General features: G+C 61.7%; 203 protein-coding genes, 5 tRNA genes and 2 riboswitches (1 of these 210 cut by a window edge). Of the genes, 129 read left to right on the top strand and 79 right to left on the bottom strand.

Features of this window, described 5'->3' with window-relative positions; translation table 11 throughout:
• Positions 1–383 precede the first annotated feature (383 nt).
• Complete coding sequence (locus tag AC07UB_RS23040) at positions 384–575, bottom strand: hypothetical protein (protein WP_494655065.1); 192 nt, start codon at positions 573–575, stop codon at positions 384–386.
• Positions 576–810: 235 nt separating this feature from the next.
• Between AC07UB_RS23040 and recA the strand changes: the two genes are divergently transcribed.
• Positions 811–1,896: a recombinase RecA gene (recA, locus tag AC07UB_RS23035; protein WP_492790162.1), complete on the top strand. Its 1,086-nt coding sequence runs from the start codon at positions 811–813 to the stop codon at positions 1,894–1,896.
• Positions 1,897–2,134: 238 nt separating this feature from the next.
• Here recA and gcvP read toward each other — a convergent pair whose 3' ends face one another.
• From gcvP to gcvT, 3 genes are all read right to left on the bottom strand, one after another.
• Positions 2,135–5,002, bottom strand: coding sequence for an aminomethyl-transferring glycine dehydrogenase (gcvP, locus tag AC07UB_RS23030; RefSeq protein WP_494655064.1), 2,868 nt, complete (start codon positions 5,000–5,002; stop codon positions 2,135–2,137).
• Between the two features lie 71 nt (positions 5,003–5,073).
• On the bottom strand, positions 5,074–5,439 hold the full coding sequence (gene gcvH, locus AC07UB_RS23025) for a glycine cleavage system protein GcvH (RefSeq protein WP_494655063.1): 366 nt from the start codon (positions 5,437–5,439) through the stop codon (positions 5,074–5,076).
• A 21-nt stretch (positions 5,440–5,460) separates the two neighbouring features.
• Positions 5,461–6,624, bottom strand: coding sequence for a glycine cleavage system aminomethyltransferase GcvT (gene gcvT, locus AC07UB_RS23020; RefSeq protein WP_494655061.1), 1,164 nt, complete (start codon positions 6,622–6,624; stop codon positions 5,461–5,463).
• Between the two features lie 133 nt (positions 6,625–6,757).
• Positions 6,758–6,862, bottom strand: a riboswitch (glycine riboswitch).
• A 295-nt stretch (positions 6,863–7,157) separates the two neighbouring features.
• Between gcvT and alaS the strand changes: the two genes are divergently transcribed.
• Positions 7,158–9,824 (top strand): alanine--tRNA ligase, encoded by a 2,667-nt coding sequence (gene alaS / locus AC07UB_RS23015; RefSeq protein ID WP_492790158.1) that lies wholly within the window; start codon positions 7,158–7,160, stop codon positions 9,822–9,824.
• Between the two features lie 148 nt (positions 9,825–9,972).
• Positions 9,973–11,667: a YbaL family putative K(+) efflux transporter gene (gene ybaL / locus AC07UB_RS23010; protein WP_492790157.1), complete on the top strand. Its 1,695-nt coding sequence runs from the start codon at positions 9,973–9,975 to the stop codon at positions 11,665–11,667.
• Positions 11,668–11,750: 83 nt separating this feature from the next.
• Here the strand turns inward: ybaL and AC07UB_RS23005 are convergent, their stop codons facing one another.
• The 3 genes from AC07UB_RS23005 to AC07UB_RS22995 form a co-directional block, all read right to left on the bottom strand.
• Entirely contained in the window at positions 11,751–12,965 is a 1,215-nt protein-coding gene (locus AC07UB_RS23005; RefSeq protein WP_492790156.1) for an NADP-dependent isocitrate dehydrogenase, read from the bottom strand.
• Between the two features lie 532 nt (positions 12,966–13,497).
• On the bottom strand, positions 13,498–15,087 hold the full coding sequence (locus AC07UB_RS23000) for an MFS transporter (protein ID WP_494655059.1): 1,590 nt from the start codon (positions 15,085–15,087) through the stop codon (positions 13,498–13,500).
• Positions 15,074–16,243, bottom strand: coding sequence for an HlyD family secretion protein (locus AC07UB_RS22995; protein WP_492790154.1), 1,170 nt, complete (start codon positions 16,241–16,243; stop codon positions 15,074–15,076). The genes AC07UB_RS23000 and AC07UB_RS22995 overlap by 14 nt, the downstream gene beginning before the upstream one ends.
• A 188-nt stretch (positions 16,244–16,431) precedes the next feature.
• Between AC07UB_RS22995 and AC07UB_RS22990 the strand changes: the two genes are divergently transcribed.
• Both AC07UB_RS22990 and AC07UB_RS22985 read left to right on the top strand, forming a co-directional pair.
• Positions 16,432–17,622: a TrmJ/YjtD family RNA methyltransferase gene (locus tag AC07UB_RS22990; protein WP_492790153.1), complete on the top strand. Its 1,191-nt coding sequence runs from the start codon at positions 16,432–16,434 to the stop codon at positions 17,620–17,622.
• 110 nt (positions 17,623–17,732) lie between these two features.
• Positions 17,733–18,224 (top strand): GlcG/HbpS family heme-binding protein, encoded by a 492-nt coding sequence (locus tag AC07UB_RS22985; protein WP_492790152.1) that lies wholly within the window; start codon positions 17,733–17,735, stop codon positions 18,222–18,224.
• Between the two features lie 85 nt (positions 18,225–18,309).
• On the opposite strand, the gene AC07UB_RS22980 is transcribed toward AC07UB_RS22985, so the two are convergent.
• Entirely contained in the window at positions 18,310–18,627 is a 318-nt protein-coding gene (locus AC07UB_RS22980; RefSeq protein WP_492790151.1) for a DUF1476 domain-containing protein, read from the bottom strand.
• 292 nt (positions 18,628–18,919) lie between these two features.
• Here AC07UB_RS22980 and purC point away from each other — a divergent pair, with 292 nt between their 5' ends.
• From purC to purQ, 3 genes are read left to right on the top strand one after another with little or no spacing between them, the layout of a single operon-like run.
• Positions 18,920–19,687, top strand: a complete 768-nt coding sequence (gene purC, locus AC07UB_RS22975; RefSeq protein ID WP_492790150.1) for a phosphoribosylaminoimidazolesuccinocarboxamide synthase — start codon at positions 18,920–18,922, stop codon at positions 19,685–19,687.
• Positions 19,688–19,692: 5 nt separating this feature from the next.
• Positions 19,693–19,935 carry a phosphoribosylformylglycinamidine synthase subunit PurS gene (gene purS / locus AC07UB_RS22970; protein WP_492790149.1) on the top strand — a complete coding sequence of 81 codons (243 nt, stop codon included), beginning with the start codon at positions 19,693–19,695 and terminating at the stop codon, positions 19,933–19,935.
• A 49-nt stretch (positions 19,936–19,984) separates the two neighbouring features.
• On the top strand, positions 19,985–20,683 hold the full coding sequence (gene purQ / locus AC07UB_RS22965) for a phosphoribosylformylglycinamidine synthase subunit PurQ (RefSeq protein ID WP_492790148.1): 699 nt from the start codon (positions 19,985–19,987) through the stop codon (positions 20,681–20,683).
• A gap of 88 nt (positions 20,684–20,771) precedes the next feature.
• Here the strand turns inward: purQ and AC07UB_RS22960 are convergent, their stop codons facing one another.
• Positions 20,772–22,121, bottom strand: coding sequence for a protoglobin domain-containing protein (locus tag AC07UB_RS22960; RefSeq protein ID WP_492790147.1), 1,350 nt, complete (start codon positions 22,119–22,121; stop codon positions 20,772–20,774).
• Positions 22,122–22,351: 230 nt separating this feature from the next.
• Positions 22,352–22,813, bottom strand: coding sequence for a PaaI family thioesterase (locus AC07UB_RS22955; RefSeq protein ID WP_492790146.1), 462 nt, complete (start codon positions 22,811–22,813; stop codon positions 22,352–22,354).
• A gap of 238 nt (positions 22,814–23,051) precedes the next feature.
• Between AC07UB_RS22955 and purL the strand changes: the two genes are divergently transcribed.
• Entirely contained in the window at positions 23,052–25,265 is a 2,214-nt protein-coding gene (gene purL, locus AC07UB_RS22950) for a phosphoribosylformylglycinamidine synthase subunit PurL (RefSeq protein ID WP_492790145.1), read from the top strand.
• Positions 25,266–25,307: 42 nt separating this feature from the next.
• On the opposite strand, the gene AC07UB_RS22945 is transcribed toward purL, so the two are convergent.
• A complete protein-coding gene (locus AC07UB_RS22945; RefSeq protein WP_492792655.1) occupies positions 25,308–25,745 on the bottom strand; it encodes a DUF427 domain-containing protein in 438 nt (145 codons plus the stop codon).
• 47 nt (positions 25,746–25,792) lie between these two features.
• Between AC07UB_RS22945 and AC07UB_RS22940 the strand changes: the two genes are divergently transcribed.
• Entirely contained in the window at positions 25,793–26,029 is a 237-nt protein-coding gene (locus AC07UB_RS22940; RefSeq protein WP_492790144.1) for a BolA family protein, read from the top strand.
• A gap of 21 nt (positions 26,030–26,050) precedes the next feature.
• Complete coding sequence (locus AC07UB_RS22935) at positions 26,051–27,235, top strand: low temperature requirement protein A (RefSeq protein ID WP_492790143.1); 1,185 nt, start codon at positions 26,051–26,053, stop codon at positions 27,233–27,235.
• A gap of 5 nt (positions 27,236–27,240) precedes the next feature.
• On the opposite strand, the gene egtD is transcribed toward AC07UB_RS22935, so the two are convergent.
• Together egtD and egtB are read right to left on the bottom strand one after the other, a co-directional pair.
• On the bottom strand, positions 27,241–28,218 hold the full coding sequence (gene egtD, locus AC07UB_RS22930) for an L-histidine N(alpha)-methyltransferase (protein ID WP_492790142.1): 978 nt from the start codon (positions 28,216–28,218) through the stop codon (positions 27,241–27,243).
• Positions 28,219–28,240: 22 nt separating this feature from the next.
• Complete coding sequence (egtB, locus tag AC07UB_RS22925) at positions 28,241–29,536, bottom strand: ergothioneine biosynthesis protein EgtB (RefSeq protein ID WP_492790141.1); 1,296 nt, start codon at positions 29,534–29,536, stop codon at positions 28,241–28,243.
• A 277-nt stretch (positions 29,537–29,813) separates the two neighbouring features.
• On the opposite strand from egtB, the gene grxD reads away from it, so the two are divergent.
• Together grxD and AC07UB_RS22915 are read left to right on the top strand one after the other, a co-directional pair.
• Positions 29,814–30,149: a Grx4 family monothiol glutaredoxin gene (gene grxD, locus AC07UB_RS22920; protein ID WP_492790140.1), complete on the top strand. Its 336-nt coding sequence runs from the start codon at positions 29,814–29,816 to the stop codon at positions 30,147–30,149.
• A 136-nt stretch (positions 30,150–30,285) separates the two neighbouring features.
• Positions 30,286–31,569 carry a serine hydrolase domain-containing protein gene (locus tag AC07UB_RS22915; RefSeq protein WP_492790139.1) on the top strand — a complete coding sequence of 428 codons (1,284 nt, stop codon included), beginning with the start codon at positions 30,286–30,288 and terminating at the stop codon, positions 31,567–31,569.
• A 15-nt stretch (positions 31,570–31,584) separates the two neighbouring features.
• Here the strand turns inward: AC07UB_RS22915 and AC07UB_RS22910 are convergent, their stop codons facing one another.
• Positions 31,585–32,652 carry a threonine aldolase family protein gene (locus AC07UB_RS22910; RefSeq protein WP_492790138.1) on the bottom strand — a complete coding sequence of 356 codons (1,068 nt, stop codon included), beginning with the start codon at positions 32,650–32,652 and terminating at the stop codon, positions 31,585–31,587.
• Positions 32,653–32,925: 273 nt separating this feature from the next.
• On the opposite strand from AC07UB_RS22910, the gene AC07UB_RS22905 reads away from it, so the two are divergent.
• On the top strand, positions 32,926–34,125 hold the full coding sequence (locus AC07UB_RS22905; RefSeq protein ID WP_494655051.1) for a serine hydrolase domain-containing protein: 1,200 nt from the start codon (positions 32,926–32,928) through the stop codon (positions 34,123–34,125).
• Positions 34,126–34,198: 73 nt separating this feature from the next.
• Here AC07UB_RS22905 and rpsD read toward each other — a convergent pair whose 3' ends face one another.
• From rpsD to rpe, 6 genes are all read right to left on the bottom strand, one after another.
• Positions 34,199–34,816 carry a 30S ribosomal protein S4 gene (gene rpsD, locus AC07UB_RS22900; RefSeq protein WP_494655049.1) on the bottom strand — a complete coding sequence of 206 codons (618 nt, stop codon included), beginning with the start codon at positions 34,814–34,816 and terminating at the stop codon, positions 34,199–34,201.
• A gap of 195 nt (positions 34,817–35,011) precedes the next feature.
• Positions 35,012–35,413, bottom strand: a complete 402-nt coding sequence (locus AC07UB_RS22895; RefSeq protein ID WP_492790135.1) for a cupin domain-containing protein — start codon at positions 35,411–35,413, stop codon at positions 35,012–35,014.
• Positions 35,414–35,497: 84 nt separating this feature from the next.
• Positions 35,498–36,298, bottom strand: a complete 801-nt coding sequence (murI, locus tag AC07UB_RS22890; protein ID WP_492790134.1) for a glutamate racemase — start codon at positions 36,296–36,298, stop codon at positions 35,498–35,500.
• 42 nt (positions 36,299–36,340) lie between these two features.
• A complete protein-coding gene (locus AC07UB_RS22885; RefSeq protein ID WP_494655046.1) occupies positions 36,341–36,880 on the bottom strand; it encodes an MOSC domain-containing protein in 540 nt (179 codons plus the stop codon).
• Positions 36,881–36,946: 66 nt separating this feature from the next.
• Positions 36,947–38,251 carry an adenylosuccinate lyase gene (gene purB, locus AC07UB_RS22880; RefSeq protein ID WP_492790132.1) on the bottom strand — a complete coding sequence of 435 codons (1,305 nt, stop codon included), beginning with the start codon at positions 38,249–38,251 and terminating at the stop codon, positions 36,947–36,949.
• Positions 38,252–38,355: 104 nt separating this feature from the next.
• Entirely contained in the window at positions 38,356–39,057 is a 702-nt protein-coding gene (rpe, locus tag AC07UB_RS22875) for a ribulose-phosphate 3-epimerase (RefSeq protein ID WP_494655044.1), read from the bottom strand.
• 299 nt (positions 39,058–39,356) lie between these two features.
• Here rpe and AC07UB_RS22870 point away from each other — a divergent pair, with 299 nt between their 5' ends.
• Together AC07UB_RS22870 and AC07UB_RS22865 are read left to right on the top strand one after the other, a co-directional pair.
• On the top strand, positions 39,357–39,956 hold the full coding sequence (locus tag AC07UB_RS22870; RefSeq protein ID WP_494655042.1) for an EF-hand domain-containing protein: 600 nt from the start codon (positions 39,357–39,359) through the stop codon (positions 39,954–39,956).
• 117 nt (positions 39,957–40,073) lie between these two features.
• On the top strand, positions 40,074–41,249 hold the full coding sequence (locus tag AC07UB_RS22865) for an outer membrane beta-barrel protein (RefSeq protein ID WP_494655040.1): 1,176 nt from the start codon (positions 40,074–40,076) through the stop codon (positions 41,247–41,249).
• 100 nt (positions 41,250–41,349) lie between these two features.
• Here AC07UB_RS22865 and AC07UB_RS22860 read toward each other — a convergent pair whose 3' ends face one another.
• Together AC07UB_RS22860 and AC07UB_RS22855 are read right to left on the bottom strand one after the other, a co-directional pair.
• Positions 41,350–41,610 (bottom strand): hypothetical protein, encoded by a 261-nt coding sequence (locus AC07UB_RS22860; protein WP_492790128.1) that lies wholly within the window; start codon positions 41,608–41,610, stop codon positions 41,350–41,352.
• A 181-nt stretch (positions 41,611–41,791) separates the two neighbouring features.
• Positions 41,792–42,793 carry a P1 family peptidase gene (locus AC07UB_RS22855; protein ID WP_494655038.1) on the bottom strand — a complete coding sequence of 334 codons (1,002 nt, stop codon included), beginning with the start codon at positions 42,791–42,793 and terminating at the stop codon, positions 41,792–41,794.
• A gap of 91 nt (positions 42,794–42,884) precedes the next feature.
• On the opposite strand from AC07UB_RS22855, the gene AC07UB_RS22850 reads away from it, so the two are divergent.
• The gene (locus AC07UB_RS22850; protein ID WP_492790126.1) at positions 42,885–43,619 is read left to right on the top strand and encodes a cytochrome c biogenesis CcdA family protein; all 735 of its coding nucleotides are present in this window, start codon (positions 42,885–42,887) and stop codon (positions 43,617–43,619) included.
• A gap of 67 nt (positions 43,620–43,686) precedes the next feature.
• On the opposite strand, the gene AC07UB_RS22845 is transcribed toward AC07UB_RS22850, so the two are convergent.
• The 6 genes from AC07UB_RS22845 to AC07UB_RS22820 form a co-directional block, all read right to left on the bottom strand.
• Positions 43,687–44,802, bottom strand: a complete 1,116-nt coding sequence (locus AC07UB_RS22845) for a branched-chain amino acid ABC transporter substrate-binding protein (RefSeq protein WP_492790125.1) — start codon at positions 44,800–44,802, stop codon at positions 43,687–43,689.
• A 116-nt stretch (positions 44,803–44,918) separates the two neighbouring features.
• Positions 44,919–45,278: a DUF6867 family protein gene (locus AC07UB_RS22840; protein ID WP_494655035.1), complete on the bottom strand. Its 360-nt coding sequence runs from the start codon at positions 45,276–45,278 to the stop codon at positions 44,919–44,921.
• The gene (locus tag AC07UB_RS22835) at positions 45,278–46,015 is read right to left on the bottom strand and encodes an ABC transporter ATP-binding protein (RefSeq protein WP_494655034.1); all 738 of its coding nucleotides are present in this window, start codon (positions 46,013–46,015) and stop codon (positions 45,278–45,280) included. Before AC07UB_RS22835 ends, AC07UB_RS22840 begins: the two co-directional genes overlap by 1 nt.
• Positions 46,012–46,854, bottom strand: a complete 843-nt coding sequence (locus AC07UB_RS22830) for an ABC transporter ATP-binding protein (RefSeq protein ID WP_494655032.1) — start codon at positions 46,852–46,854, stop codon at positions 46,012–46,014. Before AC07UB_RS22830 ends, AC07UB_RS22835 begins: the two co-directional genes overlap by 4 nt.
• 7 nt (positions 46,855–46,861) lie before the next feature.
• Positions 46,862–48,199 carry a high-affinity branched-chain amino acid ABC transporter permease LivM gene (gene livM, locus AC07UB_RS22825; protein WP_494655030.1) on the bottom strand — a complete coding sequence of 446 codons (1,338 nt, stop codon included), beginning with the start codon at positions 48,197–48,199 and terminating at the stop codon, positions 46,862–46,864.
• Between the two features lie 8 nt (positions 48,200–48,207).
• The gene (locus AC07UB_RS22820; protein WP_492790120.1) at positions 48,208–49,122 is read right to left on the bottom strand and encodes an ABC transporter permease subunit; all 915 of its coding nucleotides are present in this window, start codon (positions 49,120–49,122) and stop codon (positions 48,208–48,210) included.
• A 159-nt stretch (positions 49,123–49,281) separates the two neighbouring features.
• On the opposite strand from AC07UB_RS22820, the gene AC07UB_RS22815 reads away from it, so the two are divergent.
• Together AC07UB_RS22815 and AC07UB_RS22810 are read left to right on the top strand one after the other, a co-directional pair.
• Positions 49,282–49,524: a hypothetical protein gene (locus AC07UB_RS22815; RefSeq protein ID WP_494655028.1), complete on the top strand. Its 243-nt coding sequence runs from the start codon at positions 49,282–49,284 to the stop codon at positions 49,522–49,524.
• A gap of 219 nt (positions 49,525–49,743) precedes the next feature.
• Positions 49,744–50,274, top strand: a complete 531-nt coding sequence (locus tag AC07UB_RS22810) for a hypothetical protein (RefSeq protein WP_492790118.1) — start codon at positions 49,744–49,746, stop codon at positions 50,272–50,274.
• Here the strand turns inward: AC07UB_RS22810 and AC07UB_RS22805 are convergent.
• Genes AC07UB_RS22805 through AC07UB_RS22795 form a run of 3 tightly spaced genes read right to left on the bottom strand, consistent with a single transcriptional unit; the run spans position 50,247 to position 52,805 of the window.
• On the bottom strand, positions 50,247–50,639 hold the full coding sequence (locus AC07UB_RS22805) for a carboxymuconolactone decarboxylase family protein (RefSeq protein WP_492790117.1): 393 nt from the start codon (positions 50,637–50,639) through the stop codon (positions 50,247–50,249). The genes AC07UB_RS22810 and AC07UB_RS22805 overlap by 28 nt on opposite strands.
• Positions 50,640–50,649: 10 nt before the next feature.
• Positions 50,650–51,432 (bottom strand): 3-oxoadipate enol-lactonase, encoded by a 783-nt coding sequence (gene pcaD / locus AC07UB_RS22800; protein WP_494655026.1) that lies wholly within the window; start codon positions 51,430–51,432, stop codon positions 50,650–50,652.
• A 17-nt stretch (positions 51,433–51,449) separates the two neighbouring features.
• Positions 51,450–52,805, bottom strand: coding sequence for a 3-carboxy-cis,cis-muconate cycloisomerase (locus AC07UB_RS22795; protein WP_494655024.1), 1,356 nt, complete (start codon positions 52,803–52,805; stop codon positions 51,450–51,452).
• Between the two features lie 171 nt (positions 52,806–52,976).
• Between AC07UB_RS22795 and AC07UB_RS22790 the strand changes: the two genes are divergently transcribed.
• The 14 genes from AC07UB_RS22790 (at position 52,977) to AC07UB_RS22725 (ending at position 65,308) form a co-directional block, all read left to right on the top strand.
• Positions 52,977–53,426, top strand: coding sequence for an SRPBCC family protein (locus AC07UB_RS22790; protein WP_492790114.1), 450 nt, complete (start codon positions 52,977–52,979; stop codon positions 53,424–53,426).
• Positions 53,427–53,635: 209 nt separating this feature from the next.
• Positions 53,636–54,121, top strand: a complete 486-nt coding sequence (locus AC07UB_RS22785; RefSeq protein WP_494655022.1) for a (2Fe-2S)-binding protein — start codon at positions 53,636–53,638, stop codon at positions 54,119–54,121.
• 24 nt (positions 54,122–54,145) lie between these two features.
• On the top strand, positions 54,146–54,952 hold the full coding sequence (locus AC07UB_RS22780) for an FAD binding domain-containing protein (protein WP_492790112.1): 807 nt from the start codon (positions 54,146–54,148) through the stop codon (positions 54,950–54,952).
• Between the two features lie 18 nt (positions 54,953–54,970).
• On the top strand, positions 54,971–55,879 hold the full coding sequence (locus tag AC07UB_RS22775; protein WP_492790111.1) for an AAA family ATPase: 909 nt from the start codon (positions 54,971–54,973) through the stop codon (positions 55,877–55,879).
• Between the two features lie 13 nt (positions 55,880–55,892).
• Positions 55,893–57,089 carry a vWA domain-containing protein gene (locus AC07UB_RS22770; RefSeq protein WP_492790110.1) on the top strand — a complete coding sequence of 399 codons (1,197 nt, stop codon included), beginning with the start codon at positions 55,893–55,895 and terminating at the stop codon, positions 57,087–57,089.
• Positions 57,090–57,100: 11 nt separating this feature from the next.
• Positions 57,101–57,430 carry an XdhC family protein gene (locus AC07UB_RS22765; RefSeq protein WP_492790109.1) on the top strand — a complete coding sequence of 110 codons (330 nt, stop codon included), beginning with the start codon at positions 57,101–57,103 and terminating at the stop codon, positions 57,428–57,430.
• On the top strand, positions 57,427–58,137 hold the full coding sequence (locus AC07UB_RS22760; RefSeq protein ID WP_492790108.1) for an XdhC family protein: 711 nt from the start codon (positions 57,427–57,429) through the stop codon (positions 58,135–58,137). Before AC07UB_RS22765 ends, AC07UB_RS22760 begins: the two co-directional genes overlap by 4 nt.
• Positions 58,134–59,738, top strand: coding sequence for an NTP transferase domain-containing protein (locus AC07UB_RS22755; RefSeq protein WP_492790107.1), 1,605 nt, complete (start codon positions 58,134–58,136; stop codon positions 59,736–59,738). The genes AC07UB_RS22760 and AC07UB_RS22755 overlap by 4 nt, the downstream gene beginning before the upstream one ends.
• A gap of 90 nt (positions 59,739–59,828) precedes the next feature.
• Complete coding sequence (locus AC07UB_RS22750; RefSeq protein ID WP_492790106.1) at positions 59,829–60,239, top strand: DUF4189 domain-containing protein; 411 nt, start codon at positions 59,829–59,831, stop codon at positions 60,237–60,239.
• A 148-nt stretch (positions 60,240–60,387) separates the two neighbouring features.
• On the top strand, positions 60,388–61,098 hold the full coding sequence (locus AC07UB_RS22745; protein WP_492790105.1) for a TetR/AcrR family transcriptional regulator: 711 nt from the start codon (positions 60,388–60,390) through the stop codon (positions 61,096–61,098).
• Positions 61,095–61,865 carry an HlyD family secretion protein gene (locus tag AC07UB_RS22740; protein WP_492790104.1) on the top strand — a complete coding sequence of 257 codons (771 nt, stop codon included), beginning with the start codon at positions 61,095–61,097 and terminating at the stop codon, positions 61,863–61,865. The genes AC07UB_RS22745 and AC07UB_RS22740 overlap by 4 nt, the downstream gene beginning before the upstream one ends.
• Positions 61,862–62,803 carry an ABC transporter ATP-binding protein gene (locus AC07UB_RS22735; protein WP_492790103.1) on the top strand — a complete coding sequence of 314 codons (942 nt, stop codon included), beginning with the start codon at positions 61,862–61,864 and terminating at the stop codon, positions 62,801–62,803. The genes AC07UB_RS22740 and AC07UB_RS22735 overlap by 4 nt, the downstream gene beginning before the upstream one ends.
• Positions 62,800–63,948 (top strand): ABC transporter permease, encoded by a 1,149-nt coding sequence (locus AC07UB_RS22730; protein ID WP_492790102.1) that lies wholly within the window; start codon positions 62,800–62,802, stop codon positions 63,946–63,948. The genes AC07UB_RS22735 and AC07UB_RS22730 overlap by 4 nt, the downstream gene beginning before the upstream one ends.
• Before the next feature lie 43 nt (positions 63,949–63,991).
• The gene (locus tag AC07UB_RS22725) at positions 63,992–65,308 is read left to right on the top strand and encodes an adenylate/guanylate cyclase domain-containing protein (protein ID WP_494655016.1); all 1,317 of its coding nucleotides are present in this window, start codon (positions 63,992–63,994) and stop codon (positions 65,306–65,308) included.
• Positions 65,309–65,314: 6 nt separating this feature from the next.
• Here AC07UB_RS22725 and AC07UB_RS22720 read toward each other — a convergent pair whose 3' ends face one another.
• The 4 genes from AC07UB_RS22720 to AC07UB_RS22705 form a co-directional block, all read right to left on the bottom strand.
• Complete coding sequence (locus tag AC07UB_RS22720) at positions 65,315–66,595, bottom strand: MFS transporter (RefSeq protein WP_492790100.1); 1,281 nt, start codon at positions 66,593–66,595, stop codon at positions 65,315–65,317.
• A gap of 115 nt (positions 66,596–66,710) precedes the next feature.
• Entirely contained in the window at positions 66,711–67,481 is a 771-nt protein-coding gene (gene bcsS / locus AC07UB_RS22715) for a cellulose biosynthesis protein BcsS (RefSeq protein ID WP_492790099.1), read from the bottom strand.
• A 140-nt stretch (positions 67,482–67,621) separates the two neighbouring features.
• Positions 67,622–68,083 (bottom strand): DUF488 domain-containing protein, encoded by a 462-nt coding sequence (locus AC07UB_RS22710; protein WP_492790098.1) that lies wholly within the window; start codon positions 68,081–68,083, stop codon positions 67,622–67,624.
• Positions 68,084–68,110: 27 nt separating this feature from the next.
• Complete coding sequence (locus AC07UB_RS22705; RefSeq protein ID WP_492790097.1) at positions 68,111–68,914, bottom strand: DUF72 domain-containing protein; 804 nt, start codon at positions 68,912–68,914, stop codon at positions 68,111–68,113.
• Positions 68,915–69,208: 294 nt separating this feature from the next.
• Between AC07UB_RS22705 and AC07UB_RS22700 the strand changes: the two genes are divergently transcribed.
• The 10 genes from AC07UB_RS22700 to AC07UB_RS22655 all read left to right on the top strand — a co-directional run bounded on the left by AC07UB_RS22700 (position 69,209) and on the right by AC07UB_RS22655 (position 76,768).
• Positions 69,209–70,321, top strand: coding sequence for a glycosyltransferase (locus AC07UB_RS22700; protein ID WP_492790096.1), 1,113 nt, complete (start codon positions 69,209–69,211; stop codon positions 70,319–70,321).
• Entirely contained in the window at positions 70,318–71,817 is a 1,500-nt protein-coding gene (locus AC07UB_RS22695) for a glycosyltransferase family 39 protein (protein WP_492790095.1), read from the top strand. The genes AC07UB_RS22700 and AC07UB_RS22695 overlap by 4 nt, the downstream gene beginning before the upstream one ends.
• Before the next feature lie 213 nt (positions 71,818–72,030).
• A complete protein-coding gene (locus AC07UB_RS22690; protein ID WP_494655070.1) occupies positions 72,031–72,354 on the top strand; it encodes a hypothetical protein in 324 nt (107 codons plus the stop codon).
• Positions 72,355–72,484: 130 nt separating this feature from the next.
• Positions 72,485–72,625 carry a hypothetical protein gene (locus tag AC07UB_RS22685; protein ID WP_492792811.1) on the top strand — a complete coding sequence of 47 codons (141 nt, stop codon included), beginning with the start codon at positions 72,485–72,487 and terminating at the stop codon, positions 72,623–72,625.
• Positions 72,618–72,914 carry a hypothetical protein gene (locus AC07UB_RS22680; protein WP_494655012.1) on the top strand — a complete coding sequence of 99 codons (297 nt, stop codon included), beginning with the start codon at positions 72,618–72,620 and terminating at the stop codon, positions 72,912–72,914. The genes AC07UB_RS22685 and AC07UB_RS22680 overlap by 8 nt, the downstream gene beginning before the upstream one ends.
• An 83-nt stretch (positions 72,915–72,997) precedes the next feature.
• Positions 72,998–73,201, top strand: a complete 204-nt coding sequence (locus AC07UB_RS22675; protein ID WP_494655010.1) for a hypothetical protein — start codon at positions 72,998–73,000, stop codon at positions 73,199–73,201.
• Between the two features lie 26 nt (positions 73,202–73,227).
• Complete coding sequence (locus AC07UB_RS22670) at positions 73,228–73,956, top strand: sensor histidine kinase (protein WP_494655008.1); 729 nt, start codon at positions 73,228–73,230, stop codon at positions 73,954–73,956.
• Between the two features lie 795 nt (positions 73,957–74,751).
• Positions 74,752–75,600, top strand: a complete 849-nt coding sequence (locus AC07UB_RS22665) for a hypothetical protein (protein ID WP_494655006.1) — start codon at positions 74,752–74,754, stop codon at positions 75,598–75,600.
• The gene (locus AC07UB_RS22660; protein WP_494655004.1) at positions 75,587–76,084 is read left to right on the top strand and encodes a hypothetical protein; all 498 of its coding nucleotides are present in this window, start codon (positions 75,587–75,589) and stop codon (positions 76,082–76,084) included. Before AC07UB_RS22665 ends, AC07UB_RS22660 begins: the two co-directional genes overlap by 14 nt.
• Before the next feature lie 3 nt (positions 76,085–76,087).
• On the top strand, positions 76,088–76,768 hold the full coding sequence (locus AC07UB_RS22655; RefSeq protein ID WP_494655002.1) for a hypothetical protein: 681 nt from the start codon (positions 76,088–76,090) through the stop codon (positions 76,766–76,768).
• Between the two features lie 72 nt (positions 76,769–76,840).
• Here AC07UB_RS22655 and groL read toward each other — a convergent pair whose 3' ends face one another.
• Positions 76,841–78,484, bottom strand: coding sequence for a chaperonin GroEL (groL, locus tag AC07UB_RS22650; RefSeq protein ID WP_492790090.1), 1,644 nt, complete (start codon positions 78,482–78,484; stop codon positions 76,841–76,843).
• A 56-nt stretch (positions 78,485–78,540) separates the two neighbouring features.
• A complete protein-coding gene (locus AC07UB_RS22645) occupies positions 78,541–78,858 on the bottom strand; it encodes a co-chaperone GroES (RefSeq protein ID WP_492790089.1) in 318 nt (105 codons plus the stop codon).
• 497 nt (positions 78,859–79,355) lie between these two features.
• Here AC07UB_RS22645 and AC07UB_RS22640 point away from each other — a divergent pair, with 497 nt between their 5' ends.
• The 4 genes from AC07UB_RS22640 to AC07UB_RS22625 all read left to right on the top strand — a co-directional run bounded on the left by AC07UB_RS22640 (position 79,356) and on the right by AC07UB_RS22625 (position 83,988).
• On the top strand, positions 79,356–79,670 hold the full coding sequence (locus tag AC07UB_RS22640; protein ID WP_494655000.1) for an usg protein: 315 nt from the start codon (positions 79,356–79,358) through the stop codon (positions 79,668–79,670).
• A gap of 118 nt (positions 79,671–79,788) precedes the next feature.
• The gene (locus tag AC07UB_RS22635) at positions 79,789–80,376 is read left to right on the top strand and encodes a cupin domain-containing protein (RefSeq protein ID WP_494654998.1); all 588 of its coding nucleotides are present in this window, start codon (positions 79,789–79,791) and stop codon (positions 80,374–80,376) included.
• A 64-nt stretch (positions 80,377–80,440) separates the two neighbouring features.
• On the top strand, positions 80,441–81,250 hold the full coding sequence (locus AC07UB_RS22630; protein ID WP_494654997.1) for an aminoglycoside phosphotransferase family protein: 810 nt from the start codon (positions 80,441–80,443) through the stop codon (positions 81,248–81,250).
• 179 nt (positions 81,251–81,429) lie between these two features.
• Complete coding sequence (locus AC07UB_RS22625; protein ID WP_494654995.1) at positions 81,430–83,988, top strand: bifunctional diguanylate cyclase/phosphodiesterase; 2,559 nt, start codon at positions 81,430–81,432, stop codon at positions 83,986–83,988.
• A gap of 18 nt (positions 83,989–84,006) precedes the next feature.
• On the opposite strand, the gene AC07UB_RS22620 is transcribed toward AC07UB_RS22625, so the two are convergent.
• From AC07UB_RS22620 to AC07UB_RS22595, 6 genes are all read right to left on the bottom strand, one after another.
• Positions 84,007–84,783, bottom strand: coding sequence for an NAD(P)H-dependent oxidoreductase (locus AC07UB_RS22620; protein ID WP_494654993.1), 777 nt, complete (start codon positions 84,781–84,783; stop codon positions 84,007–84,009).
• Between the two features lies 1 nt (position 84,784).
• Positions 84,785–85,537: an SDR family oxidoreductase gene (locus AC07UB_RS22615; protein WP_492790083.1), complete on the bottom strand. Its 753-nt coding sequence runs from the start codon at positions 85,535–85,537 to the stop codon at positions 84,785–84,787.
• A 66-nt stretch (positions 85,538–85,603) separates the two neighbouring features.
• A complete protein-coding gene (locus tag AC07UB_RS22610; protein ID WP_492790082.1) occupies positions 85,604–86,350 on the bottom strand; it encodes a proteasome-type protease in 747 nt (248 codons plus the stop codon).
• 86 nt (positions 86,351–86,436) lie between these two features.
• Complete coding sequence (locus tag AC07UB_RS22605) at positions 86,437–87,261, bottom strand: transglutaminase family protein (RefSeq protein ID WP_492790081.1); 825 nt, start codon at positions 87,259–87,261, stop codon at positions 86,437–86,439.
• Between the two features lie 42 nt (positions 87,262–87,303).
• Entirely contained in the window at positions 87,304–88,248 is a 945-nt protein-coding gene (locus tag AC07UB_RS22600; protein ID WP_492790080.1) for an alpha-E domain-containing protein, read from the bottom strand.
• A gap of 3 nt (positions 88,249–88,251) precedes the next feature.
• On the bottom strand, positions 88,252–89,667 hold the full coding sequence (locus tag AC07UB_RS22595) for a circularly permuted type 2 ATP-grasp protein (protein WP_494654989.1): 1,416 nt from the start codon (positions 89,665–89,667) through the stop codon (positions 88,252–88,254).
• 240 nt (positions 89,668–89,907) lie between these two features.
• On the opposite strand from AC07UB_RS22595, the gene AC07UB_RS22590 reads away from it, so the two are divergent.
• The gene (locus AC07UB_RS22590) at positions 89,908–90,645 is read left to right on the top strand and encodes a competence/damage-inducible protein A (protein ID WP_494654987.1); all 738 of its coding nucleotides are present in this window, start codon (positions 89,908–89,910) and stop codon (positions 90,643–90,645) included.
• A complete protein-coding gene (gene gpt / locus AC07UB_RS22585; protein ID WP_492790077.1) occupies positions 90,642–91,151 on the top strand; it encodes a xanthine phosphoribosyltransferase in 510 nt (169 codons plus the stop codon). The genes AC07UB_RS22590 and gpt overlap by 4 nt, the downstream gene beginning before the upstream one ends.
• Before the next feature lie 166 nt (positions 91,152–91,317).
• On the opposite strand, the gene AC07UB_RS22580 is transcribed toward gpt, so the two are convergent.
• Positions 91,318–92,340, bottom strand: a complete 1,023-nt coding sequence (locus tag AC07UB_RS22580; protein ID WP_494654985.1) for a methionine synthase — start codon at positions 92,338–92,340, stop codon at positions 91,318–91,320.
• A gap of 153 nt (positions 92,341–92,493) precedes the next feature.
• Between AC07UB_RS22580 and AC07UB_RS22575 the strand changes: the two genes are divergently transcribed.
• From AC07UB_RS22575 to AC07UB_RS22560, 4 genes are all read left to right on the top strand, one after another.
• Positions 92,494–93,189 carry a glutathione binding-like protein gene (locus AC07UB_RS22575; RefSeq protein WP_492790075.1) on the top strand — a complete coding sequence of 232 codons (696 nt, stop codon included), beginning with the start codon at positions 92,494–92,496 and terminating at the stop codon, positions 93,187–93,189.
• An 18-nt stretch (positions 93,190–93,207) separates the two neighbouring features.
• Positions 93,208–93,825 (top strand): 2-hydroxychromene-2-carboxylate isomerase, encoded by a 618-nt coding sequence (locus tag AC07UB_RS22570; RefSeq protein ID WP_494654983.1) that lies wholly within the window; start codon positions 93,208–93,210, stop codon positions 93,823–93,825.
• On the top strand, positions 93,825–94,799 hold the full coding sequence (locus AC07UB_RS22565) for an NADPH:quinone oxidoreductase family protein (RefSeq protein ID WP_492790073.1): 975 nt from the start codon (positions 93,825–93,827) through the stop codon (positions 94,797–94,799). Before AC07UB_RS22570 ends, AC07UB_RS22565 begins: the two co-directional genes overlap by 1 nt.
• Positions 94,800–94,911: 112 nt before the next feature.
• Entirely contained in the window at positions 94,912–96,957 is a 2,046-nt protein-coding gene (locus AC07UB_RS22560; RefSeq protein WP_492790072.1) for a methyl-accepting chemotaxis protein, read from the top strand.
• 6 nt (positions 96,958–96,963) lie between these two features.
• On the opposite strand, the gene AC07UB_RS22555 is transcribed toward AC07UB_RS22560, so the two are convergent.
• A complete protein-coding gene (locus AC07UB_RS22555; protein ID WP_492790071.1) occupies positions 96,964–97,860 on the bottom strand; it encodes a crotonase/enoyl-CoA hydratase family protein in 897 nt (298 codons plus the stop codon).
• A gap of 240 nt (positions 97,861–98,100) precedes the next feature.
• On the opposite strand from AC07UB_RS22555, the gene AC07UB_RS22550 reads away from it, so the two are divergent.
• On the top strand, positions 98,101–98,598 hold the full coding sequence (locus AC07UB_RS22550) for a cyclic nucleotide-binding domain-containing protein (protein WP_492790070.1): 498 nt from the start codon (positions 98,101–98,103) through the stop codon (positions 98,596–98,598).
• Here the strand turns inward: AC07UB_RS22550 and AC07UB_RS22545 are convergent.
• Positions 98,525–99,364: a metallophosphoesterase family protein gene (locus tag AC07UB_RS22545; RefSeq protein ID WP_492790069.1), complete on the bottom strand. Its 840-nt coding sequence runs from the start codon at positions 99,362–99,364 to the stop codon at positions 98,525–98,527. The two genes, AC07UB_RS22550 and AC07UB_RS22545, sit on opposite strands and share 74 nt — an antisense overlap.
• 320 nt (positions 99,365–99,684) lie before the next feature.
• On the opposite strand from AC07UB_RS22545, the gene AC07UB_RS22540 reads away from it, so the two are divergent.
• The 3 genes from AC07UB_RS22540 to AC07UB_RS22530 all read left to right on the top strand — a co-directional run bounded on the left by AC07UB_RS22540 (position 99,685) and on the right by AC07UB_RS22530 (position 100,539).
• A tRNA-Leu gene (locus AC07UB_RS22540) sits at positions 99,685–99,771 on the top strand.
• A 37-nt stretch (positions 99,772–99,808) separates the two neighbouring features.
• On the top strand, positions 99,809–100,015 hold the full coding sequence (locus AC07UB_RS22535; protein WP_492790068.1) for a hypothetical protein: 207 nt from the start codon (positions 99,809–99,811) through the stop codon (positions 100,013–100,015).
• 92 nt (positions 100,016–100,107) lie between these two features.
• Positions 100,108–100,539, top strand: coding sequence for a hypothetical protein (locus tag AC07UB_RS22530; protein ID WP_492790067.1), 432 nt, complete (start codon positions 100,108–100,110; stop codon positions 100,537–100,539).
• Positions 100,540–100,548: 9 nt separating this feature from the next.
• Here AC07UB_RS22530 and AC07UB_RS22525 read toward each other — a convergent pair whose 3' ends face one another.
• Both AC07UB_RS22525 and AC07UB_RS22520 read right to left on the bottom strand, forming a co-directional pair.
• Positions 100,549–101,742, bottom strand: coding sequence for an FAD-dependent monooxygenase (locus AC07UB_RS22525; RefSeq protein WP_494654979.1), 1,194 nt, complete (start codon positions 101,740–101,742; stop codon positions 100,549–100,551).
• Between the two features lie 6 nt (positions 101,743–101,748).
• Positions 101,749–101,994: a zinc-finger domain-containing protein gene (locus AC07UB_RS22520; RefSeq protein WP_019196414.1), complete on the bottom strand. Its 246-nt coding sequence runs from the start codon at positions 101,992–101,994 to the stop codon at positions 101,749–101,751.
• 293 nt (positions 101,995–102,287) lie between these two features.
• On the opposite strand from AC07UB_RS22520, the gene AC07UB_RS22515 reads away from it, so the two are divergent.
• The 4 genes from AC07UB_RS22515 (at position 102,288) to AC07UB_RS22500 (ending at position 105,551) form a co-directional block, all read left to right on the top strand.
• Entirely contained in the window at positions 102,288–103,421 is a 1,134-nt protein-coding gene (locus AC07UB_RS22515) for a hypothetical protein (protein ID WP_494654976.1), read from the top strand.
• Between the two features lie 95 nt (positions 103,422–103,516).
• Complete coding sequence (locus AC07UB_RS22510; protein ID WP_494654975.1) at positions 103,517–104,272, top strand: alpha/beta fold hydrolase; 756 nt, start codon at positions 103,517–103,519, stop codon at positions 104,270–104,272.
• 134 nt (positions 104,273–104,406) lie between these two features.
• Positions 104,407–105,231 carry a serine O-acetyltransferase gene (gene cysE / locus AC07UB_RS22505; protein ID WP_494654973.1) on the top strand — a complete coding sequence of 275 codons (825 nt, stop codon included), beginning with the start codon at positions 104,407–104,409 and terminating at the stop codon, positions 105,229–105,231.
• A gap of 101 nt (positions 105,232–105,332) precedes the next feature.
• Positions 105,333–105,551: a DUF3126 family protein gene (locus tag AC07UB_RS22500; RefSeq protein ID WP_492790062.1), complete on the top strand. Its 219-nt coding sequence runs from the start codon at positions 105,333–105,335 to the stop codon at positions 105,549–105,551.
• A 2-nt stretch (positions 105,552–105,553) separates the two neighbouring features.
• Here AC07UB_RS22500 and AC07UB_RS22495 read toward each other — a convergent pair whose 3' ends face one another.
• A complete protein-coding gene (locus AC07UB_RS22495) occupies positions 105,554–106,255 on the bottom strand; it encodes a hypothetical protein (RefSeq protein ID WP_494654971.1) in 702 nt (233 codons plus the stop codon).
• A gap of 284 nt (positions 106,256–106,539) precedes the next feature.
• On the opposite strand from AC07UB_RS22495, the gene AC07UB_RS22490 reads away from it, so the two are divergent.
• From AC07UB_RS22490 to AC07UB_RS22475, 4 genes are all read left to right on the top strand, one after another.
• Positions 106,540–106,869, top strand: a complete 330-nt coding sequence (locus AC07UB_RS22490) for a DUF6949 family protein (RefSeq protein ID WP_494654969.1) — start codon at positions 106,540–106,542, stop codon at positions 106,867–106,869.
• A gap of 67 nt (positions 106,870–106,936) precedes the next feature.
• Entirely contained in the window at positions 106,937–107,467 is a 531-nt protein-coding gene (locus AC07UB_RS22485; protein WP_492790059.1) for a gamma carbonic anhydrase family protein, read from the top strand.
• A 226-nt stretch (positions 107,468–107,693) separates the two neighbouring features.
• On the top strand, positions 107,694–108,089 hold the full coding sequence (locus AC07UB_RS22480; protein WP_494654967.1) for a DoxX family protein: 396 nt from the start codon (positions 107,694–107,696) through the stop codon (positions 108,087–108,089).
• A 180-nt stretch (positions 108,090–108,269) separates the two neighbouring features.
• Positions 108,270–109,067, top strand: coding sequence for an alpha/beta fold hydrolase (locus AC07UB_RS22475; RefSeq protein WP_492790057.1), 798 nt, complete (start codon positions 108,270–108,272; stop codon positions 109,065–109,067).
• Between the two features lie 165 nt (positions 109,068–109,232).
• Here the strand turns inward: AC07UB_RS22475 and AC07UB_RS22470 are convergent, their stop codons facing one another.
• The 3 genes from AC07UB_RS22470 to AC07UB_RS22460 all read right to left on the bottom strand — a co-directional run bounded on the left by AC07UB_RS22470 (position 109,233) and on the right by AC07UB_RS22460 (position 111,450).
• Positions 109,233–109,853, bottom strand: coding sequence for a transglutaminase-like cysteine peptidase (locus AC07UB_RS22470; protein WP_494654965.1), 621 nt, complete (start codon positions 109,851–109,853; stop codon positions 109,233–109,235).
• Between the two features lie 330 nt (positions 109,854–110,183).
• Entirely contained in the window at positions 110,184–110,798 is a 615-nt protein-coding gene (locus tag AC07UB_RS22465) for a PilZ domain-containing protein (protein ID WP_492790055.1), read from the bottom strand.
• A gap of 85 nt (positions 110,799–110,883) precedes the next feature.
• The gene (locus AC07UB_RS22460; protein WP_492790054.1) at positions 110,884–111,450 is read right to left on the bottom strand and encodes a PAS domain-containing protein; all 567 of its coding nucleotides are present in this window, start codon (positions 111,448–111,450) and stop codon (positions 110,884–110,886) included.
• Positions 111,451–111,944: 494 nt separating this feature from the next.
• Here AC07UB_RS22460 and AC07UB_RS22455 point away from each other — a divergent pair, with 494 nt between their 5' ends.
• Both AC07UB_RS22455 and AC07UB_RS22450 read left to right on the top strand, forming a co-directional pair.
• A complete protein-coding gene (locus AC07UB_RS22455; protein WP_492790053.1) occupies positions 111,945–112,712 on the top strand; it encodes a rhomboid family intramembrane serine protease in 768 nt (255 codons plus the stop codon).
• Positions 112,713–112,896: 184 nt separating this feature from the next.
• Positions 112,897–113,325 (top strand): CBS domain-containing protein, encoded by a 429-nt coding sequence (locus tag AC07UB_RS22450; protein ID WP_492790052.1) that lies wholly within the window; start codon positions 112,897–112,899, stop codon positions 113,323–113,325.
• A 171-nt stretch (positions 113,326–113,496) separates the two neighbouring features.
• Here AC07UB_RS22450 and AC07UB_RS22445 read toward each other — a convergent pair whose 3' ends face one another.
• On the bottom strand, positions 113,497–114,525 hold the full coding sequence (locus AC07UB_RS22445; protein WP_492790051.1) for a patatin-like phospholipase family protein: 1,029 nt from the start codon (positions 114,523–114,525) through the stop codon (positions 113,497–113,499).
• Between the two features lie 346 nt (positions 114,526–114,871).
• Here AC07UB_RS22445 and AC07UB_RS22440 point away from each other — a divergent pair, with 346 nt between their 5' ends.
• Positions 114,872–115,843: an RgsD C-terminal domain-containing protein gene (locus AC07UB_RS22440; protein WP_492792652.1), complete on the top strand. Its 972-nt coding sequence runs from the start codon at positions 114,872–114,874 to the stop codon at positions 115,841–115,843.
• A gap of 191 nt (positions 115,844–116,034) precedes the next feature.
• Positions 116,035–118,503, top strand: coding sequence for a putative bifunctional diguanylate cyclase/phosphodiesterase (locus tag AC07UB_RS22435; protein ID WP_492790050.1), 2,469 nt, complete (start codon positions 116,035–116,037; stop codon positions 118,501–118,503).
• A gap of 12 nt (positions 118,504–118,515) precedes the next feature.
• Here AC07UB_RS22435 and AC07UB_RS22430 read toward each other — a convergent pair whose 3' ends face one another.
• Positions 118,516–119,079 carry a nitroreductase family protein gene (locus AC07UB_RS22430; protein ID WP_492790049.1) on the bottom strand — a complete coding sequence of 188 codons (564 nt, stop codon included), beginning with the start codon at positions 119,077–119,079 and terminating at the stop codon, positions 118,516–118,518.
• Positions 119,080–119,204: 125 nt separating this feature from the next.
• A complete protein-coding gene (gene thrS / locus AC07UB_RS22425) occupies positions 119,205–121,241 on the bottom strand; it encodes a threonine--tRNA ligase (RefSeq protein WP_492790048.1) in 2,037 nt (678 codons plus the stop codon).
• 210 nt (positions 121,242–121,451) lie between these two features.
• Between thrS and AC07UB_RS22420 the strand changes: the two genes are divergently transcribed.
• Positions 121,452–122,558 (top strand): MFS transporter, encoded by a 1,107-nt coding sequence (locus tag AC07UB_RS22420; protein ID WP_492792651.1) that lies wholly within the window; start codon positions 121,452–121,454, stop codon positions 122,556–122,558.
• 5 nt (positions 122,559–122,563) lie between these two features.
• Here AC07UB_RS22420 and yidD read toward each other — a convergent pair whose 3' ends face one another.
• Entirely contained in the window at positions 122,564–122,908 is a 345-nt protein-coding gene (gene yidD, locus AC07UB_RS22415) for a membrane protein insertion efficiency factor YidD (protein WP_492790047.1), read from the bottom strand.
• Between the two features lie 294 nt (positions 122,909–123,202).
• Between yidD and AC07UB_RS22410 the strand changes: the two genes are divergently transcribed.
• Positions 123,203–124,096, top strand: a complete 894-nt coding sequence (locus AC07UB_RS22410) for a COG3904 family protein (protein ID WP_494654959.1) — start codon at positions 123,203–123,205, stop codon at positions 124,094–124,096.
• A gap of 4 nt (positions 124,097–124,100) precedes the next feature.
• Here the strand turns inward: AC07UB_RS22410 and AC07UB_RS22405 are convergent, their stop codons facing one another.
• On the bottom strand, positions 124,101–124,562 hold the full coding sequence (locus tag AC07UB_RS22405) for an iron-sulfur cluster assembly scaffold protein (RefSeq protein ID WP_494654958.1): 462 nt from the start codon (positions 124,560–124,562) through the stop codon (positions 124,101–124,103).
• A 286-nt stretch (positions 124,563–124,848) separates the two neighbouring features.
• On the opposite strand from AC07UB_RS22405, the gene folE reads away from it, so the two are divergent.
• From folE to AC07UB_RS22385, 4 genes are all read left to right on the top strand, one after another.
• Complete coding sequence (gene folE, locus AC07UB_RS22400; RefSeq protein WP_492790044.1) at positions 124,849–125,517, top strand: GTP cyclohydrolase I FolE; 669 nt, start codon at positions 124,849–124,851, stop codon at positions 125,515–125,517.
• A 50-nt stretch (positions 125,518–125,567) separates the two neighbouring features.
• Positions 125,568–126,002, top strand: coding sequence for a phosphoribosyl-AMP cyclohydrolase (gene hisI, locus AC07UB_RS22395; RefSeq protein ID WP_494654956.1), 435 nt, complete (start codon positions 125,568–125,570; stop codon positions 126,000–126,002).
• Positions 126,003–126,073: 71 nt separating this feature from the next.
• Positions 126,074–127,048, top strand: coding sequence for a lytic transglycosylase domain-containing protein (locus AC07UB_RS22390; protein ID WP_494654954.1), 975 nt, complete (start codon positions 126,074–126,076; stop codon positions 127,046–127,048).
• A gap of 90 nt (positions 127,049–127,138) precedes the next feature.
• Positions 127,139–127,864 carry a sulfite exporter TauE/SafE family protein gene (locus tag AC07UB_RS22385; RefSeq protein ID WP_492790041.1) on the top strand — a complete coding sequence of 242 codons (726 nt, stop codon included), beginning with the start codon at positions 127,139–127,141 and terminating at the stop codon, positions 127,862–127,864.
• Between the two features lie 40 nt (positions 127,865–127,904).
• Here AC07UB_RS22385 and AC07UB_RS22380 read toward each other — a convergent pair whose 3' ends face one another.
• The gene (locus AC07UB_RS22380; RefSeq protein WP_492790040.1) at positions 127,905–128,330 is read right to left on the bottom strand and encodes a VOC family protein; all 426 of its coding nucleotides are present in this window, start codon (positions 128,328–128,330) and stop codon (positions 127,905–127,907) included.
• A 68-nt stretch (positions 128,331–128,398) separates the two neighbouring features.
• Here AC07UB_RS22380 and AC07UB_RS22375 point away from each other — a divergent pair, with 68 nt between their 5' ends.
• Positions 128,399–129,001: a TetR/AcrR family transcriptional regulator gene (locus AC07UB_RS22375; RefSeq protein ID WP_492790039.1), complete on the top strand. Its 603-nt coding sequence runs from the start codon at positions 128,399–128,401 to the stop codon at positions 128,999–129,001.
• Between the two features lie 144 nt (positions 129,002–129,145).
• Complete coding sequence (locus AC07UB_RS22370) at positions 129,146–130,453, top strand: DUF2336 domain-containing protein (protein ID WP_492790038.1); 1,308 nt, start codon at positions 129,146–129,148, stop codon at positions 130,451–130,453.
• 112 nt (positions 130,454–130,565) lie between these two features.
• Here AC07UB_RS22370 and AC07UB_RS22365 read toward each other — a convergent pair whose 3' ends face one another.
• The 4 genes from AC07UB_RS22365 to AC07UB_RS22350 form a co-directional block, all read right to left on the bottom strand.
• A complete protein-coding gene (locus tag AC07UB_RS22365; protein WP_492790037.1) occupies positions 130,566–131,144 on the bottom strand; it encodes an Hpt domain-containing protein in 579 nt (192 codons plus the stop codon).
• A gap of 8 nt (positions 131,145–131,152) precedes the next feature.
• Complete coding sequence (locus AC07UB_RS22360) at positions 131,153–131,698, bottom strand: response regulator (RefSeq protein WP_492790036.1); 546 nt, start codon at positions 131,696–131,698, stop codon at positions 131,153–131,155.
• Positions 131,699–131,791: 93 nt separating this feature from the next.
• Positions 131,792–132,571: an NAD kinase gene (locus tag AC07UB_RS22355; RefSeq protein ID WP_494654950.1), complete on the bottom strand. Its 780-nt coding sequence runs from the start codon at positions 132,569–132,571 to the stop codon at positions 131,792–131,794.
• Positions 132,572–132,795: 224 nt separating this feature from the next.
• The gene (locus AC07UB_RS22350; protein WP_492790035.1) at positions 132,796–133,347 is read right to left on the bottom strand and encodes a tetratricopeptide repeat protein; all 552 of its coding nucleotides are present in this window, start codon (positions 133,345–133,347) and stop codon (positions 132,796–132,798) included.
• Between the two features lie 318 nt (positions 133,348–133,665).
• On the opposite strand from AC07UB_RS22350, the gene AC07UB_RS22345 reads away from it, so the two are divergent.
• Positions 133,666–133,929 carry a His-rich protein BRANT gene (locus AC07UB_RS22345; RefSeq protein WP_492790034.1) on the top strand — a complete coding sequence of 88 codons (264 nt, stop codon included), beginning with the start codon at positions 133,666–133,668 and terminating at the stop codon, positions 133,927–133,929.
• Between the two features lie 137 nt (positions 133,930–134,066).
• Here AC07UB_RS22345 and AC07UB_RS22340 read toward each other — a convergent pair whose 3' ends face one another.
• On the bottom strand, positions 134,067–136,340 hold the full coding sequence (locus AC07UB_RS22340; protein ID WP_494654947.1) for a TonB-dependent receptor: 2,274 nt from the start codon (positions 136,338–136,340) through the stop codon (positions 134,067–134,069).
• 74 nt (positions 136,341–136,414) lie between these two features.
• Positions 136,415–136,661, bottom strand: a riboswitch (cobalamin riboswitch).
• An 80-nt stretch (positions 136,662–136,741) separates the two neighbouring features.
• Here AC07UB_RS22340 and AC07UB_RS22335 point away from each other — a divergent pair.
• The gene (locus AC07UB_RS22335) at positions 136,742–137,176 is read left to right on the top strand and encodes a hypothetical protein (RefSeq protein ID WP_494654945.1); all 435 of its coding nucleotides are present in this window, start codon (positions 136,742–136,744) and stop codon (positions 137,174–137,176) included.
• A gap of 19 nt (positions 137,177–137,195) precedes the next feature.
• Here AC07UB_RS22335 and AC07UB_RS22330 read toward each other — a convergent pair whose 3' ends face one another.
• The 4 genes from AC07UB_RS22330 to AC07UB_RS22315 all read right to left on the bottom strand — a co-directional run bounded on the left by AC07UB_RS22330 (position 137,196) and on the right by AC07UB_RS22315 (position 140,052).
• Entirely contained in the window at positions 137,196–138,410 is a 1,215-nt protein-coding gene (locus AC07UB_RS22330) for a serine hydrolase domain-containing protein (RefSeq protein ID WP_494654943.1), read from the bottom strand.
• A 493-nt stretch (positions 138,411–138,903) separates the two neighbouring features.
• Entirely contained in the window at positions 138,904–139,464 is a 561-nt protein-coding gene (locus AC07UB_RS22325) for a PRC-barrel domain-containing protein (protein WP_494654941.1), read from the bottom strand.
• 85 nt (positions 139,465–139,549) lie between these two features.
• Positions 139,550–139,759: a hypothetical protein gene (locus AC07UB_RS22320; RefSeq protein ID WP_492790029.1), complete on the bottom strand. Its 210-nt coding sequence runs from the start codon at positions 139,757–139,759 to the stop codon at positions 139,550–139,552.
• A 161-nt stretch (positions 139,760–139,920) separates the two neighbouring features.
• Entirely contained in the window at positions 139,921–140,052 is a 132-nt protein-coding gene (locus AC07UB_RS22315) for a hypothetical protein (protein WP_492790028.1), read from the bottom strand.
• Positions 140,053–140,217: 165 nt separating this feature from the next.
• On the opposite strand from AC07UB_RS22315, the gene AC07UB_RS22310 reads away from it, so the two are divergent.
• Together AC07UB_RS22310 and AC07UB_RS22305 are read left to right on the top strand one after the other, a co-directional pair.
• Complete coding sequence (locus tag AC07UB_RS22310; protein WP_492790027.1) at positions 140,218–140,418, top strand: hypothetical protein; 201 nt, start codon at positions 140,218–140,220, stop codon at positions 140,416–140,418.
• 179 nt (positions 140,419–140,597) lie between these two features.
• A tRNA-Thr gene (locus tag AC07UB_RS22305) sits at positions 140,598–140,672 on the top strand.
• Between the two features lie 23 nt (positions 140,673–140,695).
• Here AC07UB_RS22305 and AC07UB_RS22300 read toward each other — a convergent pair.
• Positions 140,696–140,944: a hypothetical protein gene (locus AC07UB_RS22300; RefSeq protein WP_492790026.1), complete on the bottom strand. Its 249-nt coding sequence runs from the start codon at positions 140,942–140,944 to the stop codon at positions 140,696–140,698.
• Between the two features lie 269 nt (positions 140,945–141,213).
• Here AC07UB_RS22300 and AC07UB_RS22295 point away from each other — a divergent pair, with 269 nt between their 5' ends.
• Positions 141,214–141,669, top strand: a complete 456-nt coding sequence (locus AC07UB_RS22295; RefSeq protein ID WP_492790025.1) for a hypothetical protein — start codon at positions 141,214–141,216, stop codon at positions 141,667–141,669.
• 39 nt (positions 141,670–141,708) lie between these two features.
• Positions 141,709–142,365 carry a hypothetical protein gene (locus tag AC07UB_RS22290; protein ID WP_492790024.1) on the top strand — a complete coding sequence of 219 codons (657 nt, stop codon included), beginning with the start codon at positions 141,709–141,711 and terminating at the stop codon, positions 142,363–142,365.
• Positions 142,366–142,441: 76 nt separating this feature from the next.
• Here the strand turns inward: AC07UB_RS22290 and AC07UB_RS22285 are convergent, their stop codons facing one another.
• Positions 142,442–143,335 carry a TrmH family RNA methyltransferase gene (locus AC07UB_RS22285; protein ID WP_492790023.1) on the bottom strand — a complete coding sequence of 298 codons (894 nt, stop codon included), beginning with the start codon at positions 143,333–143,335 and terminating at the stop codon, positions 142,442–142,444.
• A gap of 217 nt (positions 143,336–143,552) precedes the next feature.
• Between AC07UB_RS22285 and AC07UB_RS22280 the strand changes: the two genes are divergently transcribed.
• Both AC07UB_RS22280 and AC07UB_RS22275 read left to right on the top strand, forming a co-directional pair.
• Positions 143,553–143,638 (top strand) — tRNA-Tyr (locus tag AC07UB_RS22280).
• 114 nt (positions 143,639–143,752) lie between these two features.
• Positions 143,753–144,082 (top strand): potassium channel family protein, encoded by a 330-nt coding sequence (locus AC07UB_RS22275; protein ID WP_492790022.1) that lies wholly within the window; start codon positions 143,753–143,755, stop codon positions 144,080–144,082.
• Between the two features lie 29 nt (positions 144,083–144,111).
• On the opposite strand, the gene AC07UB_RS22270 is transcribed toward AC07UB_RS22275, so the two are convergent.
• On the bottom strand, positions 144,112–144,372 hold the full coding sequence (locus AC07UB_RS22270) for a DUF3551 domain-containing protein (protein ID WP_492790021.1): 261 nt from the start codon (positions 144,370–144,372) through the stop codon (positions 144,112–144,114).
• A 127-nt stretch (positions 144,373–144,499) separates the two neighbouring features.
• Between AC07UB_RS22270 and AC07UB_RS22265 the strand changes: the two genes are divergently transcribed.
• Positions 144,500–144,573 (top strand) — tRNA-Gly (locus AC07UB_RS22265).
• Between the two features lie 16 nt (positions 144,574–144,589).
• Here the strand turns inward: AC07UB_RS22265 and AC07UB_RS22260 are convergent.
• From AC07UB_RS22260 to AC07UB_RS22250, 3 genes are all read right to left on the bottom strand, one after another.
• Positions 144,590–145,402: an MBL fold metallo-hydrolase gene (locus AC07UB_RS22260; protein ID WP_492790020.1), complete on the bottom strand. Its 813-nt coding sequence runs from the start codon at positions 145,400–145,402 to the stop codon at positions 144,590–144,592.
• Complete coding sequence (locus AC07UB_RS22255) at positions 145,399–145,770, bottom strand: cyclic nucleotide-binding domain-containing protein (RefSeq protein ID WP_492790019.1); 372 nt, start codon at positions 145,768–145,770, stop codon at positions 145,399–145,401. Before AC07UB_RS22255 ends, AC07UB_RS22260 begins: the two co-directional genes overlap by 4 nt.
• 151 nt (positions 145,771–145,921) lie before the next feature.
• On the bottom strand, positions 145,922–147,730 hold the full coding sequence (locus tag AC07UB_RS22250; RefSeq protein ID WP_492790018.1) for a carbamoyltransferase family protein: 1,809 nt from the start codon (positions 147,728–147,730) through the stop codon (positions 145,922–145,924).
• Between the two features lie 394 nt (positions 147,731–148,124).
• Between AC07UB_RS22250 and AC07UB_RS22245 the strand changes: the two genes are divergently transcribed.
• The gene (locus AC07UB_RS22245; RefSeq protein ID WP_492790017.1) at positions 148,125–148,424 is read left to right on the top strand and encodes a hypothetical protein; all 300 of its coding nucleotides are present in this window, start codon (positions 148,125–148,127) and stop codon (positions 148,422–148,424) included.
• 160 nt (positions 148,425–148,584) lie between these two features.
• Here the strand turns inward: AC07UB_RS22245 and AC07UB_RS22240 are convergent, their stop codons facing one another.
• Positions 148,585–149,259, bottom strand: a complete 675-nt coding sequence (locus AC07UB_RS22240; RefSeq protein WP_492790016.1) for a TetR/AcrR family transcriptional regulator — start codon at positions 149,257–149,259, stop codon at positions 148,585–148,587.
• Positions 149,260–149,506: 247 nt separating this feature from the next.
• Between AC07UB_RS22240 and AC07UB_RS22235 the strand changes: the two genes are divergently transcribed.
• The 5 genes from AC07UB_RS22235 to AC07UB_RS22215 all read left to right on the top strand — a co-directional run bounded on the left by AC07UB_RS22235 (position 149,507) and on the right by AC07UB_RS22215 (position 154,227).
• Positions 149,507–150,733, top strand: a complete 1,227-nt coding sequence (locus AC07UB_RS22235) for an acyl-CoA dehydrogenase family protein (RefSeq protein WP_492790015.1) — start codon at positions 149,507–149,509, stop codon at positions 150,731–150,733.
• A 26-nt stretch (positions 150,734–150,759) separates the two neighbouring features.
• Positions 150,760–151,821: a phosphotransferase family protein gene (locus tag AC07UB_RS22230; RefSeq protein WP_492790014.1), complete on the top strand. Its 1,062-nt coding sequence runs from the start codon at positions 150,760–150,762 to the stop codon at positions 151,819–151,821.
• A gap of 71 nt (positions 151,822–151,892) precedes the next feature.
• Positions 151,893–152,678 carry an SDR family NAD(P)-dependent oxidoreductase gene (locus AC07UB_RS22225; RefSeq protein WP_492790013.1) on the top strand — a complete coding sequence of 262 codons (786 nt, stop codon included), beginning with the start codon at positions 151,893–151,895 and terminating at the stop codon, positions 152,676–152,678.
• On the top strand, positions 152,678–153,415 hold the full coding sequence (locus tag AC07UB_RS22220) for a histidine phosphatase family protein (RefSeq protein WP_492790012.1): 738 nt from the start codon (positions 152,678–152,680) through the stop codon (positions 153,413–153,415). Before AC07UB_RS22225 ends, AC07UB_RS22220 begins: the two co-directional genes overlap by 1 nt.
• Positions 153,416–153,459: 44 nt before the next feature.
• Positions 153,460–154,227, top strand: coding sequence for an SDR family NAD(P)-dependent oxidoreductase (locus AC07UB_RS22215; protein ID WP_492790011.1), 768 nt, complete (start codon positions 153,460–153,462; stop codon positions 154,225–154,227).
• 144 nt (positions 154,228–154,371) lie between these two features.
• Here AC07UB_RS22215 and AC07UB_RS22210 read toward each other — a convergent pair whose 3' ends face one another.
• From AC07UB_RS22210 to AC07UB_RS22200, 3 genes are all read right to left on the bottom strand, one after another.
• Positions 154,372–155,589: a serine hydrolase domain-containing protein gene (locus tag AC07UB_RS22210; protein ID WP_494654933.1), complete on the bottom strand. Its 1,218-nt coding sequence runs from the start codon at positions 155,587–155,589 to the stop codon at positions 154,372–154,374.
• Positions 155,590–155,721: 132 nt separating this feature from the next.
• Positions 155,722–157,542 carry a caspase family protein gene (locus AC07UB_RS22205; protein ID WP_494654931.1) on the bottom strand — a complete coding sequence of 607 codons (1,821 nt, stop codon included), beginning with the start codon at positions 157,540–157,542 and terminating at the stop codon, positions 155,722–155,724.
• Positions 157,543–157,735: 193 nt separating this feature from the next.
• Positions 157,736–159,403 (bottom strand): sensor histidine kinase, encoded by a 1,668-nt coding sequence (locus tag AC07UB_RS22200; protein WP_494654929.1) that lies wholly within the window; start codon positions 159,401–159,403, stop codon positions 157,736–157,738.
• A 200-nt stretch (positions 159,404–159,603) separates the two neighbouring features.
• On the opposite strand from AC07UB_RS22200, the gene AC07UB_RS22195 reads away from it, so the two are divergent.
• Positions 159,604–159,679: transfer RNA gene (locus AC07UB_RS22195), tRNA-Trp, on the top strand.
• Positions 159,680–159,772: 93 nt separating this feature from the next.
• Here the strand turns inward: AC07UB_RS22195 and AC07UB_RS22190 are convergent.
• Entirely contained in the window at positions 159,773–160,030 is a 258-nt protein-coding gene (locus tag AC07UB_RS22190; RefSeq protein WP_492790006.1) for a DUF3551 domain-containing protein, read from the bottom strand.
• A 501-nt stretch (positions 160,031–160,531) separates the two neighbouring features.
• Here AC07UB_RS22190 and secE point away from each other — a divergent pair.
• The 16 genes from secE to AC07UB_RS22110 all read left to right on the top strand — a co-directional run bounded on the left by secE (position 160,532) and on the right by AC07UB_RS22110 (position 183,821).
• Complete coding sequence (secE, locus tag AC07UB_RS22185; protein WP_492790005.1) at positions 160,532–160,726, top strand: preprotein translocase subunit SecE; 195 nt, start codon at positions 160,532–160,534, stop codon at positions 160,724–160,726.
• A gap of 16 nt (positions 160,727–160,742) precedes the next feature.
• The gene (gene nusG / locus AC07UB_RS22180) at positions 160,743–161,273 is read left to right on the top strand and encodes a transcription termination/antitermination protein NusG (RefSeq protein WP_006021087.1); all 531 of its coding nucleotides are present in this window, start codon (positions 160,743–160,745) and stop codon (positions 161,271–161,273) included.
• A gap of 134 nt (positions 161,274–161,407) precedes the next feature.
• The gene (gene rplK, locus AC07UB_RS22175; RefSeq protein WP_492790004.1) at positions 161,408–161,836 is read left to right on the top strand and encodes a 50S ribosomal protein L11; all 429 of its coding nucleotides are present in this window, start codon (positions 161,408–161,410) and stop codon (positions 161,834–161,836) included.
• Between the two features lie 5 nt (positions 161,837–161,841).
• Positions 161,842–162,534 carry a 50S ribosomal protein L1 gene (gene rplA / locus AC07UB_RS22170; protein WP_492790003.1) on the top strand — a complete coding sequence of 231 codons (693 nt, stop codon included), beginning with the start codon at positions 161,842–161,844 and terminating at the stop codon, positions 162,532–162,534.
• Between the two features lie 88 nt (positions 162,535–162,622).
• Entirely contained in the window at positions 162,623–163,570 is a 948-nt protein-coding gene (locus tag AC07UB_RS22165) for a 2-hydroxyacid dehydrogenase (RefSeq protein WP_492790002.1), read from the top strand.
• Positions 163,571–163,762: 192 nt separating this feature from the next.
• Positions 163,763–164,227, top strand: coding sequence for a (2Fe-2S)-binding protein (locus AC07UB_RS22160; protein WP_492790001.1), 465 nt, complete (start codon positions 163,763–163,765; stop codon positions 164,225–164,227).
• 3 nt (positions 164,228–164,230) lie between these two features.
• A complete protein-coding gene (locus tag AC07UB_RS22155; RefSeq protein WP_492790000.1) occupies positions 164,231–166,423 on the top strand; it encodes a xanthine dehydrogenase family protein molybdopterin-binding subunit in 2,193 nt (730 codons plus the stop codon).
• On the top strand, positions 166,420–167,091 hold the full coding sequence (locus AC07UB_RS22150; RefSeq protein WP_492789999.1) for an Isoquinoline 1-oxidoreductase subunit: 672 nt from the start codon (positions 166,420–166,422) through the stop codon (positions 167,089–167,091). Before AC07UB_RS22155 ends, AC07UB_RS22150 begins: the two co-directional genes overlap by 4 nt.
• Before the next feature lie 620 nt (positions 167,092–167,711).
• Complete coding sequence (gene rplJ, locus AC07UB_RS22145) at positions 167,712–168,230, top strand: 50S ribosomal protein L10 (protein ID WP_492792649.1); 519 nt, start codon at positions 167,712–167,714, stop codon at positions 168,228–168,230.
• A 52-nt stretch (positions 168,231–168,282) separates the two neighbouring features.
• Positions 168,283–168,660 carry a 50S ribosomal protein L7/L12 gene (gene rplL / locus AC07UB_RS22140; RefSeq protein WP_492789998.1) on the top strand — a complete coding sequence of 126 codons (378 nt, stop codon included), beginning with the start codon at positions 168,283–168,285 and terminating at the stop codon, positions 168,658–168,660.
• Between the two features lie 432 nt (positions 168,661–169,092).
• Positions 169,093–173,223, top strand: a complete 4,131-nt coding sequence (rpoB, locus tag AC07UB_RS22135; protein ID WP_492789997.1) for a DNA-directed RNA polymerase subunit beta — start codon at positions 169,093–169,095, stop codon at positions 173,221–173,223.
• A 127-nt stretch (positions 173,224–173,350) separates the two neighbouring features.
• The gene (rpoC, locus tag AC07UB_RS22130) at positions 173,351–177,568 is read left to right on the top strand and encodes a DNA-directed RNA polymerase subunit beta' (RefSeq protein ID WP_492789996.1); all 4,218 of its coding nucleotides are present in this window, start codon (positions 173,351–173,353) and stop codon (positions 177,566–177,568) included.
• Between the two features lie 436 nt (positions 177,569–178,004).
• Positions 178,005–179,120 carry a helix-turn-helix transcriptional regulator gene (locus AC07UB_RS22125; protein WP_492789995.1) on the top strand — a complete coding sequence of 372 codons (1,116 nt, stop codon included), beginning with the start codon at positions 178,005–178,007 and terminating at the stop codon, positions 179,118–179,120.
• Between the two features lie 168 nt (positions 179,121–179,288).
• Positions 179,289–181,343 carry an FAD-dependent oxidoreductase gene (locus AC07UB_RS22120; protein WP_492789994.1) on the top strand — a complete coding sequence of 685 codons (2,055 nt, stop codon included), beginning with the start codon at positions 179,289–179,291 and terminating at the stop codon, positions 181,341–181,343.
• A 50-nt stretch (positions 181,344–181,393) separates the two neighbouring features.
• Positions 181,394–183,352: an ABC transporter ATP-binding protein gene (locus AC07UB_RS22115; RefSeq protein WP_494654923.1), complete on the top strand. Its 1,959-nt coding sequence runs from the start codon at positions 181,394–181,396 to the stop codon at positions 183,350–183,352.
• A gap of 28 nt (positions 183,353–183,380) precedes the next feature.
• The gene (locus tag AC07UB_RS22110) at positions 183,381–183,821 is read left to right on the top strand and encodes a GFA family protein (RefSeq protein WP_494654921.1); all 441 of its coding nucleotides are present in this window, start codon (positions 183,381–183,383) and stop codon (positions 183,819–183,821) included.
• Between the two features lie 14 nt (positions 183,822–183,835).
• Here AC07UB_RS22110 and AC07UB_RS22105 read toward each other — a convergent pair whose 3' ends face one another.
• Positions 183,836–185,002: an FAD-dependent monooxygenase gene (locus tag AC07UB_RS22105; RefSeq protein ID WP_494654919.1), complete on the bottom strand. Its 1,167-nt coding sequence runs from the start codon at positions 185,000–185,002 to the stop codon at positions 183,836–183,838.
• Positions 185,003–185,260: 258 nt separating this feature from the next.
• Here AC07UB_RS22105 and AC07UB_RS22100 point away from each other — a divergent pair, with 258 nt between their 5' ends.
• The 20 genes from AC07UB_RS22100 to rpsN form a co-directional block, all read left to right on the top strand.
• Positions 185,261–186,388, top strand: coding sequence for a GNAT family N-acetyltransferase (locus AC07UB_RS22100; protein ID WP_494654917.1), 1,128 nt, complete (start codon positions 185,261–185,263; stop codon positions 186,386–186,388).
• 694 nt (positions 186,389–187,082) lie between these two features.
• On the top strand, positions 187,083–187,454 hold the full coding sequence (gene rpsL / locus AC07UB_RS22095; protein ID WP_046826837.1) for a 30S ribosomal protein S12: 372 nt from the start codon (positions 187,083–187,085) through the stop codon (positions 187,452–187,454).
• Between the two features lie 15 nt (positions 187,455–187,469).
• Positions 187,470–187,940 (top strand): 30S ribosomal protein S7, encoded by a 471-nt coding sequence (gene rpsG, locus AC07UB_RS22090; protein ID WP_492789989.1) that lies wholly within the window; start codon positions 187,470–187,472, stop codon positions 187,938–187,940.
• 35 nt (positions 187,941–187,975) lie between these two features.
• Positions 187,976–190,054: an elongation factor G gene (fusA, locus tag AC07UB_RS22085; protein WP_494654914.1), complete on the top strand. Its 2,079-nt coding sequence runs from the start codon at positions 187,976–187,978 to the stop codon at positions 190,052–190,054.
• A 37-nt stretch (positions 190,055–190,091) separates the two neighbouring features.
• Entirely contained in the window at positions 190,092–191,282 is a 1,191-nt protein-coding gene (gene tuf / locus AC07UB_RS22080) for an elongation factor Tu (protein WP_492789987.1), read from the top strand.
• A 108-nt stretch (positions 191,283–191,390) separates the two neighbouring features.
• Positions 191,391–191,699: a 30S ribosomal protein S10 gene (rpsJ, locus tag AC07UB_RS22075; RefSeq protein WP_002712302.1), complete on the top strand. Its 309-nt coding sequence runs from the start codon at positions 191,391–191,393 to the stop codon at positions 191,697–191,699.
• A gap of 99 nt (positions 191,700–191,798) precedes the next feature.
• A complete protein-coding gene (rplC, locus tag AC07UB_RS22070; RefSeq protein WP_492789986.1) occupies positions 191,799–192,527 on the top strand; it encodes a 50S ribosomal protein L3 in 729 nt (242 codons plus the stop codon).
• On the top strand, positions 192,527–193,147 hold the full coding sequence (rplD, locus tag AC07UB_RS22065) for a 50S ribosomal protein L4 (RefSeq protein ID WP_494654898.1): 621 nt from the start codon (positions 192,527–192,529) through the stop codon (positions 193,145–193,147). The genes rplC and rplD overlap by 1 nt, the downstream gene beginning before the upstream one ends.
• Complete coding sequence (locus AC07UB_RS22060; RefSeq protein WP_492789984.1) at positions 193,144–193,443, top strand: 50S ribosomal protein L23; 300 nt, start codon at positions 193,144–193,146, stop codon at positions 193,441–193,443. The genes rplD and AC07UB_RS22060 overlap by 4 nt, the downstream gene beginning before the upstream one ends.
• An 11-nt stretch (positions 193,444–193,454) precedes the next feature.
• Positions 193,455–194,291: a 50S ribosomal protein L2 gene (gene rplB, locus AC07UB_RS22055; protein WP_492789983.1), complete on the top strand. Its 837-nt coding sequence runs from the start codon at positions 193,455–193,457 to the stop codon at positions 194,289–194,291.
• 12 nt (positions 194,292–194,303) lie between these two features.
• The gene (gene rpsS, locus AC07UB_RS22050; protein ID WP_492789982.1) at positions 194,304–194,579 is read left to right on the top strand and encodes a 30S ribosomal protein S19; all 276 of its coding nucleotides are present in this window, start codon (positions 194,304–194,306) and stop codon (positions 194,577–194,579) included.
• An 18-nt stretch (positions 194,580–194,597) separates the two neighbouring features.
• Positions 194,598–194,984, top strand: a complete 387-nt coding sequence (rplV, locus tag AC07UB_RS22045; protein WP_492789981.1) for a 50S ribosomal protein L22 — start codon at positions 194,598–194,600, stop codon at positions 194,982–194,984.
• Between the two features lie 15 nt (positions 194,985–194,999).
• Positions 195,000–195,701, top strand: a complete 702-nt coding sequence (gene rpsC / locus AC07UB_RS22040) for a 30S ribosomal protein S3 (RefSeq protein WP_492789980.1) — start codon at positions 195,000–195,002, stop codon at positions 195,699–195,701.
• Between the two features lie 34 nt (positions 195,702–195,735).
• The gene (gene rplP / locus AC07UB_RS22035) at positions 195,736–196,149 is read left to right on the top strand and encodes a 50S ribosomal protein L16 (protein WP_019196586.1); all 414 of its coding nucleotides are present in this window, start codon (positions 195,736–195,738) and stop codon (positions 196,147–196,149) included.
• 10 nt (positions 196,150–196,159) lie between these two features.
• The gene (gene rpmC / locus AC07UB_RS22030) at positions 196,160–196,369 is read left to right on the top strand and encodes a 50S ribosomal protein L29 (protein ID WP_492789979.1); all 210 of its coding nucleotides are present in this window, start codon (positions 196,160–196,162) and stop codon (positions 196,367–196,369) included.
• 10 nt (positions 196,370–196,379) lie between these two features.
• Complete coding sequence (gene rpsQ, locus AC07UB_RS22025) at positions 196,380–196,625, top strand: 30S ribosomal protein S17 (protein WP_019196588.1); 246 nt, start codon at positions 196,380–196,382, stop codon at positions 196,623–196,625.
• A 36-nt stretch (positions 196,626–196,661) separates the two neighbouring features.
• Positions 196,662–197,030, top strand: coding sequence for a 50S ribosomal protein L14 (gene rplN / locus AC07UB_RS22020; RefSeq protein WP_006611848.1), 369 nt, complete (start codon positions 196,662–196,664; stop codon positions 197,028–197,030).
• A complete protein-coding gene (gene rplX, locus AC07UB_RS22015) occupies positions 197,030–197,344 on the top strand; it encodes a 50S ribosomal protein L24 (protein WP_492789978.1) in 315 nt (104 codons plus the stop codon). The genes rplN and rplX overlap by 1 nt, the downstream gene beginning before the upstream one ends.
• A complete protein-coding gene (gene rplE, locus AC07UB_RS22010) occupies positions 197,337–197,894 on the top strand; it encodes a 50S ribosomal protein L5 (protein ID WP_492789977.1) in 558 nt (185 codons plus the stop codon). Before rplX ends, rplE begins: the two co-directional genes overlap by 8 nt.
• Before the next feature lie 53 nt (positions 197,895–197,947).
• Positions 197,948–197,950, top strand: partial view of a 30S ribosomal protein S14 gene (gene rpsN / locus AC07UB_RS22005; RefSeq protein WP_492789976.1) — the start only. It continues 303 nt past the right edge of the window; 3 of the gene's 306 nt are visible here — the first part of the coding sequence; it begins with the start codon at positions 197,948–197,950; its stop codon lies beyond the right edge, outside the window.

Here is a 197,950-nt window from a genome sequence, read left to right as displayed (position 1 = left end):
TTCTTCGGCATAACCAAAGCTCCTTTCCAAGCTCACTTTCTCACAAAGCTTGGTCCAAAAAAGCCCGGTCAGGTCACAATCTTACTGGCCGAGGAAGTGACACCATTTTGTGCGAATGTCATTCGCCCCAGTCGCCCAACGACCAAATGCAGGTTGTTCTCGAGCGAGTAGCGATGATCTCTGTGTGACTCACACAGTCTTCCCGCGTGCGTCTCACACAGCAGCCACTCGCGATTTCAAAGTAGGCCATTAAAAAGGGGACATTCTAACTTTAAAAATGTCCCCTAAACGCGTGCAGGTTCCTGCACAACCGTAAAGCGTTAGCCGAACCAATACGATTTTCCGGGACGGGGATATAAAAGAGGCCGCCAACTGAGGCGGCCCTACTTTCTCTCACCAATCATATGCTCTTGCACCCATCCCTCGGGATCAGTGCTCATCTGCTTCAAGAAGGCAGCCCGCTTTTCGGCGTCCCGCTCCTCGATTTCTTGGCGTAGCGGCGAATGGGCGGGGCCGCGCTCTTTCTTATAAGTCGCCTTGGAAAATGTGGGGCCGTTGTTCGGGTGCTTGCTCATGATCGTCCTCCTACCCATAGGCGGGAGAGTCGATTTTCAAACTAGGCCACTCTCAAAATCAAAATAGGCCACTAGGGGTTAAAACAGGCCAGTACCCCCCCAATTCGAAAAGAACATATTGCGAACTTAGAACAAATGGGGTACATTAGTTCCATCGGATCAAGCCGATTCCGGTCCGCCGTCCCTGGGAAGCCGTTTGTCCGGCTGGCGAATCCCTTACATAAGGAGCACCACTATGGCCCCCGCCGCGCTGCGTATCGTCGAAGGATCTTCCATGGACAAGACCAAGGCCCTGTCGGCCGCGCTCTCTCAGATCGAGCGCCAGTTCGGCAAGGGCTCCGTTATGAAGCTCGGCAAGAACGACCGCTCCATGGATATCGAGACGGTTTCCTCGGGCTCGCTCGGGCTGGATATCGCGCTCGGCGTCGGCGGCCTGCCGAAGGGCCGTGTGGTCGAGATTTACGGCCCGGAATCCTCCGGCAAGACCACGCTGGCGCTGCATACGGTGGCCGAAGCCCAGAAGAAGGGCGGCATCTGCGCCTTCATCGACGCCGAACATGCGCTCGATCCGGTCTATGCCCGCAAGCTCGGCGTCAACGTCGATGAACTTCTGATTTCGCAGCCCGACCACGGCGAGCAGGCGCTGGAAATCGCCGACACGCTGGTGCGCTCCGGCGCGGTGGACGTGCTTGTGGTGGACTCGGTGGCGGCTCTCGTGCCGCGCGCCGAACTCGAAGGCGAGATGGGTGACAGTCTTCCCGGCCTGCAGGCGCGGCTGATGAGTCAGGCGTTGCGCAAGCTCACCGCCTCGATCAACAAATCCCACACCATGGTCATCTTCATCAACCAGATCCGCATGAAGATCGGCGTGATGTACGGCTCGCCCGAGACCACCACGGGCGGCAACGCGCTGAAGTTCTACGCCTCGGTGCGCCTCGACATCCGCCGCATCGGCCAGATCAAGGAGCGCGACGAGGTTGTCGGCAACCAGACCCGCGTCAAGGTGGTGAAGAACAAGTTGGCACCGCCGTTCAAGCAGGTCGAGTTCGACATCATGTATGGCGAGGGCGTTTCGAAGCTGGGTGAAATTCTCGATCTCGGCGTCAAGGCCGGCATCGTCGAGAAATCCGGCGCGTGGTTCTCCTATGACAGCGTGCGCCTCGGTCAGGGCCGCGAGAATTCCAAGGCCTTCCTCAAGGCCAATCCGGAGATAACGGCGAAGATCGAAGCCTTGATCCGCCAGAACTCCGGGCTGATCGCGGAGCAGATCCTCGCAGGCTCGCCCGAGCGCGACGCCGACGGCGAAGAGCCGGAGGAATGATTGAGACACTGGTCATTCCGGGTCTGCGCGTGAAGAACGCGCATCCCGGAATGACGGGTTGGATTTTCTGAGACTTGAGTTGTTTAAGGCTTGAGTTACGGCGTGATCCCGAAAGACGGGAATCCTTTCGGATCAGATCACGCTTCGGAAGCAAACGGGCGTTGTGGATGTTGAGTTGCCGACATCCCCAGCGCCCGATTTGTTTTCCGCGATACGATCCTCTTTGTTGCTAGGCTGGCTACTCCGCCGCCTGTGCGTAGTCCGCCACCGGCGGGCACGAGCAGATCAGGTTGCGGTCGCCGTGGACGTTGTCGACGCGCCCCACAGGACACCAGTATTTGTCGGTGCGCGACGTTCCGGTTGGGAAGCAGCCCTCGGCGCGCGAGTAGGGCCGTTCCCACCTATCCTCGGCGATGTCGTGCACGGTGTGCGGCGCATGGCGCAGCGGCGAGGCCTCGATGGTGAAGCGCCCGGATTCGACGTCGGCGATCTCGCGGCGGATCGCGATCATGGCCTCGCAGAAGCGATCCAGTTCCGCCTTCGATTCGGATTCCGTCGGCTCGATCATCAGCGTGCCCGGCACCGGGAAGCTCATGGTCGGCGCGTGGAAACCGTAGTCGATCAGGCGTTTGGCGATGTCGTCCACGGTCACCCCGGAGCCCGCCTTGAGGCCGCGCGGATCGACGATGCATTCATGGGCGACGCGGCCCTTGGCGTTGCGATACAGCACCGGGAAATGCGGATCGAGCCGCTTGGCGATGTAGTTCGCGTTCAGGATCGCAACTTCCGTGGCGCGGGTCAGACCTTCGCCGCCCATCATCAACATATAGATGTAGGAAATGACGAGGATCGACGCCGAGCCGTGCGGCGCGGCCGACACTGCGCCGACCGGCGCCTTGCCGCCGTCGTTCGAAACATGTCCGGGCAGGAACGGCGCGAGGTGCGCGCGTACGCCGATCGGCCCCATGCCGGGGCCGCCGCCGCCATGCGGAATGCAGAAGGTCTTGTGCAGGTTGAGATGGCTGACATCGGCGCCGTATTCGCCGGGGCGGGCGAGGCCGACCTGGGCGTTGAGATTGGCGCCGTCGAGATAGACCTGTCCGCCGTGGCCGTGAACGATGTCGCAGATCTCGCGGATGTGCTCCTCGAACACGCCGTGGGTCGATGGATAGGTGATCATCACGGCCGCGAGATCGTTTGCGTGCTGCGCGGCCTTCTTGCGCAAGTCTTCCACATCGACGTCGCCGCGCGCGTCGCAGGCGACCACCACGACGTCCATGCCGACCATGCTGGCCGACGCGGGATTGGTGCCGTGGGCTGAGGAGGGGATGAGGCACACCTTGCGATGCGGTTCGTTGCGCGATTGATGATAGGCGCGGATCGCCAGCAGTCCGGCATATTCGCCCTGCGCGCCGGAGTTCGGCTGCAGCGACACGGCGTCGTAGCCGGTGATGTCAGCGAGCCATTTTTCCAGCGTGGCGAACATGGCGTGATAGCCGGCAGCCTGCTCCTTCGGCGCGAACGGATGCAAGCTCCCGAATTCCGGCCAGGTCACCGGGATCATTTCGGTGGTCGCGTTCAGCTTCATGGTGCAGGAGCCGAGCGGGATCATGGCGCGGTCGAGCGCGAGATCGCGGTCGGAGAGTTTTCGCATGTAGCGCAGCAGTTCGGTCTCGGAGCGGTGCTCGTGGAACACCGGATGGGTCAGGAACTTGCTGCTTCGGGCAAGACCTGACGGCAGCGCGTCGCGCGCCTCCTTCTCGATGTCGGCATAGACGAGATTGCCGCCGAAGGTGCGCCACACGCTCTCGACGATGGCGGGCGTGGTGGTTTCATCCAGCGCGATGCTGACGGTGGTCTCGTTGAGACGCAGATTGATGCTCTCATGGGCAGAATGCGAGATGATGGCCTGCCGCTGGCCATTGATGGCCACCGTCACCGTGTCGAAATAGGCGTCGTTCAGCGGCGCGAAGCCGAGTTTCTTCAAGCCGGCCGCCAGCACTGACGTGCGCCGGTGCACGGTCCGTGCGATATGCGTCAGCCCTTCGGGTCCGTGATAGACCGCGTACATCGACGCGATCACGGCGAGCAGCACCTGCGCGGTGCAGATGTTCGACGTCGCCTTCTCGCGGCGGATGTGCTGTTCGCGCGTCTGCAACGCCAGCCGATAGGCAGGCGCGCCGCGTGAATCGACCGACAGGCCGACAATGCGCCCGGGAAGCGAACGCTTCAGCGCGTCCTTCACCGCCATGTAGGCCGCATGCGGCCCGCCGTAACCCATCGGCACGCCGAAGCGCTGCGTCGATCCGATCGCAATGTCCGCGCCGAGATCGCCGGGTGAGGCGAGCAGCGTCAGCGCCAGTGGATCGGCGGCAACGACGGCGATGGCACCCTTTGCTTTCAATGCGGCGATCGCGGTGCGCGGGTCGTGCAGCGCCCCATGGGTGCCGGGATACTGAAACAACGCGCCGAACACGTCGGCCTTGTCGAGATCGCGCGCGGGATCGCCGACGATCAGCGACCAGCCGAGCGGCTCGGCGCGGGTGCGCAGCACCGCCAGCGTCTGCGGATGCACTTCATGATCGACGAAGAAGGCCTTGGTCTTCACCGATGACGAGCGCTCCGCCAGCGCCATCGCTTCCGCAGCCGCGGTGCCTTCATCGAGCAGCGAGGCGTTGGCAATATCGAGCCCCGTGAGGTCGCAGATCATGGTCTGGAAATTGAACAGCGCCTCGAGCCGCCCCTGGCTGATCTCCGGCTGATACGGCGTGTAGGCGGTGTACCACGCAGGATTCTCGAGAATGTTACGCTGGATCACGGCGGGCAGGATGGTGCCGGAGTAGCCCTGGCCGATCAGCGACGTAAACACCTGATTGCGACTGGCGATGTCGCGCATGTGCGCCAAAGCCTCGGTCTCGCTGAGCGGTTTCCCGAGATCTAGCGGCGTCTTCTGGCGAATCGAATTCGGCAGCGTCTCGCCCATCAGTGCCTGAAGGCTCGATGCACCGACTGTCGAGAGCATGCTTTCGATGTCGCGCGGCGAGGGACCGATATGCCGGCGGACGAAATCGACAGCGGGTTCGGCAGGTTTGCGATGCGCGGTCATATCGAACTCTCCCTAAAGCGTTTTCGAGCGAAGTGGGTACCGGTTCGCGTGAAGAAAACGCGTCTTGAAAACTAAGCCGTGTGGGCCTTGTAGGCGGCTTCATCCATCAGGCCGTCGAGATCGCCCTTGTTGGCGATGCGCAGCTTGAAGAACCACGCGGCCTTGCCGGGATCGGAATTCACCAGCGACGGATCGGCGGCGACGGCGTCGTTGACCTCGAGCACTTCGCCCGCAATCGGCGCGTACACGTCGGACGCCGCCTTGACGCTTTCAACCACGGCCGCGGCTTCAGCCTTCTTGAAGGTGCGGCCGACTTTCGGCAGTTCCACGTACACCACGTCGCCGAGCTGGGTCTGCGCGTAATCGGTGATGCCGATGGTGGCGACGTCGCCGTCGATCTGGAGCCATTCGTGATCGGAGGTAAACAGCGTGGTCATGATGATCCTCAGCGTTGGAAATTATCGTTTGTATCCGTTGGGCACGAACGGCATCGGTGTGACGCGGAGCGGCAGCCGCTGCCCGCGCACGTCAGCGAACACCACAGTGCCGTCGGTGGAGAGGGCGGTCGGCAGATAACCCATCGCGACCGGCGCGTTCAGCGTCGGACCGAAGCCGCCGGATGTGACGGTGCCGATTTTGTCCGGTGATGTTTCGCTGGCATAGAGCGCAGCGTTCTCGCGCACCGGCGCGCGGCCCTCGGCGCGCAGGCCGACGCGGCGGCGCGATGCTCCGGTTTCGAATTGTTTCAGGATGATGTCCGCGCCGGGAAATCCGCCGGCCCGCGCTCCGCCGCTGCGCCGGCTCTTTTGCACCGACCATTCCAGCGCGCCTTCGACCGGCGTGGTCGTGGTGTCGATGTCATGACCATAAAGACAGAGACCAGCCTCTAACCGCAGGCTGTCGCGCGCACCGAGCCCGATCGGCAGCACCGCCGGATCGTCCAGCAGCGTCGTTGCCAGCCGCTCGACATCTTTCGCGGGCACCGAAATCTCGAAACCGTCCTCGCCGGTGTAGCCCGAGCGCGAGACGAAGCAGTCGATGCCCATTACCTTGTGCGGCCCGGCATCCATGAAGCGCATCGCGGCCACGGTGGGCGCGTGTTTGCCCAGCACCTCGACCGCCTTCGGTCCCTGCAACGCGATCAGCGCGCGGTCCGGCAGCGGTTCGATGACGCAGACATCGGAGAGATGCTTGCGAAGATGCGCCTCGTCCTCGGTCTTGCAGGCGGCGTTGACCACCAGAAACAGATGGTCGCCGAAATTCGCCACCATCAGGTCGTCGAGAATGCCGCCGCTGTCGCTGGTGAACTGCGCGTAGCGCTGACGGCCGTGCGGAACGCTAAGAATGTCCTGTGGCACCAGACGCTCCAGTGCGCGGGCGGCGTCCTCGACCTTGCCGGATTTGGCCGTGAGCGTGACCTGGCCCATATGCGAGACGTCGAACAGCCCTGCGGAGGCGCGGGTGTGGAGATGTTCCTTCAGCACGCCGGCGGCGTATTGCACCGGCATCTCGTAGCCGGCGAACGGCACGATCTTGCCGCCGCGCGTCACATGCAAGTCATGCAGCGGCACGCGCTTCAGCGTCGGTTCGGCGGAGTCTGGTTTGCGTTCAGTGGCAAGCATGGTCGGGCTCCTGACGGATTTCGGGACGGTTCCCGAAATCTTGTCGAAGCCCCATCTGTCGCTGTGCCTGAGAGTATTATCCCGTCGGCGGATGCCGCGCCGGTGACCCGGCCGCATCTCTTTCCAGATTTCAGTTCGTCACGCGGTCCGTTTGCCTGAGAGTTTCCGGGGCGGTTGCTCCTTCGGCGCCAGCCAGCTCTTGAATTAAAAGCGGCCAGTCTCTCCCGACGTGACTTGTCCTGTATTCCTTACTTAAGCAGGAAAACACGGCTTTCGAGGGCCTGTCAACGCAACTGCGAGATTATCAACGGGCTTCGCGGCGCTTCTGAGGCTGCCCGCAAGCCGCTGATCCGTTGCACACTTTCTGGACATTCCGGGTCCGTTCCGTCTAGAAACGAGGCGGGACAAACTGCGCTGCACGCGTCATTGAATGCGGACTGTGCAGGAAAGCGTTTTCGAGCGAAACGGGACCCGGTTCGCGTGAAGAAAATGCATCAAAACATCAGAGCTTTTTTGGGCGCGATTGGACGAGCATGAGCGGCGTTAACGAGATCAGGTCGGCGTATCTGAATTACTTCGCGAAGAATGGCCACGAAATCGTGCCGTCGTCTCCGCTGGTTCCGCGCAACGACCCCACACTGATGTTCACCAATGCGGGCATGGTGCAATTCAAGAACGTCTTCACGGGTCTTGAGAAGCGCCCTTATCAGCGCGCCACCTCGTCGCAGAAGTGCGTTCGGGCCGGCGGCAAGCACAACGACCTCGACAATGTCGGTTACACCGCGCGGCATCACACGTTCTTCGAAATGCTCGGAAACTTCTCGTTCGGCGATTATTTCAAGGACCGCGCGATCGAGCTTGCCTGGAATTTGATCACCAAGGAGTACGGGCTTCCGAAGGACAAGCTGCTGGTCACGGTTTATTCCGAGGACGAGGAAGCCGCGAAGCTCTGGAAGAAGATCGCGGGCCTGCCCGATTCGAAAATCATCCGGATCGGGACGTCGGACAACTTCTGGCAGATGGGCGACACCGGCCCCTGCGGTCCGTGCTCCGAGATTTTCTTCGACCATGGCGACAAGATTCCGGGCGGCCCTCCGGGCTCGCCGGATGAAGACGGCGACCGCTTCATCGAAATCTGGAATCTGGTGTTCATGCAGTTCGACCAGATCGCGCCGGGCAACCGCGTGCCGCTGCCGAAGCCGTCGATCGACACCGGCATGGGGCTGGAGCGTTTCGCTGCCGTGCTTCAGGGCAAGCACGACAATTACGAGATCGATCTGTTCGTCGCCCTGATCCGCGCCATCGCCGAATTGACCGGCGCGGACCCGCATGGCCCACAGAAGGGCTCGCTGCGCGTGATCGCCGATCATCTGCGCGCTTCGTCGTTCCTGATTTCCGATGGCGTGCTGCCGTCGAATGAGGGCCGCGGCTATGTGCTGCGCCGGATCATGCGCCGCGCGATGCGCCACGGGCAGTTGCTCGGGGCCAAGGAGCCGCTGATGTATCGCCTCGTCTGGGCGCTGGTGCGCGAGATGGGTCAGGCCTATCCCGAACTGGTGCGCGCCGAGAACCTGATCGAGGAAACGCTCAAGCTGGAAGAGACCCGCTTCCGCAAGACGCTTGATCGCGGCCTCGTGATTCTGGACGAGAAAAGCGCGTCGCTGAAAAAGGGCGACATGTTCGACGGCGAGACCGCCTTCACGCTGTACGACACTTATGGTTTTCCGTTGGATCTCACGCAGGACGCGCTCCGCAATCGCGGCATCAGCGTCGACATCGCATCGTTCACCGATGCGATGGACCAGCAGCGCGCCAAGGCGCGCGCGGCGTGGTCCGGCTCCGGCGACACCGCCACAGAAGCGATCTGGTTTCCGCTGCGCGAGAAGCTCGGCGCGACGGAGTTTCTCGGCTACGACACCGAGATCGCCGAAGGCGTCGTCACCGCGCTGGTGAAGGACGGTAAGGAAATTACAAGCGCGAAGACCGGCGACAGCGTCGCCATCGTTATGAACCAGACGCCGTTCTACGCCGAATCCGGCGGTCAGGTCGGGGACAACGGCATCCTGAGCGGCGAGGGCGCGCGCGTGCGCGTGACCGACACGCAGAAGCGCGCCGGTGATCTTTTCGTGCATTTTGGCACCGTCGAACAGGGCACCGTGAAGCCCGGCATGGCGTTGCAGCTCGAGGTGGATCACGGGCGGCGCACCGCGATCCGCGCCAACCACTCCGCGACGCATCTGCTGCACGAGGCGCTGCGTCAGGTGCTGGGCGATCATATCGCCCAGCGCGGTTCGCTGGTCGCGCCCGAGCGCCTGCGCTTCGATTTCGCGCACAACAAGCCGATCTCGGCCGATGAGCTGCGCCGCATCGAAGACATCGCCAACGATGTCGTGCTGGAGAACGGCGAGGTGGTCACGCGTTCGATGGCGGTGGACGATGCGCGGGATTCCGGCGCGCGGGCATTGTTCGGCGAGAAGTACGGCGATGAAGTGCGCGTCGTGTCGATGGGCGCCGGGACGGGCAACGCGCTCGGCTGGTCGGTCGAACTGTGCGGCGGTACGCACGTGCGACGCACCGGCGACATCGGCCTGATCTCCATCAGCGGCGAAAGCGCCGTGGCCTCCGGCGTGCGCCGCATCGAAGCGTTGACCGGACGCAATGCGCGTCACGCCGTGAACGCGACCATCCAGACCGCGAAAACCGCGGCGGCAGAACTGAAAACCACGCTCGACGATCTGCCGGTGCGCATCGCGGCCTTGGTGGACGAACGCAAGAAGCTGGAAAGCGCGCTGTCCGAGGCGCGCAAGAAGCTCGCAATGGGCGGCGGGGCTGCGGCAGGCGGCGGCGCAAGCGCTGCGTCGGATATTCGCACCATCGGCGATGTGAAATTTCTCGGCCGCGCAGTGCAGGGCATCGAGATGAAAGATCTCAAGAGCCTTGCCGATGACGGCAAGAAGCAGATCGGCTCGGGCGTGGTTGCGATCATCAATGTCGGCGAAGACGGCAAGGCCGGTGCGGTGGTCGGCGTCACGTCGGACCTGACCTCGCGTTTCAGTGCTGTCGATCTGGTGAAGATCGCGTCGGAGGCGCTCGGCGGCAAGGGCGGCGGCGGCCGTCCCGATATGGCGCAGGCCGGCGGACCGGATGGCGCGAAGGCCGATGCCGCTTTGAAAGCCATCGAAGCCGCGATGGGGGCCTGATAACGCGTCAATGTGAGTCGTCGAAACCACATTGCGATGTTCGATTCATAACGATTCGATGACGTGTTTGATGCATCGTGATTCAAGTGCGGCGATGGGTCACGAATAACTGTCTGGCATCATCTTCCTCGATGCGGCAAAATGCGGCATGCATCACAATACGCCCTTGATTTCCACGGTTGTCGTCGGCCTCGTGCTGGCTTTCGTCCTCGGCGCGCTGGCACAACGCATCCGCGTTTCCCCTCTCGTGGGCTACCTCGTCGCCGGCGTGCTGATGGGACCGTTCACGCCCGGCTATGTCGCCGATCAGAACATCGCCAACGAACTCGCCGAAATCGGCATCATTCTTTTGATGTTCGGCGTCGGACTGCATTTCTCGCTGAAGGATCTGATGTCGGTGCGCGCCATCGCGGTGCCCGGCGCGGTGGTGCAGATCACGGTCGCGACCCTGCTCGGCATGGCGATGGGCTGGTGGCTGGGCTGGCCGGTCGGCGGCGGGCTGGTGTTCGGACTTGCGCTTTCAACCGCCAGCACCGTGGTGCTGTTGCGCGCCATGCAGGAGCGGCGGCTGATCGACACGGAGCGGGGGCGGATCGCGGTCGGCTGGCTGATCGTCGAGGATATCGCGATGGTGCTGACGCTGGTGCTGCTGCCGCCGCTCGCGGGGCTGCTGAAAGGCGGTGCGGCGGAAGGTGTCGGATACGCCGCGCTGGCATGGCCGATTGCGATCACGCTCGGCAAGGTCGCGGCCTTCCTCGTCTTCATGCTGGTGGTGGGCCGCCGCGTGATTCCGTGGATCCTGCACTATGTCGCGCATACCGGCTCGCGCGAACTGTTTCGTCTCGCGGTGTTCGCGATCTCGCTCGGCGTCGCCTTCGGCGCAGCGATCCTGTTCGACGTGTCGTTCGCGCTCGGGGCGTTTTTCGCCGGCATGATCCTGAGCGAATCCGAACTCAGCCAGCGCGCGGCGAATGAAACGCTGCCGCTGCGCGACGCTTTCGCGGTGCTGTTCTTCGTCTCGGTCGGCATGCTGGTCGATCCGGCGATCGTGTTGCGGGAGCCGCTACCGCTGCTGGCGACCTTGCTGATCATTATTGTCGGCAAGTCGGTGGCGGCGTTCGGCATCGTCCGGCTGTTCGGTCATCCTAACTCGACCGCGCTGACCATTTCGGCAAGCCTTGCGCAGATCGGCGAATTTTCCTTCATTCTTGTCAGTCTCGGCGTCAGCCTTGCGCTGTTGTCCGATCGTGGCCGCGATCTGGTGCTCGCCGGTGCGATCATTTCGATCATGCTCAATCCGTTGTGGTTTGCGCTGCTCGACCGGGTGCTGGCGGAGAAGGACGACAAGACGAGTCCTGCGGAGAGCAAGGAGCCCGCCGCGCCGCGGGTGCCGCTCGATGCTTCGAAACAGACAAATCATGTGGTGCTGGTGGGACATGGCCGCGTCGGCAGCGTCGTGTGCAAGGCCTTGCTGCAGGCCGGTGTGCCGCTTCTGGTGATCGAGGATAATCCCGGCAGCATCGAAAAACTGAAGCAGGACGGTGTCGAGGTCATCACCGGCAATGCGGCTGCGCCCGACATGCTTCAGGCCGCCAATATCACGGCGGCGCGGGGCCTTTTGGTCGCGATCCCGGATGCGTTCGAGGGTGGACAGATCGTCGCCAAGGCCCGCGCCATCAGCACAACCCTTCCGATCATCGCGCGCGCGCATTCCGAAGCGGAAATCGCGCATCTCAAGCATCACGGCGCGAATTCGGTCGTCATGGGCGAACAGGAAATCGCCAAGGCGATGGTCGCGCAGATCGCAGCCGCAGAGTTGGCGGCGGCGATCACCTCATCCTGAGGCGCTGGTTCAGACGCAGATTCAAGACATGGAAAAGGCGCGGAGATCATCCGCGCCTTTGATGTTTTTGCGGTGAGGGTTGCTTACGCAGCCATCGCCTTGGTGAGGTTTTCCGCGACCTTGTCGAGGAAGCCGGTGGTCGAGAGCCAGCGCTGATCCGCGCCGACCAGCAGCGCGAGATCCTTGGTCATGAAGCCGGCTTCGACGGTCTCGACGCAGACCCTCTCCAGCGTGGCGGCGAACTTCGCCAGTTCCGCGTTGTTGTCGAGCTTGGCGCGATGGGACAGGCCGCGCGTCCAGGCGAAGATCGACGCGATCGAATTGGTCGAGGTTTCCTTGCCCTTCTGGTGCTCGCGGTAATGGCGCGTCACGGTGCCGTGGGCGGCTTCTGCTTCCATCACCTTGCCGTCCGGCGTGAGCAGCACCGAGGTCATGAGACCCAGCGAGCCGTAGCCCTGCGCGACGGTGTCGGACTGCACGTCGCCGTCGTAGTTCTTGCAGGCCCAGACGTAGCCGCCGGACCACTTCATCGCAGCCGCGACCATGTCGTCGATCAGGCGGTGCTCGTAGGTGATGCCCTTGGCGTCGAAGTCCTTCTTGAACTCGGTGTCGAACACTTCCTGGAAGATGTCCTTGAAGCGGCCGTCGTACTGCTTGAGGATCGTGTTCTTGGTCGACAGGTAGACCGGATAACCCTTGGCCAGACCGAGGTTCATCGAGGATCGGGCGAAATCGCGGATCGAATCGTCGAGATTGAACATGGCGAGGGTCACACCGGCGCTCGGCGCCTTGTAGACTTCGCGCTCGATCACCTTGCCGTCGTCGCCGGTGAATTTCAGGGTGATGGTGCCTGCGGTCGGGAATTTGAAGTCGGTCGCGCGATACTGGTCGCCGAAGGCATGGCGGCCGATGATGATCGGCTTGGTCCAGCCTGGGACCAGACGCGGCACGTTCTTGCAGATGATCGGCTCGCGGAACACGACGCCGCCCAGGATGTTGCGGATGGTGCCGTTCGGCGACTTCCACATTTCCTTGAGGCCGAATTCCTTCACCCGGGCTTCGTCAGGGGTAATGGTCGCGCACTTGACGCCGACGCCGTACTTCTTGATCGCGTTGGCGGAGTCGATGGTGACCTGATCGTTGGTCTTGTCGCGGTATTCCATCCCAAGGTCGAAATACATCAGTTCGATGTCAAGGAAGGGGTTGATCAGCTTGTCCTTGATGTACTGCCAGATGATCCGGGTCATCTCGTCGCCATCGAGTTCGACGACGGGGTTGGTCACCTTGATTTTTGCCATGGGGGATCGGGCCTTAATATTGGGGGCGGAAAGGGCGTGGAGAACCGCGACGGGTTCCGAACGAGCCTATAGCACCCGCCTTCGCGGGCTGGAAGGCAAGGCACCTGAGACTTTCTGGCATGCCGGGCGGGCCGCGTCCGCGTAAGCCGATCTGGAGCGATTCCACCCTCAACGCTGACGCCACAAGGCGCTTTTCCGCGCTCGGAAAACCGGGCAGTGCCGGAACATCGCGGCACTTCCGCCGGAGGCGTTTGAGGCGCCGTGGCGGTCGCCGCAGCTTGCACCTCGCGTTTTCCGCGAGATTCAAACCATTCGGTAACCCCGTTGATTTATAACGATAATTCCGGATAAATAGACGCCGACTTGAATCAGTCCCTTCGCGTCTTGATTCAATGTCTTCACGCCTTGAATCAAAACCTTCACAAGGTGATTCAAGATCGTCGGCGGTTGAATCAGAACCTTCAGACCTTGATTCAAGGCGTTCACCGCCCGGGTTCGGGGTGCCCGGATTTCTGGCCATGCCTGAAGGGCTTTATCGGCCTTTTGCGACCGGTGTGAAGGGCCCCGGCGGGGACCTGGTGATCAGGGCGGTGAAAAGCAGCGCAGCGATCGCGAAGCCGAAGGTCAGCCAGAAGGCGTCGATATAGGCGAGCACGTTTGCCTCGCGCTGGACAATGCCGGCGACGGTTCCGATGCTCCGCCCCGCGGCCGTTCCGGTGCCGTGACTGGCGAAATACCCCGACAATTTGGCGAGCAGGCGCTCCACCTGATCCGATGTGCTGGTGACGTGCAGCCCGAGCAGGTTGGAATGGACCTGTTCGCGCACCCGCAGCCAGGTCCCCATCAGCGCAATGCCGATCTCCGCGCCGCCGAGGCGCATGATCTGGATATAAGCGGCAAACGCCGTCGCCCGGGTCGGATCGGAATTGGAGAGCGCGATGATGACGATCGCGAACAGGGTGAATGCCTGACCGACCGATTGCAGCAGCACGATCGGAATGAAGTCGGCCAGCCGCCATGCGTGGGTGATTTGCGTTCCGAGCAGGGCAGCGGCGGCAAAGGTGGTCAGGCCGGTCAGCAACACGATCCGCACGTCGAATCGCCGCAGCAGCCAGACCGAGAGGGGAAACGTCACCGTCATCGGCAGGACGCCATAGACCAGAAGCAGGTTGCCGGTCTGTTCGGGCCGAAGCTGGCCTACCGTTGAGAGGAAATTCGGCACCAGCGACGAGTTGGAGAGGCCGGTCAGGGTGTAGAAAAAGATGACGACCAGAGCGAAGCCGATATTGCGCGAGAACAGCACATTGGCGTGCGCCCACGGTTCTTTCACCAAGGCCTCGTTGATGAAAAACGCCACCAGCAGAGCCACGCCGCAGGCGAGCAGCGCAACAACGGTTCCGGAGCTGAGCCAGTCCAGCCGGTTGCCCTGATCGAGGCCGGCATAGACCATGGCAATGCCGGTGCCGAGCAGCAACATGCCGCCCCAGTCCGCAGTTTCCAGCAGATCCCGGTTGACCGGATCACGGGCGGCACCGAAGAAAACGAGGATCGCCATCAACAATGCGATGATCGCATCCTGCCAGTACAGCCACTGCCAGCCGAGCTGATCGACATAGAAGCCGACCAGCGCCGGACCGAAGTTGAGCGAAAAGCCAACTCTCAGGGCATAGATGCCGATCGCCAGCAGCCACCATTGCATCGGCAGGTTGCGGAAAATGATCAACAGCGTGGCCGGCACGAAGGTGCCGAGCAGCAGGCCGTGCAGAATGGTGAGTGCAAGAAGTGTCTGGTATTCGCGGACAAACGGAAGAACGACCGAGATCACCGCGAAGACGAGGCTGGGGACACCGAGGATGCGGCGCAGGCCGAACACCGTGGCCAGCCACGCCACGGCGGGCGCGATGAAAATCTGCGACGCGGTCGACGCCGTGCTCAACCACGCCCCTTCGTCGTAACTGAGGGAAAAGGCGCCCTTGATGTCGGGCAGGCCGATCGAAAACATCCGGCTGTCGATGTTTGCCATCGACGAGCCGAGCAGCACGCCGATCACGGCAAGCAGCGGATAGTGAACAGCCTGGCCGACCGAGACCGGCCCGCTGGCGATGATTTTAGCGTCCGCCACCGGCGTTGGCTCCGGCGTTCGAGGGGGGGACAGTTCCTTCGGTGTCGATCCGCGTCACCGCCGACATGCCCGGTAGCAAACGGTCGAGCAGCGGCTGGCCCTTGTCGAATTCGATCCGCAGCGGAATCCGCTGCACGACCTTGGTGAAATTGCCGGTGGCGTTGTCGGGCGGCAGCAACGCGAACTGCGATCCGCTCGCGGGGGAAATGCGCGCGACGTGGCCGAGCAGCTTCTCGTCGGGGAAGGTATCGATCGTGATTTCTACCGGTTGTCCCGCCTTTACGCGGGTGAGTTGCGTCTCCTTGTAGTTCGCGATGACGTAGACATTCGGCAGCGGCACCACATTGAACAGGTTGCTGCCGATGTTGACGTAATCTCCCGGCTGAACCTGCCGCGCGCCCACCACGCCGTCGAACGGCGCCACAATCCGGGTATAGCCGAGCTTGAGGTGCGCAGCCTTCAGCGCCGCCTGAGCAGCAAGAATGTCGGCGGCGCGCTGCTTTTTCGTTCCGGCGAGAACTTCGAGCTGATGCCGCTGGGCAGCGATCGCCGCACGGCTGGCGCGGACATCCGCCTGCGCCTTGGCAAGCGCAGCGGTCGCCTGTTCCAGCCTCTGGCGGGTACCCGACGAACTTTCGGTCAGCGACCGCTGGCGCTCCAGTTCCTGCTGTGCCTCGACTTCGAGGGCTTCCGCGGAGGCGCGCTGCGCTTCGGACTGCGCAATGGTGGCGTACTGGAGCTCGACCTGATTGGCGAGATTGTCGAGGGCGGCCTGAGCGCCCGTCACCGCGGCTTCGGCCTGCGAAACCTGCGCTTCATAGTCCGCCGGATCGATCTCGACGAGCGGATCGCCCGCCTTGACGCGCTGGTAGTCGCTCGCGGCGACCTTGATCACTTCGCCGGCGACGCGGCTGCTGAGTTGTGTCGTCTCCGCGCGAACATAGGCATCGTTGGTGGTTTGAGTCCGGGTGCCACTGATCCATGCGTCCCAGCGCAGCGTCGCCAGCGTCACGAAAATCGCAGCGGCAACCACGCACGCGATCGGGATCGCCACCCGGCGCAGCATGGCGCTCACGGGCGAGCGCTCCGGAGGCGGGCCGGACGATGCAGGAGCCGCCTGCTGAGGAATGGGGCCGTCAGTATCTGTTTGAGCCATGGGTCACCCTCAATCACGCTACTCCAACCGGCGGCGAGAATTCAAAGCCGAACCTGCAATTTTCGGCATGGCCGTACTGCACTGTACTGTAAAGAATTTTGCCGGGCTTCCATCAGCCCTAAAAATGTCTTGACCTGTCCGGCGTCAACTGCGTTACGGCAGGACGCAACAAAAACCAAAGCAGAGTCATGACCGGTTCAGGCACCGACAAAACCAAGATGCGCAAGGATATGACCGGACCCGTGGTGATTCTGGTCGAGCCCCAGCTTGGCGAAAACATCGGCATGTGCGCGCGCGCCATGGGTAATTTCGGGCTGACGCGGCTGCGCCTCGTCAAGCCGCGTGACGGCTGGCCCAATATTCACGCCCAGCGGGCGGCGTCGGGCGCCGATCACATTCTGGAGCAGGTTCAGTTGTTCGACACGGTGGAAGCCGCCGTCGCCGATTGCTCGCTGCTGTTCGCGACCACCGCGCGGGCGCACGATCAGGCCAAGCCGGTGGTGGGTCCGGAGGAAGCCGCGCGGCAGACCGTTGTCGAGGTCGCCGGAGGCGGCACCGCCGGCATCCTGTTCGGCCGCGAGCGTTACGGGCTGGAGAACGACGAGGTGGCGTTGGCCAACCGGATCGTCACGTTTCCGGTCAATCCGGGCTTCGCCTCGCTGAACCTTGCCCAGGCGGTTCTGCTGATGGGCTACGAATGGTTCAAGCTCGTCACCGGAAATTCGCTGCCCTACGACATGCCGGAGCGTTCGGAGCGCGCCTCGAACCACCAGATGCAGGCGTTTTTCGACAATCTCGTGAACGAACTCGACAAGGTGGAATTCCTGCGGCCGCCTGAAAAGCGCGACGTCATGCTGGTGAACCTGCGCAACATCTTCACCCGGATGGAGCCCACCAAGCAGGACATGCATACGCTGCACGGTGTGGTCATGGCCATCGCTGAGGGCCGCAAAGGCCCTGCAAAAGGCGGGGTTCTCGACGGCGTCGAGGCGACACGGTTGCGCGCGCTGCTGGCCGAGCACAGCGACGGGCGTTCGCCGTCGGAAAGCGGCACGGTGAGGGGGCTCGCACGCCTGCTGCGGCGGAATCCGACCGATGCCGAACGGATTCTCTGGCAGGCGCTGATCACCGACCGGCGCTTCGCCTCGCAGTTCAAGCGGCAGACGCCGGTGGGGCGTCACATTCCGGATTTCGTGTCGTTCTCGAAGCGCATCGCCATCGAACTGGTCAACGCCAACGAGACCGAGGTGATCCAGCGCGACCGTGCCGCGCGGCGCGCGTGGCTCGAAGAGCGGGGGTATCGGGTCCACTTCGTCAACGCGGCGGATGTCGAGGCCGACCTCGACGCTCAGCTCGACCGGCTGGCCGCCGAGGCGTAGCTCTTTCGCTTCTGCAATATCGAATCTTGTTCTGCGGTGGGATTAAAGCGCGATAGGAAGGGTTGCTTACGAAGGCGCAAACTAAAAATCCGCCACAGGGAGGCTTCCAGATGCGTTTACTTAGTCTTGCGGCATTGACGACTGCTGCAATCGTTATCTCCGGTCCGGCCCGCGCTCAGGCGCCGCAGGTCGAGAAGAATGTGTCGATGGCAATGGCGATCGCCATCATCCAGGGCACCATCGAGCAGTGCACGAAGGACGGTTACAAGGTCTCGGTCACGGTGGTGGACAAGGCCGGCAACGTCGCGGCGCAGATTCGCGGTGACGGCACCAACCCCCACACCATGGAGTTCAGCCGTCTGAAGGCCTACACCTCGCGCACGCGCGGCATAACCTCGCTTGAATTCCAGAAGCAGACCGAGAAGCCTGAAGCCGCCTCCCTGAGGCAGATTCCAGGTGTGGTCGCGGCGGGTGGCGCGGCCCCGATCAAGGTCGGCAATGAGGTGATCGGCGCGGTGGGCGCCTCGGGCGCGCCCGGCGGCGACAAGGACGAGGTTTGCGTCCTCGCCGGGATCGCCAAGGTTCAGGACGCGCTGAAGTAAGGCGCGCGCTGAACTCACGCTTCCGAATATCAAAAACGCCGCGCGATCGGACTCGCGCGGCGTTTTTCGGTTCAATGCGGCGGGATTACTGGCCGGCCTTGATCTGTGCGACGGCGGTGGCGACCAGTTCGTCCATTTTCTTGCGGACATCGGCCTCGCTCACGCCCTTGCCCTCGAGATCCTTCGTGACCTTGCGCAGCACATCGCTGTCGCCGGCTTCCTCGAAATCGGCCGAAACTACCTCTTTTGCGTAGGCGGCGGCATCGTCGCCGGTCTTGCCCAGCTTTTCGGCGGCCCACAGGCCGAGCAGCTTGTTCCGGCGGGCTTCCGCCTTGAACTTCAGTTCCTCGTCGAGGGCGAACTTCTTCTCAAAGCCTTCCTGGCGCTTGTCAAAAGACGACATATATCTGTTCCATAAGCTGAATTTGATGGCGCCGGACCCGGCTGCGGAGCCCATTGCATATAGCTTTCAAAGGCTGAAAGGCAACGGTTGAGAGGTCGCAGTGGGGCGGCCAAACAGGCCGGTAAAACGCCTCTCCTTGCGTTGTATCGGCGGGATCAATCGGTTAGGTTGCCGATGAGTCCGGTTCGCGGTTTGTTTCACGATTCCGGGCTTCACGGCAGCTCCGCCGTGGGTCGCGTAAATCACCCGGAGCACCCCTTTCATGGACTTCAACAACACACGGTACATCCCTATGAGCCGTCGGCGTCGCATTTACGAAGGCAAGGGCAAGACCCTTTACGAAGGGCCGGAGCCTGGCACCCTGATTCAGCATTTCAAGGACGACGCCACCGCGTTCAATGCCAAGAAACACCAGATTATTGAGGGCAAGGGCGTCCTCAACAACCGGATTTCGGAATACATCTTCCAGCATCTGAACGACATCGGCGTGCCGACCCATTTCATCAAGCGGCTCAACATGCGCGAGCAGTTGATCCGTGAGGTCGAGATCGTGCCGCTTGAAGTCGTGGTGCGGAACGTCGCCGCAGGCTCGCTGTCGCAGCGCCTCGGCATCGAGGAAGGCACGCAACTGCCGCGCTCGATCATCGAATTCTATTACAAGAACGACCAGCTCGGCGACCCGATGGTGTCCGAAGAGCACATCACCGCGTTCGGCTGGGCCACCCCGCAGGAGATCGACGACATGATGGCGCTGGCCATTCGCGTCAACGACTTCTTGACCGGACTGTTTCTTGGCGTCGGCATCCGTCTTGTGGATTTCAAGATGGAATGCGGCCGGCTGTTCGAGAACGACATGATGCGCATCATCGTCGCCGACGAAATCTCGCCGGACTCGTGCCGGCTGTGGGACATCAAGTCGAACGAGAAGATGGACAAGGACCGCTTCCGCCGCGATCTCGGCGGCCTCGTGGAGGCTTACACTGAAGTCGCCAAGCGCCTCGGCATCCTGATCGAGAACGACCGTCCCGCGGGCTCCGGCCCGGTGCTGGTGAAGAGCTGAATTCGATGAAGGCGCGCGTCACCGTCACATTGAAGAACGGCATTCTCGATCCGCAGGGCAAGGCCATCGAAGGGGCGCTCAAATCGCTCGGCGTCGATGGCATCACCAGCGTGCGGCAGGGCAAGGTCTTCGACATCGAACTGGCCGGCGCGGACAAGGCCAAGGCTGAAGCCGCGCTGAAAGCCGCTGCCGACAAGCTGCTGGCGAACACGGTGATCGAGAACTACCGCGTCGAGGTTCTCGGGTAGTTTTCGGTAGCTTTCCTCGGCACTTTATCTTGGCTAAGGCGCACGATCGATGAAATCAGCGGTCCTCGTTTTCCCCGGCATCAATCGCGAGCGCGACATGGCGCGGGCGCTCAAGCTCGCGTCCGGCAACGACACCGCCATGGTATGGCACGCCGAAACGTCATTGCCGAAGGGCACCGATCTGGTCGTGGTACCGGGCGGATTTTCCTACGGCGACTACTTGCGCTGCGGGGCGATTGCCGCGCGCGCACCGGTGATGGATGCGGTCCGTGCCCATGCCGCTGCCGGCGGCCTGGTGATGGGCGTCTGCAACGGCTTCCAGATCCTCTGCGAGTCGGGCCTGCTGCCCGGCGTGCTGATGCGCAATGCGCAGCTCAAATTCATCTGCCGCGACGTGCATTTGCGCGTCGAGCGTTCCGATACGCCGTTCACGCGTGGCTATAATGCCGGGCAGGTGATCCGCGTGCCGGTGGCGCACGGCGAGGGCAACTACGCCGCCGACGAGGACACCATCCGCCGTCTCGAAGGCGAGGGCCGGGTGCTTTATCGCTATTGCAGCGCTTCGGGCGAAATCGGCGACACCCACAACATCAACGGCGCGGCAGCGTCCATCGCCGGCATTGTCAGCGACAAGGGCAACGTGCTCGGCATGATGCCGCATCCGGAAAATCACGTCGAAGACATCATGGGCTGCACCGACGGCCGCGGATTGTTCGCGGGTTTGGTGGAGCATCTGAAGGCGGCCTGACAACCGCGCCGCCTCGCTTCTTCTTTTTCAGTGATCAATATCGCGGCCCTTGTCAGGGCCGCGATATTTTTGGGCCACGATATTTGCGTCAGGCGCTTCGCAGTGTCTTGAGGAAGCTGTCGACTTGGGCCCGCAATTGCTGGTTCTCGGACGTCAGCGCGGTCGCTGAGGAATGCACCTCTGCCGCGGCGTGGCCGGTGTCTTCCGCGCCCTTGTTCACCTGAACGATGCTGGCGGCCACCTCAGTTGACCCGGCCGCCGCCATCTGGATATTGCTTGTCACTTCCCGCGTCGCCGCGTTCTGCTGATCGACGGCCTCGAAAATCGCACCTGCGATTTGCGAGATGGAGCCGATCGTGCTGCTGATCTCGGCAATCGCTGAGACGGTCGCGGTCGTCGATGCCTGCATCTCGACGATCTGCGTGCCGATTTCGCCGGTCGCCTTCGCGGTTTGCGATGCGAGCGCCTTGACCTCCTGAGCAACGACGGCAAACCCCTTGCCGGCTTCGCCTGCGCGGGCCGCCTCGATGGTGGCGTTGAGGGCGAGCAGGTTTGTCTGATCCGCGATGGCGTTGATCATCTTGATGACGTTGCCGATACGGTCGGCGGCTTCGCTGAGGCCCGCCATCCGGCCGCTGGCGCTTTCGGCCTGCTGGACGGCGTGTTTCGCGATGCTCAGGGATTCTTCGACCTGCCTTGAAATCTCGGATACCGACGCGCCCATTTCTTCCGCGCCGGCCGCCACGGACTGCACGCTGGCGGATGCTTTCTCGGAGGCGGACGCGACTGACGTCGAGAGAAGCCGGGTTTGCTCGGCGGTGGATTTCAACGCATTGGCGGCGGCGTTGAGGCTGCTGGTGGTTGTTCCGACGCGCGCGACGATCTGGGCGATGGACTGGTCGAACTGACCGGCGAGGCGGTGCATGACCTCACGCTTCTCGCGTTTGCCGGCATCGAGATAGACCGATACGGCGAAATCCATGTCGAGCAGCGCGGCGGCGACGATGGCGTCGATGATCGCAGCTTTCTTTTCGTAAAAGGCGCGCCCGGCGAAACGCGTGGTCATGCCGGTTTCGATCGCCGCAGTCAGTCCGCTGATAATCTGCTTGTAACCGCCGATATACCAGTGCGGTTCGAGCCCGAGACGATGGTGGGTTTCGCCGATCCGCGTCACCGAGCGGACGTAGTCGTCGTCGAATTTCGCGGACAGGATCATGTCCCAGTGGACGAGTTGCGCCGCCTGGGCATGGCTGGCGATTTCCGGACGCGGAAACATCCTTTGAACGTCGGGAAACGTTGCGATGGTCCGATAGAATTTTTCGAGAATGGCGGGAAGCGCCGCCATGGCCATCGGGCGAATCTCGCGCAGCAGGGTGCGCGCAGCGTCGTTGATTCCAATAAAGGCCATGCGGCCAGCGAGGGTTTCAGATGGGTTCATGAGGTTTGGACCTGACACAAGGCGTGGCGGCGCACTTACCGCATGTTGGCGCAGGCAGTCGATGACGCTGTCCGATGGATGGGGATGATCCGGCGCGTTCAAGGCGCGCTGACTACCGGATGCTATGGCGGTTTGGTTAATACTGTCTGAATACCGTTCGGTACGGTGTCGTTTCGACAGTCTTTTCAAGGAGGTGCGTTCAGGGCGGTGCTGTGGAGCGAGGAGTTGCCTTACGCCTTCTTCTTCATCCGCTTGATCGTCCCCGAAAACGTGAACAGCGGCCTGTCGCCGGTAACCAGCGTGCCGCGCAGGAAGATCAGCGAGCCGCCCGCGCGCGTGACGCCGCCGATCGCCTCGATCAGGTCGCCTTCTTTCGCCGCATCGAGAAACTCGCAGGCGAACGACACCGTGACGGCAGGCGCCTGAAGCTCGTGCACGGCGAAGGCGAACAGGCAGTAATCCGCGAACGTCATGTAGCAGCCGCCGTGAACATTGCGCATGCCGTTGAGGTGCTTGTTCTCCACCCGGAACGCGCAGCGGACCGTGCCGTCGTCCTCGATCTTGTGCCAGAACGGGCCGTTGTTGGATTCGAAGCTGTCGCGCCTCCAGGTTCGCCAGCCGGCGAACTCGCCCTCGGTGGCGATGTGCAGGTCCGGGCGGGGGCGGCCGATCTGAGGGGGCGAGACGTTCACGGTGCGACTGTCCTGAGGCTGGGATGCCGATAACGGCTGGTTTCTGAGGGTGTCTTAGAGGCGCCGGGGCCCTGCGGCAACCGGGGCTTTTTTAGCCGGGATTTCTGCCTATCTGATGCTTGCCGCAGACCGGGCTGCCGTGCACAAAGAAGCCCGGAATCACGCCTATTCCGCCTTGTCCCATCCTCCGGCCCGCCCGGTGGAAGTAGCTGCATTTGAGCCCCGGAGCGACGTCGCCTTGACGATCAGGAACGAACCCCAGATCACCCCCGACCTCGTCGCCAGCCACGGCCTCAAGCCCGACGAATACGAGCGCATCCTGAAGCTGATCGGGCGCGTCCCGACCTTCACGGAACTCGGCATCTTCTCGGCGATGTGGAACGAGCATTGCTCGTACAAATCCTCGCGGCTCCATCTGCGCGGCCTGCCGACCAAGGCGCCGTGGGTCATTCAGGGGCCTGGCGAGAATGCGGGCGTCATCGACATCGGCGACGGGCTCGCCGTGGTCTTCAAGATGGAGAGCCACAACCACCCGAGCTACATCGAACCGTATCAGGGCGCGACCACCGGCGTCGGTGGCATCTTGCGCGACGTGTTCACCATGGGCGCGCGGCCGATCGCGTGTCTCAATGCGATTTCGTTCGGTTCGCCCGATCATCCGCGCACGCGGCATCTGGTGTCAGGTGTGGTCGCCGGCATCGGCGGCTACGGCAACTCGTTCGGCGTGCCGACGGTCGGCGGCCAGACGCGTTTCCACACGCGCTATGACGGCAACATCCTCGTCAACGCGATGGCCGTGGGCCTCGCCGAGACCGACAAGATTTTCTATGCGGCGGCGTCCGGCGTGAACATGCCAATTGTCTATCTCGGCTCCAAAACGGGCCGCGACGGCATTCACGGCGCCACCATGGCGTCCGCCGAATTCGACGACGACTCAGCGGAGAAACGCCCGACCGTGCAGGTCGGCGATCCGTTCGCGGAAAAGCTGCTGCTGGAAGCCTGCCTCGAAATCATGGAAGCGGATTGCGTCGTTGCCATTCAGGACATGGGTGCTGCGGGCCTCACGTGCTCCGCGGTTGAGATGGGCGCGAAGGGCGATCTTGGCGTCGAGCTTGATCTGAACAGCGTGCCGACGCGCGAAGCCGGCATGAGCGCCTACGAAATGATGCTGTCGGAATCCCAAGAGCGAATGCTCATGGTGCTGAAGCCCGAGAAGGAAAAGCAGGCCGAAGCGATCTTCAAAAAGTGGGGGCTGGATTTCGCGATCGTCGGTTACACCACGCCGACGCAGCGTTTCGTCGTCAAGCACGGCGGCGACGTGATGGTGGATCTGCCGATCAAGGAACTGGAGTCGGAAGCGCCGCTCTATGACCGGCCGCATGTGCCGTCACCACAGCTTCCCGTGATCCATGCGCGCGACGTGACGCCGCCGCTGTCGATTTCCGACGCCCTGTCGAAACTGATCGCGACGCCTGAACTCTGCTCGAAACGCTGGGTGTGGGAACAGTACGATCACGTCATCGGTGGCAATACGCTGCAACGCCCCGGCGGCGATGCGGCGGTGGTGCGCGTACAGGACGGGCCGAAGGGCCTCGCGCTGACCTGCGATGTCACCCCGCGCTATTGCGAGGCGGACCCGTTCGAAGGCGGCAAACAGGCGGTGGCGGAAGCCTGGCGCAACATCACGGCGGTGGGCGGACGTCCACTCGCCATCACCGACAATCTGAATTTCGGCAACCCTGAACGCCCCGAGATCATGGGCCAGTTCGTCGGCTGCCTGAAGGGCATCGCGGCGGCGTGTACCGCGCTGGATTTCCCGGTCGTGTCCGGCAACGTCTCGCTCTACAACGAGACCAACGGCCGCGGCATTCTGCCGACACCGTCAATCGGCGGCGTCGGACTGCTGGACGATTTCACCAAATCAGCGACGCTGGCGTTCAAGGCCGAGAACGAGGCGATCCTGCTCATCGGTGACACGCAGGGCTGGCTCGGCCAGTCGGTTTATCTGCGCGATATTTGCGGTCGCGAAGAGGGCGCGCCGCCGCCTGTCGATCTCGATCACGAAAAGCGCAACGGCGACGTGGTGCGCGGTATGATCAAGGGCGGCACAGCGAGCGCGGTGCATGACGTCTCCGACGGCGGTCTCCTGGTTGCGCTGACCGAGATGGCGATGGCGAGCGGCATCGGGGCTATTCTGGATGCGCCGCCCGAGGAGATCGTTTCGCACGCCTGGTGGTTCGGCGAGGATCAGGCCCGCTATGTCATTACCGTGCAGGAAGAGCATCTGCTGCCGGTCCTGAGCAAGCTCAAGGCCGTGGGTGTGCCGTGCCATGTGATCGGCAAGACCGGCGGGCACGACATTGCCGTGGAAGGCGAGACGCCGGTTTCGGTCGCCTCGCTCAAGGCTGGCTTCGAGGGCTGGCTGCCGGGTTATATGGCGGGCAAGGGCTGAGCTTTAAAAAAGTCCTGAGTCTTTTGAAGCTCTGCGCTTCGCTCAGATCTCCTCGATTGTCACCTTGTCGGGATAGAACGCCAGATGTCCGGCGATCTCCTTCACGGAGTCGTAAGGCGTCTCGTAGGTCCAGACCGCGCTCTCCAGCGTCTTGCTGCCGGACACGATGCTGAATAATTCGCGTCGCCTTTGTAAGACAGCAGGTGCTGTGGTCGGTCCGCTTGAGTTTGGCCGGGTCGGTGTCCTCGCGAGGAGCATACTGCACCGCCGGATAGCTGCCTCTTTCAGGGGCAGCGCGCGGGTGGTTTCAGCGATGATCTCGCCGCCGACGCGGACCCGTTCGGGTTCGGGGCAATGGTGATCGGGCCGGGAATTTTCATCCGAACGTTTATGGGCAAATCTCCTGTGGGGGCCAATATAGGAACGATCCGGCACAATGCTTGCGTGACGCCGCGGCTTGCAGGGGCTAGAATCAGTCATATTTTCGTGCATTGCCTTGGCCGGGCACAGATCAGGAGACTTCAGGAATGCCAATGGACGCGCGGGACATCGAAACGATGATCAAGGCTGCGTTGCCCGACGCGAAGGTGGAAATCCGCGACCTCGCGGGCGACGGCGACCACTACGCGGCGACTGTGATCTCGGAGTCATTTCGCGGCAAGTCGCGGGTGCAGCAGCACCAGATCGTCTATCAGTCGCTGAAGGGGCAGATGGGCGGCGTGCTTCATGCTCTGGCGCTCCAGACGGGCGTGCCAGACGCCTGATCGGGCGAAGCGGGGGCTACCGTGTCAAACGACGGAACATTGCTGCGGGGACGCGCGGCGCACGACCATCATCACCGCGTGACCTACGTCGAACTGTTCTTCGACCTCGTCTTCGTTTTTGCCATCACACAAATTTCTCACACGCTGCTGGCGCATTTCACGCCGCTCGGTGTGCTGCAAACCACCATCCTGTTTCTTGCGGTGTGGTGGGTGTGGATCTTCACCTCGTGGATCACCAACTGGCTGGATCCGGAGCAGACGCCGGTCCGCGTCATGCTTTTCGGGCTGATGATCGCCGGGTTGCTGCTGTCCACCTCGATTCCCAAGGCTTTCGAGAGCAGGGGTCTGGCGTTCGCGCTGGCCTTTGTCGCCATGCAGGTGGGCCGGTCGTTCTTCACATTCCTGTCGATCCCGAAATCGCAACCCGGCTGGCGCAATAATCTGCTGCGCATCACCTGCTGGCTGACGTGCAGCGGCGTGTTCTGGATCGCGGGCGCGTTCGCGGACGGACAGGCGCGGCTGATTATGTGGATCGTTGCGGTTGCGATCGAGTATTGCGGGCCGCTGACGCGGTTCTGGTTTCCCGGTCTCGGCGCGACGCCGCTTGCGGACTGGGAGGTCGAAGGCGGCCACATGGCGGAGCGCTGCGCGCTGTTCATTATCATCGCGCTCGGCGAATCCATCGTCGTGACCGGCGCGACCTTCGCGGCAACGGCATGGACCGCGACGACGATCACGGCGTTTGTCGTGGCGCTCGTCGGCAGCATTGCGATGTGGTGGGTCTATTTCCACATCGGCGCGGAGGCGGGGGCCAAACACATCTCGCACTCGGAAGACACCGGTCGTTTCGCGCGGCTCGCCTACACCTATCTGCACCTGCCGATCGTCGCCGGCATCGTGGTCACGGCTGTGGGTGACGAGTTGCTGCTGGCGCATCCCGACGGTCACTCAGACCTCAAGGCGATCCTCAGCATGATCGGCGGGCCGTTGCTGTTCCTGATCGGAACCATATTGTTCAAGCGCAGCATCCGCGGCATCTTTCAGCTCTCGCACCTTGTCGGCATCGGTCTGCTGATCGTGCTGATTCCGTTAGCGCACAGTCTGTCGCCATTGGCTCTGTCGGCGACCACGACGGTCATCATGCTGATTGTCGCGGCGTGGGAGGCGATCTCGCTCGGCACGCGCGAGGCGTCGGCGAAAGCCTGACGCCGTCAGTCGAAATCGGGCTCCGCCACCAGCGCGTGAACCGAGAACATTTCGTCGGGATCGGTCCATGAAGCCCGCGGCGTCCATCCCGAGCCGCGCGCCAGCGCCGTGAAACGCCCGATGCTGTATTTGTAGCTGCTCTCGGTGTGGATCGTCTCGCCGGCGCGGAATGTTGCCGCATGGCCCAGCACGCGCGCGGTCTGCGCCTTGCGGCTGATGAGATGCATTTCGATGCGATGGCGTTCGCGGTTGTAGATAGCCCGGTGCTTGAACCCGGACAGATCGAAATTGCCGCCGAGTTCGCGGTTGATCCGCACCAGCACATTGAGATTGAAGTCGCCGGTGACGCCCGCCGCGTCGTTATAAGCGTCGTGCAGTACGCGCTCGTCCTTTTCCAGGTCGACGCCGACGATCAGCGTTGCGCCGTCGCCGAGAATGGCGCGCGCGCTGCGCAGGAAGGCAGAAGCTTCGTGCGGATCGAAATTGCCGATGGTCGATCCCGGAAAGAATCCGACTTTGGGCATGTCCCTGATTTCTGCCGGTAGCTCAAACGGCGCGGTGAAATCCGCCGTCACCGGATAGACGGCGAGGTCCGGAAAATCCTCGCGCAGGGCACTCGCCTGTCCGTTGAGAAAATCGCCCGAAATATCGACAGGAACGTAAGCCTTGAAAGCGCACTGCTTCAGCAAGAGCCGCACCTTGGTCGTGGCGCCTGCTCCAAATTCAATCAGCGCGGCATTCTTCGGAATGGCTGCTGCGATCTCCGCGCCGCGGTCGCGCAGGATGCGCAGCTCGGTGCGGGTCGGATAGTATTCCGGCAGCAGCGTGATCTGTTCAAACAGTTTTGAGCCCGTCTCGTCATAGAAATATTTCGGCGACAGCCGCTTGGGCTGTTGCGACAGTCCCGCAATCACGTCCTGTGCGAAGGTGCAGTCCTTCGGGTCGATGGAATCGCGGGCCAGCGCAGTCATATGCACATTCATGACGATCTCGTGTGTTCGGAGGTCAGACGGTGTAATCGGCGAGGCGAAGCCCCGTAAATTGCCAGCGATGGTACGGGTAAAAGAAATTCCTGTAAGTGATACGGCTGTGGCCGTCCGGAGTTGCAAGCGACGAGCCGCGCAACACAAGCTGGTTGACCATGAACTTGCCGTTGTATTCGCCGAGCGCGCCTTCGATGGCGCGATAACCGGGGTAGGGGGAATATGAACTGCGGGTCCACTGCCAGACGATGCCGAACGCGTCGTTGAGATGTCCGGCGCGGGCGGCCACTTCCCATTCCATTTCGGTCGGTAGGTGTTTGCCGCTCCAGCGCGCGAACGCGTCGGCCTCGTAGTAGCTGACGTGAGACACGGCCGCCGACGAATCCACCGGCTGCAATCCGCCGAGCGTCATGATGTGCCACTGGCCATCAATGTTGCGCCAATGGCCGGGCGCCTGCCATTGCTCTTCGCTCGCCTTCGCGAAACCGTCCATCAGCCAGAGCGTCGGCGTCGTATAGCCGCCGTCTTTCATGAAGGCGAGCCATTCGCCATTCGTGACGAGATTGCGCGCGAGCTTCACGGGGCCAATCAGCGCGCGGTGCGCGGGCTTCTCGTTGTCGAAATGAAACGAGGAGTCCGGATGGCCGATGGTGTGAATGCCTTCCATCAAGGTGACCCAGTTCTCGCCGGCGCGGGTCGAAGCGGGAAACGTCCAGGCCGGATCATAGGCGGGAGGAATCGGGTTCTGGGCAAAGGCGTGCAGGATGTCGGTCAGCATCAATTCCTGATGCTGCTGCTCGTGGTTGAGGCCGACCTCGATCAGGGGCTCCAGCTTCGCAAGTGTCTTCTCGTCCGCGCTGTCGAAAAATGCCGCGACGGCGGCATCGACGTGCTTGCGGTAGGCCGTCACCTCTTCCGCGCCGGGGCGGGTGAGGTGGCCGCGCTGGGCCCGGGCGTGGCGGGGACCGGCGCTGACGTAATAGGAATTGAAGATGTAGGCGTAGTCCGGATGATAGGGCGTGTAACCGGGGCTGTGCTCGCCGAGCAGGAATTGCTCCCAGAACCACGTCACATGGGCGCGGTGCCATTTGGCGGGACTGGCGTCCGGCATCGACTGGACAAGCTGGTCCTCCGGCGACAGAGGCGCGGCCCGCCGCTCGGTTTCGTCCCGTACCGCGCGATAGGCGGCCAGCAGCCGCTGCGCCAGTTCATCACGAGATTCTTGGCGGGATTCATGGCCGGAATCGGCCTGAAATGCGGAGGAAGTCGTGACGTTAAAGCCGGGCTGGGCGTTTGGCTGGGATGCTGGTTTCGTCACGAGAATCTCCGGTTCAGGAGAGAACGATGCTTCTCCGGATCGGTTCCGAAGAACAGATGCCTCTACATGGGTCCCCGGGTTCAAATTAAAAGGCTTCGGTGGCCATGAAATGGGGCTAAGCATGGCAGGTCCGCAGGGCCTGTTCGGGGGATGGCATGGCATCCCCGCTGCAATTTGATTGGGCTGTAAAGCGGTTTCGGGCTACATATATGAACGGAAGCGGCGGCCGGTGACATCCCTGGCCCCGCCGCAGGGCAGAGTCACCAAGGACGCGATTATGAGCATCGACCAATTTATCGACAACGAAGTGAAGTCCAACGACGTCGTGCTGTTCATGAAGGGCACGCCGCAGTTTCCGCAGTGCGGATTCTCGGGCCAGGTGGTCCAGATTCTCGATCACGTCGGCGTCGCCTACAAGGGCCTGAACGTGCTCGAATCGGGCGAGCTGCGCGACGGCATCAAGACCTATTCGAACTGGCCGACCATTCCGCAGCTCTACGTCAAGGGCGAGTTCGTCGGCGGTTGCGACATCATCCGCGAGATGTTCCAGGCCGGTGAATTGCAGCAGTTGCTCGCCGACAAGGGCGTCGCGGTTCAGCAGCCGGTTGGCTGATTGACTTGCATTTACGGGACGGCAGCCTCGCGCGCCGTCTCGCTTGTGCAGCGGCCTTTCTGACCGATACATTCCTCCCAAGCCCGGACGCAAACGATCCGGGCGTTTGTCTGAACAGGACTTGGGAGGTTTTTGTATGCTCGTATTCCGCCACATCAAGGCGCCGCTGTTTGCCGCTCTGACGCTCGTCGCTGCAAGCGGCGCATTCGCCGAGAGCGTCGTCCGGACAAGTCCCGCCGAGGCAGGCCTGTCGCCCGCAGGGCTCGCGCGGATCGGCGCTTACATCAAGAACGAAATCGCCACCAACAAGATCCCAGGCGCTGTGATGCTGATCCAGCGCCACGGCAAGGTCGCGTATTACGAGACCTTCGGCGTGCGCGATCCCGCCACCAAGGCGCCGATGACGGCGAACACGATTTTCCGCATCTATTCGATGTCGAAGCCGATCACGACGGTTGCCGCCATGATGCTGGTCGAGGAGGGCAAACTGCAACTCGACGACGCGGTCGCGAAATTCATTCCGGCGTTCAAGGACGTGAAGGTCGGCGTCGAGAAGAAGGGCGACGACGGCAACATGACGCTCGATCTCGTCGCGCCGCGCCGCCCGATGACGGTGCAGGACCTGATGCGACACACGTCCGGCATCACCTACGGCTTCTTCGGCGAAGGCCTCGTCAAGAAAGCCTATGTCGATGCCAAGATATTTTCGGAAGATGTCGACAACGCGGGTTTCGCCGATCGCATCGCGAAGCTGCCGCTGGCCTACCAGCCCGGATCGACATGGGATTACAGTCACTCGACCGACATTCTCGGCCGCGTGGTCGAAGTCGTGTCCGGCAAGTCGCTGTATCAGTTCGAGAAGGAACGCATCCTCGATCCGCTCGGCATGAAGGACACCAGCTTCTATGTCACTGACAAGGCGAAGCAGCCATTGATCGCCGAGCCGTTCCCCAACGACCGCAAGATCGGCAATGACGCCGAGATGAACGACCCGCGGATCGCGCGCAAATGGGAATCCGGCGGCGGCGGAATGGTCTCGACCATTGGCGACTACGCTCGCTTCGCGCGGATGATCGCGAACGGCGGCACGCTGGATGGCAAGCGGTATCTGAGCCCCAAGACCGTTGCCTATATGGGATCGAACCATATCGGTCCGGCGTCAGGCGTTGTGAACGGTCCTTATTATCTGCCGGGACCGGGCTTCGGGTTCGGCCTCGGATTTGCGGTGCGGACCGAGCCGGGAGTCAGCGTCATGGAGGGCAGCGTCGGCGAGATGAACTGGTCCGGCGCGGGCGGGACTACTTTCTGGATGGATCCGAAGGAAGACATGTTCGTGGTGTTCATGTCACAGACCGTGCAGCATCGCGGACGTCACCGCATCGCGCTGAAGAACATGGTCTACGGCGCGTTCGAGAAATAGCCGTTCGCGCGGCAATCACACGCGCGCGGCGATGTCGCGGACGGCCGATACGGTTTCCTCGATCATCGCCGCGCTGACGTCGAGATGGGTGCAGGCCCGGATTCGATGATCCAGCGCGCCGGCGAGGATGCCGCGCCGGTCCAGCTCGGACATCATGCGCGCAGTATTGATCCCGCTTTCGGACGGATCGAAGAACACCAGATTCGTTTGCGGCTGATTGACGGCGATGCCGGGGATCTGCGCCAGTCCGCGCGCCAGCGCGCGGGCATTGGCATGGTCGTCCGCGAGCCGCTCGACATGGTGATCGAGCGCATACAGGCAGGCGGCAGCACAAACGCCGCTCTGGCGCATGGCGCCTCCGAGGCGCTGCTTCCAGCGCCAGACCTCGTCGATGAAATCATCCGTCCCCGCGATCACCGCACCAATAGGTGCACCGAGGCCCTTGCTGAAATCGATCCAGACCGAATCCCAGCCGTCGGCCATGTTCCGTGCTGAAATACCGCTGGCTACGCAGGCATTCATCAGCCGCGCCCCATCCATGTGGGTGACGAGGTCATGAGCGTGCGCGATGTCGGCAATCGCATCGAGGTCGGATTTTTTCCAGACCGTGCCGCCGCCGATATTTGCCGTCTGCTCGACGGTCACCACGCGCTGCGGTGCCGAATAGCGCGAGGGCGGCTGGATCACCGCGCGTAATGTGTCCGGCGTAAACAGGCCGTCGTCGCCGGGCAACGCGGTGATCTGGAATCCGCCCAATGCAGCGTGCGCGCCGCCTTCTCGGGTCAACACGTGCGCCGAGGGATGCGCGAGAATTTCATCGCCGGGCCGGCAATGCACCAGTGTCGCGGCGACGTTGCACATCGTGCCGGAGGGCATGAACACCGCCGCCTGCTTTCCCAGCAATTCCGCGACACGTTCGCACAGTGCATTGGTGGTCGGATCGTCGCCGATCTGTTCGTCTCCGACCTCGGCCCGGGCCATCGCCTCACGCATCCCAGGCGTGGGGCGTGTCTGCGTGTCCGACATCAGGTTGATGCGAACCGGCGGCAGGCTCCCGTCGCGTGGAGCAGGGGTCATTCTCATCCGGATGGGTCCTTGGGCTCAGGTGTCATCTTTCGTCTATTCAAAAAATGACGGCGCTCCAACCCCCAAGTAACTCCCAAGTCATTCCCATGTATCCGAACGGGCTCTCGTGGGTCCTTGCGCGGTTTGTCCCGGACGGTAGACTCTACGCTCCCTGGGTCTTCTCCAGCCACGACAGGTCTTGTTTTGCAACATTTCGCCTTGCCCCGACGGTCGTCGCATATTCTGGTTGCTCTTGCTTTTTTGAGTGCGGCGGTCATTCCGACCAATGGCGTGGCGGAGACCATCGGAAAGCCAAACCCGGACAAGGCGGGCTTCTCCAGTCCGCGGCTTGCCCGCATCACCGAGTATTTCAACAACGAAGTGGCCAAGGGGAAAATCCCCGGAGCCATCGTGCTGATCCAGCGCCACGGTCAGCCAGCCTATTATCAATCCTTCGGCGTGCGCAGCGTCGCGACCAAGGCGCCGATGACGCCCGACACCATCTTCACGCTGTTCTCGATGACCAAGCCGATCACGTCGGTCGCGGCGATGATTCTGGTGGAGCAGGGCAAGCTCGCGCTCGACGATGAGGTCGGCCAGTACATCAAGGGATTCTACGACATCAAAGTCGGCGCGGAAAAACCCGGACCGGATGGCAAGCCGGTGCTCGATCTGGTCGCGCCGAAGCGTCCGATCCAGATTCACGATTTGCTGCGGCACTCCGCCGGCATTCCGTACGCATCGCTGGCTTACGGCGTGGTGAAGAAGCCTTATGAGGACGCGGACCTGATGTCCGGCAAATTCAACAACGCGGAGGTTGCGGACAAGATCGCGGCGCTGCCGTTGATCAGCCAGCCCGGCGAATACTGGACCTATGGTCACGCCACCGACGTGCTTGGCCGGGTGATCGAGGTCGTCTCGGGAAAGACGCTCTATCAGTTCGAGAAGGACAACCTGCTCGATCCGCTCGGCATGGTGAACACCAGTTTCTTCGTCACCGAACCGGCAAAGCTGGCGTTGCTCGCCGAGTCGCTGCCCAACAAGTGGGACAAGCTCGACCGCGATCCGCGCGTCGTGACGAAATGGGAGGCTGGCGGCGGCGGCATGGTGTCATCCATCGCCGACTACGCGCGCTTCCTGCAAATGCTGCTGAACGGCGGCGAACTCGGCGGCAAGCGCATTCTGGCGCGCAAGACCGTGGACTTCATGACGTCGAACCACATCGGCGGATCGACGGGTATCAAGCCGTGGGTCTATTATTTTCCGGGCGGGGGTTATGGTTTCGGGCTCGGCGTTGCCGTGCGAACCGACGCTGGCGTCAGTCACTGGGCCGGCTCGGTCGGCGAGTACGAGTGGAGCGGCGGCAGCGGAACCTATTTTCTGGTCGATCCGAAGGAAGACATGTTCGCGATCCTGATGATCCAGTCGCCATCCCAGCGCGGCCGGATTCAGTCGGCGCTGAAAAGCCTGGTGTACGGCGCGCTGAAGTAGCGGCCGGAATTCGTGCAAACAAAAAGGCCGCCCGGATGGGGCGGCCTTTCGTATTTCTGTCCTGCTGAAACAATCAGCGTGAATAGAATTCGATGATGAGGTGCGGCTCCATCTGAACCGGGAACGGCACTTCCGAAAGACCCGGAACGCGAACCACCTTGGCGCTCTGCTTGCCGTGATCCACTTCGAGATAGTCCGGCGTGTCGCGCTCGCCGAGCTGGTTGGCTTCGAGCACGAAGGCGAGCTGCTTGGAGGATTCCTTGATCTCGACGACGTCGCCAACCTTGACCTTGTAGCTGGCGATGTTGACGCGCTTGCCGTTCACCTTGATGTGGCCGTGGTTGATGAACTGGCGCGCGGCGAACATGGTGGCGACGAACTTCGCGCGATACACCACGGTGTCGAGGCGGCGCTCGAGCAGGCCGATCAGGTTCTCACCCGAGTCGCCCTTCAGGCGGCTGGCTTCGACGTAGATGGCGTGAAACTGACGCTCGGAAATGTTGGCGTAGTAGCCCTTGAGCTTCTGTTTGGCGCGGAGCTGCGTGCCGAAGTCGGAGAGCTTGCCTTTGCGGCGCTGGCCATGCTGGCCGGGGCCGTATTCGCGCTTGTTGACGGGGCTCTTCGGGCGGCCCCAGATGTTCTGGCCCATACGGCGATCGATCTTGTACTTCGCCTCACTACGCTTAGTCATCGCGTCCTCTTTTCAAAAGTTAGGTTTTTGAGGAAACGCGCCCTCCTGTGTAACGGGACTAATCCCGGTACCGACAGGTCCGCCTCATAAGCTTGACGAGGAGGACCACGGGTCGCGAAACGCAACGCGGGCCGAAAACGGCCCGCGAGCAAGGGGGTTCTATGAAAAAACCCCCGCGAAGTCAAACAGATCAGCTCATTTCGCGGGCGCCGGGGAGGCCAGCGGCTTGGTCTTGTCCACGACGTAAACCCCCAGCACTTTCATGGGCTTATCGCCATGAACGGCGGCATCGTGAACTGCGCCTGCTGGAATCTGGTAGGATTCGCCGGATTTCAGCGTCTTGTCGGGCTGGCCGTCGATCGACAGCACAAGCTCGCCTTCCAGAACATAGCCGGTTTCGATACCGGGATGGGTATGGCGGCCGGCCTTCACGCCGGGTGCCAGTTCGGCGATGCCGACCACGGTGTTGTAGCCCTCGGGGAAGGCGACAGTCTGGAGCGGCGTGCGCTTGATGCCCGCGGGCGGCTGCTGCGCCGAAGCTGCGCCAATGCCGGCGAGAGCGAGAACGGAAACGCAAAGCATTGTGGTCTTGAGCATGGTGTCCTCCATTGCTGCTCTCTTTGCGGAACAGCGTGCGCGGAGGCTAGCAGCCGGACGGTACCGGCGGAAGGGTTCTACGCATCAGCCCACGAGGCTCGCGCCGAAGAACGGCTCCAGCGCCTTGGCCAGGACCGGATTTGGCGCCTGTCCAGAGGTGAAGGCGATCCGCGCCCGCAGCATATCGCCGTGGCCATTGGCCGGGCCGAGCAGGTCGCTCACGCGGCGCGCGATGGCGGGAGCGGGGTCGATCCAGTCCACGCGCCACGGCGCCAGCGCGAGCATCTGGTCGATCAGCAACGGATAGTGCGTGCAGGCCAGCACGACGGTGTCGGTTCGTGCATCACCATTCAGGAAGCATGGCGCGATCTCGGCCGCGATGGCGTCGTCGCTGACGCGCTCTCCCCGCAAGGCGGCTTCCGCCAGACTGGCGAGATTTTCCGCACCCACCAGCGTCACGTCGCAGCCGTGGGCGAAATCGGCAATGAGCTTTTTGGTGTACTCGCGCTTCACGGTGCCCTTGGTACCGAGCACCGAGACGCGCTTGGTTTTTGACGAGGCGCAAGCGGGCTTGATGGCGGGCACTGTGCCGACGAACGGCACGCTGTAGGCCTGGCGCAAATGGGTCATTACCAGTGTGGACGCCGTATTGCAGGCGATCACGACGAGGTCCGGCGCATGTCTGGCGATCAGATCCCCGACCACCGGCACGACACGGGCGACGATCTCGTCCTCGGTGTGCTGGCCGTAGGGAAAATAGGCATCGTCCGCCACGTAGACATAGCGCGCGCCCGGCCGCAATTTGACGATCTCGCGGAATACGGTGAGACCGCCGAGGCCGGAATCGAACACAAGTATCGTGGGCGCCTGGGACACAAAAGCCATGATAGCCGATCTGCGGTTACCACTTTGTTGTAATCGGGGCGCTCACACCGGCTGAAGTGGCCGATGTGGCTCGGCGGGCAGCACAACCCGGACGTTGTCGCCGGGGCGGACGTCGCCGTCAGCCAGCACCACGCTCATGACGCCGGCTTTGCGGATCAGGTTGCCGTCGGCGTCTTTATCGAGCGTCGCGGCCATCAGGCCTTTCTGGAAACGGTCGATCTGGATGCAGGGGTTGCGCAGGCCGGTGACCTCGACAACGGCACTGTCGCCGAGATGCAGCCGCGTGCCGGTGGGCAACGCCAGCAGGTCAATACCGCGCGTGGTGACGTTTTCGCCCATGTCGCCGGGCTGGACGATGAAATTCTTCGGCGCCAGTTCGTCGAACAGCTCTTCGTGGATCAGATGGACCTGACGCAGGTTCGGCTGGGTTGGGTCTCTCGCGACCCGGGAGCGGTGCTTCACCGTCGCGCCCATATGCGCGTCACCGGCCACGCCGAGGCCGGTGAGCAGGCGAATGCTCAGGCTGTTGGTCTTGCTGAAGTGATGACCCTTGCGCAGGCTTACGGCGGTGACGACGCCCATCAGATCAGGATGCTCCTTTGATAGCGGGCATGATTTTATCCGAAAACCGGAGCCCACTTTTCGGAATCATGCCCCGAAGACCCGCTTGAAGATCGTATCGACGTGCTTGAAGTGATACGCGAGATCGAATTGTTCCTCGATCTCCTTGTCCGACAGATATTTTTTCACGTCGGCGTCCTTCTTCAACAATGTCATGAAATCGCCTTCGCCGCGCCAGACAGGCATGGCGTTACGCTGGACCAGCTTGTAGGCGTCCTCGCGCGACGCGCCTTTCTGCGTCAGCGCGATCAGCAGGCGCTGCGAATGAACAAGGCCGCCGAGGCGGTCGAGGTTCTTCTGCATATTGGCTGGATACACCAGCAGCTTTTCAATGACGCCGGCGAGACGATTGAGCGCGAAGTCCAGCGTCACCGTGGCGTCCGGGCCCATCATGCGTTCGGCGGAGGAGTGCGAGATATCGCGCTCGTGCCACAGCACGACGTTTTCCAGCGCGGGAGTCACGTAAGCGCGCACCATGCGCGACAGGCCGGTGAGGTTTTCGGTCAGAACCGGATTGCGCTTGTGCGGCATCGCCGACGAGCCCTTCTGGCCCTCGGAGAAGAACTCCTCGGCTTCCAGAACTTCCGTGCGTTGCATGTGGCGGATTTCGGTCGCAAGGCGTTCCACGGAAGAGGCGACCACGCCGAGCGTCGCGAAGAACATCGCGTGGCGGTCGCGCGGGATCACCTGCGTCGAGATCGGCTCGACCGCGAGGCCCATGGCCTTGGCGACGTGTTCTTCGACGCGCGGATCGATCTGCGCGAAGGTGCCGACCGCGCCGGAAATCGCGCAGGTCGCGATTTCCTTGCGAGCCGCGATCAGGCGTTCTTTCGCGCGGGTGAATTCTGCATAGGCATAGGCGAGCTTGAGGCCGAACGTGACCGGCTCGGCGTGGATGCCGTGCGAGCGGCCGATGGTCGGCGTCATCTTGTGCTCAAAAGCGCGGGTCTTCAGCGCAGCCAGCACCTTGTCGATGTCGGCGATCAGGATGTCGGCGGCGCGCGACAGTTGCACGTTGAGACAAGTGTCCAGCACGTCGGACGACGTCATGCCCTGATGCACGAAACGGGCTTCGGGTCCGACGATCTCGGCAAGGTGTGTCAGAAAGGCGATGACGTCGTGCTTGGTCTCGCGCTCGATCTCGTCGATACGGTCGACGTTGAAGGTCGCGTCCTTGGCCTTGGCCCAGATGGTTTTCGCGGCATCTTTCGGAATGACGCCCAGTTCCGCCAGTGCATCGGCGGCATGCGCCTCGATCTCGAACCAGATCTTGAAACGCGTCTGCGGCTCCCAAATGGAGACCATTTCGGGGCGGGAATAGCGGGGAATCATCGCGAACTCTTGGGCTGAAGGGATTACGCCGCGCTTTACCAGATCGTATCCGGCGAGACCACCCTAGAGCCGCGGTTCTGCGCGGAAAATCGGGCCTTTTCGGCTTAAATCGCTTCGCCGCGGGCGGAAGCCGCTGCGGTACGGATCGCGGAAATGTTCGCCTTGTAGCTATCCATCGTGCCGCCCTTGAACACGGCGGAGCCGGCGACCAGCGCGTTGGCACCGGCAGCGGCGATCCTGGCGGCGTTGTCCGCCGTCACCCCGCCATCGACTTCAATGTCGATGGGCCGTCCGGCGCACATGGCGCGAACCTGCGAAATTTTCTCAAGCTGCGAAGCGATGAAAGACTGGCCGCCGAAGCCGGGATTGACCGACATCACCAGCACAAGGTCGACCATGTCGATGACGTATTCGATAGCGCTGGCGGGCGTCGCAGGATTGAGCGACACGCCGGCCTTCTTGCCGAGCGCGCGGATCGCCTGCAACGAGCGATGCAGATGCGGCCCAGCTTCGGCATGGACCGTGATGTGATCGCAGCCGGCCTTGGCGAAGGCCTCGATATACGGATCGCATGGTGCAATCATCAAATGCGCATCGAAGATCTTCTTCGAGTGCGGACGCATCGCCTTGATGACATCGGGGCCGTAGGAAATGTTCGGCACGAAATGGCCGTCCATCACGTCGAGATGCATCCAGTCGGCGCCCGCCTGATCGACAGCGCGGACTTCCTCGCCCAGCTTCGAAAAATCCGACGCCAGGATCGACGGCGCGATAATCAGCGGGCGGGATGCGAGAGGCTGAGACATGGCGTTTCCGGTGCGTCGCTTGGCGTCGTCCGGCCTGATGGGGCCAGCGGTGGCGGACGGTTTCGCCTAACACGCCGCTTGCCCCCGGGCAACGAGAGGCGAGCGGCGTACACAGAAGTTGCGCGGGATGAGCCGCCATTCATGGGCAATTCCTGCCGTTGCGGCAGAAATTGCCGCGTCAGATCGTGTCCCGGAATAGGGAAATCGCACGATTTACAGGGGTTTCGGAGCGGCACGGCAATTGCTGGATATTTCCCGGATAGTTGCGCCGCCATGCGTGCGGCTTTGGGAGTGTTGCGATGATCTTTGCCGCAGGCGCCGTTGGGGCTGCCGCTGCTGCCGCCGGCACAGCGCTGGACTTGCTGTCGACCCTCGCGCCGGGCAAATCCGGCGCGGCGAAGACAGCGGGCGTCAAGCAACCCGGCTCGATCTTCGATCTCGTAGGGCTGTCAACAACCGCGCAGAGTTCCAAGTCCGCTGCGAGCGCGGCGCCCGGCGGCGCTCTTGCACCGTCGACGTTCAATGCGCTGCTGTCGGCGCAGGACACAAGCCAGCCGCCCTCCACGAGCGCATCGGATGCATTGAAGAGCCTGTTCACGCAGATCGATGGCAACACGGATGGCAAGATTACCAAGGCGGAATTCGAGGACAAGCTCGGCGCCGGCGGCACCAATACGCAGGCAGCTGACAATGTCTTCGCGAAGATGGACGCCGACGGCGACGGCTCGATCAGCTTCGACGAGATGGCGGCCGCATTGACGAAAAAGAAGGACACGCCACCGCTGCCGCCCACAGCGGCAAATGCGTCGTCGCAATACAATATCATCGACAAGATGGTGCAGCGTCAGACGGACGCGCTCGCCACTGCGGCGAAGCAATCGGTGTCGATCAAGGTTTGATCCACGTAGCCGGCAACCGTCTGCATCCGTAGCACTACGCAGCGGCGGGCCGTTTTCATCAGTCGCTAACCACATCGGCCCGGTAATCACCCACGCGAGATTTTGCGGGGTGATGCGGTGTCGAGAACGATCGTGTGGGCTGGTGTCCTCTGTCTGGTGGCAAATGCCGTACATGCCGAGGATGAATTTGTCGCATCGTTGCGGCTGCGTGGAGGCTACGACACCAATCCGGTGTTCTCGAACGGCGGCGGCATTGGCGGCAGCGCCTTCATCGGCACGGACACGGCGCTCGTCGCCGGCACCAAGGAAAAGGACTACAGCTACGGCGTCGCCGCCGAGGCGAGTACGACGCAATATGCCAATCCGCTCGCGCTGCCCGCGCTGACCGGAAAGGTGGTGCTGCGCGGAAGCTACGGCGATGACACCGCGAACATCTCATCGACAACCACGATTGCCGATACCAACGCCTACAATTTGCGCTCGTCCGACTTCGTGCAGTCTCTCAAGGGCGAGGCGAGGTTCGGCGCGATCAAGGTATTCACCACCGTTGAGGGCGCGCGCTCGACGCTGAACCAGACCAACGCGATCTTTCAGGATTTCCTGCCGATCCCTCATGTCTACCTGCGGGGCACCGTGATTCCCGGTGTCGCCTGGGTTCGGGACAATCTCGAAATTGGCACGTCGCTCAATCTGTCGGTGCGGCGCTATCAGCGCGAGATCGACGATTTCGGCTATCGCCGCGACAACGAGCGCATGCAGCCATACCTGTTCGCGAAATACGAAGACAAGGACATCACCGTCTTTGCGTCGGTCTCGCAGTTGCGCGGCACGTTCCACGATGTCGATTTCACCAACATCAATGCGACACTGTTCGATGCCAGCCTGTCGTGGCGCATTGCGCCGTTCAAGGTCGACCTTGCCGCGTACCGCCGGGCCGGGGAAACCACGTTTCCGATTTCGCCGATCACGCTCGATACGGCCTACACCGCGCGGGCGAGCTGGCAGGTCGAGCCGAAGCTGACGCTGACAGCTGCGGTTGGCTACGCCACCACCGACTATCTGGATTCACGTTTCAGCCAGCAGGTGCTGACCTATGGCATCGGAGCATCGCACGATCTCGGAGGCGGCTACGCCATCGGCCTCGATCTGACGCGGGCGGAGGGCACGTTGATCTCGGGCGACAAGGCGAGTGCGATCATTATCAGTTCGTCGCTGACGAAGAAGTTCACGCCGTTTGCGAAGGATGAGATTGCAAAGGATGCACAAAAAGATAACCCCGTGACCAAGGGCTAGAGGTGACAGTCTGATCCAGCGGGGGCGCCGGACCAGACTGTCGCGCGAACGAGGTTTGGGAGGTGGGGTTCTCGTCCGCGATCGTGCAGTGGCCTAAATGTCAGTGACCGCAGCCGCACCCGCCGCCGAGCAAGCCGCCAAGGACACCGCTCTTGCCGAGCACCGCGCCGAGAACGCCGCCCTTGCCGGTGGTCACTGCGGCGTTGACGACGAGAGCGCCCCGGCCATCGAGCAGACCGAGCACGCCGCCTTTGCCGGTGAGCACGTTCGCTCCGACGTTCAGGCCTTTGCCTCCGCCTGCGAGCGCGGGGGCGCTGATGAACGCCGTCGCGAGAACGAGCGCACAGAGCATTTTCTTCATGACGTTTTCTCCACTGTTACGTGCGCGTCGTTGCGCACGCAGCGGACCGTATTGCGGAAAATGCTCTCCGCAATTGAAACGCAAAGATAACCTTAAACGGCGGGGGTTTTCTGCATTTTGCGACCGCATGATGCGCAGTTGCTTACGTGAATTCCCGTAAGCTGCGTCAGGCGCAAATCAGTCACTTTTCAAAACGCATTTTCCACGACGGCAACGCGCCGGCGAATGGCAGCGCCTTTGCTTCATAGACACCGCGCGCGATCGCGCGCGCGATGACGTTGGCAGCGACTGCTCCGAGTTCGGTCAGGCCGTACAACGGATCGATGGGCTTTTCGCAGGTTGCCGCCGCGAACACGGCATCGCCATCCAGCGGCGCGTGTACCGGATAGATCGCGCGCGCGAATCCGGTCTGCGAGATTATCGCCAGCCGCTTTGCCTGGGCCTTGGTGAGGATCGCGTCGGTGACGACAACGGCCAGCGTCGTATTCTCGATGGCTGTCGCCGCGGGACCGCCCTTCAGCCGCATCGCGAGCATGTCGGGGGTGAAGGATGGCGGCAATCCGCGTCCGCCGAATTCGTTGTCGATCTCGAAGGGCGACGCCCAGAACCAGGGGCCGTCGCCGACATTGACGCTGCCGACGGCGTTCACCGATGCGATGGCGGCGACGCGAATGCCATCTGTTGTGGTGGCAGAGGCGGAGCCGATACCGCCCTTGAAGTTGGCGGTGGTTGCGCCCAACCCCGCGCCGACGCTTCCGAGCGCGAACACTCCGTTCGTCGCTGCTGCGGCGGCTGTGTAACCGAGATCGCGATAGGGCGGAAAGCGGCCCCATGTCTTGTTGCCGCCGTTGAGCATGTCGAATTGCACAGCACCCGGAACGATGGGAATCAGGGCATCGCCCACCGCGAAGCCCCGGCCATGCTCTGCGAGCCACGCCTGGATGCCGCCGCCGGCTTCGAGGCCGAAGGCGGAGCCGCCGGAGAGCGCGATCGCATCGATACGCTCGACCGTATTGACGGGATCCAGCAGCGCGCCGTCCCGCGTGCCTGGTCCGCCGCCTCGAATGTCGATCGAGGCAACAGCGGGCTGGTCGAACACGACAGCCGTTACTCCGGAGGCGAGAGCGGCATCGTCGGCATGGCCGACACGGACGCCCGGAATATCGGTGAGCAGGTTCTTCATGGGACGAATCTCCGGATAACGCGCGATCACAACACGGAGAAGGAGCGGCGCGGAGCTTGCATAGCATATGGGCGGCAGTGCAATAAGCGGCATGATCAACGATGTCTCCATTCCCGCCGCGCTTGCCGCTGGCATCATCAGCTTTCTCTCGCCATGCGTATTGCCGCTGGTGCCGCCGTATTTGATCTATCTGACCGGCGCGACCATCGAGCATGTCGCCAATGACGAGGAACAGCGCGCCTCGAAGCGCGCCGTCATGGTGTCGGCGCTGGTGTTCGTGCTGGGATTTTCGACGGTGTTCGTGGCGCTCGGCGCCAGCGCGAGTCTGATCGGGGGGCTGATCCGGGCCTGGTCTGCGCAACTCTCCATCGTCGCGGGCATCGCGATTATTCTGATGGGGCTGCACTTCCTCGGATTGACGCGCATCGGTTTCCTGATGCGAGAGGGACGGTTGCCGATCCCGAAGCCGGTCGGCTTGTGGGGCGCCTATGTGATGGGGCTGGCGTTTGCGTTCGGCTGGACGCCGTGCATCGGGCCGATCCTCGCGGCGATCCTGTCGGTCGCGGCGTCGGAAGCGACGGTGACGAAGGGCGCGGGCCTGCTCGCGGTTTATTCCGCCGGCCTCGGCATTCCATTCCTGATTGCGGCCTTCATGGTGGAGCGGTTCTCATCGGTGCTGGCACGGATGAAAAAACATCTTGCCACCGTCGAGCGGGTCATGGGCGCGCTGATGATTCTGGTCGGGATCGGATTTCTGACCGGCGCGGTGACGAGCGCCAGCATCTGGCTGCTGGAGACGTTTCCGGCATTGCAGAATTTCGGGTAGTTGAAACAGTCAGGCCGGGACAAGTCCCGGCCATGACGTAACTTGATTGGTGAGGGGTGAGGCTAACTCACGACCCCTTCGCCAGCTCGGCGTAGTTGCCCTTGGCGTCCCACTTGTAGACGACATAGTCGAGCAGCTTGATGTCGCCCTTGGCGTCGAACGACAGCTTGCCCAGCACGGTGTCCCATTCGCCGCCCTTGATGGCTTCGACGAGTTTCTTGGGATCGGTGCTGTTGATCTTCTTGGCGGCCTGCGACCAGACCTGGAACGAGGCATAGGTGTAGAGCGTGTAGCCTTCCGGATCGATGCCCTTCGCCTTGAACTTCTCGACGATGGCCTTGGCGGTCGGTTTGTTGCGCGGGTCTGGGCCGAAGGTGAACAGCGTGCCTTCCGCGGCAGCGCCCGTGATCGAAGCGAATTCCTTGTCGTTCATCGCGTCGCCGGCCATCAGCACGGTTTTGAGGCCCTGGTCGCGCATCTGGCGCAGGATCAGCCCGGCTTCCTGATGGTAGCCACCGACATAGACCAGATCGATGTTGTCGCGCTTCAGACGCGAGACGATGGAGTTAAAGTCCTTGTCGCCCTTGTTGTAGGACTCGAACAGCTTCTCCTTGAAGCCGGCGGCGTTCAGCGCCTTCTTGGTTTCGTCCGCGAGACCCTTTCCGTAGGTGGTCTTGTCGTTGAGGATCGCGACGTTCTTGCCGGCGAAGGCTTTCTGGATGTACTGCGCGGCGACGAGGCCCTGCTGATCGTCACGGCCGCAGACGCGCAGCACGTTCCACAATTTGCGCTCGGTGAAGACCGGATTGGTCGAGGCCGGCGTGATCTGGAGGACGTTGCCCTCCGCATAGGCTTCCGATGCGGGAATCGACGACGACGAGCAGAAATGCCCGGCGACGAACTGCACCTTGGAGCTTGCGAGCTTTTCGGCGACCGAACGGGCCTGCTTCGGATCGCAGGCGTCGTCGCCGACTTGCAGGGCTAGCTTCTTGCCGTTGACGCCGCCCGCGCTGTTGAGATCGGCGATGGCCATGTCCGCGCCGTTCTTCATCTGGCGCCCGAACGCGGATTCGCTGCCCGTCATCGGACCGGCAACGGCAACAGGGATATCTTGCGCAAACGCAGCAGTCGACAAGGCGATCGACGCGCCGAGTGCGAGGCCAAGGATGTGGATTGGTTTCATAGGGCAGTCCTCATGCAGGTCTCGATAGGCGCAGCCAACTGGCCCGCCGGGGCGAACAAATCGCGGATATTGTCCGCTGATTTTACCGCCAAGTCATCGGCAAATTTCGCGCCTGCTCAGGAGTTGGCTGGTGCATCTTGCCGCAGCCGCCAGCCGAGGGGGCCGTTTGGTTCGTACAGCCAGTAATACTGTTTCACCATCTGTGACGCGCGGGTGCGCTGAAATGACAGGCAGGCGACCACAATCAGGATGGCGGTCTCGACGACGTAGGTTTTCGGCTGGAGCAGGGTTTCGTTGAACAGCGCGAAGTGCACGAACCGCACGGCCATCCCCATGGGGATCATGGCGATGACCGCGATCCAGATGCTGCGCCAGGTCAGCGCGATGGCGCGTCCGGCGAGCAGGGCGCAGCCCGCGCCCAGAATGAGGGTGACGAACAGCACCTGAAAGATGGATTCGTTCGAGTACAGGTCCATCAGTGCCGGCCTCCCTCAAGATAGGCCGCGCGGATTTCAGGACGCGCGAGAAGTTCCGCGCCGGTTCCGCTCAGTGTGATCTTGCCATTGACCATCACGTAGCCGCGATGCGCGAGTCTGAGGGCATGATTGGCATTCTGTTCGACGATCAGCACCGTCAGTCCGTCTTGCTTGTTGAGCGTGCGGACGGCGTCGAAGATCTGCCGCGCGATCAGCGGTGCGAGGCCGAGCGACGGCTCGTCCAGCATCAGGAGACGCGGGCGGCTCATCAGCGCGCGGCCGATGGCCAGCATCTGCTGTTCGCCGCCTGAGAGTGTGCCGCCGCGCTGGGCGATGCGCTCCTTGAGGCGCGGAAACAGCGCGAAGATACGTTCAAGGCTTGCGTTGCGCTCGGCCTCGGTGCTCTCAACGGCAGCGTCCGCGCCCATGCGCAGGTTTTCCGCCACCGTCATGCGCGGAAAAATTCGCCGTCCTTCGGGTGACTGGGCGATGCGCAGCCGCGCGACGTGATGGGTCGGCTCGAAAGTAATGTCGCGGCCGTCGAATTCGATGGTGCCGGCCAGCGCGCGCGGCCGGCCGAACACCGACATCATCAGCGTGGACTTGCCTGCGCCATTGGCGCCGATCAGCGCCACGATTTCGCCGGTCTTGATGTCGAGATCGACGCCTTTCAGCGCTTCGATGTTGCCGTAAGCGGCGACGAGGCCGCGAATGGAGAGGAGGGAGGCCGCACTCACGTTCCGCCCTCCATCACTTCGATGGCGGTTTGCTCGTCGGCGCCGAGATAGGCCGCGATGACTTTCGGATCGTCGCGTATTTCGCGCGGCGTGCCCGCTGCGATCTTGACGCCGTGATCGAGCACGAAGATGCAGTCGGAAATTTCCATCACCACCGACATGTCGTGTTCGATCAGCAGAACCGACGTGCCGTGATCCTTGCGGATCGCCAGCAATAATTCGCTCAGCGCGTCGCTTTCGCGCGCGTTCAGACCGGCAGCGGGCTCGTCGAGGCACAGCAGCGACGGCTCGGAACACATCGCGCGCGCGATTTCCAGCCGCCGCTGGTCGCCGTAGGGCAGGTTGCCCGCCGCGTCGTCGGCACGGGCGGTGAGGCCGATGCGGTCGAGCCAGTAGCGCGCAAGCTCGATGGCGCTTTGTTCAGCGCGTCGGAAACCGGGTGCGCCGATCAGGCCGAGGAACGTATAGCCCGACGCGCGCATCAGCGCGTTGTGCTGCGCCACCAGCAGGTTTTCCAGCGCGGTCATGCCCGCGAACAGCCGGATATTCTGGAATGTGCGCGCGACCTTCGCCACTTTCGAGATGCGATAGTCGAACAGCCGCTCCAGCAGAAACTCACGATGGTCGTCGTGGATGAGCCGCATCATGCCGGTGGTCGGCTTGTAGAAGCCCGTGATGCAGTTGAATACGGTGGTCTTGCCGGCGCCGTTGGGGCCGATCAGCGCGGTGATGTCACCGCGCTTCGCCGTGAACGACAGGTCGTTGACCGCGACGATGCCGCCGAAGCGCATCGACAGATGATCGACATCGAGAATGTTGTCTTCGGCCTCGCGTGTCATGCGGAAATCATCCTTGGCCTTCCTTGACCATGGTGGATGAAATCTCCGTCGGCTTCTCGAGAAATACCGATGGAGCGCGATGGCCGATCAGTCCGCGCGGCCGCCAGATCATCAGCAGCACCATCGCCGCGCCGAACACCAGCATACGGAACTGTTCCAGTCCTCTGAACAGTTCAAACCCGCCGATCATGGCAAGCGCCGCCAGCGCGACGCCGAGCTGCGAGCCCATGCCGCCCAGCACCACGATCGCCAGCACCAGCGCGGATTCCTGGAACGTGAACGACTCAGGGCTGATGAAGCCCTGACGGGTCGCGAAGAAAGCGCCGGCAAAGCCGCCGAACATCGCGCCGGTGGCGAATGCGGTCAGCTTCGTCGTGGTGGTGTTGATGCCGAGCGAGCGGCACGCGACTTCGTCTTCGCGCAAGGCTTCCCATGCGCGGCCGATGGGCAGGCGGCGCAGGCGGATCGTGACCCAGTTGGTCAGCAGCGCGAGCGCGAGGATCAGGTAGAACAGGAAAACCACGCGATGGGTCGCGGAGAACTCGATGTCGAGCAGGGTAGCGAGGCCGTCATCGGTGTTGGTCAGCGGAATGCCGAAGAAGGTCGGACGCGGAATGCCGGTGATGCCGTTGGGACCGCCCGTGACGTGCTGCCAGTTCAGCAGGATCAGACGGATGATTTCGCCGAACGCCAGCGTGACGATGGCGAGGTAGTCGCCGCGCAGTCGCAGCACCGGAAAGCCAAGCAGCACGCCCCAGAATGCCGCGAGAATTCCCGCCAGCGGCAGGCAGACCCAGAACGACAGATCGAAAGTCGTCGCCAGCAATGCGTAGGAATATGCACCGACCGCGTAGAACGCGACGTAGCCGAGATCAAGCAGGCCTGCGAGGCCGACGACAACATTCAGTCCCCATCCGAGCATCACATAGGTGAGCACCAGAATGCCGAGGTCGAGGATGTAGCGCTGCTCGTAGAAGATCACCGGCACCAGCAGCGTGAAGACGAGCAGGGCCGGCGCGAGAAACCGGCGCAGCGTGGCGATGACGCTGCTGGCGGATTCAGGAACCAGCGAGATGGTTCTGGAGGGCCCAATCCATTGTCGAATTAATTCGACAATGATGCTGCCGAAAAACACAGCGGCGACGAGCGCGGCGAGATCGCCGAACCGCGTCCAGTAGATCAACTGGCCTTCTGGTCCGGCCTCGGTGCGAATGCCGATCATCAGCGAAAACAGAGCCAGCGCCACGAGGGCGCTGATGAATGACTTCTTGAGGATGAAGGCGATGCCGTGCGGGGCTGCGGCGGCTTTCGGCGCGTGGGCGGCGGAATCGACTGAACGCGCCACGCTGCCTCTCAGACTTTTTCGACTTCCGGACGGCCGAGAAGGCCGGTCGGAAGAAAGATCAGGACGACGATGAGAATCGAAAACGCCGCAACGTCCTTGTATTCGGACGTGAAGTAGGCGGACCAGAAGGTCTCGATCAGGCCGATCAGCAAGCCGCCGAGCATCGCGCCGGGCAGGGAGCCAATGCCGCCGAGCACAGCGGCGGTGAAGGCCTTGATGCCGGCGACAAAGCCCATGAAGAAATCGACCACGCCGTAATAGAGCAGATACATCATGCCCGCGACGGCGGCGAGGGCTGCGCCGATCACGAAGGTCATCGAGATGGTGCGATCGACATCGACGCCGAGCAGGGCGGCCATGGTCTGGTCCTGTTCGCAGGCGCGCATGTCGCGGCCGAGCCGCGTGCGCGCCACGAGCCATGAGAAGATCGCGAGCAGAATGACGGTGGTGACAACGACGATGATCTGGATGTTCGACAGCCGCACCACGAAGCCGTCATTTTCGAACAGCGTGTAGCCGCCGGTGATGACGGGCGGCACCGGCTTGACCCGCGCGCCTTGCGACACCTGCGCGAAATTTGTCAGCACGAACGACATGCCGATGGCGGAGAGCATCGGCGCCAGACGGAACGACTGCCGCAACGGCCGGTAGGCAATGCGTTCGACGGTCCAGCCATAGAGCGCGGTGACGGCCATCGCCACCAGCAGCACCAGAAGCAGAATGACGGGGACGACGGTGAGGCCGATCGATACCAGGATGAGAAAGGTAATGAGGGCGATGAAACCGCCGATCATGAAAATGTCGCCGTGGGCGAAATTGATCATGCCGACGATGCCGTAGACCATCGTATAGCCGATGGCGATCAACCCGTAGATCGACCCGAGCACCAGTCCGTTGATGAGTTGCTGGGCGAAATAATCCATGGGCTGCCGTGTTCGAGCGAACAGATCGACACGTCGAAGGCCCCGGCAGCCGGATCGTCGCGTCGTCCCATTTTCTAACAGCGGGAACCGGATGCGGCAACCGGCGCGGGTGCGGCGTGAGGTCGTCGTCCACGACGTTTGCGCTGCGATGGAGAGTTCATGAAGGAACCCGCTGTTCCATTGAAACCAACCGCAGTGACCTTGGTTGATCTTTCGCTCAACGAAGGAGATGTCAACATGGGCAACCAGAACAATCCGAACCAGAAACCCGGCCAGCAGAGCCAGAACCCGAGCCAGAAGCCGGGTCAGCAGCAGCAAGGCGGCGGCCAAAAGCCCGGTCAGCAGCAGCAGGATCCGAGCCAGAAGCCGGGTCAGCAAGGTCAGCAAAAGGGCGGGCATTAAATTCGGGGCATGATCTGATCCGAAAGTCTTTTCGGGATCATGCCGTAAACGCCCGTTCGGAATGCCAGGAAGATCCCGCCGGAAGGCGGGATTTTCTTTTGGGTGTTCCGTGCCCGTTGTCCACAGGCGAAGCCCGGTCGTTAAGGTTAAGAAAGGGTTTAAATTGCCGCTCCCAGTTGAGCGGAGTTAGCTCCGGCCTCACGGTCGGAGTAGGCGGCAATGTCCAGGGATTGGCGGATCAGCACGGTCAACGGCACGCTACTGGCGTGTTATTTCATCCCGTCCTGGACGATTTCGGCGCTGAAAATCTGGATCTCGCCGATCCGCGGCTTCTATGACCGCACCAACATCGCCGCCGCGTTCTATGTTAGCGACTTTCTAAGCCTTTCGGCGATGGACACCATTCGGGTCGCGTGGCTGCTTGCGCTGGGCAAGGTCATTGTTGCCGCGTTCTTCCTGGTCTTCCTGCTGCTGGTTATTCGTGTCGCGATACGCCGGAAGGGCGGTTGCGACGAGGCGCTGGCTTTTGCGCTGGGCCTCGGCGCGTTCATCAGCATGGCGAGCCTGATTGCGGCATCGAAGGTCGGCGAGATGGCGGCGTTGCGGCTTCACGCCAGCGAGTCGCTGTTGCTGATCGGAGCGGCGATCCTGCTGATCATCGATACCGATCCCGCCGTCGTCGCGTCCCGTGAGGAAGCGACGTCCACCATGCCGCAGCAGGGCTACTTGTCGAGCAGTCCCAATTCCTGAATCACGCCGGCTGATTCCTTGACCGCATGGTTGGCGGTGGGGACGCCGCAATAGATCGCCTGTTGAAGCAGGATTTCCTTGATGTCGTCCGGCGTGAAGCCGCCCTCGGTGAGGGCCGCGCGGACATGCATCCGAAATTCATCCCATTGCCCGAGCGCCATCATGGTGCCGATCACCAGCACGCGCCGGGTGCGCTCGTCGAAATGCGGCCGCGTCCAGATTTCGCCCCAGGCATAACGGGTGATGAGATCGAGAAAGTCCGCATTGAACGAGTTTTTGCCTGCCGCCGACTTGTCGACCCAAGCGTTACCGAGCACCTTGCGCCGGCGCTGTGTTCCCTGATCTCGCCGTTGATCGTCGTCCATCGGGTTGCTCTCAGCGTTGGGTCAGGAAGCCGACCACGGCCTCGGTGAAGTTGTGTGACTGCTCAACATTCGAGATGTGTGCCGCATCGAGCAGCGTCATGCTCGCATTCGGGATGTTGCTGCGAATGTACACGCCGGCCTCCACCGGCGTCGCCACATCATGGCGGCCGGCGATCACCAGTGTCGGCGCCTTGATGCGCGGCAACAGTTCGCGCTGATCGAGCCGGCTCAACGCCTCACAGCAGGCGACGTAGCCTTGCTGCGGTGTGGCGACCAGCATTGCCTTCATGCGCGTGGCGATCTGCGGCTCACGTTCGCGGAAATCCGCCGTCAGCCATCCGGCGATCACGGCATCGGCAATCGAGGCGATGGCGCCTTCGTTCACCGCCTTGATGCGGTTCAGCCAGTTGGTCGGATCGGGATAATAGCAGGACGTGTTGGCAAGGATCATCCGGTCGATCCGTTCCGGCGCGTGGGCGCCGAGCCACTGACCGACCATGCCGCCCATTGAAAGCCCGCACCAGTGGATTTTCTCGATGTTGAGATCGTCGAGAATCGCCAGCACGTCCTTGCCGAAACGCTCCATCGAATAGGGGCCCGGAGGCGCACCGGACTTGCCATGGCCGCGCCGGTCGTAGCGCACCACGCGGTACAGTTTCGTCAGCGCCGCCATCTGCGGCTCCCACATTTGCATTGTCGCGCCGAGCGAATTCGACAGCATGATGGTCGGTCCGCCATCGCGTCCTTCGACCGAGACATTGAGCAAGCAGCCGTCGGCGTCGATCATGGGCATTGAATTTTCTCCGTTTCTTATTTGTGGTCGAGCGACGCGAGCAACCGGTCGATCATCGTCTGCGATACGCCCTGATAGGCGCGCGGTTCGAACAATTGCTCAAGCGCCTCAGCGCCGAGATAGGCGGTGATGCGCGAATCTTTCGCCAGCACGTCGCGAAGGGGTTGCCTGGTTTCGATAGAAATGCGGCTTGCGGCTTCGACCATGTGATGGGCTTCGCTCTTGCCGACCTTGTCCGCGAGCGCCATCGCGACCGCTTCGGCCATGATCAGGCCGTGGGTCGTGCCGAGATTGGCTTGCATCCGCGCGGTATCGACTTCAAGTCCTTCGGCGATGTCGGCAATGGCCGCAAGTGCGCCGGATGTCACCAGTTGCAGCGTCGGCAATGTCGGCCATTCCGCATGCCAGGGACCCGCGCTTCGCTCGTGCTCCTGCACCTGGGCTGCGAAGATGGTTGCGGCCAGGTTCGGCGCCATGGTCGCCGCGGCCAGAGCGGACGCGGCCGCGACGGGATTGCGTTTGTGCGGCATCGTCGAGGAGCCGCCGCGGCCGGCTGCGGCGGGCTCAAATGCTTCCGCGACATCCGTCTGCATCATGAGCGACACATCGCGAGCGATCTTGCCGCAGGTGCCTGTGAGAATGGCCAGCACCGAGGCGACATCGGCGATGCGGTCGCGATGCGTGTGCCAGGGGGCGTCTGGCAGCGGCAGCGACAGTTCAACGGCGAGGTGTTCGGCCACCTTGAAACCTTTGTCGCCAAGAGCGGCAAGTGTTCCCGCCGCGCCGCCGAATTGCAGCGCGAGCGTTTCGCCAAGCAGGCGCTTCAGCCGCTGGCGCGAACGATTCAACGCGGCTGCATATTCGGCCAGCTTCAGTCCGAATGGCATCGGCAGCGCGTGCTGCAACCATGTACGTCCGACCATGATCGTTTCGCGATGCTGCGCGGCCAGTTTCGCAAATCCGGCAATGGCGCGGTCGAGATCGGTGGTTAATGCGTTGATGGCCGCCCGCAGGCCCAACATGGTGGCGGTATCGATCACGTCCTGGCTGGTCGCGCCCCAGTGCACGTAGCGCGCGGCGGAAGGGTCCGCCTGAGCGACCTTGGCCGTGAGCATTTTGACCAGCGGGATGGCGAGATTTCCGGCCTGGGCCGCGGCCTCGGCAAGCGCGGTCCGGTCGAAGGCTTCGGCATGGCAGGCGTTTGCGATGCTTGCGACGGCGCTCGCCGGAATCAAGCCCGCCGCCGCCTCGGCTCGCGCAAGCGCATGTTCGAAGTCGAGCATGTGCTGCAAATAAACCTGATCGTCGCACACCAAGCGCATGGCGGCGCTCGACAACAAGGGTGCGAGCAGGGGAGGCAGTGATGAACTCATGATGGGCGGACCCTAACCAACCGGGGAAGGCGTGCCAATAGCGCAATGCACGGCTTGCAATATTGGTACGGTCGAATGCTGAACGAGCCCCTTTCATTTGCGCAGCCAGTGGCTTACTTGGGTATAAGATAAGAGCGTGCCCGGCGCGGCCAGTGAATGCGGAGAACCACCATGGCGATGACGATGACAGGCGAAGTCCAGCTTCCGGCGACTCGCGAAGTGGTGTGGCAGAAGCTCAACGATCCGGCTGTTCTGAAGGCCTGTATTCCGGGCTGCGAGGAATTGAATGTGGCCGGGGAGAATCAGTTCGAGGCGGTCGCCAAGATGAAGGTCGGCCCGGTGTCCGCACGCTTCAAAGGCAAGGTCACGCTGAGCGATTTCGATCCGCCGAACAGCTACAAGATTTCCGGCGAGGGCGAGGGCGGCGTTGCGGGCTTCGCCAAGGGCGGCGCGACGGTGGCGTTGGCGGACAAGGATGGCGGCACGCTGCTGAGCTATAATGTCGACGCCCAGATCGGCGGCAAGCTCGCGCAGCTCGGGCAGCGGCTCATCAACGGCTCGGCCAAGAAGCTTGCTGATGAGTTCTTCGCGAAATTCGCAGAAGCTGTGAAGGCGGGCTGAGGCCGTTTCGGCATATCAGCCCCCCACGCAAATCAAGCCTTCTTGTCCGCATGTGCTGCGCCGCGAGGTTGCTCATTGCCGGAATGGGCCATATTATCAGTTTGGAACCATTTTAAACGCGTTGGCCGCGCCATGCGGTGCCGCGAAACCTCAGTGCCAGAACCCGGGCGCCAAACCCTGGGTGCCAAGCCGAAAACAAGAGAGTGTTGATGGCCAAGATTTCACTGATCGTGAACGGCAATCCCGTGACGGGCAAGGTCGATTCACGCACGCTGCTCGTCCAGTTCTTGCGTGAGAACCTTCGACTGACCGGCACCCATGTCGGTTGCGACACGTCGCAGTGCGGCGCATGCGTCGTCCATCTCGACGGCAAGGCCGTGAAGTCCTGCACCACGCTGGCGGTGATGGCGGACGGCCATGAGGTCAGGACCATCGAGGGTCTCGCCGCGGACGGTGCGCCGCTGCACCCGATGCAGGAAGCGTTTCGCGAGCACCACGGACTGCAATGCGGCTTCTGTACGCCCGGCATGATCATGACGGCGGTCGATCTCGTGCATCGCAAGGGGCACGACCTCAGCGAACATGTCATCCGCGAAGAACTCGAAGGCAATCTCTGCCGCTGCACCGGCTATCAGAACATCGTGCTGTCAATCGCGGCCGGCGCAAAGGCGATGGCCAAATCCGATCTCGCATAACGACACGCTCCCGAAGGACAATTTATGTACGACTTCAAGTATCATCGTCCGGGGACCGTGCGGCAGGCCGCCAACCTTCTCCTCAAGAACGAAGACGCGAAGCTGGTCGCCGGCGGTCATACGCTGGTGCCGGTGATGAAGCAGCGGCTCGCCAGCCCGCCGCATCTGGTCGATCTCAGCCATATCGAAGGCCTCAACGGTATCGAGATGAAAGGCCGCAGCCTGGTCATCGGCGCGACCGCGACGCATGCGGAAGTCGCCAACTCCGCCATCGTCGGTGAAGCGATTCCGGCACTGTCCGAGCTTGCCGGTCTGATCGGTGATCCGGCGGTTCGTCACAGGGGCACCATCGGCGGCTCGCTCGCCAACAATGACCCGACGGCAGACTATCCGGCAGCGGTGTTGGCGCTGGGTGCGACCATCGTCACCAACAAGCGCCGGCTCAAGCCGGAGGAATTCTTTCAGGGCCTGTTCACGACGGCGCTCGAGCCCGACGAGATCATCACCCGCGTGATGTTTCCGCTGCCGAAGAAAGCTGCGTATCAGAAATTCCGCAATCAGGCCTCGCGCTATGCGCTGGTCGGCGTGTTTGTGGCGCGGCGTCCGTCGGACGTGCGTGTTGCCGTGACGGGCGCAGGCGGCGACGGCGTGTTCCGCGTTACCGAGTTCGAAGAAGCATTGAAGAAGCGCTTCTCTCCGAAGTCGCTTGACGGGTTGACGGTATCGGCCGATGGCCTGAACAGCGACATTCACGGCAGCGCGGAATATCGCGCGCATCTGATCGGCGTGCTTGCGCGGCGCGCGCTGGAAGCTGCGACGGCGAAGAGCTGAATTTGGAGTGATTTGAGTATGAGCAAGATTCCGGCGTCAGTCGATGCAACGCTCGATCTGCTCACCAGCCGCGGCTATCTCGCCGAGCGCTCGCTCGCGACCGTCGTGTATCTGTCGCTGCGCATGGGCCGTCCCTTGTTTCTGGAAGGCGAGGCGGGCGTCGGCAAGACCGAGATCGCCAAGGTTCTCGCTGCAGCGCTCGGGCGCAAGCTGATCCGTCTGCAATGCTATGAAGGTCTCGACGTCGCCTCCGCAGTGTACGAGTGGAACAGCGCAGCGCAGATGATTGCCATTCGTCTGGCCGAGGCCAGCGGCGAAACCGATCGCGACCAGCTCTCGTCCGATGTGTTCGCGGAAAAATATCTCATCAAACGTCCGCTGCTTCAGGCGCTCGAAAGCGATGTCGCCGGTCCGCCCGTGCTGCTAATCGATGAACTCGACCGTGCCGATGAGGCCTTCGAAGCGTACTTGCTGGAAATCCTCAGCGATTTTCAGGTGACGATTCCTGAATTCGGCACCGTGAAAGCGCCGCAGCCGCCCATCGTCATTGTGACGTCTAACCGCACCCGCGAGATTCACGACGCCCTCAAGCGACGCTGCCTTTATCACTGGGTCGATTATCCATCCGCCGAGCGCGAACTGGCCATCGTCAAGTCGCGCGTGCCGAACATCAGCGCGAAGCTGTCGCAGCAGGTGGTCGGATTCGTGCAAACGCTGCGCGAACAGGACCTGTTCAAGGTGCCGGGCGTGGCGGAAACCATCGACTGGGCAACGGCACTGACCGAACTCGACGCGCGTTCGCTGACGCCGCAGGTGGTGGGCGATACGCTCGGCGCGTTGCTGAAGTATCAGGATGATATCGGGCGTATGCAGGGCCCCGCGCTCGACAAGGTCATCAAGGAAGCTGTCAGCGATCCTGCTGCCTGAATGCGACATCGTCATGCCGAATGACATCGAGACCCCAGCCACCGGACTGATCGCTGACAATATCATCGGCTTTGCGCGTGCGCTGCGGGTCGCGGGATTGCCCATCGGTCCGGGTGCTGTGATCGACGCGCTGAATGCGATGCGCTTGATCGACATCGGCAACCGCGCGGACCTTTTCACCACGCTCGAATCTGTTTTCGTGAAGCGCCGCGAGCACGCGCTGGTGTTCGCGCAGGCGTTCGATCTTTTCTTCCGCCGCGCCGAGGGCACCGAGCACATGCTGGATTCGGTGCCGCTGCCGCCTGAAGCGCAAAAGCCGCCGCCGCCGGCCTCGCGGCGCGTTCAGGAGGCCTTTGCAAAAAGCCGAAATATGGAGGCGCCCGAAATCGAGGAGAAGAACGTTCAGCTCTCGGTGTCGGATCGCGAGGTTCTCCAGCGCAAGGATTTTGCGCAGATGAGCGCCGCCGAGATCGCCGAGGTCGCGCGTGCAATTGCGCAGATGAAATTGCCGCAGGCCGAGTTGCGTACGCGGCGCTTCAAGCCGGACACACACGGCACACGACTCGATCTGCGGCGGACGTTGCGCGGAAGCCTGCGTACCGGCGGGGAGATCGTGAAATTTCATCGCCTCGGTCGCATCGACAAGCCCGCGCCGATCGTCGCGCTGCTCGATATTTCCGGTTCGATGACGGACTACACGCGGCTGTTCCTGCAATTCCTCCATGCGATCACCGATGCGCGCAAGCGCGTCTCGGTGTTCCTGTTTGGCACGCGGCTGACTAACGTCACGCGAGCGCTTCGTGCGCGCGATCCCGACGAAGCGCTGGCGGCGTGCTCAAGCAGCGTCGAGGATTGGGCCGGCGGCACCCGGATCGCGACCTCGCTGCACAATTTCAACAATCTCTGGGGCCGCCGGGTGTTGGGGCAGGGCGCCATCGTGCTGCTGATCTCGGACGGTCTGGAGCGTGAGGCGGATTCCCGGCTGGAATTCGAGATGGACCGGCTGCATCGCTCGTGCCGCCGTCTGATCTGGCTCAATCCGTTACTGCGGTTCGATGGCTTCGAGGCCAAGGCGCACGGCATTAAAATGATGCTGCCGCATGTTGATGAATTCCGCCCCGTACATAACTTGAAGTCCATGGAAACGCTGATTGCCGCGCTGTCGTCGGAGCAACCGCCCCGTCGCATCGACGCCCGCTCCGCAGCCTGAGGAATCGAATCATGCTCAACCGCGACGAAGATATTCTCAAAGCCGCTGAGACCTGGACCAAGGCCGGACACGGCGTTGCGCTCGCGACCGTGGTCGAAACCTGGGGCTCCGCGCCGCGTCCGGCAGGATCGAGCCTTGTCATCAATGACGACGGCACCTTTCTGGGCTCCGTCTCCGGCGGCTGCGTTGAAGGTGCCGTGGTAACGGAAGCGCTGGACGTGATCGCAAGCGGCAAGCCCAAGATGCTCGAGTTTGGCGTTGCGGATGAAACGGCATGGAATGTCGGGCTGTCGTGCGGTGGGACCATCCGCGTGTTTGTCGAGAAGGTGGGCAACTCTTGAAACAGGATACGCTGACTGAACTGAATGCGGAGCGCGCCGCGCGCCGCGCCGTGGTTGTTGTCACGGATGTCGCAAGCGGCGAGCAGCGCCTGATCAAGGCTGCCAACGTCGCGTCCGATCCGCTGCACGCCGAACTCGACAAGCACTTGCGCATGGGCAAGAGCGGCATGATCGAGATCGACGGCAAGAAGCTGTTCCTGAACGTCTATGCGCCGACCGCGCGTCTTGTCATCATCGGCGCGGTTCACATCAGTCAGGCGCTGGCGCCATTGGCACAATCGCTGGATTACGATGTATTCGTGGTTGATCCGCGCACGGCGTTTGCTTCGCCCGAGCGATTTCCCGACGTCCCGCTGTTCGCAGACTGGCCCGATGTGGCGCTGCCGCCGCTCAATGTCGACCGCTACACGGCGTTCGTCGCGCTGACGCACGATCCGAAGGTCGACGATCCGGCGTTGCTGCATGCGCTGGAACGTGACTGCTTCTACATCGGCGCGCTCGGGTCGCGAAAGACGCATGGCAAGCGCGTGGATAGGCTCAAGGCGCAAGGCGCAAGCGAGCAGAGCATTGCGCGCATTCACGCGCCGATAGGCCTGAACATCGGCGCAGTCTCGCCCTCTGAGATCGCAGTTGCTATCATGGCTGAAATCACAGCGCGCCTTCGGCTGCCGGCCGATGCGCCGCTCAAAACGAAGTCCGCAGCATGAAATTCGGGTCTGTTGCGCCGGAAGACGGTCTTGGCGGCGTCACGGTTCACGCCATCCGTCAGGGCTCGCTCGTTCTCAAGAAGGGGAGCGTGATCGGGGCTGCTGAAATCGCCGCGCTGAAGCAGGCGGGCATCACGGAAATTGTCGTCGCAAGGCTGGACGACGGCGACGTGTCGGAAGACGAAGCGGCGGCGAGCATTGCGCAGGCGGTGGCTGGCGAAGGCGTCAGCGTCGAACGCGCGTTCACCGGACGCGCCAATCTGTTCGCCGCAGAAGCCGGTGTGCTGGTGGTGGACCGCGACGCGGTGGACCGCATCAACCGCGTGGACGAAGCGATCACCTTCGCAACACTGTCGGCTTTCAAGGCGGTCGTGGTTGGCGAAATGATCGCGACCGTCAAGATCATTCCGTTCGGTGTGGAAGCGAAACTGCGCGATGCTGCGGTGGTCGCTGCAGCCGCCGGACGTATGCATGTTGCGCCGTTCAAGATCAAACGTGTCGGAGTCGTCTCGACGATGCTGCCGGGGCTGGCTCCGAAAGTGATCGAGAAGACGTTGCGCGTGACGCAGGAGCGTCTCGCGCCGGCCGGCGCCGAGATCATTGCCGAACGCCGCGTTCCGCATGATGAAGATGCATTGGCGCCTGCGATCGAAGAACTGCTCGCACTGGGCGCCGAACTGGTGCTGGTGTTCGGCGCATCGGCCATCGCCGACCGCCGCGACGTGATTCCGGCCGCCATCGAAAATATCGGCGGTCTGGTCGAGCATTTCGGGATGCCGGTCGATCCCGGCAATCTCATGCTGATCGGAAAGGTCAACAACCTGCCGGTGCTGGGCGCGCCGGGATGCGCGCGCTCGCCGAAGGAGAACGGCTTCGACTGGATCCTGATGCGGCTGCTGGCCGGGCTTCCGGTCACGCGCGCCGATGTCACCGGCATGGGCGTCGGCGGCCTGCTGATGGAAATCGTGACCCGGCCGCAGCCGCGCGTGCCGGTCGAGACCGGTGGCGACCGGAAAGTTGCAGCAATGATCCTTGCCGCGGGGCGCTCGACCCGTATGGGCGGGCCGAACAAGCTGCTGGCCGAACTGAACGGCAAGAAGCTGGTACGAATTGTTGCCGAGCAGGCGCTGGCTTCGAAAGCATCACCTGTCATCGTCGTCACGGGTCATCAGGGCGACGAAGTCGAGGCCGCGTTACAAGGGCTCAAGGTCCAGTTCGTGCGCAATCCGGCCTTTGCCGAAGGTCTCGCGACGTCGGTGAAAACCGGCATCGGCGCGGTCCCTGAAAGCACCGATGGTGTGGTGGTCTGCCTCGGCGATATGCCGCTGATCGATTCAAAACTGATCGACCGCCTCGTCGAATCGTTTGCGCCGGATCGCGGCTCGCTGATCGTCGTGCCGGTGGCCGGGGGACGGCGCGGTAATCCGGTATTGTGGTCGCGGCGGTTCTTCCCCGAATTGATGACGCTCGACGGCGACATCGGCGCGCGGCATCTCATTGCGCAACATGCGGAGACGGTGGCGGAGGTCGAGGTCGAAGGGAAAAGCGCCTTCCTCGACATCGACACGCCCGAAATGCTGGCGGACGCGCAGCGCAAATAGAGAACGCTCAGGCATGATCGCTTTTCGGGATCGTGCCTTTCCGTTTCGTTCACCAAGTTGAAACGCCCTTCGGCTTAGATGACTCCCGGGATGACCTCTGGGGAGGGGATTTTGCTCGACCGTAATGCCGCGTATTTCCGCGCGATTTTCGTTTTTGCTTTGGTTTTGTCTTTTGCCTCTTACTGCCTTGCGACGTCCGTTCACGCAGCGGGCGCGCTGGCTGTCGGAAAATGCGGGGCTTACGGCCAGGCTTTCGACTACCCGGCAGAGCAGGGCGCGCGCGCCGCTGCGCTCAAGCAGTGCAAAGGCAATTGCAGCGCGGTCACCATGAAACGCGCCTGCGCTGCGTTGTCCCTCGACATGGCCAAGCCTTGCGGCGCTCACGGCTACGCGGTTGCACCGCGCATCTCCAGCGCGCTCAATGAGGCGATGAAGAAATGCTACGCGTTCGGCGGCAAGGAATGCGTGATCCGTGCCTGGGCCTGCGACGCGCGGGGTTGAGCGAAGCTTCAGCCCTGTCGTGAGCGAAACTGAGTTTCGGCCAGACTCGCAGTCTGAAATTTATCATAAAATCAAAGGCTTATAGAGGTCTGGCACTGCCGCTCAGTTTATTCTTGAATATGACTGACCCGTCAGTCATATTCAAGGCATGACAAAAGTACCGCTCATCAATACCCGCCCGTCGAAGGATCGCTCCGACCGCAACGTAAAAGCGCGTGCGCCCAGCGAGCGCGCCGCGACGAAACGTCCATCCAAGCGCGCGGTCGGCGCGACCGAACGGCGCGCGGCGATCGTTGCCGCTGGTCTTGATGAATTCACCGCCAAGGGTTTTGCCGCGACGCGCCTCGATGATGTCGCCAAACGGGCGGGGGTCGCCAAGGGCACGATCTATCTGCACTTCAAGGACAAGGAAGCGCTGTTTCAGGAACTGGTGCGCACCGCACTGGGGCCGCTGATCGTGCGGATTTCGAATCCGCCGATAGGGGCCGATGCGGGATCGGCGCGCGCTGCGATGGAGGCGCTGGTGAATACGTTCGCCCATGATGTCATCGGAACGCGGCGTGCCGACATCGTGCGCATGATCATTGCCGAAGGCACGCGCTTTCCCGCGCTGGCCGAATTCTATTACCGCGAGGTGATCGCTCATGGCATCGCCGGGATGCGGAAGCTGATTGAATATGGCATCGCGCGCGGCGAGATCCGCAATCCGGGTCTGGCGGACTTTCCGCAGCTTGTGGTCGCGCCTCTAGTGGTGGCGATCATCTGGCAGGGCCTTTTCGGCAAACATGCGCCGCTCGATGCGGCGGCGATGCTGCGCGTTCATCTCGATTTGATTTTTGATGAAGGGAAGGCGGCATGATTGCGTCGCGAAAAGTTATGCCGGCTCTCGTCCTGTTGCTGGCGGCAAGTCTGGCCGGATGCGGGGACTCGAAGAATCCCGGTTACCAGGGCTGGATCGAGGCCGACCTGATCTTCGTCAGTCCTGATGAACAGGGCCGCGTCGTCAAGCTCAATGTCCGGGAAGGCGATCACGTCGAGGCAGGCGCGCCGCTTTATGCGGTCGATGACGATCTCCAGCGCGCCGATCTGAACCAGAGCAACGCGACACTCGCCAACGCGAAGCAGGCCTATGATCGCGCCGCCGCGTTGAGCAAGACCGGCTCGGGGACGCAGGCGAATTTCGATTCCGCGCTGGCCTCGCTGCGGGTTGCCGAGGCACGGGTGAACACCTCGCAGACGAAACTTGAACGGCGTCAGATGAAGGCGCCTATCGCTGGCACGATCCAGCAGATCTATTTCCGGGAAGGCGAGACCGTTCCGGCGCAGCGGCCTGTGATTTCGATTCTGCCGCCGGGCAACATGAAGGTCCGGTTCTTCGTTCCGGAGCCCGAATTACCGAAGCTCAAGGTCGGCCAGGACGTTCGCGTCACATGCGACGGCTGCGCCGGCGAGCTGATCGCGAAGATCTACTTCATTGCCACCACGGCGGAATACACGCCGCCCGTGATCTACAGTCTCGATGAGCGCTCGAAGCTCGTCTATCTGATCCAGGCGCGGCCGAACAAACCCGAGAGCCTGCGCGTCGGTCAACCGGTGAGTATTTTCACCACTGGAAAGACGCCGTGAGCAACGCAGCAGCGCCGTCCGACATCGCGATCGAGGTCAAGGGCCTGTCGAAATCGTTCAGCGGCCGCGAGGTGGTGCATGACCTGTCGATGAAGGTGAAGCGCGGCTCAATCTATGGCTTCCTCGGGCCGAACGGCTCCGGCAAGACCACGACCATCCGCATGCTGTGCGGACTGCTTACGCCCGACAGCGGTGAGGGGAGGTGCCTCGGCTACGACATCCGGCGCGATGCCGACAAGATCAAGCGGCATGTCGGCTACATGACGCAGCGCTTCAGCCTTTATCAGGATCTCTCGGTGCGCGAGAATCTCGAATTCGTCGCGCGGCTTTATGGCGTGCGTGATCCACGCGCCGCGGCGCGCGAGATGATCAAGCGCATCGGTCTCTCCGGGCGCGAGGAGCAGCTTGCAGGTGAACTTTCCGGAGGCTGGAAGCAGCGCCTCGCGCTCGGCGCATGCACATTGCCCAGCCCGCAATTGCTGCTGCTCGACGAGCCGACCGCGGGCGTCGATCCCAAGGCGCGGCGTGAATTTTGGAACGAGATTCATGCGCTCGCGGCGGATGGCCTCACGGTGCTGGTCTCGACGCATTACATGGACGAGGCCGAACGCTGCCATGAGATCGCGTATATCGCCTACGGCAACCTGCTGGCGCACGGCACCGTCGAGGAGGTAATCGCGAAATCCGCGCTGACGACGTACACCGTGACGGGCGAGGGATTGAACCAGCTCACCATGGAGCTGATCGACAAGCCGGGTATCGACATGGTCGCGCCGTTCGGCACCAGCCTGCATGTTTCCGGGCGTGATGACGCCGCGCTGGAAGCGGCGATTGCGCCCTACAAGACCGGCAGCGGTGTCTCGTGGCACAAATCCGAACCGTCGCTCGAAGACGTCTTCATCGAGTTGATGGGCCGCTCGAAGGATAATTTCCAATGAGCGAAACACAGATCACAAATGGTGGCATGGCGGGTTTCTGGCAGCGCACCTATGCGATGCTGACCAAAGAGTTCATCCAGTTGCGGCGCGACCGCGTGTCGTTCGCGATGATTGTGATGCTCCCCATCATGCAGCTTTTGCTGTTCGGCTATGCCATCAACACCACGCCGCGCCAGTTGCCGACGGCCGTGCTGTTGCAGGAAGACAGCGATCTGGGGCGTTCGATTCTCAAGGCGCTCCAGAACACGACGTATTTCCGGTTCACCCGCGAGGTTCACACCGTAGCGGAATTCGACAGCCTGCTGGAATCCGGCAAGGTGCTGTTCGGTGTGGAGATTCCGCGCGGCTTTGAGCGCGCGGTCCGGCGCGGCGACAAGCCCGCGTTGCTGGTCGCTGCCGATGCGACCGACCCGGTGGCGTCGGGATCGGCGCTCGGGGCACTCGGACAGATCGTGCAGAGTTCGCTCAAGCATGATCTGCAAGTCGGCGAGCCGCCGGAGATGCCGTTCGAGATTCGCGCTCATGCGCGCTACAATCCCGCGGCGTCGTCGCGGCTGAACATCGTGCCGGGGCTGGTGGGCACCATCCTGACCATGACCATGCTGATTTTCACGGCGCTGTCGGTGACTCGCGAGATCGAACGCGGCACGATGGAGAACCTACTGGCGATGCCGATCACGCCGGTCGAGGTGATGCTCGGCAAGATCATTCCCTACGTGCTCGTCGGATTTTTACAGGCCACGATCATCATCGGCATCGGGTTCTTTCTGTTTCAGGTGCCGATCCTCGGCAGCCTGTGGATGCTGGCGCTGCTGTCCACGCTGTTTATCGCGGCGAACCTGTCCATTGGATACACATTCTCGACCATCGCGCAGAACCAGTTGCAGGCGATGCAGATGTCGATGATGTTTTTCCTGCCGAACATCCTGCTGTCCGGCTTCATGTTTCCGTTCGCCGGAATGCCGGTTTGGGCGCAGTGGATCGGCGAAGCGCTGCCGCTGACGCACTATATCCGCATCGTCCGCGCGATCATGCTGAAGGGCGCGTCCATCGAAAACCTCCAGTACGACGCGATTGCATTGTGCGTGCTGGTGCTGGTGGCCATGACTATCGCGGTCACGCGATTCCGACGCACGCTGGATTGAGGCGCTCCGGTATTTCTGTATTCTGTCCCATGCCGGAAGGCAGATGCTGTGGGGCCGGGCGATGGGCAAGCCGGAAAGCCATGCTTATGGAGAAGATCCGGCGATGTCGGAGGACTTCCGGCGCGCGCTGACGCGTCAGATACTCAAGACCGAACTGATCCGCATCAAGGCCTTGATTGTCACGGTATCGACGCTGACCGCAGTGCTCTGGACGTACTATATCATTGCGCCCGAACAGGTGGACCGGCTCTGGCACGGCAATCTCAAGCCGGCGTATCTCTACATTATTCTGGTGCCATTTATTCTTTTCGAGATTGCGGTTCACACGCTCGTCAAGCGGCAGCTCGCTCTCGATCGTGATGTGCCGGTTGTTCGCCGTTACCTGAGCGCATTTATCGAGATCAGCACGCCGACAGTCGCGCTGGCGCTTCACATCGACAACATGGGCTCCGTTCAGGCGCTCGGCTATGTCGTGCCGTTGACGTATTTCATTTTCATCATTCTCTCGACACTGCGGCTGGATTTCTGGCTATCGACCTTCACCGGATTCGTTGCCGCGGCGGAGTTGTTCGCGATGGCGATGTTCTATCATCCGGATGCACCGCCGGATGTGGACTATCATCTCATTCGCAGCATGATTGTTTTTATCTGTGGAATTCTCGCCGGCGCGGTCGGGGTTCAGTTGCGCCGGCAATTTGTGAAAAGCATCGCGGCGGTCAACGCACGGGACAGGGTGACCAACCTGTTTGGCCAGCACGTCTCCGCCCAAGTCGTCGAGCGGTTGCTGACGGAAGGGACCAGCACGGAAAGCAATACGCGCCACGTCGCCGTCATGTTCGTGGATTTTCGCAGCTTTACGGCGGCTGCACGGTCGCGCAGTCCGCAGGAAGTCGTCGACCGGCTGGACGGCATCTTTGCCGTGCTGGTCGAAATTCTCGATCGTCACGGCGGTATCGTGAACAAGTTTCTCGGCGACGGCTTTCTGGCCTTGTTCGGCGCGCCGCTGGAGACGCCGGATGCCGCGCATCATGCCGTTGCGGCGGCCCGAGAAATGCTGGTGGCCATGACGAACAACAACGAAGCCAGCGCATGGCCGCTGCGCATCGGGATCGGACTTCACTTTGGCGAAGTCGTCGCAGGCAACATCGGCTCATCGCGGCGCAAGGAATATACCGTGATCGGTGATACCGTGAATCTCGCCGCGCGAATTGAAGCTCTCAACAAGGACTTCAATTCGCAATTTCTTCTATCCGACGTCGTCCGGCGTGCGGTCGGCGCGGATTGCGACGACGCAATCTCGCTCGGCGCAGTCGATATTCGCGGTTACGACCGTCCCATGGCGATCTGGCGTCTGGGCTGAGCGGATCTACGCGGCCTCCGCCATCGGGCTTTTCCTGAGCAGCAGCACGGCCCCGGCCGCGATGATGCAAAGAACGCCCGCCGCAAAGAAGGCTGGCAGATAGGTCTCGTATACCGTCCGCGTCAGTCCCGCTCCGAATGCTGCCGTCGCCGATCCAAGCTGGTGGCCGACGAAAACCCATCCGAACACCACTGCGGCGCGTTCGGGGCCGAAGTGTTTCGCTGACAGCTTCACGGTCGGCGGGACGGTGGCGATCCAGTCGAGGCCGTAGAACATCGCGAAAATCGACAGCCCGTAGAACGAGAAATCGGTGAAGGGCAGGAACAGCAGCGACAGCCCGCGCAGGCCGTAATACCAGAACAGCAGCCAGCGATTGTCGTAGCGATCCGATAGCCAGCCGGATGCAATGGTGCCGAAGAAATCGAAAATGCCCATGGCTGCGAGCAAGCTCGCAGAGGTTGTCGCGGGTATTCCGAAGTCGGCGCACATCGGAATGAGATGGGTCTGCACCAGCCCGTTGGTGCTCGCGCCGCAAATGAAGAACGTGCCGAACAGAATCCAGAACACCCGGGTTCGCGCCGCATCGCGCAAGGCCGTGAAAGCCGCTGCGACGATCGAGGTGGCAGGAGGCGGCACCGGGGCAGGGGCGGTGCCGTTATCGCCAACCGGCCGCAATCCGAGGTCGGAAGGGCGGTCTCTCATGAACAGCACGACCACAAGGACGGCGACTGCGAGCATCACGCACATGGTGCCCAAGGCGGTGCGCCAACCGAATGCTTCCGTGAGGTAGGCCATGATTGGCAGGAAGACGAGCTGCCCTGTGGCGACGCTGGCGGCGAAGATTCCAACCACCAAGCCCCGATGCGCGGTGAACCAGCGCGTCGCGACCGTCGCGCCGAGAACCATTGCCGTCATGCCGGTTCCGAATCCGACCACGAAGCCCCATAGCGCGATCAAATGCCAAGCCTCGGTCATGGCCAGCGACGCGAGCAGACCTGTCGTGATGATCGTCAGCGCGGAGATGACAACGTTGCGCAGTCCAAAACGGACCATCAGCGCCGCCGCGAAAGGGGCCATCAGCCCGAACAGCAACAGGCGAATCGAGAGCGCGGACGAAATCTGCGTGGTGGTCCAGCCGAATTCCTTCTCCAGGGGCAGGATGAATACGCCCGGCGCGCCGACCGAGGCCGAGCTCACGAGCGCGGTAAAGAACGTCACTGCGACCATGACCCAGCCGTAGTGGATGCCTCGTGCGGCAAGGCGTGCAGCAACCCATGAAGAAATCATCGCAAGTCCTGAAAGACGGAGAAAACGGAAGGTGTATTTATAGTATGATGATCGTCATACTATTCAACCTTTCGTGTCCTGTTTTTGAACATCTAGCAAAGTCTGGTCTGTGACGCTATCGGCGGGTGAGAAGGCTGAGGCGCCCGTACAGCCCGGAGCGGTGGCTGTTGTCCTCGACGTAGCCGGCGCCGAGCGACCACTCGAAGGCGGCCAGTTTGAACGACGTGATATGCGCACCGATCCGGTACTGCCGGTATACCTCGTCACCCGATGTCTCCAGCTCGGGCCCGGCCCAGAAGCGGTCCATGACGCGCCATCCCGCAGCGGCGCGTACGCCAAACGTGGTTCCGATCGTCGAGCCGGAAATCGATGACGCCAGCATGAGTGTCGTGGTCGGCTCCCACCACAGATCGGCACCGACGCGCAGGCCGGCGCGATTTCCGCGCAGGCTGTTTCCGGGATCGTCCGGGGAGAGACGATGGTTCTGGAGGTCAAGACCGGCGAAGATCTTGGCTTCGAAGTTGCCGTGCTTGATCCGCCATCCCGGCATAAGCGAAGCGAGTAGTCCGGTGCCGCGGATATTGGTTGTGCCTGCGAGGTAGCGATAGGTGCCTGATGCGAGCAGCAATTTCAGCGTGAAGCCGTCCTGGTTCAGGCCGCATGGCGCCCATTGCATGCCGCCGTAGAACGATCCGCCGGTGCGCCAGAGATCGAAGCCGCTGAAATAAAGGAATTTTTCGGGAGACGCGCCACCGTTCAGGCGGCTTTCAACAGGTGCGATCGCATCGGTATCGACGATGGCCGGATCGGCAATAGCTGGCGCGCTACCGCAAAACAGGACAGCGGCAGTGACGCAAAACGCGCCCACTCGTCCAACGCAACACATGGAGCCCCCAGAGCCCCGATGAAAAAACTTAAGTAAAATTACGTAGGTAATTAGAGCGGTGGGGAGGGAGTTCGTCTAGCGAACGAGACGGGAACACCCCATGAACGCAACCAAAGTTATTCTCAGGCCCTGTGGATAACTCAGAATTGCGGGGCGGCCAGGTTGTCTATCTTCACGCCCTCGCGCTCCCCGATAATCTCGGCGATGAACCTGCGGTGGCAGACCTTGTGATCGCGCTCGTAGCAGAGGATGCACACGGGTCCGGCTTTCACGACCAGAGCTTGCAGTTCAACCAATTCTTCGCGCGCCTGCGGAGTCTTGAGATGGGCGTGGTAGATTTTTGACATTGTCTTTACGTCGCCGCTACGTGCCGCCTCGCGTCCGTCCTTCGGTGTGCCCAATCCCCGAAGATGGACATAGCCGATGCCGCGCTCATCCAGGCCTGCGGCGAGTTGCGTCTTGGAAAATCCCGGACGGCGCGATGAAGCGATCGCGCGCACGTCCACCAGCAGTTTCACGCCGGCGCGCTGCAGTTCGTCCAGCACTGCCCTGGCCGGTGTTTGTTCGTAGCCGATGGTGAAAAGCTTTTTGGCTTTGGCCATGCCGACTCCCGTTCGGTTCTTGTTGAATCACTTAACCCGCTCGATCAATTCCATCGCGCCCGCGGGCGCGCGGATTTTGCCTTCATGGATCACATAGGCGAACACGTCGCGGGGCTGTTTCCTGGCAGGCGTCTTGTCGGCGCGGGGCAGGTCATCCGGCTCGCCGCCTTCCGCCCACAATGTCAGCCGTTTCGCCCATTCATCCAGCGCCTTCGGCGGGTAGGCGGTCTTGATCGTGTCCTGTCCAGTCTGAAGACGCGCGTAGACGAAATCGGTGGTGACGTCGGCAATCGCCGGATATTTCGCATGATCGGCGTAGACGACGGCGACGTTATGCTTGCGCAGCAGCGCGATGAACGACGGCGTGCGGAAGCTCTCGTTCCGCACCTCCACCACATGGCGCAGAGCGACGCCGTCGAACTTGCGTGGCAAGAGTTCGAGAAAGGCGCCGAAGTCTGCCTCATCGAATTTTTTGGTCGGCGCAAACTGCCACAGCACTGGGCCGAGCCGGTCACCCATTTCCGTGACCCCGGAATCGTAGAAGCGCTTGATGGAATCGCCGGCCTCCGCCAGTACGCGGCGGTTGGTGGCAAAGCGCGGTCCCTTGACTGAAAATATAAAGCCGTCCGGCACTTCGCTGGCCCATTTGCGGAAGCTCTCGGGCTTCTGCGATCCATAGTAGGTGCCGTTGATCTCGATCGAGGTCAGCTTCGAAGCGGCATAGGAGAGTTCTTTCGCCTGGGTCAGCTTCTCCGGATAGAACACGCCGCGCCATGGCGCGAAGGTCCAGCCGCCGATGCCGATGTGGATTTGGCCCGATTTTTTCGCCATTTTTGCTTCCCTGAGGGGCTCTTGCGGAGCGCGTGTCTCGTACCTATCTAGAACATATCGGCGATGTTGCAGCCCCGCTCCGTCGCCGGGACGACCACGAGAAGACACCGTGAGAGGTTGAGCGCGCCGGATGTACGCGCAGCCTTGATTCTCTCACCGGTTTCCCTCCGTGGTCGTTGGCATTTCTGGACCCCTGACGACGCCCAGCCACCCGATTCCCGGCATTATCGCACCGAAATCGCGGCAGGCGAGGCGTCTTGGCATCGTCCTGCACCCCGGATATACGCTGGCCCCATGACTGAGGCCATCTCCTCCGGGGCGGCGCCTGCACGGCAATTATGCGTCGTGGTGCCGACTTTCAAAGAGCGCGAGAACGTCCCCAAGCTTTTTGCGAAGCTGGACGCCGCGCTGTCCGGTATTGCGTGGGAAGTCATCTTCGTCGACGACAATTCCCCCGACGGCACCTGGGAAGTAGCGCGTCAGTTGGCACAGGCCGACTCGCGGGTCCGGTGCATTCGCCGCGTCGGGCGGCGGGGTCTTTCCGGCGCATGCATCGAGGGCATTCTCGCCACAAGCGCGCCTTACGTCGCGGTGATGGACGCCGACCTGCAGCACGACGAGACCCAGTTGCCCAAGATGCTTGCGCTGCTGCAATCGGGCGAGGCTGAACTTGCCGTCGGCAGCCGCTATGTCAGCGGCGGCGACACCGGCAGTTTCGGCAGCGCGCGTCTCGGCGGCAGCGTGTTCGCGACCAACATCGCCAAGAAACTGCTGCACATCGAGATCGCCGATCCGATGAGCGGGTTCTTTATGATCCGCCGCGACCGCTTCGAGCAGCTTGCGCCCTCGCTCTCGGTGCAGGGGTTCAAGATCCTGCTGGACATCGTGGCGACCGCGGGCGGAAAGCTCCGCGTCACCGAGGTGCCATATTCCTTCGGCGAGCGCCTGCATGGCGAGAGCAAGCTGGATTCGCTGGTAGTGCTGGACTTCCTTGGCCTTGTGCTGGCGAAGCTGACCCACGATCTGGTCTCGCTGCGCTTTCTCCTATTCGCTGTGGTGGGCGCCATCGGCCTTCTGGTCCACTTCGCGACGCTCTATATCGCGCTCGCGTTCAAGGCTCCGTTCGCGGAGGCGCAAGGCATCGCGGCGTTTGTCGCGATGACTGGAAACTTTCTGCTCAACAATCAGCTGACCTATCGCGATCAGCGGTTGAAGGGGCTGTCTCTCGTCCGCGGCCTGTTGCTGTTTTATCTGGTGTGCAGCGTCGGTCTGCTGGCCAATGTCGGCGTCGCGGCCACGGTGTTCGATCAGGAGCCGATCTGGTGGCTCGCGGGCGCAGCCGGCGCGCTGATGGGCGTGGTCTGGAACTACGGCGTCTCCAGTCTTTTCGTCTGGCGCGCGAAATGATCTCCCCCGACGCGAAGCTGGCGCGCGGCACGGCACTCACCGTCGCCGCGTTGGTGCTGCTTCGCCTCATCGCAGGTGCGTTGACGCCGCTGACATTCGACGAGGCCTATTACTGGACCTGGTCGAACCATCTCGCGGGCGGTTATTACGATCACCCATCGATGGTCGCAGTGGTGATCCGCCTCGGCACCATGATCGCAGGCGACACCGCATTCGGCGTGCGGCTGGTCTCGATCCTGCTCGCGCTGCCGATGAGCTGGGCGGTCTATCGCGCGGCGCGCATCCTGTTCGACGACGCCCGCATCGCCGCGACAGCTGCCGTTCTACTCAACGCGACGCTGATGGCTTCGGTCGGCACGACCATTGTGACGCCGGATGCGCCCCTGATGGTGGCAGCGTGCTTCGTGCTCTTTTTCCTCGCCAAGGTCTGGCAGACCCAGCGTGGCGTGTGGTGGCTTGCGGTCGGCGTGGCGGTGGGCTGCGGGCTGTTGTCGAAATACACCGCGCTGTTTTTCGGCGCCGAGATTCTGCTGTGGCTCTTGCTGGTGAAGGACCAGCGCCGCTGGCTGGCGTCGCCGTGGCCGTATCTCGGCGGCATCGTGGCGTTCGCGGTGTTCTCGCCGGTAATCCTGTGGAACGCCGATCATGAGTGGGTGTCGTTCGTCAAGCAGCTCGGCCGCGCGCGGGTCGAAGGCATCACGCTGAAATATCTCGGCGAGATGCTGCCGACACAGTTCGCCTTCGCGACGCCGTCCATTTTCATTCTTGGCGCGTTTGGCCTGACTGCGCTGGCGCGACGCAGATCCAGCAACGTCGCGGGCGCGGCGCTGATCGCCATCAGCGTCTGGATGATCTTCCTTTATTTCGTGTGGCATTCGCTGCACGCCCGCGTCGAGGCCAACTGGCTGGGGCCGGTGTATCCAGCCTTCGCCATCGCGGCTGCGTTCGCGGCGTGGGGCACGGCATGGAGTGCGCGCAACCAGCGCACGGTGGATCTGTCGCGCCGCTTCGCGCTGCCGATCGGTGTCGCGCTGTTCGTCGTTCTGATCGTGCAGGCCAACACCGGCATCTTCACAGGCTTCCGCCGCGATGCGACGGTGCGCAGCGTCGGCGTCGGCTGGCCGCAACTCGCAGCCGAGATCGAGGCGATCCGTTTGGCGCAACATGCGGACTGCGTTGTCGCCGCCGATTACGCCACCACGTCCTGGCTGATCTTCTATCTGCCGAAGGGCACGTGCGTCGCGCAGTACCAGCAGCGCTATCGCTGGACGTTCATGCAGGAGCCGGATGCCGCGCTGCTGAAAGGACGAGTGCTGCTGGTCGGCCCGCCGGGCGCGAGCCTTCCATTCCGCGACGCTTATGCGCGCAGCGAAAATCTCGCCGACCTGGAGCGCAAGCGCAGCGGCGTCGGCTTCGAGACCAATCAGGTCACGCTGCTGGAGGGCGCGAAAGGCGATCCGCTGAATCGCTCGCCGGCGCCGGAACTGCGCGACTAGCTCCCGCGTCCTGCCATTCGTTTGCCCGCATTTTGCCGGTTTCGCGGCGCATTGAACGCGGCTGGCGCCAGGCGCGCTCATCATTTGCGCTTGAAGAAGATCACGAAGCGGGAAACTTTTTGAAGCCTGCGCGATTCTATCCCAGTCATCCGGGAGAAGATCATGACGTCAAAAACAGTCTTCGGCCTGATCGTGCTATGTGGCGTTTCGCTGATGGGGCATGGCGCGCTTGCGGAGCAGGGCACCGAGCAGCAGCGCGAAGCCTGCACGCCGGATGTGTTTCGCTTGTGTGGACGATACATTCCGGATGAAGGCCGGATCACGTCATGCCTGCGAAATTCCGGGCCGCGCCTGAGCCCGGCCTGCTATGCGGTGTTCTATCCGCCGCAGGCGACGCCGCCGCAAGCCGCGGGGCAATCGGCCAACTCGCAGACCACGGGTCAGGCGAACAATCCGCGCGTCATCCGGCCGCAAGCGCCGCCGTCCTCGCAAGCGCCACTGGCTCCGCCGCCGCCTGCGGACAATGACGACGATTGAACGGGGCCTGTGGCTTGCCTCATTCGCGCAAATTCACGCGATTTTCCTGCAATAAACCGATAGCTATCCGCGTGGGAAAGGCGCACAGTCAACCCATGCAAAACCATTGCGCCGCTGCAGGATGCTTCTCATGTCCATGAGAACGCGGCGGGAGACGGTTATCTTCAAGCGTCCGGCACGTATCAAAGGCATTGAACGCCTGCTTCCGGCCGGCGCTTATGAGGTCGTGACCGACGCGCAGCATCGCGATGCGGTGACGCCGAATGTCTAACGACCCCGTCGAACTCGACTCTCATCGTGGCATGGCTGCACAGAAAGCCACCGGGCTGCGGCGGATACTCGCGGATGCGGAAGCCCATGCCGCTATCCTGCGCGAACGCCAATTGGAAATCGAGGCGCAGCTGCTCGATGCGCCCGTGGCGTCGTGGCCCGAAGCTGCGGCCAAGGCGCGTTATGTTTTGAACCTCTTCTACGCCAGCCTGAGTGAGCAGAATACGCATCATCGTGACCTTGTCGCTTCGGTTCTCAAGGACTTCGCCCGGCTCGACAGCGAAAGCTGATATTTTCGACATTCGATTGTTTTTCCGCGAACGATTGATCCTGAAATTCATCCAGACGTTCAGCGGGAACGTGAGGGTTACACATGCTCGATATTACAACCAAGGAGCTCACGTCACGGCACGTCAAGCAGGAGGAGTCGCTTCGGCTTGGAGTCGTGTCGGGATGGTACACTCTCAAGATGAGCGGCACGTTCGTCACCGGCCCGCACGCGACCGAACAGGAAGCGGCCTTGAAGATCGCGGAACTGAGGCCGCCGTCGCCGGTTGTCGCAAAGCGCAAGTTGTGACGGCTGGCCGCAATACAGGATGATCAATGAGTACTGTGCGATATCTCGCGCCGTTACGTGACGTCGAGAGTGAAAATGACCAGCTTCGGCAGTTGCTGATTCAGGCAGGTGTCGAAGCTCACGCCCATGAGGTCGCTGCAAGGTTGCAGACCGTCCTGATCGGCGAGCTGCATCACCGGGTGAAGAACATGCTGGCCATTGCATCTGCCATCGCGTCGCAAAGCCTGCGCGGTGCGCCGAATGTCGAGGCGGCGGCGAAGACAATCGCCAGCCGTCTGGCGGCGCTTGGTGTGTCGCACGATCTTCTGATCCGCGAAAGCTGGACAGGGGCGGGCTGCCGCTCGCTGATCGAGAACGCGATCCTGGCCTTTCAAACCGAGGGGCTGAAGCAATTCACCATCACCGGCGAGAACATCGCGATTTCGTCGGGGCCTGCGGTGGCGCTCTCGATGGTGGTTCATGAGTTGAGCACCAACGCGCTGAAATACGGCGCGTTGTCGGTGCCGGAAGGCCGCGTCTCGATCATCTGGGCGGTCGATGCCGAGGCAGGACGCTTCAAACTCGAATGGCGCGAGAGCAATGGCCCGGCCGTCATCGAGCCGGCGGAGAAAAGTTTCGGCAGCCGCTTCATCGAGCAGGCCTTGCCCGGCCAGCTTCAGGGCGAGGCGCGACTGATTTTCGAGCCGTCGGGCCTCGTCTGCGATGTCAATATCCCGATCGCTTCGCTACAGGAGCCTGTGATCGGGCTCAAGTGATCGCGTCGGTCAACGGCGGATTCAATTTTCAAACAGCCACTTTCAACCAGCCGCGTCTTGTGTCTGCGCATGACCTGATCCGAAAACCGCTTCACACTTTTCGCTGACGCGGCCGTTCCGGTCGGGGTCATGCGTCATCACCCCTGTTGTTGTGACGGCGCGGGGGCGCCCAAATTCATCTCATGCGCCTTGCACCCAAATGAGGGCGCGCGGAACGCCGGATGCGCGAGCGCATCCGCAGCCCCGTGTGCAAAAGTAAAAAGCACACGAGCGTAGTCACCACGGTTGCGCCGGACTCATCCGGCGTTCCGCACGCGGTGGTGCTCCGGCTTGTTTCGTGCTCTCCCCGGCGAACGCCCGTGGGCTGTCACCGTCGTCTCCGCTGAGGCCGATGCTTCCGGTTGGAAGCAAACGGGGCAGACCGGATTTCGCAGGACCACACGACTTGGGCCGGCGCGGATGTTGCGCGGACATGCAAGCGTTGCCGCCCGCAATCCAGCGCACAGCGTGGTTCGTCAGCGCTTGCCCGGATGGTTCACGCGCCCTTTGTACAAGGAACGCGCCCCGCCATCCTTGCGCGCGCCTGACGCTGCCGCGCCACCGCATCCCGCCCCGCGTATCGTGACGATCGCGAAACGCCCCTCATGACGGGGCGGGACGAAAAGGAATATAATCCTAGATCGGAGAATGTCAAGAAAGTCATGCAACTTGACTTTAGTGTGCATGTTCACTATTTGTTCTAATCGCGCTCATTTCGATTGTGCAATCTTGTTAGCTCAACCGAAAGGGGTGCTTATGGATAAGCGGATTACGTTTCGTTTTTATCAAGTAACAAAACCGAGGCAGCATCGTTTCAATTTTGGTGATGTGCTGACGCAGATTGGGGCAATTCCTAGACCGCGAGATCGAGAGCAGCAATTAGCTACGGATTACTACGTGCGTGCAGAAATTGTTGAATCTGCCAGAGGGTCTATTCACGGCGAATTCACAAGAATCCAACGCACAAACTTCCCTTCGGAAATTGATGACAATGGAAGGCGGCCGTTGAGTACAAGAAGTCCGCTCGGACACGGAGTGGTATTTCGCTATCTCCCCGGAACAAGTCAGCTAGGACTGCAATACGATCCCCGCACATTGTCGCCAAGCAAAGTGGCTTATTACGTTTCGCAAATGGTGGATGGCGCGGACTTTGAGCTAACACCTATCGTGAGAGAAGATATTTGGGAAAAGTTTAGCCAAGGAGATGTTCGCAAGATTTCGATTGGAATTGCTCAGCCTACGCATTTGGCCGCAGTTGAGCGTGGTGGAGCTCAATCAATTGCTCAATCGTTTCGCGACATGGGCGAAGCCTATGAAGCTCCAAAGATCAATATTGAACTCTCGATGGGAAACCGGAGAGGCGCTCTTTCTGAAAAAGTAAGAGGGATGGTTCGGCATTTCAGAACGCAGGCTGTTCAAGATCAGGTTGAGATTTCCAGTATGAAAGCAAAAGTAAAGCAGCAAGGAGAGCGAACAGAGGACCTCGATTTACTGGAAGACATTCTTTCGGTGAGAGACAATCTTGAATTGTCTGATAATGACCCTGATAGAAATTACCAAGTTAAACTCGCTGCATTGCGCGAAAAAATGCATGAATGGCTTTAAACGCTTTTTTTGGTTCTTCGAAGCTTACGGACCCGCAGCTAGTGGATTGTTGACGTTTGCGTTTTTGTGGTTGATGCGAGACAAGTTCTTATCGTTGATGGTGGAAGATAAGATTTCAATTGCTAATTTATTTTCTGCGATATTTGGATGGGCTTCGATCCAAACAGGTTGCGTATTTGCAATATACGGTTTCGTCGCCGGAAAAAATGACGGCTTTATCGGAGAAGTTCGTCAAACCCGGTCTATGAAGCGTTTTAGTACATACACGAAGCGAGCGATCATTAGTGGTTTCATTATTACGCTAACCTCAATGCCGCTGATTGTTTGGAAATATACAATAGAGAAAAACGATTATGGCTTTTTCGCAATTATAGCCATTTGGTTTTCAATGTTCATTTGGGCGTTCTTTTCATTCGCGAGGGTCGCGTACATTTTCGGGTTATTAGTCCGCATCGAAGATGTAAAAAAAATTGACGCTGGGTAATCGATGTCGATTGAAAAAATCCATCTACGAAAACTACTGCGCCTCTTTTATGCAAGGCCAAGTCTACAAACGACTCTCCTTCGTGAAGATATAAGAAATGGGATCAAAAAAGATAAACGAAAGAAAGAAGGTAAAAAAGGTACAGGCGGTGATTTTTATGTCCCGTTTTGGGCGGACGCAAAAGATCACATTGCGGGCAAATTGGATTTGCGAAATCAGTCCGAGTATCGGATTGAAAAAAACGAAGGGCGAGGGCGACTTTACAATGCACTGACAGACGGTTTTTTGGGTGTGTGGGAAGAAAAAATTCGATGGAGGAACGAAAAATTTGAATTCCGCGCTGAGATAACCAATAGTCAACTTGCTATCAGCGAACTAAATGCAATCGTAAAAATTGAAAATGTCCTTGCTGTCAAAATATGGGACGGATCGAGTCGTGCCGTTTATCCATATTTCTATGAAGATCCGATTTTACCGATCGATGGAGTAAGGCTTGGATTTTGGGCTCTTCAACAGGGGCTAACTGATTTCAATTCGGACCATCTGAGAATTTTGGATGTATTGCGAAGCTCTTATTACCGTCCTGAAGATGTTCGGTTGCAGGGCGACGAGCGAGAAGTTTTTATCCAAAAATACAGGGCAATTCTAAAGGAGTGGGAAAAATTGCGGCGGGACTATCCTTGACGAATTTCTTCACAAAAAACCCCGGCATTGCTGCCGGGGTTTTGCATTTCATAACTGCGAAGGAAGCGTGGATCAGAAATCCATGCCGCCCATGCCGCCGCCCGGAGGCATTCCGCCGCCGCCTGCGCCGCCCTTCTTGGGCAGCTCGGCGATCATGGCTTCGGTGGTGATCAGAAGCGCCGCAACCGAAGCTGCGTTCTGGATCGCCGCACGAACGACCTTGGTCGGGTCGATGATGCCCTTGGAGACGAGGTTGCCGTATTCGCCCGACTGCGAGTCGAAGCCGTACGAATACTGATCCTTCTCGAGGATCTTGCCGACGATGACCGAGCCGTCTTCGCCTGCGTTGATGGCGATCTGGCGGGCCGGAGCGGAGAGCGCCTTGCGGACGATCTCGACGCCGGTCTTCTGGTCGTCGTTCTGGGTCTTGATGCGCTTGAGCTGCTCGGAAGCACGCAGCAGGGCGACGCCGCCGCCCGGCACGATGCCTTCTTCAACAGCCGCGCGGGTCGCGTGCATCGCGTCATCAACGCGATCCTTGCGCTCCTTCACTTCAACCTCGGTCGCGCCGCCGACGCGGATCACCGCGACGCCGCCTGCGAGCTTGGCCAGACGCTCCTGAAGCTTCTCGCGGTCGTAGTCCGAAGTGGTTTCTTCGATCTGCGCCTTGATCTGCGACACGCGCGCCTCGATGTCGGCCTTCTTGCCGGCGCCGTTGACGATGGTGGTGTTTTCCTTGTCGATCATCACCTTCTTGGCGCGGCCCAGCATCTGCAGGGTCACGTTCTCAAGCTTGATGCCGAGGTCTTCCGAGATCGCCTGGCCGCCGGTCAGGACAGCGATGTCCTGCAGCATGGCCTTGCGGCGATCGCCGAAGCCCGGAGCCTTCACGGCTGCAACCTTGAGGCCGCCACGGAGACGGTTGACGACGAGGGTGGCGAGAGCTTCGCCTTCGACGTCTTCAGCAACGATGACAAGCGGCTTGCCGGTCTGCACGACGGCTTCCAAGAGCGGAAGCAGTTCGTTCAGCGACGAGAGCTTCTTCTCGTTGATGAGGATGTAGGCGTCGTCGAACTCGACGCGCATCTTGTCGGCGTTGGTGACGAAGTAGGGGGAGATGTAGCCGCGGTCGAACTGCATGCCTTCGACGACGTCCAGTTCGGTCTCGAGCGACTTGGCTTCTTCAACCGTGATGACGCCCTCGTTGCCGACCTTCTTCATCGCGTCTGCGAGGAACTTGCCGATTTCGGCGTCGCCGTTGGCGGAGATGGTGCCGACCTGGGCGATTTCCTCGTTCGAGGTGACCTTCTTGGAGTTCTTGACGAGATCAGCGACCACGGCTTCCACAGCCAGGTCGATGCCGCGCTTCAGGTCCATCGGGTTCATGCCGGCGGCAACCGACTTGGCGCCTTCCTTGACGATGGCCTGGGCCAGAACGGTCGCGGTGGTGGTGCCGTCGCCGGCAGCGTCTGCCGACTTCGAGGCCACTTCACGGACCATCTGCGCGCCCATGTTCTCGAACTTGTCTTCAAGCTCGATTTCCTTGGCGACGGTGACGCCGTCCTTGGTGATGCGGGGAGCGCCGAACGACTTGTCGAGAACGACGTTGCGGCCCTTCGGACCGAGCGTCACCTTGACGGCATTGGCGAGGATGTCGACGCCGCGCAGCATCTTGTCGCGCGCTTCGACACCGAATTTGACTTCTTTAGCTGACATGTTGGGTTTCCTTGGAGTTCAGGAAGTTTTGGAATTTCAGGTGAGAGAGGGCGCTCTTAAGCGGCCTTCTTCTTGGCGGCGGGCAGTCCGGTGATGACGCCCATGATGTCGCTTTCCTTCATGATCAGGACGTCCTGATTGTCGATCTTCACTTCGGTGCCCGACCATTTGCCGAACAGGACGACGTCGCCGACCTTGAGGTCGATCGGGATCAGCTTGCCGGCTTCGTCGCGGCCGCCCGGACCAACCGAGAGAATCTCGCCCTGCGAGGGCTTCTCTTTGGCGCTGTCCGGAATGATGATGCCGCCAGCAGTCTTCTCTTCGGCGTCGATACGCTTGACCACGACGCGGTCGTGAAGCGGACGGAATTTCATGCAGTCCTCCTAAAACTTTGATGATGCTTGTATTTTACGAATTGGCAGTCTTGATGAGCGAGTGCTATCGCGACTGCTGTGGACATAGTCCGACGGCCCGGAACGGGCAAGGGGGTCTAGCAAGTTTCTTGGCAATCTGAAACCGCGACTGCCAGGGAATTGGCCATCATTGTTAACCTTGCGCATGATCCCGAAAGCATGCCCTCGGGCGCGACCCAAGGGCGCCGGTTCTCGGTCCAGACCATACGCCATCAGGGCATGCGGCTGTTAGCAGACCGACTCCCATGCTGCTAATGCCTGCGGAATCAACAACTTAGTGAACTTTTCATCTTGTTGGCGCTTGATTCTCATTCGACACTTGCACGCGTGTTCCGCAAAAGTGGGCACCGGTTTTGCGATCAGAACACGCGTTGCTTTTGATTTGACGCGTGTTCTGCGGCTAACCGGAAGACCACTTAACCGGAAAACGCTACGGGGGGCCGGATCAGGAGGATCGGATGGGTCAGAAGCATGTTGGTCAGACTGGCGTACTGCCGGGCGGGATTGCCTCGGACGATTTCAAAAAGCAGCTCGCAGGCTACGGCCTGACCACGGCCGAAATTCTCTACCGCCGCCCCGATCACCAGTGGTTGCTGCAATCCTACGTCTGGCAGAACTACGACCTGTTCCCGAACTTCCCCGCGCTGAAGGATTTCCTCGCCTTCTGGCAGTCCAAGCTGGACGGGCCGCTGGTCGGCGTCACCGTCGCGCACTCCAAGCTGATCAAGCCGGCCGAGCTGAAGGCGGTGGACGGGATGTTCAGGCTGCACTGAGGCACAGCCCTTCGCATCGGCCTTTCGCGCGCGCCGGCCGCATTGTCGGGACGGCGGGCAGTGGCTAACCTCCGGCACGGTCGCATCGGGACTGAGGCGGCCAACAGGGAGGCAGCGCATGGCCGGGAAAAAAGCGGCGACGACCAGGTCGACCAAGACAAAATCGGCCGCCACAAAATCCGCAAAAGCGAAACCGGCGGCGCGGCCTGCCGCTTTGAAAAAATCCGCGCCGCGCACGAAGGCCGCCGCCTCCACGTTGCGCGCAAAGGCCAAATCGCGAAAGTCTGTGCGGGGCGCATCGCCTGTGAAGCAAGCACGTGCGAAGCAGCGGTTCGTCGTCAGCCATCATCGCGAAGAAGATTTCAGGGCCGATGGCTTGCGCGCCTATGCGCAATATCGCGATCTCGGCATCGCGAAGGGCACTCACGGGTTAGCGCAGGCTCACGTCATCCGGCTGATCGGACCGTGCGATCCGAAGGAAGTCTCGAAACTGCATTTCCACAGCGTGGATTTCCAGATGGTGTACGTCCTCAGAGGCTGGGTGAAGACCTACCTCGAAGGTCAGGGCGAGATACTGATGCGCGAAGGCAGCTGCTGGACGCAGCCGCCGCGCATCAAGCATCTCATCCGCGATTACTCGGACGATTGCGAATTGCTGGAAGTCATCCTGCCGGCGGAATTCGAGACGGTTGAACTGACGGCGTAGACCTTGATACGTCCGATTGCCGCAGGATGGTGCGAACCCGCATTCCATGTCGTAAGTATCGGCGATGTTCGATCAATATCTGCGCACCTGGAATCTGATTCCCGACGGGGCACCCATCATAACGCGCGCATCCCGCCTCTTGCCGGTCCGGCATAACGGCGCGGCGGCGATGCTGAAGATTGCCGATCACGACGATGAGCGTATCGGCGGATCGCTGATGCAGTGGTGGAACGGCGAGGGGGCGGCGCGCGTACTGGCGCGCGACGACGTTGCTATTTTGCTGGAACGCGCGGAAGGCATGGCGTCGCTCGCCGAAATGTCCCGCACAGGGCGCGACGATGAGGCCTGCGCCATTCTCTGCAACGTGGCTGCGCGGTTGCATGGGCATCGATCCAACCCGCCGCCCGGCCTGGTGCCGCTGGTGCAGTGGTTTCGCGACCTCGAACCCGCCGCGGCAAAATTCGGTGGCATCCTGCTGCAATCCGCGGAAGCTGCGCGACTATTGCTGGCAGAGCCGCGCGATGTCCGGGTTCTGCATGGCGACCTGCATCATAACAATGCGCTGGATTTCGGCGCTCGCGGATGGCTCGCGATCGATCCGAAGCATCTCATCGGAGAACGCTGCTTCGATTATGCGAACATCTTCACGAACCCGGACCTCGACCATCCGCAATGGCCGGTCGCGACAATTCCGGAGCGGTTTGCGCGGCGGCTGGAGATCGTGACGGATGTCGCGAACATCGAGCGGACGCGGATGCTGCGCTGGATTCTGGCTTGGACGGGTTTGTCCGCAGCCTGGTATCTCGAAGATGGCGATCCCGCCGAAATCGACCTGCGCGTCGCGGAATTGGCGTCGGCGGAATTAAACCGCTGACGCGAACTGAGTGACGATACGCGCCGGCAACGGTCTATGGCTGATTTCAGTTCCAGGGCCGTTTATTTATACCGTCGGTTTTTACGGCTCGGTAACTACACCACCAGAAGTTGCATTTCGTTAGCAAGAAGGAATATCCGATCGGATAAACCATCAGGGACAAACGTGAGCAGAACGCCATGTTCCGCATTTTAACGTGCGTTACTGATGAGCATGATTGGCGGCTGATTATGCTGGCCGGGCTCGTCTGCTTCATTGCCAGCGTTGTCGCCGTCAACATTTTCCATCGTGCGGTCGCATCCCCGGCAAGGACGCGGTTGATCTGGATTGCAATTGCCGGCGCCGTCTTCGGATACGGAGTCTGGGCGACGCATTTTATCGCAATGCTCGCTTATGAGCCCGGCGTTTCAACCGGATACGGCGTCGCTCTGACGGCATTGTCGCTCGCGGCGGCGATAGTGCTCACCTTCTGCGGTCTGGGCTTTGCCGCAAGCGATCCCGGCCGGTGGCGCGCGCCGGTCGGCGGCGCGATTGTGGGCGCCGGCATTGCCAGCATGCACTATCTTGGAATGTGGGCCCTCGAAGTGCCCGGACGGGTGGTCTGGTCCATGGACCTCGTCCTCACGTCCATCGCGCTCGGGTTGTTCTTCGGTTATGCCGCGCTGCTGATTGCAGTGCGCCGCAGCGACAGATGGGGAACGCTTCTCGCCGCGGTTTTCCTGACACTTGCAATTGTCTCCCATCATTTCACGGCGATGGGTGCGGTGGAAATTGTGCCCGATCCGACACGGGCGCCCGATGCGCTGTCTCTTTCTCCCGCCGTGCTTGCCCTGGCAATTGCCGGAGTCGCTCTGTCCGTGCTCGGCATGAGTTTCGTCGGGGTGCTGGCCGACCGCCGCCTCGTCACCCGAACGCGCAAGCTGGAAGAAATCATCAACCAGCTTTCGCTCGCTCAACAGCAGATCGAAGATTCACAAGGAGAACTGCAGGCGCAGAAATTCAGGCTGGATACAGCCATCAACAACATGGGCGAGGGCCTGTGTATGTTCGATGGTGACAAGAAACTGGTCATCAGTAACGATCGTTATGCGGAAATGTATCGATTGCCGCCGGAGCTTTTGCAGGCGGGAACGCCGCATCACAAGATCATCGAACATCGCATTGCAAGCGGCATCCTCAAAGGTGAGACCAGCGAAAGCGCCGCAACCCAATGGATATCGACCTTGAGCGCATTGCCGCGGGACGAAGTGTCGAGCCGGATCGACGAACTCATGGATGGCCGCTTGATCTGCGTCACGCGGCAGCCCATGGCCGGCGGCGGCTGGGTCGCCACACATCTCGACGTTACCGAACAGCGGCGGTCAGAAGCCAGGGTCACCCACATGGCGCAGCACGATGCGCTGACCGATCTGCCAAATCGCGTGTTGCTTCGAGAGCGGCTGGAGCAGGCCCTCGCCGTCACGCGCAGGGGAGGGCCGCACCTGGCGGTGCTCATGCTCGATCTCGACCGCTTCAAGGAAATCAACGATACGCTCGGACATCCGGCAGGCGATACCCTGCTGCAGGCTGTCGCGGCGCGCCTGCGCGTCTGCATCAGGAATACGGCCTTGATCGCTCGGCTGGGGGGCGATGAGTTCGCCGTTATCGAGCACATGCAAAATCCGGTTGCCGAAGCCGCAGCGCTTGCCGAGCGGATCAAGCAGGTGCTGTCCGAACCCTTCGACCTTGGCGACCATCAGGTGACCACCGGCACGAGCATTGGCATTGCCGTCGCGCCGACTGACGGCATCGATTCCGACCAGATTCTGAAGAATGCGGATCTTGCACTCTATCGCGCGAAAAGCAGCGGACGCGGCACGTTCCATTTCTTCGAGCCGGAGCTGGACCAGCTCATGCATGCCCGGAAAAATCTCGAGCGCGACATGCGTCATGCGCTCGTCAGCGGAGAATTCGAACTCCACTATCAACCGTTTGTCGATCTGAAGAGCGGCGACATCTGCGGTGTGGAAGCGCTATTGCGCTGGCATCATCCTGAACGCGGACTGGTTTCGCCGGCCGATTTCATCCCGCTTGCGGAAGAAACAGGTCTCATCGTGCCGATCGGGGAGTGGGTTATCAACGCGGCATGCGCCGAAGCCGCCAGATGGCCCGTCGATCTCAAGATAGCGGTCAACCTGTCGCCCGCCCAGTTCAGGAGCAAGGAATTGGTGCCGATGGTCGTCCGCGCGCTGGCGACATCGGGGATTGCGCCGCAACGGCTTGAACTCGAGGTGACCGAGACGGTCATCATGCACGATAGCGAAGCCGTATGCGCGGCTCTTGGCCAGTTGCATCAGCTGGGTGTGCGAATTGCCCTGGACGACTTTGGAACGGGCTATTCGTCGTTGAGCTTTCTCCAAAAATTTCCCTTCGACAAAATCAAGATCGACCGCAGCTTCGTCAATGAACTGCTGGGAGCGAAGACGGAGTCGCGCCTGATTGCTCGCGCGGTGGTCCGGTTCGCGGTCAGCCTGGGCAAGACGACGACAGCCGAGGGAGTCGAAACGAAGGAGCAACTGGATATCCTGCGCGAAGAGGCCTGCACCGAGATGCAGGGCTATTACTTCAGCAGACCGAAGAGCGCCTCTGAAATCGCGCTCATGATACAGGCGCAGGCTAAAACACCGGCGAACGCGAGTATCCCGGATCAACCCGCCGAAGATAAGCGCCGGGTGCGGGCGCGTGCCGGCCGCCGATGACGGTGCAGCGTTCCGCCCTTACTCAAGCGGCAGTTGCGGCTTGCGGCGAATGAAGGGAGAGTAGACCGGCGCCTCGGGTTTGATCCGGCCGTCGCTTCCCCAATGCGCCATCTGGTTGAACGGGATCGCCGGAATTTTCTCAACTGCTGAGAGCGTTGTCGCAAAATCGCTGCTGATCGCCTTCAGGCGCGCTTCGATCTCGACGGGATCGGAGTAACGCAGCCCGGCTTCGACGCCATAGGCAACGAATGGTTCGAGGACGGAGTATCCGCCATACGCGAGGGAGAAGTTGATCGGCCACAGCAGCAGGTCGATGTCGCCGCTGCGTCCGTTATAGGCATAGGTGTCTTCGCTGGTGCCGACCGTCACCGACAGCATCGCCTTCTTGCCGACAAACCGGCCGTTCTCGAAACGCTTCTTGCTGGTGTAGACGTCGCCGTAAATGAAAACGCGGTCGAACCATCCCTTCAATATCGCGGGCGGCAGGTGCCACCACATCGGATATTGCAGGATCAGGAGGTCCGCCTGATCGAGCCGCGCGATTTCGTCGGCAACGTCAGGCGGGATTGTTTGCGTTGCGGAGGCGTGGCGCTGTTCGGATTGCACGTCGAAGCGGCTGCGATCCAGCGGCGCCGGGTAGTGCTCCGGGCGCTCGCAGGGATCGAACCCCATCTGGTAAAGGTCCGAGACGGTGACCGACCAGCCGTTCCGTTCAAGCGCCTCCCGGCCGGTTGCGGCCAGGTGCGCATTGTACGATTTCGGCTCGGGATGAGCGACGACGATATGTGCGCGCAAGCTATCCTCGCCCGACGAACGGCATCTTGGTCGCCATGATGTTGAGGAACAGCGCGTTGGCGTCGAGCGAGCGTGTCGCCATGAACACGATGGCGTCGGCGACGTTCTGAACGTCCATGCGCGGCTCGACCATCTTGTCGCCGCGCGGCTGCAACACGCCGCCGGTCATGCGCTCGGTCATTTCCGTCGCGGCGTTGCCGATGTCGATCTGGCCGCAGGCGATGTCGTAGGCGCGGCCGTCGAGTGCGGTAGCGCGGGTGAGGCCCGAGATCGCGTGCTTGGTCGAGGTGTAGGGCGAGGAGAACGGCCGCGGCGCATAGGCCGAGATCGATCCGTTGTTGATGATGCGTCCGCCGCGCGGCGTCTGGTCCTTCATGATGCGGAAGGCGTGCTGCGTGCAGAGGAACGGCGCGGTGAGGTTGGTGGCCACCGTGGTCTGCCACTGCTCGAGGCTGAGGTCTTCCAGCGGCACGGGCGGCGTGCCGACGCCCGCGTTGTTGAACAGCACATCGAGGCGGCCGAACACCTCCATGGTCTTGGCGAACAATGCGCCGATCGCCGCCGGATCGGTCATGTCGCTCGGCACCACGAGGCTTTTGCCGAATTCCTTGCCGGCTTTCGCGGTGTCTTCGAGCGCGTCCTTGCGCCGCCCCGCCAGCACCAGCGAGAAACCGGCCTTCATCAGCGCCAGCGCGCTGGCGCGTCCGATTCCCGAACCGGCGCCGGTGACGATTGCGACTTTAAGTGCGGACATGCGTTTCTCCCTTTTTAATGCCGCGGTTATTGCGTGCGGCTTGTTTTCGCTTTGCGTGTGGTGGTCTCAGGTTTTGTTGGTGTAAGGCGGGCGCGGGATGCTCTGATGCGCAGCGCGCAAGGCGGCGGACCAGCGGGAGCGCAGATCGTGGAAGTATGGTTCGCCGGCTTCGATGCGGTAATCCAGTTCGGCGTCGCAGACGTCGGGGCGTACCGTCAGGATATCGATCGGCATTCCGACGCCGAGATTGGAGCGCATGGTCGAATCCATCGACACCAGCGCAACCTTGAGCGCGTCGGAGAGGTCGACGTCATAGGAGATCGCGCGGTCGAGCACCGGCTTGCCGTATTTGTGTTCGCCGATTTGCAGATAAGGCGTGTCGGTGGTGCATTCGATGAAGTTCCCGGCGGTGTAGATCATGAACAGCCGCATCCGCGCGCCTTTGATCTGGCCGCCGAACAGGAAGGAAATATCGAAATTGATGTCCTCGGCGCGCAGCGCGCTGTCTTCGAGCGAGTGGACGGTGCGGATGGCGCGGCCGATCCGCTGCGCCGCCTGAAACATGGTCGGCGCATTCATCAGCGTTTCGACTTCGCCGGTCTCGGGATTCTCAAGCCCCTCGTTGAGCGTCGAGATGACCGACTGCGTAAGGGCGAGATTGCCGGCGGTGGCGATCGCCATGATGCGGTCGCCGGGCTTTTTGAAGATGTGAAGCTTGCGGAAGGTCGAAATGTTATCGAGACCCGCATTGGTGCGGGTGTCGGCCATCATCACGAGGCCGTCACGAACCAGAATTCCGCAGCAATAGGTCATAAGCCCAACTCTCCACCGCGCTTTTCTACGCGGCGGAGGGGGGCGGGGCAACCGGGGCAATACCGTTCAATTTGACGGGAATAACCTCAGGACTGGCTTTGTCGCCCGGCCTGATCGACCCTGACGGCGACTTCGAGGATTTCCTTGCCGCCGCCGTAGCGCGTGCCGCGAACGGGCGCGGCGCTGAGATAGTCGAGGCCGACCGCAATCCGGACATGGGCGTCGGTGGTGCAGACCGCGTTGGTGGCGTCGAAACCGACCCAGCCGAGTTTTTCGACATAGGCTTCCGCCCATGCATGTCCCGCATCCTGTGCGACCATGCCGTCGGAGCGCAGCAGATGTCCCGACACATAGCGGGCAGGAATCCCGGCGTTGCGCGCGCAGGCGATAAAGATATGCGCATAATCCTGACAGACGCCGCGCCTGAGCGCGAAGGCTTCCGCCGCCGAGGTCCCCGAACTGGTCGGGTCGGTATCGAACGTCATGTGCTCGTTGATCTGGAGCAGCAGCGCGTGGAGGAATCCCAGCGTGTCGCCGCCGGCCTCGAGGCGCAGATCGCCGGCGAACTTCGCCATCGCGGCGTTGACCTCGGTCAGCGGCGTCGCGCGCAGGAACAGGCTCGGCGGAAAACGCTCTGATGTGCCGCGCAGCACACCGCCGGTGTCGTGGGTTTCGATCAGCCCCTCGACATTGATGGTGAGGTCCGCAAGCGGGCCATGGGTCAGCACATGGGTGATGTTGCCAAACGCATCCTCGTGGACGTCCAGCCGGGAATCCGTGGACACGTCGATCTGCCAGTTGGCGACGTATTGCCCGTCATGACTGCCCGGCGTCATGCGCAGAATCTGGATCACGCCGCTGGCCGGCGGCTCGTAGCGGTAGGTCGTCTTGTGAGCGATCTTCAGGCGCATTGCGGACTCAAAAGTCGTCTGAGCTCCACCATAAAGGCCAGCTCAGATCAGGTATTGCTTCGAGATGGTATCGCCCAGCCGCGCGTTGTCCGCAATGAATTCCTGAATGAATTCGTGCAGGCCGCGCTGGAACAAATCATCCATGTTGCTGTGTTCGAGCCGGTTGCGGACGCCGCGGGCGTGACGTTGCGCTGCGCCCTGACGGCCATAGGCGACGCCGATCTGATCGAGATTGCGCACCAGATTGCCGTAGCAACTCGCGAGCGAGCGCGGCAGCGATTCATTGAGAATGAGAAGGTCCGCGATCAGCCACGGCTTCAAAGTCTCGCGATAGACCCAGTGATAGGCCGTAAGTGCCGAGACCGAGCGCAGGATGGAGGTCCACTGATAATAATCGAGCGGGCCGCCGACATGTTCTTCTTCCGGCAGCAGCACGTGGTATTTCACATCGAGAATACGCGCGGTGTTGTCCGCACGCTCCACATGCAGGCCAAGCCGCGAGAACCAGTAGGCGTCATTGCGCAGCATGGTCCGGTAGGCGGAGCCGTCAAAGCGCAGCGACGTTTCCTGAACGAAGCGGAGAAATTTGGTCAGGTCTTCGCGCGTTTTCGCGCCGTTCGGCCAGCGCGCATGCAGTTCGATCCACGCGCTGTTGATGGTGTCCCACATCTCGCTGGTCAGCGCGGTGCGCACCGAGCGTGAATTCAGCCGCGCGTTCTCGATGCAGTTGCGGATCGAGGAGGGGTTGTCGAGCGAGAACGACAGGAAGTCGACGACGGTGCGCTCGTTGGCCTCGTCGTGAAACTGATAGAATGTGTCCTCGATGCCGGCGGTCAGCAGCGCGGATTCCCATTCGTTGCTCTTGCCGACATAGGCGTCCGGCAGCGCGGTGGCGCGCAGCGTCGCCTCGATGGTGCGCGCGAGGTATTCGGCGCGTTCGACGTAACGGGCCAGCCAGTAGAGACTTTCTGCGGTGCGCGACAGCATGCGTTACTCGAGTATCCAGGTGTCTTTGGTGCCGCCGCCCTGGCTGGAATTGACGACCAGCGAGCCTTCCTTCAGCGCGACGCGGGTGAGACCGCCGGGCACGACGGTAACGTGATCCCTGCCGGTCAGCACGAACGGCCGCAGGTCGACGTGACGCGGCGCCAGGCCCGAGGCTGTGCAGGTCGGACATGTCGAGAGCGCCAGCGTCGGCTGGGCGATGAAGCCTTCCGGCTCTTTGATCAGTTTCGCGCGGAAGGATTCGATCATGTCCTTGGTGGAAGCGGGGCCGATCAGCATTCCGTAGCCGCCCGAGCCGTGAACTTCCTTGACCACGAGGTCTTTCAGGTTGTCGAGCACGTAGGCGAGATCTTTCGGCTCGCGGCAGCGGAATGTCGGCACGTTCTTCAGGATCGGCTCTTCGCCGAGATAGAATTTCACGATGTCCGGCATGTAGCTGTAGACCGCCTTGTCGTCGGCGATGCCGGTGCCGACGGCGTTGGCGAGCGTGATGTTGCCGGCCATGTAGGCCGACATCAGGCCCGGAACGCCGAGCACCGAGTCGGGACGGAAGGTGAGGGGATCGAGAAAATCGTCGTCGACGCGGCGATAGATCACGTCGACGCGCTTCAGGCCCTCGGTGGTGCGCATGAACACTTCGTCGTTCTTGACGATGAGGTCGCGGCCCTCGACCAGTTCGACGCCGAGCTTGTCGGCCAGAAATGAATGTTCGTAATAGGCCGAGTTGTAGATGCCGGGCGTCAGCAGCGCCACGGTCGCCTCGGCTTTCGAGGTCAGCGGGGCCACCGAGCGCAGCGCGGCCAGCAATTCGTCCGGATAATTCTCCACCGGCGCCACGCGATGCCGCGCGAACAGGTCCGGAAACAGCCGCATCATGATTTCGCGGTTTTCCAGCATGTAGGACACGCCGGATGGCGTGCGCGCGTTGTCCTCGAGCACATAGAAGTTGTCGGCGTCGACGCGGACGATGTCGATGCCGGCGATATGGACGTAGACGTCGTGCGGGACGTCCTGGCCGTTCATCTCGGGCCGGAAGACCGGGTTCTGGAAAATCAGGTCGTCGGGGACGATCTTGGCGCGGAGGATATCGCGGCCATGATAGATGTCGCTCAGGAACATGTTGAGCGCCTTGACGCGCTGCTTCAGTCCCTTTTCCAGCGTCGTCCATTCCTTGCCGGACAAAATCCTCGGGATCACGTCGAAGGGGATCAGCCGTTCGGTCGACTCGGCCTCGCCATAGACGGCGAAGGTGATGCCGATCCGCCGGAACAGCAGCTCCGCTTCCTGACGCCGGTATTCCAGCGCGTCCGGAGGGGTCTCCTTCAGCCAGAGGGAGAGCTCCTGATAGGCTGAGCGAAGATCGCCGCCTAGCCCATTCATTTCATCGAAGGCAACTGCCATAAACCGTGATGCTTCTTTCAGACAGTGGCGGCAGGAAACCGCCCTTCAAAGTGATGGTAGCAAGGCTTGGGCCAGCGGGATATGCATTGCCGGCGGGCAATTGGCGCGACCTTGCGTTGATCTGCCTGAAAAACGGGCGGGCGGATGCTCAGTGATGCGGCAAAAGCTCGTGACTTCAATGTGTTGGATGCGCCAAAGTTCCCGGACGTACTCAGCGCCGGACGGATTTAGGAGAAGAAGATGAGCGACATCGTCACCGCCGGCATTCTGGTGATCGGCGACGAGATCCTGTCCGGGCGTACCAAGGACAAGAACATCGGCTTCATCGCCGAATACCTGACCAACATCGGCATCGACCTCAAGGAAGTGCGTGTCGTCGCCGACGACGAGGACGTCATTATCTATGCGCTGGATGCGCTGCGCGAACGCTACACGTATGTCTTTACGACCGGCGGCATCGGGCCGACCCACGACGACATCACCGCGGATGCAGTGGCGAAGGCGTTCGGCGTCAAGATCGATCACCATCCCGAGGTGGTTGCCCGCTTCCAGGAGCGCTTCGGCGCGGACCTGAACGAGGCGCGGTTGCGGATGGCGCGGATTCCCGACGGAGCCGAACTGATCTCGAGTGCGACCATCCTCGCGCCCGGCTTCAAGATCGGAAATGTCATCGTGATGGCCGGCGTGCCGTCCATCATGCAGGCGATGATGGACATCGTCGCACCGAAGCTGAAGTCCGGCGTCCGGATGCTGTCGGAGTCGGTGCGGGCCAACGCGCGGGAAGGCGACATCGGCGGACCGCTGCGCGCCATTCAGGAAGCCAATCCCGACACCAGCATCGGCAGTTATCCGTTCATGGATGAGAACAGCATGCCGAACACGAACATCGTGGTTCGCTCGCGCGATGCCGACAAGCTGCGCGCGGCGATGACCGAGGTCGAGGCCATGCTGGCAGGCCTGAAGGTCGCCAAACCATGACGAGTGACGAAAGCGCGCCGAAGCCGTTTCCGGTGTCGTGGGACCAGTTTCACCGCGACGCGCGGGCGCTGGCGTGGCGGCTGAACGGCGCGGGGCCGTTTCACGCCATGGTGGCGGTGACGCGCGGCGGTCTGGTGCCGGCGGCGATCGTCGCCCGCGAAATCGGCATCCGCGTGATCGATACGCTGTGCGTGTCGAGCTACAACCACACCTCGCAGGTCGGGGAGCCGACCGTGCTGAAGGGAATTTCCGACGCAGTGGCGCGTCTCGGCGGCGGCACCGGCAAGGGATTGCTGGTGGTCGAGGATCTTGTCGATACCGGCAAGACCGCGCGCATTGTGCGCGATCTGGTGCCGGACGCGCACATCGCCGCCGTCTACGCCAAGCCGATGGGCAAGCCCATGGTCGATACCTTCATCACGGAAGTGTCGCAGGACACCTGGATTTTCTTTCCGTGGGACACCGGGCTGTCGTATCTGCCGCCGATCCGGGATGGGGCGGCGTAGGCGAAAAGTAGAGGCGCGATGCGTCTCCATACTCGACCCGGTGATCCACGCCTTCCGTATGATCCCTAAGACGTGGATGGCCGGGTCATAGGCGAGCGAAGCGACGCCGTCCTTCAGACGGCTATGCCCGGCCATGACGATCTGAGAATTTGCGCGATCGCCGCTTTTACCCCAACCGCTCTCTTGCCAGCTTCGCGCCCGCGCCGAGTGCGCGCAGCTTGGCTTCGGCGATGTCGCGGCGCATTGGGGCCATGCCGCAATTCGTCGTCGCGACGATATTTTCCTTCGGCACAAATTTCATCACGGCCTCGATGGTCTTCACCACATCGTCCGGCGTCTCGATGGCATCATTGGCGACGTCGATCACGCCGGCCTGCACGATCTTGCCCTTGAGCAGCGCCAGCAGTTCCAACGGCACATGCGAGTTGCGGCATTCGATGGCGACCTGTTGGATCGGGCTCGCATCGATGGCCGGAAAAATCTTCTCGTATTGCCGCCACTCCGCGCCGAGGGATTCCTTCCAGTCGATATTCGCCTGAATGCCGTAGCCGTAGCAGATGTGAACGGCGGTCTGGCAGGTCAGGCCCTTGGCCGCACGGGTCAGCGCCTCGATGCCCCAGTCGTTCACTTCATCGAGGAAGACGTTGAAGGCTGGTTCGTCGAACTGGATCATGTCGACGCCGTCGGCCTGCAGCGCTTTTGCTTCAGCGTTGAGAAGGTCCGCGAAGGCGAACGCCATCTTGACGCGGTCGCCGTAATAACTGTCGGCGAGGGTGTCGATGATGGTCATCGGGCCGGGGAGCGTGAACTTCAGCTTGCGCGTGGTATGCGCCCGCGCGGCGCGCGCTTCGTCGGCGTGAACACGGCCCTTGAGGTTCAGCGGCGCGGTCACCTGCGGCACCATTGCCTTGTAGCGATCCTTGCGGATTCCCATCTCGACCTTGTGGGCGAAATCGATGCCCTCGACGCGCTCGAGAAATCCGTGCACGAAATGCTGGCGGGCCTGTTCGCCCTCGGTGACGATGTCGATGCCGGCGTCTTCCTGAACCTTCACCGCGAGCAACGTCGCGTCGCGCTTGGCGTTGACCAGTTCAGCACCCTGGGATTTCCAGGGAGCCCACAGCTTGTTGGGTTCGGCCAGCCATTCGGGTTTCGGTAGCGAACCGGCGATCGTCGTTTGAAACAGCATGGACGTTTCCTGTTATTATTGTTGCACGCTTATCTGCCATGCCGGGGCCATGGCATACAAGCTGTTCGCGCTTGCGGGATGGAATGTGATCGGAAGCGCGGTTAGGATCGCGCCTCGTCATTTCGTCTAAGCCCACTCTTTCGCGGACATCTCATGATCGAGCTTTATTACGCGCCGACACCCAACGGGTGGAAAATCTCGATCATGCTGGAGGAACTGGGGCTGCCTTACACGGTGTTCCCGGTGAACATCCGCACCGGCGATCAGTTCAAGCCTGAATTCCTCGCGATCAGTCCGAACAACCGCATTCCGGCGATCATCGACCGTGCGCCCGCCGACGGTGGGGAGGCAATTCCGATGTTCGAAACCGGCGCGATCCTGATTTACCTCGCGGAGAAAACCGGGCGCTTTCTGCCGGCCGACGTGCGCGGCCGGTTCAAGGTGATCCAGTGGCTGATGTGGCAGATGGGCGGCCTCGGCCCGATGCTCGGTCAGCACGGGCACTTCGCGCTCTATTCGATCGAAAAGATTCCCTACGCCATTCAGCGCTACCGCGACGAAGCCGCGCGGCTTTACGCCGTGCTCGACCGGCAGCTCGGCAAGACCGGCGCGTATGTCGCGGGCGACGACTACTCCATCGCCGACATCGCCTGTTTCCCGTGGACCATGACCCACAAGGCGCAGGGCTTCACCCTCGACGACTATCCGAACATCAAGCGCTGGTACGCGGTGGTGCGTGCGCGGCCGGAAGTGCAGAAGGGCCTTGCCGTCGGCAAGTTCGACAAGACGCCGTTCACCGACGAGCAGCGCAAGAACATGTTCGGCACGGCCGCGCAGCAGGCACAATAACAAACAGGAAACGTCATCATGATCGAGTTCTTCTTCGACTGCTCCAGTCCGTGGACGTATCTGGCGTTCACCAACATCCAGCCGCTTGCGAAGGAGCTCGGCGCGGAGATCACCTGGCGGCCGATTCTGGTCGGCGGCATCTTCAACACCGTGAACAACACGATGTACGAGACGCGCGCCAATCCGGTCCCGGCCAAGCAGGCCTACACGGCGAAGGACATGGCGGACTGGGCGCGGATGGCGGGCATCAGGATCAAGATGCCGCCGACGGTGTTCCCGGTGAACGCGGTGAAGTCGATGCGCGGCTGCATCTGGGTGCAGCAGCAGAGTGCTGACAAGCTGGTGCCGTTCGCAACGGCGGTGTTCGAATCCTACTGGGGCGACGATCAGGATATTTCCAAGGACGAGGTGCTTGCGAAAATCTGCGAGCGCGTCGGCATCGATCCCGCGAAGTTTGCCGCCGGCATCGGCGAGCAGCCGATCAAGGATCAGCTCAAGGCCAACACCGATGAAGCAATTGCACGCGGCGCGTTCGGTTCTCCGACGATCTATCTCGACAAGACCGACATGTATTTTGGCAACGACCGCCTGCCGCTGATCCGCGACGCGCTGATGCGGAAGAAGACAGCCGCATAATGTCACGCGCCGTCGTCTGCCGCGAACTCGGTCCGCCGGAAGGCCTGCGGCTTGAGACTATCACCTCCGCTCCGCTTGCATCGGGGCGGGTGCGTGTCGCGATCCATGCGGCGGGGATCAATTTCCCCGACATCCTGATGGCGGCGGGAGAGTATCAGTTCAAACCGCCGCTGCCGTTCACGCCGGGCATGGAAGCGGCGGGCGAGGTGGTCGAGACCTCCGGCGTCGATGGCGTGCGCGTCGGCGACCGCGTGATCGTGAAGGCGCGGCTTGGCTGCTACGCCGATGAAATCGTGGTCGCGCCGGACCAGCTTCTGCCGCTGCCTTCCACCTTCGATTTCATGCAGGGCGCGACATTCCTCGCGGCGCACGGCACCGCGTATCATGCGTTGCACGATCGCGCGCAAATCAAACAGGGCGAGGTTCTGCTTGTGCATGGCGCGGGCGGCGGCGTCGGGCTCGCCGCCGTCGAACTCGGCAAGGTGGCCGGTGCGACGGTCATTGCGTGCGCGTCGAGCGAAGAAAAACTTGAAGTGGCGAAGCAGCGCGGCGCGGATCATGGTGTGCTCTATGGCCGCGAGCCGTTCAAGGATACCGTCAAGCGCATCACCGAGGGACGCGGCGCCGACGTGGTGTTCGATCCGGTGGGCGGCGCGATCTTCGAGGAGAGCCTGCGCTGCATCGCGTGGGGCGCGCGGCTGCTGGTGATCGGCTTCACCGGCGGCGTCGGTGTGGCGAAAACCAATCTCGTGCTGATCAAGGGCGCCAGCGTGCTCGGCGTACGGGCCGGGGAAGCCGTTCGCATGAATCCCGCGCTCGGCGTGGCACGCCTTGAAGCATTGACGCGGCTTGCCGAGGAGCGCCGCGTCAGCCCTAACATCTCGCACCGCCTCCCGCTGGAGGACTACGCGAAGGCGATGCGCCTGTTGATGGAGCGGAAAGCGATCGGGCGTGTCGCGCTGACGATGCGCTGACTCAATAATGTGCAAGAAGTGCCCAAAAATTGGGCGCTTCTGTCAATCTGCACGTAAATTTCTATTCACTGTTTCAGCATAAAATGGCGAAGCCCAGTTTTTGGAGCGCGCCATGCTCAGTCATATGAAGATTTATCAGCGCCTCGCGGTCGCCGTCGCGTTACCTTTGACATTACTTGTTATTTTCACGGCATATGAATTGTCCCAGAAATGGTCCGCGCGTCAGGCGATGGCTCGCCTCGGCCCCGTGGTGGAGAGCGTCGGGAAGTTGAGCCGGCTGGTCCACGAACTTCAGCGTGAGCGCGGATTGACCTCGGCGCTCCTCAACAGCAAGGGCGCACAAATGCGCGCGGAGCTTTCCGCGCAGCGCAAGCACACCGATGTGGAATTCACCAGCGCATCGCAGGCACTGGCCTCGCTCGACGCGACGGCTTCGCCGAGCCTGCGCGCAGCCTTCGCCAGCGCCCGTGATGCGCTCGGTCAGCTCGACGGAAAGCGTCGGGAGATTGACGATCTGTCGATCGCGCCGTCCGCAGCCATCGGATATCTGACGCAGACCATCGCGTGTCTGACCGCAGCCATCAACGGCTTCGCGGCGTTGAGCGACGACGACGATATATCCAAGGCGATGACCGCCTACGCCAATCTGGTCGAAGGCAAGGAGCGCGCCGGGCAGGAGCGTGCGCTGGTGTCCGGGGGCATTGCGGCCGGACGTTTCGAATTGCCGCTGTTCGCTCGCTCGACCGGTCTTGCTGCCGCACAGGATACCTATTTCTCATCCTATCTCGCGTCATCGCCTGCAGCGGGGCGCGATCTCTTCAAGCGATTCCATGCGGGTCCCGTACTCGACAAGTTTCTCGGCATGCGCAAAACCGTGCTTGAAGGCGGCCTGTCGGGCGACTTCAAAGGCCTGGACGTGAAGTCATGGTTCGATACGTCGACGGCGCGCATTGATCTGCTTAAGTCCGTCGAGGACGGATTTCTTGCCGATCTCGCGGCAATGGCCGGTGCCAAGCAAGCCCAGGCGTCGCAGTCGCTGGCAATCCTCGGCGCTCTCGTTGCCGCCGGTCTGCTGGCGGGGCTAGCCGTGGTCTTCGTCATGTCGCGCAGCATCACGACGCCGCTGCGCAGACTGACTCATGTCATGAAGAGCCTGTCCGACGGCGATACGTCCGTGGAAGTTGTCGGTGTGACACGTGGGGACGAAATCGGAGTCATGGCGCGGACCGTCGACTTCTTCCGCACCAGCCTGATCCGGAACGGCGAACTGATCGCCGGGGAGGCGCAGGCCGTCAATGAGCGCGCTGCCCGCGCCACCCGTATCACTGGACTGACGGACCGCTTTGCGGCCCATGCAGCCACATCACTCTCGGCCATGACGGCGGCTTCAGGTCAGCTGCAATCCACCGCGGCCGCCATGAGTGCCGCGGCAGATGAAACCAGTCATCAGGCCGGCGTCGTGGCTTCCGCGACGGAGCAGGCTTCGGCCAATGTGCAGACCATCGCAGTCGCGACCGAAGAACTGAGCAGTTCGGTTTCGGAAATCGGACGGCAAATGACGGAATCCACGCGGATCGCCCAAAAGGCCGTGGCCGAAGCAGGCCGCTCCCATGACATTGTGCAATCCTTGGCGTCGGGTGCGCAGCGCATCGGCGATGTGGTGAGACTGATCAGCGAGATCGCCAGCCAGACCAATCTGCTGGCGCTGAACGCAACCATCGAAGCGGCGCGGGCGGGCGAGGCCGGTCGCGGCTTTGCGGTGGTCGCTTCCGAGGTGAAATCGCTGGCGGCCCAGACCGCGAAGGCGACCGATGATATCGGCGCGCAGGTTGCCGCGATCCAGCAAACGTCTGACGAGGTGGTTGCCGTGATCGGTGCCATTGGCGCCACCATCAGCGAGATCAACGAGATCGCCGCGTCGATCGCCGGCGCAGTGGAAGAGCAGTCAGCGGCGACACAGGAGATCGCGCGGAACGTTCAGCACACTGCACAGGGGGCGCAGGAAATCTCCGACAACATCGCAGGCGTCACTGGCTTGGCGAGCGAGACCGGGACAGCTTCGGGACAGGTATTGTCGGCGTCGCGCGATGTCGCGAACCAGTCCCAGGCCATGCGGTTGCAGGTCGAGGAGTTCATTCGCGACATCAAGGCAGCCTAGGCGGGCTTACTTGTATTCCCGCTCGGTCCACCACGGGAAATACGACGGCATGTCTTTCGACACGGTCTGTGTGAATTTCGCCGGGCGCTTTTCGAGGAACGACATCACGCCTTCGCGCACGTCAGCGGACTGGCCGCGCGAATAGATGCCGCGGCTGTCGACCTTGTGCGCTTCCATCGGATCGTCCGCGCCGAGCATGCGCCACATCTGCTGACGGATCAGCGCGATCGACACCGGCGCGGTATTCTCCACGATCTCGCGCGCCATCGCGCGGGCGGCGGGGAGCAGGTCGTCCGGCGGCAGCACCTTGCTGACAAGACGACCGGCGAGCGCTTCCTGCGCCGGAAACACGCGGCCCGAATAGCACCATTCCAGCGCCTGCGAGATGCCGACAAGGCGCGGCAGGAACCAGCTCGACGCGGCCTCCGGCACGATGCCGCGCCGCGCGAACACGAAGCCGAACCGCGCGTTTTCCGACGCAAGACGAATGTCCATTGCGAGCTGCATGGTGACGCCGATGCCGACCGCAGCACCATTGATCGCGCCGATCACCGGCTTAAGGCACTTGAAGATGCGCAGCGTTACGCGGCCGCCGCCATCGCGCACCGCGTCGTCGCTCCATTCGACTTCACCATTGGGACGGAGCGGCGCGGTCTTGCGGTCGGGACGGGCCGCACGGTCGAACGTCGCGCCGCCTTCGGAGAGATCCGCGCCGGCGCAGAACGCGCGCCCCGCGCCGGTGACGATGATGGCGCGAACGTTGTCGTCGGCGTCCGCGGCATCGAAGGCCGCGATCAATTCGTTCATCATGACATGCGTGAACGCATTCATCTTGTCCGGACGGTTCAGCGTGATGGTGAGGATGTTATCCTGAATCTCATACTTGATCTGTTCGTAGGCCATCGCCGCATTCCCTCCCGCTGGTGTTCTTTTGTTAATGCCGTTTGAACGGCCATCCTGGTGATCCGGTTCTGACATTCGTATGATATCCTTCGCAGGCACTTTTACGAATGTCAGAACCGGATGCGGGACACTAGCGCGTCTGTGGAAGTGCTGGCAATTTGCGCAGGCGGGACGCAACTATGCGATGGACGTTTTCGGCGTCCAGCCCTAGCCTTTGTGACGTTCAACGCGGAGATCGGTATGCGCGCAGTCCTCGAGCATTGCACCGGAGGGCAGGAGATGTTTCTTGCCGCGGAAGAACTGCTAATCAAGGAAGGCGAGACCACCGGTCGGCTTTACGTTCTGCTCAACGGTCGGCTCGATGTCCTTAAAGGTGAGACCGTCGTCGCCACGGTGACGCAGCCCGGCGCCATTCTCGGCGAAATGTCCGTGCTCCTGGGACAACCGCATACCGCCACGGTGCGCGCTTTCGCAAGCTCGACGGTCTACCAGTTCGATGACGCAGCCGCCTTCCTGCGCACGCAGCCAGCGGTCGCGCTTCTGGTCGCTCAGCTTCTTGCTCACCGGCTCAATGCCGCGACGACTTATCTCGCCGACATCAAACGCCAATACGCCGATCACGGAAATCATCTGGCGATGGTCGGCGATGTCCTTGAAAGTCTCGTCAACTTGTCTCCGGGCGCGGCGTTGCCGGGATCGGACCGCCAGCCTGAGCGGCTGCCTGACTCGCGGCTATAAGCCAGTCCGGGAAGGCGGCGATAGTGTCCGCGGGCCGGTGCAGCGGCTGGCCGAGATCGATCGACTGTTCGCCCGCCGCCGAGAACCAGTAGGCTTTCTCATTGTCCAGATCGAGGATGATATGCGCGGGTGGGCGTCCGAACTGCTGGCCGACATTGAAGAGCCATGTGTCGCCGAGCCGGTCGAACCATGAGCCATCCTTGACGAACGGCGACTGGTGAACGTGGCCGGACAGAACGATGTCGGGCTGGTAGATCCTGATCCACTGAACGAGTTCGTCGTCGCCGTAATAGCGCGCGCCGCCCCAGCTTGTCGGCGAGTTCGCGGCGGGCGCATGATGAATCCAGATCCATCTGTCATGTTGCGGTTCTGCGGCGCGTTGAAGCTGCTTGCCGATCCGCTCCCTGACGCGCGGACCGTCCCACCATGGGCAGATGGTGAAGAGCGTCTCGCCGATGGTGAGGCTGTCGCCGTCATGAGCGATCCCGAGCCCGCCGATATCGCCGATCCATCGCGAGATTTTCTCGCCCGTTTCGTCGCGGTCGTCGAGATCATGGTTGCCGGAGCACAGGATGATCTTCGTGATTTCCGACAGCCGGGCGAGGTATTTCCGTACGACGACGATCTGGGCGTGGAAATCGACGACCGATCCGATGTCCAGCGCATCGCCCGCGATGATCACGACGTCGAAATGCGGAGCGGCGCTGAGCAGCCAGTCGAACTGGGGCAGGGAATAATGCAGATCGGCGACCACAAGGCAGCGCATAGTTCATCGCCCTTCGATCTGCAATGCGGAAAAATCCAAAAATAATTCGTGTCGCGATATGCCGGCATTTGAACAGCCAATCAGCGCCGAAGCAATCGATGGCGAGGAAATTCCGTCACTCTATTTCATCGCAGGATTGCGAGTTTGCCCTGCTATGCCTATGTTTTTTGCATTGGGTGGCGTCGCGAACGGGTCTGTCGCGCGCCGCGATGTCCGTATCCAACGGGCGTCATCTGTCGCCGTGATCGCCCAGCGCGGGCGACATTCCGGTCTTAACCGGGCTTTCGGCTCAGCCCGGCGCGGTGCTACAACCCGCCCGCGCGGACGTGGCGGAATTGGTAGACGCAAGGGACTTAAAATCCCTCGATGGCAACGTCGTGCGGGTTCGATTCCCGCCGTCCGCACCAGGACAAACGAATCGCGCTGCCGGCTGAAGGACAGGACATGGACAAGAAGGCATTGCGCGAAGAGACCGAACGCCTTGTTCGCGAGGCGATGGAGCGGAAGGCTCTCGTCGTGAAGCAGGGCAATACGCGCATCGAGGCGACGTGCGGAAAGTGCGGCAAGGCCAATCGCGTTTCGGCAGAGAAGGGCGCCACCCGCGTCAAGTTCGTCTGCAAGGAATGCGGCCAGAAACAGGAAACGCTGTGAATCGTCATGCGGCCCCGCCGTCCGCACCACAAATTCAACACGAAGGCCGTCGACACGATGGTCATGAAATTAAAGTGCATGGAATCGAGCGCATGGCCGTTCGCCTGACACGGTATCGAACGAAGCGCGCGGCATCGCGCGGGCTGCTTGCCGCCGCCTCGCGTCTGGCTGCCGCCGGTGTTCTCGCGGCGAGCGCCGGCGCGTGCGCGGGCGGGGCGTCGTCGAGCCTGTTCGTCGATCCTGCGTCATACGACCTCTACAATTGCCAGCAGCTCGGCACGGCGCGCAGGACGACCGACGCCCGCGTGGTCGAACTTGAAGGCCTGATGGCCAAGGCCGAAACCGGCGCGGCAGGGACGCTCGTTTCAGGTCTTGCCTATCAGACCGAATATCGCGCGAACCGCGCGCGCCGCGATCAGATCGATGAGAAGATCGTCAGCAACAATTGCACGAGTGCCGATCTCGCGCCGCCCCCGGCGGCCGCGCCTCCCGCCGCGCCGCCTGCGCCGAAGCGCCGTCGTTAGGCCACTGACTCAGTTCAAGCGCCAGTCGTAGATCCAGTCCTGCCGCGACAGCAGCCGCGATCCGCCGAGCATTCTGATGACCTGATCGCGTGCGAAGCCGACGGGTCCTGCGAGATGATAGGTCTTGCCGTTTTTGCGCGCGGTGCGCTGTACGCGCGTTGCACGCGGGGCGCGCTGGCTGGCGTACCGGACGAACGCCGCAGACGGATTTCCCGGAGAATCTTCCAGACATTTCGCGATCACGGCCGCATCCTCGATCGCCATGCCGGCGCCCTGGGCGGCGAACGGCAGCATGGCATGTGAGGCATCGCCCAGCAGCGCGATCGGTCCCTTGTTCCATGCACCGCCGTCGCGCATCGCGAACAGCGCCCACTTCCGCCAGCCATCGACTGCGCCGATCATCATGCGCGCAGCGATCGGCCATTGCGGGGCGGAAAAATGATTGGCGATCTCGACGACGTCGCCGGGTTCGCTCCAGCCCGGCCTGTTCCATTTGCCCGACACGATCGCGACCATGTTGATGCGCTTTCCGCCCGACATCGGATAGGCGACGAGGTGCGCGTTGGCGCCCATCCACAGTTGCACGCGATGGGCATTGAATCCGCGCGGCAGTTGCGTGGCATCGACAGTTCCGCGCCATGCGATGCTGCCGGTGAACTGCGGCTGGGCTTCGGGAAAAATCTGATGTCTCACGCTGGACCAGACGCCGTCCGCGCCGATCAGCGCGAGCGCAGGCTCCTGCAGCCGGCTGGCGCCGTTGCGCTGAACGACGGTGACGCCTTTGGGATAGACCGCGACGTCCTCGAACTGCGCGCCGAGCCGCAGATCGATGTCGGGGTGATCTTTCACGCGTGCCACCAGCGCGGATTGCAGGTCGGCGCGGCGCACGATCCAGTAGGGTGCGCCGTAACGCAGCGTGGCGGCTTCGCCGAGCGGGATGCGGCCGATTTCCTTGCCGGTCCGCGCCGTCATGATGTTGATCGAGTCCGGCGCGATCACATGCGGCGCGAGCAGCGGTTCGAGACCGAGATCGATCAGGATGCGGCTGGCGTTGGGTGACAGTTGCAGCCCGGCGCCGGCTTCCTCGAGCCGCTCATTGCGTTCCAGCACGACAACCCGGAAACCGCGTGTGGCCAGCGCGAGCGATGCGGTCAGTCCCCCAATGCCCGCACCAGCGACAACGATGGTGCGTGAATCGGCCACTGAAGGTTAGGCGACCTTGTCTTTCAGGACGCATTCCGGAGGGCGCGCTTCGCCGGCCTTGAGATCGGCGGCGTAGCGATACAGCGTCGAGCAGTACGGGCAGATGATCTCGTTGTCGTCGCCGAGATCGAGGAATACGTGCGGATGGTCGAAAGGCGGATTTGCGCCCACGCACATGAATTCGCGCGAGCCGATTTCGATGATGGCGACGCCCGCATCGTTATGAAAGTGAGGGACGACGTGATCCGCCATAGCAATTCTACCCCAATCCTGGTCTTTGCGCGTCTTTTGCCCATACCCGAGCGCACGCAGCGACGACGCAGTCGCTGCCTGTAGCATACCGAGCGATACGACTTATTCCTAGATTGCGGCGCCGGATTCGTCCAATTCGCCGCATGTGTCAGCATGTGGATTCGACACAATCCTGCCGTGTTGGGAAAGCCCTCCTTTCGTTGGGGAGGTTGTGTCGGAAAAACGGCACACCATGTCATCGGTCGGTCACGGCCTGTCGAACCGGCAGGCTATTCAAGGGTTATCTGTCTGCGATGAAAGCATCCCGGCGCATCGGCCTGGCCCTCGTGGCCACAGTGGTTTCGGCTGCGGCCCTCATGGTGCTGTGGCCGCACGCGCGTGACGCCGCGGCGATCCTGCTGGTCCAGGACGACCCGGCGCAACTCTCGGATATTCAGGTCAATTCTGCCCTGCGAAATAACGACGCGGCCATCGAAAAAGGCGTGGCGCAGGCGCTCGATGCCGATGACGCCGATCTCGCGAAAAGCTTCACTGACCTTGCCAGGGACAAGGGCATTGCCGTGCCGGCCGAGGTCGCCGGGCGGGTGGATGCCGCCGTCGCGGAGGAGAACTCGACCGCCAGCATGGCCCGGCGTTTTGCCACAGGGCTTGTGACCGGCGAGGCTGATGACGTGGCCAGCCTGTCAGGAACGGTCGCCGGCGATCTGTTCGTGTTCGGCGATATCCGCGACGTGGTTCGCGAAGGCAAGCGGCTTGTGATGGGCGAGAATGTCGATCAACTGGTGCTCGGACTTGCAAGTGTGGGTCTGGCGGTCACGGCAGCGACCTACGTGTCCGTCGGCGGCGCAGTCCCGGTGCGGGCTGGGCTCTCGATGGTGAAGGACGCCCGCAAGGTCGGACGGCTCGGTGCGGGGCTGACCGAATGGGCGGGACGTTCGGCGCGCGGCGTGGTCGATGCGCCGATGTTGCAGCAGGCCGTGGCAACGGCCTCGATCGCGCGGCCCGGCCAGACCATCAGCGCGATGAAGGCCGCGTTCAAGGCGGAAAAGGCGGGGGCGCTTGTGCGCCTCGCCAAGGATGTCGGCCGCGTCGGCGAGAAGGCCGGCACCAGAGGCGCGCTCGACGTGCTGCGCATTGCGGACGGACCAAAGGATGTCGCGCGTGCGGCACGGCTTGCGGAGTCCAAGGGCAGCCAGACCTGCGCCATTGTAAAGATACTCGGCCGCGGCGCGCTGCTGCTGACCGCCGGCGCGTTCCATCTCGCATGGTGGGTGTTTGCCGCATTGCTGGCGCTGTTCGGTTTTATCTCGTCGATCAAGGCCACCACGGAACGGCTCACCCTGTCATGGATTCAACGCAGCAAACTCAAGCGAATGCAGCGCGAACTTGCGGCGGCGCAGGCCTCCGCAACAGCGCAGGCTGTCTGACGCATCTGGTCAGGCGCGCTGCGTCCGGATAAACTGCAACTCTCGCGTCACGACCGCTTCGGTCATTATCTCCCTTCTCAACACTGGATATTACGATGCCGAGCTTTCACAACGGCTCCGTTGAAATTGCGTATCTCGACGAAGGCGAGGGCGATCCGATCGTGCTGGTGCACGGCTTTGCATCGACGAAGGACATCAACTGGGTTTATCCCTCGTGGGTCTCGACGTTGACCAAGGCGGGGCGGCGCGTCATCGCTCTGGATAATCGCGGTCACGGTGCGTCGGCGAAACTTTACGATCCTGAGGAATATCACATCGGCACCATGGCCGGTGACGTGCGCGCGCTGATGGATCACCTGAACATCGAACGCGCCGACATGATGGGCTATTCCATGGGCGGGCGTATCACCGCCTATATCGCTCAGCGCTATCCCGAGCGCTTGCGTTCGGCGATCCTCGGCGGTATCGGCATCGGCCTGATCGACGACGAGGGCCGCCCCGGTGAAAATGTTGCGGCGGCGCTGGAGGCGGCGTCGCTGGACGAAGTCACCGATCCGATGGGCCGCATGTTTCGGACCTTTGCAGACCAGACCCGCTCGGATCGCAGAGCGCTGGCGGCGTGCATGCGAGGGTCGCGGCGTCTCATGACCCGAGAGGAAGCCGCATCCATTACCGTTCCGGTGCTGATCGCGGTGGGAACAACCGACGATGTGGCGGGCTCGGCAGCCCGGCTTTCGGAAGTCATTCCGGGGTCGCAAGTGCTTGATATTCCAAACCGCGATCACATGCGCGCGGTGGGCGATCGGGTCTACAAGGATGGGGTGCTGGAATTCCTCGCAGGGCGCTCTTGAGAGGCTGGTAGATAATTATTCTACGGGTGCGGGAGATAATTATTCCAACGTCAACCTTGGTAGCCGTTGCAGCCTTCCTTCCCCCCATTATGTGGTAATATCTCCTCAACGTAAGATCAGCCGGACCCAACCCAATGGCCAAGCATCATCTCGACCCGAAGACGGCGCTCTCGACTGTCGATCCCGTCTGGACCCGAATTCGGGACGAGGCTGAGGACATCGTGAAGCGCGAGCCGGAACTCGCGACCTTTATCTATTCCACCGTGCTGCATCACGACCGGCTCGAGGATGCCGTGGTGCACCGCATCGCGGAACGTCTCGATCACTCGGCGCTGTCCGGCGACCTGATCCGCCAAGCTTATCTCGATGCGATCCGCGGCGATCCCGATTTCGGCAATGCGTTCCGCGCCGATCTGGTCGCCGTATTCGACCGCGATCCCGCGACATCGCGCTTCATCGACCCGCTGCTGTACTTCAAGGGCTTCCACGCCATTCAGGCGCATCGCCTCGCGCACTGGCTCTTCAACAATGGGCGCAAGGATTTCGCCTTCTACATCCAGAGCCGATCCTCCGCGGAATTCCAGACCGACATCAATCCCGCCGCCAGGATCGGGCGCGGCATCTTCCTCGACCACGCCACCGGACTTGTGGTCGGCGAGACTGCGCTGATCGAAGACAACGTCTCCATTCTGCACGGCGTGACGCTCGGCGGAACGGGCAAGGAAAACGAAGACCGGCATCCGAAGATCCGCTACGGCGTCATGATCGGCGCGGGCGCGAAAATTCTCGGCAATATCGAGATCGGACATTGCGCGCGCATCGCGGCAGGTTCGGTCGTGGTCAAGCCGGTGCCGAACAACGTCACGGTTGCGGGCGTGCCGGCGAAGATCGTCGGCGAGGCCGGGTGCGCCGAACCGTCGCGCACCATGAACCAGATGCTCAACGCCATCGGCATCTGATCGGGACGGCGGATCGATCCGGATTAGGCGCGCTAACCTCTAGCGCAGGGCGCGATCCCGCATTAAAGCTGTCGCAAACATCATTCAGTTGGAGAACGCCCGTGGACGTGACCGAAGTCAGGAAGCTCGATGCTTACCTCAAGCGGCTGTTCGGCAACCCCAAAATCCGCGTCGTGCCGCGTCCGAAGAAGGACGATTCCGCCGAGGTCTATATCGGTGAGGAATTCATCGGCGTGCTGTTCGTCGATGACGAGGACGACGACCGGTCGTTCCAGTTCCAGATGGCGATCCTCGAGGGCGACATCGAGGAAGAGGCGTAAGGTCAGCCTCGCGGCGTGCGCATCCGCACGGCGATCTGATCCATCGCGTTCGCGACATCGCGCCACTTCACCAGCCAGGCGCGCGGAAACCGGAAGGTCAGATCCGCGCCCTCGATCCGGCGCTCGCTCAGGCACATGCCGGGCGTCTTGCCGTCGCGCGTACAGCGCGCGATGATTTGCGGACTTCCCGCATACACCAGATCTTCGTTGGCATAGGGCGTGTTGTCGCGGAACGGGCGCGTGCTCAGTCCGTCTTGCAGACTCCCTGAAGTCTGATCGAAGTAACGCGGATAGATCGTCCGCGTGCGGTCGTCCGGCGACAGCGCATCGTGATGCGCGGTGATCGACACGAAGATGCGATCGATGTCGGGAAGGTTATCCTCGACGGTGTCGGCGCTGACATGGCGCGGCGCTTCGGGCGGCTCGAGCGACGGGTAGAGCAGGTTGAGATCGACGCGCTCCTGAGGACCGGTCCGCTTCTGCACCTTCACCCGGATCGCCTTGGTCGGCACGTTGAACAGCGTGTTGCCGATGCTGATCGGCAGGCGCGACGGATCATCGACCTTTTCGACCTCCCAGGTCGGCCACAGCAGATAGGCCACGAGGCCGACGGCGCAGGCGCCGATCGCGGCCATGGCCAGAAGCGGCACGTGATGGCCGCGGCGGGCGTTGCTGCGCGATGATGTCGGAGAGGTCAGAGCCATGAGTCTTTAAGGGCTGTGGGCAGATGACGGGCCTTGCGGGTGGAGCGGGCGGCAACCCGGTCGAATCACCTGCCAATATGCCATGCCCGGCGGATTCCCCCGAAGTTCCGCGCGTTGGCGGGCGTTCATAGCCATGCATCCAGCGTTGAGCGGCGTTCCGGTATTAACCTTTCTTTAAGGATAAAGTGGCGGGCGCGACGGCATTTTGCGATGCGTAAGCACGATCTGGCCGGCTGCGCCGGTCTGTGCCGATGTGTTTCCGCGTGTGTTGAAAGCCCTGTCCGATGTCGCCTGAATCGCTGAATTCCTTCTTCGCTATTCTGATCGGATTTGCGCTCGCCGGCGCGCTGACCAGCGGCTTTCAGGCCTTCGTGCAACGGCCGGCGGGTTTCGGGCTGCTGACGCAGAAGGCGGCGCCGAAGGCATTCGCAGCCGTGCCGTTCCTGGTGTTCGCCGCACCCTTCATCATCATGCGCAACACCGTGCGCGGGCGCTCGATCGAAGGACGCCGGATGGAGTTCGTGGCGATGGCCACGATCATCGCCGGTTTCTGGAGCATGATGTCGGGGACGTTCGTCCTGATGCTGCTGGAAAGCACCGGCGTTATCGCCTGATCCGCGTCCACGCACTCTCGCCAGACTGCATTCTTCCATGGCATGGTCTTCAAAACGGAGACAATGAATGGCGATCTACGAACTTGACGGGCGCGCGCCCGAACTTCCCGCCGATGGACAATACTTCATCGCCGACACCGCGACGGTGATCGGCAATGTGCGCCTGAAGACCAACGCCAGCGTGTGGTTCGGTTCGGTGCTGCGCGGCGACAACGAACTGATCGAGATCGGCGAAGGCTCCAACGTGCAGGACAACTGCACGTTTCACACCGATCCGGGCTTTCCGCTGACCATCGGCAAGAACTGCACCATCGGCCACAACGTGATTCTGCACGGCTGTACCATCGAGGATGGCGCGCTGATCGGCATGGGCGCGATCATCATGAACGGCGCGCGCATCGGCAAGGGGTGCATCGTCGGCGCGGGCGCGGTCATCACCGAAGGCAAGACGTTCGAGGACCGTGCGCTGGTGATCGGCGCCCCGGCGCGCGTCATTCGCACGCTGACGCCCGAGCAGGTCACCGCCATGACGTATGGCGCGCCTCACTACGTCCACAACGGCCAGCGCTTCAAGAAGGGCCTGAAGAAGATCGGGTGAGCGCATCAAGCTGTGATCCGAATCCGTGGAGCCGCCGGAAACCGGTTTCCATTTCAAGGTCTGCTGCGAAATTTTTAGCTGCTGAATTGCAAGCAATCGCGCATTGACGCGACAGCGCGCGCTGGCCATGACCTGCTGCGGTCCGTGGACGGATGTTTGCTGACGGGCGTTTTTCGCCCGTCACCGCACGGAAGCTTCAAAAATCATTCCGACCAAAGGAGATACTATGGCGCATAAGACCGCAGCCAACTGGATTGGTTATGTCATGAGTGCCCTCGTGGTGCTGGCATTGTTCGCCGACGCCGGCACGCAGCTGTTTGCACCGCATCTGTTGAAAGCCGAGATGGATGCGACCGGCTTTTCGCAAAGTCTTGCAACGCCGCTCGGCATCATCATGCTCGCATGTGGCGTTCTTTATGCGATACCCCGCACTAGCGTTCTCGGCGCGATTCTGACCACGGCTTTTCTCGGCGGCGCAATCTGCGCCCACTTCCGGCTCGGTGAATTCGCATCGCCGCCGCAACTCATCTGTTTGCTTCTCGGCGTTCTCACCTGGGGTGGTCTTTACCTGCGCGACGCGCGACTGCGTGCGCTGTTGCCGCTGACGCAGTCGCCGTCGTGACGCAGAAGAACGGACGGCATCACTCATGCGTCCGGTCACGCGCACTCTGACAGCAAACCGAATGATACAATGTGCAAATGTATCAGTCGAAATTGCGCTTTCTTGCCGTTTGAAAATAGTGTTTGAAGATCGTCGCTCAACTCATTTGAGCCAACATCAAAGACATTCGGGGAGATCGTCATGGTTGGAGTTACGCGGCGGCAGATTGTAGCAACTGGCATTGGAGCTTTGGCAGCCGTGAACGGCGTGTCCAAAGCCGATGCGCAAACGGCCGCGCCGAAAACATTCGTTCTGGTTCACGGTGCATGGCATGGCGGATGGTGCTGGCGTCAGGTTTCCGATGCCCTCGTCAAACAAGGTCATCGGGTGTTTGCGCCGACGCTGACCGGACTGGGCGAACGCTCTCATCTGCTGAACAAGAGCATCAATCTCACGACGCACATCACCGACATCGCCAATGTCATCCAGTACGAGGATTTGTCCAACGTCGTGCTGGTCGGTCATTCCTACGGCGGCATCATCATCAGCGGCGTGGCTGAGCGGCTCGCGGACCGGATATCGTCCATCGTCTTCCTCGATGCTTTCCTGCCGGAAGACGGCGAAACGCTTTTGCAAAAATCGTCTCCGGCTTTCGTTGCCGCCATCAATACCGCGATGGAAAAGGGCGAAAGCGGAATCAAGCCGCCGCCGGCGGCGGCTTTCGGCGTTCTGGAAAAGGATCGTGCCTGGGTTGACGGCAAGACAACGGCCCAGCCGGTCGGGACGTACACCGAGGCGGCAGTGTTCAAGGGCGCGCGAGACAGGATAGCGAAGAAGATCTATGTGCGCGCCAAGGGTTACAAGAGCGCCACATTCGACGCGAACCTTGCGAAGGCAAAGGACTCCGGCAAGTGGAAGACGCTTGAACTCGACATCGGTCACGACGTGATGGTCATCGATCCGGCGCAGGTCACGTCGATCATTCTTGAAAACGCATAGCGATCAACGAAGCGCTTTCCCAAAAGTTGCGGCCGAGCCTGGGGGAGGCTCGGCCGCGCACGATCCGGTCTGGGACGGGGAGGGGTGGGGATAAGACCGGGCCGTGGGTTCCTATGTCTTCAAGTATTCATTTTTGAGCGTGACGTTTCGGTCGTGCTCCAAATCTCAGCGTGAACTCGCGGTGGACACCGCCGGATGTGAATCTCCAAGCGAGACCCAGGCGTTCGGATCGCTCTGCGACTGCCGCTTCACGAAGCGGTAGCCGGTGTCGGTCCAGGCGACGACTTCCTCGTTCTGGTTGTCGAGGATGAATTCGCCCTTGTCGGACTTCACCGTCAGCACCGCGTGGCCTTCGCCCTTCTTGTCGCGCACAACCGTGATCAGCAGCGCCTCGCGCGGCCATCCGGCGTCGATCAGCATCTTGCGCTTGAGCAGGACGTAGTCCTCGCAGTCGCCATATCCGTCGGTCGGATACGACCACTTCTCGACCACGCCCCAGTGATCCATGTCGGTCAGCGGCTTGATGGTCTCGTTGACCCAGCGATTGACCCGCAGCAGATCCTTCCACGCGGCCTGCGTCATCACGATGTCGCGGGCCTGCGTCGCGCCGCCCCGGCAATCGCCGGGATTGTCAGAACAGAATTCAATCCAGCCGATCGGCGACCGTGTGGTGTCGCCCAGGCTGGCATAAAGCACGCGCTCGCCCGCAGCCTGTGCCGCAACCGAAAACCCCATCAGGCCGGCGACAATCGCCAGACCAACTCCCCGTCCACGAATTGAAAACATTGTGGCCCCCGTTTCTTGTTGGGACCACTTTTCACACAAAGGATTTGCACGGCGGCTAAGTCGTCGAAGTACAATTGAAGAAAGTACAAGTAAAAGCTGGCGCTAATTCAATTTATACTTGAGTAAAATGAGATTAAAATTTGAAATAACTGCTTTTGATTCAAATTTTATCTATCGCGCACCAAGTCGCTGATATCGCTTATGATTCCGCGTGCCCTTAGGCCTCGTCGGTCAGGGTGGGCGAGGCCGCCAAACGCATCGAGGCGATACCCGGGTTGCGGGTATCGCCTCGATCGGTCTCAAAACTCAGGAATTGGTAACCGCCGCTTTTTACCGCGCGCTTACGTTGTCTTCGACGGTCTCGGGAAGCTGCGCGTGAACAAACTCGATTGCGAAGCCTTCTTCGAGGTGGCGGACGACGCGGGCCTGCACGCGGCCGAGCATCACGGGTTCGCCGACCAGCGGCTTCATTTCGGCGGCCAGCGCCGCGCCGGACAGCGACAGGTCCATGATCCGGCACGGCATCGCGCGGCCGTCGTCGAACTTGAGGACCGACATCGGATTGCGCGGCACGATGCGGTCGTGGCGGCGATCTTCTGGAAGGTTGAGGATCTGGCGGTTGGCGAGCCAGGTGAGCTGGGCCGCGAGTTTGTCGCGCTTGCGCGGTGTCGCGCCGACTGTCATGGCAAAGCCGTTGTCGAGCAGGCGGGTGATCTTGCCTTCGACGCGGCCGATGTGATCGAGATAGGCGACCACGCGTTCGCCGACGTTGCCGATCCCGGGCGCCAGCATGGCGAGGCCGCCGGGCGACATATCGATAACCTGACATGGAAATTCACGCCGGTCGGCCAGCATGTAGCGGCCGAGCAGATGAACCTTCACACGTTGAAAGCGTCGCCGCTCCTGAGCGGATGGACGAATCGATTGTGTTTGCGCCAACGCCATTTCCAACACCGGTCGACCGGTTTTTCGGTAAGGATGAACCTTAAGGCGGTCAGGGTTAATGATCTGTTAGCCGTAATGGGGTGTGTCAACGCAGCCCTTCATAGACGGTCAGGCCTCGGATGAGCGACCACTTCCGCAGGGCGCGCGGCCCCCGCCGGTCCTCGCGCAAATGACGCCAGGACGTCAGGCTGAAATCCTTCAGGCCGCCATAGGTCTGCGAGTTGTCCATGGCATTGAGCGGGGCAAGCAGTCCGGTCAGGCTGACCGGCGTATGCGAGCGGGCGCTGAAGGGCAGGAGCAGGAGTTCGAGATGGACCCGCGATCCATCCGCCCTCAGCGCCGTAATGCCGAACACGGTGGCCAGCGTTTCCTCGGCCACAATTCCGATGAGGTCCTGCATCTCCGTGCGATCGTCGTCGCGGAACAGGCTGACAAAGCTTTGTCCCTTGAGGTCCGAGCCGACCAGGGCGCACATCCGGGTTCCGGCCACCCGGAACGGGTAACCGGCCGCGGAATCGTAGGACAGGACGAAGATGTCACCGAGCAGGTGGCGGACCTGCTCCGGTTCCAGATCGCTGCGCTCGGGGGCGGCGGCGCCTGCGCGCTTCTCGTCCCAATAAGCGTAAAACTCGCGGGTTGCCTGATGCTTCATGGCTCGGTTCCGTCCCGTGCAAGCCGGTGACGGGACAGATTTGTCCCGCTTCCAGGCGCTGCACGGCCCTTCTTTGTTGTGCGGGACTGACGGTGCAGCGTCCATGCCGAAGGCGGGATTCACGCGCCCGGACGGCGGGTTTGCGTCGTTAACGTTAAATTTACCATGAGCTTTGTGAATGGACGTATCTGACCTAGTGTCTGAGCACTCCAAGTCGCCGGTCTTCTCCAGGGATCGGCGGTGGTACGACGAACTCTTAGGTTGAACACAGGCGGCGGAAAACAATCTGGTCATGTGCGGGGAGGGGTGGGGATGCCCGGAGCGCGAAGCAGCGCTCTCACTCGAAAAGCCCGCGCAAAGACCGATGAGACCAAGGGGAGGGCCTTCAAGCCCTCCCTTTTTCTTTTGTCGCATCTGACCCTTGCGCTTGCACCGCACCGTCAAAGCCGCCTATCTCAGGAACGACCCTCGCTCGTTTCGGACATTGTGCGCCCTTGGACTCCCCCCAATCCCCTCGCGAACCGATCCTGACCATTCCCTTCGGCATGACCGCGCTTCTGGTCGTCATGGCCGGCATTCACGGCGTGCGCGCCCTGTTGCCGCTCGCCATCGATCAGGAAGTGATCTGGATGTTCGGGTTCGTGCCGGCGCGTTATGACGCCTCGGTGCTGGCGGGCAAATTTCCCGGCGGGTTCGGCGCCGAGATCTGGACCTTCCTGACCTACGCTTTCCTCCATGCGGATATCACCCACATCGCCTTCAACATGTTGTGGATGCTGCCGTTCGGCAGCGCGGTCGCGCGCCGGTTCGGCACCACGCGATTCTTTCTGTTCTTCGCCGTCACGGCGATTGCGGGTGCGTTCGCACATCTCGTCACCCATCAGCACGAAGTCGCGCCGATGATCGGGGCTTCCGCCGCGGTGTCGGGCGCGATGGCGGCTGCCATCCGCTTCGCCTTCCAGCGTGGGAGCTTTCTGTCGTTCCGGCGCGGCGATGCGGAAGCCGCGGCCCGCGTTCCCGCGCTGTCGCTGATGCGGTCGTTGCAGAATCCGAGCGTGCTCGGATTTCTCGCGGTCTGGTTCGGCCTCAACATCATCACCGGCCTTGGTGCGATCGCCATCGGCGCGTCCGCGCAGAGCATTGCGTGGCAGGCGCATATCGGCGGCTTTATTGCGGGGCTTGTGCTGTTCTCACTGTTCGATCCGGTGCCGCGCGCCATCATGCAGGACAATAATGCAGGCGCGCTGCCGCCGGCTGACTAGCCGCCCTGCGGCAATATGCTCAGTCTTGCGAGCACCCCATATTTGCTCCATCATCGTGCCAGAGATTGCCGAGGTGCACGAAACCAATCAGACGCTACGTTGTTTGACTCAAGACTAAAACTGGAGGCGCATCACGCTCGATATTGAGGGCAGGACTGCGCGGTCGGATTTTCGGGAGGCTGCAATGACGGTTCGAGCTGTTCTGGATACCAAGGGTCATCAGGTGATCAGCGTCTCGCCCGACGCCAAGCTTTCGGCGGCGATCAAGATTCTCTCCGAGAGACGCATCGGCGCCGTCATGGTGATGAGCGGCCAAAAAATCGACGGCATTCTTTCGGAACGCGACGTGGTGCGTGTGCTGGGCGAGCGGGGCGCGAGCGTTCTCGATGAGCCGGTCCGCAGCGTGATGACGTCGAAGGTCATCACTTGCAAGGAGTCGGACACCGTCGGCGCCATCATGGAAGTCATGACGTCCGGAAAATTCCGGCATTTGCCTGTCGTCGAAAACGACCGGATCGCCGGCCTGATTTCAATCGGCGACGTTGTGAAGTGGCGTGTCGCTGAATACGAGCGCGAACAGGAAGCGCTGCAGGATTACATCAAGACGGCATAGTGCCTAGCGCTTGATACTCTGTGCAAATGATGCGTCGTCCCGGCGAAGGCCTGGACCTATCATCCCCGATTTAATTGAAAAGAACTTCGACCATCGCGTCTTGCATCGAAGGCGTATGGTTATGGATCCCGGCCTTCGCCGGGGCGACCAGGAAAATCCATGCTGTCGCCGTTACGGCTGTGTCGGCTGCGCCGTGCCCGGCGTCTGGTTTGCCGTCGGGCTGAGCAGGCTGATCGCTTCCTGGATCGATTCGATGTTGCGCTCGGCCGCGCGGGCGCCGTGGTTGATGATTTCCTCGGCGCGATGGAAGTCGAACCAGCCGACCTTGCCGACGCGCGGCGAAATCAGAACGTCCGGCGGATCGCCGGCGAGGCGCGAGCGCGTGATGCGGTCCTGCATGATGTTGAACGCCTCAACCATCACGGTCGAGATTCCCGGACGTCCGGCGCTGCCGAAGAATTCACGCTTCACGGTTTTTTCGGCCGAGAAGAATTTTCCGAAGCCGCGCTTTTCCTGCACGGGTTCAGCGGAAGTCTCCTGCTCCCCGGCGGCCTTGCCGTGCGCGGAGATGAGCGTGCCGTGTCCGAACACATCGGTCGACACGTTGCAGGCGATGACGATTTCCGCGCCGAGTGCGCGCGCCGCCGACACCGGCACCGGATTGACGAGCGCGCCGTCGACCAGCCAGCGATCGCCGATCAGCACCGGCTCGAAGATCCCGGGGAGGGCATACGACGCGCGCACCGCGTCGACGAGCTTTCCGTTGGTGATCCAGATTTCGTGCCCGGTGTTCACTTCGGTGGAGACCGCGGCGAACTTGAGCGGAAGCTCGTCGATATAGGTTCCGCCGAACGACGCCTCGAGCTGGGCCGCGAGCTTGCTGCCGCCGATCAGACCGGAGCCGTTGAGCCGGATGTCGAGATAGCTGAAGATATTGCGCGGGAGGAGGCCCTTGGCCCAGCTCTCGAGCGTGTCGAGATGTCCCGCGGCATAGGAGCCGCCGACCACGGCACCGATCGACGTTCCAACAATGATGTCCGGAACGATTCCGTTGGCGAGAAGCGTGCGCAGAATGCCGATGTGAGCGAAACCGCGTGCCGCGCCGCCGCCCAGTGCCAGCCCGATGGTCGGCTTTTTTGTCACCAGCGCCGCTTTGTCCTGAGCATCGTTCTGGCGAAATCCCATCAAACTTTCCAACACCGCTTGTCTCCCGAAGCCCTCGAATCGGCCCATCCCCGGCCAATTCAGTCATAAGAACGCGAAATGAGTGTGATTGTGTCGCCGATACGCGTCCCGCGTAGTCAGGAAATATGACTGTAGCGCGGCCTATGGCGGTGCAGAAGGCGTTATTGCACGAATGACGGCCACGGCGGCGTGGTCAAGTGCGTTCTCAGGCTTGAATTTGCCTCGTTTTCGGTGAAAAACCAGCACCATGACCGCCCTCGGACACAGCCGCAGGACAGCCGTGTGTGAAGCGCGGGCCGTTGACCATGATGCTCTGCGCGGTCGCGCATGGCTGTGGTTGCTGGCACTCCTGTGCCTGCTGATGGCACTGGTGCCGAATCCCGCCGCGGCCCAATTCCTGGGCGATGCGCCGGCGCCCATTCCTCCCGCCAACGTGCCTATTCTACCGACCCCGTCCGGCCCGGCGATCAGCCTCGCGCCACCATCCGGTCCCGCTGCCGCGCCCGGCTTGCCGGCAACGCTCACCCAGCCTCCTGTGACCACGGCGGTGCCACCGCAACCCGCTCCGGCACCGGCGCAGGGTGTTCTCGCGCTGAACGCGCGGTTCGGAAAGGATCTGCCCGCCGTCAACAGTGGCGTGGTGTGGCGGGTTTATTCCGACAAGCCCGACGCCAGCGGCGCGTTTCAGCTGATCCGTGAAGATCGCACGGCGACGCCGAACATCGTTCTCGCACCCGGAGGGTATGTCGTTCACGCAGCCCTGGGTCTTGTGACCGCCGTGCGCCCCGTCACGTTGCGCAACGAGACGTTGCGCGAACAGTTCGATCTTCCAGCCGGCGGTCTGCGTATCGAAGGCCGTGTCGGCACCACCAAGATCCCGCAGGGGCAGATCACCTTCTCCATCTACAAAGGCAGCCAGTTTGAAATCGGAGAGCGCGCGCCGCTCGCGCAGAACGTCGCCGCGGGTGATGTGCTACTGGTGCCCGAAGGCACATATTACATCATCTCGAATTACGGTGACGCGAACTCCGTGGTGCGCTCGGACATTCGCGTGCAGGCCGGCAAGCTGACCGATGTGATTTGCACCCACCGCGCAGCCGTCATCACGCTCAAGCTGGTCAGCGACAAGGGCGGCGAGGCACTGGCCAATACCGCGTGGTCCGTCATCACGCCCGCCGGCGACGTCATCAAGGAATACAACGGCGCGTTTCCGAAGGTCACTCTCCAGGAAGGCGAATACCGCGTGATCGCGAAAAACGAAGGCAAGGTGTTCGAGCGTCCCTTCAACGTCAGCAACGGCGTCGATGGCGAAGTCGAAGTGATCGCGCGGTAAGCGCGTTGTCATTTTCTTGTATCAAATATGTCATGGTTTCTAACGCGCACTAACCATCGCGCGACTTAGAACTTTCACAAATCCCGCATTGTTCCGATCCGCGCGCAACGTTTACGCGGCCTTAAGTGCGCAAGCATTGGATACCGCCCGCTGACACGACAGAACGCCGTGTCGATGGTGTGGGGTGCGTTGTGGTGGCCGTCGCTAAATCGAAGAAGTCCAATCCAGAATTGTTCAGTGACGTTTCGGTTTTGCGCCGAAAATGGCAGGCGGCTCTCAAGCCCGGAAAAGATTTGCCGTTCTTTGAAGACGTCATGCTGGGCAGTCTTGGCCGTCTGGCCGATCACGTCATGCTCATCAAGGACGAGGGTGCCCAGTTCAAGGTTTCTCGGGCTGGCCGCTATGTCGAGCAATGGCTGGAGACCGGAATCTGGGATACGGCGCTCGATGCGTTTCCGCCCGATTGCGCACTGGTCCTGAGCGAAGCGGTCGCGAACGCGCGGCGGAGCGGCGAGCCGCATCTGGCCACAGCCCATTGCGTCCGCGACGGGCTGGTCCAGATTTACGATGTTTTCGCGCTGCCGGTCGCCTCGCGCTGGGGTGGCACCATGACCAGCGTCTATGTCAATCGGCGCGGCCTTCAGTACAATCTGCTCGACGCGATCTTCGCCGGCGCCGACGACGGCATCCTGTCGCTGGCGACCATTCGCGGCGTGGACGGCCAGCCCGCCGACTTCCAGATCGTGCATCTCAATCAGGGTACCGCGCGCCTGCTTCGGCTGCCGCCGGATGAATTGCGCTGGCGCCGGCTGGGCGCGGGCGCGCACGCGCTATGCTCGCAACAGGTTTTCGAGCGGCTCTGCGCCGTTGTCACTCACGGGGTCAGCGAACAGTTCGAAGTCAGCGATGACGCCAGCACGCTGAAGATCAGCGCAGCCCCGGTCGGCGATCTGCTCTCGCTGTCGCTGACCGATGTGACCGATCTCAAACGGCGCGAACAGTCGTTCCGGTTGCTGTTCGAAGGCAATCCGATGCCGATGTGGGTGTTCGATATCGCGACGAAGAATTTTCTCGGGGTGAACGACGCTGCGGTCAGCCACTACGGCTACGATCGCGCGAGTTTCCTGACCATGCAGTTGCAGGATATCTGGCCTCAGGACGAGTGGGACGAACACAGCCGCGCGCTGGGTCAGGTAGGGGACGTCTATCAGTCGGGCCGCAACTGGCGGCATCTGAAAGCCGACGGCAGCGAGATCGAAGTGCTGACATTCGGCCGCCGCGTGCCGTTCAACGGGCGCGACAGCTTTCTGGTGTCGGCCGTCGACATCACCGAACGGCGCAAGGCGGAGGCGCGGATCGCCTATATGGCGCATCATGATGCGCTGACGAACCTCGCCAATCGCGTGATGTTTCAGGAGCGGCTGCGGCAGGATCTCGAGCGCAGCCGTCTCGTCAACAAGAGCGTCGCGGTGCTTTGCATCGATCTCGACCTTTTCAAGAACGTCAACGATTCCTTCGGTCATCCGACCGGCGACAGGCTGCTGACGCTGGTAGCCGAGCGGCTCGCGGCGAACCCGCGTGCGGACAGTCTGGTCGCCAGACTCGGCGGCGACGAGTTCGCGATGATACTCGGAACCGATGCGTCACCGAACGAGATCAGCGATCATGCCATCCGCGTCATCGAAACTTTGAGCGCGCCTTACATGATCGACGGCCTGGAGGTCGTCATCGGCGCCAGCATCGGCATCGCGATCTCTCCCGGCGATGGCGATACCGGCGAAGAGTTGCTGCGCAATGCCGACATGGCGCTGTACCGCGCCAAGTCGGAAGGCGGCGGCGTGCATCATTTCTTCGAGAAGGAAATGGATCGCCATGCGCAGCGACGCCGCGACATGGAGATCGATCTGCGCCGCGCGCTGGCGAATGGCGAGTTCGAACTGCACTATCAGCCGCTGATCGATCTGGCGCAGGACCGGATCGTGGCCTTCGAGGCGCTGCTGCGCTGGCAACATCCCGTGAAGGGCATGATCTCGCCCGCCGATTTCGTTCCGGTGGCCGAGGACATCGGCCTGATCGTTCCGCTCGGCGAATGGGTGTTGCGCGAGGCCTGCCTGCAGGCGGCCAAGTGGCCGTCGGACATCAAGGTAGCCGTCAATCTGTCGCCGGCGCAATTCCGCAGCCGCGGGCTGACCCAGGTGGTGTTCTCGGCGCTGGCGCAGTCCGGTCTGTCACCGCTGCGGTTGGAGCTGGAAATCACCGAGTCGATCTTCCTCGCGGACAGCGAGGCCAATCTCGCGACTCTGCATCAGTTGCGCGATTTCGGCGTGCGCATCTCGATGGACGATTTCGGAACGGGCTATTCCAGCCTGAGCTACCTGCGCAGCTTTCCGTTCGACAAGATCAAGATCGATCGCTCGTTTGTGCGCGACCTTGCGGAACGGCCGGACTGCGCGGCCATCGTGCGCGCGATCTCAAGTCTTGGACGCAGCCTCAACATTTCGACGACAGCCGAAGGCGTCGAGACGATGGATCAGCTCGACCGGCTGCGCGACGAAGGCTGCACCGAGGTGCAGGGCTTCCTGTTCAGCGCCGCGCGTCCGGCGTCGGACGTCAGCGCGCTGCTCGGGAAGTTCGGCGATCAGGCGTCGAAGGCCGCATGATGTCTTGCGTCTTTAGAATCGCGTCACGATTTCGCTGAGCGCGGGGCGCGGGCGGTCGTCGGTGGGGCGCTCGGCCTTGCCGATGTGGATGAAGCCCGCGACCTTCTCGTCCGGCTTCAATCCAAGCGCGTCGAGCACATCGCGGTCGAATGCCATCCAGCCGGTCAGCCAGTTGGCCACGTATCCGAGCGCGTGCGCGGCATGGACGATGTTCATGGCGCTGGCGCCTGCCGATAATTCCTGTTCCCACGACGGCACCTTGGGATGATGCGAGGTCTTGCTCACCACCGCGATGACGAGCGGCGCGTGGGTGAAGCGTTTCTTCTCGGCCTCGACCTGGTCCGGGGTCGCGGTGACGTTCTTGGCGCGGAAGACGCGTCCGAAAATCTCGCCCGCTTTCGCGCGCGCGTCGCCCTCGAACACGATGAAGCGCCACGGCGCGATCTTGCCATGATCGGGTACGCGCGCGCCGATCGTCAGGATCGTTTCAAGCTCGGCGGGCGAGGGGCCGGGGCCGGTCATGTCGAACGGCTTCAGCGAGCGCCGCGTTTTCAGAAGATCGAGTGCATCGGGCATGGCAAATCCGGGGTGAGGCGCATCGCGGCGACGCGCGAGGCTGATATCGGAAATTCAGTCCGCGATAACAAGGTGTACAGTTTATGAGCCCTCTAAAGAGAGGGCTCATAAATGTATTCGCAGATTCAGGCGTTGGCCCGCTTCAGGTCCGGCGGCATCGCTTCATAGACCAGCGCCTTCAATGCTTCGTCGAGCGGCAACACGGTCTGGCCTTCGCTGCCGAGACGGCGGATCGAAACGCTGCGGCTTTCGGCTTCCTTCTTGCCGACCACGAGCAGCGCCGGCACCTTCGCCAGCGAGTGCTCGCGCACCTTGTAGTTGATCTTCTCGTTGCGAAGATCGATCTCGGTGCGCAGTCCGGCCTTGCGGCAGGCGGCCAGCACGTCGCGTGCGTAGTCGTCGCCGTCCGACGTGATGGTGGTGACGACCGCCTGCACCGGAGCGAGCCAAAGCGGGAAGTGCCCCGCGAAGTGCTCGATCAGAATGCCGGTGAAGCGCTCCAGCGATCCGCAAATAGCGCGGTGGACCATCACCGGCGTCACCTTGTTGGACTGATCGTCGATGTAGAACGCGCCGAACCGGCCCGGCAGGTTGAAGTCCACCTGCGTGGTGCCGCACTGCCATTCGCGGCCGATGGCGTCGCGCAGCACGTATTCGAACTTCGGCCCATAGAATGCGCCTTCGCCCGGATTGATCGAGGTCTTGATGCGGTTGTGACCCTGCGCCGCGATCTGCTCGAGCACCTTGGTCATCACCGTCTCGGCGTGATCCCACGCCTCGTCGGTGCCGACGCGCTTTTCAGGCCGGGTCGAGAGCTTGACCGTCAGTTCGCCGACGAAGCCGAAGTCTTCATAGGTCGACAGGATCAGGTCGTTGATCTTGAGGCATTCCTCGGCAAGCTGCGCCTCGGTGCAGAACACATGCGCGTCGTCCTGCGTGAAGCCGCGCACGCGCATCAGCCCGTGCATCGCGCCGGACGGCTCGTAGCGATGCACGACGCCGAACTCGGCGATGCGGATCGGCAGTTCGCGGTAACTCTTCAGGCCATGCTTGAAGATTTGCACATGGCCGGGGCAGTTCATCGGCTTGATGGCGAACCAGCGCTTGTCTTCGGCTTCGTCGCCGGCCGACTGCGCCGCGAACATGTTCTCGCGATACCATTCCCAGTGGCCGGAGGTCTCCCACAGCGACTTGTCGAGCATCTGCGGCGCGTTCACTTCATCGTAGTCGCCCGCAAGGCGGCGGCGCATGTAGGCGATGATCGCCTGGAACACGGTCCAGCCTTTCGCGTGCCAGAACACGACACCGGGGCCTTCTTCCTGGAAATGAAACAGGTCCATCTCGCGCCCCAAGCGGCGATGGTCGCGCTTTTCGGCTTCCTCAAGCTGCTTGAGGTAAGCGTCGAGCTCTTCCTGCTTCGCGAACGCCGTGCCGTAGATGCGGGTCAGCATCGGGTTGTTGCTGTCGCCGCGCCAGTACGCGCCCGCAACCTTCATCAGCTTGAAGGCATTGCCGACCTTGCCGGTGGAGGTCATGTGCGGTCCGCGGCAAAGGTCGAACCATTCGCCCTGTTTGTAGATCTTGATGGTCTGATCGTCCGGAATGGCGTCGAGCAACTCGACCTTGAAGTTCTCGCCCTTGTCGGCGAACACTTTCTTGGTGCGGTCGCGCGACCACTCTTCCTTGGTGAAAGGCGTGTCCTTCGCGATGATCTCGCGCATCTTCTTTTCGATGGCGGCAAAATCTTCCGGCGTGAAAGGCTCGTTGCGGAAGAAGTCGTAATAGAAGCCGCTGTCGATCACCGGGCCGATGGTGACCTGCGTGCCGGGCCACAGCGCCTGCACCGCTTCGGCGAGCACGTGCGCGGCATCGTGCCGGATCAGTTCCAGCGCGCGGGGATCGTCGCGGTTGATGAATTCGATTTTCGCGTCGCGCGAAATCGGATCGGCAAGATCGGTCACTTCGCCGTCGAGCGCCATCGCGACGGTGCGCTTCGCCAGCGAAGGCGAGATGCCCTTGGCGATGTCGAGGCCGGTGGTGTTCTTCGGGAATTCGCGCGCCGCGCCGTCGGGGAAGGTAACCGTCACCTTGGTGGATTCGACGGGCTTCAGATTTGCGAGGCTGTACTTCAATCCGGACGCGGGGGGATTCTGGTCGGTCATGTCGTTCTCCTGTGGCTCACTCCTGCGAACGGGCGCAGGTAAGCGGTGGGACCGTTGTATAGCAGCGGATTCGGGTGGTGCAATCGTCTGTTGCCCGGTGGTTATGCCCCGGAATCCTTAAAGCGAGCGTGCGCATAGCTTTCATGCACTTGCATCAAATGCGCGGTCTGCTAACACCGCGGCGTGAAACGCTTCGCCCCCACGTCCCTGATGCTCGGCAACTTCGTCACCGGCGTGAGCATCCTCGCGCCGGCGGGGATGTTGCCGGAATTGTCGCAGGAGTTCGGCGTCTCGATCCATGAAGCGGGTCTGCTCATTACCTTCGGCGCGATCGTGCTGTGCATCGGCTCGCCGCTCGCGGCATGGCTGACCAGCCGCTTCGACCGGCGGATTTTGCTGTCGGTGACGGTGGCGATCATGGCCGCCGCGCAGTTCGCTTCTGCGCTCGCGCCGAACTACGCGACATTGCTGATCGTGCGTCTTGCGATGCTTGCGGTCGCGGCCCTGTTTACGCCGCAGGCGGCGGGCGCGGCGGCGATGATGGTGCCGCCGGAGCGGCGCGGCAGCACGATGTCCTATGTGTTCCTCGGCTGGTCGCTGGCGCTTGCGATCGGCCTGCCGCTGATTGCCTATGTCGCGAACCATGTCGGCTGGCGCGTCGCATATACCGGCATCGGCGTGATCGCGCTGATCAATCTTGCGATGCTGATCTTGCGCATTCCCGCGGGTCTCGTGGGAACGCCGGTCGATCTCAAGACGTGGGGCGATCTCGCGCGTAATCCCCTGATCCTGCTGCTGCTGCTGATCACCGTGCTGCAGACATGCGGGCAGTTCGTGGTATTCACCTATCTCGGGCCGCTGTTCGCCAAGCTCGGCGGCAGTTCTCAACTGGCGGTCATTGCGTTCGGCATTTACGGCGTCATGGGTTTCATCGGCAACGTCATCGCCAGCCGCGTGGTCGATACGTGGGGTGCCTATCGCACATCGCTGACCGCGATGTCTTTGTTGCTGTTCGGAATCACGATGTGGGCGTTGGGTGCGGGCATCGTGCCTGTCATGCTGGCCTCGATGATTCCCTGGGGGTTTGCTTTCGCGCCGGCTAACTCGATGCAGCAGGTCCGGCTCGCGGGCGCGGCGCCGCTGTTCGCGAGCGCCTCGGTGTCGCTGAACACGTCGGGACTTTATATCGGTCAGGCTATCGGTTCGGGCATCGGCGGCGCGCTGTTCGCGCACGAGATGTATTACGCTATCGGCTATGTCGGCGTAGGCTTCCTTGTGCTTGCGCTGGGGTCGGTGGTTCTCTCGCGCCGAAGCTGACCGCTTTATTTTCCGTCGGTACCGTCGTTCACGCCACGCCAGCGCGCATAGCGCCACGGCAGATACCAGCGTGCGTTAGCCGAAACGGCATCCGGCACGTTGTCGATGCCCGAGGTGCCCCATGGCTGACAGCGCAATAGGCGCGCCAGTGTCATCCAGCCGCCGGCCCACAGTCCGTATCGCGCGATGGCTTCGTCGCCATAGACCGAGCAGGTCGGCAGGTGGCGGCAGTTGTAGCCGATCAGCGGCGACAGTGTATGCCGGTAGATCCAGATCATGCCGCGGCCGGCATTGCGCGGCAGATTCTGAAGTCCGCCGGCACAGTCGGGGCATCGGGCCGAATGTTTCATGTCGCTGCTAGCCGGATGTCATGTCGAATTTGTTGGCGGTTGCCGAAATCGTCGGCGTCACAATGACGGGTTCCCAATCATGGAACCATGAGTTGTTGTCTTTCCCGTCACACTCATCAAATTATCGCGATTTTGACTGCGCCGCAGCAAAAGTCGCATAGACGACAAATCCTGCCGCCACTACGCTTTTCATAACATCTGCATGACAGATTCGTTGTGCGACTCGGTACCGTGACTGCTTTGGGGCGGGGAAGGAACCAAGTGTCTCTCGTGAGGTCGCTAACATGGAGCGGCTTGGCGCGACTTTGCGCCGCTGCCATTTGTCTCGCGCTGCCTGGCTCCGCCACGCTCGGTGGCACGGCGCGCGCCGCGGCCACTCTCGAACTCCGCAAACTCCCGATGGATTTCACCTGGCACGCCGCGCAACCGGGGTGCCAGCAGGATTGCGTCGGCTGGATCGGCGCGGTTGGCGTCATCACGTCCGAGACGCCTGCGAAGTTCGAGACATTCGCAAGCGACCGCGCGCTCAAGGGTGCAACCGTGGTGCTGGATTCCAGCGGCGGCTCGGTGCTGGACGCGATCAAACTCGGGCGGCGCTGGCGCGGCCTCGGTATGCGCACCACCGTCGGCATCGTCGTCGAAAGGGAAGCTGCGGGCGGCGTTGCGCGAGACATCATCCCGGAAGCCTATTGCGAGTCGATGTGCGTGTTCCTGCTGCTGTCCGGTCAGACGCGCACCGTGCCGGACAAGGCGCATGTGCGTGTGCATCAGATATGGATGGGCGACCGCGCCGACGACGCCAAGGCCGCGACCTATTCGGCGGACGACCTGATGATCGTTCAGCGCGATATCGGCCGGCTTGCGAAATACACGTTCGACATGGGCGGCAGCGGCGATCTTCTGTCGCTCGCGCTGAGCATCCCGCCGTGGGAGGTTCTGCATCAGTTGTCGGCTGACGAATTGCGCCTGACCAATCTCGTGACCATGGATACGGTTGCCGATGCGAAGGGACCGAGGGACGCTGTTGCGGAGACCACCGGAAGCGTGGCGCCGAAAGCGATCCAGGATCGTTTCGCAGGCAGCGGCGAGATTCTTGAAAAGAGCGCGCGGGCTGTACCGGGCACGAAGACCGCCGAAGCGCATGTGCCGACAGGTGGCACGGCTCCGGCCGTATCAGAACGGAAATAACCCGTCAGCTTTGCGCAGTGGCGAGCTTCGCGTTCGCGGCTTTGGTCTCGATTTGCCCGACGGCATCCACCACCGCATCGAATGTAAGCAGGGTGGAGGCATGGCGCGCCTTGTAGTCGCGCACCGGCTCCAGCATGGCCACGTCGGCCCATTTACCCTCAGGGGGCGCGCCGTTTTCCTTCAGCATCTTGCGGACGGTTTCGCGCAACGTGCGCAATTCGTCGGCGCTCGAGCCGATCACATGGCGCGCCATGATGGAGGAGGAGGCCTGTCCCAGCGCGCAGGCCTTCACGTCATGGGCGAAATCGCTGACCACGCCGTCCTGCATCTTGAGGTCGACCTTGACGGTCGAGCCGCAGAGCTTGGAGTGGGCCGTGGCCGAGGCATCCGGGTCGGCCAGCCGCCCCAGACGCGGGATATTGCCCGCCAATTCGATGATTTTCTTGTTGTAGATGTCGTTCAGCATGGCAGAGGAATTCGCTCTTGCATGAGGCTGTTGCCGGTCTGCAACCCATTCCGACCCTTGGCGGTCGGGGACCTAAAGCCTATATAATGACCGAGATGCAGGAATGAACGGCCTGCATTTCAGCATTGCGGGGAATATAGACGGATTTTCCCGGATTTGCTGCAATCATGCGGGATAGGCGTCCGGCGGTTGATTTGGCTGCTGCGGCTGACCGGTGACACTCCGGCCCTCCATTTCGGCCCTTCTTGGGGTTGTTGTGGATGCGGGCCGGTCGAACGGAGACGACATGGACGCGATCATCAAGCCAATCCGCACCGGCAAGCCGGCGGAAAAATCCGAAATTCCTGCTTCAGACTACATGGCGGCAGCGCTCGATCCCGGTCTGGTTCGTCCGTCCCGCGACGAGGCCGAGGCAGCTGTGAAGACGCTGCTGGCCTATATCGGCGAGAACACCAGCCGCGAGGGCCTGCTCGATACGCCGCGCCGCATGGTCGAAGCCTATGACGAACTGTTTCAGGGCTATGCCCAGTGCCCCGCTGAAATCCTCGATCGCACGTTCGGCGAGACCGCAGGTTACGACGATTTCGTGCTGATCCGCGACATCAACTTCCATTCGCACTGCGAGCATCACGTGATGCCGTTCTACGGCAAGGCGCACATCGCCTACGCGCCGGTGGATCGCGTGGTGGGTCTGTCGAAGCTGGCGCGTCTGGTCGATGCCTTCGCGCACCGCCTGCAGACCCAGGAGCATCTGACCGCGCAGGTGGCCGGTGCGATCAACGCCATCCTCAAGCCGCGCGGCGTCGCGGTGGTGATGGAAGCCGAGCACACCTGCATGTCGGTGCGTGGCATCGCCAAGGAAGGCGCGAAGACTTTGACCACACGCTTCACCGGGATTTTCCAGGACAATCCCGACGAGCAGAACCGTTTCCTCAACATGGTGCGCGGCGTATAAGGCTTCCTTGCGGGAAGGCTTGACGCCTTCCCAGGATCAAGGGTGCCGACGTGACTGCAACTTCATCGCACACACACTCTCATGACGTCGAAGAGGGGCTGACATTCCAGCCCAAGTTCGACGCGTCCGGACTTGTGACCTGCGTCGCCACCGACGCGACCAGCGGCGACGTGCTGATGGTCGCTCACATGAACGATGAAGCGTTGCGCAAGACCATCGAGACGGGGGAGGGCTGGTATTACAGCCGTTCGCGCAAATCACTTTGGAAGAAGGGCGAAAGCTCCGGCCACGTCCAGCGCGTGGTCGAGATGCGGATGGACTGCGATCAGGACGCAGTATGGATTCGCGTCGAGCAGACGGGTGCTGCCTGCCACACGGGACGGCGCTCGTGCTTCTACCGCGCCGTCACGGGCGCGGATGGAGAGGCGAAGCTGACCTTTGTCGATGCCGACAAGGTGTTCGACCCGGCGAAGGTGTATCGCTGAGAGGCTGTTAACTCCTCGTTAACCATAAATGCGGCACGTTGCATGAGGTTCCTGGGGAGCGGGCACCCAACATGGCTGTCGATACTTCAACCATCGCCACTGGGCTTGAGTCTGCGCGCGCGAAAATCGCGGGCACGATCAAGAGTGCCGCCGATTCAACGGGCGCCAGCTTCGAGTATCTGATCTCGGCTGCGAAGATCGAATCCAATCTCAATCCCAAGGCGCAGGCCTCCACGTCATCGGCGCGGGGGCTCTACCAGTTCATCGAGCAGACCTGGCTCGGCACGGTGAAAGAGGCGGGGGCCGCGTTCGGGTTCGGCAAATATGCCGACGCCATCTCGAAGTCTTCGTCGGGCAGCTACTCGGTCAGCGATCCGTCCACGCGCGAGGAGATCCTCAAGCTGCGCGACGATCCCGCCGCCAATGCCGCGATGGCGGGTGTGCTGACGCAATCCAACAGCTTCAAGCTGACCGGCGCGATCGGCCGCCGCCCGACCGACGGCGAACTCTACATCGCGCATTTCATGGGCGTCGGCGGCGCGTCGAAACTGATCTCGAAGGCAGAGGACAGTCCCGGCGTGTCCGGTCCCGCACTGTTTCCAAGTGCTGCTGCTGCCAACCGCTCGATCTTCTACAACCGTGACGGCAGCGCGCGCAGCGTCTCGCAAGTCTATTCGGTGCTGACGTCGCGTTATGAAACCGCGGCGAATTCCCAGGTGGCGCGCACCGCGATGGCATCGGCGGGCGTCACGCCGGGTCAGCCGCGCATGGCCGCGGCGCCGGTCGACAACGCCGCTTATCTGTCGAGCTTTCCCCAGGTCCGCGCGCCCGCCACCGCCAATATGCAGGTCGCTTCCGCACAAACGGCAAGCACGCCGATGTTCCGTTCACTGTACCAGACGGGCGACCGTCCCGAGCCTGTGTCCCAGACCGTGCGCGATCTGTGGGGCAAGGCGACGCCAGTCGCGCAGGGCGGCGCTGCAAAGGCTGATGCGCCGCAAGGCCTCGGATTGTTCAGCGACACCACCGGCATATTTAGCGGATGAGATTGCCTGAAGAGACCGGTTGCCGGTTCGGCTCCCGATGATGACAATGCTGGGTGAGTCGCCTTTCGCGATCGGCACAGGCCCATCCCCTTGATCTACGTCTTCGTCCTCATCGTCGGCCTCTTCGCCGGCATTCTTGGCGGCATTGTCGGCACCGGCACGTCGATCATGCTGCTGCCTGTGCTGGCCTATTCGTTCGGGCCGAAGCAGGCGGTGCCGATCATGGCCATCGCTGCGATCATGGCGAACCTCGCGCGCATCATGGCGTGGTGGCGCGACGTGGATTGGCGCGCGGTCGCCGCTTACTCCATTCCGGGGATTCCGGCCGCCGCGCTTGGCGCGAGAACGCTGCTCGCGTTGCCGTCAGGTTTCGTGGACATCGCCATCGGCGTGTTTTTCATTCTGATGATCCCCTTTCGCCGCTGGATGGCCGCGCGTCATTTTACGCTGCCGCTGTGGTCGCTTGCTGTCGTCGGGGCGGGCATGGGGTATCTCACCGGCATCGTCGCATCGACGGGGCCGATGACGGTTCCGATCTTTGTGTCATACGGCCTGATCAGGGGGCCGTTGCTGGGAACCGAGGCGGCCAGCTCGCTCGCCGTCTACGTCAGCAAGGCGATCACGTTTCAGCGCCTCGATGCGTTGCCTCCGGATATCATGCTCAAGGGACTGATTGCGGGATCGTCGCTGTTCGTCGGCGCATTCATCGCCAAGCGCGTGGTGATGAAACTCGATGCGTCCGCCTTCCATCTTCTGATGGAGGGCCTGATGCTGGTCGCAGGCCTGTCGATGTTCTGGAACGCGTTTCAGGGCTGAGACTTCGATTCAGCTTCGAATCGCAGGTCCTTGATGCGACTCACGTTGGCAGCGAATCCTTTGCGTAAAGTTCGGCGAATTCCGCGCTTGGCGGGATCGGTTTGATGACGTCGATCAGGACGCCGTTGGGGTCCGACGTGATGAAGTGGCGCTGGCCGAACGCCTCGTCGCGCAGCGGGATCAGGATGGGCAGGTCCGCCGCCTTTGCCCTGGCGTAAACCTCGTCCGGATCTTCGACTTCAAAATTCAACAACAGCCCCGAGACCCGCCCGCGGCCGGCTTCGGGGATCGTTTCGTGACTGCCGTCGAGGACGGCGAGATTCACCGAGGGGTCTGTTGATGATCGCAGATGGACGTACCAGCCGCTCCGGAATGCTTCCTCGAAGCCGAAATGCGCCGTGTAGAACCGGGTGGTGCCGGGGACGTCGCGGGTCATGATGACGGGGTAGTAGCTCGTGATTTTCATGATGGTCATCCCTTGCCAATTGACATACAGTCTGTATGTTTATAGGAAATAACATACAGGCTGTATGTATGCAAGGTCTCGAGCCTAAAGATCCGCCGCGCTCCAATCGCGACCGTTCCGAGCAGACCCGGGCGGCCCTGATACAGGCGGCGCGGGCGCTCTTTGTCGACAAGGGCTACGGGGAAACCTCCACGCCGGACATCGCGGCCGCCGCGGGCATTACGCGCGGCGCGCTCTATCATCACTTCGAGGACAAGCGCGCGCTGTTTCGGGCCGTCGTCATGGACGAGGCGCTCGCGGTGGCGACTGCGATCGAGCAAAACGCGCCCGCGGGTTTGCGTCCCATCGATGCGCTGCTGGCCGGGAGCTCGGCTTATCTCGATGTCATGCGCGTACCGGGTCGGACGCGATTGCTGCTGATCGAAGGGCCGTCGGTGCTTGGACCGGCGGAGATGAAACAACTCGATGAGGACAATGCCGCGCGTACGCTGCGCGACGGACTTGAAGCGGCGATGAAGTCAAACGCTTCATCGTCCGTGCCGCTGGCGGCGCTCGCCGATCTGTTGTCCGCCGCCTTCGACCGCGCCGCGCTCGCCATCGATGCAGGTGAAGATGCCGAACAATACAAGGCCGCCATTGTCGCGCTGATCCGCCGCGTCGTTGAAAGCTGAGTTCGACCCACGGCCACCCGGTTAACAAAACCTCAACAACCGCAGCGGTTTATGGTGAACGCTTTCTTAAGTGTCATGGTTTACGTTTTCTAACAGTGGCGTCGCGTCGCGATGTCTTGGCATGTTGCGTAAGCCGGAACACACATGATCGTTCGGCAGTTTATTACCTGGGTTCGTAATGCTCCCGCAGGGGAGCGTGCAGAGGCGACGCGGTGTCTGGCGCGCGCCTGGCTCATTTCGGATTTGTCGGAAGACGATCGCGCCGCCGCAGAAGGCGCGCTGTTGATGCTTCTCGACGACGCTTCGCCGCTGGTCCGGCAGGCGATGGCCGAGGTGTTCGCCTATTCGGCTGACGCGCCGTCCGCCATCGTCGCCGCTCTTGCGATCGATCAGGCGTCGGTTGCGATGCCGATCCTGGAGAATTCTCCGCTGCTGCTCGATGCCGATCTGGTGGACATCGTCGCGACCGGAAACTCGGACACCCAATGCGCCATCGCGCGCCGCCTCGATCTGCCGGCGTCGGTCTGCGCGGCGATCGCGGAAGTCGGGTGTCCGTCGGCGACACTTGAAATGATCGAAAATCCGGCGGCGGAGCTTGTGCCGTTCTCGCTGGTGCGCATCGCCGACCGGCATGGCCATCTTGCCGCCATCCGCGAGTCGCTGCTGACGCTTGAGGATTTGCCCGCCGCGCTCCGCCTGACGCTGGCCCAGAAATTGTCGGGCACGCTCGCGCAGTTCGTGACGGCGCGCGAATGGATGAATCCGGATCGCGCCCAGCGTATCGCAACCGAGGCCATGGAACGCTCCACCGTCAACATCGCGGCGCGAACGCGCGGCGACGACATGACCGCGCTCGTGAGCCATCTGCGCTCCGTCGGCCAGCTTAATGTCGGGCTGATCCTGCGTGCGCTGCTGTCGGGGAACACCGAACTGTTCGAGGAATCGCTGGTGGAACTGTCCGGCCTGCCGCGCAGCCGTGTCGCTGCGATCGTGCATGATCGCGGCGGCGTCAGCCTCAACGCGCTGCTTGCGAAGGCGGGTCTGCCGGAATCCACCTATCAGGCTTTCCGCGCAGCGCTCGAGGCCAGTCATGAAATCGGCTTCGTCGGAACGGTTGGCGGCGCCACGCGGCTTCGCCGCCGCATGGTCGAGCGGGTTCTGACCCGATGCGAAACATCGGAGACGGTGTCCGAGCCCCTGCTGATCCTGCTGCGGCGTTTCGCAACGGAGTCGGCGCGCGAGGAAGCGCGCGTGTTCTGCGATGAACTCGTCGCCGATGATCTTGTGGCGACAGGTTTCGTCGAGACGCTCACCGCCCATGCTGCTCTTGAAGTGATCGAGAGCGATGATGGGTATCATGAATATGTCGAGCATCACGCACACGCAGAAACGGTCGAGTATGATGCATACGGCGACGACTACGGTTATGACGACCGGCTGATCGCGGCGTAGGATTCAATATTCAAGATTGCGTCATGCCCGGGCTGGTCCCGGGCATCTACGTTTTTCCAGCAAGTCGTGGATGGCTGGGAAAAGCCCGGCATGACGGCAGCAAAATCCGTTATCAGCCTTCCGGCACGATGCTCGGCGCAAGGATCGCTTCGAGATGCTCGGGGCGGTCGCGGTTCGCCCGGATGAGATACTCGTCCGCGACGCCGCGCAGACGCCTGCTCAGTTCGTCCGCCACGCCGACGGCGTTGATTTTGGACTGCTCGCGGACAATGGCCTGGATGGCATTGACGTGATGCATGATGAGGTTGTCGGGGACCCTGGCGAGATCAGGCGCGTGTTCGATGATCCGGCACAGGCTCTCGGCAGCGGCGGCGGCGGTGGGATAACCGAATGTCGCGGCGCCGCCCTTGATGTCATGCGCCGCGCGGAACAGTTCCTCGCGGTTCTCGCCGCTCAGTCCCTCGTTCTGGATCGCCGTGTGTGCCGCGCTCAGCCGCTCGCACTCCACGTGCATCCAGTCATTGAATTCGCCCGAAAGGTCGGCAAGCGCCTGTTCGGCCCGCGCGACCGGATCGTCCAGTTCCTTCTCGTCGGAATGCCGGACCATCTTGCGCAGCGGATTGGGCTGCGTGATGACCTGATAGTCCGCGAAGGTCTCGACCTTGATCTCGGGTGATTTCTTGCGCGACATCTTTTTTCCTAGCTGCCTGAGCGGGCTTTATCGAGCAGCGAGGGTTGCTGCATGATGTCGGCTTTGCCGCCGTTGCGCCGTTCGACGCCGATGTAGGCATTGTTGGTGTTGCGGCGCCGGTCCGGCCCGAAATAGTTCTTGGTCTTGATAAAGGGGCGCGGGTTGGCCACGACGTTGAGGATGCGCTGATAAAGCCCCTTGGCGGAGATCGGCTTTGCAAGAAATTCCGTCACGCCGGCGTCGCGCGCCACCATGACGCGGCGCTTCTCGGAATGACCGGTGAGCATGATGATCGGCGCGTAGGGATTGCCCGCGCCGTCGGGCTGGCGGATCATTTGCGCAAGCTCGAGTCCATCGAAGATCGGCATCGACCAGTCGCAAATGACGATGTCGGGAACGTAGTGGCTGTACATTTCAAGCGCGGTGGCGCCGTCTTCGGCCTCGTAGACTTCGCGCGCGCCGAACGAATGCAACAGCGTGCGGAGAATGCGCCGCATGTGCGCATTGTCGTCGCACACGAGAAACCGCAGCTTGTTGAAATCAATAATGATCATGCGCAGCCCGAGACGGCGCACCAAAAAAGGTACACCCGGCGTTAACTATATCGGGGCGCCGTTAACGAATAGTTATCCAAGCGGGCCAAGGGGTTAAAACCCGAACTGCTCGCTGAGAATGCGCTCTTCCAGGCTGTGGCCGGGGTCGAACAACATGCGGATCGAGATGGTCTTGTCCGCGATGACCTCGACCCGCCTCACGTCGCGGGCCTCGTCATGGTCGGCGACGGCCGCGACCGGGCGCTTGTCGCTTTCGAGCACCTCGAAAACGACGAAGGCGGTATTGGGCAGCAGCGCACCGCGCCAGCGGCGAGGGCGGAACGGGCTGATCGGCGTGAGCGCAAGGAGCGCTGCGTTGATCGGCAGGATCGGGCCTTGCGCCGACAGGTTGTAGGCGGTCGAACCGGCAGGCGTCGCCACCATGATGCCGTCCGAGATCAGTTCGGCCATACGTTCGTGTTCGTCGACCAGAATCCGCAGCCGCGCGGCCTGGTGGCTCTGCCGGAACAGCGAAACCTCGTTGATGGCGTGATGGATATGCACCGTGCCGTGGATGTCGGTCGCGCGCATCAGCAGCGGATTGATGACGGTCAGCTTCGCCGCCTCCAGCCGCTCGGCCAGTGCGTGCGGGCTGAACTCGTTCATCAGGAAGCCGACGGTGCCGCGATGCATGCCGTAGATCGGAATGCCGGAACGCATGTGCCGGTGCAGCGTTTGTAGCATCAGGCCGTCGCCGCCGAGGGCCACAACTACGTCGGCATCGTCAGCCGGCCGGTTGCCATAGGTGGTGGTCAACTGGGCGAGGGCCTGCTGGGCCTCCGCGCTCGGACCTGCCACGAAAGCAATGCGCTCGTATTTCTTCGGCGTCGTCATCCCGGATCGGCCCAGCCCTGAAAAGCGCACGGCACGATGACATGACGCGCGCGGGCTTCGTCTATACGAGGTTTTCCGGTGTTGTCGAGGCGCGATCGCCTGCGCCAAACAGCCCCGCGCGGCCGGGGAGCCGACCTGCGGAGGCTTGAGCCGTCAATTAACCAAGGCGGCTAACCAAAATGCCGGCGCGGGTGTGTTGCCCGGTGCGCCGCCGGTTAGTCAGGTCAGTAGGATGTCTGGCCGCTGGTCAGTGCGGTGGCAAGCGACTGGTACTCGACGCTGTCGCGGCCCGCGAGCGTTTCGATTTTCGCGAGGTGATACTTCGCCTGTTCGCGGTTGCCTTGCTCGACCTGCCACAGGCCGTAATACTGCCAGGTGCGGACGTGGTTCGGATCGGCCTTCAACGCGCGCTCGTACCACGCACTCGCGAGTTCATAGTTGCCGAGCTTGCGGTAGGAGTACCCAATCAGATTGGCGACATCGGCCCGGTCGTCCTGACCCAGCGCCTTGAGCTGCGGAATCGCGGCGGCGTAGTCGTTGTTCTCATAGATCGTCGCGTAGGCGGCGCGATAGCCCTGAATGAAAGCAGGGTTCTCGATCGACGACTTCTTGTTGCCCTTCTTCTTATCCTTTGGAGGAGACGATTTGGTGTCGGAGGCAGGAGGGGGTGAGGGCGTATCCGAGCCCGCGGCCTGCACCTGCTGAAGTGCGGTCGCCGCGAGAAAAGCGGAAACAAGAAGGGCCAGTGAGGCTTGTCTCATGATCGAATTGTTCATTTCGGACTCCGCTAGTGGGCTAAACCGATACTATCAAACCTGTCCTATCCTGTCAGTTCGAACCCCCAAGTGGTTCGAACATTCCCGGCGGTCACGGCATATTTTTCCAGCTACGGATGTTCCGGATGCGGGGTTTCAAGCGCCCGGGGCCAACGGCTGCAATGCTTTGGCACATGGCCAAAATGTCATCCAGATGAACGAAGGCCATCGGCCCGCTTCAGATTGAGTTCAGCGCGGCGATTTTAGGGTTGTTCGACGATCGGCGACCCGGCCATCCGACCGGCCCACCCGGCGATCGCATAACGACAGGAGAGACCCATGCTGAAGATCATTTCTGCCGCCCTTGTTGCGGGTTCAATGATTGTCGCGCCTGCCATGGCTGCCACCGTCATGAAGACCGAAACGGCGCCTGCCGCCAAGTCCGAAACCCTGAAGCCGTCGGTTGCGAACGCGAACGCGAAAGTGAAGGCGAAGAAGGTCAAGCATCACAAGGCGCACAAGAAGACCAGCGCTGTCGTGAGCAAGAAACACATCTCGTCCACGGCGCCTGCGAAGCACATCGCCGTGCAGAAGAAGGGCTGATCCCCTTCTGACGTTTTGATATTTCCGTGGCCGCATTTGCATAGCCCCCGCATCCAGGCGGTTCTCGGAAATAAGAACGGCCCGCGCCCATCGTGAGATGAGCGCGGGCCGGGCTGTTTGGTGGCGATGTACGCGGTTCAGAACGCCATGCCGGCTTTCACCATGAAGGTCCGGCCGGGCAGGGGATAGATTGCGTAAGAACCGGGCGTGAACGCGCTGGCGATTGCGTAGTCGTAGTAATGGGTGTCCAGCAGGTTGATCACCGCTGCCGACCAGAAGAAGCGATCGATTTCGCCGCTCAGCTTGAGATCGATGGTGGCGTTGGCTCCGATGAAGCCTTCCTTGTTGGCCTGATCGTTGTCGAGACGGCGGCTGCTCCAGAAGCGGGCCGTCATGTCGAGCACGGCGTATTTTTGCCAGACGTTCCACGAGAATCCGGCGCTCCCGGTCAGTCGCGACACCAGCGGAACATCCTTGCCGGTGAACTGTCCTTCCTCGAACACCGCGCGGGTGTAGGCGAAGCCGCCCTTGAGCCTGAAGGCTTCGTTGATCCGCAGCGACGCGCTGGTCTCGGAGCCGTAGCGATGCGTGGGATCGAGGTTGTAGTTGTAAAATGCGACCGGATTGAAGTGGATCTCGTTCTTCAGGTGCATGTCGTAGATGCTGGTCTGAATATCCAGCGGGCCGCCGTGGATACGGATGCCGCCTTCGATGTCGTGAGACGTCTGGGTGTTGAGCTGGAAGTTCTGGGCAATCGGCGGGAATGGAAACGCGCTTCCGAACGCCGGGCCGGTCACGACGCGTTCGTCCACGTTGGGTGTGCGGAACGCCCTTGCAGCCCGTCCGAAGACGGCGAAGTTTTCGTTGAAGCGATGTTCGAGGCCGATGTGCAGCGCGTGGTGGCTCTCTTCCTTGTCGAGCGGCGCGGCCTGAGCCAGCAGGCTTCCTGCCGGTGCGGTGGGATCGTAGGTGTCACGCGCCTTCAGGTTCAACTGCTGGATGCGTCCGCCATAGGAAAAGTCGGTGCTCGGCAGCAGGCCAAGGGTTTGCTGGAAGTATCCCGCGAGGGTCTGCTGGGAGAGATTGTAGACGTGGTTGGGTGGGTCCGAGATTGTGTAGCTGCGGTTCGATGCGTAACGCGAGTCATAGTAATCGACGCCGGTCAGGATGCTCGACGTGATGCTGCCGAATGTATTCTTCATGCTGAGGCGCGGCGTGATCGACCATGTCGTCAGATCGGAATCGACATAGGCAAAGGGGAAGCGATCCCCGGGAAACGACAACGCATAGTCCGGGTCGCCGAAAAAGCCGGATTGTTGCTTCTTGTTGCGGACACCGCCATCGACGATCAGCTCTGCGCCGGCCCACAACGATTTCGTGAACCCGGTCGTGACGTTGACGCCCTGCTTTTTGCCGTAGTCATTCGGCGTCGATGTCGCACGCAGGTCGCCTGCTAGTTGATTAATGGGAGGGGGAGGCGGAAAGGTTTGATCTTTAAAGTACGTATTCGCGCGCGTACCCGGCAATCCAAGACGCTGGTTGTCGCCAGACAGATTCAGGAACGCCGTGAACTCGGGCGTCGCGTAGCGAATCTCGCCGACGCCGTTCTGCTGGTTTAGTTTGTTGTTGACCCGGTATCCGTCGGAATGAACAACATTGCCGAACACCGCAGTCGACCACGGGCCGGAGTTCGTGCTGAACGATCCATTGACTTCGCGCTGGCCGTAAGACCCGACGCCGACTTCGGCGCGTGCGGACACCGGCTTGCCGATGCCGGCGCCGGTTTTTGTGATGATGTTGATGACGCCGCCGACGGCGTTGTCGCCATACAGCACCGCGCCTGAGTTGCCGCGCGTCACCTCGATCCGCTCGATCGACTGAACCGGAATGGTGGAGAGATCGACGCTCTGCAGGTCGGCCTCGTTGAGACGCCGACCGTTGATCAGAAAGAGCGTGTTCGAAGACGCAAATGCGCCGAACCCGCGAAGATCTACGGTCGAGCCGGTGCCGTTGACGGCGCCGAAAATGTTCGTGAGCTGGACGCCCGGTATCGTCGCCAGCACATCCTGGATCGTCTGGTTGGGAGCGCGCGCGATATCCTCCGCCGTGATGACCGACGACGACGTGCCGACGATGCCGCCATACACGCGACTCGCGTCGACGTTGACCGGCGGCAACTGCCCGCCCGCAGTCTGCCCCAGAGCGGGGCTTACGAGCGCGGTGCCCGCAAGACACGCCACTGCGAACGAAACCCGCAGTTTCGTTGTTGGAAAATGATCAGAAAAAAGAGTCACGATGTTGCCCCGCCGATGATGTGATCGCGGAGGCGCGGTGAAAACGCGCGCAGGCATGACGATATCCGGCGAGCGGACGCTGCCGGACTTCACGTCGTGACTGAGGAAACGGGCCATCGGCCGAACCTCCGCAACAGTTACGTCACGTCACCGCTGCGGAAATGCCGCCCCTTCGCACGCCCCGTGCGACGGAAGGATGACCGGTACAGGCAGGTCTCCTGGCTCGCGGATCGTCGCCGTTGTCCGCCTTCCCAAGCCGGGCTGATCAGCCTTCGCTCAGTGGCATGTTGGACAACGGCTCACCGTTGACAGTTGCGGGGGCAGCTCCGGAATAGCCTTGAAGGATGCATTCGCCGAAAGAGCGGCGGGGCAACCTGCACGGCGCACCGAATTCCCTATTGGCCAGCTTGCGCTGGCACCTGTGCCGTGGTCCCAATCAAGCTGCGGTGACTTGCCTTGTCAATGCCGCAATGTCTAAGAAACCCAATGCGATACTCACGGCTGCGGACTTCATCCCGATGCGTTGCAAATTGGTGACATATGCGCGGCGCGCCGCGATCCTGCTGTTTGCGTTCGGCGTCGGCGGCTGCGCGTGGACCGGCGGCAATGACGGTCTGTCCTATACGGCCGATCGTGGCGTGGAGAACCAGCCATATCCTGCGAACTATCGGCCGGAGCTGCTCGCATTTCTTCGCACCTATCTGAACGACCCGCGCGGCGTGCGCGAGGCGGGCATCGCGGAGCCTGCGCAGAAGACGGTCGGCGGCCGTCTTCGCTACGTGGCCTGTGTGCGTTTCAACGCGCGTGGAACGGACGGCGGTTATGCCGGCGTGAAGCAACGCGGCGCAATGTATATTGACGGGCGTTTCGATCGCATGATCGAGGACGCCGCCGAACTTTGCGAGGGCGCGACCTATGCGCCGTTTCCGGAAATGGAAAAGCTGACGCGCTGAGCCCGCGCCGTTTCCGCCGCTACGAGAAATGCTGAACGATAGCCGCGAAGCCGCGCCGCCATGCGCGGTAGTTCTCCACATCGAGCGGGATCGGTTCTGCGGCGACCCTCACGATCACAAGTTCGCTGATCGGGTCGATATAGATCCACTGGCCATGGATGCCGATGCAGCACAGCGTGCGCCGCTTGCGGTCGATCTGGTAGAACTTGCTGCGATAGGCCGCATCAGGAAACATCTCGGCGAATTCGCCGCGCGCCCATGCCGCCGGATCGCCGTTGTCATTGATGTCGTCGATCCACCAGCCCGGCACCACCTGCGTGCCGTTCGCCACGCCGCGCTGTCGGATCATTTCTCCGAACCGGGCGAGATCGCGGGGCCCGGCGCAGATTCCGCCGGCGGCGCGCATCGCGCCTTCCGAATCCAGCGTGACATAGGCGTCGGTTTCCGCGCCGAGCGGTTTCCAGAGATATTCACTGAGCAGGTCGGAGAGGGCGCGGCCGGCGGCGCGCTCATAAACCCAGCCGAGCAGGTCGGTGTTGGTCGAGACGTAATGGAACGTGTCGCCGTGTTTTTTGCCGTCTGCTTTTTGAGTCGAGAGATATTCGCGCAGCGCTATGGTGCTCTGGCCCGGCTTGATGGCATCCCATCCGACCGCGCGGCGGTAACGGGCGACGTCGCCGTCCGGATCGACGTAATCCTCGGTGAACGCGATGCCCACCGACATGTCGAGCAGGTGGCGGACCGAACAGCCGCCATAAACCGAGGACGAGACTTCCGGCACGTAGTCGGTCACTGGCCGGTTCGGGTTGAGAAAGCCCTTGTCGGCGAGAATTCCGCCGAGCGCGCCGCAGATCGACTTGCTGACCGAGAACACGATGTGCGGTGTCCGCGCGTCCATGCCGTTCGCATACCATTCGGCTGCGATCCGCCCGCGCCGGAGAACCACGAAGCCTTTGGTGTTGGTTGTGCGGAGCGCCTCGCGCAGCGTCGTGGCCTTGCCGCCGATCCCGTCGAATGCGACGTGACCGATTTCAACGGGCGAACTTTCCAGCGGAGCGGGATTTGCGGAGGCGGCGATGTCTGCCGTCGGCAGCAGCCGGCGAACGTTGTGGAAGCTCCAGTCGCTATAAGGCTGGGTGCGCCAGTTCGCGAGCGTCACCAGTTTGTCCCGCGCGGGCGGGAATTCGTTCATCAGGCTCTTTTCGAGTTTCTTGGCGGGAGATGAAGCGGACATGTGGGTCTCCGGAGGCCGGTCCTTGGGGGGGGCCCGGTTCATTGTTGTTCTGGGGCTTAGCCGTCCGACGACCGGAGCCCTTTGCAGCCGTATTGTGCGGTTTAATCGGCGCAAGACAACACTGCGCCGCACAACACCGGTGCCCGGGCGCGGGGAGGGAGAGAGAATCGGACTCGAAAAGGCAAAACTGGCAAGGGGACTCACGAAAAACAATGCGCGAGACTCTTTGCCGGAGTCGGCGTTGAAATCACCGCATGACAAAGATGATTCTCAGAATGGTCCCCACTGAGTACTTCGCCGTCGATACGGTGCTGGTCCTGACCCTGACGGTCGCGGCTGGGCTCAATGCGTGGTGCCTGAGCGCCTATCTCTAAGGCGACAAATTCCGGCGGCCTGTCGGTGATGGCTCGCAAGAGCGAGCGGCCGAATCCAGTTCGTTGAACTGAATCCGGCCGTACGTCTTTAGACGTCAGACAGCATCAAGCTGCCTTTGTCATTTAGCATCCGAATATTTGAACGCAGGAAGGGCCTTCAACTGCTCCTTCGTGCCGCTCATCATTGCGTGGTCGGGATACCAGTTATCCCTGGTGGCACTGGCCGCTCCGCTGCCCGCCGCGCCCGTTGTTGTCGACGGCCTTGCGGTGGTGGACGACGAAGCCGGCGAACCGGGGGGCGTTGTGCGGTCGGCCGAGGCCGCCCGAACAGGCTCGTTGACCCATTTCAGTTTGTCGAATGATACCGCGATGTCGTGCTGGCCTACGCCGAGGAAGCCGCCGACGCCGATGATCACGGCGTTGATCTTGCCGCTCTTGTCGACCAGGACTTCGCTGATATCGCCGAGCTTCTCGTTGGAGTCGTTGTAGACCGCAAGGCCGACGAGCTTCGAAGCGCGCCAGTTGTCCTTGAGGCTGATCGCATTCATCGCTGACGAGGACGCGGCCGGCGGTGAAGCAGCGGTGTCAGGAGATGCGGGAGTTGTTGCCGTTTGTGCGAAAGCTGCACCGCCGATCAATGCGGTTCCAAGTACAGCCGTCGCCATATATTTCGCAATCATTGGATTCTCCTTTCAACAAATCGATTGAAACGGAAGAACCCAAACCGCTCGCTTATGTTCCGGGAACAATTGTTATTCGTGCGCGTCAATTTAGCAGGTGAAGCGGTATCTTTTCGGACCGCAACGGAACCTCGCCGGTTTCGATGGCGGCGTGCAGATTGTGCAATTGCGCTTCAAGATATTCGTTGGCGGCCAAGAGGGCCATCAACGCGCCTCGCGTGTCACCGCCGCACTGGGCGATAACGTCATCCAGTGCATTTTCATAGCGGTCGTCATGTCGCTTTACCAAAGTCATGATCGCCTCATCCGATTTGACTGAATCGCTGGTATACCTGCGTCAGTAACGGTGACGAGACCGTGACCGTTCCAAGGCGAAGCGGCTTTTCCACGCAATTCACAGGGCATTTCGCTGTTCGGGGCAAGTGGCCGCGAAAATTTTCCGCGCCCGGCGCCGCGCTATTTGGCGAGCTGCTCGGTCGACCAGATGTCGAAAACACCGAGGTTGTAAAGGAAGGCGAGAACCGCGATCACGCCGACCGCAGCGATCATGTATTTGTGGTGCGCGCGAAATCCGCCACTCTCGCTCATCGGAAATCTCCGTTGTGCACCGACGCGATGCCCATGTTCTTGCTGTTAAGGACATTGGTGACGCAAAATACGCGGCGGCGCAAATCGGAAAAACCGGCCGCGTATTTGGAACATCGCGCATTGTTGACGGCTAGTAGGTGAAACGAAACAGGGTAAGAACAATTGATGCGGAAATTGACAGCAAGTTCGGCTGCGTCGGCTTTGGTCGTGGCGACTGGTTTTGTGTCGGCGCAGACGGCGCAGCAGAACCCATCCGATCCGGGAATGACCAATGCGCCTCAGGCTGGAACCAGCGGAACGAATCCCTCCGATCCGAAGAGCATCAACAAGGCCGGCGCGACCAGCGGTGCTGCCATGACGGCATGAAAAAGGATGGCGTGGCGAAAGACGGAATGAAGAAGTAATTTCGCTCGGGCTGCCGATAAAATTGCCGCGCTGCCCTAATTGGGTGGGCGGCAATTTTCTTGGGCGGCTGCCGGGACCTGGCCCCGGCGGCTGTCTGCGGTCTTGTCCCGGCGCGGCGGCGCTGATAGCTGTTCCCCCGTGCCGGTTTAGCTCAGCGGTAGAGCAGCGGTTTTGTAAACCGAAGGTCGGGAGTTCAATCCTCTCAACCGGCACCACACACTGGCCATTTCGCCCGCGGTCAGGCCTTCACATTCCGCGCCGACCACATGTTGAAAATGGCTTCGCCCATTTCGGACGACACGGTTCGGGCCAGGCCCGCCTTGTCGGTCGAAGCCTCGGCGGCCTTCTCCAGCACCAGGACGTTCGCGATGCAAAGCGCATTGGCCGCATGAGCGGGGTACGGGAGCTTTGTGAGAAGCGCGAATATGTCTCCGGCGGTCGTCTGGATGGCCTTGAGCTCGGCTTCGCTCGGCTGCCCTGCACTCATTTTCGATTTCCTTATCGGTATGCGACGTCATGTCTGCGCCGGTCTTTTACATGAGCATGGCAAATCACCCAACCGGCGTCATGCCGCGGTTCTGAGGGCCGGACGGGATCGTCCGTTAACCTTCAACTTTCCAAAACCTTATTGAAATTCCTCACAATTGAACGGCGTCTGATGCTTACGCGTTAGGCTTACCTGACGATTGGAGCGGCCCTTTAACACCTGCAAGTGCGGGCTGGATTAGGGTGGCGCCTCAATCGAAGGCTCGTTTCATGCGCACTATCATCGCACTGACCCTGTTGATCGGAACCTCGGCGGCGGCGTTGGCCGACACCGGGCCACTGATCGTGATTCCCGGCCGCGCCGGCGTTCCCGTCATGATCAACGGGCGCGACGCGTCTTACGCCATCGTTGAAGGCGAGTGGGGTCTGGCCAAGCATTTCAAGAATGCCGATCGCGTTTATGGCGGCTGGGACCGCTACATCGGCCGCGAAGTCGGTCACTACTATCCGACCGCCGGACGCACACCGGGCTATGGCCGTCTTGAGATCGAGCAGCCTCGCCGCGTGTCGGAGCCGGCGGAGAGTTACCACCGTTCGTGGTCCGCGCAGTCCGCACCGCCGGCGCCGCAGCCGCACTACGACATCCCCGACAATCCGGTGGTTATCGAAGCGCCGCGGCCGCGCCCCAGCTATCGGCCAAATGGTTTCCGGCCCGATCTGAAATAACAGACAACCAAACAAAAAAGAGTCCAACAGGAGAGAGTAATGCGTCAGACGATTGCAGGATTGATTGCGGGAGCGGCGTTTGCCGCGACGATGGCGACGGCACCCGCGCAGGCGTGTGCGGTGATCGACCCGTGCGGCGGTGGTTACCGTTACAGCGGCTATGGCTATCAGGGTTATGGCTATCAGGGTTATGACTATGGTTACGGAGTGCGCGAGCGTCTGCCGGATCCGGCAGGTCCGCAGTACTACTGGGTCAACCAGGGCCCGACCTTCACCGGACCGGGCAACTACGCGCCGGTGCCGACCTATCAGGAACGTGCGGTGATCGGTTCTCGCTATTACGGCAGGCCCTATCGCTACGGCTATGACGGCGGCCCTTACGGCAACGCGACCAGCCACTATTACGATGGCGCGCCGGACGTGCAGGGACCGGCGGTCTACAGCTATCGCTTCCACCGCCGCCATCATTATCGCGGCTACCGCTCCCATTACCGTCCGTATCGCGCCACGTCGCGGTACTACGCGCGTCCAAGCTATCGTTATGGACACGCTGTCCGTTCCGGTTACGCGCCGCGCTTCTATGCTCCGGGCCGTTCGATGTCGTATGGTCCGCGCGTGACCCGCAGTAACCCGCATTTCATGAACCCGCGCGGTGCTCGCCCCGGCCACAACAAGCCGCACACTTACAAGTTCTGAGTTCGACTTAAACGTCGAGACAACAACGCCCGCCTGCATCGTGCAGGCGGGCGGTTTGTTTGATCCCGTTGAAACGTCAGCCCATCAGGCCGAGACGGCTCGCACCGATATAGAGCGCCAGCGCGGCAGCGTTCGAGACGTTGAGGCTCTTGATCGCGCCGGGCATGTCCATGCGCGCGACAAGGCCGCAGGTTTCACGCGTCAACTGGCGCAGCCCTTTGCCTTCCGCCCCGAGCACCAGCGCCAACGGCGCGTGCAACGGCACCGCGCTGAGATTGTGCTGGCCTTCGCTGTCGAGGCCCACCGTCAGAAATCCCGCGTCGTTCATCTCGCCGAGCGCGCGGTGCAGGTTCGGAACTTCGACAATCGGCACAAGCTCGAGGGCGCCGGAGGCGGATTTCGCCAGCACGCCCGTTGCTTCCGGACTGTGCCGCCCGGTGGTGACGATCGCCTTGACGCCGAAGGCTGCGGCCGAGCGCAGGATCGCACCGACATTGTGCGGATCGGTGATCTGGTCGAGCACCAGCACGATGCCGTCCTGCGGCAGTTCATCGAGATGCAGGCCGGGCAGGGGATCCGCTTCGACGAGCAGACCCTGATGCACGGCATCCGGACCGAGGCGGCGGTCGATGTCGCCCGGATGCACCAGTTCCGGCGGCACGCGGGTGTCGATTTTCTCTTCGGTCAGCCGGCGGACGACGTTCTCGGTGGCGAACAGCTTGCGGATACGGCGCTCGGGATTGGCCAGCGCCATGACGACGGTGTGCCAGCCATAAAGGACGACCGGGCCGTCGCCCTTTCCGTGCCCCTTCGAGGCTCCTTTGGCATCGCGGTCGCGCCAGGAGGGACGCCCGCCCTGCGGTTTCCCTTGCCCGCCCTGATGGCTTCCCTGACGTTCGCGGTCACGGTCGCCGCCGCGTCCGCCTGTTTTCGGACCCTTGAAGCGTGATTTTCGATCTCGATCGCTCATGGGGCCTTGTCCCACGGCGCTGAAATAATGGCAATTTCAGGCTTCGGGCAGCGCGGATGGAAATGTCACAATTATCACTGCCTTGGTTGACTTTACCCCGCCGCTTCGCCCATAAACGCGCCGACCGGGCGCCCGTTCACGGGCACGCTTTTTACCGTCATCCATGGCCATTCAGCCACCCCCGTTCGGGTGGATGAGGGTGTCGATGGCGTCAAGCGGGGGAGTGTCCCGAGTGGCAAAGGGAGCTGACTGTAAATCAGCCGCCGTATGGCTTCGAAGGTTCGAGTCCTTCTTCCCCCACCATATTAAATCGCCCGGAAGCCACTTCCGGGCGATTTTTGTTTGGGGCAGTGGACGATGCCCGGCCGCAAATGTGTAGACTTCGATTCGGGGGAATTCCCGCACGAGGTCGAATCGATGAGATCGCTGGGTCTGGGGCTTGTCCGTCTGTCTCTGGGCTTCTGGTACGGACTGCGCGATCCCGAGTTTCAGGCGATCGTTTTTCTGCTGCTGATGTCGCTGCTGACCGGTTCGATTTTCTATCACGCCGTCGAAGGCTGGTCGTGGCTGGATTCGGCTTACTTCAGCGTGGTGGCTCTCACCACCGTGGGCGATGCCACGCTCGGGCCGACGACGGGACTGTCCAAGATATTCACGATGGGATTTTCGCTGTTCGGAATCGGCCTTGTGCTGGCGTTTCTGTCACGCCTTGGATCGTACCGGGAGCGTGGGGAGCGCGACCGCTAACGACCACGCCCTCGAATCCCGAACGCTGCTCAGTACTCGCGATAAACCCGGCGGCCTCGCCGCTGCGGCCTTTCGGCGAAGGCGTAGAAGGGATTGACTTGGCAGTAGGCCCGTATGCCCGATGCGCTCGCCATGCACTGCGCATAGGTATCGTAATAGCAGGTGCCGGGACCGGACGACCGCCAGCCGCCTTCGACCATGCAGTAGCGATAGGTCCTCGCTTCGGCAGATCCGACGCCGAGGAGCGCGACGCCTGAGAGGGCCAGTGCGGCCAAAATTGCATTGCGCATCACAGATTCTCCCAGTTCGAGGGGGTTACAGCAAAAACCGCCAGTCCGGCATATGGTTCCGGCCGCCTTCTGGCGCAAATCGTAATTGTTGAGACCTCGGAGCGGCCATGCTAGTGCTCGCCGCGCCGCGGGTGTAGCTCAATGGTAGAGCAGCAGCCTTCCAAGCTGAATACGAGGGTTCGATTCCCTTCACCCGCTCCAAAACACGCAGCACGCCTCACGAATCGTCGAGCTTGTTGAGATCGCGCACCGACTGCATGATCGGCTCGAAATTCGACCGCGCATCCAGCGCATCGAACAGTTGCGCCGTGTCCGACAGCAGCGCATGCGAGCGCTGGATTGCGATTTTCACGTCGTCTTGAGGCGTATCCGACAGCCGGCCATGCCCGGACAGAAGGATTTTTGAGTTCAGTCCGCGCAGCCGCTCCAGCGATTGAATGTAGTCGCTGATGCTTCCAGACCCGAACACGCCGCCCATCACACCTCCGGGCATCAGCGTGTCAGCGGCGAACAGCAATCCCTTGTCCTGCTCGAACAGACTGATGCACGCCGAGGTATGACCGGGCGTGTACATCACGTTCAGCTTGAAGTTGCCGAGATCGATCAGGTTGCCTTCTTCAAGCCAGATGTCGATGTCGATCGGAACGTCAGGCTCGTTGAACATCTTGCGCAGCATCGAGAAGTCATCGCGCAGCATGATTTTGTTCGCGGCCAGACGGTGGGCCGCGATGATCGTTCTGCCGCCGAAATGGAACGCCGCGCCGATATGGTCGAGATGCTCATGGCTGAGCACGACCATGTCGATGTCGGGAGGTTCGACGCCGGCATGCCGCAGGCATTCTTGCAACTGCGGAAAATTCGAGGACAGGCCGACATCGATCAGGATCGTCCGCTTGCTGCCTCGGACCAGATAGGCGTTGGCGGCGCGGTTCTTGAACCGGATCTGATAGACATCCTCGGCGGCTTGTATCAGCGAGCAGACATCGTTGTTGAGAAGGATCGGAAAAGGAGATGGCTTGCGCTCGCTCATGGCGCTGCGGTCCTGAAGTTGACCGCGTTCGACGCGCGCAACCGTTTGCTGAGCGCGTCCATGATCATCAGCGCGAAAGCCGGCTGCTGACTGACGAGATACACGAAGCGGGCGTGATTGATGCGCATCACCCGCGTGCCAGCCTCTGCCGCGATCGCCGTCGCCGAACGCACCGAGCCGTCGATGACGGCCATCTCGCCGAAGAACTCGCCCTTGCCGAGGGTGACAAGCAGCGTCCTGTCCGCTCCCGCATTCCTGACGATGTCGACTTTGCCGCTCAGCACCACGAACAATTCGCGGCCAGCCGATCCCTCCTCGAAAACGACCTCCGAGGCGTCGTATTCGTCGATGCACTTTTCGATTGTCATGAGCACCCAGCCTTCTGGCGCCGGTCCTGCCTTCATATTAGGCACTAATGCGGAGGACGCAATCGATCCGTCCCGGGCAGACGCCGTTATCGCAGAGCACAAAATGCAGGGCTGCGCGCGGCTTTGGCCGCAGCGCGCGACGGCGTCGGCATCACGCTTTCATGTTGGACACCACCATGGTGGCGACATCGGTGTAGGTGTTCACGAGCGGCCCCACGACCTTATGCAGCGCGGTCTTCGAGACCAGCGTGTTGTGCATGACGAGATGATCGATGCCGGTGGTCAGGAAGCAGATCACGGCATCGCGCGGCGTCTCGATGATGGGTTCGCCTTTCACATTGAACGACGTGTTGATCAGCACGGGCACGCCGGTGAGAGCATCGAATTCCTTGAGCAGCCGGTACAACGTCGGATTGGTTTCTTCGCGGACTGTCTGAACCCGCGCCGTGCCGTCGACGTGGACGATGGCGGGAATCCTGTCGCGCCATTCCGGCCTGACGTTCTTGGCGATCAGCATGAAGGGCGAGTCTTCCTCGCCTTCGAAAATTTCCTTCGCGCGCTCGTAAAGCACGATCGGCGCGAACGGCCGGAACGGCTGACGATGTTTGACGCGGCTGTTGAGGATGTCCTTCATCTCGGGTTTGCGCGGATCGGCGATCAGGCTGCGATTGCCCAGCGCACGCGGTCCGAACTCGGATCTGTCCTGAAACCAGCCGATCACCTTTTGATCGGCGAGCAGTTTGGCCGTGTCCTTCGCGATGTTGTCACTTTGCGTCTGCGTGGTCTGGATGCGGACGAGAAACTTGCTGGTTGCGGCGCTCACTTCCGCATCGGTGTAGGGCCTGCCGACGTAGGAATGTTTCATCACGAAGGTGCGGGGCTTTTTCAAGATCTCGTGCCAGCCGTAATAGGCGCAGCCGATGGCGATGCCGTCGTCGCCGGCGGCCGGTTGAATCCAGACATTCGGGAATCCCGACTCGCGCGCGATGCGTCCGTTGGCCACGCAGTTCAGTGCGACGCCGCCGGCAATACAGAGATTTGTCGCGCCGGTGGTTTCACGCAGCCATGCGGCGCGGCCGAGCAGCACCTTCTCGGTATCGTCCTGAACGCGCCAGGCCAGATCCTCCCAGTGCTTCATCGACGGGCTGCTTTCCCATTTCTGGTCGCTGTCCATCACGAACGGCTTGTTGAGGTCGGCGCTCCAACGCGGAACGTCGAGCTTCCCGTCCTTGAGCTGCATCAGCGGCTTGACGTTTTCGCGGCGTCCGTAGGGGGCGAGCCCCATCAACTCGCCGCACTTGTTCCAGTCGCCGAAGATGTAGGTCGATGCGCGGCTGTAGAGCGCGCCCAGACCGGGCATGTTGTAGAATTCGTCGCTGAGAAAGCCGCGGTCCGGCTCCATCCAGACTTTCTTGAGACACTCGAGCTTCGTGCCGTTGAATTTGTAATAGCTCTCGGACTCGCGGGCCAGCGGCGTGGCCGTGTCGGTCTCGGGAAACGGTTCGTTGACGTCGGAGCGATAGCTGCCGACGCCGTCGACGATCATGATGACGCCGTCGTCGTAAGGGGAGACCGCGAAGGCGCTGTAGGCGTGGGCGAGGTGATGCGAGATCGACACCACCTTGTCGGAGTTTGAGCGGAACCAGGGGTGCTTCTTGGCGTCGGCGCGTTCATATTCCGGCAGGAAGCCCGGCAGATCCTGATAGATCAGCCGCTCCTCCATTTCGGGAACGGGCAGGATGTAACAATTGCGGACAACCAGATCGATGTCGTCCAGCGAAATGCCTTCGGCGTTGAGGCAGTAGTCGATGACGTCCTTGTAGAAGCCGCTGGCGTGCTTATCGCGGGTGATGCGTTCCTTGGCGATCGCAAAGGCAATCTCGCCGTCCCGTAAAAGACAAGCACTGACATCATGGTCGTAAGTATTGAGGCCGAGAACATAGGTATGTTTTTTAGGCATGGACCAACTTTCGGGAGCGACCTGGCTACAAATTAGTGATGGCAATTGCCTGAAGGGTTCATGAACATCTCGCAATTGCGAAGGTATCCATGGTTCATCCGGTATTCATTATTCGATCAGCATAGTGCGCGGCATTCGATCAGCATAGTGCGCGGCCGGATGAAGACAATGTTTGGCGTTTTCGGGAACTTAAAGCGCAAGACATTGTTGTGTCGGATCGTGCCGTTGCTTGACCGGCGAGGGGACTTGCCCCTAGTCTTGCTCCGGATGAATCGTGCGATGCTCCGCTATTTGGATCATCGAATTTGAGAACTTGCCTGAACGGGACGCAGGCCTGAAGCGACAAATGCGAAGAAGTGTCTAAGGCGCTTCTCGGAAATTGGAGGTTCCTCATATGGCCCAGAACACGACACGTTCGAACTTTTTCAAGCGCAGTCTTGCGGCGCTGGCTTTGGTGCTCGTCTATTCGGTCAGTATGATCGGCTCGACATTGCTGGTTTCGGCGGCGACGTCGACGACGGCAGAAGCGCGCGGCAGAGGCCGTGGCGGCGGACGTGGGCGAGGTGGCGGTTGGGGCCGCGGTCGCGGACGCGGGTATGGCCGCGGCCGAGGTTACGGCTTTGGCTTCGTCGCTCCTGCGGTGCGCGGCTGCTACTGGAGCCCGCGCTGGGGCCGGACGATCTGCCCATATTGATCGGCAGTTCAATCGCGGGCGTTTGCGCAACGCGAGGTGCCAGGAATTGCAAAGTGCGGCGGTTTTCCGCCGCACTTTCTTTTTGTCTTGAGACTATCAAGTGCCTTGAGATCATGAACGCGCGACGCGCCGGCGCGAGACGAGCCAGCGCGGAATGACGTCAGGACTTGCGAAGTCCCGACGCACGGACCGCGATCGGCGCGGCGGCGTTGGAGCCACCCACCAGGGCGTCCCGCGCAACGGAGACGATCCGCCGGATGATGTCGTCGGTATCGTTGAGATCGCACAGCCCGCCCGACAGTTTTTTCAGCCGCTCGCTGTCGGTGATGGTCTGCCGGATCATCGCCAGCGCGAAGTGCAGCCCCCAGTAGATGTCGGCCTCGTCGCGATGGGGCAGGGCCACGCGAAGCGCGGTTGCAAATCGCTGGAGATGCCGGAACTCGCGATCGACGATCTTCTTGATTGGCGGCACCGTCTCGACCGACGCCCGGGTCATGAACCGCGCGGCTGCAGAACGCTGCAAATCGGGACTGAGGCACCAGCGCAGCGGCGGGCCGACCAGTGCGCGCAGGATCGCCTCGACGCTGGGGCGGCCACCGCCGTCCAGCTCGGCAGCCTTTAATTCGGCGAAGCGCTCCCGGTTCAGCACCGTGGTGCGGCTGACGAACAGGTCCGCGAGCAGTTCGTCCTTGGACCCGAAATGATAGTTCACCGCCGCGAGATTGACGCCGGCCGCGGCGACGATGTCGCGCATGGTGACTTCGCCAAAGCTGCGGTCCGCCCAAAGCATCTCGGCGGCGGTGAGAATTGCGGTTTTCGTCTGATCGCTCGACATCGAAGCCATGCAAAAGTGAGAGGTGCCAGCGCGCATTCCACACTGCGGAATGAAATAAAACATTCGTTTGATTGTCGCTTGCCATTCAAACAAATGTATGAAATCAACCTATCAGCAAGATTGCGGCGCGGCAAGGCGGCACAACCGAAATGAGACAACGTCAATAGTGCTGACGTTCATGTCGGGTGGACAGCCGGTTGCGAGTGTTGCAAGACGACTTCCAATTAACAACAAGAGAGGACCTCCCATGGACTTCACGATGTCTGATCGCCAGAACGAATGGCGCAACCGCGTTATCGCGTTCATGGACAAGCACGTTCGCCCCGCGGCTCCGATCTACAAGGAGCAGGACGCCAAGGGTGACCGCTGGAAAGTGATTCCGGTCCTCGAAGACCTGAAGAAGAAGGCGAAGGCCGAAGGCCTCTGGAACATGTTCATGCCGCCAAACGAGCATGAAGACGATGAATTCCGCGGCGCAGGCCTGACCAACCTTGAGTATGCGCCGCTCGCGGAGCAGATGGGTCACTTCTACTGGGCCTCCGAAGTGTTCAACTGCTCGGCGCCAGATACCGGCAACATGGAAGTGTTCATGCGGTATGGCTCCAAGGAGCAGAAGCGCCAGTGGCTGAAGCCGCTGATGAACGGCGAAATCCGCTCTGCGTTCCTGATGACCGAGCCGGCGGTGGCGTCATCCGACGCGACCAACATCGAAACCAGCATCAAGCGCGACGGCGATCACTACGTCATCAACGGCCGCAAGTGGTGGTCATCCGGCGCAGGTGACCCGCGCTGCAAGATCACGATCCTGATGGGCAAGACCGATCCGGGCGCTGCGAAGCACCAGCAGCAGTCGCAGATCCTCGTTCCGCTCGACACGCCCGGCATCACGATCGAGAAGATGCTGCCGGTGTTCGGCTTCGACGACGCGCCCCACGGCCATGCGCAGATATTGCTCGAGAATGTGCGCGTGCCAGCCAGCAATATCCTGCTTGGCGAAGGCCGCGGCTTCGAAATCGCTCAGGGCCGCCTCGGTCCGGGCCGCATCCATCATTGCATGCGCACGATCGGCGCAGCCGAAGCTGCGCTCGAAAAAATGGTCAAGCGTCTGTCCTCGCGCACGGCGTTCGGCAAGAAGATCATCGAGCAGTCGGTGTGGGAACAGCGCATCGGCGAAGCGCGCACCAATATCGATATGACCCGTCTGCTCTGCCTCAAGGCGGCGGACATGATGGACAAGGTCGGCAACAAGGCCGCGCAACTCGAGATTGCGATGATCAAGGTCGCGGCGCCGAACATCGCGCTCAAGATCATCGACGATGCAATCCAGGCATTCGGCGCTGCGGGCGTATCCGACGAAGCTGGTCTCGCGAAGTCCTACGCTGGCATCCGCACGCTGCGTCTGGCGGACGGACCCGACGAGGTTCACAACCGGGCCATTGCGCGGCTTGAGCTTCGGAAGTATTCCAATCAATAACTGAAATAAAAAGATTGGGAGACGGTATGGGTCTCGGTGTGAGGAACGACGCTGATTTCTCCGGCACAATGCCGGTGGAGGAGCGCCATCGTGTGAATGAAGCGAATCTGGCCGACTGGATGGCCTCGCATGTCGAGGGTTATGCAGGGCCGCTCACGATCACGCAGTTCAAGGGCGGGCAGTCGAATCCGACCTACCGCCTCGACACACCGAAGACCTCTTACGTGATGCGGCGTAAGCCGTTCGGCAAACTTCTGCCGTCGGCTCACGCCGTGGATCGTGAGTTCAAGGTGATCGCGGCCCTGCATGCGCAGGGCTTCGAGGTCGCGCGCGCCTATGCTCTGTGCATGGACGATGCCGTGATCGGCGCGGCCTTCTACATCATGTCGATGGAAGAGGGGCGCGTGTTCTGGAATCCGACGTTGCCGGATCTTGCGCCTGCCGAACGGCGGGCGGTGTTCACGTCGAAGATCGAAACACTGGCGAAGCTGCACAGCTATGAGCCGGACAAGATCGGCCTCGGCGACTTCGGCAAGCCGGGCAATTATTTCGCGCGTCAGGTCGACCGCTGGAGCAAGCAGTACCGCGCCTCGGAAACCGATCCGATTCCGGAGATGGACAAGCTGATGGAATGGCTGCCGAAGACGGTGCCGGAGCAGAAGCGCGTCTCGGTGGTGCACGGCGATTATCGTCTCGACAACATGATCTTTCATTCGGACAAGCCGAAGGTGAAGGCCGTGCTCGACTGGGAGTTGTCGACGCTCGGCGATCCCATGGCGGATTTCGCCTACCTGCTGATGCAGTGGACCATGCCGGGACTGGAAGGCGCGGATTTCAAGGCGCTCAACATTCCGAACATGGAAGAGGCCGAGGCGATTTATTGCAAGGCGGCGGGCGTGCCGCCGATCGCCGACCTCAACTGGTATTTCTCCTACAACCTGTTCCGGCTCGCCGGCATCGTGCAAGGAATTGCCAAGCGTATCCAGGACGGCACCGCAGCCAACGCCAAGGCGGCTGAGTCCGCGTCGCGGCGCATCCCGCTGGCGCAGGCGTCATGGGCTTACGCGCAGAAGGCGGGCGCCAGCTAACGCAATCAAGACAGATACAGTGTGGCGCGGCATCGCGCGCATTTTCAATTCCTGAAACTCCGGAGAACGTCATGGGTCGCCTCGAGGGCAAGTCCGTCATCATCACCGGCGCAGGCAGCGGCATCGGCCGCGCGGCATCGCTGATGTTCACGAAGGAAGGCGCGAAGCTGATCGCGGTGGACAAGACCGAGGGCGTGAAGGAAACCGTCGAGCAGGTGCGCAAGGCCGGCGGCACCGCCGAGGCTGTCATCGCGGACGCGGGATCCGAGGCCGATGTGAAGGCCTACATCGCGAAGGCGATCTCAACTTACGGCAAGCTCGATGCGATCTGGGCCAACGCCGGAATCGGCGGCGGGCTGATCCCGCTTGCGGAGCAGACGCCGGAGCATTGGCAGGAAGTCCTGCGTGTCAACCTGATCGGGCCGTTCCTCGCGGTGAAGCATTCGATTCCGCACATGGTGAAGCAGGGGCACGGCGCGATTGTCTGCACGGCATCGGTAGCGGGCCTGAAGGCGAACGCCAGCGGTCATCCCTATGCCGCGAGCAAGGCGGGTGTCATCAGCCTTGTGCAGACCACGGCGTATTCTCTCTCGGGCACCAACGTCCGCATCAACGCGGTTTGCCCCGGACTGATCGAGACCGGTATGACCAAACCGATTTTCGACAACGCCAAGGAGCGCGGCACCGAAGGCAAGATCGGTCAGCTCAATCCGCTCAAGCGTCCGGGCCGGCCGCATGAACTCGCGGCGATGGGGCTGTTCCTCGCCAGCGACGAGGCATCCTATGTCAACGGTCAGGCGTTTCCGGTCGACGGCGGGCTCACCGCGTCGATGCCTTACGCCGGCAAGCCGATCTGATGTCGCAGTCTCCCGCCAAACCATTCGTCGCGCAGCACGCCGTTCCTGCGGGCGTCACGTCGACGCGCTGGTGGTGGGTGCGTCACGCGCCGGTGCGCGAGGACGGTGGCAATATCTATGGCCAGTCCGACATTGGCTGCGATTGCAGCGACAAGGTCGTGTTCGCGGGCGTTGCGAAATTCCTGCCGCGGAATGCCGTCTGGTTTTCCAGCAACCTGAAGCGCACGCATCAAACCGCCGCTGCGATCTGGGCGGCGGGGTTGGCAAAGCCCGATCAAATGCATCAGGACAAGGCCTTCGCCGAGCAGGATCTCGGCGAATGGCAGGGCATGAACCGTGCGGCGTTCTTCGCGGCGCGTCCGGCGTCGATAGCAAGTTACTGGTTCGCGCCCGCCGACGAACGCGCGCCGGGCGGTGAGAGCTTCAACGATCTGTCAGACCGGACGGTGGCCGGTATCGCGCGCATCAACGCCGCTCACGCGGGCAGGGACGTCATCTGCGTGTCGCATGGCGGCCCGATCAAGGCGGCCATCGCGCACGCGCTCGGGCTTGAAGCAGGCGCAGGCTTTGCCTTCACCATCGATAATTGTTCTGTGACGCGGCTGGATTATCTGTCGAGTGAGGGGCACAGCGGCTGGCGCGTGCCGATGATCAACCAGCAGCCGTGGATCGCAAGCCATGCCCACGACGCCATGCATCAGCCGGCCGGGCCGGAAGTCACCAACAAGCTCGGATAATCAATAACGGCGCCACGCCGGAACATCACAGGGGAGAGAAACGCATGACCTTGTTCGACATGACCGGAAAATCGGCAGTCATCACCGGATCGACCAAAGGCATCGGCCGCGCCATTGCGGAGCGCATGGTGGAGCACGGCGCGAAGGTCGTGATTTCGTCGCGCAAGCAGGACCAATGCGATCAGGTCGCGAAAGAGATCAACGACAAGTACGGAAAGGGCAAGGCGATCGCCGTTGCCGCGAATATTTCAAGCAAGGAGAATCTCCAGAACCTTGTCGATGAGAGCACCAGGGCCTACGGCAAGATCGACGTGCTGGTCTGCAACGCGGCGTCGAATCCGTATTACGGACCGCTTGCCGGTATCTCGGACGATCAGTTCAACAAGATTCTCAGCAACAACATCGTCGCCAACAACTGGATCATCAGCATGGTTGTACCGCAGATGATCGAACGCAAGGACGGCTCGATCATCATCGTGTCGTCGATCGGCGGCCTGAAGGGCTCGACCATTCTCGGCGCTTACGCGATCTCGAAGGCGGCCGACATGCAGCTCGCGCGCAATCTCGCCTGCGAGTACGGCCCGCACAATGTGCGCGTGAATTGCATCGCGCCGGGCCTGATCAAGACCGATTTCGCCAAGGCACTGTGGGACAATCCCGACAATCTCAAGGCGTCCACCGCGCGCTCGCCGCTGCTGCGCATCGGCATTCCCGATGAAATCGCAGGCGCGGCGGTGTTCCTGGGTTCGGCCGCGGGCAACTTCATGACCGGCCAGTCGATGGTGATCGACGGCGGCGCAACGATTAGTTGAATCATTGGCGGTCACTTGTCCCGGACGCGGTGCAGCGCGCTTGCGCTGCTCCGCAGAGCCGGGACCGTACGAAAGATTGCTCTTGCAACGGCCCCGGATCAGCGTCGCAACGTTTCACGTTGCGCCGCGTCCGGGGCAAGAAGTTCACTCCACCGCCGCATAGACGAGGCTGCGCACCAGCGTGCGGAAGTATTCGCGCTGGCCTGGTCCCTGCGACAAGAAGATCGCGAACAGGTCTTCCTTCGGATCGATCCAGAAGAACGTGCCCGCCACCCCGCTCCAGAAAAATTGCCCGACCGAGCCCGCATAAGGGGCCAAACCTGCATCGGTGCGGACGGCGAAGCCGAGGCCGAATCCGTGACCGGGCGGAAGCAGGTGGGACTCCACCTTGACGCCTGAAGCGAGATGGTTGGACGCCATCAACGCGAGTGTCGTGCGTCCGATGATGCGATTGCCGTCGAGCGCGCCGCCGTTCAGCAGCATCTGGCAGAAGCGGGCGTAGTCCATCGCGGTCGACACCAGTCCGCCGCCGCCGGATTCCATCTTCGGAATTTCCAGCGGATCGAACAGTGCCACCTTGTCGCCGGTCCAGGGATCGGTGGGGAAAGGCTCTGCGATGCGCGGCTTGTTGCTTTCCGCGGTGTGGAAACCGGTCTCGTTCATCTGGAGCGGGCTAAGAATGCGCTCGCCGAGGAAGGCGCTGAGTGTCTTGCCGGAGACCACCTCGATGACGCGGCCCAGAATATCGGTCGAGCGGCTGTAGTTCCATTCCGCGCCCGGCTGGCACATCAACGGCATGCTGGCGATCAGCTTGGCGTGCTCTTCGCTGGTGATGTCGCGGCGGAAGGTCTTCGCCTTCGCATACATCCGCTGCACCATGCCGGCTCCGGTGATCTCGTAGGAGATGCCCGAAGTGTGGCGCAACAGATCCTGAATCGTGATCGGGCGGAGCGGCAGCGCAAACTCGAGCTGGCCGTTGCGTTCGATACCGACCTTCTGACTGGCGAACTCCGGAATGTACTTCGCGAGCGGATCGTTCAGCAGCAGATAGCCGTCCTCGACCAGCATCATGATGCCGAGTGACACCAGCGGCTTGGTCATCGAGAAGATGCGGAAGATACTGTTCGTCGCCATCGGCGCGCTGTCAGCGGGATTTTGCTTGCCCTGTGCCTCGAACCAGCCGATCTGTCCGCGCCGTGCGACCATCGACACCACGCCGGGCGTCGTGCCCTTGTCGATCTCGCGCTGATAAGCGTCGCGCATCCGCTGCAGGCGAAGCGGGGAAAGCCCGATGCTGTCCGGCTTTGCGGAAGGAAGGGCGGGCGTGGCTTTGGCGGCGGTCGGCGATGCGTGGACGTTCATGGGGTCTCCGGCGTTTCTTGGTGTTCGCCGGCAGGCGCAAGCCTTACTTACCCAGCGGTATGCCGAGATTGGTCCAGAACATCGCAATTGGCCAGTGGCGATAGGGCAACATCGAGAGCGGGAGGGCTGCTCCTAGCCGCAGACTTCGGCGTTGTACATCATCCCTTGATAGCCGGGCCTTCGCTCGATCCGGCAGCCCTTTGCGACTGTCCGGCATCCGCCTTGGCCGCAGATGTATTGACCTCCGCCCGATGACTTCGGCTGTTCTGCGGGTCTGTCAGCCGTTCCTTTTCCGGAATCGCGCTTGGCGACCGGCTTCTTCACCTCTATGCGCTCGCAGGTATTGTCGTCGCCGACCTCGAAGCCCGCCTTGCAGGTGATCTTGACGCAGCGCTCGCCGTCGGCCTTGAAGCCGTGGTCGCAGATCAGCGGGCAGATGCGCGCCGTTTTGCTTTTCACGACATCCAGCGCGTCGAGGCTCGCCACCTTGACGTCGAGCTTGGTGCCGGCGCTCTGGTTGAACAGCGCCATTGATTTCTGCGCAGCCGCATTCCAGTTGCCGTCGACGGCGCCGGTGTTGCAGCCGACGCGGCGCAGCTCGGTTTGCAGCAGGCGAGGGACGTCGGCCACCGCGACGGCCGTCGCCGGTTCCGTTTTAGGCGCTGTTTGGGTTGCCTGATCCGGCGGCGTCAAAGCCGCGAGCGGGCCGACCGTCCTGTCGTCTTTTTTCGTGGCGTCTTTTGTTTTTTGCTCGGCTGCCTTTGCTTCAGCAACCTTGGCTTCAGCAACCTTGGCTTTCTCAGCGGCGATGCGGGCGTCCTCGGCGGCCTTGGCCTGCGCCGCGGCTTTCACCTTCTCCGCTTCAACGACCTTCGTGTCTTCGAGAGCCTTCTTTTTCTCTGCGGCAACGCGCGCCTCCTCGGCGGCCCTGGCTTGCGCCGCAGCCTTGGCCTGCTCGGCGGCCTTGGCACCCTCGATGGCGAGACGCGTCTGTTCGTCCTGCGCCACTCTGGCTTTTTCAGTGGCCTTGAGACGGGCTTCCTCGGCGGTCAGCTTGTTGCGCTGGGCCTGCGCCAGCTTGGCGTAGAAACCGTCGGGATAGGTGGCGATGAAGAAGTCCCATGCCTCGCGCGTGCCGACCCGTTCGGCGAGTTCGTAATCGCGCCGGATCGCGGAATTCGAATCGGTGCTGGCGGCAGGCGCCGTGGCCGTCGCAGGTGCTGCCACGGCCGGCACCAGCGCGACATCGTTGCCGCCGAGCGATCCGTAGACGAAAGGTTCCTGCTTGTTGTTGGTGACTTTCAGAACATCGTCGCGGACGTATCCGAACGCCTTGCGCAGATCGAGGCCGGGGGTCGCGAGATGTTTCACCAGCGCGATGGCGAACGGGCTGTTCTTGCTCTCGCCGTCGGAGGCGGTGAAGCCGGCCTTCGCGGCGAAGGCGATCATGGTGTTCGGGCTTGAAGGCTCGACCTTGGCGAGCCCGCGTCCGATGGCGCGCGCGCCGACAGTGCGTTTCATCGTTTTTGAAAACGGATTGTCGCGGCAGGCATCGAGGATGACGAGGCGCAACTGCTTGGCCGGCTCGACGGCGACCAGAATGCGGTCGAGCGCGAATGTCTCGTCATAGACGTCGGTGTCGCGATCCAGCTGGGCATCGATGGGGATCAGGTAATTATTGCCATCGACCTCGATGCCGTGACCCGCGTAATAGACCACCGCGATGTCGGCATCGCGCGCCTTGTCGGCAAAATCCCGCAGCGCGCGACGCATGGCGATCGCGGACAGATCGTTGCGGGATTCAACGACATCGAATTTGGCATTCTTGAACGTCGCTGCCATGGCCGCGGCATCGTTGGCGGGGTTCGCGAGCCGCGCGACGTTCTGATAGTCCGAATTGCCGATGACCAATGCAACGCGCTTTTCCGCCAGCCCGACAGTCGAACTGAACACCAAAGCGATTGTCCCTAACAGGACTGAATGGATGAAGCGCAAGGCCAATCACCCCGAGTAGCCAAAAAACAAATAAGTCCAGCAATTGGCTATATTTACCAGAAAAACCGCGACTTCTCAACATGTCTTCAGTCGTTGGCCGGGTTTTCTTGCTCAAACCATACGTTTTAGGCGCGCCTGACCTGGCCCGGGTTCAATCCCGCGGCTCGTTTTTTGGCGCCACCAGGCTGATATGGCAGACAACGCCCGACGGCGGATAACGGAAACTGCTGTCGCCGCCCAACTGCCGGCTGAGATTGGCGATCAGCCGCGTGCCGAAGCCTTCTTCCTCAGGCGGGTGGACGACCGGCCCGCCGCTCTCGCTCCATATCAGACTGATGGCCGTGCCCTGTGGCTCGTCGCGCGTCATCCAGCCGATGGTAACGCGGCCGGTCTCGTTCGACAGAGCGCCGTACTTGAGCGCGTTGGTGCAGAGTTCGTGCATGATCATCGCCATCGGCACGGCCGTTGTCGGGGGCAAGTCCACCGGCGGCCCCGAAATCACGACACGATGCCCCCGTTCCTCCTGCAACGGAGCCATCGCGGCTTCGGCCACCTCGGACAGATCGGCGTGCTGCCAGTTCTTCCGGGTCAGCAGATCGTGGCCGCGCACCAGCGCCTGTAGGCGATCATGGAATTGGCGCAGTGCTTCCGGTCCCTGACTGTGACGAAAGCTCAAGGATGCAATGGACTGCACGGTGGCGAGTGTATTCTTGACGCGATGCGCGAGTTCGTGAACCAGAATCTCGCGGCGTTCCTCCGCGGTGGCGCGTTGTTCCTCGCGCATCGCGTTCTCGTCCATCAGCCGGTCGAAGGTCTGTCCGAGAATTCCGATCTCGTCGCTGCGGCCGACGATGCCGGTTCGCGCCGCGTCATGGCCGCGCCGCCACGCTTCCGCGGTCGCCACCATGCGCATCAGCGGCCTGCGGATGATGCCTTCGCCGACGAGCCATGCCAGCAGGAATGCGACCGCGGTTCCCAGCGCGAACAGCGCGAAGCTGTTACGCACGGCGCGGTCGATCGGCCCGAAGGCTTCCTCGCGCGAGATGCCGCTGCTGACATACAGGCCGAATGGTGTGAGGGCAGCCGGCACATAGCCGACAATGCGAGAGATGCCGTCGAGACCGACAATGTCTTCAGCGCCCGCCACGGAGTTGTCGATCCGGCCGAGGCTGTCGCTGAGCTTTGCGCCGATATATTTTTCGCCGAACGGTTCGCGGGAGACCACAATGCCGTTGCGGTCTGCAATCACGATCGTTCCGCCTTGCGGCACGCCGCGCTGCTTCAACCGCCGGCCGAGCCACTCAAGATCGAGACCGGCGGCTACGGCGCCTTCGACCTTGCCGTCGCGGATGATCGGCATCGCCATCGGAATGACGTTCCGGTCCGACACCTTGCTGGCGATAAATGTTCCGATCGCGAACTTTTTCTGATCGATGGCCTGACGGAAGTAATCGCGGTTCGCGAGATTTGGCGATGCCAGACTCGGTTCGCTGAAGCAGCGGATGTTGCCGTCCAGTCCAACGATCAGAATGGATGTCAGCGGCTCGACGTTGGGGCGGACCCGGACGATATAGTCGGTGCAGGCGGTGCTATTGAGCCGGCTGACCTCGTCCGCCTCTGCGACGGCGTGCATCGCGCTCTGGATGCCGCCGAAAATCTGCTCGATCTCGGACACGACGACCTGCGCGTTACGCAATGCATCGGCGCGTACTTCGGCGTAGCGCGCATTCCGGAGGTCGAAAGCGCCATAGCTGACTGCCGCGAGGCCGGGCAGGGACACAACGAGGGTAAGCGCCAGCAGTCGGTGGGTAAGCGACATGCTGCCTATTGCATTGCGAAGCGGCAAACCGATTCTTTCCCCACCCGTTTGAGCTTTGTCGCAGCCTACGCGGCGCGCCGGATGGCGGCAATCGCTGGAGACGGGGTTCCTTGAGAGGAAATTTCTGAGGGAAATCGCCCCTAAAATCGCCAAGACAGGGCGTGACGGAGCGAAAATGGTTCGCTATAGAGGCGGCCTGTAGGAGCGTAGCTCAGTTGGTAGAGCATCGGTCTCCAAAACCGAGGGTCGCAGGTTCGAGCCCTGCCGCTCCTGCCAGTAAAAAATTCACTTACTGGCAGAACGTCTTCTTCTCCCAACCATTTTTGACAGCTGCAAAGCGGTGTTCGCGCGCGACCCTGTGGGTCCGGATCAGTAGCCGCGGCGTCTGGCCGGCTGCGATTGCTGATCGGGCCGCGTGAACTGAAGCCGCCAGTTGGTCGAGCAGGTTCCATTCGAACCCCGCGCCGTCATCTGGCATTGTTCCATCGTCGAGAAATCGCAACGCTCGATGTAAGCGCCCCAGCCTTCGGTCGCCGTCACGCAGTAAGGATACTCCACCGCTTCGGCGCGCGCGCCGAACAGCGTCGCTGTCGCAAGCACGGCCAGTGCAATCATGGATTTTCGCATATGATTCCTCCCGGATCGTTGGGCCATGATTTACCAGAACGGCCAAAGTCCGCTCGAACGAATCCGCGTGATCGAATGCCGCTTCTTTTCGATCGACCACGGAATAAAGAACATGAGCAGGTGAACGAAAACGAGGTCTTGACCGGTTCTTGGCCGGCCCGGGCTACCCGTCCATCCGAAGTGTCCGGCGAGGGCGAAAATCGGAGGTTCGCGGGTTCCGGTGTTGCCGGATTTGGCCTGACAGGCAGGGCCTTTTCCGGCCTTTGGGTCTTTTCCCGTACCTTGACCTGACGCCCGTCCCGCAGTAGATAACGGCACCTGCTGCTGGCCCGTTTTGACGGATATCCGGCGCGGCATTGAAATCCCCGGACAATCGAGCCCGCTTTGCGGCTCATCCTTCAAAAGAGGTTGGGCGCACGAGAGGGCTGTCCGGATTCCTGAAATACCTGAAATCACGCCAGGAAACGACGTTCCCGGCATTATGGATGCGGATCACCGACGATGGCTTTCAGCCCGTTCAAATTCCTGCAGGAAGTGCGCACGGAGACCGCCAAGGTCACCTGGCCGACCCGCCGCGAAACCGTGATCACCACGATCATGGTCTTCATTATGGTCGCGGTGTCCTCGATCTTCTTTTTCGTCGCGGACCAGATCATTCGCGTCCTGGTTACTTTCATTCTTGGCATTCAGGCCTGAGCGCGGAACCGAAACAATGAGCATGCGCTGGTACATCGTTCACGCCTATTCGAACTTCGAAAAGAAGGTCTCCGAATCCATTCGCGAGCAGGCCAAGCAGCGTGGACTTGAAGACCTGTTCGAACAGGTGCTGGTGCCGACCGAGAAGGTCACGGAAGTGCGCCGCGGCCGCAAGATCGACGCTGAGCGCAAGTTCTTCCCGGGCTATGTGCTGGTGAAGATGAACCTCACCGACGAGGCGTTCCATCTCATCAAGAACACGCCCAAGGTGACGGGCTTCCTCGGCGCGGAAAACAAGCCGATGCCGATTTCGGAAGCCGAGGCCATGCGCATCCTGCATCAGGTGCAGGAAGGCGTTGAGCGGCCGAAGGCGTCGGTGTCGTTCGAGATCGGCGAGAACGTTCGCGTGGCCGATGGCCCGTTTGCGTCGTTCTCCGGCGTGGTCGAGGAAATCGACGAGGCGCGCTCGCGCGTGAAGGTCGCGGTGTCGATCTTCGGACGTGCGACGCCGGTCGAACTGGAATTCGGTCAGGTCGAAAAGGTCTGATCGTTTCCGTCCCTGCGATTGCAAGGACGGTGAGAATGCCGTGGGAGGAGACAGCCGGTCGCCAGCCGCCTGTTGAACCGCACCACGGTCCTAAGAAGGTCCGGAATGGTCCGGATCGTTTGAAGGAGTAAAGCATGGCTAAGAAAGTGACCGGATACCTGAAGCTTCAGGTGCCGGCCGGTGCGGCGAACCCGTCGCCACCGATCGGTCCCGCGCTCGGTCAGCGCGGCCTCAACATCATGGAATTCTGCAAGGCGTTCAACGCGCAGACGCAGAAGGAAGAAAAGAACACCCCGATCCCGGTGGTCATCACCATTTATGCGGACCGGTCGTTCACGTTTGAAATGAAGACCCCGCCGATGTCTTACTTTCTCAAGCAGGCGGCGAAGATCCAGTCCGGCTCCAAGCTGCCGGGCCGCGACTCCGCGGGCAAGGTGACCTCTGCGCAAATTCGCGAGATCGCCGAGAAGAAGATGAAGGATCTCAACTGTGACACCGTCGAAGCAGCCATGAAAATGGTTGAGGGCTCTGCCCGTTCGATGGGTCTCCAGGTGGCGGGGTAACGATCATGGCAATTGGCAAGAAGCTCGCGAAGGCTCGCGAGGGCATCGATCGCGAACATCTCTATCCGCTCACCGAAGCGATCAAGATGGTGAAGGAGCGCGTCAGCGCGAAGTTCGACGAGACCATCGAGATTGCGATCAATCTCGGCGTCGATCCGCGTCACGCCGACCAGATGGTCCGTGGCGTCGTCACTCTCCCGAACGGCACCGGCCGCACGTTGCGCGTCGGCGTGTTCGCGCGTGGCGCCAAGGCTGACGAAGCCAAGGCAGCAGGCGCAGACGTTGTCGGTGCTGAAGACCTCGTTGAAAAGGTGCAGGGCGGTACGATCGACTTCGATCGTTGTATCGCAACCCCTGACATGATGCCGCTGGTCGGTCGTCTCGGTAAGGTGCTCGGCCCGCGTGGCATGATGCCGAACCCGAAGATCGGCACCGTCACCATGGACATCGCCAACGCGGTCAAGGGCGCCAAGGGCGGCTCGGTCGAGTTCCGCGTCGAGAAGGCCGGCATCGTGCAGGCCGGCATCGGCAAGGCGTCGTTCTCGGAAGAGAAGCTCGTCGAGAACATCAGGGCACTGGCCGACGCAGTCGTGAAGGCGAAGCCTGCGGGCTCCAAGGGCACCTACGTGCAGCGCATCGCCGTTTCGTCGACGATGGGTCCGGGCGTCAAGGTCGAGCCGGGCAGCCTCAACTCCTGATCGACGCGAGCATATGAATGTTTGAAAGGCGGAGCAGGATCAAACCTGTTCCGCCTTTTTCTTTGGAAGTTCTGCTGGAAGACGAAACATGCCCGAGCAAGTCCTGATCTATTCGCGTTTTCCAAAAGCCCAGATGGTGCGCATCGGCGAGCATTACGAATTGCTCGACGGCATGGGCAAGCCGCCGATCGAAACGTTCACAGCCGAACAGTTGAAACCGATCCGCGCGATGATCACGGCGGGCGGGCAGGTGATCCCGTCGTCGGTGCTCGACACGCTGCCGTCGCTGCGTGCGATCATCTGCTACGGCACCGGCTATGACGGCGTCGATCTGGCGGAAGCCGCACGGCGGAATATCGCCGTCGGCAACAGCCCGGCCGCGAATGCTGCCTCTGTCGCAGATCTGGCCATGACGCTGATGCTGGCCACAACGCGCCGCTTGTTGCCTGCGGACGACTATGTTCGCAGCGGCGGATGGTCGGGTGCGAAGCCGTCGCCGTCGATGCGGCCGGGTCCGGGCATGACCGGGCGCAAGATCGGCGTCTACGGGATGGGCGAAATCGGCCGCAAGATCGCGGCGCGCTGCGCGGCGTTCGAGACCGAGGTGGGCTATTACAGCCGCAGCAGGCACGACGTGCCGTATGCCTATCACGCGTCGCTCGCCGCGCTGGCGGAATGGTCCGACATTCTGATGATTGCGGTTCGCGCGGGAGCCGACACGCAGCATGCCGTCAACGCCGACATTCTGAAGAAGCTCGGTCCGCAAGGGACGGTCGTCAACATTTCACGCGGCTCGGTGATCGACCAGAAGGCGCTGGTGGCTGCGCTTGAGAACAATGTGATCGCCGGCGCGGGTCTCGACGTTTACGAAAAAGAACCGCACGCACCGGACGCGCTGACGAAATTTTCGAATGTCGTGCTGACGCCGCACATCGGAGGACACACGGTCGAGTCGCATGTCGCCATGCAGGATTGCGTGCTAGCCAATCTGGATGCTTTTTTTTCGGGCAAGCCGCTGCGCTATCCGGTGACGTGATACCGAAAAATAAAACTGTCATCATCTATGTCGTGGATGCTGACATATGTAGGAAGCCGCAACGCAGATTGCGAGGCTTCGTTCCTTGCACGCGGAAAAATATTCAGCGCTGCGCTGCACATTAGTTTGATTGCTGCTTAGAACGAGTCGAATGTAGACTCGCCTTCTGACGTCATCAGAAGGAATGCGGCCATGGCGGCCTTTACACTCAAGATCAACGGCGGCGAACATCGTGTGGATGTCGACCCGCAAACACCTCTTCTCTGGGCTATCCGCGACGGCGCGGGATTGATGGGCACCAAGTATGGCTGCGGAGTCGCGCAATGCGGCGCGTGCACCGTGCATGTCGACGGCCAGCCGATGCGATCATGTTCGCTGCCGGTGTCGGCGGTCGGCGCAAGCGAGATCACCACCATCGAAGGCATCAAGAGCCGCGAGGCTCAGGCCGTGCAGAAGGCATGGGTCGCACTCGATGTGCCCCAATGCGGTTATTGCCAGTCCGGCCAGATCATGAGCGCGACGTCGCTGCTCGAACTCAACCCGAAACCGAATGATCGCGACATCGATCTCGCGATGAATGGCAATATCTGCCGCTGCGCCGCTTATGTCCGCATTCGTGCCGCGATCCACGATGCCGCCAAGTCGCTGGAGGGCTGAGCCATGAACGTGCATATCAAAGACACCATCAAGTCTGCGTCCTCGCTCTCGCGGCGGAATCTTCTGAAGGGCGGAGCCGGCCTCGTGCTCGGAGTGTATCTCGCACGGAGCGGCAAGGCATTCGCGCAAGGCGCGCCGGCCGCGGCGCAGGTGAACATCACGCCGAACACCTTTCTGATCATCAAGCCGGACAACACGGTGACGGTGCTCTGCAAGCACATCGAGATGGGGCAGGGTCCGTTCACCGGCATGGCGACGCTCGTGGCCGAGGAACTCGATGCGGACTGGGCGCAGATGCGCGCGGATCACGCGCCATCCAATCCGGTTCTTTACAAGAATTTGGCGTTCGGCGTGCAGGGTACGGGTGGTTCCACAGCGATCGCCAATTCCTACGAACAGATGCGCAAGGTCGGCGCGGCCGCGCGCGAAATGCTGGTGGCTGCGGCGGCCAGCGAATGGAATGTGCCTGCGGCTGAAATCACGGTCGAGAACGGCGTCATCAAGCATCCGTCCGGCAAGGAAGGCCGCTTCGGCGCGTTCGCCGAGAAGGCGAATGCATTGCCGGTGCCAGCCAATCCGAAACTGAAAGACCCGTCGGCGTTCAAGCTGATCGGCAAGGAAGGCGTGGTCAAGCGTCTCGACAGCTTCGAGAAGTCAAACGGGACCGCGGTCTACACGCTCGACATTCACGAACCGGACATGCTGACGGTGCTGATTGCGCGGCCGCCGCGCTTCGGTGCTAAGGTTGTCTCGTTTGACGCGACGGCTGCGAAGGCGGTGCAGGGCGTCGTCGATTTCAAGACCGTACCGAGCGGCGTCGCGGTTTACGCCAAGGGTTTCTGGCCTGCGAAAACGGCGCTCGATCTGCTGAAGATCACATGGGACGACAGCAAAACCGAAAAGCGCGGCACGCAACAAATCCTGGCCGACTTCCGCGCGCTGTCGAAGACGCCCGGCAAGGTGGTCAAGTCGGACGGCGACATGGAGGCCGAGCTTGCGAAGCCCGGCGGACGCGTTATCGAAGCCGAATTCGTGTTTCCATATCTTGCGCATGCGCCGATGGAGCCGCTGAATGCTTTCCTGAAATGGGAAGGCGATACGGTCTATGCGCGCTATGGCAGCCAGTTCCCGACGCCGGATCATGCAGCTATCGCCCAGGTGCTGGGCCTTCCGATGGAAAAGGTGCGGTTGCAGACGATCCTGGCCGGCGGAAGTTTCGGCCGCCGCGCGCAACAGACGACGCATATAGCGATTGAGCTCGCCGAAGTCGCCAAGGCGATCGGTCCCGGCAAGGCCGTCAAGCTGGTCTGGACGCGTGAGGACGACATGCGCGGTGGTTACTATCGTCCGTTCAGCGTGCATCGGATGCGCGGCGCGGTGCGGGACGGCAAGATCGTGGCATGGAGCGACACCATTGTCGGGCAGTCCATCATGAAGGGATCGCCGTTCGAGGCTATGACGATGAAGGACGGCATGGATGCCACGGCCTACGAAGGCTCGAATGAAATCCCTTACGATGTCGCCAACTTCAAATGCGATCTGCATCAGGTCGATGTCGGCGTGCCGGTGCTGTGGTGGCGTTCGGTGGGACATACCCATACCGGCTACGCGGTTGAAGCGTTCGTCGATGAATTGCTGGAGGCTGCCGGAAAGGATCCGGTGGAAGGCCGGCTTGAACTGATGAGCAAGAAGCCGCGTCATGCCGGCGTGCTTCGCGCGGTTGCGGAATTGTCGGACTGGAAGAACGCAAAGCTTGAGCCCGGCCGTGCGCGCGGTGTTGCGGTGGTCGAGAGCTTCGACACGTTCGTCGCTCAGGTGGTCGAACTGTCGATGACCGAAGAAGGTCCGAAGATTCATAAAGTCTGGTGCGCGGTGGACTGCGGCGTCGCCGTCAATCCGGATATCATCCGCGCGCAGATGGAAGGCGGCATCGGCTTCGGTCTCGGTCATATCCTTTATGCCGATGTGCCGATGGAAGAAGGCCGCGTGGTGCCGGGCAACTTCGACAGCTATCGGTCGCTACGGATCAACGAGATGCCGGAGATCGAGGTCACGATCGTCAAGTCGAGTGAGAAGCCGAGCGGTGTCGGCGAGCCGGGTGTGCCGCCGATCGGTCCTGCGGTCGCCAATGCGATGGCCAAACTGGGACAGGTGCGTCCGCGGCAATTGCCGATCGTGCCGGGAGCATCGGCATGAGTGTGATCAGGCAAGGTGCGATGGCGCTCGCGGCAGGCGCAGTCGCCGCGACGTTGCTTGCATTCGCTGGACCCGCATTTCGCGGCGAGGCGGATGCCGCGATGGAGCCCGCGGTCAATCCGGTGACGCTGAAGCCGGTTTCGAGCTTCGACAGCATCAAGAACAAGAACGAGCGTGCCGTTGCGCTGTTCGAGGAAGCCGGCAAGGTGATCATGTCGCCGCGCTGCATGAACTGCCATCCGGCGACCGAGCGCCCGACGCAGACCAACAAGATGACGCCGCATCAGCCGCTGGTGGTGCGCGGCGAGGGCGGCATGGGTGCGGCTGGCGGTCTGGCCTGCAACACCTGCCACCACGAGACGAACTTCGATCCGGCCGGTGTGCCGGGCCATCCGCAATGGCACCTCGCGCCGCTCGAAATGGCGTGGCAGGGCAAGTCGCTCGGGCAGATCTGCGAGCAGATCAAGGATCCGAAGCGCAACGACGGCAAGGACATGGCCGCGCTTGTGAAGCATATGGCCGAGGACAGTCTGGTTGGCTGGGCCTGGTCTCCCGGTGCGAACCGGACGCCAGCACCGGGAACCCAGAAGGAGTTCGGCGAGCTGATCAAGGCATGGGCCGCAGAAGGCGCGGCATGTCCGAAAATTCCAATAAATACAAAGGGTTGAAATAAGTCAGGACGCGGAATACATAAAGGGTCGGCCGAAATCTCTCCTGCGACGACGAGTTTTTGGCCCGGAAAATGCTTTGGGAACTCAGAATCCCCTTGGCAACCCAATCCGGACCCGTTAAACATTCCTTTCCGGGCGTGCTGGCTGTCGCTGGCGCGTCCGTGTTCGTTTTCCGAAAATCAAACCCATAGGAGTTCATTCCTCGTCGATCATTCCGCATGGATTGCTCACAGGAACGGAAACCCTTGTTTTGACTGACGAAAATGAGCCGGGGCTCTCTCAGGTGTCAAAAGCCGGAGAAAGCTCCATCCTGTCCAAGACTGCAGGTGCCTGGCCGAATCCCTTGTGGAAACAGCTTCGCTTAATCTCCTGCACAGACGGGTGAAAACCGGATTTCGTGACCCGTTGCCGATTCGGTAGCGGCTGCGGATTTGGTTCGAACCTCGACACCTCGCTCTAGCGCGCCGCAAGGCGGGTCAGGGTGAGAGGGCAGGCTTCCGAAATGTCGTCGTGCCCGACGTGTTGAGAGATGAATGTCTCGAGGCTTAGCGGGCAGGACGATCGGTGCAACCCGGCGGTTCTGTCTCAAGCGGACCGCCAACCGGAAAGAGCTTGCTGTGGAACGAGCGGCAAAAAAAGAGGCGGTCGACACGCTGAATGGGGTTTTCAAAACCACCAGCGTTGCGGTCGTAGCTCATTATTCCGGCCTGACCGTTGCCCAGATGCAGAACCTGCGTACGCAGATGAAGCAGGCTGGCGCCTCGGTGAAGGTCTCGAAGAATCGTCTCGCCAAAATTGCTCTTGAAGGCACGGATGTTGTTTCCATCGGCTCCCTGTTGAAGGGGCCGACCGTGATCGCGACTTCAAACGATCCGGTTGCAGCACCGAAAGTTGCCGTCGAATTCGCCAAGGCGAACGAAAAGTTCGTCATCCTTGGCGGTGCGATGGGAACGACTGTCCTGAATCCCGACGCTGTGAAGGCGCTTGCCTCGCTGCCGTCGCTTGATGAACTGCGCGCGAAGATCCTCGGCCTCCTTGTGGCGCCGGCGACCAAGATCGCTCAGCTCTCCACCGCGCCTGCTGCGAAGCTGGCCCGCGTGGTTCAGGCCTATGCCTCGAAGAGTGAAGCGGCGTGATGCCATTCTCCATCTCAACTGGTTCGAACTGATACGCTGAAGGAAAGATACAATGGCTGATTTACAGAAGATCGTAGACGACCTCTCGAGCCTCACGGTTCTCGAGGCTGCTGACCTCGCCAAGATGCTTGAAGAAAAGTGGGGCGTTTCGGCTGCTGCCGCTGTTGCGGTTGCTGCGGCTCCGGGCGCTGGCGGCGGCGCTGCCGCTGCTGAAGAGAAGACCGAGTTCTCGGTTGTTCTCGCTTCGGCTGGCGACAAGAAGATCGAAGTCATCAAGGAAGTCCGCGCCATCACCGGCCTGGGCCTCAAGGAAGCCAAGGACCTCGTCGAAGGTGCACCGAAGCCCGTCAAGGACGGCGTTGCCAAGGACGAAGCCGAGAAGATCAAGGCTCAGCTCGAGAAGGCTGGCGCCAAGGTCGAACTCAAGTAAGTCGATATGTTTGGCCGGTCCTTCGGGGCCGGCCGGACACATTAAAGTGTGTCGGTTCGATGATTGACCCCCTCGAATCGCCGCGATTACCGCCCATATAGGCGGAGGCACGAAAGGACGGATCGCCCTTTGAAACCCGGATCGATTTCAAGGCGGGACGTTGGGAGGCGAGAGATTTCGGGCTTTAACAGGCCGTAGAGTTGTTTTGACGGGCAGGGCGCCACCAGCGCCCCGCGCGTCATTTTGCGTCTTGAGATTCGGATCGGGAAGTCCCGCCTCCTGAAACTTGGATGCCGTGATACTTGGCAATCTGTTTGCAGTTTGCCCGGGCGATTTGAAATTCAACCCGGAGGCGGTGCCCATCGCACTCCGGAAGATGCCGCCAGCGGACCCATGTTGGGAAGGCTTGGGCGGCGAAAGTGAGAGGCCACGATGGCGCAGTCGCAGCAGACGTTCACCGGTCGCAAACGCGTTCGCAAGTTCTTCGGACACATCAAGGAAGTCGCAGAGATGCCGAACCTCATCGAGGTTCAAAAGGCGTCCTACGACCAGTTCCTGATGGTCGACGAACCGGCGGGCGGACGGCTGGACGAAGGCTTGCAGGCGGTTTTCCGCTCGGTGTTTCCGATCAACGATTTCTCGGGCACCTCGCAGCTGGAATTCGTCCGCTACGAATTCGAACAGCCGAAGTATGACGTCGACGAGTGCCGCCAGCGCGGCATGACGTTCGCGGCACCGTTGAAGGTGACGCTGCGCCTCATCGTGTTCGATATCGACGAAGAAACCGGCGCCAAGTCCGTCAAGGACATCAAGGAGCAGGACGTCTACATGGGCGACATTCCGCTCATGACGATGAACGGCACCTTCGTGGTCAACGGCACCGAGCGCGTCATCGTCTCGCAGATGCACCGTTCGCCGGGCGTGTTCTTCGATCACGACAAGGGCAAGACCCATTCGTCGGGCAAGCTGCTGTTCGCCGCGCGCGTGATTCCGTATCGCGGCTCGTGGCTCGACATCGAGTTCGATGCCAAGGACATCGTGTTCGCGCGTATCGACCGCCGCCGCAAGATTCCGGTAACGTCGCTGATGTTCGCCCTCGGTCTCGATGGCGAAGAAATCCTGTCCACGTTCTACAAGAAGATTCAGTACAAGCGGATCAAGGAAGGCTGGCGCGTGCCGTTCGTCGCCGACCGTTTCCGCGGCTACTCGACGATCAACGACCTGATCGATGCAGATTCGGGCAAGGTCGTGCTCGAAGCCGGCAAGAAGCTGACCGTGCGCACGGCGCGGCAGCTTCAGGAAAAGGGCCTCAAGGCGCTGCGTCTGTCCGACGATGAACTCATCGGCAACTACCTCGCGGAAGATCTCGTCAACCCGAAGACCGGCGAAATCCACGCCGAGGCCGGCGAGGAGATCACCGAGAAGTCGCTGAAGGCGCTGAACGAGCAGGGCTACAAGGAACTGCCGCTGCTCGACATCGACCACGTCAACATCGGTCCCTACATCCGCAACACGCTGAACGCCGACAAGAACATGACGCGTGAAGACGCGCTGTTCGACATCTATCGCGTGATGCGCCCGGGTGAGCCGCCGACCATCGACTCGGCGCAGACCATGTTCCAGTCGCTGTTCTTCGACTCGGAGCGTTACGACCTGTCGGCCGTCGGTCGCGTGAAGATGAACATGCGTCTCGAACTCGACGCGCCGGACACCATGCGCACGCTGCGCAAGGAAGACATCCTGGCGGTCATCAAGACGCTGGTCGATCTGCGTGACGGCAAGGGCGAGATCGACGACATCGATCACCTCGGCAACCGGCGCGTGCGCTCGGTCGGCGAGTTGATGGAGAACCAGTACCGCATCGGTCTGCTGCGCATGGAGCGCGCGATCAAGGAGCGCATGTCGTCGGTCGATATCGACACCGTCATGCCGCAGGACCTGATCAACGCGAAGCCTGCCGCCGCCGCCGTGCGCGAGTTCTTCGGCTCGTCGCAGCTCTCGCAGTTCATGGACCAGACCAATCCGCTGTCGGAAATCACCCACAAGCGCCGTCTCTCGGCGCTTGGACCGGGCGGTCTGACGCGCGAACGCGCGGGCTTCGAAGTCCGCGACGTGCATCCGACGCATTACGGCCGTATCTGCCCGATCGAGACGCCGGAAGGCCCGAACATCGGTCTGATCAACTCGCTCGCGACCTTCGCGCGGGTGAACAAGTACGGCTTTGTGGAAACGCCTTACCGCAAGGTGAAGGACGGCCGCGTCACCGACGAGGTGGTCTATCTCTCCGCGATGGAAGAGGGCCGTTACCGCGTCGCGCAGGCGAACGTCGCGCTCGACAACAAGGGCCGCTTCACCGACGATCTCGTGGTGTGCCGCCATGCCGGCGACGTGCTCCAGATCACGCCGGACAAGGTCGACTACATGGACGTGTCGCCGAAGCAGCTCGTTTCGGTTGCAGCAGCCCTGATTCCGTTCCTCGAGAACGACGACGCCAACCGCGCTCTGATGGGCTCGAACATGCAGCGTCAGGCCGTGCCTCTGGTGCGCGCCGAAGCGCCGTTCGTCGGCACCGGCATGGAAGGCGTCGTGGCCCGTGACTCGGGCGCTGCGATCGCGGCCCGCCGCACCGGCACGATCGACCAGATCGACGCGACCCGTATCGTTATCCGCGCGACGGAAGATCTCGATCCGACCAAGTCGGGCGTCGATATCTACCGCCTGATGAAGTACCAGCGCTCGAACCAGTCGACCTGCATCAACCAGCGTCCGCTGGTGAAGGTGGGCGATCAGGTGCGCAAGGGCGACATCATTGCCGACGGTCCGTCGACCGATCTCGGCGAACTCGCGCTCGGCCGCAACGTGCTCGTCGCGTTCATGCCGTGGAATGGCTACAACTTCGAAGACTCGATCCTGCTCTCGGAGCGGATCGTGAAGGACGACGTCTTCACCTCGATCCACATCGAGGAATTCGAAGTCATGGCCCGCGACACCAAGCTCGGGCCAGAGGAAATCACACGCGACATTCCGAACGTTTCGGAAGAAGCGCTGAAGAACCTCGACGAAGCCGGCATCGTGTACATCGGCGCGGAAGTTCGCGCCGGCGACATCCTGTGCGGCAAGATCACGCCGAAGGGCGAAAGCCCGATGACGCCGGAAGAAAAGCTTCTGCGCGCCATCTTCGGTGAAAAGGCTTCCGACGTTCGCGATACCTCGCTGCGCGTGCCTCCGGGCGTGCAGGGCACGATCGTGGAAGTCCGCGTGTTCAACCGTCACGGCGTCGACAAGGACGAACGCGCCCTGGCGATCGAACGGGAAGAGATCGAACGTCTTGCCAAGGACCGCGACGACGAACAGGCGATTCTGGACCGCAACGTCTACGGCCGTCTGTCGGACCTGCTTGAAAACCGTCAGGGCATCGCTGGCCCGAAGGGCTTCAAGAAGGACACCAAGATCACCCGTGCGGTGCTCGAGGAGTATCCGAAGTCGCAGTGGTGGCAGTTCGCGTCGCCGAACGACAAGCTGATGGCCGAAATCGAAGCCATGCGGAAGCAGTACGACGAATCGAAGAAGGGCCTTGAACAGCGCTTCCTCGACAAGGTCGAGAAGCTGCAGCGTGGCGATGAATTGCCGCCCGGCGTGATGAAGATGGTCAAGGTCTTCGTCGCGGTGAAGCGCAAGATTCAGCCCGGCGACAAGATGGCCGGACGTCACGGCAACAAGGGCGTGGTGTCGAAGATCGTGCCGATCGAAGACATGCCGTTCCTTGAAGACGGAACGCATGCCGACATCGTGCTCAATCCGCTGGGCGTGCCTTCGCGCATGAACGTCGGCCAGATTCTCGAAACGCATCTTGGCTGGGCCTGTGCAGGCCTCGGCAAGCGGATCGGGCAGGCGGTCGATGCCTACTACAGCGCCGGCAAGTCGGACACCAAGCCGCTCAAGGAGACCTTGAAGAAGGTCTATGGCGACGACGAAGTCATCAAGACGCTCAACGATACCGAGCTGATGGAACTTGGTCGTAACCTGCGCGCGGGCGTGCCGATTGCGACGCCGGTGTTTGACGGTGCCAAGGAGAAGGACATCGAGGACATGCTCGATCTTGCCGGACTGAACAAGTCGGGCCAGTCGACGGTCTACGACGGACGGACGGGCGATCAGTTCGATCGCAACGTGACGGTGGGCTACATCTACATGCTCAAGCTGCACCATCTCGTGGACGACAAGATCCACGCGCGTTCGATCGGTCCTTACTCGCTCGTCACGCAGCAGCCGCTGGGTGGCAAGGCGCAGTTCGGCGGACAGCGTTTCGGCGAAATGGAAGTGTGGGCGCTCGAGGCTTACGGCGCGGCGTACACGCTCCAGGAAATGCTGACCGTGAAGTCGGACGACGTGGCCGGCCGTACCAAGGTGTACGAGGCCATCGTGCGCGGCGACGACACGTTCGAAGCAGGTATCCCGGAATCGTTCAACGTTCTGGTCAAGGAAATGCGTTCGCTCGGCCTCAACGTCGATCTGCACAATTCCAAGATCGCTCCGTCGGCGACATCCGAGGCGGCTGAGTAACCTGAAGATTTCATGCCCGGCTTGAATGCCGGGCATCCGCGCCTTGCCTGAACGTCGGGCAGGGCGCGAGACGACAGAAGAATTTCGAATTTGCTGCCGGTGACGATCGGCACGCGAGGAGAACACGATGAACCAAGAAATTATGAATCTCTTCAATCCGACGACTCCGGCTCAGGTCTTCGACCAGATCCGGATTTCGATCGCTTCGCCTGAGAAGATTCTGTCGTGGTCCTACGGCGAGATCAAGAAGCCGGAAACCATCAACTACCGCACGTTCAAGCCGGAGCGTGACGGCCTGTTCTGCGCGCGCATCTTCGGGCCGATCAAGGACTACGAATGTCTTTGCGGCAAGTACAAGCGCATGAAGTACAAGGGCATCATCTGCGAGAAGTGCTCGGTCGAAGTGACGCTGTCGCGCGTCCGGCGCGAGCGCATGGGCCATATCGAACTGGCTGCGCCTGTCGCGCACATCTGGTTTCTGAAGTCGCTGCCGTCGCGCATCGGCCTTCTGCTCGACATGACGCTGAAGGATCTCGAGCGGATTCTCTATTTCGAATACTACGTCGTTCTCGAGCCGGGTCTGACCGCGCTCAAGGACCGTCAGCTGCTGTCGGAAGAAGAGTATCTCCGCGCGCAGGACGAATACGGCCAGGACAGCTTCACCGCCATGATCGGCGCGGAAGCGATCCGCGAACTGTTGAAGGGTCTGGAGCTTGAAAAGCTCGAAGCGCAACTGCGCGTCGATATGCAAGAGACCGAATCCGACATCAAGCACAAGAAGCTCGCCAAGCGCCTGAAGATCGTCGAAGCGTTCCGCCACTCCGGCAACAAGCCGGAATGGATGATCATGACGGTGGTGCCGGTGATTCCGCCGGACCTGCGTCCGCTGGTGCCGCTGGACGGCGGCCGCTTTGCGACCTCCGACCTGAACGATCTCTATCGCCGCGTCATCAACCGCAACAACCGTTTGAAGCGGCTGATGGAGCTACGCGCGCCGGACATCATCATCCGCAACGAAAAGCGCATGTTGCAGGAAGCTGTGGACGCGCTGTTCGACAACGGCCGCCGCGGCCGCGTCATCACGGGCGCCAACAAGCGCCCGCTGAAGTCGCTCGCCGACATGCTCAAGGGCAAGCAGGGCCGCTTCCGTCAGAACCTGCTCGGCAAGCGCGTCGATTATTCGGGCCGCTCCGTGATCGTCGTCGGTCCGGAACTGCGCCTGCATCAGTGCGGCCTGCCGAAGAAGATGGCGCTCGAACTGTTCAAGCCGTTCATCTACTCGCGGCTCGACGCCAAGGGTCTGTCCACCACCGTGAAGCAGGCGAAGAAGCTCGTTGAAAAAGAGCGTCCCGAGGTTTGGGACATTCTCGACGAGGTCATTCGCGAGCATCCGGTGCTGCTGAACCGCGCGCCGACGCTGCATCGTCTCGGCATTCAGGCGTTCGAGCCGGTGTTGATCGAAGGCAAGGCGATTCAGCTTCATCCGCTGGTTTGCGCGGCGTTCAACGCCGACTTCGACGGCGACCAGATGGCCGTGCACGTTCCGCTGTCGCTTGAAGCGCAGCTGGAAGCGCGCGTCCTGATGATGTCGACCAACAACATCCTGCATCCCGCGAACGGCCAGCCGATCATCGTGCCGTCGCAGGACATCGTGCTGGGTCTTTATTATCTCTCGATCCTGCGCGAAGGCCTGCAGGGCGAAGGCAAGGTCTACCGCGACATGGCGGAGATCGAGCATGCGCTGTTCTCGAAGGTCATCCACCTGCACACCAAGATCAAGTACCGGTGGACGGGGATCGACGAGGAAGGCAAGACGATCTCGAAGATCTACGACACCACCGCCGGCCGCGTCATGCTGGGGCAGGTTCTGCCGAAGCACGGCAAGGTGCCGTTCGACACTATCAACAAGCTGATGACGAAGCGCGAAATCTCCGGCGTGATCGATCAGGTGTATCGTCACTGCGGTCAGAAGGAGACAGTGATCTTCTGCGACCGCATCATGGCGCTCGGCTTCTACAACGCCTTCAAGGCGGGCATTTCGTTCGGCAAGGACGACATGGTCGTGCCGCACGGCAAGTGGAAGATCGTCGACGACACGCGCTCGATGGCGAAGGAATTCGAGCAGCAGTACAACGACGGCCTCATCACGCAGGGCGAAAAGTACAACAAGGTGGTCGACGCCTGGTCCAAGGCTACGGAAAAGATCGCCGACCAGATGATGAAGGAAATTTCGTCCGTCAAGAAGAACTCGAAGGGCGAAGATTCCCAGATCAACTCGATCTACATGATGGCTCACTCTGGTGCGCGTGGTTCGCCGGCGCAGATGCGTCAGCTCGCCGGTATGCGCGGCCTGATGGCCAAGCCGGACGGCTCCATCATCGAGACTCCGATCGTCTCGAACTTCAAGGAAGGCCTGACCGTGATGGAGTACTTTAACTCCACCCACGGCGCCCGTAAGGGTCTGGCCGACACCGCCTTGAAGACCGCGAACTCGGGCTATCTGACCCGTCGTCTGGTCGACGTGGCGCAGGACTGCATCATCACGCAGGACGATTGCGGCACCAAGCTCGGCATCAAGATGCGCGCGATCATCGACGCGGGCACGGTCGTGGCCTCGCTGGCGTCGCGTATTCTCGGCCGTACCAACGGCGAGGATCTGCGCGATCCGGTGACCAACAAGATCGTGGTCAAGCGCGGCACGCTGATGGAGGAGACTCACGTCGACGCCATCCAGCAGGCCGGCATCCAGGAAGTGAAGATCCGCTCGGCGCTGACCTGCGAACTGGTCAACGGCATCTGCGGCAAGTGCTACGGGCGCGATCTCGCCCGCGGTACGCCCGTCAACCACGGCGAGGCTGTCGGCGTTATCGCCGCGCAGTCGATCGGCGAGCCGGGCACGCAGCTCACCATGCGCACGTTCCACATCGGTGGTGCGGCGCAGATCAACGAGCAGTCGTTCATCGAGTCGAACTTCGACGGTAAGATCGTCATCAAGAACCGGGCGATCGCGACCAACAGCGAAGGCTTCAACGCCGCGATGGTCCGCAACATGGTTGTTGCGGTCGTCGATCCTGACGGCACCGAGCGTGCGACGCATCGCATTCAGTACGGCGCGCGTATGCGCGTCGATGACGGCGATATGATCAAGCGCGGCCAGCGCATCGCGGAGTGGGATCCATACTCACGCCCGATCCTGACCGAAGTCGAAGGCACCATCGGGTTCGAGGATCTGGTCGAAGGCCAGTCGATCTCGGAAACGCTCGACGAATCCACGGGTATCGCAAAGCGCGTGGTTATCGACTGGCGCACGACCGGCCGTGGCGCGGATTTGCGTCCCGCCATCGTGGTCAAGGGCAAGGACGGCAAGGTGCTGAAGCTGGCACGCGGCGGTGACGCCCGTTACATGCTCTCGGTTGATGCCATTCTGTCGGTGGACGTCGGCGCCAAGGTCAAGGCCGGCGACATTCTCGCGCGTGTTTCGACGGAAAGCGCCAAGACCCGCGACATCACCGGCGGTCTGCCGCGCGTCGCGGAACTGTTCGAGGCCCGCAAGCCGAAGGATGCCGCTATCATCGCGGAAATCGCCGGCACGATCCGCTTCGGACGCGACTACAAGAACAAGCGCCGCATTTCGATCGAGCCTGTCGACAAGAACGAGGAGACTCGCGAGTACCTCATTCCAAAGGGCAAGCACATCCATCTGCAGGACGGCGACATCGTCGAAAAGGGCGATTTCATCGTCGAAGGCAATCCGGCGCCGCACGACATTCTGGCGATCAAGGGCATCGAGGAACTCGCTGCCTATCTGGTCAACGAAATCCAGGAAGTTTATCGGCTCCAGGGCGTGCTCATCAACGACAAGCACATCGAAGTGATTGTTCGTCAGATGCTGCAGAAGGTCGAGATCACCGATCAGGGCGAGACCGACATGATTTCGGGCGAGCAGATCGACAAGATCGAGTTCGACCAGATCAACGCCAAGGCGAAGGACGAAGGCAAGAAGATCGCAACCGGCACGCCGGTGCTGCTCGGCATCACCAAGGCGAGCTTGCAGACGCGGTCGTTCTTCTCGGCGGCGTCGTTCCAGGAGACCACGCGCGTGCTCACCGAAGCTGCCGTCAACGGCAAGGTGGATCCGCTCGAAGGCCTCAAGGAGAACGTGATCGTCGGCCGCCTGATCCCGGCCGGCACCGGCGCCTCGATGGCGAAGATCCGCGAAGTCGCAACCAAGCGCGACAAGCTGATCCTCGACGAGCGCGAGAAGCAGGCGGCGATCGTGCCGTCGGCTCCCGAAGAGGAACCGTTGGCGTTGCCGCCGGCGGAGTCATCCGCGGCGTCGAGCTGATGCAATCAAAAAGGCCGGCTTTCGAGCCGGCCTTTTTCGTCATGGCTCCGAAGGCTGTGGGCTGGAAGCCACAGCGCATGTAAAAGCTAAGGCATCAGAGTAGCTTAACCCATTTGGGTGATGCCATGCCGCAAGTCATGCTTCTATCGTGTTGTCGTTCTGTGACCATCCAAAATAACAAGAAGCACTTTGGGCAGGGGTTTTTAAAGAAAAACGCGCATTCTAGGGAGCCATAGGACACGATCGCCTCGCGGTGATTATTTTGGTGTCCGTGGCTTGGAATAGGGGACACCTGTTCTTGAAGGCCAGCGAAAGCTGGCCTTTTTGTTTATTCCCTCACGTTTGATTTTATATTTTGCCATTGCGGATGACCATTCGCTGGCGGCGCGGAACCTGGGTGCATAGCCTAGCGTTGAAAGCCGTGAGAGGCAGAAGCTTGGCTGACTTGTTTCACGAAACACTGGCGGACCGCATCTACGAGGCGGCGGTGGTGCCGGAAAAGTGGGCGGACGTGCTCGGCGAAATGTCCAGCGCAGTCGGCGGCGCGGGCGGGCTGCTTTTTACAGCCAACGCAGATCACACGAGCGGGATCGCATCGGCCGACATCGAGGCGATTTTCGAGGAATTTGTTCGCGACGGCTGGGCGCAGATCAATCAGCGGCCCGCGCGTTTGGGGGCGTTGGCTGCTGCCGGGTTTGTGCGCGACCATGATGCCTTCACCGACGAGGAACTGGACAACGATCCGGTCTATCGTGACTTTCTTCGCAAGCGTGGCCTCGGTTGGGCCACCGGGACGATGCTGGATACCCCATCCGGAGATTCGATTATTTTCTCCTTCGAGCGCGCCTATGAGAAAGGTCCGGTCCCGATCGAAACGGTGAGGCAGTTCGATCTGCTTCGTCCTCACCTTGCACGCAGCGCGCTGTTGTCGTCGCGGCTCGGCATGGAGCGGGCCAAGGCGATGACCGAGACGTTGCAGTCGCTGGGGCTGCCCGGAGCAGTGCTGCGCGACGGCGGCAGGGTTCGCGCCGTCAATGCGTCGCTCGAACGATTGATGCCGTCCTTGTTTCAGGATCGCCGCGAACGGCTTTGCCTTTCGGATGCGGCAGCGGATCGTCTGCTTGAAGAAGCCTTGGGCCGCAGATCGCTCGCAGGCGGTCCGGTCTCGGTGAATTCCATTCCTGTTGCCGCGACGGAGGAACATCCGCCGATGATCCTTCATCTGCTTCCGATTTGCGGCGTGGCGAATGATCTCTTTTCACAGGCCAACTCGCTGCTGGTGGTCACGCCGGTGGACCGCGCTGTCGTGCCCACGGCGAAGGTGCTGCAGGGCCTGTTCGATCTCACGCCGGCCGAGGCGAGGGTGGCGCGGGGTATCAGCGAGGCGCAGACCATCGAGGGATTGGCGCTGGCCGCCGGCGTTTCGCTCGAGACGGTCCGGAGCCAGCTCAAGGCCGTGCTCTCGAAAACCGGTCTGTCGCGCCAGCAGGAACTCATCAGCCTGCTGGCCGGGAAGATGCTACCGGTGACTGTACGCCCGCCATCCACCTGACGGGACGGATCAAACGGCGAAAAATGCCGTCCAGATTCAATATATTGACCTTATTTCGTGTAGATCGCGCTTTGTTCATCTTCCCTTCAGATGAAAAACGCTTTTGTTTAAGGTGAGTTAGACCGGCTATCACCCGAATGGGGCCGGGTGCGAGGGGCGAAGGACCATATGCTCGATCTGGCGATTGTAGGCGGCGGCCCAGGCGGGTTGATGAGCGCCTGGTACCTCAAGAAGAAGCTCGGAGCGCTTTGCCGCGTCACCATCTACGAGGCGTCCGATCGCGTCGGTGGTAAAATCCTGACGAAGACATTTGACACGGCGCCGGCGATGTACGAGGCGGGCGTGGCCGAAATCTACGACTACTCGATGACGGGTCCCGACCCGCTGCGCGAACTGATCCAGCATTTCGGGTTGCAGACCATCCCGATGGACGCCGAGCAGGTGCAGCTCGACGGCGAACTGCTCGACGATGTGCCGGGTATGCGCCGCAAGTACGGCGCGCAGACCGCGAAGGCGATTGAGGATTTCCGCAAGCTCTGCGCGTCGATGGTGACGCCGCTCGAATATTATGAAGGCGTCGGCGCGCACGACAACGAACATCCGTGGGCCTACATGAGCGCCGAGGAGCTGCTGGATCGCGAAGTCGCCGATCCGGTCGCCAAACGGTTCCTGAAAGTAATGGCGCGTTCCGACATCGCCACCGAGCCGCACAACACCAATGGGCTGAATGCGCTGAAGAACTTCGTGATGGATGTCGAGGGCTATATCGGCCTCTACTCGATCCAGAACGGCAACGAACAGCTCGTCCACAGCCTGCAAAGCGAAATCGATGCCGACATTCAGTTGAACCATCGCGTTCTCAAGGTCGGCAAGGCGGATTCCGGGCGCTACGCCATCAACATGATGAACGGCAAGGGGCCGATCACCAAGGAACACGATCTGGTCGTGATGTGCCTGCCGCACTCGTGGCTCACCACCATGCGCTGGGATGGCGAACTGCTGCGCCATTCGATGGTCAAGCACATCGCCTATTTCGACCGCCCGGCGCACTACCTGCGCGTCTCGCTCCTGTTTGACGAGCCGTTCTGGGGCGACAAGGTTCCGGGCGCGTGGTGGATGTCGGAAGCTTTCGGCGGCTGCTGCGTGTACGTCGAAGGCGCGCGTCACGATGTCGGCCGCCATGGCGTGCTGAACTGGCTGATCCCGGGTTCGGATGCGTTGGCCTTCGCGAATCTCAGCGACAAGGAACTGATCGATGCGGCGCTGAAGTCGTTGCCGAAATCGTTCGGCGATGCCCGCTCGCATTTCCTCGAAGGCAAGACCCATCGCTGGCTGTCGTCGGTCAACAGCATTCCGGGCGGGTTGCCCGCGCGCGACGTCATGACCAATCATCATCCGGAGCCGCACGAGCATCCCGGTCTGGTCGTCGTCGGCGACTATCTGTTCGACTCGACGCTGAACGGGCTGCTGGATTCGTCGGACGCCGCGACCGACATCATCCTCACGCAGATGATCAAGCTGCGCTACGAGCGCGGCGATAGCGGCAATGTGCCGTCCGAAAAGATCGACCGCGCCTATTTCGATAACTACCGCAACACCGGACCCTACAGCGAGGTCTGGAGCCAGTTCACCGATCCGGACTATCTCGCCAACCTCATCAAGATCGTGTGGAACCGGGCCAGGGGCTACAAGCTGCTGGTGGCGGGCTCGGCGAGCGGCGAACTGGTCGGTGCGCTGCGCGAACGCGGCATCGATGCCTGGGGTGTCGAGAACAACCGCTATATCCACGCCAAGACGCCCAAGGCGCTGCGGAAATACAACAGGCTCGGCTCGCTCACCAAGTTGCCGTTCAAGAACGGCGAGTTCGATTTCGTCTATGAGACGAGCCTGTGTCATGTGTCCGACAAGCAGGTGAAGCGCGCCGTCCGCGAATTGAACCGCGTCGTGAAGACTGGGTTCGTGTTCGGCTCCATCACCAGCGACATGGCGCCGGGGCTGATCGACCGTTACGACCTGCTGCGCGGTGTCAAAAAATTAGGCACCTGGTGGGAGTGGTCCGAGCTGTTCTTCAACAACGGCTTCGACCTGTCGATGCACCGGCGCGACACCACCGACGCTGTCTGGGATGCGACGCTGGCGGCGAACAAGGGGCCCGGCGACTGGTACATGGACGCCGACAGCCTGCGCTATTCGTTCTTTGACAAGGTTGCCGCCGACGACTAATCGCTTAAGGACGCGGCGGCCATCCGGCCGTCGGCAGCGACGGTTTTTATATGCCGACCAAGCCGCCCAGTTCGGATACCGACAAGCCAGCGTCGGGCAAGCCGCTCGACGACGAGGCGGCGCGCCTTGCCGCAGGGCAGGCCGATATTCCCGCGCCGCCGATCCCCGACGACATCGACGACGATGACGACGACGAGGATCTCGTCGCCTATACCGCGAGCGAGGCCGCGGGCGCTTTCGCGACCATCTGGCGGTTCACCTGGCCGCACATGCGCCAGTACAAGACGTGGGTCGCCGTCGTTGGCCTCGGGCTTTTCGTGGAGACGTTGTTCAACGTCATCATGCCGCTCAGCCTGAAGTATCTGATCGACGACGCGCTCGGCGAAGAAGACTTCCAGGCGCTCTATACCATTCTCGGCGTGCTAGCGGCCGCCGGCATCATCACCTCCATCGTCGCGGTCTGGTACGAGCGCTGGGACGCGCGGCTCGCGGCCTCCGTGATCGCCGACGTTCGCGGGCGGCTGTTCGAGCATGTCCAGAACCTGCCGGCGGCTTTCTTCGGACGGACCAAGCGCGGCGAAATCCTTTCGCGATTTTCCGTGGACATGGCCGGCTATGAATCCTCGGTCAAGCATTTCGCCAACAGCGCGGCGTTGCCGTTCCTCGAACTGATCGCAGGTATCGGCCTGATGATCTGGCTGAACTGGCAGCTTGCCGCCGTGGCGCTGCTGATATTCCCGATCACGCTGATCGGCCCGCGCATCCTGACGCCGAAGGCGGTGCAGGCGAACTACGAGCAGAAGGTCAACGAGTCGGCGATCCTCGGCGTGGTGCAGGAAAACGTCGCGGCGCAGATGGTGGTGAAAGCGTTCGGCTTGCAGCGCAAGGCGTTCGGCTGGTTCACCTTCCGCAACAACGCTGCGCGCCGCTCGATGTCGGATGCGACATTCCTGTCGACCATGGTGGAGCGGACCGTCACCATTTCGGTGCTGCTGCTTCATCTGATCGTGCTGGCGATCGGCGCGTATCTTGCGACCATCGGCAAGATTTCCATCGGCACCTTCGTCACCTTCGAAAGCGCGTTCTGGGAAATTTCCTACAACATCGCGCACCTGATGCATTTCATTCCCGTGGCGATTCAGGCCTCCGCCGCCGTGCGCCATATGGAAGAACTGCTGGATGAGCCGACGCGCGGCGCCGACCGGCCCGGCGCACCGGATCTGCCCCGCATCACCGACAACATCACCTTCGATCGCGTGGTCTTCAAGTATGAAGGCAGCGACACCACGGTTCTCGACAGCCTGTCGCTCAAGATCGGCGTCGGCAAGAACATCGCCATCGTGGGACCGAGCGGCTCCGGCAAGAGCACGCTGCTCAATCTCATTCTGCGCCTCTACGTGCCGAACGAGGGCAGGGTGACCATCGACGGCGTCGACATCCGCAAGGTGACCCGCGACTCGCTACGCAAGAGCATGGCGGTGGTGTTTCAGGAAAACATGCTGTTCAACATGTCGATCCGCGAGAACATCCGGCTCGGCAAGGAAGGTGCGACCGACGCTGAGGTCGAGGACGCCGCCAGGAAGGCGGAGATCCATCGCTACATCATGACGTTGCCGGACAAATACGACACGGTGGTGGGCGAGCGCGGCGATACGCTGTCCGGCGGCCAGCGCCAGCGCATCGCGATTGCGCGCGCCATCGTCCGCAATCCGTCGGTGCTGCTGCTCGATGAAGCGACGTCGGCGCTCGACCAGACCACCGAGGCCGCGATCAACCGCACGCTGCTCAAGGTCGCCAAGGGCCGCACCATGATCTTCTCGACGCATCGATTGACGTCGGTGGTCGACATGGACGAAATCATCGTGATCAGCAACGGCCAGGCGATCGAGCGCGGGCCGCACGCCGAACTGCTTGCGAAGAACGGCATGTACCGCAAGCTGTGGGACGACCAGCTTCACAAGTCGCATCATCCGGAAGAAGACGACGATGATGAGGATGACGACGAATAGTTTCCGCGCGAACCGGTAAGCTGCGTCGATGACGAACGCATCGAACAGCCGGATGCTTGCCGGCAAATGCCTGTGCGGCGCGGTCCGTTACGCGGTGGCGGACGAATTCGCCTATGCCATGAATTGTCACTGCTCGAACTGCCGGCGAACGACGGGTTCGGCATTCAAACCATTCGCCGGTATCGCGCGCGAAAAGCTGAGCCTGATCCAAGGCGAAAACCACCTGACGATCTTCGGTGAGGAAAGCGGCCACGATGCGCACTGCAGGGCATGCGGGTCATTGCTTTATTCGGTGGTCCGGGACGGCGCCTACGTTCATGTCGCGATGGGAACGCTCATTGACGATCCGGGCATCCGTCCGAGCGCGCATATCTTCGTCGGCTCGAAGGCGCCGTGGTTTACGATCACCGACGATCTGCCCCAATACGAAGAACATGTCGTAGCGACGTCTGCTGACAGGCGAGGATGACGGGAGCGCCGCGATTACGGCTGCGCGGTCCGTCTGACCGACAGCGTTTCGCGGGCGTGGCGGATGGCGCCGACGCCGAAGCGATGGGCAAACCGAATCCATCGGCGCAGATGCCACAACAGTCCGGTGTCGACCGAGATCGAGCGAAGGTCGTAGGCCTGACGCCGTGAGGCGTTGTCGTTGGCGCACTTGTCCGGATCGTCGTAGAATTGCGAAATCTTCGCGGCATCCATGCCGGCGCTCGACAGCCACGCCGGGATGTAGGCGTTGCACAGCCGTTCCACATCCATGAACACTTTCCCGGTGCCGGTGCCGGCGGCGGGACATGACGTTGCGAAGGCGTCGCCCACCAGAACGATACCGGCTTGCCGATGACCTTTGGTGACATAGAGGTCGGCGGGACGAATCTTGATCACGCCTTCGACCTTGAAGTCGCCGGTCAGCGCGGCAAGGTTGGGCATCAGTTCATGCATGGCCTGTTCGGGCGTCTGGCGCATCCGGCGCAGCCATGGGTCGTCCATGCCGCGATAGACCATGAGGTTGGCGCGCATCGCCGAGCCGATCGGAAACAGCGTCAGATAAGACATCTGCGCTGCCGAATTTTCCGTGAAGTAGGTCAGTGCGGGAAATTCAAACTTGTCGCTGCCGACAGGCGCGACGTTGAAGCCCACGGTGATGGAATGACACGGGCTGATGATTTCGCGTTCGATGCCGAGCGTGTGGCGCAGTCCAATGTTCAGGCCGTTGGCGAGCACGATCAGGCGGGCAGAGATGCTTTCGCCGTTGGACAACGTCACGGTCTGACGGTCAGCGCTGGTGGCGACGGCCGTGACCTTGGCTTCGATGAAATCGACGGTGGCGGGGATCTGACGGCGAACGGTGTTCACCAGGTCGTCGTAGATGATGCCGTGCTGGTCGCTGGGCCGCTTGTCGAGCAGACGTCCGAGCCGCGCGGTCCAGACTGCACTGTCGAGCGTGGTCGCGGCAAGCACGGGTTCGGAAAGGCCGGTCTTGCGCAGGATGTCGAGCTGATAGCCGCCGAGCTTTTCGCAACGGAAGTCGGAAGGGTAGATGGCGTGCGGATCGACCAGAACCGCGGAAATTCCCGCGCGGCCGAGCATCGCCGCTGCTGTCGATCCCGCCAGCCCGCCGCCGACAATGGCGATGTCCGTATGACGCATGTCCGCCTCGTTTCGAGCTGCATAGCATTACCGCTGCAAACTCGACTAAAGCTTGAAACGAACATGGTGAACGAGCGGTGAGGTTAATGCTGCGAAAACGCATGTATTAACGCTTTAAATGCTTGTGACTTGCCTGCGGCGGGCCGTCGCAGCATTACTGCTCGGGGCGGCCGGTTTTCTTGGATCGAAGTAATGGAACTGCAATCCGATACCGGCAAGATGCGGCATTGACGCGCGTAAGCGCAGGTTTGAACTCCAATGATTTCAGTTACGGTCGCATCGCCCGGTCAGAATATCGCCGCACAGTGGGATGATCTCATCCGGCGCGCGCCCGGCAACGCATTCATGAATCCTGTCGCGCTGAAGGCGGCGTTCGATACCATGTTCGCGGCGGTGTACGTGCTGCTGGCCTGGGAAGAGGGCGTCGAGTCCGCACGGCTCGTTGGTCTTTGGGCCCTTCAGCAGCGCAGCGTCATGATGTTCTGGCCGGCGCTGCTTGAGGCCCGTCCATACAACTACGCATTTTTGTCCACGCCGGTCATCGACTCCGCCTTTGTGGGCGAGGTGATCCCGGCGTTTTTCGCCGCGATCAGGAATCATCCCACGCTGCCCAATGTGGTCAGCCTGAAGGAAATGGACGGCGACTCGCCGGCCTTTGCCGCCATCCGGAAAACCATCGCGGACGAACGTCACGCTCATCTCACGCTCACTCAAAGCACGCGTCCTTCCGTGTCGCGCGAGAAGGGTGTGAAAAGCTCCGGTTCGACCCGCAAGAAGCTGCGGCAGGACTGGAACCGGCTGTCCGGGTTGGGTGCGCTGGAAATGGTCAACGAACGGTCGGCCGATGCCACACGGGCGGCGTTCGAGCAGTTTCTCGATCTTGAAAAGCGAAGCTGGAAGGGGGCCGAAGGCACCGCCATCCTGTGCAACGATCGGGATGCGGCGTTTACCCGGCGGCTCATCGGGGACCTGGCAGAGGATGGGAACGCCTCGGTGGCGCTGCTGCGCCTCGATGGGCGGCCCGTGGCGGCGCAGGTCGTGTTGTATTGCGGGACCAGCGCCTATACTTGGAAAACCGCCTTTGACGCTGATTTCGCGAAGTATTCTCCTGGCGTCCTCCTGATCGACAAGCTCACCGAACACCTGTTCGCGGCAACCGGCGTGGAGGTCATCGATTCGTGCTCGGCCGAGGGCAGTTTCATGGGGAATCTCTGGACCGGGCGGAAAGCCATGGTCGACATGGTGGTGGACGTCGGTGCGAGTCGCTCGCTGGTGTTCGCCATGGAGGCCGCGCGGCAGCTCGGCTACGAAAAGCTGCGCAATCTGCGGGACTGGCTGCGGGCCACGTCCGTGCTCCCGGTGAGGCGGCGGCTGGCGTCTCCATGAGGGGCTGGTTGGGCATCATCTTGTAAGTCGTTGAAATAAAATACTATTTCTTTAGTGTCGGCCATGCGGTCGGTATCATTGTCGGGTTGTAATCGCCGCAGGCGACCAGGAATCAGCGCCGATGGACCCGGCCGGAGGGGCCGAAACGACTCGAAATTTGCGATGCGCAGATTCGCGAACGATCTCATAGACGACATTGATCGAGCCGTGCGCGGCGTGTCAGAAGTGGCTCTGCCACTTGCGTTTTTGCCATGTCGTTTAGTCTTGACTTAGGTGGGCGTGGCTTATAAAACCCGGCCACTTCACGACAGGCGGTGAGCTTCCCTGCGTCGGAACGGATCACCTTTTCAGCCCGCGTTTTCAACCGGGATGGATCGGCACCAACCTCGACGGATGTCGCTCAAACGCTGTCGGCACTAGCCAGGCAATGCCAGGACACACTTGACCTCTCGGGCGACGCGACTTCGCGCACGGCCTTGAGTTCAGTCTCGGATGCATGATCGCGGTTTTCAACCGTGATCCTCTGTGGCGTTCAAGCGCTTTCCATTCAGTGATGAATGGTTGGCGCGATTTCGTTTTGCGCGGGTGAACGCGCGGCGCGGGATCGGTTTGGTTGCCGGCGTGAAGCGAGTGGGGCGAAAGCTCCGAATGAATTTGCGGGACCGATGAGGTTTCGTGTGAACAAGGGTGAACGATGCCGACGATCAACCAGCTGATCGCAAAGCCACGTGAAGCGCAGAAGTCGCGCAAGAAGGTGCCCGCTTTGCAGCAGTCGCCGCAGAAGCGTGGCGTTTGCACGCGCGTCTATACGACGACTCCGAAGAAGCCTAACTCGGCGCTTCGTAAGGTCGCCAAGGTGCGCTTGACCAACGGCTTCGAAGTCATCGGTTACATTCCGGGTGAAGGCCACAACCTTCAGGAGCACTCGGTGGTCATGATCCGCGGCGGCCGCGTCAAGGATTTGCCCGGCGTGCGTTACCACATTCTCCGCGGCGTCCTCGATACGCAGGGCGTCAAGAACCGCAAGCAGCGTCGTTCGAAGTACGGCGCGAAGCGTCCGAAGTAATCGGGGATCTGATCTATGTCGCGTCGCCATTCTGCTGAAAAGCGTGAAGTGAACCCGGATCCGAAGTTCGGGAACATCATCATTACGAAGTTCATGAATTCGATCATGTACGACGGCAAGAAGTCTGCCGCCGAAAGCATCGTCTACGGTGCGCTCGAGATGATCGAGAGCAAGACCAAGCAGGGTCCGCTGCCGGTGTTCGAGCAGGCGCTGGAAAACGTCATGCCGACGATCGAAGTGCGTTCGCGCCGCGTCGGTGGCGCCACCTATCAGGTGCCGGTTGAAGTTCGCTCCGTGCGCCGTCAGGCGCTGGGCATTCGCTGGATCATTACGGCCGCCCGCGGCCGCAACGAAAAGACAATGACCGAACGGCTCTCCGCGGAGCTGCTCGATGCATCGAACAACCGGGGGAACGCGGTCAAGAAGCGTGAAGACGTGCACAAGATGGCGGAAGCCAACCGTGCCTTCTCGCACTATCGCTGGTAACGGCGAACCGAACCGGACATTAAGGAACGAACCCCATGGCGCGCCAACATCCTATCGCTGACTACCGCAATTTCGGTATCATGGCGCATATTGACGCCGGCAAGACCACGACCACCGAGCGCATCCTCTTTTATACCGGCAAGAGCCACAAAATCGGCGAAGTGCACGAAGGTGCCGCGACGATGGACTGGATGGAGCAGGAGCAGGAGCGCGGCATCACCATTACGTCGGCTGCGACCACCGCGTACTGGAACGGCAAGCGTCTGAACATCATCGACACTCCCGGCCACGTCGACTTCACCATTGAAGTCGAGCGTTCGCTGCGCGTGCTTGACGGTGCCGTTGTCGTTCTCGACGGCAACCAGGGCGTTGAGCCGCAGACCGAGACCGTCTGGCGCCAGGGCGACAAGTATCGCGTTCCGCGCATCGTTTTCGCCAACAAGATGGATAAGACCGGCGCTGACTTCTACAAGTGCCTCGATGATATCGTGAAGCGTCTCGGCGCAAAGCCGATCGCGATCCAGCTTCCGATCGGCGAAGAAAGCAACTTCGTCGGCGTGGTCGATCTTGTCCTGATGAAGGCTTACATCTGGAACAACGAGGCGCTCGGCGCAAAGTACGAGACTGTCGAGATTCCGGCCGACCTCGTCGACAAGGCGAAAGAATATCGCGAGAAGATGCTGGAAGCCGCCGTCGAACTCGACGACGAGGTTCTGTCCGCTTATCTCGACGGCAAGGAGCCCGATGAAGCGACCTTGAAGCGTCTGATCCGCAAGGCGGTTCTGACCAGCGCTTTCTATCCGGTGCTGTGTGGCTCGGCCTTCAAGAACAAGGGCGTGCAGCCTTTGCTCGACGCTGTGATCGAGTACCTGCCGTCGCCGCTCGACGTTCCTGCGATCAAGGGTCTCGACCCTGACAACGACAACGCAGAGATCACCCGCGAGCCGAAGGACGACGCGCCGATGTCGCTGCTCGCCTTCAAGATCATGGACGATCCTTTCGTCGGCACCATCACGTTCTGCCGCATCTACTCGGGTACGCTCACCAGCGGTACTGGCGCGATCAACTCGACCAAGGAGCGCAAAGAGCGCATCGGCCGCATGCTGTTGATGCATGCGAACAACCGCGAAGACATCAAGGAAGCATTCGCTGGCGACATCGTCGCGCTTGCTGGTTTGAAGGAAACGCGCACCGGCGATACGCTGTGCGATCCCGATCATCCGGTCATCCTTGAAAAGATGGAATTCCCGGAGCCGGTCATCGAAATCGCCATCGAGCCGAAGTCGAAGGCCGATCAGGAGAAGCTCGGCATCGCGCTTGCGAAGCTGGCGAACGAAGATCCGTCTTTCCGCGTCTCGACCGATCAGGAATCCGGCCAGACCATTCTGAAGGGCATGGGCGAACTGCATCTCGACATCAAGGTCGACATCCTTCGCCGTACCTACAAGGTCGATGCCAACATCGGCGCGCCGCAGGTGGCCTTCCGCGAGAAGATCACCAAGAAGGCCGAAGTCGATTACACGCACAAGAAGCAGACCGGTGGTACCGGCCAGTTCGCGCGCGTGAAGTTCGTCGTCGAGCCGGGTGAACCGGGTTCGGGCTTCGTGTTCGAATCGAAGGTTGTCGGCGGTTCGGTTCCGAAGGAATACATCCCCGGCGTCGAAAAGGGCCTCAACAGCGTGCTGACCTCAGGCGTTGTCGCGGGCTTCCCAGTGGTGGACGTCAAGGTGCAGCTGGTTGACGGCGCCTACCATGACGTCGACTCGTCGGCGCTCGCATTCGAAATCGCATCGCGCGCGGCGTTCCGCGACGCGCTGCAAAAGGGCAAGTCAGTGCTTCTCGAGCCGATCATGAAGGTCGAGTGCGTGACCCCTGAAGATTACACCGGCTCGGTCATCGGCGATCTCAACTCCCGCCGCGGCCAGATCCAGGGTCAGGACATGCGCGGCAACGCCAACGTTATCAACGCGATGGTGCCGCTCATGAATATGTTTGGTTACGTGAACAACCTGCGCTCGATGAGCCAGGGCCGCGCGACCTTCACGATGCAATTCGATCACTACGCCGAAGCACCGGCGAACGTGTCGGCAGAAGTCCAAAAGAAGTTTGCTTGATTTCTTTGACGAGAGTCAAAGTTGAACGGAGAACGTCATGGCTAAAGCTAAATTTGAACGCAACAAACCGCACTGTAACATTGGCACCATCGGTCACGTCGACCATGGCAAGACATCGCTGACCGCAGCGATCACCAAGGTCCTGGCTGAAACGGGCGGCGCGACGTTCACAGCGTACGACATGATCGACAAGGCGCCGGAAGAAAAGGCGCGCGGCATCACGATCTCGACCGCTCACGTTGAGTACGAGACCGCGAACCGTCACTACGCTCACGTCGATTGCCCCGGCCACGCCGACTACGTGAAGAACATGATCACCGGTGCTGCGCAGATGGACGGCGCGATCCTGGTCGTGTCGGCTGCCGACGGCCCGATGCCGCAGACCCGCGAGCACATCCTGCTCGCCCGTCAGGTCGGCGTTCCTGCGCTCGTCGTGTTCATGAACAAGTGCGACATGGTCGACGATCCGGAATTGCTCGAACTCGTCGAGATGGAAGTTCGCGAACTTCTCTCGAAGTACAACTTCCCGGGCGATGACATTCCGATCATCAAGGGTTCGGCTCTCGCCGCTCTTGAAAACAAGGATCCGAAGCTCGGCCACGACGCCGTTCTGGAGCTCATGAAGGCTGTCGACTCCTACATTCCGCAGCCGGAGCGTCCGATCGACCAGCCGTTCCTGATGCCGGTCGAAGACGTGTTCTCGATCTCGGGCCGTGGCACCGTCGTCACCGGCCGCGTCGAGCGCGGCATCATCAAGGTCGGCGAAGAAATCGAAATCGTCGGTCTCAAGGACACCGTGAAGACCATCGTCACCGGCGTCGAAATGTTCCGCAAGCTGCTCGATCAGGGCCAGGCCGGCGACAACATCGGTGCTCTTCTCCGCGGCACCAAGCGCGAAGAAGTCGAGCGTGGCCAGGTTCTCTGCAAGCCAGGTTCGGTCAAGCCGCACACCAAGTTCAAGGCTGAGGCCTACATCCTCACCAAGGAAGAGGGCGGACGTCACACTCCGTTCTTCACCAACTACCGTCCGCAGTTCTACTTCCGCACGACCGACGTGACGGGCGTGGTTCACCTGCCGGAAGGTACCGAAATGGTGATGCCGGGCGACAACATTGCGATGGAAGTGCACCTGATCGTGCCGATCGCGATGGAAGAAAAGCTTCGCTTCGCGATCCGTGAAGGCGGCCGCACCGTCGGTGCAGGCGTCGTCGCAAGCATCATCGAATAACAAACGATCCGTCGTCATGCCCGGCTGCGAGGCCGGGCATTCACGACCCTCTTATTAAACGTGGATGGCCGGGCTGACCGGTCGTGACGGACAAGAAAGACAGCGGCAATGAACGGCCAGAATATTCGCATTCGTCTCAAGGCGTTCGACCATCGGATTCTCGATACGTCGACCCGCGAGATCGTGAACACGGCAAAACGTACCGGTGCACAGGTTCGCGGACCCATTCCGCTGCCGACCCGCATCGAGAAGTTCACCGTCAACCGTTCGCCGCACGTCGACAAGAAGAGCCGCGAGCAGTTCGAGATGCGCACGCACAAGCGCCTTCTCGATATCGTCGATCCGACCCCGCAGACCGTGGACGCGCTGATGAAGCTCGACCTCGCCGCTGGTGTCGACGTCGAGATCAAGCTCTGAGCACGACCCCGAAGTGGGCACCGGTCTTCGGACCGGGTCGTGCTCACTAAAAAGTTTAGTTAGTCCTTCGGGACATAGAGAAGAACAGGAAGCACGCCGATGCGCTCCGGAGTGATCGCACAAAAGGTCGGGATGACGCGGGTCTTTACAGAGGCCGGTGAACATATCCCTGTGACCGTGCTCAAGTTGGGCAATTGCCAGGTTGTTGGCCATCGCACGACCGAGAAGAACGGCTACGTCGCGTTGCAGCTCGGTTCGGGCTCGCGCAAGACCGTCTATTTGCCCAAGGCTGAACGCGGCCAGTTCGCCGTCGCCAAGGTCGAGCCGAAGCGGAAGACCGCGGAGTTCCGCGTGTCCGAAGATTCGCTGATCCCGGTCGGCGCGGAAATCCAGGCTGACCATTTCGTCGTCGGCCAGTTCGTCGACGTGACGGGCACCTCGGTCGGTAAGGGTTTCGCGGGCGGCATGAAGCGCTGGAATTTCGGCGGCTTGCGCGCAACCCACGGCGTCTCGGTTTCGCATCGTTCGATCGGTTCGACCGGCGGACGTCAGGATCCCGGCAAGACCTTCAAGAACAAGAAGATGCCCGGTCACATGGGCGTCGATCGCATCACCACGCTGAACCTGCGCGTTGTGCAGACGGATGTGGCGCGCGGACTGCTGCTCATCGAAGGCGCCGTTCCCGGCTCCAAGGGTGGATGGATCACCGTGCGCGACGCCGTGAAGAAGGCTCTGCCGAAGGATGCGCCGAAGCCCGGCAAGTTCAAGCTGGCTGGCGGTACAGATACGGCTGCTCCTGAAGCAGCACCGGCTGAGGAGGGCGCGTGATGGAATTGAAGGTCACAACCCTCGAAGGTAGGGCCGCTGGTTCGGTTCAGCTGTCGGACGAGATCTTCGGTCTCGAGCCGCGCAAGGACATCATCCAGCGCGTCGTCAACTGGCAGCTCGCGAAGCGTCAGGCCGGCACCCACAAGACCAAGGGCCGCGCTGAAGTCTGGCGCACCGGCAAGAAGATGTACAAGCAGAAGGGCACCGGCGGTGCGCGTCACGGTTCTGCCCGTGTTCCGCAGTTCCGCGGCGGTGGCCGTGCGTTCGGTCCGGTCGTGCGCTCGCATGCGTTCGCGCTGCCGAAGAAGGTTCGCGCGCTCGGTCTGCGTCACGCCCTGTCGGCGAAAGCCAAGGACGGCGGTCTCATCGTGATCGAGAATGCCGATCTGAAGGATGCCAAGACCAAGGCGCTGCTCGGTCACTTCTCGGGCCTCGAGATCACCAACGCGCTGATCATCGACGGCGCCGAAGTGAACACCGGTTTCGCGACCGCGGCTCGCAACATTCCGCACATCGACGTGCTGCCGGTCCAGGGCATCAACGTCTATGACATTCTGCGCCGTCAGAAACTCGTTCTGACCAAGGCCGCACTGGATGCGTTGGAGGCGCGCTTCAAATGAGCACTCAAGACTCGCGCCACTACGACATCATCGTCTCTCCGGTTGTGACCGAAAAGGCGACTGTTGCGTCCGAGCACAACAAGGTTGTGTTCAAGGTCTCGGCGAAGGCGACCAAGCCGCAGATTAAAGACGCGATTGAGAAGCTGTTCGACGTTAAAGTGAAGAGCGTCAACACGCTGGTCCGCAAGGGCAAGACGAAAGTCTTCCGCGGCCAGTTCGGTTCTCAGTCGGATTCGAAGCGCGCGATCGTGACCCTCGAAGAAGGTCATCGCATCGACGTGACCACCGGTCTGTAAGGCGAACGACGATGGCATTGAAAACATTCAACCCCACGACGCCCGGCCAGCGCCAGCTGGTCATGGTCGATCGTTCGGCGCTCTACAAGGGCAAGCCGGTCAAGACTCTGACCGAGGGCAAGCACTCGAACGGCGGCCGTGGCAACACGGGTCGCATCACTGTGCGCTTTCGCGGCGGCGGCCATAAGAAGGCTTACCGCATCGTCGACTTCAAGCGCACCAAGGTCGATGTTCCGGCCAAGGTCGAGCGTCTTGAGTACGATCCGAACCGCACCGCGTTCATCGCGCTGATCAAGTACGCCGATGGCGAGCAGGCTTATATCCTGGCGCCGCAGCGTCTGGCCGTGGGCGACACCGTCGTCGCCGGCAACTACGTGGACGTGAAGCCGGGCAACGTCATGCCGCTCGGCAACATGCCGGTGGGCACGATCATCCATAACGTCGAGCTGAAGATCGGGAAGGGCGGCCAGATTGCACGCTCGGCCGGCACCTACGCCCAGATCGTCGGCCGCGACCATGACTTCGTCATTGTCCGTCTGAACTCGGGCGAACAGCGCCTGGTTCACGGCCGCTGCACCGGCACCATCGGTGCGGTGTCGAACCCGGATCACATGAACACCTCGATCGGCAAGGCCGGTCGTACCCGATGGATGGGCTGGCGTCCGCATAACCGCGGCGTCGTCATGAACCCCGTCGACCATCCGCACGGCGGCGGCGAAGGCCGTACCTCGGGCGGCCGTCACCCGGTCACTCCGTGGGGCAAGCCGACCAAGGGCAAGAAGACGCGTTCGAACAAATCCACCAACAAGTTCATTCTCATCAGCCGCCACAAGCGGAAGAAGAAGTAAGGATCGCCGGACATGGTTCGTTCAGTCTGGAAAGGCCCGTTCGTTGAAGGCTCTCTGCTCAAGAAGGCAGATGTCGCACGTTCGTCCGGCCGTCACGACGTCATCAAGATCTGGAGCCGCCGCTCGACGATCCTCCCGCAGTTCGTGGGACTCACCTTCGGCGTCTACAACGGTCAAAAGCATGTTCCGGTTGCAGTGAATGAGGAAATGGTCGGTCACAAGTTCGGCGAGTTCTCGCCGACGCGGACCTTCCACGGCCATTCGGGCGACAAGAAAGCCAAGAAGTAAGGGCTTAAGGACTTAGTCATGAGCAAACCAAAGCGCGAACGGGTTCTCCCGGAGAATGAAGCAAAGGCGGTAGCCCGCATGCTTCGCGTCAGCCCGCAGAAGCTGAATCTGGTGGCGCAGTTGATCCGCGGCCGCAAGGCATCGGCAGCACTCGCCGACCTGCAGTTTTCGCGCAAGCGGATTGCGGGTGATGTGAAGAAGTGTCTGGAGTCCGCGATTGCGAACGCCGAGAACAACCATGACCTCGATGTCGACGCGCTTGTCGTCGCCGAGGCGCATGTTGGCAACGGCATCGTGATGAAGCGTTTCGCACCGCGCGGCCGTGGCCGTTCGGGTCGTGTTTTTAAACCGTTCTCGCAGCTGACGATTGTCGTTCGTCAGGTCGAGGCCGAGGCGAGCGCCTAAGGGCGGGAGAAGACGATGGGTCAAAAGATCAATCCAATCGGGCTGCGTCTGGGCATTAACCGGACCTGGGATTCCCGTTGGTTCGCCGGCAAGAACGAGTATGCGAAGCTCCTCCACGAGGACATTCGCATCCGCGCCATGCTGATGAAGGAACTGAAGCAGGCTGCGGTCGCGCGTATCGTGATCGAGCGCCCGCACAAGAAGTGCCGCGTGTCGATCCACTCCGCCCGTCCGGGCGTCGTGATCGGCAAGAAGGGCGCTGACATCGACAAGCTGCGCCAGAAGGTTGCTGCGATCACCGACTCCGACGTCGTGATCAACATCATCGAAATCCGCAAGCCGGAACTCGATGCGACCCTGGTTGCGGAATCGATCGCGCAGCAGCTCGAGCGCCGCGTTGCGTTCCGCCGCGCCATGAAGCGCGCCGTTCAGTCGGCGATGCGTCTCGGCGCCGAAGGCATCCGCATCAACTGTTCGGGTCGTCTGGGCGGCGCGGAAATCGCGCGCATGGAATGGTATCGCGAAGGCCGCGTGCCGCTGCATACGCTGCGCGCTGACGTCGACTACGGTGTCGCCACCGCGTTCACCACGTTCGGCACCTGCGGCGTGAAGGTCTGGATCTTCAAGGGCGAAATCCTTGAGCACGATCCGATGGCGCAGGACAAGAAGATGGCTGAAGGCGACAGCGGACGTCCGCCCCGTCGCGACGCAGCTTGATAGATTTTTACGAGAAGGTTTGAGGGCGTAAGCCATGATGCAACCAAAGAAGACAAAGTTCCGCAAGGCGCATAAGGGCCGTATCCACGGCGTCGCCTCGTCGGGCGCGACGTTGTCTTTCGGCCAGTTCGGCCTGAAGGCGATGGCGCCGGAGCGCATCACCGCGCGCCAGATCGAAGCCGCCCGCCGCGCGCTGACCCGTCACATGAAGCGTGCCGGCCGCGTCTGGATCCGTGTATTCCCGGATTTGCCGGTGTCGAAGAAGCCCGCCGAAGTGCGAATGGGCTCCGGCAAGGGTACGCCGGAATTGTGGGTCGCCCGCGTCAAGCCGGGCCGTCTCATTTTCGAAATCGACGGCGTGACCCAGCAGACCGCGAAGGAAGCACTGTCGCTCGCCGCCGCCAAACTTCCGATCAAGACGCGCTTCGTTGCGCGCATTGCGGAGTAAGGAAACGATCATGGCCGATTTGAAAGCCGAAGATATCCGCGCGATGAGCTCCGATCAGATGGACGAGGCCGTCCTCAATCTGAAGAAGGAGCGGTTCAACCTGCGCTTCCAGCGCGCCACCGGGCAGCTCGAGAATACCTCGCGCCTGCGTGAGGCTCGCCGCGACATCGCACGCATCAAGACCATCGCAGCGCAGAAAAGCGCTGCGGCCAAGAAGTAGGGGTAGACAGATGCCAAAGCGTACTCTCCAGGGCGTCGTCGTCAGCGACAAGCAGGACAAGACCATTGTCGTGCGTGTCGACCGCCGCTTCACCCACCCGATCTACAAGAAGACGATCCGACGTTCGAAGAACTATCACGCGCACGACGAGAACAATCAGTTCAAGGCAGGCGACGTGGTTCGAATTGAGGAAAGCAAACCACTCTCGAAGTTGAAGCGCTGGACGGTTGTCCAGGCCGAAACGAAAACAGCTTAAGCGCAATAAGCGCAAGAAAGAGGACGAGGTGCATCAATGATTCAGATGCAGACCAACCTCGACGTGGCCGATAATTCCGGCGCGCGCCGTGTCATGTGCATCAAGGTTCTTGGAGGTTCCAAGCGCCGCTATGCAACGGTGGGCGACATCATTGTCGTCTCGATCAAGGAAGCCATTCCACGTGGGAAGGTGAAGAAGGGCGACGTCATGAAGGCTGTCGTCGTTCGCGTGCGGAAAGATATCCGCCGCGCCGACGGTTCCGTCATCCGTTTCGACCGCAACGCGGCTGTGTTGATCAACAACCAGTCCGAGCCGGTCGGCACCCGTATCTTCGGGCCGGTGCCGCGCGAGCTTCGCGCCAAGAACCACATGAAGATTATCTCGCTTGCGCCGGAGGTGCTGTAATGGCTGCCAAGATCCGCAAGGGTGACAAGGTCATCGTATTGAACGGCCGCGACAAGGGCCGGACCGGCGAAGTGTTCGAGGTGCGTCCCACCGAGAGCAAGGCGCTCGTGCGCGGCGTCAACCTGGTGAAGCGTCACCAGAAGCAGACGCAGGCCCAGGAGGGCGGCATCATCTCCAAAGAGGCGCCGATCCACCTGTCGAACATCGCGCTCGTCGGCAAGGACGGCAAGCCGACCCGCGTCGGTTTCAAGATCCAGAAGGACGGCACCAAGGTGCGCATTGAGAAGCGCTCGGGAGCAGAGATCAATGGCTGAGACCGCATACGTTCCGCGCCTGCGCGCGCAATTCGATAAAGAGATCCGCGGCAAGCTGATCGAGCAGTTCGGTTACACGAACGCTCTGCAGGTGCCCGCGCTCGACAAGGTCGTGCTCAACATGGGCATCGGCGAAGCTGTCAACGACCGCAAGAAGGTCGAACTGGCTGCTGCCGATCTCGCGCTGATCGCGGGCCAGAAGCCGATCGTCACGCATTCGCGCATGGCGATCGCGACCTTCAAGCTGCGTGAAGGCCAGGCTATCGGCGCCAAGGTCACGCTTCGCAAGTCGAAGATGTACGACTTCGTCGATCGTCTCGTGAATATCGCTTTGCCTCGAGTCCGCGACTTCCGCGGCCTCAATCCGAAGAGCTTTGACGGCCGCGGCAACTATTCGCTCGGCCTCAAGGAGCATCTCGTGTTCCCGGAAATCGACTACGACAAGTCGGGCGAGACCTGGGGCATGGACATTACGATCTGCACCACGGCGACTGACGATGAGCAGGCGCGTGCGTTGCTGACCGCATTTAATTTTCCGTTCCGGCAGTGAGACACTGAACTAGTTCAGCGTCTCAAACGCGGAAAGGTATGGAGACTACTCGTATG

This window comes from Afipia sp. GW821-FHT04G03 (assembly GCF_059419985.1).
The sequence above is the reverse complement of the archived record's forward strand: the minus strand, read 5'-3'. Positions and strand labels throughout refer to the sequence as shown.

Bases quoted from the DNA above. Each gene is read 5' to 3' on its own strand.
- AC07UB_RS23040 (WP_494655065.1), bottom strand. From the start codon at position 575: ATGAGCAAGCACCCGAACAACGGCCCCACATTTTCCAAGGCGACTTAT.
- recA (WP_492790162.1), top strand. From the start codon at position 811: ATGGCCCCCGCCGCGCTGCGTATCGTCGAAGGATCTTCCATGGACAAG.
- gcvP (WP_494655064.1), bottom strand. From the start codon at position 5,002: ATGACCGCGCATCGCAAACCTGCCGAACCCGCTGTCGATTTCGTCCGC.
- gcvH (WP_494655063.1), bottom strand. From the start codon at position 5,439: ATGACCACGCTGTTTACCTCCGATCACGAATGGCTCCAGATCGACGGC.
- gcvT (WP_494655061.1), bottom strand. From the start codon at position 6,624: ATGCTTGCCACTGAACGCAAACCAGACTCCGCCGAACCGACGCTGAAG.
- alaS (WP_492790158.1), top strand. From the start codon at position 7,158: ATGAGCGGCGTTAACGAGATCAGGTCGGCGTATCTGAATTACTTCGCG.
- ybaL (WP_492790157.1), top strand. From the start codon at position 9,973: ATGCATCACAATACGCCCTTGATTTCCACGGTTGTCGTCGGCCTCGTG.
- AC07UB_RS23005 (WP_492790156.1), bottom strand. From the start codon at position 12,965: ATGGCAAAAATCAAGGTGACCAACCCCGTCGTCGAACTCGATGGCGAC.
- AC07UB_RS22995 (WP_492790154.1), bottom strand. From the start codon at position 16,243: ATGGCTCAAACAGATACTGACGGCCCCATTCCTCAGCAGGCGGCTCCT.
- AC07UB_RS22990 (WP_492790153.1), top strand. From the start codon at position 16,432: ATGACCGGTTCAGGCACCGACAAAACCAAGATGCGCAAGGATATGACC.
- AC07UB_RS22985 (WP_492790152.1), top strand. From the start codon at position 17,733: ATGCGTTTACTTAGTCTTGCGGCATTGACGACTGCTGCAATCGTTATC.
- AC07UB_RS22980 (WP_492790151.1), bottom strand. From the start codon at position 18,627: ATGTCGTCTTTTGACAAGCGCCAGGAAGGCTTTGAGAAGAAGTTCGCC.
- purC (WP_492790150.1), top strand. From the start codon at position 18,920: ATGAGCCGTCGGCGTCGCATTTACGAAGGCAAGGGCAAGACCCTTTAC.
- purS (WP_492790149.1), top strand. From the start codon at position 19,693: ATGAAGGCGCGCGTCACCGTCACATTGAAGAACGGCATTCTCGATCCG.
- purQ (WP_492790148.1), top strand. From the start codon at position 19,985: ATGAAATCAGCGGTCCTCGTTTTCCCCGGCATCAATCGCGAGCGCGAC.
- AC07UB_RS22960 (WP_492790147.1), bottom strand. From the start codon at position 22,121: ATGAACCCATCTGAAACCCTCGCTGGCCGCATGGCCTTTATTGGAATC.
- AC07UB_RS22945 (WP_492792655.1), bottom strand. From the start codon at position 25,745: ATGACTGATTCTAGCCCCTGCAAGCCGCGGCGTCACGCAAGCATTGTG.
- AC07UB_RS22940 (WP_492790144.1), top strand. From the start codon at position 25,793: ATGCCAATGGACGCGCGGGACATCGAAACGATGATCAAGGCTGCGTTG.
- egtD (WP_492790142.1), bottom strand. From the start codon at position 28,218: ATGAATGTGCATATGACTGCGCTGGCCCGCGATTCCATCGACCCGAAG.
- grxD (WP_492790140.1), top strand. From the start codon at position 29,814: ATGAGCATCGACCAATTTATCGACAACGAAGTGAAGTCCAACGACGTC.
- AC07UB_RS22915 (WP_492790139.1), top strand. From the start codon at position 30,286: ATGCTCGTATTCCGCCACATCAAGGCGCCGCTGTTTGCCGCTCTGACG.
- AC07UB_RS22910 (WP_492790138.1), bottom strand. From the start codon at position 32,652: ATGAGAATGACCCCTGCTCCACGCGACGGGAGCCTGCCGCCGGTTCGC.
- rpsD (WP_494655049.1), bottom strand. From the start codon at position 34,816: ATGACTAAGCGTAGTGAGGCGAAGTACAAGATCGATCGCCGTATGGGC.
- AC07UB_RS22895 (WP_492790135.1), bottom strand. From the start codon at position 35,413: ATGCTCAAGACCACAATGCTTTGCGTTTCCGTTCTCGCTCTCGCCGGC.
- murI (WP_492790134.1), bottom strand. From the start codon at position 36,298: ATGGCTTTTGTGTCCCAGGCGCCCACGATACTTGTGTTCGATTCCGGC.
- AC07UB_RS22885 (WP_494655046.1), bottom strand. From the start codon at position 36,880: ATGGGCGTCGTCACCGCCGTAAGCCTGCGCAAGGGTCATCACTTCAGC.
- purB (WP_492790132.1), bottom strand. From the start codon at position 38,251: ATGATTCCCCGCTATTCCCGCCCCGAAATGGTCTCCATTTGGGAGCCG.
- rpe (WP_494655044.1), bottom strand. From the start codon at position 39,057: ATGTCTCAGCCTCTCGCATCCCGCCCGCTGATTATCGCGCCGTCGATC.
- AC07UB_RS22870 (WP_494655042.1), top strand. From the start codon at position 39,357: ATGATCTTTGCCGCAGGCGCCGTTGGGGCTGCCGCTGCTGCCGCCGGC.
- AC07UB_RS22860 (WP_492790128.1), bottom strand. From the start codon at position 41,610: ATGAAGAAAATGCTCTGTGCGCTCGTTCTCGCGACGGCGTTCATCAGC.
- AC07UB_RS22855 (WP_494655038.1), bottom strand. From the start codon at position 42,793: ATGAAGAACCTGCTCACCGATATTCCGGGCGTCCGTGTCGGCCATGCC.
- AC07UB_RS22850 (WP_492790126.1), top strand. From the start codon at position 42,885: ATGATCAACGATGTCTCCATTCCCGCCGCGCTTGCCGCTGGCATCATC.
- AC07UB_RS22845 (WP_492790125.1), bottom strand. From the start codon at position 44,802: ATGAAACCAATCCACATCCTTGGCCTCGCACTCGGCGCGTCGATCGCC.
- AC07UB_RS22840 (WP_494655035.1), bottom strand. From the start codon at position 45,278: ATGGACCTGTACTCGAACGAATCCATCTTTCAGGTGCTGTTCGTCACC.
- AC07UB_RS22830 (WP_494655032.1), bottom strand. From the start codon at position 46,854: ATGACACGCGAGGCCGAAGACAACATTCTCGATGTCGATCATCTGTCG.
- AC07UB_RS22820 (WP_492790120.1), bottom strand. From the start codon at position 49,122: ATGGATTATTTCGCCCAGCAACTCATCAACGGACTGGTGCTCGGGTCG.
- AC07UB_RS22815 (WP_494655028.1), top strand. From the start codon at position 49,282: ATGAAGGAACCCGCTGTTCCATTGAAACCAACCGCAGTGACCTTGGTT.
- AC07UB_RS22810 (WP_492790118.1), top strand. From the start codon at position 49,744: ATGTCCAGGGATTGGCGGATCAGCACGGTCAACGGCACGCTACTGGCG.
- AC07UB_RS22805 (WP_492790117.1), bottom strand. From the start codon at position 50,639: ATGGACGACGATCAACGGCGAGATCAGGGAACACAGCGCCGGCGCAAG.
- pcaD (WP_494655026.1), bottom strand. From the start codon at position 51,432: ATGCCCATGATCGACGCCGACGGCTGCTTGCTCAATGTCTCGGTCGAA.
- AC07UB_RS22795 (WP_494655024.1), bottom strand. From the start codon at position 52,805: ATGAGTTCATCACTGCCTCCCCTGCTCGCACCCTTGTTGTCGAGCGCC.
- AC07UB_RS22790 (WP_492790114.1), top strand. From the start codon at position 52,977: ATGGCGATGACGATGACAGGCGAAGTCCAGCTTCCGGCGACTCGCGAA.
- AC07UB_RS22785 (WP_494655022.1), top strand. From the start codon at position 53,636: ATGGCCAAGATTTCACTGATCGTGAACGGCAATCCCGTGACGGGCAAG.
- AC07UB_RS22780 (WP_492790112.1), top strand. From the start codon at position 54,146: ATGTACGACTTCAAGTATCATCGTCCGGGGACCGTGCGGCAGGCCGCC.
- AC07UB_RS22775 (WP_492790111.1), top strand. From the start codon at position 54,971: ATGAGCAAGATTCCGGCGTCAGTCGATGCAACGCTCGATCTGCTCACC.
- AC07UB_RS22770 (WP_492790110.1), top strand. From the start codon at position 55,893: ATGCCGAATGACATCGAGACCCCAGCCACCGGACTGATCGCTGACAAT.
- AC07UB_RS22765 (WP_492790109.1), top strand. From the start codon at position 57,101: ATGCTCAACCGCGACGAAGATATTCTCAAAGCCGCTGAGACCTGGACC.
- AC07UB_RS22755 (WP_492790107.1), top strand. From the start codon at position 58,134: ATGAAATTCGGGTCTGTTGCGCCGGAAGACGGTCTTGGCGGCGTCACG.
- AC07UB_RS22750 (WP_492790106.1), top strand. From the start codon at position 59,829: ATGACCTCTGGGGAGGGGATTTTGCTCGACCGTAATGCCGCGTATTTC.
- AC07UB_RS22745 (WP_492790105.1), top strand. From the start codon at position 60,388: ATGACAAAAGTACCGCTCATCAATACCCGCCCGTCGAAGGATCGCTCC.
- AC07UB_RS22740 (WP_492790104.1), top strand. From the start codon at position 61,095: ATGATTGCGTCGCGAAAAGTTATGCCGGCTCTCGTCCTGTTGCTGGCG.
- AC07UB_RS22730 (WP_492790102.1), top strand. From the start codon at position 62,800: ATGAGCGAAACACAGATCACAAATGGTGGCATGGCGGGTTTCTGGCAG.
- AC07UB_RS22725 (WP_494655016.1), top strand. From the start codon at position 63,992: ATGCTGTGGGGCCGGGCGATGGGCAAGCCGGAAAGCCATGCTTATGGA.
- AC07UB_RS22720 (WP_492790100.1), bottom strand. From the start codon at position 66,595: ATGATTTCTTCATGGGTTGCTGCACGCCTTGCCGCACGAGGCATCCAC.
- bcsS (WP_492790099.1), bottom strand. From the start codon at position 67,481: ATGTGTTGCGTTGGACGAGTGGGCGCGTTTTGCGTCACTGCCGCTGTC.
- AC07UB_RS22710 (WP_492790098.1), bottom strand. From the start codon at position 68,083: ATGGCCAAAGCCAAAAAGCTTTTCACCATCGGCTACGAACAAACACCG.
- AC07UB_RS22705 (WP_492790097.1), bottom strand. From the start codon at position 68,914: ATGGCGAAAAAATCGGGCCAAATCCACATCGGCATCGGCGGCTGGACC.
- AC07UB_RS22700 (WP_492790096.1), top strand. From the start codon at position 69,209: ATGACTGAGGCCATCTCCTCCGGGGCGGCGCCTGCACGGCAATTATGC.
- AC07UB_RS22695 (WP_492790095.1), top strand. From the start codon at position 70,318: ATGATCTCCCCCGACGCGAAGCTGGCGCGCGGCACGGCACTCACCGTC.
- AC07UB_RS22690 (WP_494655070.1), top strand. From the start codon at position 72,031: ATGGGGCATGGCGCGCTTGCGGAGCAGGGCACCGAGCAGCAGCGCGAA.
- AC07UB_RS22685 (WP_492792811.1), top strand. From the start codon at position 72,485: ATGTCCATGAGAACGCGGCGGGAGACGGTTATCTTCAAGCGTCCGGCA.
- AC07UB_RS22680 (WP_494655012.1), top strand. From the start codon at position 72,618: ATGTCTAACGACCCCGTCGAACTCGACTCTCATCGTGGCATGGCTGCA.
- AC07UB_RS22675 (WP_494655010.1), top strand. From the start codon at position 72,998: ATGCTCGATATTACAACCAAGGAGCTCACGTCACGGCACGTCAAGCAG.
- AC07UB_RS22670 (WP_494655008.1), top strand. From the start codon at position 73,228: ATGAGTACTGTGCGATATCTCGCGCCGTTACGTGACGTCGAGAGTGAA.
- AC07UB_RS22665 (WP_494655006.1), top strand. From the start codon at position 74,752: ATGGATAAGCGGATTACGTTTCGTTTTTATCAAGTAACAAAACCGAGG.
- AC07UB_RS22660 (WP_494655004.1), top strand. From the start codon at position 75,587: ATGAATGGCTTTAAACGCTTTTTTTGGTTCTTCGAAGCTTACGGACCC.
- AC07UB_RS22655 (WP_494655002.1), top strand. From the start codon at position 76,088: ATGTCGATTGAAAAAATCCATCTACGAAAACTACTGCGCCTCTTTTAT.
- groL (WP_492790090.1), bottom strand. From the start codon at position 78,484: ATGTCAGCTAAAGAAGTCAAATTCGGTGTCGAAGCGCGCGACAAGATG.
- AC07UB_RS22645 (WP_492790089.1), bottom strand. From the start codon at position 78,858: ATGAAATTCCGTCCGCTTCACGACCGCGTCGTGGTCAAGCGTATCGAC.
- AC07UB_RS22640 (WP_494655000.1), top strand. From the start codon at position 79,356: ATGGGTCAGAAGCATGTTGGTCAGACTGGCGTACTGCCGGGCGGGATT.
- AC07UB_RS22635 (WP_494654998.1), top strand. From the start codon at position 79,789: ATGGCCGGGAAAAAAGCGGCGACGACCAGGTCGACCAAGACAAAATCG.
- AC07UB_RS22630 (WP_494654997.1), top strand. From the start codon at position 80,441: ATGTTCGATCAATATCTGCGCACCTGGAATCTGATTCCCGACGGGGCA.
- AC07UB_RS22625 (WP_494654995.1), top strand. From the start codon at position 81,430: ATGTTCCGCATTTTAACGTGCGTTACTGATGAGCATGATTGGCGGCTG.
- AC07UB_RS22615 (WP_492790083.1), bottom strand. From the start codon at position 85,537: ATGTCCGCACTTAAAGTCGCAATCGTCACCGGCGCCGGTTCGGGAATC.
- AC07UB_RS22610 (WP_492790082.1), bottom strand. From the start codon at position 86,350: ATGACCTATTGCTGCGGAATTCTGGTTCGTGACGGCCTCGTGATGATG.
- AC07UB_RS22605 (WP_492790081.1), bottom strand. From the start codon at position 87,261: ATGCGCCTGAAGATCGCTCACAAGACGACCTACCGCTACGAGCCGCCG.
- AC07UB_RS22600 (WP_492790080.1), bottom strand. From the start codon at position 88,248: ATGCTGTCGCGCACCGCAGAAAGTCTCTACTGGCTGGCCCGTTACGTC.
- AC07UB_RS22595 (WP_494654989.1), bottom strand. From the start codon at position 89,667: ATGGCAGTTGCCTTCGATGAAATGAATGGGCTAGGCGGCGATCTTCGC.
- AC07UB_RS22590 (WP_494654987.1), top strand. From the start codon at position 89,908: ATGAGCGACATCGTCACCGCCGGCATTCTGGTGATCGGCGACGAGATC.
- gpt (WP_492790077.1), top strand. From the start codon at position 90,642: ATGACGAGTGACGAAAGCGCGCCGAAGCCGTTTCCGGTGTCGTGGGAC.
- AC07UB_RS22580 (WP_494654985.1), bottom strand. From the start codon at position 92,340: ATGCTGTTTCAAACGACGATCGCCGGTTCGCTACCGAAACCCGAATGG.
- AC07UB_RS22575 (WP_492790075.1), top strand. From the start codon at position 92,494: ATGATCGAGCTTTATTACGCGCCGACACCCAACGGGTGGAAAATCTCG.
- AC07UB_RS22570 (WP_494654983.1), top strand. From the start codon at position 93,208: ATGATCGAGTTCTTCTTCGACTGCTCCAGTCCGTGGACGTATCTGGCG.
- AC07UB_RS22565 (WP_492790073.1), top strand. From the start codon at position 93,825: ATGTCACGCGCCGTCGTCTGCCGCGAACTCGGTCCGCCGGAAGGCCTG.
- AC07UB_RS22560 (WP_492790072.1), top strand. From the start codon at position 94,912: ATGCTCAGTCATATGAAGATTTATCAGCGCCTCGCGGTCGCCGTCGCG.
- AC07UB_RS22555 (WP_492790071.1), bottom strand. From the start codon at position 97,860: ATGGCCTACGAACAGATCAAGTATGAGATTCAGGATAACATCCTCACC.
- AC07UB_RS22550 (WP_492790070.1), top strand. From the start codon at position 98,101: ATGCGCGCAGTCCTCGAGCATTGCACCGGAGGGCAGGAGATGTTTCTT.
- AC07UB_RS22545 (WP_492790069.1), bottom strand. From the start codon at position 99,364: ATGCGCTGCCTTGTGGTCGCCGATCTGCATTATTCCCTGCCCCAGTTC.
- AC07UB_RS22535 (WP_492790068.1), top strand. From the start codon at position 99,809: ATGGACAAGAAGGCATTGCGCGAAGAGACCGAACGCCTTGTTCGCGAG.
- AC07UB_RS22530 (WP_492790067.1), top strand. From the start codon at position 100,108: ATGGCCGTTCGCCTGACACGGTATCGAACGAAGCGCGCGGCATCGCGC.
- AC07UB_RS22520 (WP_019196414.1), bottom strand. From the start codon at position 101,994: ATGGCGGATCACGTCGTCCCTCACTTTCATAACGATGCGGGCGTCGCC.
- AC07UB_RS22515 (WP_494654976.1), top strand. From the start codon at position 102,288: ATGAAAGCATCCCGGCGCATCGGCCTGGCCCTCGTGGCCACAGTGGTT.
- AC07UB_RS22510 (WP_494654975.1), top strand. From the start codon at position 103,517: ATGCCGAGCTTTCACAACGGCTCCGTTGAAATTGCGTATCTCGACGAA.
- cysE (WP_494654973.1), top strand. From the start codon at position 104,407: ATGGCCAAGCATCATCTCGACCCGAAGACGGCGCTCTCGACTGTCGAT.
- AC07UB_RS22495 (WP_494654971.1), bottom strand. From the start codon at position 106,255: ATGGCTCTGACCTCTCCGACATCATCGCGCAGCAACGCCCGCCGCGGC.
- AC07UB_RS22490 (WP_494654969.1), top strand. From the start codon at position 106,540: ATGTCGCCTGAATCGCTGAATTCCTTCTTCGCTATTCTGATCGGATTT.
- AC07UB_RS22485 (WP_492790059.1), top strand. From the start codon at position 106,937: ATGGCGATCTACGAACTTGACGGGCGCGCGCCCGAACTTCCCGCCGAT.
- AC07UB_RS22480 (WP_494654967.1), top strand. From the start codon at position 107,694: ATGGCGCATAAGACCGCAGCCAACTGGATTGGTTATGTCATGAGTGCC.
- AC07UB_RS22475 (WP_492790057.1), top strand. From the start codon at position 108,270: ATGGTTGGAGTTACGCGGCGGCAGATTGTAGCAACTGGCATTGGAGCT.
- AC07UB_RS22470 (WP_494654965.1), bottom strand. From the start codon at position 109,853: ATGTTTTCAATTCGTGGACGGGGAGTTGGTCTGGCGATTGTCGCCGGC.
- AC07UB_RS22465 (WP_492790055.1), bottom strand. From the start codon at position 110,798: ATGGCGTTGGCGCAAACACAATCGATTCGTCCATCCGCTCAGGAGCGG.
- AC07UB_RS22460 (WP_492790054.1), bottom strand. From the start codon at position 111,450: ATGAAGCATCAGGCAACCCGCGAGTTTTACGCTTATTGGGACGAGAAG.
- AC07UB_RS22450 (WP_492790052.1), top strand. From the start codon at position 112,897: ATGACGGTTCGAGCTGTTCTGGATACCAAGGGTCATCAGGTGATCAGC.
- AC07UB_RS22440 (WP_492792652.1), top strand. From the start codon at position 114,872: ATGGCACTGGTGCCGAATCCCGCCGCGGCCCAATTCCTGGGCGATGCG.
- AC07UB_RS22430 (WP_492790049.1), bottom strand. From the start codon at position 119,079: ATGCCCGATGCACTCGATCTTCTGAAAACGCGGCGCTCGCTGAAGCCG.
- thrS (WP_492790048.1), bottom strand. From the start codon at position 121,241: ATGACCGACCAGAATCCCCCCGCGTCCGGATTGAAGTACAGCCTCGCA.
- AC07UB_RS22420 (WP_492792651.1), top strand. From the start codon at position 121,452: ATGCTCGGCAACTTCGTCACCGGCGTGAGCATCCTCGCGCCGGCGGGG.
- yidD (WP_492790047.1), bottom strand. From the start codon at position 122,908: ATGAAACATTCGGCCCGATGCCCCGACTGTGCCGGCGGACTTCAGAAT.
- AC07UB_RS22405 (WP_494654958.1), bottom strand. From the start codon at position 124,562: ATGCTGAACGACATCTACAACAAGAAAATCATCGAATTGGCGGGCAAT.
- folE (WP_492790044.1), top strand. From the start codon at position 124,849: ATGGACGCGATCATCAAGCCAATCCGCACCGGCAAGCCGGCGGAAAAA.
- AC07UB_RS22390 (WP_494654954.1), top strand. From the start codon at position 126,074: ATGGCTGTCGATACTTCAACCATCGCCACTGGGCTTGAGTCTGCGCGC.
- AC07UB_RS22380 (WP_492790040.1), bottom strand. From the start codon at position 128,330: ATGAAAATCACGAGCTACTACCCCGTCATCATGACCCGCGACGTCCCC.
- AC07UB_RS22375 (WP_492790039.1), top strand. From the start codon at position 128,399: ATGCAAGGTCTCGAGCCTAAAGATCCGCCGCGCTCCAATCGCGACCGT.
- AC07UB_RS22370 (WP_492790038.1), top strand. From the start codon at position 129,146: ATGATCGTTCGGCAGTTTATTACCTGGGTTCGTAATGCTCCCGCAGGG.
- AC07UB_RS22365 (WP_492790037.1), bottom strand. From the start codon at position 131,144: ATGTCGCGCAAGAAATCACCCGAGATCAAGGTCGAGACCTTCGCGGAC.
- AC07UB_RS22360 (WP_492790036.1), bottom strand. From the start codon at position 131,698: ATGATCATTATTGATTTCAACAAGCTGCGGTTTCTCGTGTGCGACGAC.
- AC07UB_RS22355 (WP_494654950.1), bottom strand. From the start codon at position 132,571: ATGACGACGCCGAAGAAATACGAGCGCATTGCTTTCGTGGCAGGTCCG.
- AC07UB_RS22350 (WP_492790035.1), bottom strand. From the start codon at position 133,347: ATGAACAATTCGATCATGAGACAAGCCTCACTGGCCCTTCTTGTTTCC.
- AC07UB_RS22345 (WP_492790034.1), top strand. From the start codon at position 133,666: ATGCTGAAGATCATTTCTGCCGCCCTTGTTGCGGGTTCAATGATTGTC.
- AC07UB_RS22340 (WP_494654947.1), bottom strand. From the start codon at position 136,340: ATGGCCCGTTTCCTCAGTCACGACGTGAAGTCCGGCAGCGTCCGCTCG.
- AC07UB_RS22335 (WP_494654945.1), top strand. From the start codon at position 136,742: ATGCGTTGCAAATTGGTGACATATGCGCGGCGCGCCGCGATCCTGCTG.
- AC07UB_RS22330 (WP_494654943.1), bottom strand. From the start codon at position 138,410: ATGTCCGCTTCATCTCCCGCCAAGAAACTCGAAAAGAGCCTGATGAAC.
- AC07UB_RS22325 (WP_494654941.1), bottom strand. From the start codon at position 139,464: ATGATTGCGAAATATATGGCGACGGCTGTACTTGGAACCGCATTGATC.
- AC07UB_RS22320 (WP_492790029.1), bottom strand. From the start codon at position 139,759: ATGACTTTGGTAAAGCGACATGACGACCGCTATGAAAATGCACTGGAT.
- AC07UB_RS22315 (WP_492790028.1), bottom strand. From the start codon at position 140,052: ATGAGCGAGAGTGGCGGATTTCGCGCGCACCACAAATACATGATCGCT.
- AC07UB_RS22310 (WP_492790027.1), top strand. From the start codon at position 140,218: ATGCGGAAATTGACAGCAAGTTCGGCTGCGTCGGCTTTGGTCGTGGCG.
- AC07UB_RS22300 (WP_492790026.1), bottom strand. From the start codon at position 140,944: ATGAGTGCAGGGCAGCCGAGCGAAGCCGAGCTCAAGGCCATCCAGACG.
- AC07UB_RS22295 (WP_492790025.1), top strand. From the start codon at position 141,214: ATGCGCACTATCATCGCACTGACCCTGTTGATCGGAACCTCGGCGGCG.
- AC07UB_RS22290 (WP_492790024.1), top strand. From the start codon at position 141,709: ATGCGTCAGACGATTGCAGGATTGATTGCGGGAGCGGCGTTTGCCGCG.
- AC07UB_RS22285 (WP_492790023.1), bottom strand. From the start codon at position 143,335: ATGAGCGATCGAGATCGAAAATCACGCTTCAAGGGTCCGAAAACAGGC.
- AC07UB_RS22275 (WP_492790022.1), top strand. From the start codon at position 143,753: ATGAGATCGCTGGGTCTGGGGCTTGTCCGTCTGTCTCTGGGCTTCTGG.
- AC07UB_RS22270 (WP_492790021.1), bottom strand. From the start codon at position 144,372: ATGCGCAATGCAATTTTGGCCGCACTGGCCCTCTCAGGCGTCGCGCTC.
- AC07UB_RS22260 (WP_492790020.1), bottom strand. From the start codon at position 145,402: ATGAGCGAGCGCAAGCCATCTCCTTTTCCGATCCTTCTCAACAACGAT.
- AC07UB_RS22255 (WP_492790019.1), bottom strand. From the start codon at position 145,770: ATGACAATCGAAAAGTGCATCGACGAATACGACGCCTCGGAGGTCGTT.
- AC07UB_RS22250 (WP_492790018.1), bottom strand. From the start codon at position 147,730: ATGCCTAAAAAACATACCTATGTTCTCGGCCTCAATACTTACGACCAT.
- AC07UB_RS22245 (WP_492790017.1), top strand. From the start codon at position 148,125: ATGGCCCAGAACACGACACGTTCGAACTTTTTCAAGCGCAGTCTTGCG.
- AC07UB_RS22240 (WP_492790016.1), bottom strand. From the start codon at position 149,259: ATGTCGAGCGATCAGACGAAAACCGCAATTCTCACCGCCGCCGAGATG.
- AC07UB_RS22235 (WP_492790015.1), top strand. From the start codon at position 149,507: ATGGACTTCACGATGTCTGATCGCCAGAACGAATGGCGCAACCGCGTT.
- AC07UB_RS22230 (WP_492790014.1), top strand. From the start codon at position 150,760: ATGGGTCTCGGTGTGAGGAACGACGCTGATTTCTCCGGCACAATGCCG.
- AC07UB_RS22225 (WP_492790013.1), top strand. From the start codon at position 151,893: ATGGGTCGCCTCGAGGGCAAGTCCGTCATCATCACCGGCGCAGGCAGC.
- AC07UB_RS22220 (WP_492790012.1), top strand. From the start codon at position 152,678: ATGTCGCAGTCTCCCGCCAAACCATTCGTCGCGCAGCACGCCGTTCCT.
- AC07UB_RS22215 (WP_492790011.1), top strand. From the start codon at position 153,460: ATGACCTTGTTCGACATGACCGGAAAATCGGCAGTCATCACCGGATCG.
- AC07UB_RS22210 (WP_494654933.1), bottom strand. From the start codon at position 155,589: ATGAACGTCCACGCATCGCCGACCGCCGCCAAAGCCACGCCCGCCCTT.
- AC07UB_RS22200 (WP_494654929.1), bottom strand. From the start codon at position 159,403: ATGTCGCTTACCCACCGACTGCTGGCGCTTACCCTCGTTGTGTCCCTG.
- AC07UB_RS22190 (WP_492790006.1), bottom strand. From the start codon at position 160,030: ATGCGAAAATCCATGATTGCACTGGCCGTGCTTGCGACAGCGACGCTG.
- secE (WP_492790005.1), top strand. From the start codon at position 160,532: ATGGCTTTCAGCCCGTTCAAATTCCTGCAGGAAGTGCGCACGGAGACC.
- nusG (WP_006021087.1), top strand. From the start codon at position 160,743: ATGAGCATGCGCTGGTACATCGTTCACGCCTATTCGAACTTCGAAAAG.
- rplK (WP_492790004.1), top strand. From the start codon at position 161,408: ATGGCTAAGAAAGTGACCGGATACCTGAAGCTTCAGGTGCCGGCCGGT.
- rplA (WP_492790003.1), top strand. From the start codon at position 161,842: ATGGCAATTGGCAAGAAGCTCGCGAAGGCTCGCGAGGGCATCGATCGC.
- AC07UB_RS22165 (WP_492790002.1), top strand. From the start codon at position 162,623: ATGCCCGAGCAAGTCCTGATCTATTCGCGTTTTCCAAAAGCCCAGATG.
- AC07UB_RS22160 (WP_492790001.1), top strand. From the start codon at position 163,763: ATGGCGGCCTTTACACTCAAGATCAACGGCGGCGAACATCGTGTGGAT.
- AC07UB_RS22155 (WP_492790000.1), top strand. From the start codon at position 164,231: ATGAACGTGCATATCAAAGACACCATCAAGTCTGCGTCCTCGCTCTCG.
- AC07UB_RS22150 (WP_492789999.1), top strand. From the start codon at position 166,420: ATGAGTGTGATCAGGCAAGGTGCGATGGCGCTCGCGGCAGGCGCAGTC.
- rplL (WP_492789998.1), top strand. From the start codon at position 168,283: ATGGCTGATTTACAGAAGATCGTAGACGACCTCTCGAGCCTCACGGTT.
- rpoB (WP_492789997.1), top strand. From the start codon at position 169,093: ATGGCGCAGTCGCAGCAGACGTTCACCGGTCGCAAACGCGTTCGCAAG.
- rpoC (WP_492789996.1), top strand. From the start codon at position 173,351: ATGAACCAAGAAATTATGAATCTCTTCAATCCGACGACTCCGGCTCAG.
- AC07UB_RS22120 (WP_492789994.1), top strand. From the start codon at position 179,289: ATGCTCGATCTGGCGATTGTAGGCGGCGGCCCAGGCGGGTTGATGAGC.
- AC07UB_RS22115 (WP_494654923.1), top strand. From the start codon at position 181,394: ATGCCGACCAAGCCGCCCAGTTCGGATACCGACAAGCCAGCGTCGGGC.
- AC07UB_RS22110 (WP_494654921.1), top strand. From the start codon at position 183,381: ATGACGAACGCATCGAACAGCCGGATGCTTGCCGGCAAATGCCTGTGC.
- AC07UB_RS22105 (WP_494654919.1), bottom strand. From the start codon at position 185,002: ATGCGTCATACGGACATCGCCATTGTCGGCGGCGGGCTGGCGGGATCG.
- AC07UB_RS22100 (WP_494654917.1), top strand. From the start codon at position 185,261: ATGATTTCAGTTACGGTCGCATCGCCCGGTCAGAATATCGCCGCACAG.
- rpsL (WP_046826837.1), top strand. From the start codon at position 187,083: ATGCCGACGATCAACCAGCTGATCGCAAAGCCACGTGAAGCGCAGAAG.
- rpsG (WP_492789989.1), top strand. From the start codon at position 187,470: ATGTCGCGTCGCCATTCTGCTGAAAAGCGTGAAGTGAACCCGGATCCG.
- fusA (WP_494654914.1), top strand. From the start codon at position 187,976: ATGGCGCGCCAACATCCTATCGCTGACTACCGCAATTTCGGTATCATG.
- tuf (WP_492789987.1), top strand. From the start codon at position 190,092: ATGGCTAAAGCTAAATTTGAACGCAACAAACCGCACTGTAACATTGGC.
- rpsJ (WP_002712302.1), top strand. From the start codon at position 191,391: ATGAACGGCCAGAATATTCGCATTCGTCTCAAGGCGTTCGACCATCGG.
- rplC (WP_492789986.1), top strand. From the start codon at position 191,799: ATGCGCTCCGGAGTGATCGCACAAAAGGTCGGGATGACGCGGGTCTTT.
- rplD (WP_494654898.1), top strand. From the start codon at position 192,527: ATGGAATTGAAGGTCACAACCCTCGAAGGTAGGGCCGCTGGTTCGGTT.
- AC07UB_RS22060 (WP_492789984.1), top strand. From the start codon at position 193,144: ATGAGCACTCAAGACTCGCGCCACTACGACATCATCGTCTCTCCGGTT.
- rplB (WP_492789983.1), top strand. From the start codon at position 193,455: ATGGCATTGAAAACATTCAACCCCACGACGCCCGGCCAGCGCCAGCTG.
- rpsS (WP_492789982.1), top strand. From the start codon at position 194,304: ATGGTTCGTTCAGTCTGGAAAGGCCCGTTCGTTGAAGGCTCTCTGCTC.
- rplV (WP_492789981.1), top strand. From the start codon at position 194,598: ATGAGCAAACCAAAGCGCGAACGGGTTCTCCCGGAGAATGAAGCAAAG.
- rpsC (WP_492789980.1), top strand. From the start codon at position 195,000: ATGGGTCAAAAGATCAATCCAATCGGGCTGCGTCTGGGCATTAACCGG.
- rplP (WP_019196586.1), top strand. From the start codon at position 195,736: ATGATGCAACCAAAGAAGACAAAGTTCCGCAAGGCGCATAAGGGCCGT.
- rpmC (WP_492789979.1), top strand. From the start codon at position 196,160: ATGGCCGATTTGAAAGCCGAAGATATCCGCGCGATGAGCTCCGATCAG.
- rpsQ (WP_019196588.1), top strand. From the start codon at position 196,380: ATGCCAAAGCGTACTCTCCAGGGCGTCGTCGTCAGCGACAAGCAGGAC.
- rplN (WP_006611848.1), top strand. From the start codon at position 196,662: ATGATTCAGATGCAGACCAACCTCGACGTGGCCGATAATTCCGGCGCG.
- rplX (WP_492789978.1), top strand. From the start codon at position 197,030: ATGGCTGCCAAGATCCGCAAGGGTGACAAGGTCATCGTATTGAACGGC.
- rplE (WP_492789977.1), top strand. From the start codon at position 197,337: ATGGCTGAGACCGCATACGTTCCGCGCCTGCGCGCGCAATTCGATAAA.